Origin of the sequence: Corallococcus sp. AB032C (assembly GCF_003668935.1) — a bacterium.
Classification (GTDB): Bacteria; Myxococcota; Myxococcia; order Myxococcales; family Myxococcaceae; genus Corallococcus; species Corallococcus exiguus.
Genome location: NZ_RAWP01000008.1, coordinates 1 through 162,921 on the forward strand (window position 1 = coordinate 1; position 162,921 = coordinate 162,921).

The window sequence follows — 162,921 nt, forward strand, 5'->3', positions numbered from 1 at the left end:
CCCCCGAGCGCCATGCGCACGCGCAACTTCTCCTCCTCCGTCCGAGCGAAGAAGTCCCGAGCCAGCGCCTCCAACCGGGTTTGAAGCCCCAAGTCCACGCCATGGCCCACGACGTAGAAGAAGCCGGTGTTCCGACAGGCCGCGCCCATCTGAGCCGCGACCTCCCTCCGGGCCTGGGGGCTCGACGTGGGGTCGACGAGGGCACGGACGTCGATGAGGGGCACGGTATCCATGGCGCGAACTCTAGCCAGAAGTGCGTTGCCCCACCCTGCGCGGAAGCAAGGCTCCGGCAAATGCTCGACGCAGGCGTCCCCACCACCGGCCCAGGCGGCCCAGGGTCCCGTGAAGCGGTCCACCCGCATTGCATTCCGAGCCGCGCGATTGTCCGAGGGAACCGGATGGCGGAACCGTTGGCTGGACGCCACCCCCGCCGGACGAAACGCCTCCATCGGCCAAACAGTCAGCCAGGTCGCGCGAAACATCACCCGCCACCTCCCTCACGGCGCCCCCTCCATCGTGTCCACAGGACGCATCCTCTGGGGCGGGAGAAGTCAGCAGCGTCCCGCTGTCGGAATCCAAGGCGGCGGTCTCGCAATGGGGACGGAGTGCAACGCCGAGCGCCCCGGTGTCCTCGACGCATGGCTCAACGAGGCCAAGGCTCCGCTCGCCCTCGCAAGCCGCTGTCTCCAAAGCATCGTCCAGGGGGGCGGCCGGCACGGAGAAACCACGAAGGTCCTCAGGGGCGCATGGAGCCTCGGGGGAAGCCTGCTCCTGGGGAGCGGAGGCGGCGGCGGGAGCGAATGCGTTCAGCACGCGCTCATCGCGCGCCTTCAGCAGTGCTGGCAGCTCATGCTGAAGTGCCTGCACGTCGCGCTCGTTCAGAATCTCCATCACGCGGAAGGCCCACTCGCGCAGCGCCTCTCCGCCCATGAGCGGCAGCAGTTGGGCGGCTCCTCCCAGGAAGGCCCGCTGCAGGGACTGCACGAGGAGCACGTGCCCGGGACGCGCCGCCACCCGCGCCGCATGCCGAAGCAATTCGAATTCCGCTCGCGCGCAGACTTCCCCCGACTCCCAGCGCGCCGCGTCCTGGAGCCGGTAGCACGTGCTCCCCAGCCGGTCCAGGTCGAGGTCCGAGGCTCTCGCGCAGCAGTCGGCCAGCAACTCCACCAGCGCCTGCCGCTTGAGGCTGAAGTAGCCCTCCAGAAGCCACCGCGCATCCGGGTTGCTCGCGTCATGCAGCGCCAGGCCCAGGTTCTCCAGCGTCAGCGACTCATCCAGCGGCACCGCGCGCGTCTTGCGGCCGGAGCGCTGCACCACCAGGCCTCGCGCCGCCAGCCGCCGCAGCGCCTCGCGGATGGTGCCCCGACACACTTCATAGCGGCGCGCCAGCTTCGCTTCGGAGCCGAATCGCCCGCTCGGGTGAATCCGCCCCAGCGCGATATCGCGCTCGATTTGCGCCTCCACATAGGCCACGAGTCCTCGCCGTTCCATCCCCATTCCCCTTCCTCGTCCCAGCATCGCCATCCAACCACAGGGGTCTGACATGGACGTTCGGGCCCACCCTCCGCGTCGCTTGCCGGGCCAGCGCGCCCCCGGGCCGCATGGGCTGAAAACCTGTCCGACAGTCGGACAGGTTTTGAGGCAACCGGCCCCGGGCGGGCGCCTCTGCCCCTGGCCTGGTATCCGACCCCCACGACATCGCGGCCCGCGGCTGCGCGCCGAAACGCCGCTCGGTCTGGCTCACCACTCAGGGTTGCGGCATGGGGCGACGCTCTTCTTGCGCCCTGCTGAGTGCTCCGGTGTGGGGAAGGCGGCAGTGCCAGGCACTTACGTCTCTCCGCAGGTTGACCACTTCCCGCTACCCTCTCGGTCCATGACCTCCGCTCGCGTCCCTGGCTCCCCGTTGCGGGTGGGCCTCCTTGGCTATGGCCTGTCCGGCACGCGCTTCCATGGGCCCCTCATCGCCTCGGAGCCCGCGTTCACCCTGGCTGCCGTGGCGTCCAGCCGCGCTGACGCCGTGGCCCGCGACTGGCCAGGTGTCCGCACCGGCACTGTGGAGTCGCTGCTGGCGGATCCGGACCTGGACGTGATTGTGGTGTGCACACCCAATGACTCGCATGCGTCGCTCGCGGGACAGGCGCTTCGCTCGGGCAAGCATGTGGTGGTGGAGAAGCCCTTCGCTCTGGACGCGGACGAGGCGATGCGGCTGGACGCACTCGCGAAGGAGCGCGGGCTTTGCCTCACCGTGTTCCACAACCGGCGATGGGACGGCGACTTCCTCACCGTGCGTCAGTTGCTGGAGCAGGGACGGCTGGGGACGCTCTACAGCCTGGAGAGCCATTTCGACCGCTTCCGGCCCCAGGTGAAGGATCGCTGGAAGGAGCAGGACGTGCCCGGCGGCGGGACGCTTTGGGACCTGGGCTCGCACCTCGTCGACCAGGCAGTGCAGCTCTTCGGCTTGCCAGAGTCAGTGGCCGCGGACCTGGGCCGACAACGTCCGGGCGCGCAGGGCACGGATTGGTTCCACCTGGTACTGCGTTACGGCTCACTGCGCGTACTGCTGCACTCCGGATCCGTGGTGCACGCGCCGTGGCCCCGCTTCGTGTTGCAGGGCGACCGGGATGCGTACGTGAAGCATGCGCTGGATCCGCAGGAGGGACAGCTCGAAGCGGGCTTGCGTCCCGGCCATCTAGACTTTGGCCGCGAACCCGCGGAGCGCCACGGCCGGTTGCTGGCCTCGGGGGAAACCGTCGCCACTGTCCCTGGTGCGTATGGCCAGTTCTACCAGCAGCTCGGCGCCGCCATCCTCCACGGCGCGCCCGTTCCCGTGACGGCGCTGAGCGCGAGCGAGACAGTGCGCGTCATCCAGGCTGCGATCCAAAGCGACCTCGAAGGCCGCCGCATTCCGCTGCCTCCTCGCGACTGAAAATCAGAGCGTCTTCTCCAACACCAGGAACGTGGGCGACGCGTAGCCCGCGTGCGTTCCATGGGAATGGAAGACGTAGCCCTGGCGCGCGTACCACGCATGGTGCGACGTGAGCGCGAGCCGCACCGACAGCCGCACGCGCGTCTGGCCCGACGCGCGCGCTCGGGACTCCACTGCGTCCATGAGGCGCAGCGACATGCCCTGTCCCCGGTGTGATGGCAGCACCGCGAGCCGGTCCAGGTACAGGTGGTCCACCTTCGGGTGGAAGAACACGCAGCCGAAGAAGACGCCGTCCGCCTCCGCGACGAAGGCGCCGCCGTCCGACAGCTCGCGCCGCACCACGGCCTCCGTCTTGTCGTGCGCGCTGGAGGGCGGATCCAGGCGGCCGCGGTATTCCTCGAAGGCGTCGCGCAGCACCTGGGTGATCCGCTCGGCGTCGGTGGGCACGGCTTCGCGGATCCGGAAGGACTCGGGCATTCCCGAAGTCTAGTGGAAACGTCAGGCGCGGGCGTTTCACCACCACGGTGAAACACCGCTGAAACATGTCACCAGAGACCAGGCGTGGAGCGGAATTGCCGCCAGGTCCCCACCGTCCGCACGGCTGTGCCCCCGAGCGGGCTGACAGCCAGGCCCTCTCGACCAAATCGCTGCGGCCGTGTCGGAGTGCCTGTCTACTATCCCGCGCGCTCGCGAGTCCGGGAACCCGTCACATCTCATTCCCGAGCGTTCGCGAGGCCCCCTCCCAAGGAGTCTCTGGCCCATGGCTTCCACCCCTGAGCAGAAGCGCGCGCGGCTGGCGGAACTGCTGCGTGAGAAGCGCCGCCCCACGTCGCGGGTGCCGGCGTCGTTCGGTCAGGAGCGCATGTGGTTCCAGGAGCGGCTGGCGCCCGGACAGGCCGGACTGAACCTGCTCTTTTCGGTGCGCCTGGAGGGCCTGCTCGATGTGCCCTCGCTGGCGGGAAGCCTGAACGAAGTGGTGCGCCGCCACTCGGTGCTGCGCACCACCTTCGTGGAACAGGACGGACGGCCATGGCAGCGCATCACGCCCGAACTCGACGTGCCCCTGCCCGTGGTGCCAGTGGCGGATGCCGCGGAGGCCTGGCGAAGATTGCACGAAGAGGCTCGCGCGCCGTTCGACCTGGAGCAGGGTCCCCTACTGCGCGCCGTGCTCTTCGCTGTCTCCCCCACCGAGCACCTGTTGCTGATCGCGCTGCACCACACCGTGTCCGACGGATGGTCCATGGGCCTGCTCGTGCACGAACTGGCCCTCATCTACGAGGCCCTGGCTTCGGGCGGGACGCCGGTGCTGCCCGCGCTGGCATTGCAGTACGCGGACTTCTCCGTGTGGCAGCGGGAGGCATTGACGGGGGAGGCGCTGGAGGCGTCGATCGACGTGTGGCGCTCGCGGCTGGATGCACGGGCAGTCCTGTCGCTGCCCACGGATCGGCCTCGCTCAGGACAGGCGGACAGGCGGGGCGCGACCGTGTCCTCGATGCTTCCCGCCGCGCTGATCCAGCGGCTCTCGACCCTGGCGGCACAGGAGGGCACCACCCTCTTCACGGTGTTGCTCGCGGGCTTCAAGGCGTTGCTCCTGCGCTACTCCGGGCAGGACGACCTCACGGTCGGAACGCCTGTCGCCGGACGCTCGCGCGCGGAGTTGGAGCCGTTGGTCGGGTTGTTCGTCAACACGCTCGCGCTGCGAACATCGCTCGCGGGGGCTCCATCGTTCCGCGCGCTCATGGGCCGCGTGCAGGCGACGTCGGTGGAGGCCTTCGCGCACCAGGACGTGCCCTTCGAGAAGCTGGTGGAGGTGCTCCAGCCTCCGCGTCACCTGGACGTACCGCCGTTCTTCCAGGTGATGTTCGTCCTGCAGAACACGCCCCTTCCGACCGTGCGCCTGCCCGGGCTGTCGCTGGACGCGCAGTGGGTGGACAGCGGCTTCGCGCAGTTCGACCTCACCCTCTTCGCCTTCGAACAGGCGGACGGCCTGCGCCTCACCGCCGAGTACCGCACCGCCCTCTTTGATGAGGTCACGATGGTGCGGCTGATGGGGCACCTGCGCGTCCTGCTGGAGAATGCAGTCTCGTGGCCGGATGCGCGCCTGTCGGAGCTGTCCCTCTTGGACACGGCAGAGCGACAGCGCGTGCTTCATGCCTGGAACGGGCCCCGGGAAGCGTTTCCTCGCGGGGTGCTGCTGCATCAGTTGGTGGAAGCGCAGGTGGCTCGCACTCCGGACGCGGTGGCCGTCACGTTTGGAGAGACGGCGCTCACCTATTCGCAGCTGGATGCCCGGGCCAACCAACTCGCGTGGCACCTGCGCTCCATGGGCGTGGGGCCGGAGGTTCGCGTCGGGCTGATGCTGGAGCGGTCGCTGGAGCTGGTGGTGGCGCTGCTCGCGACGTTGAAGGCCGGAGGGGCGTACGTTCCGCTGGATCCGGCCCTGCCCGCGCAGCGGCTCGCGTGGATGTTCGAGGACGCCCGGCCCGCCGTGGTGCTCATCCAGGAGCGGCTGGTGGCGCGGCTGCCGGCTGGGGACTCCGTGCCGGTACTCCGCCTGGATTCCCAGTGGGCGGAGGTGGATCGGCAGCCGTCCGGCGCGCCGCCTCCGGTGGCCTCCGAGGACGCGCTGACGTACGTCATCTTCACCTCTGGCAGCACTGGGCGGCCGAAGGGCGCGATGAACGCGCACGCGGGCGTCGTCAACCGGCTCCTGTGGATGCAGGGGGCGCTGCCGCTGTCACCGGGCGACGCGGTGTTGCAGAAGACGCCGTTCAGCTTCGACGTGTCCGTGTGGGAGTTCTTCCTGCCGCTGATGACGGGCGCGCGGTTGGTGGTGGCTCGGCCCGGAGGACACCAGGAGCCGGACTATCTGGCGGACCTCATCGCGCGGGAGCACATCACCGTCACGCACTTCGTGCCGTCCATGCTCCAGGCGTTCCTGGAAGCACCCGGCCTGCAGCAGTGCGCGTCGCTGCGCCAAGTTGTGTGCAGCGGTGAAGCACTGCCGCTGGAGCTGGCTGAACGGTGCCTGGCGCGGCTGCCTCGCGCGCGGCTGCACAACCTCTATGGCCCCACCGAGGCCGCGGTGGATGTCACCGCGTACGAGTGTGTCCGCGGCGCGCTGGGGCGCTCCGTGCCCATCGGGTATCCGGTGGCGAATACGGCGATCCGGCTGCTGGACGCATCGCTGCGGCCGGTGCCCCAGGGCGTTCCCGGTGAGCTGTTCATCGGGGGTGTGCAGGTGGGCCGCGGGTATCTGGGCCGCCCGGACCTGACCGCGGAGCGCTTCATCCCGGACGCGTACAGCGACTCGCCCGGGGCCCGGCTGTACCGCACGGGGGACCTCGCCCGGTGGCTGCCCGATGGCGCCATCGAGTACCTGGGCCGAACCGACTTCCAGGTGAAGGTGCGCGGGCTGCGCATTGAACTGGGCGAAATCGAGGCCGCGCTGGAGCAGCACCCCGCCGTGCGACAGGCCGTCGTCGTGGCGCTCCCGGGCGTCACGGCGAGCGACACGCGGTTGGTGGCGTATCTCGTCGGAGGGACGGACGTGGCGGGGACGGAGGCCCTTCGAGCGTTCCTCTCGGAGAGGCTCCCTGAGTACATGGTGCCCGGTGCCTTCGTCTCGCTGGAGGCCCTGCCCCTGACGTCCAGCGGAAAGGTCGACCGCAGGGCGCTGCCCGTGCCGGACATCGCCTCTGGGGTGGTTCCGGAGTACGTCGCGCCGCGCAATCCCACGGAGGAGCAGCTGGCTTCGCTCTGGGCGGATCTGCTGCGCGTGGAGCGCGTGGGCGTGCACGACGACTTCTTCGCGCTGGGAGGGCATTCGCTGCTCGCCACGCAGCTCCTGTCGCGCATCCGGGCGGCGTTGCAGGTGGAGCTGCCCCTGCGTGCGGTCTTCAAGGCGCCCACGCTCGCGGCCCTGGCTTCGGCGCTGGAGGAGGCACGAGGCGGGAGCGAGGGCCCCCAGGCGCCACCCTTGCGCCCTGTGAGCAGGGAGGGCGAGCTCGCGCTGTCCTTCGCGCAGCAGCGCCTGTGGTTCCTGGAGCAGCTTCAGCCCGGTGGCGTTGCATACAACCTGCCCGGGACCGTGCTGATCGAAGGTGCGCTCCATGTTCCCGCACTGCGGCAGGCCCTGGATGCGCTGGTCGAACGCCATGAGGTGCTGCGCACCACGTTCGCCTCCGGGGCCCACGGGCCGGTCCAGTGCATCGCGCTTCCAGGAACATGCCCGTTCGAGCTCGTGGACCTGGAGGACCTGCCGCCTCCGGGCACAAGCGAAGTCCGGCTGCGGGACTTCGTCGCCGCGCAGGCGCAGCGGCCCTTCGACCTGGCGCGAGGCCCGATCTTCCGCGCGGTACTCGTGCGGATGGATGAGACGCGGCATGTGCTGCTCGTGCTCACGCACCACATCGCTTCGGACGGCTGGTCCACGGGAGTGCTCGTGCGCGAGCTGGTCTCCCTCTACCGGGCTTTCGCTTCCGGCCAGCGTCCTTTGCTTCCGCCGCTTCCCATCCAGTACGCCGACTTCGCCTCATGGCAGCGTTCCTGGCTTCAGGGGGAGGTACTCACCTCACAGCTTGCCTGGTGGCGGGAGCAGCTCGCGGATACGCCTCCGCTCTTGATGCTTCCTACGGACCGGCAGCGCCCGGCGGCGCAGACGTTCTCAGGGGACCAGCTCGCGGTGCGGCTGTCCCGGAAACTGACGGACGGCGTGCATGCCGTGGCGAGGCAGACGGGTGCCACGCCCTTCATGGTGCTGCTGGCTGCGTACCAACTGCTGCTGTCCCGGTATGCCGGACAGGGCGACGTCAGCGTGGGCGCTCCGGTCGCGGGCCGCACACGTTCCGAGACGGAGGGGCTGATTGGATTCTTCGTCAACACGCTGGTGCTGCGTGCGCGCATCGACCCACGCGCTTCGTTCCGGACGCTGCTCGCCCAGGTGCGCGCCACGACGCTCGGCGCCTTCGAACATCAGGACGTCCCATTCGAGAAGCTGGTGGAAGAACTCCAGCCCGCACGCGACCCGAGCCATACGCCGTTCTTCCAGGTCACCCTCACCCTCCAGAACGCGCCCACCGCGGAGTGGCGGCTGCCGGACCTCACGCTGCGCGAACTGCCTCCTCCCTTCACGCCGTCGAAGTACGACTTCAGCCTCATCCTGGAAGAGTCACCGGACGGCTTCATCGGCAGCCTCCACTACAACACCGACCTCTTCGACCCGGCCTTCCTCCAGGGGTTGGTGCGGGGCTACGCCTCGTTGCTGGAAGCGCTTCCCGGACAACTGGAGGTCCCGGTGGCGCAGCTGCCGCTGATGCCCACGGAAGTACGGCGTCAGGTGCTGGAGCACTGGAGCGGCGTCTCCGCTGTCCGGGACTTCTCCGCACAGTCCATCACGGCCCGCTTCGCGGAGCAGGTCGCTCGGGCGCCGGACGCGGTGGCGCTGGTATCCGAGTCCGGAAGCCTGACGTATGAACGGCTCGATGCGCGGGCGAACCAGCTTGCCCACCACCTTCGCGCCTCTGGCATCTCCGAGGGCAGCCGCGTGGCCGTGCTGTTGCCACGCTCGCCGGACCTCATCGTCTCGCTGCTGGCGGTGCTCAAGACCGGCGCGGCCTATGTCCCCATCGACCTGAATGCTCCGCCCGAGCGCTGGTCCCTCCTGCTGGAACAGTCCGGGGCGGCGATGGTCATCACGCGGGAGGCGCTCGCGGATGAACTGCCGTCTCTGATGACGCCGCTGGTGGTGCTGGATGCGGATGCGTCCCGGCTGGCTTCGCGTCCGGAGAATGCGCCGCCGGATCCGCGCGCGACAGGGGACCGGCTGGCCTATGTCCTCTTCACCTCGGGCTCCACCGGGACGCCCAAGGGTGTCTGTGTCCCGCACCGCGCCGTGTCGCGGCTGGTGGTGGATAGCGATTTCATTCGCTTCGGCCCAGACGAGGTCTTCCTCCAGCTTGCGCCAGCCGCGTTCGATGCTTCGACGCTCGAAATCTGGGGAGCACTGCTGCATGGGGCCCGGCTCGTGCTCGCGCCTCCGGGAGAGCTGTCCCTCGCGCGCATCGCGGAGATGCTGACAGGGCACGGTGTCACCACGCTGTGGCTCACGGCGGCCCTCTTTGAACAGATGGCCGTGCACCATCCGGAGGCCCTCGCTTCCGTGGCGCAGGTGCTGGCGGGAGGCGACGTGCTCCCGGCCTCACGCGTGCGGGAACACCTGGCGCGGATGCGTCCGGGCACGATGCTGATCAATGGCTACGGGCCCACCGAGAACACCACCTTCTCCGCCACGCACCGGATGCATGCGGGCGACGTCGTGGAGACCACCGTTCCCATCGGGCGTCCGCTGCTCCACTCCACCGCCTACGTGCTGGGTCCGGCGATGCAGCCGGTCCCTCCTGGCATGCCAGGAGAGCTGTACGTCGGCGGCGAGGGACTGGCGTGGGGCTACCTCCACCAGCCCGCGCTCACCGCCGAACGCTTCGTGCCCCACCCGTTCAGCACGACCCCGGGGGCACGGCTCTACCGCACCGGCGACAGGACGCGCTGGCGCGCGGACGGCACGTTGGACTTCCTGGGGCGCACCGACTTCCAGGTGAAGCTGCGCGGCTTCCGCATCGAACCGGGTGAGGTCGAAGCGGCCCTGCGCGGACTGCCCGGCGTGCATGAAGCCGTGGCCGTGGTGCGCGAGGACGTCGCCGGAGACAAGCGGCTGGTGGCCTACGTCGTCGGAGAGTCCGTGGACGGCAGGGCCCTGCGCTCGGAGCTTCAGCAGCGACTTCCCGACTACCTGATCCCCAGCGTCTTCGTGGTGCTGGACGCCCTTCCCCTCAACGCCAACGGCAAGCTGGACCGCTCCGCCCTTCCCGCTCCCGAGGCCCCCGTGGCTTCAGCGGACACGTACGTCGCGCCTAGCGACGCGGTGGAGCAACGGCTCGCCGCCCTCTTCGCGGAGGTTCTGCACGTTCCTCGCGTGGGCATCCACGATGACTTCTTCGACCTGGGGGGCCACTCCCTGCTGGCCACGCAGGTGGTGTCGCGCGTGCGCTCGACCCTGGGCGTGGAGCTGCCCCTGGGCGACCTCTTCGCGGCGCCCACGGTGGAGACGCTCGCGGTCCGTGTGGAGGCACTGCGCTCGCGGGAGGACACCCGGCCGAGGACGCCACTGCTCGTAGCCGTGCCGCGCTCCGGTCCCGTGCCGCTGTCCTACGCGCAGCAGCGGTTGTGGTTCCTGGATCAACTCCAGCCCGGCAGCGCCTTCTACAACGTGCCCGGCATCCTGGTCCTCGATGGCGCGCTGGATGCCTCGGCGCTGGAGCGGTCCCTCCAGGCCCTGGGGTGCAGACATGAAGTCCTGCGCACCACGTTCGTGTCCGGTGGGGACTCGCCGGTCCAGCGCCTCAATCCCGAAGCGACGCTGACGCTGTCCATCGTCTCGCTGGAGTCCACCCCCGAGGACCACCGTGAAGCCGAGGCGCACCGTCACGCAGCCTCGGAGGCCGCGCGGCCCTTCAACCTGGGCACCGGGCCGCTCGTGCGCGCTGTGTTGCTGCGGCTGGATTCACGGCGTCACTGGTTGCTGCTCACGCTGCACCACATCGTCTCCGACGGTTGGTCCATTGGCGTCTTCGCTCGCGAACTGGGCGCGCTGTACAAGGCCTTCGCTTCCGGTCAATCCCCGGCGCTGTCTCCCCTTCCGCTCCAGTACGCGGACTTCGCCCTCTGGCAGCGCTCGTGGCTCCAGGGAGACGTGCTCCAGGCGGAGCTGGAGTGGTGGCGAGGGCAGCTCGACGGCGCGCCCACCGCTCTGGAACTGCCCACCGACCGGCCTCGCCCCGTCGCACAGTCGTTCCGGGGAGCGTCGCTTCCCGTGGCGCTGTCCCCTGACGTTTCCAACGCGGTGAAAGCGCTGGCGGCCCGGGAAGGCTCAACGCCGTTCATGGTGCTGCTCGCGGGCTTCCAGTTGCTGTTGTCTCGCTACACGGGCCAGGACGACGTGCTCGTGGGCTCCGCCGTCGCCAACCGCAACCGCGCGGAGACGGAGGGCCTCATCGGCTTCTTCGTGAACACGCTGGTGTTGCGTGCTCGCATCAATCCGCGGACCTCGTTCCGGACGCTGCTGGCCCAGGTGAAGGCGACGACGCTCGCGGCGTACGCGCACCAGGACCTGCCCTTCGAGAAGCAGGTGGAGGGCATGCAGGGCGCTCGGGACCTGAGCCGGTCTCCGCTGTTCCAGGTGGCGTTCACGTTCCAGAACGCGCCCGTGGACGCGCTGGACCTTCCTGGCCTCCGTCTGGAGCTGCGTGGCGGGGAGATCACCACCGCGAAGTTCGACCTGGACTTCAGCCTCCAGGAACGGGACGGCGCGTTCAGCGGCGACCTGAACTTCAGCACCGACCTCTTCGCCCCCGCCACCGTCGCCCGGATGATGGCGCACTTCCAGGCGCTGCTCGGCGCGCTCACGGCCCGCCCCGATGTGCCCGTGCGGGAGCATTCGCTGCTCGACGCCGAGGAACGCCAGCGCGTGCTCGTGGACTGGAACGCCACGCAGCGTCCGCTCGCGCCCCACACCGTGCCGGAGCTGTTCGCGGCACAGGTGCTCCGTGCACCGGAGGCCGTCGCGGTCCAGCACGAAGGCCAGGTGCTCACCTACTCGGCGCTGGCGGAACGTGCGCGGCGGCTGGCCATGCGCCTGCGCGCCTTCGGACTCCCTCCAGAGGCACGGGTCGCGCTGTGCGTGGAGCGGGGGCTGGAGCTGGTGGTGGGGATGCTCGGCATCCTGGAGGCGGGCGGTTGCTACGTGCCCATGGACCCCGCCTATCCGCGCTCCCGCCTCGCGTTCATGTTCGAGGACGCGGGCATCTCCGCGGTGGTGGGCCAGCGGGACCTGCTGGGCGCCCTTCCGGAACACTCCCTGCCCATGGTGTGCCTGGAGCCGGACGCGGAGGAATCCGACGAGAAACCTGCGCCCGCTTCCTCGGACGTCACGGTGCGGCCGGGGCAACTGGCCTACGTGCTCTACACGTCGGGCTCCACGGGCACTCCCAAGGGCGTGGGCATCACGCACCAGTCCATCGTGCACCTGGTGCGGGACACGAACTCCGTCCAGCTCGGGCCGGACGACTGCATGGTGCAGGCGGGCACACCGTCGTTCGACCTGGCCACCTTCGAGGTCTGGGGCGCGCTGCTCAATGGCGCGCGGCTCGTCATCCTGCCGCGTGAAGTGACGCTGGCTCCGGCGGAACTGGCTCGCTCGCTGCGAGAGGTGGGCGCCACCACGGCCCTGTTCGCCACGGCCCTGTTCCACACGGTGGCGCGCGAAGTCCCTGCTGCCTTCGCCACGATGCGCACGGTCATGTACGCCGGTGAGGCGGCGAACGCGGATGCGGCTCGCGCGGTGCTGCGCGCGGGGCCTCCGGGCCGGCTGGTGAACCTGTACGGCCCCACGGAGACGACCGTGGGCGTCACCACGCACGACATCGTGGACCTGCCGGAGCACGCGACGTCGGTGCCCATCGGCCGGCCGATGACGCGCGTCCAGACGTACGTGCTGGATGCGCACGGGCAGCCCGTGCCCGTGGGCGTTCCGGGCGAGCTGTACCTGGGCGGCGACGGCCTGGCCCGGGGCTACCTGGGGCGCCCCGAGCTGACCGCGGAGCGCTTCGTGCCTTCACCGTGGGGCGACGTGCCCGGTGCTCGGCTGTACCGCACGGGCGACCGGGTGCGCTGGCTCGCGGACGGGACGCTGGACTTCCTGGGCCGCATGGACACGCAGGTGAAGCTGCGCGGCTTCCGCATCGAGCTGAGCGAGGTGGAGGCCATTCTCCGGCAACACCCCTCGGTGAAGGCCGCGGTGGCGGGAGTGCTCGAGGATCGCCTCGTGGCGTGGTTCGTGCCGGGCTCGCCGGTGGAGGCAACGGCCTTGCGCGCCTTCGTCTCCGAACGACTGCCCGCGCCCCTGGTGCCCTCCGCGTTCGTGTCGCTGGACGCCCTGCCGCTCACGCCCGTAGGCAAGGTGGACCGCAAGGCGCTGCCCGCTCCGGATGCGCGCTCGGTCGCTGGCGGGGCCGTGACTCTGGAGCGGATGACGCTCTTCCAGCAGCGCATCGCCACCCTGTTCCAGGAGCTGCTCCGCCTGGAGTCGGTGGGACTGCACGATGACTTCTTCGTCATCGGGGGGCATTCACTGCTGGCCACGCAGCTCGTCTCGCGGCTGCGTTCGACCTTCGGCGTGGAGCTGCCGCTGCGAGCCCTCTTCGAGGCACCCACCGTCGCCCGGCTCACGGAACGGGTGGAGGCCTGGCTCCTCTCGCGTGTCGAGGGGCCGCGCATCCCGGCACTCGTCGCCACGTCGCGGGACCGGGACCTGCCGGTGTCCTACGCACAGCAGCGGCTGTGGGTGGTGGAGCAGCTCCGTCCGGGCGGCAACCACTACACCATCGCCACCGCGCTGCGGCTGGACGGGGCGCTGGACGTGGAGGCGCTGCGCCGCGCCCTGGAGATCGTCGTCTCCCGGCATGAGGCCCTGCGCACCACGTTCGCGATGAAGGAGGGTCAGCCCGTCCAGCACGTGCACCCGGCGGGTGCATGGGAGCTGCCGGTCACCGACCTGCCCCCCATGCCCCGCGCGTCCCGCGAAGCCGAGGCCCAGCGGCGCTCCGTGGAAGAGGCCGCGCTTCCCTTCGACCTGGGACGGGGACCGGTGCTGCGCACGCGGCTGCTCCGCCTGGATGCTCGGGAGCACCTGTTGCTCCTGTGCATGCACCACATCGTCTCCGACGGCTGGTCACTGGGCGTGCTCGTCCGCGAGGTGGCCGGCGCCTACGAGTCCTTCGCTTCAGGCCGGACACCGGTGTTGCCTGCGCTGCCGGTACAGCCCGCGGACTTCGCCGTGTGGCAGCGCTCCTGGCTCCATGGCGACGTGCTGGTGCGGCAGGTGTCGTGGTGGAAGCAGCACCTCGCCGGGGCTCCCCAGGTGCTGGAGCTGCCCACGGACAAGGCGCGTCCGCCGCTCCAGTCCACGAAGGGGGCACTGCTTCCCGTGCACCTTCCTTCTGCGGGCGTGGAGCGGTTGGTGGCATTGGGCCGCTCGGAAGGCGCGACGCCGTACATGGCACTGCTCGCGGTGTGGCAGGTGCTGCTGTCGCGGTACTCGCGGCAGGAGGAACTGCTGGTGGGATCGCCCATCGCGGGCCGCGACCGCGCGGAGCTGGAGGGGCTGGTCGGCTTCTTCGTGAACACGCTGGTGCTGCGCGGGCGCGTGCGTCCGGGGGACTCGTTCCGGACGCTGCTCTCCCAGGTCCGGGCCACGGCGCTCGCCGCCTTCGAACATCAGGACCTGCCGTTCGAGAAGCTGGTGGAGGAGTTGCACGTGGCTCGCGACCTGAGCCGCAACCCGCTGGTGCAGGCGGTGTTCGCGCTCCAGAACGCGCCCACCGGCGAGTTGAAGGCGCCGGGGCTCACACTGCGGCCCGTGCCGGTGGACAACGCCACGGCCCGCTTCGATCTGGGCCTGTTGCTGCATGAGGCTCCGGACGGACTGCGCGGCGTCATCGAATACAGCACGGACCTCTTCGAGCGTTCGACCGTGGAACGGCTGGCCGGACACCTGCGCACGTTGCTGGATGCCGTCATCGCCGCTCCGGACGACCCCCTGGCCCAGGTGGAATGGATCACCCCCGAGGAGCGCCAGCAGGTGCTCACCGCGTGGAACGACACCGGCGTGGACTACCCGCGTGAGTCGAACCTCGTGGAACGCTTCGCGCTCCAGGTCGCGCAGCGTCCGGAGGCCATCGCGTTGGAATCGGGTGACGCGCGGCTGACGTATTCGCGGCTCGATGCTCGGGCGAATGCGCTGGCCTGGGTGCTGCGCTCGCAGGGCGTGGGGCCGGATGCGCTGGTGGCGGTGTGCCTGGAGCGCTCCGTGGAGCTGGTCGTCACGCTCCTGGCCATCCTCAAGGCGGGCGGGGCCTATGTCCCCCTGGATGCCGCGTATCCCGCGCGTCGCCTGGCCCTCATGCTGGAGGACGCGCCACCCCGACTGCTCGTCACCACCCGAGCGCTGCGGGCTTCGCTGCCGGTCGCGGAGGATGTGCCGTGCGTCTTCGTGGAGGAGACTCGCTTGGAGGAACAGCCCTCCGCGGCTCCGGATGTGGCGCTCTCCTCGCGGAACCTCGCGTATGTGGACTTCACCTCCGGAAGCACCGGCCGCCCCAAGGGCGTCGCCGTGGAGCACCGGGGCGTGCTGCGGCTCCTCCACGGTGCACCCTGGGCCCGGTTCACTCCGGACGAGACGTTCCTGCTGATGGCGCCGCTGTCCTTCGACGCGTCGACGTTGGAGCTGTGGGGCCCGCTGTTGTCCGGCGGCAGGCTCGTGGTCTTCCCGCCGCAGCCGCCCACGGACCTGGAGCTGCTGGGCCAGGTCATCCGCCGCCACGGCGTCACGTCGCTCTACCTGTCCGCGGGATTGTTCGCGCAGGTGGTGGATGTGAAGCAGGAGGTGCTGCGCGGATTGCGACAGCTCTTCGTCGGCGGGGACGTCCTGTCCCCCACGCACGCGCGCCGCGTGGTGGAGACGCTGGGCCTCCCGGTGGTCAACGGCTACGGCCCCACCGAGGCCACCGTCTTCACCTGCTGCCTCCGCATGGAGCGGCCCGACGACGTCCCGGCCGAGGCGATTCCCATCGGGCCTCCGCTGCCGAACACGCGGACGTTCGTGGTGGACGGCTCGCTGCGGCCGGTGCCCGTGGGCGTTCCGGGTGAACTGCTCATCGGCGGGGACGGGCTCGCGCGGGGCTACCTCTCCCGCCCGGACCTCACCGCCGAGCGCTTCATCCCCCACCCCTTCGCCACCCTGCCCGGAGAGCGCGTGTACCGCACGGGAGACCGGGTGCGCTGGCGCGCGGACGGGAGCCTGGAGTTCCTGGGCCGCATCGACACCCAGGTGAAGGTGCGCGGCTACCGCATCGAGTTGTCCGAGGTCGAAGCCGCCCTCCGCGACTGGCCCGCCCTCACCGACGCGGCCGTGCTCGTGCGCGAGGACGTGCCCGGCGACAAGCGGCTCGTGGCCTACGTGGTGGCCGGTGCGCTGGACGTCCAGGCACTGCGCGAACACCTGCGACAGCGGCTGCCCGAGTACATGCTCCCGGCCGCGTTCGTCCCGCTGCCCGTGCTGCCCCTCACCGCCTCCGGAAAGCTGGACCGAAAGGCCCTGCCCGCGCCGGACGTCGCGGCGAGTGCTCGCAAGGGGCGGTTCGTGGAGCCCGCGGATCCGCTGGAGGAACAGCTCGCCGCCATCTGGGCGCGGGAGCTGGGCGCCCGGAGCGTGGGCGTCCACGACCACTTCTTCGAGGACCTGGGCGGCACGTCGCTCACCGTGGTCCGCGTCGCCAGCCGGTTGCACGAGGCGCTCCAGCGCGACGTGCCCGTGGTCTGGCTGTTCGAACACCCCACGGTCCACGGACTGGCCCGGCGACTGGAGCGCGAGGGACTGCCCGCGCGTCCCGTGCCCACGCCCGATCCGACGTCCGTGCTCACGCCTTCCGCGTCACCCGCGGGGCCCTCCATGCCCGCTCCATCCGCACCCGTCTCCGCGCCGGAGAAGACGGCAGCGCTGCCGTCGAACGCCATCGCCATCGTCGGCATGTCCGGGCGCTTCCCAGGCGCTGAGTCGGTGGAGGAGTTCTGGCGCAACCTGCGTGAAGGCGTGGAGTCCATCTCCCGCTTCACTCCCGAGGAACTGGAGCCGATGCCCGGCCTGCCTCCGGGCGTGTCGCTGACACAGCATCCGGGGTTCGTGCCCGCGCAGGGTGTGCTCTCGGACATCGACCAGTTCGATCCCGCGTTCTTCGACATGTCCCTGCGCGAGGCGCAGTGGACCGACCCACAGCAGCGGATGTTCCTCCAGTGTGCGTGGGCGGCGCTGGAGGACGCGGGCATCGACCCCGCGCGCTTCCCGGGCGTCATCTCCCTCTTCGCGGGCGCGAACGAATCCGGCTACGCGAACGAGGTGCAGCGGCACCTGCCGTTGGACTCGGCGGCGTTCTTCGAGCTGTACGGCACCGCGACCTACCAGAGCCTGCCGACGAAGGTGTCCTACAAGCTGGGGCTCACTGGCGAGAGCATGCTCGTGTACACGGCGTGCTCCACGGGGCTCGTGGCGGTGCACGTCGCGTGTCAGAACCTGTTGTCCGGCCTGTCGGACGTGGCGCTCGCGGGCGCGACGCGGCTGTCGGTGCCGCAGCGCACCGGCTACGTGCACCAGGAGGGGATGATCTACTCCCCGGACGGCCACTGCCGCGCCTTCGATGCGAAGGGCAAGGGCACCGTCTCCGGCAGCGGCGTGGCGGCCGTGGTGCTCAAGCGGCTGGAGGACGCGGTCCGCGACGGCGACCCCATCCACGCCGTCATCCGAGCCACCGCCGTCAACAATGACGGGCGCGACAAGTCCGGCTTCACGGCGCCCAGCGTACAGGGCCAGGCGACCGTCATCACGCAGGCGCTGCGCCGTTCGGGCGTGACGGCGACGGACATCGGCTACGTGGAGGCGCACGGGACGGCGACACCGCTGGGCGACCCCATCGAGGTCGCGGCGCTCCAGCGCGCCTACGGCCTGGGGCCCGAGCACCGGGGCACCATCCCTCTGGCGTCGCTCAAGACGAACGTGGGCCATCTGGACACGGTGGCGGGGCTCGCGGGGCTCATCAAGGTCGCGCTGTCGCTGCGCGAGGAGGAGATTCCCCCCAGCCTCCACTTCGAGTCTCCGAACCCGCGGATCGACTTCGACGCGGGACCGTTTTTCGTCAACACGCGCCTGCGGCCCTGGCCTCGGAGGAAGACGCCACGGCGCGCGGCGGTGAGCTCGTTTGGCGTGGGCGGGACGAATGCGCACGCAGTGCTGGAGGAGGCGCCCGTCGTCAGGAGCGGGCCCACGACGCGCTCGCACCAGCTGTTCGTGCTGTCGGCGCGCTCGCCGGAGTCCCTGGAGGCGGGAGCGCTGGCGCTGGCGTCGCACGTGCTGGCGGACCGGTCTCCGGAGGCGCTGGAGGCTGCATCGTTGAAGCTGGCGGATCAGGTCCTGTCCGCGCGTTCGCCGGAAGCATTGGAGGCAGCGGCGAAGCAGCTGGCATTGCGGGTGTTGTTGGCGCGCTCGCCGGAGTCGCTGGAGGCGTTGTCGGCGCGGTTCGCCGTGGAGGCCGTGGGGGCTGGAGGGGCGTTCGCGGACGCCGCGTACACACAGGCGGTGGGGCGCCGGGCCTTCGAGTACCGGAGAGCGGTGGTCGCTCGGGACGCGGCGGACCTGGCGAAGCAGCTTCGCAAGACGGCCACGCCCACACGCTTGAAGGACGTGGAGGGCGCGCGCCGCAAGCGGGTGGCGTTCGTCTTCTCCGGACAGGGCTCGCAGCAGGTGGGCATGGGCCGGGAGCTGGATGCATCCGTGCCCGCGTTCCGCGCGCAGGTGGATGCGTGCCTGGCGCTGCTGGATGTGCCACTGCGTTCGCGGGTGGAAACGCTGCTGCGTCCAGGACCGGGCCAGGAGGCTGAGGCATCCGCGATGCTCTCCGACACGCGGGTCGCGCTGCCGGCCCTGTTCACGGTGCAGGTGGCGCTGGCTCGGCTGTGGCAGGCGTGGGGCATCGTTCCTCATGCCGTGCTGGGCCACAGCTTCGGTGAGTACGCCGCAGCGTGTGTCGCGGGCGTGCTCTCGCTGCCGGATGCGCTGCGGCTGGCCGTGGTCCGAGGGGAGCTGATGCATCGGTTGCCTCCGGGCGCGATGCTCGGCGTGGCACTGCCGGCGGCGGAGGTCCAGCCGCTGCTGTCCGGACGGTTGACGCTCGCGGCGATCAACGCGCCGGACCGGTGTGTCGTCTCCGGCCCTGTGGACGAGGTGGAGCGCATCCAGGCGGTGTTGCAGCAGCGCAAGGCGGGCGCGGTGCGCATGCCGTCCGGGCATGCCTTCCACTCGGCGGACGTGGAGCCGTTGATGGCGGAGCTGGCGCGCGCGGTGGGTGCGCTCCAGCGGAACGAGCCTTCCGTGCGGTACGTCTCCAGTCTCACGGGGGCGCTGGCGCGCCCGGGCGAGCTCGCCGCGCCGGAGTACTGGGCCACGCAGATGCGTCAGCCCGTGCGCTTCACGGACGCGGTGGGGGCCCTGCTGGAGGAAGGGTGCAGCGTGCTGCTGGAGGTGGGGCCCGGCCAGGACCTCACCCCGCTGATCCGCGCGTGCCTGGGTGAGGATCGGGAGCGCGTGAAGGCGCTCGCGTCGCTGCGCCGGGGCGGTGCGACGACGGAGCAGTCGGGGTTGCTCCAGTGCGTGGGCGAACTGTGGATGCAGGGCCTGGAGTTGGACTGGACCGCGTTCTACGCCCACGAGCAGCGCCGCCGCGTGCACCTGCCGACGTACAGGTTCCTGCGCAAGCGTTGCTGGGTGGGGCCTCGCGGTCAGGACGGCGCGGCCGTCGAGGCGGGAGCTACGGGACAGGACGTGACGCCTGCGCCAGGGGTGACCGCGTCCGCACCTCGCACGAATGCGGTCGGAGGACTCCCTCCGGGCTCCGCACCGCTCGTCCGTACGCATGCGACGGCGGGCCAGTCCGATACGTCCGCGATGGCCCTGCCAACGCAGGCACAGGTGACCGCCTCAACCGGCACGATCACGTCGTCCCCGGCCTCGCGCGCTCCGTCCACGAGCACTCACGCAGACACACTAGCGTCGTCCCCGGCTTCGCTCGCTCCGCCCACGAGCGCTCACACGGGCACGCTCGCGTCGTCACAGGTTTCGCGCGCTCACGTCGACATGCCAGGTCTGTCCTCCGCTGCGCCCACGAGCACGAGCTCAGCAGGGGCGCCGCCGACCGAGGAACGCCCTGCCCTCCCAGTTCCAGGGGCCCGTGAGGACGCGCCTCGCGGTGACGTGGAGGTCCGCGTCGCCACGCTGTGGCGTCAGCGCCTGGGCGTGGACTTCGTCGGACGCGACGACAACTTCCTGGAGCTGGGCGGCAACTCGCTGATGGCCGCGCAGTTGCTCAATCAGCTCCGCGACACCTTCCACGTCCAGGTGCCGCTGGCGGCCCTCTTCGAAGCGCCCACCGTCGCGGGGCTCGCATCCCGCATCGATCCGCTGCTCCAACAGGCTCCCGCCCGGGAGCCCACGCGCGAACTGCCGCTCGTGCCCCGCTCCCGGACGGAGCCACTGCCCCTGTCCTTCGTGCAGGAGCGCGTCTGGCGCCTGGAGCAGCACCTCCCCGGCCTGTCCGCGTACACCATCCCCTTCGTCCTGCGCCTGGAAAGCCCCGCCGACGCCGCCATCCTGGAGCGGGCCATCCAGGAGGTCGTCCAGCGCCACGAAGCGCTGCGCACCACCTACGACGCCGTGGATGGCCGACCCGTTCAGCGCTTCCATCCCCACGTGCGAATCCCGCTTCCCATCGTGGAAGTGGAAGGCTCGCCCGGAGAACGCGAGGAGGCCGCGCTCCGCATCGCCCGCGAGGACGCCGCGCGCCCCTTCGATCTGGTGCGAGGCCCCGTGCTGCGCACCACGCTCGTGCGCCTGCGTGCGGACCTGCACCTGCTGGTCTGCGCCATCCATCACATCGTCTGCGACACGCTCTCCACGTCCCTCTTCCTCCAGGAGGTGGGTCAGCTCTATGCCGCCTTCCTCCAGGGCCGGCCATCCCCGTTGGCGCCCCTGCCCGTGCAGTACGCGGACTTCGGCGCGTGGCAGCGGCAGTCGCTCGCCGAGGCGCACTTCCCCGAACAGGAGCAGTGGTGGCGTCAGCGCCTGGCAGGCATGCCGAAGCAGCTCGGCATCCCCACGGACCGGCCCCTGCCCGCGAGCTGCCCGCTCACCTCCGAGCGCATGGTGCTGGACTTCCCGCCAGAGCTCGCCGAGGCGCTCGTCGCCTTCGGACGCAACGAGGGCTTCACGTCGTACATGACGGTGCTCGCCGCGTGGAACGCGCTCCTGCACCGCTACACCGGGCAGGCGGACCTCATCGTCGGCACGCCCATCGGCAACCGCACGAGGCCGGAGCTGCTGCCGCTCATCGGCTACGTGGCGCACTCGGCCGCGTTCCGCACCCACGTGGGGGATGACCCGAGCTTCCGCGAACTCCTGCACCGCGTGCGACACGAGGTCACCGACGTGCAGTCGCGGCCGGACGTGCCTTTCGAAATGCTCGTCGAACAGCTCGTCCCCGGGCGCGACATCGGCCGGGAGCGCATGACGGACACGGTGTTCGTCTACCACTCGAACCTGGAGATGGGCGGCGACGCGCTGGCGGCTGTCGGAGCGAAGGGCACCTTCATCGAAGTGCCGGGCACGCCCGTGCAGTGGGGCGCCACGCTGTCGGACCTGACGCTCATCCTGACCGAGGAACCCGGCCGCATTCACGGCGCGCTGGAATACGCGACGGAGCTGTTCGACGCCTCCACCGCACGGCGGATACTGCGGCACCTCCAGGTGTTGCTCGGAGCGGCACTGGCCCGGCCCGAGCAGGCCCTCTCCCGCCTGCCGCTGGCCACCGACGCAGAGCGGAGCGCATGGCCCATTCCCCCGCCCGTCACGCAGGCCCCCGTCCTGCCCGCACGGCTGCGCGAACACGCGCTGCGGCAGCCGGACGCCGTCGCCGTGGAGCAGGCCGGGCGAACCTGGACCTGGCGGGAGCTGGCCTCCCGCGCGAGAAAGCTCGCGTCGAGGCTGCGGGAGCAAGGACTCCGGCCGGGAGAACCCGTGGCGCTCTGCCTGCGTGCGTCGCCGGAGAAGCTGGCCGCGCTGTGGGGTGTCCTGGAGGCAGGTGGTGCGCCGGTGGCGCTCGGGCCCACGGATCTGGACTCGCTGGCCGTCTATGCCGTGGAAGGCAGTGTCGTGCCCCGGCTCATCACCTGGCGCGGGCTCTTCACTTCAACACGCCTGGAATCCTCACGCGTCCTGCACGTCGAAGAGGTGCTGGGAGACGCGTCGCCGTTGACGGTGACGGAGGCGCTGCCGCTTCCCTCGCCAGAGTCCCTGGCGTGGCTCCTTCCCATGGGTGCGGGCCAGCCCGCGTGGGCGTTGAGTCACACGTCGCTCACGGGCTTCTTCGCGGGCCTGGATGCACGGCTGCGTCCGGCGCCGGGCACCACCTGGCTCGCCGCCTCCGAACCCGCTCCCGAGAAGCCCGAGCTGGAAGCCCTCTGGGCCCTATCTCGCGGTCTGCGTGTGCTGTTCCCCTCCGAGGCCACCACATCGCGCCGGGGCTCATCGGACGAGGCGGCATCGCGTCCGCTTCAGCTCAGCCTGTCGTACTTCGCCAATGACGAGGACTCGCTCACCGGGCCCAAGTACGAACTGCTGATGGAGGGCGCGAAGTTCGCGGACGCGAATGGCTTCTCCGCCATCTGGACGCCCGAGCGGCACTTCCACTCCTTCGGCGGCATCTACCCGCAGCCGGCGGTGGTCTCCGCCGCGCTCGCGTCCGTCACGAAGCACCTGCGCCTGCGCTCCGGCAGCGTGGTGTTGCCACTGCATGATCCGCTGCTCATCGCGGAGCAGTGGGCCGTGGTGGACAACCTGTCGCAGGGCCGGGTCGACGTGTCGGTGGCGACGGGCTGGCACGTGCAGGACTTCATCTTCGCGCCTGGGAACTACGCCGACCGGCGCAACATCCTGCTGCGCCACCTGGAGACGCTGCGAGGCCTGTGGCGGGGAGACCGGCTGCGGCGTCCGGGCGGCAACGGCGTCACCGTGGAGGTGGGCCTGCGCCCGAAGCCGGTGCAGCGCGAGCTGCCCGTATGGCTCACCGCCACCGCGAACCCGGAGACGTTCCGGCTCGCGGGTGAACTGGGCGCGGGCGTGCTCACGGGCCTCTTCGCCCACTCGCTGGAGGAGCTGAAGCCGAAGGTGTCCCTCTACCGCGAGGCGTGGCGCCGCAACGGGCACCCGGGCCGGGGACACATCACCTGCATGCTGCACACGTACCTGGGTGACGACGAGGCGGAAGTCCTCCGGCAGGTGCGCAAGCCGCTGCTGGCGTACTTCCGGAGCTCGGCGGACATCACCACGTCGCTGCTCGCCGCGCAGGGGTATCAGGGGGAGATCGCCAAGGTGTCCCGCGAGGACATCGACGCGCTGCTGGAGCACACCTTCGAGCACCACGCGAAGGGCACCGGCCTCATCGGCACGGTGGAGAGTGGCATCCAGCGGCTGCGCGAAGTGCGGGCCTCGGATGTGGACGAGGTGACGTGCCTCATCGACTTCGGCCTGGAGACTCCTATCGTCCTGGAAGGGCTCAAGCGCCTGGCCACGGCACGCGAGGCCGTGGCCGCCGATGCGGCGTCACACTCGCGGCGCGTGCACGGCGAGCAGGAGACGGATGCCGAGGAGTTGCTGTCCCTGGCGAAGCAGTCGGGCGCGGTGCTGGTGAATACCACGGCACGGCTGGCCCGAGCGTTGACGGACCTTCCGGGAGCGCGCGAGGCCCTGGCACCCGTGGGGGCCTGGGTCCTGGAGAACGCATCCGCGGAGCTGGCGGCCGCGGTCCAACGGACGGCGGGTGGCGACGTGCTGCTCGCGGGGGAGGCCCGGGATGGAGGCCTGCTGCCGCGTGCACCGGAGGAGAAGCTGCCTCCGGGCCTGGACGTCTGGGTGCTGGACGCGGCCGGGGCGCCCGTGCCCGCGGGCGTCGTCGGAGAGCTGGCCCTGTCGGGAGCGGGCCTGCCTGCCGCCCTTTGGAGGGCGACAGGTGAGGCGCCGGGCCGGTTGGTGCCACATCCGCGGAGTGGATCCACGTGCCTCTACCGCACCGGCCGTCCTGTGCGCCTGCGCGCGGATGGTCGTGTCGAAGCCGTGAACCTCCCCGCCTTCAAGCTGCCCGCACCGCGCCCCGCGTCTCCTGCCGCCCCGAGCGCTTTGGCCGCGACAATGCACGCGGAGACGCCCAGCGCACCCGGTGCCCTCCAGACGATCCCGCGCGCGCCGCGCGACCGGCCGTTGCCGCTGTCGTTCGCGCAGCAGCGCCTCTGGTACCTCCAGGAGCTGGAGCCGGAGAGCACCGCCTACAACAACGCGATCATCTTCCGGCTCACGGGGGCGCTGGATGTCACCGCGCTCCAGACGGCGCTCCACTCGCTCGTGGAACGCCATGAGGTCCTGCGCACCACCTACGCATTGAGCGACACCGGGGCCGTGCAGGTCGTCCACGCGACCGGCACCCTGCCCCTGGAGACGGAGGATGTTCCCGGCGACACGGCCGATGCGCGAGAGGCCGCGATGCTTCGCCGCTGCCAGGCGTACACCGCGACGCCCTTCCGTTTAACCACGGGCCCCGTGGCCCGCGCACTGCTGCTGCGGCTGGCTCCGGACACGCACGTCCTGCACCTGCTCCTGCACCACGTCGTCTCTGACGCCTGGTGCGCCCTGGTCCTCAGCCGTGAGCTGCCGGTCCTCTACGCCTGCGCCAGCGCGGGTGTTCCCTCCGTCCTGCCGCCCCTGCCGGTGCAGTACGCCGACTACGCCGTGTGGCAGCGCGCGTGGCTGACCGGGCCGGTGCTGGATGAACAAGCCCGCTGGTGGAAGGAGCTGCTCCAGGGCACGCCGCCGCTGGAGCTGCCCACCGACCGTCCCCGCCCCGCCGCGCAGTCCTACGCGGGCGCCGCGCACGCCTTCCACCTGCCTCGCGAGCTGTCCGAGCCGCTCCTCGCGCTGGGCCGCCGTGAAGGCGCCACGTCCTTCATGGTCCTGATGGCGTTGTTCCAGGTGCTGCTCTCCCGCACCTCCGGGCAGGACGATTTCGCGGTGGGCACGCCCATCGCAGGACGCTCGCGCCCCGAGGTGGAAGGCCTGCTGGGATGTTTCGTCAACACGCTCGCCTTCCGCGCGAGGCTCGACGGGGCACCGGGGTTCCGCGAGCTCATCACGCACGTGAAGAAGCAGGCACTGGGCGGCTACGCACGCCAGGACATGCCCTTCGAGCAGCTGGTGGACGTGCTCCAGGTGCCTCGCGACCTGAGCCGCACGCCGGTGTTCCAGACCGTCCTCAACGTCATCAACGTCCCGGAGGCCCAGACGACCGGAGGTGCGGGGCTCCAGATTGGCGGCGTGGACGTGCCGGTGACGACGTCCAAGTTCGAGCTGTCCCTGGAGGTCTGGGAACAGCGCGACGGCCTGCGCTGCCGCCTGGAGTACTCCACCGCCCTCTTCGACGCCGCGACCCTGGAGCGCATGGCGGAGCACCTGACCGTGCTGGCGAAGGCCGTCGTCGCCACACCGGACGCACCGGTCTCCACCTTGTCGCTGCTCACGCCGGCCGCGCGCGAACAGGTGCTGCGCGGCTGGAACGACACGCGCGTGGACTTCCCCGCTGGCGCCACGGTGCACCACCTCTTCGAGTCCCAGGTCGAACGCACGCCGGAGGCCATCGCGCTCCAGTTCGAGGACCGGCGCCTCACGTACGCGCAGCTCGAAGCCCGGGCCAACCAGCTCGCGCACCACCTGCGTGCGCACGGCGTCGGTCCGGAGACCCTGGTGGGCGTCTGCATGGAGCGCTCGCTGGAGATGGTCGTCGCGCTGCTGGGCGTCCTGAAGGCCGGTGCCGCCTACGTCCCGCTGGATCCGGCCACGCCCGCGGAACGGCTCGCCGGGATGTTGGAGGACACCGCCGCGCCCGTGCTTCTTGTGCAAGAGCGCTTCCGCGCCGCGCTGCCTCTGAATACCGCGCGCGATGCGCAGGAAGTCGCCAGCACCGTGCTGCCTTCGCACGACAAGCACGTCATCGCGCGGGATGCGCAAGGGAACGTCCGCGCCGCGCTGCCTTCTCGGACTTCGCACGTCATTGCGCTCGACACACAGTGGGAGGCCATCGCACGCGAGTCCATGGACCGCCCCGTGCCGCTGGCGGGAGATGACGCCCTCGCCTACGTCATCTTCACCTCTGGCAGTACGGGCCGTCCCAAGGGCGCGATGAACGCGCACGCGGGCGTCGTCAACCGCCTGCGCTGGATGCAGGGGCGCTACGGCCTGACGCCGTCAGACACGGTGCTACAGAAGACGCCGTTCAGCTTCGACGTGTCCGTCTGGGAGTTCTTCTGGCCCTTGATGACGGGCGCGCGGCTGGTGCTCGCGCGGCCCGGCGGACATCAGGAGCCGGACTACCTGGTCGCACTGATGGCCCGTGAGGGCGTGACCACTACGCACTTCGTGCCGTCCATGCTGCGAGCCTTCGTGGAGGAGCCCGGCCTGGAGTCCCTGACGCGCCTGCGCCAGCTGATGTGCAGCGGTGAAGCCCTGCCCGCGGACCTGGTGCTCCGTGCCCAGTCACGCCTGCCGCGCACCACGCTGCACAACCTCTACGGCCCCACCGAGGCCGCCGTGGACGTGACGTCCTGGGAGTGCCCGCGCGACGAAGCCCTGCGAGTCGTGCCCATCGGCCGCCCCGTGGCCAACACGCGCATGCACGTCCTGGATCGCCACGGCCAACCGGTGCCCGTGGGCATCCCGGGCGAGCTGTTCATCGGCGGCGTGCAAGTGGGCCGAGGCTACTGGCGCCGCCCTACCCTCACCGCCGAGCGCTTCATCCCCGACGCCTTCAGCGACACGCCCGGCGCGCGCGTGTACCGCACGGGCGACATCGCCCGATGGAGCACCGACGGCACGCTGGAGTACCTGGGCCGCGCGGACTTCCAGGTGAAGCTGCGAGGCTTCCGCATCGAACTGGGAGACATCGAAGTCGCGATCCAGTCCTGGCCCGGCGTGCGCGACACCGTGGCCGTCGTGCGCCACGAAGGCACAGGGGGACCGCGCCTCGTCGCCTACGTCAGCGTCGAGGGGCCGCTCGACGTGGCCGGACTGCGCACGTTCCTGCACTCGCGGCTACCCGAGTACATGGTGCCCTCCGCCATCGTCCGCATGGACGCCCTGCCGCTCACCTCCAGCGGCAAGGTGAATCGCAAGGCCCTGCCCGCGCCGGACGCGCCCATCGCCGGACGCGCGGAGCCCGTCGCACCGTGCGACGACACCGAGCGGGCCCTGGCGGAGATCTTCGCGCAGGTGCTCGGCATCGCGCGGGTCGGCGTGCGGGACAGCTTCTTCGAGCTGGGCGGACACTCGCTGCTCGCGACCCAGGTGGCCGCGCGCGTGAGGACTCGCCTGGGCCAAGAGGTGCCGCTGCGCACGCTGTTCGAAGCCCCCACCGTGGAGGCGCTCGCCCGGCGCATCTCTTCGTCCGGAGCCGTTGCGCCCGCGCCAGCGGAGCCGGAGAAGACCGAGCCCACCGGCCTCACGCCGTTGACCCGTGGCGTGCGACCCGCGGTGCTGCCGCTGTCGTTCGCGCAGCAGCGGCTGTGGTTCATCCATCAACTGGGCACCGCGGACACGGCCTACAACATGCCGTTCTCGCTCCGGCTGGAAGGCACGCTGGACCTCGGCGCGCTCCAGCGGAGCTTCGACCGACTGGTGCGCCGGCATGAAGTCCTGCGCACCACGTTCCGCGAGTACGAAGGAGCCCCGGAGCAGGTCATCCACGCTCCCGGTCCGCTGCCCCTGCGGCATGTGGACCTCACCGGCACCCCGGACCTGGAGCAGCGCCGCGCCGAAGCAACGAGGCTCGCCCTCGAGGAGGCACGCACCCCGTTCGACCTGGAGCAGGGTCCCCTCCTCCGGGCCCTGTTGCTGAAGCTGTCGCCCACGGAGCACGTGCTGGTGCTGAACCTGCACCACATCATCTCCGACGGCTGGTCCACCGGCGTCCTGGTGCGCGAGATGGGCACGCTCTACGCCGCGCTCTCCCGCAACCTCCCCTCCCCGCTGCCCGAGCTGCCGGTGCAGTACGCCGACCACGCGCTATGGCAGCGAGGCTGGTTGCATGGCGCGGTGCTGGACGCGCAGCTCGGCTATTGGCGGCGGCAGTTGGAAGGCGCGCCGTCGCACCTGGAGCTGCCCACGGACCATCCGCGTCCGGCCCGGCGGACCTTCCAGGGCGCGCTGATGCCCTTCACCTTCACGCGTGCTTCCAGCGAAGCCCTGGAGGCCCTGGCGAAGCGCGAGGGCGCCACGCCCTACATGGTGCTGCTGGCCGCGTTCCAGGTGCTGCTCGGCCGCTACGCCGGACAGGACGACGTGCTGGTGGGCTCGCCCATCGCGGGCCGCCGCCACGCAGAGTCCGAGGCCCTCATCGGCTACTTCGCCAACACCGTCGTCCTGCGCACCCGGCTGCGCGAGGACGACACCTTCGTCTCGCTGCTGACGCGCGTGAGGGACACCACCCTGGGCGCCTACGAGCACCAGGACCTCCCGTTCGAGAAGCTCGTCGAGGCGCTGCACCCCGTGCGCGACACGTCCCGCACGCCGTTCTTCCAGATCACCTTCACGCTGCAGAACGCGCCGCTACCACCGCTGGCCCTGCCCGGCCTGTCGTTCCAGCCAATGAACGCCGACCCGGGAGCCATCCGCTTCGACCTGGAGCTGTTGCTGCATCGCGCTCCCGAGGGCTTCACGGGAGGTCTCAACTTCAACACCGCCCTGTTCACACCCTGCACGGTGGCCGGAATGGCCAGGCACCTGAGCGTGCTGCTCGAAGCCGCGGTGGCTTCACCACGGACGCCGCTCACGCGCCTGTCGCTGCTGACGCCCGAGGAGCGGCACCAGGTACTCGTCTCCTGGAACGACACCGCGACGGAGTATCCGCGTGACGCCTCCGTGCCCGAGCTGTTCGCGGATCAGGCCGCGCGCACACCGAACGCCGTCGCCGTGAGGATGCCCGCGAGTCCGGGGGCCTTCCCGTCGGTGGACACGACGCGGATCGCGGCGCGTGAGCTCACGTACGGAGAGTTGGATCGCCGCTCGAACCAGCTCGCGCACCACCTGCGTCGGCTGGGCGTACGGCCCGGCGACCGAGTAGGGCTGTGCGTGGAGCGTTCGCCGGAGCTCGTCACCGGCATGCTCGGCATCCTCAAGGCGGGCGCGGCCTATGTGCCCGTGGAGGCGAAGGCCCCGGCGGACCGCACGGCCTGGGTGCTCCAGGAGGCGGGCATCAGCGTGCTCGTCACGCAGGAGGCGTTGGCGGATGAACTGCCGGTGGTGACCGGGCTCCTCGTGCTGCTGGACGAGGAAGCAGACCTGATCGCGAAGCAGCCTGCCGCGCCGCTGGATGTGCGGGTGTCCGCGGAGGCGCTGGCCTACGTGATGTTCACGTCGGGCAGCACCGGCCGTCCCAAGGGTGTCTGCGTGCCCCACCGTGGCATCGTGCGCCTCGTCCGGGGCAATGGCTTCATCGCCTTCGGTCCAGAGCAGGTGTTCCTCCAGGCCGCGCCGGTCGCGTTCGACGCCTCCACGCTGGAGCTCTGGGGAGCGTTGCTGCACGGCGCGAAGCTGGTGCTCGCACCGCCGCATGCGCTCTCACTGTCAGAGCTGGGCACGCTGCTCGCAGTGGAGGGCGTCACCACGCTGTGGCTCACCGCCGCCCTCTTCGAGCAGATGGTCCTTCACGAAGGAGTCTCACTCGCGGGCGTGCGGCAGGTGCTGGCGGGCGGGGACGTGCTGCCCGTGCCTCGCGTGAGGGAACACCTGTCGCGGATGGCGCCGGACGCCGTGCTGGTCAACGGGTACGGCCCCACGGAGAACACCACCTTCTCCACCACGCACACGCTGCGCGCGGGGGACACCGTGGAGCGCTCGGTGCCCATCGGGCGCCCGCTGACGAACTCCACCGCGTGGGTGTTGGACGCGCACCTCCAACCCCTGCCGCCGGGGCTCCCCGGCGAGCTTTACGTCGGCGGTGACGGCCTGGCCTGGGGCTACCTCCAGCGGCCGGACCTCACCGCCGAGCGTTTCATCCCCCATCCCCACTCCGCCACACCGGGCGCCCGCCTGTACCGCACGGGCGACCGGGCCCGCTGGCGCGACGACGGCACGCTGGAGTTCCTGGGGCGCACCGACTTCCAGCTCAAGCTGCGCGGCTTCCGCATCGAGCCCGGAGAGGTGGAGGCCGTGCTGCGCCAGGCTCCGGACGTGCACGAAGCCGTGGTGCTCGCGCGCGAGGACGTGCCGGGTGAGAAGCGGCTCGTGGCCTACGTGGTCCTCGGCGGGGACAGCGCCGACACCGACCGGGTGAAGGCGCACGCGCAGCGGCAACTCCCCGACTACATGGTGCCGTCCGCCTGGGTGGCGCTGCAGTCCCTGCCGCTGTCACCGAACGGCAAGGTGGACCGCAAGGCCCTGCCCGCCCCCGAAGCGCCCCGGCCCACCGAGTCGACGAGCGAAGCCCCACGCAACGCCGTGGAGGCACAGCTCGCGGCCATCTGGGCGGAGGTGCTGCACCTGGACGCAGTGGGCATCCACGACGACTTCTTCGACCTGGGAGGCCATTCGCTCCTGGCCACGCAGGTGGTGTCGCGCATCCGCGCGGTGCTGGGCGTGGAGCTGCCCCTGGGTGAGTTGTTCAACGCGCCCACCGTGGCCGCGCTCGCCCGGCACCTGGGGGCCACGAACCGCCGCGAGCACGTGCCGCCTCTCACCCGGGCCCCGAGGCCTCCGCTGCTGCCTCTGTCATTCGCGCAGCAGCGGCTGTGGTTCATCGACCAGCTCGAACCGGGCAGCGCCCTCTACAACATGCCCGTCGCCCTGCGGCTCCTCGGCGCGCTGAACGAGGCCGCGCTGAAGGGCAGCCTGGACGCGTTGATGGCGCGACACGAATCCCTGCGCACCACCTTCCGCACGGAAGCGGGCCAGCCCGTGCAGCACATCCACGCGCAGGCCACCGTGCCGCTGGAGCGCGTGGACCTGACCGCGTGGGAGGACACCGAAGCCCGGCTGCGCGAAGCGGAGCGCCTGGCGACGGCGGAGTCCCAGCGGCCGTTCGACCTGGAGCGCGGCCCCGTCATCCGCGCCCTGCTGATCAGGCTCGCGCCCGAGGAGCACGTGCTGGTGCTGCACCTCCACCACATCGTCTCCGACGGCTGGTCGCTGGGCGTGATGGTGCGCGAGCTCACCGCCCTCTACGCGGCCCTGCGCGAGGGCCGTCCGCCCGCGCTCCCGGAGCTGCCCGTGCAGTACGCGGACTTCGCGCTCTGGCAGCGCGGCTGGCTCCAAGGGGAGGCACTGGAGGCGCAGCTCGCATGGTGGACCCGGCAGCTCGAAGGAGCGCCCCGGGCGCTGGAGCTGCCCACCGACAAGCCCCGTCCCGCCGTCTCCACCCAGCGCGGAGACACGCTACCGGTGCACCTGCCCCTCGCCCTTTCCGAGCGCGTGGAGACCCTGGCGAAGCAGGAGGGCGCCACGCCCTTCATGGTGCTCCTCGCGGCTTTCCAGACGCTGTTGCACCGCTACGCCGGCCAGGACGACGTGCTCGTCGGCACGCCCATCGCGAACCGGCGTCACGCGGAGACCGAAGGCCTCATCGGATTCTTCGTCAACACGCTGGCGCTACGTGGAAGCTTCGGCACCCGGACGACATTCCGGGAGCTGCTGACTCAGGTGCGAGCCACGACGCTGGGCGCCTACGAGCACCAGGACGTCCCCTTCGAGCGGCTGGTGGAGTCGCTGCAAACGACCCGCGACCTGGGGCGCATGCCGCTGTTCCAGGTGATGTTCGCGCTCCAGAACGCGCCGGTGCCGGAGCTGTCGCTGCCCGGCCTCACCGTGCGTCCCGCGGCCCTCGCGGAGCGCACGACATCCCAGTTCGACCTGAGCCTGGAGCTGGACCGCCGCGAGGATGGCTTCCGAGGCAAGCTCGAGTACGCCACGGACCTCTTCGAGCGTCCCACCATGGCGCGGCTGATTACCCACCTGCGGGTGCTGCTGGAGGCGGTGCTCACGAATCCGGATGGACCGCTGTCTGGACTGTCCCTCGTGTCGGAGGAGGAACGGCGACAGCTCCTGGGCGACCTGGCCGGAAGCGTGTCTCCCTTCGACGGCGAGGGCACGCTGCACGGCCACTTCGAGGCCCAGGTGGCGCGGACCCCGGACGCGGATGCCGTGGTGTTCGGGGATACGACGCTGTCCTTCCAGCAGCTCAACGCGCGGGCCAACCAGCTCGCCTGGCACCTGCGTTCGCTGGGGGTGGGCCCGGAGGTGACGGTGGGCCTGTGCCTGGAGCGCTCGGTGGAAGCCATCGTCGCGCTGCTCGCGGTGAACAAGGCCGGGGGCGCCTTCGTTCCGCTGGACCCGGCCGCGCCCGCCGCGCGCAGGTCGTTCGTCCTCAAGGATTGTGGCGCGTCCGTGCTGGTGACGACGCGGGCGTTGCAAGAAGCGTGGCACCCGGAGGTGCCCCACCTGGTGCGGATGGACGCAGAACCTGTCCGACTGTCGGACAGGTTTTCGGACAACCGGCCGCCGACGGCGGTGCCAGGGAACCTCGCCTACGTCATCTACACCTCCGGCTCCACCGGCGCGCCCAAGGGCGTGATGGTGCGCCACCGTTCGGTGCTCCACCTGCGCCATGCGCTCTCGCGGACCGTGTACGCGGGCCAGCCGCCGGGGCTCCGCGTCGGCGTCAACGCGCCGTTGTTCTTCGACGCGTCCGTGTACCAGCTCCTCTGGATCATGGATGGCCACTGCGTGTGCCTGGTCCCGGGGGACCTCCGGCTGGAGCCGGAGCGGATGCTCACGTGGCTGGAGCAGACGCGGGTGGACACGCTGGACATCACGCCCGCGCAGCTGAAGCTCCTGCTGGACGCGGGGATGTTGGAGCGCCCCCGCCTGCCGTCACTGCTGCTGGTGGGTGGCGAGGCCCTGGACGAAGTGCTCTGGCGGCGGCTCGCCGCGACCCGGCGCACGCGGGCCTTCAACACCTACGGCCCCACCGAGTGCACCGTGGCGACCACCGCGTGGGAGCTGAAGGAAGCATCCCCCGCGCTGCCTGTCATCGGCCGGCCGTTTGACAATCTGCGCGCGTACGTGCTCGACGAACGGCAGGAAATGGTGCCCTTCGGCCTGCCCGGAGAACTGTGCTTCGCGGGTGAAGGCGTCGCGCGCGGCTACCTGGGCCGGCCGCACCTGACCGCCGAGCGCTTCATGCCGGACCCCTTCGGCACGGAGCCTGGAGCGCGCCTGTACCGCACGGGCGACAAGGCCCGGTGGCGCGAGGACGGGACGCTCGAGTTCATGGGCCGCCTCGACTTCCAGGTGAAGCTGCGCGGCCACCGCATCGAGCCAGGCGAAATCGAGTCCACGCTGCGCGCCCATCCCAGCGTCCGGGACGCGGTGGCACTGGTGCGCGAGGACGTTCCGGGCGACGCCCGCCTCGTCGCCTACGTCACGCCGGAGGTGGACACCGCCCCGCTGCAAGAGCACCTGCGAAGCCGCCTGCCCGATTACATGGTGCCGGCCGCCCTCCTCGCCCTGCCCGTCCTGCCCCTGACGCCGAACGGCAAGGTGGACCGCAAGGCCCTGCCTGCACTGGACGCGTCATCGCGCTCCGCACGCGTCTTCGAGCCGCCAGCGACGCCCACCGAGGAGCGCCTCGCCACCCTCTGGGAGGAGCTGCTCCGTGTGTCCAACGTGGGCCGTCACGACAACTTCTTCGAGCTGGGCGGGCACTCGCTCCTGGCCACGCAGGTCGTGTCGCGCGTGCGCTCCCACTTCGGTGTGGAGCTGCGCGTCCGGGCCCTCTTTGAAACGCCGACCGTGGCGGGCCTCGCCCGGCGGTTGACGGGCGCCGAGCCCACGCCCGCGCTGCCGCCGCTGACGAGGACGCAGGGGGATGAACTCGCGCCCCTGTCCTTCGCGCAGCAGCGGCTTTGGTTCATCGACCAGTTGGAACCGGGCAGCCCGCTCTACAACATGCCCTTCGCGCTGTGGCTGTCCGGAGCGCTGGACGTCCCCGCCCTCCAGCGGGCCTTCGACGCGCTGGTGCAGCGGCACGAATCCCTGCGCACGACGTTCGAGTCACACGACGGAACGCCACGTCAGCGAATCCATCCCGCGCCCACGGCAATGCTGCGCACGGAGAATCTGGAGGCGCTGCCCACGGACGCGCGTGAAGCCGAAGTCTGGCGCCGGGTGGACGCGGATGCGCAGCGTCCGTTCGATCTGGGCACGGGGCCCCTCACGCGCTTCACCCTGCTGCGGCTGGACGCGCGGGAGCACGTGCTCCTGCTGTGCATGCACCACAGCGTCTCCGACGGCTGGTCCTTCGGAGTGCTCGTGCGCGAGCTGGTGGCGCTCTACGAAGCCTTCCGCCAGGGCAAGCCGTCGCCACTGCCGGAGCTGCCCGTGCAATACGCGGACTTCTCCCAGTGGCAGGCCTCATGGCTGGAAGGCCAGGTGCTCGCGAGCCAGCTCGACTGGTGGAAGCAGCGGCTCGAAGGGGCGCCGCATGCGCTGTTGCTGCCCACGGACCGGCCGCGTCCGGCCCGCCGCTCCGCACAAGGAGCGCGGTCGCCCGTCCAGCTGACACCGGCCTTGAGTGACGCGGTGGAAGCGCTGGCGAAGCGGGAAGGCGCCACGCCCTTCATGGTGCTCCTGGCCACGTTCCAGCTGCTGCTGTCGCGGTACTCCGGCCAGGACGACGTGCTGGTGGGCACGCCCATCGCGAACCGCCGTCACGCGGAGACCGAAGGCCTCATCGGCTTCTTCGTCAACACGCTGGTCCTCCGAGCCCGCTTCACCGCGGACATGTCGTTCCGGAAGGTCCTCGCACAAGTGCGCGCGACCACACTCGGCGCGTACGAGCACCAGGACCTCCCCTTCGAGCGGCTGGTGGACGCGATCCAGCCCGAGCGCGACCTGGGCCGCACGCCGCTCTTCCAGGCCCTCTTCGCGCTGCACAACACGCCGGAGCCGGACGTCGCCCTCCCGGGCCTGACGCTGAAGGCGGTGGAAGTCCCCTCCACCGCGGCGAAGTTCGATCTGGACCTCGCCCTCCTCCGGCAGCCCGACGGCTTCCAGGGTGCGCTCACGTACAGCACGGACCTCTTCGACGCCGCCACGGTCCAGCGGATGATGGAGCGCTGGAGCACGCTGCTGGAGACGGTCCTCGCCAGGCCCGACGCGCCCCTTGTTCGACAGACGCTGCTGACGGCCGAGGAGCTTCGCCGGATGCACGTCCCAGAGGCACCTGCGTCCCGTCCCTCCGAAACCACGGAGGTCGCCCCACGCGACGACATGGAGCGGGAGCTGGTGGCGCTCTGGGAGGAGCTGCTGGGGATCCGGCCCATCGGCGTGACGCGTCCGTTCTTCGACCTGGGCGGTCACTCCCTGCTCGCCGTGAAGCTGATGGCGCGCATCCGGGAGCGATTCCACCGCGAGCTACCCCTGGCCGCCCTCTTCCAGGCGCCCACGGTGGAGACGCTGGCCCGGCTGCTGCGCCAGGCCCCCGAAGTCTTCTCCCCGCTCGTGCCCATCCAGCGCGAGGGCTCACAGCGGCCCTTCTTCTGCGTCCACCCCGTGGGCGGCAACGTGCTCGCGTACGCGGCTTTGGCGAAGCAGCTGGGACCGGAGCAGCCCTTCTACGGGCTCCAGTCCCAGGGGCTCGATGGAAGCCGTCGGCCGCTCGACACGGTGGAGGCGATGGCGGCGCTCTACGTGAACGCCGTGCGCACCGTGCAGCCCCACGGCCCCTATCGGCTCGGCGGCTGGTCCATGGGAGGCGTGGTGGCCTTCGAGATGGCCCGTCAACTCCAGGCCCGGGGCGAGACCGTGGAGTTCGTGGCCCTCATCGATTCCAGCCCGGCGACGGACGACCGCGTGCCCCTGGACGTGGACGACGCAGGCCAGGTGGCCGCGCTGTTCGAACTCGACCAGGGCCAGCTCGCGACGCCGGAAGCGGCCACGGAGACGGGGCGCACGCTCCTGCACGTCTTCACCCGCAACCTGCGCGCCCTGAAGCACCACTGCCCCGGAACGTTCACCGGCCGCGTCCTCCTGCTCCAGGCGGGCGAAGCCCCGGCGCGCGGCGACGACGGCTGGAGCGCGCACGTCCAGGGAGAGCTGACGCGCGAGGTGCTCCCCGGCACGCACTACTCGCTGCTGCGCGCGCCCCACGTCCAGCGGCTCGCGGAGCGTTTGACGGAGGCGCTCCAGGGCGCGGCGCGGGACACGTCCCGGTAGGCCGGAGACCCGCACCCGCGCCGTGCCTCCCGCGCGGCGCCGGGGTGCGCCCGCCGCGATGTCCGTGGAGGGCCCTGAGGGGAGCATGACAGGCCGCCTCCTCGGAGGGGCCAGCGCGCGTGCCAGGACTGGCACGTTCGCGGCGCGGCCACGTCATCCGGCGGGCCGCGCTCACCCGTAACGCCCCGGAATCCCGACGGCGAGGCCCTGGCGGCCCGCGTGGCCCCGACCTTGCGATGGGGAGGCTTCGCAACCTCTCACAGGAGCCCAGCCCCATGAACTTCCAGACGCCTTCCGTCATCCCCCACCTCCCCCGCCGCGCGCGGACCCTGACCTGGAGCCTCCTGGCGCTCGCCGCCGCCGGCTGTGGCGCCAGCGACAGCGCCAGCCCCGGCGCCCTGGCGGAGCGCCCCCAGTCCCTCACCGAGCGGCCCACCCGCTGCCTGGACATCCGCACCGCTCAGCCCGGAGCGCCGGACGGCGACTACAAGCTGTATGTGGCGGGTGACCTCAGCGCGTCCTGGACCGTGTACTGCCACGACATGGCCGGCACGCCCGCCGAGTACCTCACGCTCACGCGCACGGACGCCGACTCCAACTTCTCGCGGTACACCGCCGGCGGCGCCTCCCCCGGCACCGACGTGCTCACCCACTTCACCCGGCTGCGCATCGACCCCGCGACCCTGCGCGTGGACACGGCGGACCAGACCTTCGCCTCCTCCACCGGCGCGCTGACGCACTCGCCGGACACCGTCACCGCGATGCCCTACGGCGTGGCCATGGCGTGCGGCGGCGGACAGGGCCAGGGCAACGTCGACCTCCGGGGCACCCCCTTCACGGTGGAGCCGCAGGCGTTCAGCGTGGGCGGCGCGAACGGGGCCGGCGCCGCCGTCTCCAGCGAGGACGGCCAGGTCGTCACGCTGTCCGGTGACGGCATCTGCGGCTGGGTGGGCCCGCAGGGCAGCTACAACCCCTTCAACCAGCATGGCGGCCTGCTCCAGCTCCACTACCGCGGTGAGAACTTCCCCGCGACGTGCCAGGACGTCCAGGCGGCCCGCCCCGGTGCGCCGGACGGCGAGTACGCGCTGTTCGTGAACAAGGACCCGCTGAAGCGCTGGACGGCCTGGTGCCAGGACATGGCCGGCACGCCCAGGGAGTACCTCCCCCTGGTGCACACGGAGGAGGGCGCCAACTCCTCGCAGTACACGGCGGGAGGGAACTCGCCGGGCACCGACGTGCGGACCCGGTACACGCGCGTCAGGCTGAACCCCGTCACCCTCGCCGTGGACACCGGGGACCAGACCTTCGCGACGTCCAGTGGCGCCCTCAAGCACGTCAACAGGGAGCCTGTGACGGCCATGACCTACGCGGCGGCCATGGGGTGCAGCCGCACGGGCCTGGCCAACGTGGACCTGCGAGGCACGCCGTTCTCCGTGCCCACCGGCAACATCGGCCGGGCCGGCCCCTCGAGCGAGTCCTCGTGGTGGGCCTTCCACGACAACAACCAGGTGGTGGAGATGCGCGGCTACGGAGGCTGCGGCTGGGTGGGCCCGCTGGGCAGCTACAACCCCTTCAACAAGAACGGCGCCCTGCTGCCCCTGGCGTACACCGTGCCGCAGCCGTAGCCCCTGACGCTCAGGGAGACGGCTCCAGCCCCGCGCCGGGCTTCACCAGCACGGCGCGGGAGTAGGCCATGAGGAAGCCCAGGCGCATGGCGTTGCGCTCCGTGGGGATGCCGGGCGAGGACATGATGGCCGCCAGGTCACTGCCCTTCTCCAGCCCTCGCGCCAGCCGCGCGGCGATGAGCGCCTGCTGCACGCCGAGCCGCCGGTACGCGGGCAGCACCGACGTGCCGAACAGCGAGGTGAGCCCGTCGCTCACCTCGCAGCTGCCGGCCCCCACCGCCACGCCGTCGAGCCACGCCACGTACGAGTCCGAGACGGGGTTGCGCGCCGCCTTCAATCCCATCTCCAGGAAGATCGCCGGCATCGACTCGCCCTCCGGGACGAAGCCGCTGCCGGCGACCTCCACGAACCGGTGCACCGCCGCGTCGTCGGACGGATCCACCCGCTCGACGCGCAGCCCGGCGGGAGCGCCCCGGTCCAGCCGCGACAGGTCCTCCCCCACCTGCAACGGCCGGTACAGCACCGTCTCGAACTCGCGCAGCACGAAGCCCCGGTCCGCCAGCCCCTTCAGCAGGGGCTGCGGCGCGAAGGGGCTCAGCTCCGCCTTGGGCTCCACGCCACGCGACGCGAAGAAGTCCACCAGCGCGTCCAGCTCCGCGTCCGTGACGGCGCGCTCGAAGCCGTAGCCGCACGACTTGTTGATGTAGGACCCCACGCCGCCGAACGCCATCCAGCCGTCCGCGAGCGGCGCGGACGCCGTCGAAAGCGCCACCGCGGAGGTGGCCTGCTTGCGTTCGAACCGCCGGGCGATCTCCACCAGGTTCACGTCGTTCATCCTCCCCGTCTACACCGGGACGGGCCGCCGCGTCAGTGCGTCGCTGCGCTCACCCAGGCCCGTTTCCGTGAGGTGGCGGGGGCGAGGACAGCAGGCCGTCCAGCACGCCGTAGGCGTAGAGCGCCGCGAAGGCGTAGGCCCCCACGAGATAGGAGACGTTGAAGGCCCGGGCCGTGGGTGCGTCCTGGGCCGAGTAGCGGCCGTCCGGGCCGCGCAGGGACAGGGCCACGCCCAGGGAGACCGCGGACACGGCGAACGTCGTGCCCTGCCCTACCGCGAGCGCGGTGCCCTTGGAGCGCTGGCCGTGCACGAGGTGGCCCACGCCGAACGGCACCAGGTACCAGCCTCGCGAGGCCGCGCGGGATTCGACCAGCACGGGAGCGGCGGTGGAGGCCGTGTTCCCGGGCAGGAGCACGGGCGGGCGGAGCCGGGCGGCGCGCAAGGCGATGCGGTCATGGCGCTGCGCGCGCACCCGTTCGATGAAGGCGATGAAGTCCGGCGGATACACCAGGGGGTCCAGCTTCGCGTCGGGGTCGAGCGCGAGCCCCTCCACGGCCTCGTGCTCCGCGCGGGGCAGGTCCTCCTGGGCGTGGAGCGTCGCCGCGAGCAGCAGGTGGGCTTCCGCCTCCTCCCGGGGATGGGAGAGCCGAGGGGGCTGGAGCAGGGCCTCCAGCGCGGTCCGGGCGCGGGGCAGGTCGCCGGACTGATAGGCCTCGCGAGCGGGGCCCAGCGGAGAGGACGCCGCGAGCAGCAGGGCGACGATGGCGGTCTTCATGGAGCGGCCCCCAGCACGACCGTGGTGTGGGTCCCCGCCACCGCGTCGAGCGATTGCCTCAGCACGTGGCCTCCCGGGTCGCGGACGGACAGGAGGTGTGCCCCGTGCGAGAGCTTCAATGGGTCGCGCAGCGGGGCCTCGCCCACCTCCACGCCGTCGACGAAGACGCGGGACGCCGCGGGCGCGACGAGGGTGACCTCCGCGTCGCGCACCCGGAGGGAGACTTCACGCGAGACGGTTGCGCCGGCAGCCACTTCGAGCACTTCCTCGACGGGCTCGCACAGGGGGTTGGCGAAGCGGAGCCGGTGCGTGCCGGGAGACAGCCGCAGCTCGCGCAGCCGAGGGGTGTAGCCCCGGCTCTGGCCGTCCACGAACACCTCGGCCCAGGGGCGTGTCGCCACCGTGAGCGTCGCGAAGTCCCGGGCCTCCGGTACACGGACGGGCAGCTCGTCGCCGGGGGGCTCCGGAGACACGGGCCGTTGCAGAGAGTCCTGGGCGGGGCGGGCCAGCGGCGCTGGCGCTGCCCGAGGCGACCTGCCCGGAGCCTCCGGACGCGCGCCCCGGACCGGCGTCCCGGCCGCCGCCTGAGGCAAGGGACGCGAAGGTCTTTGCGCTGAATCAAGGCGGGCGACGGCCACGGACGGGGCGGAGGCCTCGCTTGTGGCGGGCAGGCCAGCGCCGGGCGGTGCCGAGGCCGAGGCGGCCATTGTCGCAGTGGCGTCGTCACCGGACGCGAGCGCGGCGGAGACGGCATTTGTCGCAGTGGAGTCGTCACCGGGAGCGAGCGCGGCAAGGTCCTCCGACGTGGCAGGCGAGCCCGCAGCAGGAGCAACTGGCACGGCGGTCTGCACCGTTGCATCCGAATCCGTCGCGGGCGCGGACGCCTGCCCCGTGGCCACCGCCGGACTCCTGGCGCCACCCGCGCGCCATGTCCATGGCCCCAACCCGCCCGACACCGCCGCGAGCACCAGGGCCGCCAGGAACGCCCGCTTGTGCTCCGCCCACGAGCGCGGGAGCGCCTCCCACGCGCTCCGGGCGAGCCCCTTCCTCATGGGCCGCGAGCGCAGGAGCGCCAGCACCTCGGGGGCTCCGGGCCGGAGCGCCAACGCGGCGTTGAGACACCGGGCAGCCCGGGCGCCCTGCCCCGCGGCGAGCAGCGCACGGCCTTCGCCCAACAGCCGCTGGAACCGGTCCTCGCGCCAGCGGGCCACGCAGGACTCCGGAGCCTGGAAGAAGGCACGCGACGCTTCGGCGGGAGCCCCGACCCACGGCCGCAGCACCGCCTCCAGCGCATGGGCCAGCGCCCCACCCTCCCCGGGCCTGTCACGCGCATCCCGGGCAAGACACCGCGCGACCAGCGCCGACAGGGGCGCGGGCGTGCCCGGCGCGGCCTCCACCAACGGCGGCGCATCGCGGGTCATCACCGAGACCGCCAGCCGGGCACTGCCCTCCCCTGCATGGGGCGTCGAACCGGTGCACAGCTCGAACAACACGACGCCCACCGCGTAGACGTCCGACGCCGGGGACCACGCCCCGGTATCCATGCGCTCCGGCGCCATGTACGGCAGCGAGCCGATGACGGCGCCAGTGCTCGTCAGCCGGGCCTGATCCGCCAGCGCGGCGATGCCGAAGTCCGCGAGCTTCAGCGGCCCTCCACGCGCCACGAGCACGTTCTCCGGCTTGACGTCCCGGTGCACCACGCCGCGCGCATGCGCCGCGACCAGCGCGCGGGCCAGCTCCCAGCCCAGCAGCGCGACGGCCTCCGGCGGCAATGGAGCCAGGCGCCGCGCCAGTTCGCGCAGGTTCTCGCCTTGCACCCATTCACAGACGAGGAACGGGCCGCGCACGGCGTCCTGGCCAAAGTCATGCACCGCCAGGACATTGGGGTGCTGGAGCGAGGCCACCACCTCCGCCTCCTGGCGGAAGCGCTCGGTGAAGCGGGCGTCCAGGCCCGGGTGCAGCACCTTCACGGCCACGCGGCGGGACAGCCTGAGGTCGAGGGCGAGGAAGACCGTCGCCATCCCGCCCCGCCCCAACTCCTGCTCCAACTGGTAGCGGCCGGCCAACAGTTCGCCCGTCATCGCGCGCGCAGTCTAGGAAGCGGGATCCGCGCGATCAAACCCCCGGGCGCCCTCACTGCTGGCACACGCGCAAGGTGGAGCCGGGGAGCTGCACGCACGTGCCTGCCTGTCCCCCGGGACACTCCGCATCCGACCGGCAGGGTTGGTGACACGTCTTCCCACGTCCCAGGTCCGCGCAGAAGCCGCAGCGGGCGCAGTCCATGGAGGTCCCGCAGGAGTCGCCCAGGTGCTCGGGGGGCAGGCCCTCGCAGGTCTCGACGCACAGGGACTCCGGAGCCGGTGAGCATTGGTAGCCCGTGGGGCAGCCCGGGTCACAATCGCGTGTACAGCGTCCCTTCACGCAGTACGCGAACGTCGAACAGGCCAGGGGGTCGGAGCAGGGCTCGGTGAGGCGGGGGCCCGATTCGCATTCCCTGTAGACGTCGGAGCAGCGCTGCCCCTCGGGACACTCCCGGTCCGCGGCGCAGGAGCGCACGCAGGCGTCTCCCAAGCAGCCGGCGTCCAACTCCTCACGCACCTGGATGTCGAGCGGACACCCCGGGGCCACGAGCAGGACCAGCAGCAGGACCGAGAGCGGGAAGCGCATGGTGATCAGCTGCGAGGATAGGGGAGCCGTCCTCACTCCTCTTCCCCCAGGTATCGGAACACGGAGCGCACACCGATGCCCAGGGCCCGGGCCGCCTCCTTCTTGCTGCCTCCGCTGCGGGCAATGGCCTCGCGCACATAGCGCAGCACGAAGGCATCGCGCGCTTCATCCAGGGACACCAGCGGCGCCGTGTCCGCGGCCAGGTCCAGGTCCTCGACGCCGATGAGCTCCCCCGACGCCAGGATGGCCGCGCGCCGCACGCGAGACACGAGCTCGCGAACGTTGCCCGGGAAGGGATGACCACGCAGGGCCTCCGCCGCCTTCTGCGTGAAGCCCCGCGCACGCGCCCCCTCCTGCTTCAGGACATGGTGCGCGATGAGCAGCACGTCCTCACCGCGCTCCCGCAGCGCGGGCACCTCCAGGCGCACCTCGTCCAGCCGGAAGAGGAGGTCCTCCCGGAAGGCCCCCCGCGCGACGAGCGCCTTCAACGGCTGATGCGTGGCGGCGACGACCCGCATGTCGACCCTGCGGGGACGCTGCTCGCCCAGCCGCGTCACCTCGTGCTCCTGGACGACGCGCAGCAGGCGCGACTGGAGCGGCAGCGGCATGTCTCCAATCTCATCCAGGAACAGCGTGCCCCCATCCGCCGCCTCCACCAGCCCCGCGCGGTCGGAGGTCGCGCCGGAGAACGCCCCGCGAACGTGGCCGAACAGCTCACGCTCGATGAGGGACTCCGGAAGCGCCGCGCAGTTGATGGCCACCAGCCGTCCGCGCCGGCCGCTCCGCCGGTGAAGCGCGCGGGCCACCTCCTCCTTCCCCGTGCCCGTCTCCCCCTGGATGAGCACGTGCAGGGACGTGGGCCCCAGGCGTTCCACCTGCCGGTAGAGGTTCCGCATGACCGGGGACTCACCGATGAGCCCTTCGAACGTGGCCGCGGCGATGCGCTGCGTGAGGCTGTCCACCTGGGCGCGCAGCTCCGTCAGCTCCCGCGACGTGGCCAGCAGCAGCGCCGCGAGCGACGACAGCGCCATGGCCTCCTCCAGGTCGCGGGTCGAGAACGGAGGGCTGCCCAGGCGCCGCCCCAGATACACCGCGCACAGGGGCGCGGAGCCCGCGCGAAGTGGCAGCACGAGGGCGGACGTCAACCGCAACGCCAGGACACTGGGAGCCCCCGCGAGCGCCGCATCCGCCGCGATGTCCGGCACCAGCACCGGAGCCCCTGAGCCCACGACTTGATCCACCAGACTGTCCACCACGACGGAAGACGGCACGGATCCGGTGGCCCCCAGCACCTGCCGCCGGTTGCCCTCCACCGAAACGAGGACCCCCACGTCCGCGGCAGTCACGTCCGCGATGCCCCGCAGCGCGGCCTCCAGCAGCTCCGACGCAGGCCGCTGCACGAGCAGCCGCGAAGCGAAGTCCGTCAGCACGCCCAACAGGCGCGAGGACGTCGCGGGAGCCTCAAGACGAACCGGACCTTCCGAAGCCGTCAGCGTGAGCGAAGCCTTGCCAACGCTGAAGGCCTCCCCCGGCTCCAGCGGCGCCAGCTCCACGCGCCTGCCACGAACCCGGACGTCACAATCCGGCCCCGCGGCGGACACCGTCCACCCACGAGCATCGCGGAACAGCAGCGCATGGCTGCCCTTCACCCCCGGTGCGGAGAGGACGACGTCGCACGCGGGCTCGGAGCCCACGGACACCACCGGCTTCTCCAGCGCGAAGGAACGGCCGTCCTGGAGAGTCAGGAAGAAGCGCATGCGGTGAACGAGTCCAGGACGGCCCCCGCCGCTCACTCCTTCGTGAGGTCGTAGACCTCCTGGATGCTGTGGAGCGTCTGGACGAAGTCCAGCTTCAGGTCCTGGAGGATGCCGTTGCGCAGGTCGAACACCCACGAGTGCACGACGGGGAAGCCCCGCGCCAGGTAGGACTTCTGCACGGCGGCCGTCTTGATGATGTTGATGCTCTGCTCCAGGACGTTGAGCTCCACCAGCCGCTCATAGCGCTTCGTCTCGTCCGCGATGCCGTCCAGCTCCTGCTTGTGGAACCGGTACACGTCGCGGATGTTGCGCAGCCAGGGGTTGAGGATGCCCAGGTCCTTGGGCTGCATCGCCGCACGCACGCCGCCGCAACCGTAGTGGCCGCAGACGATGATGTGCTTCACGTCCAGCTGCCGGACGGCGTAGTTGATGACCGACATCACGTTCAGGTCGACGTTGTTGACCAGGTTCGCGACGTTGCGGTGCACGAACACGTCACCCGGCGCCAGCCCCATGATCTGGTTGGCGGGCACGCGGCTGTCCGAACAGCCGATGTAGAGGAAGTCCGGCTGCTGCGACTTCGACAGCTTGGTGAAGTAGTCCGGATCCGTGCGGAGCTGTTCCTCCGCCCAGAGCTTGTTGTTCTCGAAGATCTTGTCGTAGGGCGTCACGTCCAGGACGGTCGCACGAGCAGGCCCCACCGTCGAGCGGTCACTTCCTCCAGTGTTCACGCGCGGCCACGAAGCATCCAGTCCCAGTACAGGCGCGGCAGTCCGTACTTCTTGAGCAGCCACAGGTCGCGGCGCTCCACGAAGGTGTTGATGAACGGCAGGCTCGGCGCGGGCCGGCCCTCGTAGTCGAACTCGGCGAGCAGCATCCGCCCATAGCCCGTCACCAGCGGGCAGGACGCATAGCCGTCGTATCGCGCGGTGGGCTCCCGCCCCTCCATCACGGCCACCAGGTTCTCCACGAGCACGGGCGCCTCCGCCCGGACAGCGGCGCCCGTGCGCGACGTGGGCAGGTCGCTCGCGTCTCCAATGGCGAAGACGTTCGGGTGGTCGGGGTGCTGGAGCGTGTGCTTGTGCGCCTTGACCCAGCCCGCGTTCGGCCCGTCCGGATGCGCCAGCGCGCTGCGCTTGATGAAGTCCGGCGCGCTCTGCGGCGGCGTGACGTGCAGCAGGTCATACCCCACCGTCACCACCTCCCGGCGTCCGTCGCGCGTCACCGCGAAGAGCGCCTCCCGCGTGTGCGCGCGCACCTCCACCAGGTCGTGGCCGAAGTGCGTCTCGATGCCGTAGCGCTCCACGACGCCCTCCAGCACCCGCGCGAAGGGCTGCACCGCGAAGAGCACCTTGCCCCCCGAGCCGAACACGACCCGCGACTTCCCCGCGAGCCCGCTCCGGCGCAGGTGGTCCGCCACCAGGTACATGATCTTCTGCGGCGCCCCCGCGCACTTCACCGGCGTGGCCGGATGGGTGAACAGCGCCGTGCCGCCCTGGAACGCCCGCACCATCTCCCACGTCTTCGGCGCGAGCCGGAAGTCGTAGTTGCTGGACACGAACGGCGTCTTCAGCGCCTCGCGCAGGCCGCGCACCTGGTCCCAGTCCAGCTGGATTCCCGGAGCGACCACCAGGAAGTCATAGGTCAGCCGCGCGCCTCCGCGCGTGAGCACCTGCTGACGGACGGGGTCCACCTCCTCCGCCCGGTCCTGGATCCACCGCGTCCCCTCCGGGATGTAGTCCGCCTCCGGCCGCACGGTGCTCGCGATGTCCGCGGCGCCCGCGCCCACCAGCGTCCACAGCGGCTGGTAGAAGTGCTGCGCCGAGGGTTCGACCACGGCGACACCGCGCACGCCCTTGCGCCGCAGCCGCGCCGCGACCGTGATGCCCGCGGTGCCGCCGCCGATGATCAGCACCCGATGGTGCTCGGAGACGGACGAAGGCTTGAGGGATGGGGACGCCTCGAGGCGCGCGGACAAGTGAGCGGTCATGAGAGCACGCCGCGAGCCTGCCCACGACAACCCCACCGCGCCAGCTGCCCTGCGAGGCGAGTGCGCGTTGGCGAGACCACATCAAATATCGAAGGACGTCCCTTTCTCGGAGCCCGCGTTCCGGCGGACACTCCGTGCGATGCGCTGAATCCCCCGCTCCGCCGGCGGCCCCCGTGCAACGGAGATTCCGACATGCTCTTCCGCCAGCTCTTCGACTCCGAGTCCTCGACCTACACGTACCTCATCGGTGACGAGGCCACGCGTCAGGCCGTGCTCATCGATCCGGTGCTGGAGCAGGTGGACCGCGACCTGCGGCTCGTCAGCGAGCTGGGGCTCGTCCTCTCCCACGTCTTCGACACCCACGTGCACGCGGACCACTTCACCGCGTCCGGCACGCTGCGGGAGCGCACGCAGTGCCAGGTGGTGGCCGGGACAGGCGGGGCCCGGTGCGCCGACATCCAGGTGCGGCACGGAGATACGGTGCACGTCGGACAGTGCACCTTCCAGGTGCTCGCCACGCCGGGCCACACGGACGACAGCGTGAGCTACCTGCTGGGCGACCGCGTGTTCACCGGGGACGCCCTGATGGTGCGGGGCAACGGCCGCACCGACTTCCAGAACGGGAGCGCGAGCCAGCTCTACGACTCCATCACCCGCGTCCTCTTCCAGCTCCCGGACGCGACGCTCGTCTACCCCGCGCACGACTACCACGGGAACACGGTGACGAGCATCGGCGAGGAGAAGCGCCACAACCCGCGGGTCGCGGGCAGGAGCCGCGAGGAGTTCATCGAGGTGATGAACAACCTCCACCTGCCCCACCCCAAGAAGATCGACCTGGCCGTCCCGGCCAACCACGCCTGCGGACGGACTCAGGGTCCGGCGCCAGAAGCCTGACCTCAGGCCGGCTTCGCCAGCGCCGCGTCAATGGCCTGGACCAGGCGCGGATCCTCCGCCGTCACATCCGGAGCGAAGCGGCCCACGACGCGGCCATCCCGGCCGATGAGGAACTTCTCGAAGTTCCACTGCACCTCCGGCTTCGGGTTGGCTTTGATGCCGTAGCCCTTGAGGTTCGCGCGCATGGGCCCGTCGCCCGTGGCATCCGGGATGGCTCCCGTCAGCGCGTGGTAGAGCGGGTGCTTGTCCTTCCCCACCACGGAGATCTTCGAGTACAGCGGGAAGGTCACGTCGTACTTCAAGGTGCAGAACTGCTGGATCTCCGCCTCGCTGCCCGGCTCCTGCCCATTGAAGTTGTTCGCGGGGAAGCCCAGCACCTCCAGGCCCTGCCCCTGCCGGCTCGCGTAGAGCTTCTGCAGGCTTTCGTACTGGGGCGTCAGGCCACACTTGGAGGCGACGTTCACCACCAGCAGGACCTTGCCCTTGTGCTGACCGAGCGTCCGGGGAGCGCCGTCGATGCCTTTGAGGGGGATGTCGTAGAGGTTCTGGCTCATTTTCACTCCTTCTGAGGGGGCGGCCACTCTAGCCCAGGCCCGCCAGGGGGTGGCCCCGGGCAGGTCCGGCAAAGTGCCAGCCCCGGTGTGGTGATTTGCGGCGGTCGCGGCGCGATGCAAGGCGCCGGCCCCTGGAGGGAACGGCTGGCCCGAGCCTTGCGTTGTGTGGACTCCCTCGCACTCCATGCACCGCCTCCTCGCCCCCCTCGTCCTCCTGCTCGTTGCCCTGGCCAGCGTGGCGGGCGGAGCCGTGTGGTTCATCCAGCGCGACCGGCAGGCGCTCGTGGAGCAGTTCGGGCGCGACCGGCAGGCCCAACTGGAAGAGGCCGCCAGTGGCGTCGCCCGGTCGCTGGAGGACCTGGGGGACAACCTGCGCTTCGCGAGCGAGCTGCTCGCCCAACCCGGGTCCGCCGGAGACCATCACAACGAGCTGCGTGCCCTGTTGGAGTCCGTGGGCCAGTACCGGGCCATCGCCGTGCTGGGTCCGGACGGCGAGGAGCGGCTCTTCCTGGTCGACCACAAGTCGCGCCACCTGCCGAGGGAGGCCGTCCACCCTCCGGCGCTCGCGGACACCGCGCGGCAGGCGCTCACGGCCCCGGTGGGGCACGTCATCCCCTCGCCCCCCATCGAAGGCGCGTCCTCCGGGTGGATGCGCGTCTTCGCCATCCGCATCGACTCGGACACGCCCGGGGGCGGAGGCGTCGTCGCCATCCTCGTGGACACCGAACCCATCTTCGCGCCGCTGCGCATGGTGACGGTGGAGGAGAACACGCGCCTGCTCCTCCTGGGCGCCCACGGCACGCCCGCGCCCATGAGCGACCCGTCGCTCGCGTCCTGGCACCGGCGGCTGGGTGAACCCGAGGGGAAGCTCGTGCCGGGCTTGCGCACCCTGGTGGCGCGGATGCGCGCGGGAGCGTCCGGGTCGCTGCGGATCAACGAGGCGGAGGCCTCGCGCCTGGGCCTGGGGTCCGCGGACGCGGTGGCCACGTTCCGTCCCCTGCGCATGCGAGGCGAGGCCTCCTGGTCCGTGGCCACGCTCTCCTCCACCAGCGCCCTGCGCGCCCACGAGCGCACCCTGGTGCTGCGCCTGTCGTTGGCCGCGCTCCTCGTGGCGGTGTTCCTGGTCGCGTTCGGGATCTACGTGGTGCTCGCCAACCGCCGGGAGGTGGCGCTCCAGGAGAGCCTTCGCCACGCCGCGAAGTTCGCGCACCTGCATGAGAAGACGCAGAAGATCCTCGACCACATCCCCACGGGCATCCTGGCCCTGGACCGCGAAGGCCGCATCAGCGCCGTGAACCAGGCCTTGCGCGCGCGCCTGCCAACCACCGCCGTGGGGAGCACCCTCCCGGAGGCCTTCCCCACCGCGCCCACGGCCGCGGTGCAGCGGCTGACGGCGCTGGTGCTGGCCGCTCGGGACAAGGGCGCCGTGCGCAGCCTGCACGGCGAACCGCTCAGCCTCTTCAACGAGAAGGACCAGTTCAACGTCCACGCCGTCCCGCTGGAGCACGGCGACGGAGAGGCGAGCACGCTGCTGGTGCTGGAGGACCTGAGCAACGTGCGCATGCTGGAGGACCAGCTCCTGCGCGCGGAGAAGCTGGCCACGGTGGGCGTGCTCGCCGCGGGCGTGGCCCATGAAATCGGCACGCCGCTGGGCATCATCCGGGGCCACGCCGAATACATGCTCCAGAAGGTGGGCGGCGTGGAGCACCCGCAGGGCCGGGGCCTCAACGCCATCGTCACGCAGATCGACCGGGTGAGCCGCATCATCCGCCAGCTCCTGGACCTGTCGCGCCTGCAACCCGCGCGGGCCGGCGTCGTCCCCCTGGCGCCGCTCGTGCGGGGCCTCCAGGAGCTGCTCGACGTGGAGGCCGAAAGGCGGCACGTCCACTTCGAGCTGGACGTGCCCGAGCGGCTGCCCAGCCTCGCGGCGGACGCGGATCAACTCCAGCAGGTGCTCCTCAACCTCGCCCTCAACGCCTGTGACGCGTGCAGCCCCGGAGGCCACGTGAGGCTGAGCGCCACGACGTGCATGGCGGGAGACACCCCGGCGGTGGAGATCCGCGTCCAGGACGATGGCCGGGGCATCGCGCCGGAGCACCTGCACCAGGTGTTCGACCCCTTCTTCACCACCAAGAAGCGAGGCCAGGGCACGGGCCTGGGCCTCAGCGTGGTGGCGCAGATCGTCCGCAACCACGGTGGCCAGGTGGGGGTCGAAAGCGAGCCCGGCCGAGGCACCGTCTTCACGCTGCGGTGGCCGGTGGCCGCCGCGCCTGGCTGGGAGGAACGGCATGCCGTCTAGTGCGCGCATCCTCGTGGTGGATGACCACGAGGAGATGGGACAGATGTTGAAGGAGCCCCTCACGGACGCGGGCTACCGCGTGGACCTGTCCACGGGCGGGGCGGACGCCATCGCCCAGCTGAGGGCCCGCGTCTACGACGTCGTCCTGTGCGACCTGCGCATGGAAGAGGTGGACGGGCTGGACGTGCTCGCGGCGGCGCGCCGGCACGACCCGGAGCTCCCGGTGCTCCTCATGACGGCCTTCGGCGCGGTGGAGAGCGCCGTGGAGGCGATGAAGCGCGGCGCCTACCACTACCTCACCAAGCCCTTCCGCCTGGACGAGGTGCTGCTCCACGTCGGGCGCGCGCTGGAGTCCCGGCGCCTGAGGACCGAGCACCGCGACCTCAAGCGCCAGGTGGCCCTGCGCGGCGGCCTGGGCTCGCTCCTGGGACACAGCGTGCCCATGCGGACGCTCTACGAGCTCATCGACCGCGTGGCGGCCTCGGAGGCGCCGGTGCTCATCCGTGGCGAGAGCGGCAGCGGCAAGGAGCTGGTCGCCAGGGCGCTCCACTCCGAAGGCCACCGGAGCCAGGCCCCCTTCGTGGCGGTCAACTGCACCGCCCTGCCCCACGCCCTGCTGGAGAGCGAGCTGTTCGGCCACATCAAGGGCGCCTTCAGCGGCGCCACCACCACGCGCCGGGGCCTCTTCGTGGAGGCGGACGGAGGCACGCTCTTCCTCGACGAGATCGGGGACATGCCCCCGGAGCTCCAGGCGAAGCTGCTGCGCGTCCTTCAGGACGGCGAGGTGCGCGCCGTGGGCGCGGATGGCTCGCGCCGGGTGGACGTGCGCATCCTGGCCGCCACGCATCAGGACCTGGACGCGCGGGTGAAGGAAGGCCGCTTCCGGGCGGACCTCTACTACCGGCTCAACGTCGTCTCGCTCCGGGTGCCGCCGCTGCGCGAGCGCACGGAGGACATCCCGAACCTCGCGGAGCACTTCGTGGCGCAGGCCCGCGCCCGCAATCCGCGCTCCTCCGTCACCGCCCTGGCCCCGGAGGTCGTGGCCACGCTCTCGCGCATGCCCTGGCCCGGAAACGTGCGGGAGATGGAGAACCTGGTGGAGCGCCTGGTCGTCCTGGGAGCGCAGCCCACCGTGGACCTGGCCCAGCTGCGCCTGCACACCTCGGAGGCCGCTCCGGAGGTCCACCCGCTGGCCGCGGCCCACGGACAGGTGGTGCCGCTGAGACAGCTGGAGGGTGAATACATCGCGTGGGTGGTTGCCCGCTGTGGAGGCAACAAGACGCGCGCGGCGGAGCTGTTGGGGATTGATGTCTCCACCATCCACCGCAGGGAGAAGACCGACAGCGGCGTTTCGCAACGCTAGAACGACGCGCTTTGCGAGTCATCGCGCCACCGAGCGCGAGACTCCAGGCGGAAGGACCGCGGCACAGCCCTTGCTCATGTATCAGGGCATGAACCGAACCCACCTGGTCCTCCTACTGTCAGTGATTGGCCTCACCGGTTGCGCGAGGCGCGCGGCCAACACGAGCACCGCCGACGCGGCGACCCACGCGCCGGCCCCCACCGCCAGCGACCGTGGCAACGCGGCGCGGCCCACGCCCGACGACGCGGAGCAGGCGCTCGCGGCGCTCAACGCCGCGCCCATCTACTTCCCGCTCGACTCCTCCATGCTCCCGTCGGAGGCCACCGACGAGCTGTCGCGCATCGCCCAGGCCCTGCGTCAGCGAAGCCTCGCGAAGGTGACGGTGGCGGGTCACACCTGCGAGCTGGGCACGACGGAATACAACATCGCGCTGGGTCAGCGCCGGGCCGCCAGCGTGCGCGCCTACCTGGTGAACCTGGGCGTCGAGCCCGGGCGCATCTCCGTCATCTCCTACGGAGAAGAGCGGCCCGCGGACGCGAACGCCCCGGAGAAGAATCGCCGCGCGGAGTTCTCCTTCCGCCTGGCCGAACAGGCCCGCGCCGGCGAGCTGTAAGCCTTTTTCGAACCCTCACCGCGACCCCACTCACATGAGCTCCAGCGAAAACGCCCCCCTCCCGCCGTCTGTCATTCGTTCCCTGCGCTGGCCCCTGGGTATCGCCGCCGTCGTGGCGCTCCTGGGCGGTTCGAGCTACTTCTTCCTGCGCACGCCGGAGCCGACGCCCGCCCCCACGCCGACAATCGCCGAGCCCACGCCCCCGGCGCCACCTCCGCCCCCGGCGGTGCAGCTCTCCGGCACCGACTCGCGCGTGAGGGAACTGTTGAAGGGACTCTCCAGCGACACGGACTACGCGCGCTGGCTGTCCTCCGAGGACCTGTCCCGCCGCTTCGCCGCGTCCGTGAACCTGGTCGCCGAAGGCCAGAGCCCGCGCATGCCGCTGTCCTTCATGGCGCCCGCCGGGACCTTCCGCGTGACAAAGCGTCATGGCCACACGGTGACGGCGCCGGAAAGCCATACCCGTTACGACGGCGTGGCCCGCGTCATCACCTCGCTGGACGCGAAGAAGGCGGGACAGGTGTATCAGGAGCTCAAGCCGCTGCTGGACGCCGCCCACGCGGAGCTGGCCCCGCCGGGCCGGAGCCTGGATGCGACCCTGTCGCAGGCCATCGGCCGTCTCACCCGCGTCTCCGTGCCCAAGACGCCTCCAGAGCTCATGACGAAGGGCGCGCTCTACGTCTACGCGGATCCGGACCTGGAAGCGCTGGGCGCGGCGGAGAAGCACCTGCTGCGCATGGGCCCGGAGAACATGCGCAAGGTGCAGGCGAAGCTCACCGAACTGGCCGCCGCCCTGGGCCTGCCGTCGGCGCAGCAGGCCCGCGTGCCGTGAGCCATGATCCCCCGAGGGGCCCCCGCGACTACTGGGACTTCAGCGCGGCGTCCATGTGCCCCGCGCGCATGGCCTGCTTCGCGCTGGCGTCGGGTTCGGAGCGCAGCGTGATCTGGACCTTCTTGATGGTGCCCGTGAAGGGCACCCCGTGCGCGTAGGGTCCCACCGCGGCCCCCGTGTCATCGCCCACGTCGAACGTCTCTCCGCTCACGGAGAAGAGGAAGGGAACCGTCTTCTCGATTCGCCCCTGGCCCGCGATGCGGCCATTGACCCACAACCGCGCGGTCCCGCCCCGGCCCAGCCCACCGCCGTCGTAGTCGAAAGTCAGCTTCAACGTGACGTCTCCGGGTGGCAGCGCGTCCGCGCACTCGACGGCGTACGACTCATGCCCCATCCAGTTGTAGAAATAGACGGGCTTCCCGTCGTGGACGGAGAGTGACCAGCCCGCCATGTTTCCTCCCTGGCTGACGATGACTCCCTCCGCCACGCCCTCGGGAATCCGCAACTCGGCGGTGAGGTCGAACGACGTGTTCTTCACGTTCACCGTGGCCAGCTCCGGCATTCGGACGTTGTCCCGGTAATAGGTCACCGTCGTCCGGCCTTCGAGCAGGCTGGGCCGGTTGCCAGGCAGCGCTCGCTGCATGGTCTCGTCGTTGAGTGGATAGACGTCGTACTTGCGCGCCTCCTGGTCGAAGAGGGCCTGCAGGTGCGCGAGCTTTTCGGGGTACCTCGCCGACAGGTCCTCGCCCTGGCTGAAGTCGTGGGCAATGTCATACAGCTCCCACCGCTCCTGGGGCCCGAAGGGCAGGGATTGGATGCGCACCCAGGGCAGCCGTCCGTGGAAGCACGACGCCATCCACCCGTCGTGGTAGAGGGCCCGGTTGCCCAGGATCTCGAAGTACTGCGTCACATGGGTGCTCGGGGCGTCCTTCTGGCTGAAGGTGTAGAGCATGCTGACGCCCTCGAGGGGCTTCTGCCGCACGCCGTTGACCTCCTCGGGCGCCGGGATGCCCGCCGCCTCCAGCACGGTGGGCCCGATGTCGATGAGGTGATGGAACTGCGAGCGCAGGCCGCCCGCGTCCTGGATGTGCCGGGGCCAGGACACCACCAGCCCGTTGCGGGTGCCTCCCAGGTGGCTCGCGACCTGCTTCATCCACTGGAAGGGCGAGTCCAGCCCCCAGGCCCAGCCCACGTTGTAGTGGTTCTCACACCGGGGAGAGCCGAAGTCCTCCATGTGCTCGAGCAGCCATTCCGGATCCTCGGGGATGCCGTTCTGGTACGACGGGGAGCTCCAGGCGCCGTGCGGGGTGCCCTCCGCGCTCGCGCCGTTGTCCCCCACGATGTAGACGAAGAGCGTGTTGTCCCAGGCGCCCAGGTCCTGGATGGCATCGACGACCCGGCCAATCTGCGCGTCCGCGTGGGCCAGGAACGCGGCGTAGACCTCCATCAACCGCGAAGCCACCGGCTTGTACCGGTCCGGGTACTCCGCCCAGGAGGGAATCTGCTCCGGGCGCGGCGTCAGCTTCGTGTCGGGAGGGATGACGCCCAGCGCCAGCTGCCGCCGCCAGGTCTCCTCGCGGAGCGCGTCCCAGCCCTGGTCGAACTGGCCCTTGAACCGGTCAATCCACTCCCTCGCCACGTGGTGGGGATTGTGGCCCGCGCCGGGCGCGAAATAGACGTAGAACGGCTTGTCCGGCGCCGCTGTCTTCTGGTTGCGGATCCACCCGATGCACTGGTCGGCCAGGTCCTCCGTCAGGTGATAGCCCTCGCGGCCCCGGTAGGGCGCGACCGGCGTGGTCTGATCATAGAGGGCCGGCTCCCACTGCGACGTCTCTCCGCCAAGGAAGCCATAGAACCTCTCGAACCCGAGCCCCGTGGGCCAGCGGTCGAACGGGCCCGCGGCGCTGACCTCCCACATCGGCGTGCAGTGCCCCTTGCCGAACCAGGCGGTGTTGTAGCCGCCCTGTCGCAGCACCTCCGCGGTGGTGGCCACGCTCTTGGGGATGGCGCTGTCATAGCCAGGCAGGCCCGTGGCGATCTCCGTGAGCGCCCCCATGTGAGCGCTGTGGTGGTTGCGGCCCGTCAGCAGCGCGGCGCGGCTGGGCGAGCACATCGCCGTGGTGTGGAACTGGTTGTACCGCAATCCCTGTCTGGCCAGCGCCTCCAGGGTGGGCATGGGAATGGGGCCACCGAAGGTACTGGAAGCGCCGAAGCCCACATCATCCAGCAGCACGATGACGACGTTCGGAGCACCCCGGGGCGGCAACAGGATGGATGGCTTTCCGGGCTGCATGTCCGCCGCCGGGGCCACCTTCGCGCCGCCGGGGCGTGTGTCGTCCTTCTTCTCGTGTCGGGCCATCGCGAGGCGCTCCTGTGAGGGGTGGGGGGTGGGGGCATTCAGGCCGCTCGCGTCACGGCGGGTCGACCGCGACGTAGGTCACGTCGGTTCCGGAATAGCGGGGCTGGTACCAGGTGCTGCCGCGGTTCTGGTACGTGACGTTGTGGGAGACGATCGTGTCGCACGAGGGGGCCAGCAGCGAAACGCCTCGTGCCGTGCGCATGGGAAATGACTCCTGGCTCAGTCCGGCTGGCGCGGCCGGGCCTTCGCGCCCTCGAAGTCGATGCGGTGGGAGTCCTTCGCCGGGACGAACGCGAACGCCGCGTCATCAAGCCGGGGCCAGCTGCTCCTACGCATTCCCATGGACTCCCACCTCCTGCTGTCAGCGGGCGACGGCCCCCATCACTGTGAAACTGAGGACGCGGAGCGCCGGTGCAAGACCGGGCGCCGGAGGGCAAGCAAGGCGAAGGGGGCGGTCCCCCGGCTTCCATGCGTGACGCGCCACCTGGGGTGGATGCCCACGCGAAGCAGCCTTCCTGCGCGCCCCTTCCGGCCCTGCCGCCTCGACCAGGACTTGTAGGGGACGAGGGCGAGCGCCCGGACGAGGACGAAGAGGCCCACCACCGCCGCCGCCTCCATCACCTGGACGCCCGGATAGGAATGGACGACGAGGCTCATCGCGAGCCCCGGGTTGCCCAGCGCGGCGGCCAGCGCCACCGCCCTGCGGTCCTCGGGCTTGGGCCTGCCTGCCCAGTGTCCCAGGAAGGCCGCGGCGGACACCGTTCCCGCCAGCGCCAGGGCCGAGGACATCCCCAGGTCCTTCAACCGGGGAGCAGCCAGGAAGAGGACGAGCCCCGCGGTCACCAGCAGGAGCACGCTGAACAGCCGGTGCACCCAGACGGCCAGCACCTCCGCCGCGTGGGGAAGCAGGGCGCGCACAGCCATGCCAGCCACCAGCGGCGGGACGAGCTTCACGAGCACGAGCCCGAGCACCCCGGAGGGACTCGCCTGAAGGTGAAACCCTCTCAGTCCATCGAGCGCGGCGACCCAGAGGGGGACGCTGACGAGCGAGCAGAGCGCCAGCAGCAGCACCAGGTTGAGCGAGGTGGTGACGCTCGCCCGCAGCGCTTGCGCCTGCTTCACCTGGAGGGGAGCACCGGGGCAGATGGACAGGAGGACGAGCGAGCCCGCCGCCACGGGCGGGAGACGGAACAGCGCGACCAGGGCGTAGGCGACGAGTGGAACGGCGACCAGCGCCACCGCCAGCGCCCGCCCATACAGCGCCGGACGCTGGAAGATCCGCGAGAGGCCGCCGGCCCCTTGTGCCAGCCCGGCGTGAAACATGAACAAGACGACGACGTGGGACAGCGCGAAGCCCCCCAGGGCTTTCAACATGGCCGTTCCCCTCCACGTCAACGGTGCACCCGCGGCCTGGGGATGAACAGTCCAGGGTCCGACGCGTGGCCGCCGGCACGAAGGTGTCCACCAACGACGTGGTCAACGCGACGCTGCGGTGTTGCGGCGCGCGGACCTATGGAATTCGAGCGTCACCGAGCTGGCCGTGCGCAACCGCGCCGTGGTGGCCGCCTACGGCCGGACGCAGCTGCGGGACGACCTGCGCTGGGCGGACTCCTGGCGGCGCAATACGAGCCAGGGCAGCGTGTATCACCCCTGGCTGCTGGGAAGAGACCGCGTCTATTCCTCCAACTGGACCAGCGCCAGATCCAGGCCTGCACGTGGACGGGCTGCGCACCGACGCTCATCTTCGGTCCCGCGGAGTGGATGTGGCGTTCGCTCACACCTACGGCCGCCTTCAGCCCCTGCGCTGATGCTGCCTGGCCAGGACTGAAACCCATGAACGGCTGCACGCCCGCGTCAGCGCGGCGGGTGACATGCCTTCGCACGGTCTGGTTGCTTCGCCGACTGGCAGGAGCCGCACCCACGGCACAGCTTTGGGATTGCCATGGACGTCCCCGCCTCGCTGCTCGACTTCTCGCTGGTCCAGGAAACCTCGCTCGACCGGCGGCACCGCTTCGCCCGTCTCGACCGGATTTCGCAGCCCGTGCGCATCCTCGGCCTGATGCTGGTGACCTGGCTGCCGCTCCTCGCCCTGTCGCTCCTGGAGGGCGGGCCGATGGCACGCGCCTTCCTGCGCAACATGGCGACCCATGTCGAGTTCCTGGTGTCCCTACCGCTGCTCATCGCGGCCGATGGATACATCGACATGCGTCTCGCGACGGCCGTGCGCCATTTCGTCATCTCGGAGCTGATTGATGCGCAGCACCTGCCCCGCTACGAGTCCATTGCTCGCGACGTGATGCGGGGGCGGCGAAGCGGCGTCATCGAGGCCGGGTTGCTGGTCGCCTCCTTCGCCCCGTCCTTCATACACGTGCCCTACCTGCCGAACCGTCCGGACTGGCTCCATGCGGAGCCCGGGGGCCCGCTCACCCTGGCCGGGTGGTGGTACCTCGCGGTGAGCATGCCGATCATCCGGTTCGTGCTCCTGCGCTGGCTGTGGCGGGGGGTCCTGTGGGCGACGTTCCTGTTCAAGGTCTCCAGGCTGCCGCTCGCTCTCGTGCCCACCCATCCGGACGCGGCGGGCGGCCTGGGCTTCCTGGGCACATGCCAGGCCAGCTTCTCGGTCATCGTCCTCGCGTTGGCCTCCACGCTCACCGCGCAGCGTCTGGCGCACACCTCCACCGCGAACTTCACCGGCTACGCCATTCACCTGTCCGCCTTCGCGATCATCTGCCTTGCCGTCGTCTTCTCGCCTCTGATGTTCTTCTTCCGTCAGCTCCTGCTAGCGAAGCGAAGGGGGGACCATGCCTACTCGGGCGTGGCGGCCTGGCACTCGCGGCGTTTCGAGCAGCGGTGGTTCCACCGCGAGCTACCCGAGGGGCTGGACCCGCTGGGCGCGCCCGAGTTCTCCTCACAAACAGACCTGAATACGTCCTTCACCACGGCGCGCGGCATGCGCTGGTTCCCGGTGGACATCCGCGCCGCGCTGGCCGTCGTCGCCGCGGCCATGGCGCCCATGGTGCCCCTGCTCCTCGCCGACCGGCGCTTCATCGAGGTGTTGCTGGAGCTCGGCAAGAGCGTGCTCTGACGCCGCGGCACCGTCCTCAGAGCAGGATGTCGGTCCCCACGGAGATCGTCGGACCCGTCTGTCCGGCGGTGTAGAAGCCGAAGCTGGACCCGGTGGGGCTGCGCTGGACGTAGATGAAGTGCAGGTTCAACCGCCAGCTGCGCGCGGCCATGGGGAACACGCTGACGCCACCCGACAGCTCCCAGGGTTTACGGTCGAAATCGTCGAACACCAGGGAGCCCGTGGAGTACACGCCCACGTATTTCGGGACGACCATGTACATGGCCTGGACGAAGAAGCCCTGGTCGAAGATGGAGTCCTGCGGCACCGGCCCGGTGGTCAGGAAGTCCGACAGGCGGCGGAAGAAGTACTCCCCCTGGAACGTGAAGCCGCGGTACTTCGCCCCGACGTCGAACGCCAGCACCTGGTAGTTGAGCTTCTGGACCGTCACGCCATCCGCGAGCGCGCCCTCCTCGAAGGCCAACAGCCCATCGGAGAGGCGGATCTGCGTCTCGTTGGGAGGCGAGCCCAGCTGGTTCGCCCGGTCTTCCCGCGCATGCGCGGCGGAGATTCCGAAGCGCGTCGCCACCCGCGGGTGCTCCTCGAAGTCCGCCAGGCCACCCCGCAGGCCATACTCGCCGGTGGTGGGCATCCACGAAATGGAAGCGCTGTAGGCCAGGTCGCGCGAGTCATTGCTGGCGGTGATGCCCAGCTGGCTCAGGTTCGTGTTCACGGAGACCGTGTAGAAGAACCGCGAGAGGGGCTCGCCCTTCAGCCACACCGCGGAGGAGAACCCGCCGCGAAAGAACTCCTCACCCATCTGCCGGTCGCTGGAAGCCCAGAACGGATGGGAGCCCTGCATCGACCGCGAGGTGAGCGTGGGGCCGATTCCGGCGCCCAGCGTGAGGGCCTTGTTGAACTTGAACTGCAGGTTGCCGAAGGCCAGCGTCTGCTGCGTGGTGGGCAGCGACCAGACGGTCACCGTGTAGCTCAGGCGCGGATGCAGCGCGAAGCCCGAGAACCAGATCATCGTGCGGTGCCAGTTGATGTCGTTGCGGGTCTTGACCTCGTGCTCGCGTCCCAGATGGTCGATGAAGGTCTGTTCCCCCGGCAGTTGATTCACATAGCGCACCAGCCCGTAGAGGCTGATGTTCAGGCTGCCCCAGTCGGTCTTCAGCAGTTGAAAGCCCCGGGCCGGCGTGAACTCGCCAGCGACGGTGTTCTCCGCGGGATCCAGGTCCTGGTCATCCACGGGGGTCGTGTCCGCCGGTGGAGTGACCGCGGCATCATCCTGGGCCCGGGCGCGCAAGGGAATGAGCGCCAGCGCACCCGCGAGCAGCACCAGCAGGGTCGCGAGACAGCGTCGACGGAAGTGCGGGGACATGGCGCGCTCAGGGAGAGGCAGCGGGGGTTCGTTGAGAGCGCTCCCACGCGCGGACCTTCAGCCGGGCCGCGTCGAAGAGCCGCGCGAAGTTGCCCTGGAGCAGCTTCGCGCGGGCCTCCGGGGTCAGCAGCTCCAGCATGGGCGCGTACTGCGCGTAGACGCGCAGGTACTTGGACTGGTTCTCGGGCGAGACCTCGTCGGTGCCGAAGAGGAAGCGCTCCGGATACCGGTTGATCATCTCCGCCACCCTCCGGGTGCTCTCCGGAGTGGCCACCGCGTACTTGGCGACCTCGGACCAGGAGATGTCCATGGACACGTGTCGAAGCTCCGGGTCCGCCAGGAGCGCCTCAATCAGCTCGAGGTGATGCTCCACCGGACGCACCACCCGGCCGACACCGACGTGCGCCCAGATGATGGTCGTCTTCGGATGCCGCTTGAACAGGGCCTTGATCTGCTCCAGATGGACCGGCGTCGACCCCTCTTCCGCGAAGGGAGCGTCCAGGTCGTTGTGCAGGAGCACCACCAGGCCCACCTCGCCGGCGAAGTCCAGGACTCGGTCGAGGGCAGGGTCGGTCAGGCTGGCCACCTCGCCCGCGACCTTCGAGGAGACGAACTCCTTGTGGATGGTGAACTCGCCAACGCCGCTGAACACGCCGGGATAGACCGTGAGCACCCGCCGGATGTGATCCGCCGCGTACATGTCCGTCGGATTGAAGCCGGTGATCATCGGCTCGAAGCGCGCGCGCTGTTCCTTTGGCAAAGACAGGTATGCGTTCGCGATGAACGCATCCGTGAAGGAGTAGTAGTAGAGCGGCGCGTCGGTCTGCAGGTAGTAGGTGGGCGCGGCGTTCCCTGACACGCGGTAGGACCACTGCTGCTGCAAGGGGATGCCGAACAGCGTGGCCCGTCCGACCTTGTCCCCCATCACGCGCAGCAGGTGGCGGATGTCGCAGCCTTCCTGGACGTAGTTGGTCAGGTGCACGTGGGAGTCATTGAAGAGGAAGGACCGCTTGGGGGTCTGAGCCACGGCGTCCGCGGCCAGGAGCAGGCCCAGCGCGAACCACGGACACCACGGCGTCTTCGATCTGGGCGGTCGAGCCATCGCCGGCCTCCGGGCAGGGAGACGCACGCTATGCATGCCCATCCCTCCAGGGAGAGCTGCCCCCGGGTGCATGAGCGATGTCTGGCGGGCGGAGGGGCGCACGTGAAGTCCCCTCCCCCAAGGCTGTCCTACCGTCGATGGAGAACTAGGTTGCGCCGTGAAGGGCATTCACAACGGGAGGAGCCCCCATGCTCGCAGGCAACCAGGGTCGCTGGAGCGTTCTACTGGTGGCAATCGCCGCCATCACGATCACGACGAGCGCTTCGGCACAAGCGACCGCGACCGGGCTCCCCACCGACGCGGAGTTCCAGTCCGCCATGAAGCGGGCCTATTCAGCGAACAAGGGAGTCACCGAAGGCAAGAACGCCGACTACATCCCGGCGCTCGCCAAGGTCGACCCGAAGCTGTTCGGCATCGCCATCCTCACGGTGGACGGAAAGGTCTACTCCATTGGAGACACGGACCACACGTTCTCCATCCAATCCATCTCCAAGCCCTTCATGGCGGCGAAGCTGATGTCGGAGATGGGAATCCAGAAGGTGGAGGACAAGCTGGGCGTGAACGCCACCGGCCTCCCCTTCAACTCCATCGAGGCGATTGAACGGAACAAGCAGCAGGAGGAGCCGCCCACCGGCAATCCCCTGGTGAACGCGGGAGCCATCGCCACGGTGGGGAACCTGAAGGCCGCCAACGCGGACGCGCGCTGGAACAGCGTCAGCCGCACCCTCAGCGCGTTCGCCGGGCGCAACCTCTCCGTGGACCAGGAGATCTACAAGTCCGAGGCGGAGACCAACACCCGCAACCGCTCCATCGCGGACCTGCTCAAGGCGTATGAAGTGATTCCCGGCAGTCCGGCGGAGGCGCTCGACGTCTACACGCGGCAGTGCTCGGTGGCGGTGAACGTGAAGGACCTGGCCGCGATGGGCGCCACGCTCGCCACGGGCGGCACCAATCCGCTCACCGGCAAGGCGGTGGTGAGTCCGGACGTCGCCGCGCACACGCTCGCGGTGATGATGACCGCCGGCCTCTACGAGGACTCCGGCACCTGGGCCTACGACGTGGGCGTGCCCGCCAAGAGCGGCGTGGGCGGCGGCATCGTCGCGGTGGTGCCCGGCAAGTACGCGGTGGCCGCGTTCGCTCCTCCCCTGGACGAAGCGGGCAACAGCGTGCGCTCGCAGCGGGCCATCGAGTCCATCGTGAAGGACCTGGGCGGCAACGTCTTCCACGTCGCGAAGCGGCCCGCGGCCCGGCCCTCCCCGCGGTAGGCGTCACTTCTCCTTCTTGAACGTGTGGTCGAACGAGTACTGCATCGAGAACTGCAGCCGGAAGTCATCGTAGATGTAGCCGCCCCGGAAGTTGCGGCGTTGTCCCCAGGAGAACTCCGGACCGAAGAAGAGGTCCTCCGTGGGATGGACCAGCACGTTCGCCAGGGCGTAATTGCCAGCGCTGAACGCAGCGTCGCCCTGGCCATTCGAGTTCACGACGTTGACGAACGAATGGCCAATCGTGCTGGTGAACAGCTCGCTCCAGGTCAAATCCAGGAAGGCGACCGTGCTCAACATCTTCAGGCCCACGCCCTCGACCGGCTTCGCGGATCCGGCCGGGTTCAGCTTGACAGCGACATCCACCCCGGCGTCGTTCATGTAGTTCTCAATGGCTTTGCCATAGACGACCTGGAGCCGGAGCACGGCCTTCTTCCAGGGGAACTTCAGGTTCGCGCTCAAGGCGACGCCCGCCCCCACGGTGTCCCCGGACAGGTCGATGGCGTCGTTGTTCAGGTCATCCCACCGGAGGTAACGCACGATGCCCGCCAGTTGCACGTGACCGAAGCGGCCGCTGTACCGGTAGTGAGCCACGACGTCGGGCGCGGGGAAGCGCGAGGTGACGCCCTCCAACTCGATGCGCTGGGAGTAGTTGTCGACGTCCGCCGAGCCGCCCGGGCTTTCGAGGGACAGGTGCAACTCGTGCGCGGGCCCGTGGAGCGGACGCCAGCGGATCTGGGCGTTGCGGAAGAACACCATGCCGTTGGGTCCCCAGTACTCGATGGAGTTGGGGAAGACGTCCGGGTCCATGAACCCGCTCCACGTCTGACCCGCGCCGAACTGGCCGAGCTCGCCGAAAGCGTGTCTCAACCGGAACGTCGTCTGGCCCGCCTCTTTGCCAACCCCGAACAACTCCGCCTCCAGGTGGACCTTCAGGTCACCCAGTTTGGTGGGCAGGAAGCTCTTGATACCGAGCCGGCTCTGCCGGACGCCGAAGAACACGCGTCCCTCGCCGCCGAACTCACCGTCGAACGAGGGCAGCTTCGTGGGCCGCAAGACGTCAAACCAATCCTGGTCGATGGTCCCGAAGTTGTAGCCCGAGTCGGTCATCGCGAAGCCGAAGACCTCCAGCTGCGGCCCGGTGGGCTTCTCCTCTTCTTGAGCCAAGGCTGGGAGCGCGCAGAAGCAAGACGCCCACAGCCCTCCCACCACCCACCGTGCCAGTCGCATGAGAGCCCCCTTCCCCGGAGGCTCGAACCTGGAAGCAGGCGCCTGCCGCTTCAACCGTGCGCGCGGACAGCAGGAATGGGGCCGCGTTCACAGCCGGGCCGTACGTGGGGACCGTTGCGGAAGGCGGAGGGGTTTCCTCCGGGATGATCAGCAGCCCAAACTTCTCGCTGGCCACCAGGACGCAGGTGGCCAGCGGTTGGTGTGGCTTTACAGCAGGCACTTCAGGGTCGAGGGATCGCACTCGTAGCCCTGGTTGCAGTACTTCAACTCGCAACACGGCTGCTTCCAGGCACCGCAGCCCGGCTTGTTCTGGGCGGAAACATCATCCGAGACCGCATCCGTCGTGGGCGCCTGGACATCGGCAGTGATGCCTTCCGTCTGCTCGGCGTCCGCCGTCTCCGTTCCACCACAGGCCAGCGCCAGGGACAGTCCCATCACAACGAAAGCACTCTTCACGATACGCGTCAGCATCGGGAGTTCCTCTCGGTGAATACCGCGCCTGTCTGAATATCGGAAACCGGCAACTCCTTGCAATCCAGCAAGCCAAAAACCAGTCGCACGAAACATCACGTTGCATTGGGATTGAAGCCCAGGGGTAGAGCTTCACGGCGCCCTCATTATCAAACCTGGGTTCAAAGCCCATTCACGCTGTGACTCCTGGCCACCCGCGGGAGATGGGCGTACCCATCCCGGCATGAGACCGTGCAACCCGCTGCGCCTGTCATGCGTCCTCGTTGCCGTGGCCCTCCCCCTCTTCGGGGCTCCGGTGGCGGCGGCACCGGCCCAGGGAGGCCCGGAGGAGATCGCCATTTCGCGCGGCGGCTCGCGGCCCGTGGGGCTGGCGGAGACCGAGCACTTCACCGGCACCGTGCATCGGGAAGCGCTCTTCGGGGCGAGGGCGCCCGGGCGTGCGACCGGAGGCTCCGTCACCTTCGAGCCCGGCGCCCGCTCCGCGTGGCATGTCCATCCTCTGGGACAGACCCTCATCGTCACGGCCGGCACCGGGTGGATCCAGCGCTGGGACGGCCCCCTCCAAGGGTTCCGGGAGGGCGACGTCGTGCGGATCCCCGCGGGCGTCAAGCACTGGCACGGCGCCACGGCGACCACCCGGATGACCCACATCGCCATCCAGGAGGAGAGCGACGGCAAGGCCGTCACCTGGATGGAGAAGGTCAGCAACGAGCAATACGCCAAGGGCGCATCCGCGCCCCAGGGAGCCACGACCATGAAGAAGGAACCGTCCGCACTGAAGAAGCAGCTGGGCGACTTCGCGCCCAAGATGGTGCAGCTCACGGATGACGTGCTGTTTGGCGACGTCTGGGAGCGCACGGAGCTCGCGCCCCGCGACCGCAGCCTCGTCACCGTCGCCGCGCTCACCATGGGCGGCAACACCGAACAGCTGCCCTTCCACCTGAAGAAGGCCCGGGAGAACGGCGTCTCGGAGCCGGAGCTCGTCGAGGCGCTCACGCACCTGGCCTTCTACTGCGGCTGGCCCAAGGCCCTGTCCGCGATGAACGTCGCGAAGGAGACGTTCAAGACACCCGCCCCCGCGAAGGACCCGTCCCAGAAGTAGAGGATCGGCCCATGCCCCACGTCACCGTGAAGCTCTACCCCGGCAAGTCCGAGCAGCAGAAGACCCAGCTCGCCGAGCGGATCGTGAAGGACGTCATGGAGGCCCTCGGCAGCACCGAGGGCGCCATCTCCGTCGCCATCGAGGAGGTCTCCCCGACGGACTGGGCGGAGACGGTCTACCGGCCGGAGATCGCCGGCCAGTGGGACCGCCTCTACAAGAAGCCCGGCTACAACCCGCTCAAGTAGGCAGCGGGTCGTGGCCGTTCAGCGCTCCGCGAAGGCCTTCTCGGTGACGTAGTGGCCAGCCTCTCCGGGGGTGCCCTCCCGGAAGCCGCGCTCCTCCAGCATGGTCGTGAGGTCCGAGAGCATGCCGGGGCTGCCACAGAGCATCACCCGGTCGGTCTCCGGGTTCAGCACCGGCAGGCCCACGTCCTTGAACAGCTTCTCGCTCTGGATGAGGTCGGTGATGCGGCCCGTGTTGCGGAAGTCCTCGCGCGTGACGCTCGGGTAGTACGTGAGCTTCTGCTTCACCAGCTCCCCGAAGAACTCGTTGTGCGGCAGTTCGTGGAGGAAGAGGTCGTGGTAGGCCAGCTCCTCGGCCCGCCGGCAGGTGTGCGTGAGGATGACGCGGTCGAACTGCTCGTACATCTCCGGGTCCTTCACCAGGCTGAGGAAGGGCGCCAGGCCCGTGCCCGTGCTCAGCATGTAGAGGTTCTTGCCGGGGAGCAGGTGCTTGAGGACGAGCGTGCCGGTCGCCTTCTTGCTGACCAGGATGTTGTCGCCCTCCTTCAGGTGCTGCAGCCGGGAGGTCAGGGGCCCGCCGGGCACCTTGATGCTCAGGAACTCAAGGTGATCGTCGTAGTGGGCGCTCACCATGCTGTAGGCGCGCAGCAGGGGGCGGGCCTCGACTTCCAGGCCGATCATCGTGAACTGGCCGCTGGCGAAGCGGAAACCCGGGTCCCGCGTGGTGACGAAGCTGAAGAGGGTGTCAGTCCAGTGGTGCACGCGCAGCACGGACTCCTTCATGAGACTGCTCACGGTTGTTGCTCCAGAAGAGGGCCGGCGGCGTTCTAGACCACCCGAACGCGCCAGTTAACGGGCGATGTTGTGCGACAGATTCCCCCCTCCGTACCAGAGGAAGCAGCCCGGCGGGCAGCCTTGCGCTTATCGGCGGGTTCAGGTCTCCAGGGGGTCCGCCGGCCAGGGTCGCCCTCCTCCGGGAGCCGTGGAGCCGTCCGGGAGGCCGGAGTTGGCCTCGAAACTCGGGGACGGGCACGGGCTCGTCACTCCGGGTCCAAACTTCCGGGCGACACCGGTTGCGCCCACTTGGGCGTATAGCTCCCGTCTTTCCACGCACGCAGGAGCATTGCCGCGCTGACGCCAATCTGGCTTGGAGGCGGCCTCGCGAGCTCGCCAAGCACTCGCGCCCCTTCCGCAGAGGCGAAACCCAGCGCAGCCGACGCGGCCCAGAACCGCGTTCCTGGCTCCGGGTCGTCCAGCAGCTTCAAGATAAAACCCTGCGCCTCCTCACCGCGCCGCTGCAGCTCCGCCTCAATCGCAGTGACCCGGTCATACTCTTTGTTCGCAGCCCGCGTCTTCAGCCCATCCAGAAGGCGTCCATGCTTCGCGGACGCCTCTCGATAGCTCTCCGCCAAAGCGTCCATGGAGAGCTTCTTCCAAAAATCTGCTTTCATGGAATGACTCCAAACTCCTTCAGCATCTGGAGACCAAACTCCCGCTGTTGCGCGCAGGACTGCCCTCGAAGCCATTCACGAACGGTCCCTGTTCCAGAAAAGCGCTGTCTGGAGGAGTAATACGCGCTGATTCGCTCGTGAATCCTCGGCTCGACAGCAATGACATTCTCCGTGTTGTGGATGGCCTCCGGACCGAAGCGCTGCACATTGCCGGGCGTCTGCTCGACGATGTGGTGCCATTGTTTCCCGCTGCCCGCCGGGCCCATCGCTTTCTTGAAACCGCTGAAGGACTTCCACGCTTTCAAGCGGGGCGTTCCAGGGCCGCCTGCCGATCCGCGCGATGACATGGCCACGGCGCCGGGCGCGAGGCCGAACGTGAAACCGTCCGCGGCGATGGCAACCGTCTCGACCTGGCCCACGGCCGCATAGGCGACGCCGGCTTCCGCCTCGGCCCGGACCGCAGCCCCGGCCGCCCCTGGTAGCCCCGGGAGCTTCGCCCCCAGGGTCGCGCCCGTGCTTCCAATGGCCGCCGTCGCCAGCATCACGAAGGCCCGCGCCGCCTGACGGCCCATCACCTTGCCGAACCGCTCCCCCTCCCCGCGCAGCTCATCGAACGTCAGCGCCGCATCCGACTCGGCCACCAGGTGCCGGAAGCCCTGGATGAGTGCCCAGAACGTATCGATGCCCACGTAGCCGATGAGTCCTGCCGAGAGCACCGCCGCCACGCCCTTCGTCGCGGGCTCAGGCACGGTCCAGAGCAGCGCATACGTGACCGCTGTCCACAGAGCGGCCTGCATCAACGACTCGGGATTCGCCATGTCCTTCACGGCGTCCCACAGCTCGTCCAGCACCGCCCCCTTCGCCAGCGCGAGCGCCAGGGCGAAGCGTGCATCCCCCGCGACGACAGGGCTCTCCTTCAAGAGCCCCAGGCAGTCTCCCGTCCGTCCGGTCCGGCCACACCAACGCAAGTACGCGCGAGTCAGCTCCACATCGGGCGGCGACAACTCAGCGGCCAGTGATTCCCCAGGCCCGAGCGGCGTGATGCGGCGGCGCTGCACGTCCACCAGGTACGAACCGCTCCGGGGCTCCACCTCGAAGAGGCGCCGTGCCGCATCCTGGGCACGCGGCGACAAACGGATGTCTCGCCCCAGCCGAACCACCGCCTCCCTCAGAGCCTCCCCACCGAGCGCGGCCGGTTGGCCCACGCCCTCCGCACGAGGCACATGGACAACCGGTGAACCGCGCCCCGTGTCGAGCCGGACGACCTTCGTCGCACCGCCGCACCCGACCAGGGCCCAGAACAGGGCCAGCAACAGCCACGGCAGCCGCATGCGAACCTCCGGAGCACGAAAACGAAAAAGGCCGGCTGCCACAGGGGCAACCGGCCTTCCTCTTCTTGGAGCCGACATCCGGATTTGAACCGGAGACCTACTGATTACGAATCAGTTGCTCTACCAACTGAGCTATGTCGGCGCACCGAAAGCGGCGCGTAAGTACCATCCGCATCCGGACCCGGCAAGGAGTTTCTCCGGGGATTTTCGAGCCTCCGCACCCACACCCGCTTCTATCCCCCAGAAGCCCTGACATTGATGACACGGCGCATCCGTTGAGGTGACACACCGCGTCGGCTAAGCCCGCGACTTCTCTCCGTAATTTGGAGAAATGGCCTGCCGCCAGACTGGTTGAATCCCCGTGGCGGCTGTGCTCATAAGGGCGCCGCTTTCCCCAGTGGCCCCCATCCGGGTGGGCCCTCAAGGAGCACGTTCCATCATGGCCAGCGAAGAGACTTTCATGCGCGCCCCGGCCCCTACGCCCAAGCGCACCATCTACACGGAGGCGATGGAGATCTTCAATTACGCGGCGGATCTCATCGGCCTGGACAAGCGGGTGCGTCTGGAGCTCGAAGAGCCCGACTACGAGCACATCTTCTACGTCACCGCGAAGCTCAAGGACCGGCTCGTGCCGCTGTCCGCGGAAGCGGCGAAGTCCTTCGCCGACCTGTCCGTCACCCAGGTGCGCAACCCCGAAGGCCTGGAGCGCCTGGCCAACGGCAACCTCATCCTGAACGGCCGCGCCCTGCTGGGCTCCGACGTCGCCATCCGCCACGGCCACCTGCGCCTGCCGGACGGTCTGGTGTACCAGCTGGTCCCCGGTGAGTCGCAGCGCTTCAAGGCCTACCGCGTCCAGCACAACCAGGCCCGTGGCCCCTACAAGGGCGGCCTGCGCTACCACCGCGAGGTGTCCCTGGATCTCTTCAAGGCGCTCGCCGCGGAGATGACCTGGAAGACGGCCATCGCGGAGGTCCCGTTCGGCGGCGGCAAGGGCGGCATCCAGCTGGATCCGCGCGAGTACGGCCGCGAGGAGATCGAGGCCATCACCCTGCGCTTCATGTACCGGCTCAAGAGCCTCATCGGGCCGAACATCGACATCCCGGCGCCGGACGTGGGCACCAACCCGGAGATCATGGCGCTCCTCTACCGCCAGTTCTCCGACGGTGAGCGCGAGCGCCACAACCTGCGCGGCATCGTCACCGGCAAGGACGTGCGCATCGGCGGTTCGGAAGGCCGCGGCAAGGCCACCGGCCAGGGCGTCGCGTTCTGCATCGAGGACTACTACGCCGACCGCGGCGAGAGCGTGAAGGGCAAGACCTTCGTCATCCAGGGCTTCGGCAACGTGGGCAGCCACGCCGCCATCATCCTGGGGAACATGGGCGCGCGCCTGCTCGCGGTGAACGACGCCGACGGCTCCGTCTTCAACGGCGACGGCATCGACGTGAACGCGCTGGCCGCCTACGTGGCGGACCCCAAGAACCTCAAGCGCTCCGTCGTGGGCTTCCCCGGCGCCCAGCGCATCGAGAAGAAGGACCTCTGGGACGTGCAGGCGGACATCCTCGTCCCCGCCGCCCTCGGTGGTGAGATCACCGCGGACGTCGCGGAGCGCCTCAAGGTCAAGCTCATCGCGGAGGGCGCCAACGGCCCCACCACCCCGGAGGCCGACCGCGTCCTGCAGAAGCGCGGCATCGAGCTCATCCCGGACATCATCGCCAACGCCGGCGGCGTGACGGTGTCCTACTACGAGTGGATCCAGAACAAGCGCATGGAGCGCTGGAGCGAGGCGGAAGTCGATCAGCGCCTCGAGCGCGCCATGAAGCGCAACTACCGCATCATCCGGGACATCTCGCGCAACCAGCCGCGCAAGACGGAGATGCACGACAGCCGCCCGTACTGCATCGGGAAGGCCGTGGACAGCCGCTGCGCCGCGATGATCCTCGCGCTCAAGCGCATCGAGGCCCACTACCTGCTGGAAGGCTTCTCGCAGTAACCGGCCTCAAGCCAGCTCCCTCAAGTCGCCCCCCCGGGGCACGGTGTCTTCCCGCTTCAGTCGGGAAGGGCCGTGCCCCGTGGTGTTTCAGTGCATCACCCGCTCGCGGTCCACCAGGAGCAGCGGCGCGTCGTCCAGGGTCTCGTAGGCCACGATGCGCAGGCCCACCCCGCGGCTGTTGCCGGGACGCCCGTCCTTGCGGCCAAAGGCCAGCGCCACCTGGTAGCGGACCTCGCACAGGCACGTCATCTCCGTGCCGTCCTCGCCCGCGAACGTCACCTTCAGCTTCTCGCCCAGCCCCAGCGAGTCACGCACCTCGATGAACATGCCCCGCGCGCTGATGTTGCGGCCGATGCCCCGCATCATCCCGTCCTGGGTGGACAGGTACACGGTGAAAATCTTGTCGAAGCGAAGATTGGAGCGGCGTTCCTGGGGCTGCGTGTTCATTCGGGGAGGGCTCCGAAACAGGTGGGGACAGGGGCAAACTACACGGTAGCCAGATGTAGGCAAATAATCACCTACATCCACCCTGGAGCACCCTGACTCACCATGACGCACCACGTCCCGTTTCACGGGAAAGCGCTGCCCCCGGCGTGGCGGGAGTGGCACCATCCCCGGGCTGTCCTTCCCCCCTTTTTCCGGAGTTTCCCGCCGTGAATCGCATCCTGGCCGCCGCCTTCGCCCTCCTTGTGCCCACGCTCGCCCTGGCCGACGTCGACTCGCGCTTCGCGAAGCTGCGTGACGAGTCCGAGCCCCTGGGCGGGCTGGGGGCCTTCCTGGAGAAGTACGTGGGCGAGTGTGACGGGGCGCTCGTGGATCCGCAGTGCAAGCAGCAGGCGGAGGCCTTCCGCAAGAAGTACACGGGCAAGCGCCTGTACATGATCGTCACCGAGGACGACGCGGGCATGCTGTCCCCCGGTGACTTCAACCCCGGCACCAACGAGTTCACCATCAACATCACGCCCTTCTTCTCGGGCGGGAAGTACGGCCTGTGCCACGGCGCTCCGAAGAAGACGGACGCGCAGGGCAACCCGGTGATGAACTACCTCACCGTGAGCGGCACGGCGCCGGACATGTGGAACGGCGGCACCTTCAACCGCATGTTCACGGCGCGGGGCGTGCGCGCGCAGGTCGTCTTCACCCCGCAGTCGGTGTGGACGCTGCCCAAGAAGGGCGGCGGGAAGAACCAAGGCGTCAACGCCCGCATCGAGGCCGTCCTCGTCACCGAGGGCCGCACCGGCAACCAGCTGGGGCTGTGGCTCAACGGCAAGGACGCGGGCGGGAAGTAGCGCGGCCGCCGAGGCGTCTTGTCAGCGGGCGATGGCGATGTACTGGAGCGCGTCGCCCCGCTGGACGCGCAGGAGGATGCTGGCCCCGGCGCTGCCCCGCTCCAGGGCGGCCTTCACCGCGGCGGCATCCTTCACGCGGCGGCGGTTCACCTCCATGACGACGTCGCCAGCGCGCAGTCCGGCCTGCTCCGCCGGGCTGCGCGGCACCACGCCGGACACGAGCGCGCCCAGGAAGGCCTCGTAGCCCAGGGGCGCGGCCACCTCCGGCGTCAAATCCCGCAGCACCAGCCCCAGGTCGTTCGCGCTGCTGCCGCCCCGGTTGGAGAGCCCTTCCGTGGCCTCCTGCGCGGGCCGGGCGACGAGCCGCACCGCCACCTCCTGGGTGCCGCCGTCGCGAAGCAGCGTCAGCTTCGCCTCCGTGCCCGGGGCCAGCAGCGCCACCTTGCGCAGGAGCTGGAGGTAGCTGCCAATGGGCCGGCCGTTCACCGCCACCAGCCGGTCCCCCGGGCGGATGTGCGCCTGGGCGGCGGGGCTGCCTCGGTAGACGTCCTTCACCACCGGCGCCGTGGCGGTGGGGTCCGCGCCGTCCTCGTTGATGACGACGCCCAGCCAGCCGCGCTCCAGCTTCCCGTTCTCCCGCAGGTTGGGCAGCAGGTCCTTCACCAGGTTGATGGGCACCGCGAAGCCAATGCCCTGCCCTTCGCTGATGATGGCGGTGTTCACGCCAATCACCTCGCCCTTCATGTTGAAGAGCGGGCCGCCGGAGTTGCCGGGATTGATCAGCGCGTCCGTCTGGATGAAGTCGTCGAACTGGCCCACGCCCAGCACGCGCTCCTTCGCCGAAATCATGCCGTGCGCCACCGAGTGGTCCAGGCCGAACGGGTTGCCAATGGCCACCACCCAGTCCCCCACCTCCAGCGCGTCGGAGTCGCCCAGGAACACGGCGGGCAGCGTGCCCAGCCCGGCGCCGTTGAGCCTCAGGAGCGCAACATCCGTGGACGCGTCTCGTCCCACCACGTCCGCGGGGAACTCGCGGCCGTCCGCCAGCCGCACGGACACCTGCTGCACCGGCACCTCGCGGGGGCCGTCCTTGCCCGGCGTGACACCGGAGCCGGTGGGGTTCAACGCCGGGCCCTGCGCGTTGGCCACCACGTGGTTGTTGGTGACGACGAGCCCGTCGCGCGTCAGCACGAAGCCAGAGCCGGTGGAGCGCTTCACCGCGCCCACCACCGCGCCGGGCCCCACCGTGGTGATGTTCACCACGCCCGCCTCCACCGCGCGGATCAGCGGCGCCAGCGACGTGGGGGGCGTGAAGTGGGGCAGGCCCGCGTAGCCCGCGGGGCGCTCGCGCCACAGCGAGGACACGCCCGCGGTGGCCGGGGTGTCCACCGTCGCGGGCGGAGGGGAAGAGAAGTAGGCCAGATGCTCGCGCACCCGGGCCTGGAGCCAGGGCTTGAGCGGATCCTCGGCGGCGCCAGCCACCGGGGCGAGCGCCACCGCGCAAAGGACGCTGAACAGTCGGACGGACACGGGGTGGCAGCTTACACGGCGGGCCATGGCGTCAGGGCCCAACAGACCGGTGGCCTCCACCCTTCCCGGCCCGCGACGCCCGTGGGGTCGCGGGCCCGAGGGGCGTCAGGCCTGGGCGGGGGCCACGTACCGGGCCACCTTCACCCGGGCGGGGCGGATGATGCGGTCCTTCAGGCGGTAGCCCGCGCGGAACTCGGCGACCACCTTCTGGTCGTCCGCCGGGACGGGCGTCACTTCCATGTCCGCCGCCTCGGCGACGTTCGGATCATAGGGGCGCCCCACCACCTGGATGCGCTCGATGCCGGTGGCCTGGGCCTTGGACAGCAGGCTGTCTCGAATCATGCGCACGCCCTGCACCACGGGGGACGTGTCCTGCTGGCTGGAGCTCAGCACCAGGTCCAGCTCGTCGATGGCCTCCAGGAGCGTGCGAGCCACGTTGCCGCGCTCCACGTCCAGCATGCGCTCGCGCTCGCGGGTGATGCGCTGCTTGAACTCCTCGCGGTCCTTGGTGAGGTCCTGGAGCCCCCGGGCCAGCTCGTTCACCCGGCGGCGCGCCGCCTCCAGCTCCGCCTGGAGCCGCGCCACCTCGCCATCCTGGGCGGCCTCGGCCTGCGTGTCGGAGTCAGCCGCCTCCACCTGGGTGTCGGAGGGGGCCTGCGTCTCCGGGGTCTCGTCGCTGCGGGGATTGCCGTCCATTGTCGAACCTGCGCCAGGGGTTGGAAGAAACGAACCTCGATGAGCGGCGCGAACCTAACCGCGAGGACGGTCCTGTCAACGCGCCTAGTGGTTGGACGGGGCCGCTGGCGGTGCTTCCGCCATGAAGCCGTGATCCACCTGCCCGGTCACCTCGTCGACGATCTCCACCTGCGCGGCGCGAAGGGAGTAGTAGAGGAGCCACCGCTCGGCGGCCGTCAGAGTCCCCGCGGGCAGCGCCTCCTCGATCTCCTGCACCGTGAGCCGGCCGTCCTTCAGGCCCTTGGCGAACAACGCTTTCCGCGCGACGTAGCTCTTTCCAATCCGGTTCTCCACGGCGACGCCTCCTTGTCGTTGGAAAGTAATTTCGCCCACCGGTCACCGCAGGCTGGCGGTGGATCCGGTGGGCGAAGGGCTGCCCGGAGGGCAGGCAGGCACACGCTACGAGTCGAGCTTGCCCTCGGCGTGCTGCGTGGGCGGCACCGGCGGCTCGGACTCCGTGCCCCCCACGGGGTGCGCGGAGATGACCGAGCGCGCTTCCGGGTGGAGCAGGCCGCGCTGCGCCTGCACCTTGGGCCCCAGGATGAGGATCATCGCCTCCTCCTCGATGACCTCCGTCGCCAGGAGCCTCGCCGCCAGCGCCTCCACCTTCTCGCGGTTCGTGTTGAGCACGTCCCGGGCGCGGTCGAGCGCTTCGGAGACCATCTTGCGGACCTCCTCGTCGATCATCCGCGCCGTCTGCTCGGAGTAGCTGCGCGACTCCGGCAGGCCCGCGGACCGAAGGAAGCCCGGCCCCTGCTCACCGCTCAGCGCCACCGGCCCCAGCGTGCTCATGCCGTAGTCGCGGACCATCAACTTGGCGATCTCCGTCGCCTGCTTGATGTCGTTGGACGCGCCGGTGGACACCTCGCCGATGAAGATCTCCTCCGCCGCGCGGCCGCCCATCATTCCCGCCATCTTGTCGCGCAGTTCGTCCAGCGACATGAGGTAGCGGTCCTCCAGCGGCAGCGACATGGTGTAGCCCAGCGCCGCCAGGCCGCGCGGGATGATGGACACCTTCGTCACCCGCTCCGCGTAGGGCAGCATCCAGCCCACCACCGCGTGGCCCGCCTCGTGGTGCGCGACGATCTCCTTCTCGCGCTCGTTCATGCGGCGGTTCTTCTTCTCCAGACCCGCCACCACGCGCTCGATGGCCTCCTCGAAGTCCGCCCGCATCACCGCGTCGCGGTTCTTGCGCGCGGCGAGCAGCGCCGCCTCGTTCACCACGTTGGCCAGGTCCGCGCCGGCGAAGCCCGGCGTGCGCGAGGCAATCACCTTGAGGTCCACGTCCGTGGCCAGCTTCACGCCCTTGGCGTGGATCTCCAGCACCCGCTCGCGGCCGCGCTTGTCCGGGCGGTCCACCAGCACCTGCCGGTCGAAGCGGCCCGGGCGCATCAGCGCGCTGTCCAAGATCTCCGGACGGTTCGTCGCCGCCAGGATGATGAGGCCCGCGCGGCTGTCGAAGCCGTCCATCTCCGCGAGCAGCTGGTTGAGCGTCTGCTCGCGCTCGTCATGGCCGCCGGCCACGCCCGAGTTGCGGCTCTTGCCGATGGCGTCTAGCTCGTCGATGAAGATGATGCACGGCGCCTTCGCCGTCGCCTGGGCGAAGAGGTCTCGGACGCGGGCCGCGCCCACGCCGACGAACATCTCCACGAACTCCGAACCGGAGAGGTTGAAGAAGGGCACGCCCGCTTCACCGGCCACGGCCCGCGCGAGCAGCGTCTTGCCCGTGCCCGGAGGGCCCACGAGCAGCACGCCCTTGGGGATGCGGCCACCCAGGCGGCGGAACTTCTCCGGCGTCTTGAGGAACTCGACGATTTCGCTGAGCTCCTCCACGGCCTCGTCCACGCCGGCCACGTCCTTGAAGCCCACGCCGGTGTCGTTTTCCGCCTGCACCTTCGCGCGCGTCTTGCCAAAGGACATGACGCTCTGCGGGCCCTGGCCCATGCCGCCGGACATCCGGCGCATCATGAAGCTCCAGAAGAGGATGAGCAGGCCCATCGGGATGAGCCAGATCCACAGCACCTCGCTGAAGCTGGACTGCGGCACGGCCTCGAACTGGATGCCCTTCTGCTCCAGCAGGGGCACCAGGCCCTCGTCACCGGGGACGCGGTAGGCCATCCACGGCAGGGCGCTGGGCTCGCTGCGCAACGTGCCGCGCTCACCCGGAGGAGGCTGGGCGTTGTCCTTGAGGAAGCCCTTCACCCACTCGTTTGAAATCTGCACGCGGCTGAACTGATTGTTCTCCACCGCGTCGCGCAGTTGGCTGTACGACACCCGGCGCACGCCCGCGTCCTGAAACACGTTCCGGAACAGCAGGAACCCCAGCACGAGCAGGAGGATGTAGCCCAGTGGTGAGCCGAACTTGAACCCACCTTTCGTGGGTGTTGGCTTGTCGCTCTTCTTTCCGCGCGGGCCCATCCCCGGCGGCAGGTCCTGTGGCTTCATCGTCGGCACGCTCGCCCTCCCCCTCCCCCGTACACACAGACACCATGTCGTGTGACGGTTCCCTTAGCCGGCCAAAGATGGTCACCCCCGCCAAGCCGTCAACCGCAGGGCGTGACAGGACGATGACGAACGCGGGCCCGACTGTCCGATCAGCGGCAGTCGACGCGGACCAGGGGCTCGCCCGCGAACTCACTGCCCAACAGGTAGCCGCGGCCGTCCTGGAGGAACGTCACGGCCTCCGACTGGGCCTGGCTGGCGCCGGGCACTTCCACCACCTGCGCCTGGACGAAGTCCTCCAGCCGCTTCGCGTCCGGGCGGCGCAGCTCCCACACGCGGGTGTACGTGCGCACCAGCAGGCGCTCGCCGGAGGGGTGCAGGGCGGCGGCGGTGGACAGGCGGTCCACGTCATCTGGAACGCGCAGGGTGCCCAGCTTGCGCGCCTTGCCGGTGGCGCCGGGCTTCAATCCCTCCACCGCGTACAGGTCGCCCAGGGACGCGCGCGTCTTGGTGAGTATCCCCACCTGCCCGGAGCGGCTGTCGACAATCAGGGACTCGGCGTCATGGGCGCCGTCCTCGTAGGTGAAGGGCAGCGCCTCCACCGGGAGCGTGGCGTTGGTGACGGACGTGGGCTCGGGCAACCGGAACAGGCGCACCTCCTTGCGCCGCTCGAAGTTGTCTCCGGTGTCCGCCAGGAAGATGCAGGAGTCGTTGCCCCCGGGCGCGCACGGGCCCACGGCGATGTCCTCGATGTCGCGCGGGTCCGCGCCGGTGAGGCTCAGCGTGGCCTTCACCGCGCCCGTCTCGTCCAGGGCGAACAGCTCGAAGGCGTTGTTGGAGTCGTTGTGCCCCCAGAAGATGCCCGGGTGGCGCTGGCTGGCGGCCAGGCCGGACAGCTCCGGGACCTGGCGGGGCACGGCGCCCGTCTGGCGGCCATCCGTGTAGAGCAGACAGCCCTCGAGCCCCGTGGCGGGCACCTGCGGCATGCCGGCGTCCGGAGCGTTGGAGGCCGTGGGGGCGGGACGGGAGCTGGAACAGGCCGCGGACAGCAGGAGGCCCGCGGCGGCGACCAGACGCGTGGTGGCGCGCACGGTCAGTGGTCCAGGTCCAGCAGCCGGGCCAGGGTCTTCGCGTCCGCGTCGGGGAAGCGGTACTGGCCCATCTCCTCCAGCGCCACCCAGCGGTGGTCATGCACGCGCAGGTGGTGGATCTCCGCGTCCGGGTGGCTCAGGCGGCAACGGAACACGCGGAAGTCGATGTCGTAGGTCGGGTACTCGTGGCGGGTGTGCATGACCTGCTCGAGCACCTGGATCTGGACCCCCATCTCCTCGAGCAGCTCGCGGGCGAGCGCCACCGTGTCCTGCTCCCCCTCCTCCACCCGGCCGCCCGGGAACTCCCACAGCAGGGGCAGCGACGCGGTGGGAGGACGCTGGGTGATGAGGTAGCGACCCATCTCGTTCTGGAGCATCGCGCCGACGACTCGCACGTGACGACGGGTCATTCACTTCTCCTCGATTGGGGTCCCAAAGATGGGGAAGACAGGGTGCGGCGGCGTAACACAGCCCCTGTCCGGCGCCAATGCGCAAGGCCCCTCCTGGGCAGCAGCGTGCGCACGGCCGGGACGCGCGGCCACCCCACCCGGCCCCGTCCTCCGGGGCGAGCCAGGGTCGCGGAGACAGGGCTCCGGAAGGCCAGGCGAGAGGCAAGGCGCCGCCTGGAGCCTGGGGGAAACGGGCTGTTGGGGACTTCACGTCCCGGGGAGGCGCCCCCTGGCCGGGCCACCGTCCACGAGGGGTGCGTGTGGGATTCAAGTGACGTGCGGGCCAGATGGCGCCATGCTCGGGGGATGACACAGAGTCGGAGAGAGCGGGCCGAAGCGCTTGGCGCCGCGCTGAAGGCAGCGCGGCAGCAGGCGGGGCTCTCCATGGAGGAAGTCGCGGAGCATCTGGAACTGGGCGTGGAAGTGCTGGCCCGCGTCGAGCGAGGGGTGATGGTCCCCACCATCCCCACGCTGAGCCGGCTGTGCGCCCTGATGAAGCTGGACCCGGACAGTCTGCCGGACCTCCCGGAGCTGAGTGATTGACGCGTCTGGCGGGCCCCTCTCCGGCCCGCCGGCGCGTCGCCCGTCCCGTCAGCCCAGCCGCCCCACGAGGTGCGGCTTCCCCTCCTCCGACAGCACCCGGAACGCCACGCCCGCGGACTCGCGAGCCGTCTGGAACGTCACCCGGGATGGCAGGAAGAGGGGCTTCTTGAAGTCGCAATCCAACTGGAGCGCGTCCGCGTGGGCCGCTTCGCCCAGCTCCGCCACGCAGCGCGCGAGCGTCCACATGCCGTGCGCGATGGCGCGAGAGAAGCCGAAGGGCTTCGCGGTGACGGCGGTGAGGTGGATGGGATTGAAGTCGCCGGAGGCCCGCGCGTAGCGGCGTCCGGTGTCCGCGGGGATGCTCCAGGACGCGGGGCGGCTGGACGCGAAGCGCGTGTCTTCCGGCGGCGGGGCCTTGCGCGCGCTGTCCTTGTCTTTCCGGTCGGCGTGGCGGCGCAGCATGGTGCTGACGGCCTGCCAGAGCAGCTCGCCGCTCTCCTGCGCTTCGACGCGCGTCTCGATGTCGAACTCCTGGCCCGCGGGTACCTCACGCTGACCGTCGAAGCGGCAGGCCACGGTGAGCGCGGCGGTGTCCGGCAGGCGGCGGTGCTGCTGGATGCGGTTGCGCACGTGCACGATGCCCATCGCGGAGTACGGGAAGTCGGGCAGGCTCAGCAGCTGGAGGTGCAGCGGCGTGGCCATGACCTGCGGATACGTGAGCGGCAGGAAGCCGTCGGCGTCGAAGCCGCACGCGGTCCGGTAGCGCTCCAGCAGCACGGGCGATGCTCGGCAGCCATGCGCCCGCAGCGTCAGGGCCGGCAGCGTGGTGCTGCCCCGGGACTTCCCGAAGGGATTGGCCGCGCGCAGGAGCGTGGCGGGCATCGCCGGGAGCGAGTGCAGGTCGAGGATGGGAGCGGACATGCGGAGGATTCTCCGACACCCGCTCCCGCCGCGCGCGGGATTTGTGAGCCCGGCTGGCGTCAGCCCTTGAGCCCGTGCCGGCGCAGGAGCCGGTACAGGTAGACGCGGTCCATGTCCGCGGCGGCGGCGGCCTGGGACACCTTGCCTCCATGCAGCTTGAGGAGCGCTTCGACGTAGTCGTGCTCGAAGGTCTCCAGCGCCCGGCGCCGGGACTCCGCGTACGTCACCGAGGCGTCCACCGCGCGAGGCACGGCGGGGGCCATGGGATTCGCGGCATCCGGCGCGGAGGGCGACAGCGCGCTCTGGAAGACGAGGCAGCGCTCCAGGTGGTTGCGCAGCTCGCGCACGTTTCCCGGCCAGGCGGCGCGCTGGAGCCGCGTGAGGAAGTCCGGCGTGGTGAGCTGCGCGAGCTGCTCGGGCGTGGCGCCCAGCCCCGCGAGGATGCGCTCGACGATGAGCGGGATGTCCTCCGTGCGCTCGCGCAGCGACGGGAGCGGGATGCCCACCACCGCGAGGCGGAAGAACAGGTCCGCGCGGAAGCGGCCCGCCTGGACCTCCGCGCGCAGGTCGCGGTGCGTGGCCGCGATGACCCGCACGTTGACCGCCTGGTACGTGTTGGAGCCCAGGCGGCGGATCTCCCGGTTCTCCAGCACGCGCAGCAGCTTGGGCTGGAGCTCGGCGGGAAGCTCGCCAATCTCGTCCAGGAAGATGGTGCCTCCGTCGGCCTCCTCGAAGGCGCCCACGCGGCGGTGGATGGCACCGGTGAAGGCCCCCTTCTCGTGGCCGAACAGCTCGCTCTCCAGGAGGTTGGCCGGGAGCGCACCGCAGTCCACGACGAGGAACGGCGCGTTCGCGCGAGCCCCGGCGCGGTGGATGGCGAGCGCCGCGCGGCTCTTGCCCGTGCCCGTCTCCCCTTCCAGCAACACCGTGGCGTTGCACGCCGCCGCGCACGCCATGCGCTCGAAGCTGGCCCTCGCCGCGGCGGACGTGGCCACCAGCTCTCCGAAGGTCGCCTGCTCCAGAGGGGGCATGGGAAGGGTCTCCTGCGCCGGTGCCGGGAGCGCCTCCGAGGGCATGGGAGCCACCTGCATCCGGAGCGCCCGCTGGGCCTCGTCGCGGTTCAACGGCTCGGGCGCCACCGTCTCGTCCCGCGCTTCGTGACGCGCGGGCAGGTAGCCTCCCGAGGATCCGCTCCGCACCCGGGCTCGGGACTGGCGCCACCGGACCCCGTCCACATAGGTCCCTGGACGTTCATCCGGGGCCCGCGCGCGCGCCCCCTTCTGCTCCGACTTCATCTCGCAGCGGAAACGCGGCACGGCGGACTCCTCGCTCGACAGGTTCATTGAGGAAACGGTCCCCCCGGACCGGTGACGGATGGTGGACCGCGCTCAGTAGGCGCGGAGGATCTTCAGGCGCCAGCCCTGCGGCCACAGCTCGTCGTAGGAGCCGCGGTAGCCGCTGTAGTCGGAGGCATACAACTGGAGCTCGCCCGCGGTGCCAGGCCGCCACACCGCCGTGTAGAGCGTCTGCCCGTTCACCACGTGCGGCTCCAGCAGCTTCAGTCGCCAGCCTTGCGGCCACAGCGAGTCATACGTCGCGCGGTAGGACGCGTACGTGACGCCGTACACCTGCACCTCGCCCTCGGTGCTGGGGCGCCACACGGCCGTGTAGTACGTCTGGCCGTTCACCACGTACGGCTGCAACAGCTTCAGACGCCAGCCCTGCGGCCACAGCGAGTCGTACGTCGAGCGGTACGACGCGTACGTGGCGCCGTAGACCTGGATCTCCCCTTCCGTGCTCGGGCGCCAGACGGCCGTGTAATACGTCTGCCCGCTCACGACGTACGGCTGGAGGATCTTCAGGCGCCAGCCCTGCGGCCACAGCTCGTCGTACTTCGCCCGGAAGGCGGTGTACGTGGCGCCGTAGAGCTGGAATTCCCCTTCCGTGCTCGGGCGCCAGACGGCGTTGTAGAGCACCTGCGTCCCCACCACGTACGGCTGCAGCGTGTGCAGGCGCCAGCCCTGCGACCAGAGCTGATCATACTTCTCGCGGTAGTCCGCGTAGGTGCGGGCGTAGGCCTGGATCTCCGACTGCGTGCTCGGCTCCCACACCGCAGTGAAGGTGCCCGGGAGGTTGGGCACGCCCACGTCCGTGTACTGGGTGATGCGGCACGCGGCGGTGTTGGGCAGCGGCACCTCGTTGCGGCGCAGCGCGCAGGCGCGGATGGCTGCGGCTGCGGCGGCGTTGTCCGCGCTGTAGTAGGTGGATCCCGGCGTCATCCAGATGGGCGACGAGGGCGAGTGCGGGTTCTTCGCCACCTCCGACGTCGCGGTGGCGCGGATGCCCAGGTCCAGCGCCACGCCGTCGTCGTAGCCCAGCTGGTTGTTCGTGCCCATGCGGTGGCAGCCCAGGCACACGTTGCCGGCGACCTCCACCTTGTAGGCCTTCCACGTCGCGAAGTCGGCGCCGATGAAGCGGTAGGGCTGGTCGCGGTTGAAGCCGTAGTCGCCCGCGCCCGGCAGCTTGTTCACGCCCGTCACCTGCGTGAGGTACGGCGAGCGGACCAGCGCCCCGTTGTCATGGCAGCGCACGCAGCGGATGGACGCCGTGTCCGCGGGCGTCTTCCAGCTCCACGCGCCGGTGCCCTTGGAGGGCGCCTTCACGTCCGCGCCGTAGAGCGTGCCCAGCGCCTGGTAGAAGCAGGTGGCGCCGTTCTTCTTGTTCGTCTGGATGACGGCGATGTCGCCGTAGTAGTTCGCCGCGTTCCCCTGCTTGCGGCAGTGCGCGACGATGGACACGTCCGCCGTGTCCTTCAGCACCTGGAAGCGGCTGCCGGGATCGCACTGCTGGTTGAGCCGGTTGGGCCGGTCACACTTGCCGTTGACGTGGTTCGTCGTGGGCACGATCGTGCCCAGCTCGCAGTTGAAGTCCGGCACCGTGGCGCCGATGGCCGCGTCGCACCTGGCCGCGTACTGCTCCAGCGTGTCCGACAGCGCCGACGCCTGCTGCGCGAGGACGGGCTCGTCGGAGGACGACACGAGCCGGTGCTCGGCGTTCACTCCAGTGCCTTCACCACACGCACCCAGTCCGGCCATTGCGGCCATGCCCAGCAGTGCCCACGCCGCACGCAACGAAGTCTTCATGACGAATGCCTCTCGTTCCCCTGGAGACACGGCGACGACGCGCGCGTGGAGGCATGCCATCCCGTCAGCCGACGGACGGACTTGTTTGCCCGGGACCCCTCCCAGGCATGTTCCAGCACCCCTCATGGGCCATTACGCCGGGGCTTCTGGATATTCCCGGACAATTCCCCGGGGCATTTCCGGCGCGGTCAGCGCACGGTGAGGTCGACCACGAAGCCAGCGGCGGCGTCTCCCTCGCGGGAGGCGTCGATGACGTCGGGGCGCTCGTCGCCCACCCACAAGCCCAGCACGTCGTACACCAGCCACTGCGCCAGGGACCGGGAGGCCCCCTGCGCGGCCTCGCGCGGCACGCCGGACAAGGCGCCCTGCGCTTCCATCGAGGCCCGGGCCAGCCGGGCCGGCATCACCCACAGCTCCGGGCGCACGAAGGCGGGCACCAGGAAGAGGCAGAACGCGGCCTCCGTGCGCGTGAGCAGCGCGTCCAGACGCTCCCGGCCCAGGCGGAACGTGGGCAGCCACTGCCCCTCTCCACGCTGCTCCAGCTTCGCCACCGGCACGCGGACGACCCGGCGCGTGCGCACGAAGCCCTCGCGCTCCACGGACACAATGAAGGCAATTTCGGACGCGGCTTCCGGCGGCGGCTCGGGGTGGAGGTGCACCGTCATGGACAGCGACAACGGCGACGCCACCAGCGAACCCAGCGCCGCTTGCACATGCGCCAGCTCCGAGCGCAGCCCTTCGAGCAGGCCCGCGATCAGCTCCGGCGTCTCCTCGCGGAAGCGCTGGAGATGGCACTGGGCGGCTTCGGACTCCACGCGTCCCACCGCGCCCACGAGCAGGTCCTCCAGGTCGCGGTCGCGCAGCCAGGTGCGTCCGCCCACGGGCACCGCGCGCGTCACGTGCAGGTGGCGCAGGGAAGCCGTCAGCGTCGCAGGCTCGGAGGGAGGTGCGTGCTTGTCCTGCCCTGCTCCGGCCTGGAGGTAGGACTGGAGCGAGCGGGCGCGGAAGCGGGCCCGGGGAGACGGATGCTCCAACATCTTGCGCACCAGCCTCCGATCCGTGGCGTTGCGGACGAGCGACAGCGTGGCCAGCTCCGCCTCCGACGAGGCTTCATCGGGTGCGCACCACAGGAGGAACTCGATGGCCGCCTTGCGCAGCACGGGCTTCCTGCCCATGCGCCAGGTCACCTCCTTGCGCCAGGCGACCAGCCCATCCAGACCGGGCCGCGCGGGCGTGCGGAAGCGCGGCCACATCTCCGCGCACTCCTCCGCCAGCCACACCAGGTGCGTGAAGCCAGGCAGCAACTCCAGCTTGGCGCGAGCGCGGGTGCGCCGCTCGAACGCCTCCGGCACGCCGCGCCGCACGGAGGCGCGGAACAAACGCTCCTCCAGCCACAGGAGCGTGAGCGCCAGCGCGGGCTCGGCCTTGCGCATCGTGCCCTGACAGTGGTCGAGCACGAAGCGAGCGTGGCCCAGGTCGGCGGCGGTCTCGAAGTCGCTCTGCACGAGCGCGCCCAATGCGCCGCGCAGGCCGTCCACCGGAGGCGCGTCGAAGAGCGTGAGCAGGTCGCAGAGGTTCTCCACCACCGCGGGCGGCCCGCCCACCTCCACGGTGCGCGCCAGCAGGAGCCCCGCGCGCGAGCACCAGTCCGGCTCCTTGCGCCCGTTGGGGTAGCACGCGAGGAAGCCGCGCATGCCGCTGCGGCCGTCCTGGGACGTGGCCAGCGCGAAGAGGCGCTCACCCAGCACTTCCCTCGCCTCACGCCAGGGAATGCGCGCGGCGCGCGTGCGGATGAAGTCGGTGAGCTTGTCGCGGCCACCGTCGCGGGTGTCGGGGAGCAGGGAGCGCAGCTGCTCCAGCAGGTCCACGGACTTCGCGCCCGTGCCCATGACGTACTTGAGGTCCACCTCCACCGAGTCCTGGAAGCGCAGCGCGCGGCCGTCGTAGGTGCAGGACACGTCGCGCACCAGCTTCGACAGCGCTTCCGGGTGGCGCTTGAGGTAGCGCGTGAGCACCGTGGAGACCGTGACGGTGCTCTCCTTCTGGATGCGCTCGGCGCTCTCCGTGTCGCCCGCCTCGCGAAGCGCCGTCACCGCGGCGTCCCGCCTCGCGAGCACCTGCTTCAACAGCCCCAGGCGCGGCTCTTCGTAGGGCCAGAGCAGCTCACTGAGGGTGGACAGGAGGAAGAGGAGCTCGGCCGGGGTGCGCTCACCCGGGGACAGCCGCTCCCATGCGGCGGCCTGGGCGCGCGTGCGCTCCTCCAGTGAAGCACCGCGCACCCAGCGGGCGAAGTCCTCGCGCCACTCCGCGCTCGACGCCACGGCCTCTTGCGGCGCCGTCGCGGCGACTCGCGCATGGAGGGCCTGGAGCGGCTCCGGCCAGAGGGAGGCTTCCACCAACGGCATGAGGCTCACCCGGACCTCTGGGTGCTGAGGGCCGAGGGCTCGGGACTGGGGGCCACGGTGATGATCACGGACTTCGACGTGGGCGTGCGGCTCTTGTCCGCGAAGCTGGCCACCGGCACCAGCACGTTCGCTTCCGGGAAGTAGGTGGCCGCGCACTGGCGCGGGATGTTGTACGGCACCACCAGGAACTCGCGCGCCACCCGTGTCTCGCCCTGGAAGTGGCTCGTGAGGTCCACCTTCTGCCCCGCCGTCAGCCCGCGCGCCTTCACGTCCTCCGGGTGCAGGAACACCACGCGCCGCCCCTGGTGGATGCCCCGGTAGCGGTCATCCAATCCGTACACGGTGGTGTTGTACTGATCATGCGAGCGCAGCGTCATCATCATGAGCTGCCCGGGCTCCAGCCGGTGGCGCGGCATCGGATGCACCGTGAAGTGCGCCTTGCCGTCCTTCGTCGTGAAGCGTCCCTCGCGAGGCCCGTTGGGAAGGGCGAACCCGCCGGGCTGGTGCACGCGGCGGTTGAAGTCGTCGAACCCCGGGATGCAGCGCTGGATCAGCTCGCGCACCCGGTCGTAGTCCTCCACCAGGGACGTCCACGACACCTTCGAGCGCGTCCCCAGCACTGCTTGCGCCAGCCGGGCCACGATGACGGGCTCGCTGAGCAGGTGCTCGGACGCGGGGGCCACGGCGCCGCGTGACGCGTGCACCATGCCCATCGAGTCCTCCACCGTCACGAACTGCCGCCCCGAGGCCTGCACGTCGTGCTCGGTCCGCCCCAGGCACGGGAGGATGAGCGCGCGCTGACCGTGCACCAGGTGCGCGCGGTTGAGCTTCGTGGACACGTGCACCGTGAGCCGCGCACGCCGGAGCGCCCGCGCGGTGAACTCCGTGTCCGGAGTCGCGGACAGGAAGTTGCCGCCCATGGCGAAGAACACCTTCACGCGCCCGTCGTGCAGCGCCTGGATCGTCCCCACCGTGTCCAGGCCGGTGTGGCGCGGCGGCGCGAAGCCGAACTCCTTCGACAGCGCGTCCATGAACTCCGGCCTGGCGTGCTCCCAGATGCCCATGGTGCGGTCGCCCTGCACGTTGCTGTGACCGCGCACCGGGCACACGCCCGCGCCCTGCTTGCCGATGCTGCCGCGAAGGAGCGTGAGGTTCACGATCTCCTGGACGTTGCCCACCGCGTTCTTGTGCTGCGTGAGCCCCATGGCCCAGCAGAAGATGGTGCGCTCCGAGCGCGCCAGGATGTCCGCCGCCTCTTCAATCTGCTCGCGCGGCACCCCGCTCTGCTCCACCACGTCGTCCCAGGACACCGTGGACAGGTGCGCCACGTACGCGTCGAAGCCCGTCGTCTTGCCCTCGACGAAGGCCCGGTCCACGACCGTGCCCGGCGCCCTCGCCTCCCGGTCCAGCAGCGCCTTGCCCAGCCCCTGCAAGAGCGCCACGTCGCCGTTGATGCGCACCTGGAGGAACAGCTTGTTCAGCGCCGTGCCCGGGCCGAACAGGTGCAGCACCTCCTGCGGGTGCTTGAAGCGGTTGAGCCCCGTCTCCGGCAGAGGGTTGACGCTGACGATTTCACAACCCCGGCGCGCCGCGGCCTGCAACGCCGTCAGCATGCGCGGGTGGTTGGTGCCCGGGTTCTGCCCGATGACGAAGATGGCCTGCGCGTGGTCGAAGTCCTCCAGCGTCACCGACCCCTTGCCAATGCCAATCGTCTCCGACAGGCCCGTGCCACTGGACTCGTGGCACATGTTCGAGCAGTCCGGCAGGTTGTTGGTGCCGAACTGCCGCACGAACAACTGGTACAGGAACGCGGCCTCGTTGCTCGTGCGACCGGACGTGTAGAAGGCCGCCTCGTCCGGCGAGCCCAGCGCGTTCAGTTCCTCCGCCACCAGCGCGAAGGCTTCATTCCAGGAGAGGGGCTCGTAGTGCGCCGCGCCCTCGCGCAACACCATGGGGTGCGTGAGCCGGCCCGCCTTGCCCAGCCACAGGTCGGACTGCTCCGCGAGCCGCGCCACGCTCCACTCGCGGAAGAACTCCGGCGTCACGCGCTCCTGCGTGCCCTCTTCCGCCAGCGCCTTCGCGCCGTTCTCGCAGTACTCCTGCACGGACCGATGGGAGGGATCCGGCCACGCGCACCCCGGACAGTCGAAGCCGTCCTTCTGGTTCACCTTCCAGATGAGCTTGCCGCCGCGCCACGGACCCGCCTCGCCCAGCACGTGCTTGAACGCGCTCAGCACCGCCGTCACCCCGCCCGCCACCGTCTTCACCGGCCCCACGTCCGGAGCCCGGTTCTCCAACGGAGGCTGGGCCGACGGCACCGCCAACGCGTTCCCCTTCCCGTCCTGTCCCTGATCCATGTCCCACCTCTGCGCGGCGCGACTCTACCGCGCCCGCGCCTTCCCGGCAGGCCCGGGGTCTGACACACCTCTCCCGGTATCAGTCACAAACTTGTTTTCCAAGCTTCACGGGGCTCATGCAGGATGGAGCGCACGCGGAGTGCCCCTTCAGGAGCACCCGCGTCCCCCCGCAGTCCTGGAGTGCCTTCACATGAACGCCATCCGTCCCTTCGCCGCCGCCGCGCTGCTCCTGTCCGCTCCTACCCTGGCCGGGCACAGCATCTGGTCCACCCACGGCCTGTACATCGGCGACAACGGGGCCACCTACCCGGCCACGAGCACCAACCTGACCATCAGCTGGAACGAGAGCACGTTCGCCGCCTATGCGAGCTTCCACGGCACGGCCAACGGCAACACCTACGACTTCGACCTGGTGGGCTCGTCCGTCACGTCCGTGACCGCGTCCAACATCACCGGCCTGTGGAACATCCAGCGCAACGGCGTGCTCATCTGCACCGGTTGCACTGGCAGCGCCTACGGCCTGAACGCGGCGGTGGGCACGGGCATCAAGTTCTACGACAGCACCTACCGGTACCACTTCAGCGCCACCGTCGACGCGCGCCAGGACTACTGAGCCCCAGCGGAACCAGGGAAAGCCACGATTACAAGGCTCACGGGTAGCATGCAGGATGGTTCACGCGGAGTGCCCCCCGGCGCTCCGCGTCAACCCCCGCAGCAGGAGGCATCCCCCATGAAGGCCTTTCGTTCCGCCGTCATTGCCGCGCTGTTCCTGTCCCTCCCCGCCCTGGCCGCGCCGACGGTCCACAGCATCTGGTCCAGCCGCGGCTTCTTCGTTGTCGACAACACCGGCAGCTACCCGGTGACGAGTGGCAACGCCGTCGTCGCCTGGGACCAGTCCACCAACACCGCGTTCGTGAACTTCCACGGGATCGCGGGCGGCAACACGTACGACTTCGAGCTGGTGGGCTCGCCGGCCATCGCGACCAGCGTGGACGACATCAGCGGCATCTGGAACATCCGCCGCAACGGCGCGTTCATCTGCACCGGCTGCTCGGGCACCGCCTACTGGCTGAGCCAGCCCGTGGGCAACTACTTCAAGTTCTGGGACTCCACCAACGTGTTCCACTTCAGCGCCTACATCGACTCGCGCAAGGACTACTGACGCACGGCGTCCAGCGTGTCCGGGAGCAACGCTGGCCCTGCACGCAAGCCCCCCGCGGCCCCGGGGGTTCGGTTAGGGTGCCCGCCCTGAGCGCCCCTTCCTGGCGCCCCCTTTCCAGGAGTCTTCCGCATGTCCCGCATCATCCGCGCCTCTCGCGGCACCACCCTCTCCTGCAAGGGCTGGGTGCAGGAGGCCGCGCTCCGGATGCTGATGAACAACCTTGACCCGGACGTGGCCGAGCAGCCCGGGGACCTGGTCGTCTACGGCGGCACCGGCAAGGCCGCGCGGGACTGGCCCTCCTTCGACCGCATCGTCGCGAGCCTCCAGAGCCTCACCGACGACGAGACGCTGCTCGTGCAGTCCGGCAAGCCCGTGGGCATCCTGCGCACGCACCCGGACGCGCCGCGCGTGCTCATCGCCAACTCCAACCTCGTGGGCCACTGGGCCAACTGGGAGCACTTCCACGAACTGGAGAAGAAGGGCCTGATGATGTACGGCCAGATGACGGCCGGCTCGTGGATCTACATCGGCACGCAGGGCATCCTGCAGGGCACCTACGAGACCTTCGCCGCCGCGGGCCGCTTCCACTTCGGCAGCGAGGACCTGGCCGGCCGCCTCATCCTCTCCGGCGGCCTGGGCGGCATGGGTGGCGCGCAGCCCCTGGCCGCGACCATGAACAACGCCGTGTTCCTGGGCGTCGAAATCGATCCGCACCGCGCCCAGCGCCGCGTGGAGACGCGCTACCTGGACGTCGTGGCCAAGGACCTGGATGAGGCGCTGGCCCTGGCGAAGGACGCGCAACAGAAGCGCGTGGGCCGCTCCATCGGCATCATCGGCAACGCGGCGTCGGTGTTCCGGGAGCTGTACAAGCGCGGCATCAAGCCGGACCTCGTCACGGACCAGACGAGCGCGCATGATCCGCTCAACGGCTACATCCCCACGGACCTGTCGCTGGAGGCCGCCGCGGAGCTGCGCAAGCGCGACCCGGAGGGCTACGTGAAGCGCGCCCGCGAGTCGATGATCATGCACGTGCAGGCCATGAACGACTTCCAGGCCGCCGGCAGCCACGTCTTCGACTACGGCAACAACCTGCGCGGCCAGGCGAAGGTGGGCGGCATGCAGAACGCCTTCGAGTTCCCCGGCTTCGTGCCCGCGTACATCCGCCCGCTGTTCTGCGAGGGCCTGGGGCCCTTCCGCTGGGTGGCGCTGTCCGGAGACCCGGAGGACATCCGCCGCACGGACCGCGCGGTGCGCGAGCTCTTCCCCCAGAAGGCGTCGCTCAACCGGTGGCTGGACATGGCCCAGGAGCGCGTGGCGTTCCAGGGTCTGCCCGCGCGCATCTGCTGGCTGGGCTACGGCGAGCGCGCCAAGGCGGGCCTCGCCTTCAACGAGCTGGTCCGCAAGGGCGAGGTGAAGGCGCCCATCGTGATTGGCCGCGACCATCTGGACTGCGGCAGCGTCGCGTCCCCCAACCGCGAGACGGAGGCCATGAAGGACGGCTCGGACGCGGTGGCGGACTGGCCCATCCTCAACGCGCTGGTGAACGCGGTGAACGGCGCTTCGTGGGTGTCGTTCCACCACGGCGGTGGCGTGGGCATGGGCTACTCGCTGCACGCGGGCCAGGTCATCGTCGCGGACGGAACGCCGGAGGCCGCGCGCCGCATCGAGCGCGTCCTCACGTCCGACCCCGGCATGGGCGTGCTGCGCCACGCGGACGCGGGCTACCCGGAGGCCATCGACGTGGCGAAGGAGCGGGGCGTGCGCATTCCCGGCCTCACCGCCTAGAGTGCGTCGGATGCCACGACGCGTCCGACCCTTCGTGATGACCGCGGTGATGGGTGTGCTCGCGGGATGCACGCCCACCACCGCCGGGCCCATGGTGATGCGCCTGGGCCCGGGCATGCCCAAGGACAACTTCTTCCAGCTGGGCCTGCGCGCCGGCCCCCGCCTCAACGCCCCGCAGCTGTCGGAGCGCGGGGAGAACGGCACCTTCCAGGGCGACGCGAAGCCCTTCAACAATGAGCAATGGGGCATCGACATCGACGGCTCGGTGACGGTGCCCGTGAGCGACCGGCTGTCGTGGCACGTGGGCCTGCAAGGCGAGTTCGTCGGCCTGCCTGCGCCCGGCTACGGCGTCTACTCCGGCGTGTCGTATTACATCGGCTCGGAGAAGGTGGGCATGGCGCCGGCCCTCTCCCTGCGAGGCGCGTCCGACTTCGGGCTGGGTGACACGGACAGCACCAGCAGCCTGTTCGGCGTGGAGGCCACCTGTGCGTTCACCGTGCAGCCGGAGCCCGGCATGTCCCTGGGCCTGGTGCCGTTCTTCAGCGTGCAACAGTCGCTGGTGAATCCCGGCTCGCAGGTGACGACGCACTTCTACGGTGCGGTGGTGGCGGCGCAGCTCAAGTTCGGCGAGTCGCGCACGAAGCTGGAGCTGTCCGGCGGCTTCGGCCGGGCGCACTCGGGTGACACCAGTTGGAACGCGCCCGTGGCGGGCGTACGCGGAGGACGCTGAGCATGGAAGCCCTGGACCTGTGGGTGCGCAACACCTCCGAGGTGCTCACCGTGGAGGGCACCCACCGCGAGCCCGCGGAAGCAGCCCTCACCCCGCGCCCGGGAGCGGGCATTGGCGTGAAGGACGGACGCGTGGCCTACGTGGGCCCGGAGTCCGGCCTGCCCAGGGGCGCGCTCACGGACGCGACGGAGATCATCGACGCCGAGGGCGGCTTCGTGGGTCCGGGCTTCGTGGATCCGCACACGCACCTGGTGTTCGCGGGCGAGCGCTCCGCCGAGTTCGACCTGCGCAACCAGGGCGCCACGTACCTGGAAATCGCCAAGGCAGGCGGCGGCATCGCCAACACGGTGAGCGCCACGCGCGCCGCGAGCGAGGAGGAGCTGGCCACGCTCGCCCTGCCCCGCCTGGAGCGGCTGCTCGCGCAGGGCGTGACGACCGCCGAGGTGAAGAGCGGCTACGGACTGAACCTGGCGGATGAGCTGAAGATGCTGCGTGCGGTGCGCCGCCTGGGCACGCTGTCCCCGCTGGAGCTGGTGCCCACGCTGCTGTGCGCGCACTCGGTGCCGCCTGAGTACAAGGACCGCCGCGCGGAGTACCTGGACCTCTGCATCAACGAGATATTGCCCGCCGTGGCGCGCGAGGGACTGGCGCGCTTCTGCGACGTCTTCACCGAGGACAGCGCCTTCACCGTGGAGGAGTCCCGCCGGCTGCTCAACGCGGGCAAGGCGCTGGGCCTCACGCCGCGCCTGCACGCGGATCAGCTCACCGCGTGTGGCGCTTCGGCGCTCGCCGCGGAGGTGGGCGCCACCAGCGCGGACCACCTGGAGCAGGTGACGGACGAAGGCATCCGCGCGCTCGCCGCCGCGAACGTCACCGCCGTACTCGTGCCTACCTCCACCCTCTTCCTGCGCATGCGCCCCTACGCGCCCGGCCGGAAGCTGCGCGACGCTGGCGTCAACATTGCTTTGGGTTCCAACGTGAATCCCGGCTCGTCCATGACGGAGAACCTGGCCTTGGTGCTGGGGCTCGCCTGCCTGGAGAACGGCCTGTCAGCCGCGGAGGCCTACTGGGCCGCCACCCGAGGGGCCGCGCAATGCTTGGGGTTGCAACGGCAGGGGCGGCTGGCCGTGGGTGATGCGGGCGACCTGGTGGTGTTCGCCTGTCGCAGTTACCGGCATCTGCCTTATCATCTGGGTATCAGTCACGCGCGCGTGGTGGTGAAGGGCGGACGTGTGGTGTTTCGCGCGCGTATGAATCACTGTCCCTGAGTGGATGCCGCTGAACAACTGGCATCGGCCGAGGGGGCAGGTGGAACTTCCCTCGTGGGCCGGCCGTTGTAGAGATCAGCTGCCACCATGTGCCGATTATTTGGATTCAGGAGTGCTGTTCCCGCCGCTGTCCATACCGCCCTGGTGACGGAGAGGAATTCCCTCCTCATCCAGTCGCGTGAGCACAAGGACGGTTGGGGTATCGCCACGTACGGGCAGGAGTCCTCGCCGCTCGTCGCACATGGCGTGGGCCCCGCGCACTGCGACCCCGACTTCGAGCGTGTGTCGAGCCAGGTCTCGGCGCGCACCGTGGTGGCGCACATCCGGCTGGCGAGCGTGGGGGCGGTGGAGCTGCGCAACTCGCACCCGTTCCACTTCGGCCGCTGGTCCTTCGTGCACAACGGCACGCTGCGCGAGTTCGCGAAGCACAAGGCCACCGTGGAAGGGCTCATCCACCCGGAGCTGCGCGTCAACATCAAGGGCACCACGGACAGCGAGCGCTGCTTCTACCTGTTCCTGTCGCGGCTGTCGGCGCGCGGGCCGCTCGACGGCACGGTGAGCGTGGAGGCGATGGCGCAGGCGCTCGCGGAGACGATGACGCTGGTGTCCACGCTGACGGACGTGCCGGGAAGCCGCGAGCCGAAGGAACGCTCCGCGATGAACTTCCTCGTCACGGACGGCGAGGCGATGGTGGCCACGCGCCGCAACCGCACCCTCTTCATTTCCTCCGGTATCAGCGGCTGCCCGGAAGCCCTGCGCACGCCGAACACGGGGGTGCCGCTCCAGCAGTTCCTCGTCTCCAGCGAGTCGCTGTGCGGCGGGCCGCACTGGGTGCCGGTGGATGAAGAGGACGTGGTGGGCGTGGACTCGCGGCTCACGTTCCACCGCTGGAAGGTGCAGACGCTGGCGGACGGGGTGCTGAACCCGCGGCCGCCAGAGCAGCACGCCCTGGTCTGATTCAGCCCAGCCACGCCTCGAGCAACGCGGCAGGACGCGCGCCGAAGGCCTCCACGTCGAGGCTCCGCGCGTCTTCTCCCTCATGGCGGAGCGTGACGCGCAGGAAGTCGCGCGGCGCGGCCTGGGGGATGCGGTCCAACCACTCCACCAGCATCGCGTGGTCACCGCCCACCAGGTCCAGGAACCCGGTGGCGTACAGCTCGTCGTAGTCCGTCAGGCGGTACAGGTCCGCGTGGTACAGCGGGATGCGGCCCGCGTACGGGTAGACGATGGCGAAGGTGGGGCTGGCCACTTCCGACTGCGCCACACCCGCCCCTTCCGCCACGCCGCGCACCAGGTGCGTCTTGCCCGCGCCCAGGTCGCCAATCAGCCCCACGAAGTCCCCGGGGTGGAGAAGCAGTCCCAGCTTCACGCCCAGCCGGTGCGTCTCCTCCGGTGACGGAGACACCAGCCGCCGCGAGCGCGTGGGCTGCAACTCTCCGCTCATCGCGTCCTCCGCGCCGCGACAAGGCCGCGGCCCACGCTCACATCCGCCCGGCGAGGAGACATGAGGCGCGGCAACCACGTGCGCATCGCACCCTCCGCGCCGAGCATCGCGTCCGCCGCGCCGCGTTCAGGCCGAGGCCCACGTGCACGTCTGCCAGGCGCCGAGGCATGAAGTGTTGCGCCCGCGCCTCGCATCGAGCCCTCCGCGCGGAGGCAGGACCGAGCGCCGCAAGGCGCGAAGGCGCGAAGTACCGCGTCCGCGCCGCTCATCGCTCCCACCGCGTCCAGACGTGGCCCAGGCCCACCAGCAGGTCCGTGGCGATGAGGCCCAGCAACCCGCGCTGCTGGGCCATCAGGTCGCCCGCGAGCCCGTGCGCGTACACCGCCGTCCACGCGGCCTTGGGCAGCGGAATCCCCTGCGCGAGCAACGCGCCGCACACGCCCGACAGCACGTCGCCCGTGCCGCCAGTGGCCATGCCCGCATTGCCCGTGGGGTTGATGAACACGCGCCCGCCCGCCTCCGCGATGAGCGTGCGCGAGCCCTTGAGCACCACCGTGCAGTTGAGCGACGTGGCCAGGTTGAGCGCCACGCCCACGCGGTGCGCCTGCACGTCCTTCGTCGTCCGGCCCCACAGCCGCGCCATCTCCCCGGGATGCGGCGTGAGCACCACGGGCCCCTTCGCCTCCCGCAGCACCTTGAGGTCCTCGGCGACGGCATTGAGCGCGTCCGCGTCCAGCACCGCGGGCACCTCCACGGACGCCAGCAGGTCACCAATCAGCGCGCCCGTCTCCGGCCCTCGAGGGATGCCCGGCCCCATCACCAGCGCGTCCTTGCCCTCCAGCGCGGACTTGAGGGCCTCCAGGTCGCCCTTCCCCAGCGGGCCCTCCCCGGGCAGCGGGATGCCCATGATCTCCGGCGAGTGCGCCATCACCCACGGCAGCGCCTCCGGACGCGTAGCCACCGTGACGAGCCCCGCCCCGCTGCGCAGCGCAGCCAGGGCCACCATCGCCGCGGCGCCTGTCTTGCCCGGGCTGCCCGCCACCACCAGCACGTGGCCGTAGGTGCCCTTGTGCGAATCCGCGCGCCGCTTGGGCAGCGCCTCGCGCGCGTCCTTCTCCTCCACGCGGAACAGCTCCGCGCCGGACACCGCGCGAGTGGACTCACCACCCAGGCCGATGTCCACGCGCCGCACGTCGCCGCACAGCGACGCGCCGGGCTCCAGCTCATGCGCGGGCTTCACGAAGCCGAAGGCCACCGTGACGTCCGCCTCCACGCACGGAGAGAAGGGCTCCGCCGTGTCGCTCTGCAGGCCAGAGGGCACGTCCGCGGCCACCACCTTCGCCCCCGCGCGCCGCCACCGCGCGACCGTGCCGATGGCGTCCGCGAAGACGCCCTCCGGCGCGCGCTTCAGGCCGGTGCCAAAGAGGGCGTCCACCACCACGTCGCCCGGGCCCGCCTCCGGCAGCGCCTCGAAGGCGCGCGGCGACTCACCGAAGCCCTCCAACGCCTGGAGGTTGCGCTTCGCCTCCGAAGTGAGCTTGCCGGTGTCCCCCACCAGCGACACCACCACCCGGGCGCCTCCCTCCAGCAGGAAGCGCGCGGCGACCAGGCCATCCCCGCCGTTGTTGCCGGGGCCGCAGAGCACCGTGAAGCGCCCGCCCGCGCCCGCGATGCTCCGGGCGGCCTCCGCGAGCGCCCGGCCCGCGTTCTCCATCAACAGCCCGGACGGCATCCCGTGCTGATCCTGGGCGGCCTTCTCGGCCTCTCGCATCTGGTTCGCGGTGAGCACGCGCTGCATGGCTTCCAACCTCCCTACTTCGTCTGGAGCACCACCGTGGCCGCGGCCACGCCGGCATCATGGGTGAGCGCGAGCATCGCGTCCCACCCCCGCGCTTCCATCACTTCACGGGCCACGCCGGAGAGCACGAAGCGCGGCGGACCGCCCTCGCGCACCACCTCCATGTCCCGCCACTTCACGCCCGGAGGCACGCCCATCGCCTTCACCAGCGCCTCCTTCGCCGCGAACCTCGCCGCGTACGCGCTGGCCGCGTCGTGCCGGGGCGCGCAGTACGCGCGCTCACCGTCGGTGTACACGCGCGCGAGGAACGCCTCCGCGCGCGGACCGTCGAGGATGCGCTGGATGCGCTCGATGGAGCAGAGGTCCATCCCCAGTCCGACGATGGGCATGCGGGCCTACCCCGGGTCGCGCATCAGTTCGAGCATCTCACGCACCGCGCGCTCGAAGCCCACCAGCACCGCGCGCGCCACGATGGCGTGCCCGATGTTCAGCTCGTCGATCTCCTGGATGCGAGCGATGGCCTGCACGTTGTCGTAGTTGAGCCCGTGCCCGGCGGCCACGCCCATGCCCAGCTTGGCGCTCGCCTTGGCCGCGTCCACGATGCGCGCCAGCTCCCGCGCGCGCTCCTTCTCGTTGCGCGCCTCGCAGTAGCGGCCCGTGTGCAGCTCAATCCGGTCCGCGTTCACCTTGTGCGACGCGCGCACCTGGTCCAGGTCCGGGTCGATGAACAGCGAGACGGCGATCTCCCCGTCCTTGAGGTTCTTGATGATCTTCGCGATGGACTCGCGCTGGCCCGCGACCTCCAGGCCGCCCTCGGTGGTGAGCTCCTCGCGCCGCTCGGGGACGAGCGTCACCACGTCCGGCTTGTACTCGTAGGCGATCTTCACCATCTCCGCGGTGGCGGCCATCTCCAGGTTCAGGAGCGTCTGCACCGTCTCACGGAGGATGCGCAGATCCCGGTCCTGGATGTGGCGCCGGTCCTCGCGCAGGTGGATGGTGATCTGCCGGGCGCCGGCCAGCTCCGCCATCGCCGCGGCCGTCACCGGATCCGGATACACGGTGCGCCGCGCCTGCCGCAGCGTCGCCACGTGATCCACGTTGACACCCAGTCGCTGTCCCATCGTCCCGCTCCTTGCGCTGGCGCGGTGCGGGATTGTCCAGGGACCCGGGCCCGCGCCGGCCCCTCTATTCGTGGCCGGCGTCCGGAAGTCAACCGCTGTCGCTAGCCGTTGAGCGCCTTGGAGAGCGCCTCGACGATTTCGCGGGCGTACGCCTCGTTGCGCGCCGCGTCCTCGCCCTCAATCAGCACGCGGGCCTTGGGCTCCGTGCCGGAGAAGCGCACCAGCACGCGGCCGTTGTTGCCCAGCTTCTGCTCCACGTTCTTGATGGCCTTCATCACCGTGGGCAGCTCACCCAGCTCGCGCTTCTGCTTCACCACGACGTTGAGCAGCGTCTGCGGCACCGGCTGGAAGATGGACGCCAGCTCCGACAGCGGCTTCTGCTGGCGGCACATCACGGCCAGCAGCTGCAGCGCCGCGAGCGTGCCATCGCCCGTGGTGGTGTGGTTCAGGAAGATGAGGTGGCCGCTCTGCTCGCCACCCAGGCTGTAGCCATTGCGGCGCATCTCGTCCACGACGTGCCGGTCGCCCACGCGCGTGCGGACCACCTTCACGCCCCACTGGGACACCGCGCGCTCCAGGCCGATGTTGCTCATCACCGTGGAGACGAGCGTCTTCTTCTTCAGCTCCTTGCGCGCGACGAGCTCACCCGTGCAGATGGCCATGATGGCATCGCCGTCCACGACGTTGCCCTTCTCGTCCACGACGATGAGGCGGTCCGCGTCGCCGTCCAGCGCGACTCCCAGGTGGGCGCCGTGCTTCACCACCGCCTTGGCCAGGCCCTCCGGGTGGAGCGCGCCGCACTTGTGGTTGATGTTCTTGCCGTCCGGGGACACGCCCAGCGCGATGACCTTCGCGCCCAGCTCCTCCAGCACCGCGGGCGCCGTGCGGTACGCCGCGCCGTTGGCGCAGTCCACCACGATGGTCATCCCCTCCAGCGTCAGCTCGCGGGGGAAGGTGGCCTTCAGGTAGACGATGTAGCGGCCGCGCGCGTCGTCCAGGCGGATGGCCCGGCCAATCTTCGTCGCCGTGGGGCGGATGTTGTCGATTTCGCCGCTGGAGACCAGCTCTTCAATCTTGGCTTCCGTCTCATCCGGTAGCTTGAAGCCGTCGCGCCAGAAGAACTTGATGCCGTTGTCCTGGTACGGGTTGTGGGACGCAGAGATGACGGCGCCCGCGTCCGCGCGCATGGACGTGGTGAGGTTGGAGATGCCGGGCGTGGGCAGCGGGCCCACCTGCTCCACGTCGACGCCCATGGAGATGAGGCCGGCGGACAGGGCCTGCTCCAGCATGTAGCCGGACAGCCGCGTGTCCTTGCCCACGATGACGCGGTGGCGGTGCGGACCGTTGCGGATGAGGTACGCCAGGGCGCGGCCGAGCTTCATCGCGACCTCGGCCGTCATCGGATAGACGTTGGCCACGCCACGAACGCCGTCCGTGCCGAACAGCCGCTCCGTCTTCTGAGCTTCCTTGGGGGGCATGTCCATCCTGTACGCCATGTGTGCCGCTCCACCTTTCCCATTGCCGGAAGGGCTCCGGCCACTCGCGTCCGGGGCTTATACCCCGTCCGGCACGTGGGCCCGAAGCTAGGGATGCGGTGTCACCCAGGCAAGCGCCCGGGCGTGCGGACCTGGCCTGTCTACGACGTTGGGGCTTGCCCCCGTCAGCCGCCGTACAGGTCGCCGCCGCCCCGGGCCCTCCGGATGGCGTCCGCCACCGCCAGCGCGTCCCGCGCCTCGCCCACGTCGTGCACCCGCACCACGTCCGCGCCCCCCAGGATGGCCATGGCCGCCACGGAGCCCAGGGTGGCCGCCAGGCGCTCCTGGGGGTCCTTGCCGCCCGTCAGCTTTCCGAGGAAGGACTTGCGGCTGGTGCCCACCAGCAGGGGCTGCCCCAGCCCCCGCAGCTCCTCCAGGCGGCGCAGGAGGAAGAGGTTGTGCTCCAGCGTCTTGCCGAACCCGATGCCCGGGTCCAGGAGGATGCGCTCGCGCGGGATGCCCGCCTCGGTGGCCTGGAACATCCCCTCCTCCAGGTAGTCCATCACCTCTCCCACGACGTCCTGGTAGCGAGGCGCCTCCTGCATCGTCTTCGGCAGGCCCTGGATGTGCATGAGGCAACACGCCGCGCCCGCGGCGGCCACCACGCCGGCCAGCGCCGGCTCCGAGTGGAAGCCGGTGACGTCGTTGATGAGGTGGGCGCCGGCCTTGAGCGCCTCCTTCGCCACCGCCGCCTTCGTGGTGTCCACGGAGATGGGCACGGTGGAGCGGCGCTTGATGCCCTCCACCACCTGGAGGATGCGCGCCAGCTCCTCATCCGCGGACACCGGGAGCGAGCCCGGCCGGGTGGACTCGCCGCCCACGTCGAGGATGTCCGCGCCCGCGTCCACCAGCTTCATCGCGTGCTCCACGGCGCTGGCCGCGTCCGGGAAGCTGCCGCCGTCGGAGAAGCTGTCCGGCGTCACGTTCACCACGCCCATGAGGTACGTGCGCGTGCCCCACTCGAACCGGCGCCCGCTCAGGGTCAGCGCCGGCATGGGCGCGGGGGACAGCACCTCCTCCAGGGCCCGCGCCAGGCCATCCGTGCGAGGCGACTTGCGGGCGAGCGAAATCAGCCGGTCGAACTGCTGGCGGCTGCCGGACAGGAGCACCTCGCCCGGGTGGTCCACGTGTCCGCCCGGCGTCCAGGTGGGCAGCTTCTCCCGCTCCTTGGAGCCGTACGGCGGCACCAGCTCCTCCTCGTAGGAGGGACGGCCCCCGGTGACGAGCACGTGCGCGTAGCCCAGCTCGCGCGCCAGGTGCTCGCGGTTGCGAGGAGACAGGTTCAGGCGGCGGAGGACCAGCGACAGGTCGTCGGGCCGGTCGCGGGAGATGAGGCGTGCGCGCAGCACGGTCAGGACCCCTTCAAAGCGTGTGGACGGCGGTGAATCAGTGTCGCCGCTTCGCCGGGTCCAGGGAAGGGAGGACGACTGGAACGCGCAGGGGCCCTCCTCCACGGCGAAAAGCAGAAGGCCCTCCCCGGTACGCGGGAAGGGCCTTCGTCACTTCAGGTGGGAACCTGGAAGGGCGTTACGCCTTCTTCGGCTCCATGTTGGGCAGGCCCTCGAGCGCGTCGAGGATCTTCCGCTTGTCCTTCTTCTCCGTCGGCTTCGGCGAGGAACTCACGCGCGGCGCCGGGCGCTCACGGGTGAGCTGGCCACCCTGGAGGATGATGTTCACGTCCTCGGCGTCGAGCGTCTCGTACTCCACCAGGGCGTCGGACACGCGCTGGAGCACGTCCAGCTTGTCCGTGAGCAGCTGCTTGCCGGTGGTGTAGCAGCCCACGACGATGCTGCGGACCTCCATGTCGATCTGCCGGGCGGTGTCCTCGGAGTAGTCCTTGGACGAGTTGAAGTCGCGGCCCAGGAAGACCTCACCGTCGCTCTTGCCGAACGCCAGCGGGCCCATCTTCTCGCTCATGCCCCAGCGGCACACCATGGCGCGCGCCGTCTCCGTCGCCCGCTCGATGTCGTTCGCCGCGCCGCTGCTCATCTCGTTGAACATGAGCTCTTCGGCGATGCGGCCACCCATGGCCATGGTGATCTGGTCGAGGATCTGCTTGCGGTAGCCGTTCACCTTGTCCTCGGTGGGCAGGCTCCAGGTGACGCCCAGGGCCTGACCGCGCGGGATGATGGTGACCTTGTGCAAGGGGTCGCAGCCGGGCAGCAGCTTGGCGAGGAGCGCGTGACCGGCCTCGTGGACGGCCGTGTTCCGCTTCTCCTTGTCGGTCATGATCATGGACCGGCGCTCCGGGCCCATGAAGACCTTGTCCTTCGCCTGCTCGAAGTCCGCCAGGTCCACGCGCTCCTTGTTCTGGCGCGCGGCCATCAGGGCCGACTCGTTGACCAGGTTCTCCAGGTCCGCGCCCGTCATGCCGGGCGTTCCGCGGGCGATGACCTCCAGCTCCACCTCCGGGGCCAGCGGCACGCGGCGGGTGTGCACCTTCAGCACGCCCAGGCGGCCCTTGAGGTCCGGACGGGGAACGATGATGCGGCGGTCGAAGCGGCCCGGGCGCTGGAGCGCCGGGTCCAACACGTCCGGACGGTTGGTGGCGGCGATGAGGATGACGCCGTCATTGGACTCGAAGCCGTCCATCTCCACCAGCAGCTGGTTGAGCGTCTGCTCACGCTCGTCGTGACCGCCGCCCAGGCCCGCGCCACGGTGGCGGCCCACGGCGTCGATCTCGTCGATGAAGATGATGCAGGGGGCGTTCTTCTTGCCCTGCTCGAAGAGGTCGCGCACGCGGCTGGCGCCGACGCCCACGAACATCTCCACGAAGTCCGAGCCGGAGATGGAGAAGAACGGGACGCCCGCTTCACCGGCCACCGCGCGGGCGAGCAGCGTCTTGCCCGTGCCCGGGGGGCCCATCATCAGGACGCCCTTGGGGATGCGGCCGCCCAGCTTGGTGAACTTCTTGGGGTCCTTGAGGAAGGCGACGATCTCCTCCAGCTCCTCCTTGCACTCGTCCACGCCGGCCACGTCCGCGAACGTGACCTTGTTGTGGCTCTCGCTGAGGAGCTTCGCCTTCGACTTCCCGAACGTCATCGCCTTGCCGCTGCCGCCCTGGAGCTGGCGCATGAAGAAGATGAAGAACAGGAACAGGAAGACGACCGGCATCCACTGCCCGAGGATGGTCAGCCAGAGGCTGTTCTGCTCCTCGCGCTCGTACTTCACGTCCACGCCGGAGGCGCGGAGCTGGTTGAGCACGGCCACGTCCGGCGGGGGCCCCGTCGTCCGGAACTTGTCGTTCGAGTCGCTGAACGTACCGGAGTAGGTATTGCCCTTGACGGAGACGGCACGGACCTTCTTCTCCTCCACCTTGGTCAGAAGCTGGGTGAAGGTCGGTTCCTGCACCTGCTCGTTGCCTTGCGAGAAGAAATTGTAGAAGGCGACGAAGAGGACGATCAGGATGACCCAGAGCCCGATGGTCTTGTAGGTCGAACGCACGTTTCAGCTGCCCTTTCGGTACTCGGCGGGATGAGGGCCGTGCCAGGAGGAACCCTGGCGAAGTTCGTCATGTGCCCGGCGCCCGCCCGTGTGCAGGCCAGCGACGGACCGTATCAGCAACAGCAAAAAGCCCTCAACTATTTAGGGGACCGCGACCATCCCCCTGTTTCGAAGCTTCGACTCTATAACGGAGGGGTCTTCCGTTCGCTCGTGAGCGGAGGAAAGGCCCACAGCGAGTGTCGGGAAGCCACCTCGCGCGAAGCCGCACCCGGTTCGACGAAGCGCGGCAGGACGCCGGGAAGCCACAGCGGTTCCCCGCGCGCGTCCACCACCACCGGCTGCGCGTCGCGCGCCTCCGAAGGAACGCGGGCATCCACCATCACGTCCTGCACCTTGCGGTGGCCCGCGCGCGTCCGGACGCGGTCGCCCTGCTTTCTCGAACGCACCGTGAGTGGCCACGCCGTCCCCTCCTCCAACATCAAGGCCAACACGCCTGGGGGCGGAAATCCTTCCGCGGCCACCTGGAAGCGCCACGCGCCGAAGTCCCCCTGGGCTCCCGGCCCCGCGAGCACCAGCGGCGCGGGCGGTGATTCCCCTCCAGGTCCCACACACCGCACCCGCCCGCCGGTGGCCTTCAGGAGGAAGCCGTCGCTCAGAGGAATGACACCCCCGCGCGCCACCACCTCCCGCGCGCGCTCCAGCGTGGCGTGGTCCACCCGGGCGCCCGCCGTGCCCAGCAGCCGTGCGAGCACGCGGCGCCACAGCGGAGGCTCCAGCGCGCGAAGCCCCACGGCGTCCAGGCCGCCCCCGGACAGCGCCAGCCGCTCCCACGCCGCGTCCGCCAGCCCATCGAGCAGGGCTTCGTCCTCGGAGGCGAGCCGCGCGAAGGTGGCCAGGTGCTCCACGGTGCTGAAACCCGCCGCGCGGCTCAGCGCGGGCAGCACGTCCTGGCGCACACGCGTGCGGAAGAAGGACGGGTCCGCGTTCATCGGATCCACCACGAACCCCACCTCCTCGGTGGTCAGGAAGGCGAGCACGTCCTCGCGCGAGCACGCGAGCAACGGGCGGAGGAGCGTGGCAGCACGGGCGTGGATGGAGCGTGCGCCCCGGAGCGCCGTTCCCCGGGACAGGCGCATCAGCAGCGTCTCCGCCTGGTCATTGAGCGTGTGGCCGGTGGCCACGAAGTCCAGGCCGCGCTCCTGTCGCAGGACCTCCAGGGTCGCGTACCTCCCCGCGCGCGCCCGCGACTCCAGCCCCGCCCCGGGCGACAGCGCGAGCCGCCGGACGTGGCAGGTCAGCCCCAGGCGTTCCGAAAGACCTACGACGGAGGTCACCTCCTCCGCGGCCTCCGCCCGGAGACCGTGGTCCACTGTCGCCACCTCCACGTGCAGCGCCAGCGCCTCGCGCACGCGCGCCGTTCCGACGAGGAGCGCGGTGGAGTCCGCGCCTCCGGAGACGGCCAGCAGCACCGAGCGCGAACGGGCGCCGTGCTCGGCATACGAGCGGGCGAGCCTGCCGGGCAGCGAGGAGCTTTCAGGAGACGCGCGAGGCATGGCGCCAGCGTTCGGAATGGAGTGTCAGATGACCGGGTTACAGATTCGCGGTGACGGAAGGCGTGGGGATGCATTCCATGATTCCCACAACGGAAGGACGCGGGGCGGAAATAGAACGGCGCTTCGCGGTTGTTGGTCGGACGTTCTGGACTTCATGACGTTGGACCTAGGGGTCCCCCCCCTCCCCCTCTGGGTCCACGGGGCCGCTCGGAGATTCGCTCCCTGCGGTCCCTCTTTCCGAAGCGCCCCGGTCTCCCCTGTGGAGGCCGGGGCGTTTCACTTTTTTGACCGGGGCACTCTTTGTCGGAAGTGGAGCGTTCAGCCCTCGGGCGCACGCTTGAGTGCTCCGAAACCGTTGACCCTTCAGGGCGTCTGTCGGATAACCGCTCCGGTGTGTTCAGGTCGTCACCTCGAATCCGCCCCGGAGACCCAGGCATGGCAGGCACCGACAAGCGCAAGCAGTCGCTGTACTTCCCCGAGGAGATGCTGAAGGAGATCCAGGAGGAAGCGAACCGGCAGGACCGTTCTCTCTCTTGGGTGGTGCAGCAGGCCTGGAAGATCGCCCGCGACCGCATCAAGTCGTTCCCTGCCGTGAATGACGTCACGGGCGACGAGCGCACGGACCCGCGCGAAGAAAGGCCGTAAGGCAGGGCAATGGCCACCACGGATCACCGCAAGCAATCCCTCTACTTCCCCGAGGACATGCTGGAAGAGATCCAGCGTGAGGCAACGCGGCAGGATCGTTCCCTGTCGTGGATCGTCCAGCAGGCATGGAAGGTCGCCCGCGCTGACATCCGCCGCATGCCCTCGGTCAACGACGTGTTGGGCCCCCTGCCTCCACGGCCGGTGGCCGCCGCGGCGCAGACAGCCACCTCCGCTCCCGCGGTGGTGACGTCCAGCGCCCCGGCATCCTCGGACGAGCCCTCCAAGCCGTAGGGCTCCATCCACCCCGGCCCCCGTAAGTCCGACACCGCGCGAGACGTCAGCGCGGGGCGGGCCGGGAGGGCCGGGCACAGTTAGCGAAGACGATGCGCGGGGCTTCCTTCAGCGCCTGGACCGGGCTGGGGTACGTGCTCTTCATGTACGCCGCCGCGATGTTGGCGTCCGTGCCGCCCAGCTTGCGCGCGGTCACCGGGTTGCGGTCTGGGTCCTGACCCGCGTTGCCCAGGATGCCGCCGTAGCCGTCCCCTCCCGACAGCAGGAACGTGGACATCGCCACCCGGTAGCGGATGGACGCGTCGTCGCGCGCGGGGATGGACACGGCGCGGCCGCGCACGCGCAGCTCCGCCACGCGCTGCCCCGCGGGACGCGCGCAGTCCACGCGCATGCTGGTGCCGTCGGACACGTGGAGGAACGCGCCGGACGGCGACAGGATGGCCTGCCCTTCCAGGGCCAGCGTCTCCACGGAGTGCTCGAAGAGGTCCACGAGCTGCTTCTCCGTGAGGTCCACCGTCACGACGAGGTTCTCGAAGAGGATGACCTCGTGCAGGACGCCGTCGGTGAGCGGCCCGGTGCGCAGGGACGTGCGGGTGACGCACAGGCCCTCGTCGCGCAGCGAGCCGCCGTTGATGATGCCCAGCTCCGTGGCCTTCGAGGCGCCGTCCTCCGCGTGGAGGAACGCGTCCGCGGCCAGCTGCCCCAGCGCGTTGTTGTCGTGGCGGGTGAAGGCGGAGCCCAGTTGCACTTCCTCGCCCAGGTAGCCCACGACGGCGTCGGGGTCATCCACCAGCGGGGTGCAGGAGTCGTTGTACGCGAGGCACCCGGGCAACAGCGCGAGTGCCGCGAGCGCGGCGGTGAGGTGGCGGCGGTCCATCAGTAGAAGGCCCTCAAGGTGAGGTAGCCGGACACGCCCTCGCGCGGCAGCAGGCCGGTGACGCGGTCCGGACGGGGCACGTCGTCGCGCAGGTCGTGGTCGAAGAGGTTCTGTGCGTAGAGCGTCACCTCGAAGTGCTCCCAGATGGGCTCGGTGCGCAGCTGCGCGGTGATGAGGCTGTACGCGGGAATCTCATAGCGGCGGATGAGCTCCAGCGTGGAGCGGTTGTTGTTGCGGCGCTCGGCGCCGGAGCGCACCACCACGTCCAGGTTCACCCAGTCCCCCAGAGGCATGGACACGCCCGCGTTGAAGCGCGCCTGGGGCACGTCCGTGAGCAGCCGGGCCTGCTCCGGCACCTCCAGGTCCTGCGCGCGGGACAGGCTGGCGTTGACCCACGCGGCGGCGCGCTTGGACGCCTCCAGGCGGGCCTCCGCCTCCACGCCGTACACGCGCACGCCCAGCTCGCGGTTGCGCAGGGGGACGATGTTGCCGCTGGTGTCCACCGGGGTGATGGGCGAGGCGAAGTTCTGCAGGAAGGCGTTGGCGCGCACTCGCACCCGGGTGTCGCCCGCGGCCTGGACCAGGTCGATGCCCAGCTCGAAGGTGTCCACGGTGGTGGGCTTCAGGAGCGGGTTTCCCTCGAAGCGGCCCTGGTTGTAGTCGGTGTCGGGGATGCGCTCGACCAGCTCCTGGGGCGTGGGGGCGCGGAAGGCGCGGCCATACAGCGCCTTGAGCACCAGCGCGTCCGACGCGGCGATGACCAGGCCCACGCGCGGGTTGACCCGCACCACCATCTTGCTGGCGTCGAGCGTGCCTGACGCCTCCGCGTCGGGAAGCTGGATGGCGTCCAGGCGCAGGCCGAAGGTGAGCGTGAGCGCGGAGAGCACGGTCCACTGGTCCTGCGCGGAGAGGCCCAGGTTGAGGCGGCTGGAGGCCGCGCCCTTCGTGAGGTCCACCAGTCCTTCAGGGGCGGCGGGGCTGGGGCGCAGGCGGCCATCGAGCGTGTAGTTCGTGGTGTAGTCGTACTGGGACAGCGACTGCTGTTCGGCGACGAAGCCCAGGGTGAGGTGGTTCTCCTTCGTCAGCGCGAGGTCCGCGTCCACGGAGGCCGTCACGGTGCGCACGGTGACCTGCGTCTGCTCCTGGAGTCCCTCGGGGAAGAGGCGGTCCGCGCCGTCGCCGGTGCGGAACTCCAGGGGCGTGAGCTGGAACATGCGGTCGGTGGACTGCTGATCGAAGCCCAGCCGGGCGCGCACCTGGCCGCCGTCGGAGAGGGGCCGCTCCCAGGTGAGGTCCGCGAGGAGCACGTCCCAGGACAGTTGGGAGTCGTTGCCCACGGTGTCGAACAGGCCGACGAGCGCATCGCGCTTCTCGGAGAGGTAGCGCGCGGTGATGCCCACGCGGCCGGCGCTGTCCAGGCCGTAGGACACGCCTCCGCCCGCGTTGAGGAGGAAGCGGCCGTCACGGGTGCGGCCCGCGGGCTGGTCCACGTCGCGAAGACCCTGAGCCACGGACTCGTCATCGAGCGCGTCGTGGTCGATGACGAGTGAGTCGCCTTCCTGCGTCCAGAGGTCTAGGTCCGCGAACAGGCGCAGGTCGCCGGTGGTGTGCGCGGCGGACAGGTGGCCGTCGGTGGCGAGCGCCAGGCGGCCGTCATCGCGAGGGACACCGCCGGTGGTGATGGCGCCGCGGACTCCGTCGGCGTGATTGGTGACGAGGTTGACGACGCCCTGGAACGCGCCCGCGCCGTAGACGGCGGAGCCGGGGCCGCGGATGACTTCGATGCGCTCCAGGTTCTCCACCGGCAGGTTCATGAGAGCCTTGCCGTCGAAGAAGTTGTTGAGGCGGTGTCCGTCGAGGAGGAAGAGCACCTCCGCGTCGTTGCGCAGGCCCCGGATGGCGGTGCGGTGGAAGCCCTGCACGTCGCGGCTGACGGACACGCCGGGCACCACGTCCAGCACGTCCGCCACCGTGCGGGCGCCCAGCGCGATCATCTGCGAGCGGTTGAAGGACGCTCCGATGGCCGGCACGGTGCGGACGGACGCCTCCTGGAGGGTCGTCACCGCGAGCACGTCCTCCGCGCTGTAGAGCGCCAGGTCGTCGTCCATGGCGGTGGGGGATGAGGAGGAAGCGCGGGAGTCGGGGCGAGGCTCCGGAGGAAGGTCCGCGTTGAGCGCGGCCATCGCGTCGTCGGAGCTGGAAGCGCGCGTGTTGCCTCCGTCAGCACGGCCGGGAGCCCGCGAGTCCGTACCGCTCGCGCGAGCCGGGGCGCGCGGGTCGGGCGCGTCCGTTCGGGTCGAAGCGCGCGAACCATCCGTTCGGGCCGTGGGCGAAGCTGGTGTATCCGTGCGGATGGGGGCTCGCGAATCCGTGCCGTCCGTGCGGCTCGAAGCGCGTGCATCGGGCGCGTCCGTCCGGGACGAAGCCCGCGAGTCCGTACCGCCCGTGCGGCTCGAAGCACGTGGATCCGTACCGCTGGGGGTGCTCGATGCGCGTGGGTCGGAAGCTCCCGGACGGGAGTCCACGCTGTCCGTTCGATTCGAAGTCCGCGAATCGGTGGTCCCCGCGCGTGCGCCCGTTCCATCCAGACGCCCTGCGGGAGGAGGAAGAGTCGGAGCGCTCCCCGAGTCATCGTCCTCCCCTGCCCCCGACGGCGGCGCGAAGGCATCGATGTCGGGCGTGGACTTCGGGGCGTCACGGGTCCCCTTGCGGACCGGTGGCGCGCGGACCGGCGGAGGCTCCGCGGTCTGCGTCCCCACCATCACCCTCGCGGGCCGGAGCGCGGACATGAAGAGCGGCGCGCGCTCCCCATTCACCATCGCCGCTTCGACGAAGTACTCCACTCCGGGTGGCACCATGTGCTCTGCGGGAATCACCGCGCGGTACAGGTCTCCGTACTGCCGCTCCATGGAGACCTGGACGTACGGCTCGCCCGGGCCGCGGTAGCGGACGAAGAGCTCCAGCACCTTGGCGCCATCCACCAGCGTTGCATCCAGCTGGAGGGGCTGACGGGCCTCGGCGCGCGGCTGCGATGCGTGCAGCAGCGCGGCCTCTTGAGCGTGGACGGGGACCGCGGCGAACACCACGGCACAGAGGATGAGCGTGCGAGGAAGAACGGTCTGCAAGATTGTCGGCGATGGTCCGTTGCAGGGCCATGCGAGTCAAGCAAGCCACCCGCCCGCGTCCCGCCGATTTTTTGCCGCCCCCGCGAGCGCATGCGACGGTGCCTGTCGCTCCATGCGCGCGTCGCTTGCCCTTCACCTCGCCCTCTTCCGCCGCCAACGCGCCCAGATCGCCCGGGTGGTCGAAGGCCGCACCGAAGCCTTCCGCGCCTACGAGGCCCGCTACCGCCGGCGCACGAGCACCTACCAGAGCGTGGTCTCCCTGAGCCACGTGCACCAGCGCATCGCGGCGTCGGACCTGATCTACGTCGGCGACTACCACACGCTGCCGCTCGCCCAGCAGACCTACCTGGACCTCGCCGAGCGCGCCCTCGCCTCCGGACGCCGCGTCGTGCTGGCGCTCGAGTGCGTGGAGGGCCGTCATCAGGCCGCCCTCGACGCGTACCTCGCGGGACGCCTGCCCGAGCGCACCCTGATGTGCCGGCTGGGCCATGGCCCCACCCCGGGCTTCGGTCCCGGCGCCGGCATCCGCGCCGTGCTGGCCTTCGCGAAGCGCCTCAAGCTCCAGGTGGCCGCCATCGACCGGCGCGCCCAGGGAGAGCGTTCGCTCGCGCTGCGCGACGCCTTCGCCGCGGAGCGCATCGCCCGTGTGGCCCGAGCGGAGGACGTCCCGCTGGTGATGGTGCTGGTGGGCCAGTTCCACGCCGCGCCCTGCCACCTGCCCGCGCAGGTGGAGCGCGCGTTGGGAGACGCCCATCCGCGCCGCGGGCTCGTCGTGTACCAGAACGCCGAGGGCCTCTGGTGGCGCCTCGCGCGCGAAGGCCGGCTGGGCAGCGCGGAGGCCGTGGAGCTGGCGGACGGCGCGCTGTGCCTGATGAACGCCTCGCCCGTCCTCTGCCAGCAGAGCTTCCTGGACTACCTGGAGGCCGAAAGCGACGACGCGCCCCTGTTGGACCGCAGCGCCGCGGAGCGCTTCCGGGACATGGCGGAGCTCATCGGTGGGCTCGCGGGCGTGTCCGTGGGGCGCGAGCTGGACTCGGTGGAGGTGACGACGGCGGCGGATGGCGACGTGCTCGCCCGCATCCGCCGGCGCGGCCGCTTCACGCAGGCGGAGCTGTCCCAGCTGCGCAAGCACATCCTGTCGCGCGAGAGCGGCTACATCCCGCGCGCACGCACGGCCTATCTCGCGTCACTGTCCCTGAACCACGCCGCGGAGGAGGCCGCCCACTTCGTGCGCCACTGCGCCGTGGGCGACGCCATGGACGCCCCGCGCGGCGCGTCCGAGGCCTTCTACGCACGCTGTCTGGAAGAGGCCCTGGGCTTCTTCGGCTCCAAGCTGATCAACCCGCGCCGCACCTGCCCCAACGTCACGGAGTGGGCGAAGCGCTTCGGCGAGGCCCGGGGCCTGGAGCGGCAGATCGCCGCCTTCGTCCTCGCCCACAAGGCCACGGAGTCCGAGGCCCCCGACGAGGCCGTGAAGCTCCTCCCCCTGCGCCGCGACCGCCTGTTCCACGGCGTCAGCCACGCGCTCGGCTACCTCCTGGGGGACAGCCTCTACCGGGCCTTCGACGCCGGTCAGGTGGACATCGCCGACATCCGCGCCCTCTTCCGGGATCCGCTCGTGGATCCGCGCGGCGCGTACCTGGCATGGGCCGCGCGCCTGCGGGGCATCTAGTCCTCCGGTGGCATCGCGGCTGCTGAATCCCGCATCCGATTGACGCTACATTCCGGCGGCATGACCCCATCTCCTCGTCCGCTCACGGGCGTTGTGTCCGCTGTCCTCCTGTCCCTCGCCGTGGGCCTCGTGCTGCCCGGGTGCTTCCCCACTCAGGGTGCCTGCGTCCATGGCTCGTCCATCTATTTCTGCAATGAGGACACCGAAGACGAGTGCCGCGACTTCTGGTGCGACGGCTGGGACTACTGCGGCTACTTCGACGGCGACTCGTGCGAGGACGTGGGCTTCTCTGACGGCGAGGTGTCGCTGAACAGCTTCTCCGAGCCGAGGACGCCCGACTGGAGCTGGGGAACGCCTTCCGGCGGCGGTGGCGGCAGCGGCAACGGCGCGTGCGCCTACTACGATTCGAACCTGAACCGCGTGCTCTGTGATCAGCGCACCTCGGCCTCCAGCTGTTCGGGCAAGTGGATGGGCAACGGCACCAACTGCTCCACCCTCAAGTGCACGAGCAACACCGACCCCAACAGCTGCACTGTGTCGGGTGGAAGCTCGGGCGGCACCTGCACGTCCACCTACCAGGGGCCCACCGGCGACGCGCAGGTCTACACGCAGTGCGCTTCCGTGTGGAACTACCGCTGCCAGCAGAAGAACGACAGCGCCGCGGACCAGAACTGCCTCGTCTACGACTCGCTCGAGGCGACGGTGGAGTGCCCGTACTGCCCTTGAGCCACCGGGCCGGTGGGCCGCGAAGCAGCGGTCCACCGGCAAGCGGGAGCGCTGAAGCTCAGGCGCGGTTGGCGATGGTCTTCGGCGGCAGCTTCAGCACCTGGCCCACCTTGATGTGGTCCGGGTCCTTGAGCTGATCCTTGTTGGCCTCGAAGATCTTCGTGTACAGCTTCATGTCCCCGTAGATGTCCTTGGCGAGCTTGCTGAGCGTGTCGCCGGACTTCACGGTGTGGACGCCGTAGGGCTCGGCGTGGTTCACGGTGAGCATCACCATGATCTCGTCGTTCCACTTCGGGTGCTTCGCCTTGATCTGATCCCACATGCGATCGCGGTCGAAGGCGTGGTCGACGGTGCCCTTGATGACGAGCTTGCCGTTCTCCTCGCGCGCTTCGACCTTCGCGCCCACGTTCTTCGCCACGTCCAGCACGTCCTGGTAGTCGTTCTGCAAAGCCATCCGTGTCCTCCTGTCGTGAGGGCGCGAACTCAAGCACCCGCCCCCTGGCAATGACGGACCGCCGGGAACGACGTGAACGAAGCTCAACACTGCGGAGCCAGGAGCTGTTCAGAGCACCACGTCCGCGCCGGGCTCCGGTGCGACGTTCAGCTCCTCGGGCGGTGCGAAGGTGCCGTCTGGCCGCAGCTCACGCAGGACCTCCTCGCGGCTCAGGCGCACCTCGCGGATGGTGCCATCTGGCGACAGCGCGTAGACGCGGTCCTGGTCTTCCACGCCCACGAAGAGGCCGCCCAGCGCGGGATGGAGCATCACCAGCGCGAGCTCCGTCTCCAGCGGCCCCGGGAAGAGCACGTGCGCGTGCGCGGAGAACTGGGGCCGCTCGCCGTCCGCGTCCGGCGCGACCGACACGGGGATGAGCCCCTGGTGCAGGGGCAGCTCCTGGAGCTTCTGACGGCCGTCCTTGCTGAAGCGGAAGCGGAAGTCGCCGCCAAGCAGGTACAGGTTCGAGTCGTCGAAGCCCTGGAGCACGTAGACGGTGATGCCGTTGTCCTCCTCCAGCACGACAGGCTTGAGCTGCTTGCGCCCGTGCACCTGGTAGACGCGCTCGCAGGCTGCGCTCGCTGCGCGGGCCAGGGCGTCCATGCCTTCGGGCAGGGACTCGACGGGGAAGTCCTCCATCTCGCCGGAGAACTCGATGGGCGCGCGGTACGCGTACGCGGGAACGAACGCGTCCTGAGGATTGAAGCGGCCGAAGACGGAGTACCAGGCATTGCCGCGCGGCACGGTGAAGACCCCGTTCACCCGCGAGCGATCCACGTCCGGACGCGCCTGCAGCAGGTCCGTGGCGCTGGTGGTGCCCTTCTCCGATTCGACAATGTACTGCGCGCGCTTCTGCACGCGCTGGAGCTCCTTATCCGCCACCAGGTCCACCGGTGACTCCGCCGCATCCGGCGTGCCCACCGGGGCCTGCGCCGCTTCCGCCTGGGTCGCGCTGGAGTGCGCGCGGCAGCCAGCGGTCAGGGCGACGAGAGCGACGAGGAGACTGCGAAGCATGGGGACTCCCGCGGACGTAAGGGCCCGGTCAGTCTGTGCCGGCCGGGGCCCTCGCGTCACGTCCCCCAATCACAGCGGGACCTCAGGCGCCCTGCTGCGTGGGCGCCAGCGCCGCCTTGATCTTCTCCTTCAGCGCCTTGCGGCGCTCCTTGAACTGCGAGCGCGTGGTCTCGTCGACCTGGCCGTTGCTGGAGGCGCGCGCGGCCTTCATCTCCTCGTGGAGCTGCTTGGCCTCCGCCTTGAAGCCGTCCGCCTGGGCCTGCGTCAGGCGCCCTTCGGCGACCTGCTTGTCCAGCCGGTGATCCATGCGGCCGAACTTGTGGCCCCCGCCGCCGTGCTTGCCCCGGCGGCCCTCGCACTGCCCGGCCTTGGCGTTGGAGTCGGACGGCGCGGCCGTCTGGGCGAGCACGGGCACGGCGAGGAGCAGCGTGGCGACGGCGGTACCGCGAAGCATGGACTTGAGCGACATGGTGTGTGGACTCCGGGTTCAGGTCAAAACGCTCCGGGAGCAGCCGTGCAGCCTGCTTCCCGTCGCGCTCTGACACTCAAAACCCCGGAGCCCGCCGAAGGTTAAATCGCCTCCGGAAAACCGCTGGCTACTGGCAGTCCGCCAGGCCGTAGGTGAAGTCCTGGCGAGGCGTGTGGCCCGGGTCCTGGTTGATGGCCGCGATGCTCAGGTCCGTGTACGACACCGTCTGCGTGCTGCCGATGACCATCTGCGTGCGCTGCACGCGCGTGGTGGACAGCACCACCTTGCCAATCGAGCCACCGGGCTCGACGCGGTAGCAATTCATGATGCGCGGATCCACCGTGGAGCGCAGGCACTGCGTGTACTGCCCCAGCACCGTGCGCTTCTCATACGTGCAGCGGCAGTCCCAGGGGTCATAGGCCTCCACCACCGTGGCCGCCTCGTAGCCCGTGGAGGTCTGGACCACCTCCAGGTAGCTGCCATCCTGCGGCTGCGTGCAGCGCATCAGCGTGTCACCCACGGCACCCTGCTTCACCTCCGCCAGCGCGGGATCCACCTTCACCTGCGCGCCCGCCTCGATGGCCTGCAGCGAGTCCCTCGCGTCCGCACCCTCACAGCCCAGGCCCAGCAGCGACACACCCAACAGCACGACCGCGGAAAGACGCAGCGACACCTTCATGGACGACTCCTACGAATGGGGGGATGTCCGGGAGGACCCGGACATCTCACCTGTAGGCTTTCGCGGCGGCCAGGTGCAACGCCCTTCTGTGTCACGAACGCGATACAGGCTTCAGGGCACGCGTGGCCATGAAGGTGGGCATGAACGTGGAGAGCAGGTCCTTCCCCCCTTCGTAGTTGTCCTCGAACAGGTTCGTGAGCACGAAGCCCGCCTCCATCTGTCCGCCCAGCTGCTCCTCCAGCGAGTGGCCCACGACCATGGGCTCATCCTTGTCGGTGTAGCGGCGGCGCTCCTCGTGCGTGAGGCTGGTGAAGTCCGAGTACGGCATCGTGTACTTGAGCCGCATCACGCCCTTCTCCTCCTCCGCCGGGTCGAAGAGGTAGCGCACCGGGTTGCAGATGCCCGACAGGAGCACACCGCCCGGACGCAGCACACGGAAGGCCTCGCGCCACACCGAGAGAATCTCCTCCGCGAAGCAGTTGGAGCACGGGTGGAAGATGAGGTCGAAGCTCCCGTCGGCGAACGCGGACAGGTCGCGCATGTCGCCCTCCACGTACTGGAGCGTGAGACCCTCGCGCTCGGCAACCTTGCGGTCCTGCGCCAGCTGCGCGGGCGAGTTGTCGAACACGGTGACGTTCGCGCCCGCCGCCGCGAGCACCGGACACTGCTGGCCGCCCGCGCTCGCCAGGCCCAGCACGTCCTTGCCCTTCAGGTCCCCGAACCACGCGCGAGGCACGGGCTTCGTCGGGGTGAGCACCACGCTCCAGTCGCCCCGTCGCGCGGCGGCGATGACCTCCGGGGACACCGGCAACGTCCACCGGTTGCCGCGTCCCACCTCGCCGTTCCACGCCTCGCGGTTGTACGTCCGCACGTCCAGGTCAGTCTTCATGCAGCACCCGTCCTTCCATGCCCCCGGCCACGGTGACGACCTCGCCCGTCACGTGTCCGGAGATGCGATCCGACGCAAGCGTCACCACGACGCGCGCCACGTCCTCCGGCTGCCCCACCTTGCGCAACGGCATCGTCCGCGTGACGCGGCCGACGAACTTCGGGTCACCCAGCTTGTCGCGGTTGCGATCCACTTCCGTCCAGCCCGGGCACACCACGTTGACGCGGCCCATGGGCGCGATGCGGTGCAGTTCGTTCTTCAGGCTCTTCACGAAGCCCGCCGCCAGCGCGCCCTTCGCCGCCGCGTAGTCCGTGTGGCCCGCCTCACCGAAGAGGCCCGCCGTGGAGCTGATGATGACGATGGTGCCCGTGCCCGTGGTCTCCACGTGGCGCAGGAACGCGCGGCAGCTCAAGAACACGCTGTCCAGGTTCTGCGCCAGCGTGCGCCGCCAGCGCTCCAGCGACATCCGCCACAGCGGCTCATCGGGCGCGGGATACACACCGGTGTTGCACACCAGCACGTCCAGCCGGCCCAGGTCCTTCACCGCCTGGGGCACCAGCGCGTCCACGTCCGCCTCCACCGTGAGGTCCGCGCGCACGGCCGCGCCGCCCACCTCGCGCGCGAGCGCCGCCGCCTTCTCCTGGCTGCGATGGTAGTGCACCGCGACCTTCGAGCCCTCGCCCGCGAACGCCCGCACCAGCGCGGAGCCGATGCCGCCCGCGCCGCCCGTCACCAGCACGCCCTTGCCCTGCAGTCCCGTGTCCATCGCTGCGCGACTCCTCGTGGGCTCCCGTCAGAGCGGGAGGAATGCGCGGCATGATGCCCGAGCCATCCGGCGCGGACAGCCGAGACGTATGGGCGGTGTCGGCGGGTACGCTGCGTGCCGGGCAGCGGGACGAAATGCGCGGAGGGAACCTGACAGCGACGCGCTACGGCGTGGACAGCCGCGAGCGGATGCCCGCGACGAGCAGGTCCAGCCCGAAGGCGAACCGGCGCTCGAAGTCGCGGTCCAGGATGGCGTCCACCGCACCAGCCGCGTGCGGATAGCGCGCAGAGGCGAGCTGACGCAGCGCCCCTTCCCGCTCCTTCGCTTCGGCGTCCTGCGCGGTGAAGCCCTGCTCCTCGATGGTGAAGCCGAGCACGTAGTCGAGCACGGTGAAGGCCGCCCAGCCCGCCGCTCGCGAGTCGAACCCCGCCCGTGTCAGCGCGCCGATGACCGTGTCGGAGACGCGCAGCGTGTGCTCGGACACCACGATGGTGCCGGCGTAGACGCGGGCGCCGTCCCGGTGGGCCAGGAACGCGCGCCGCAGCTCCTCCGCCACCGTGCGCACCACCGGCTCCCACGGCGACTCCGGCGTCAGCGTGCGCGCCACGTCCCGCACCAGCGTGTCCGCCATCGCGTCCAGCAGGGCCTGCTTGCCCGCGAAGTGCCAGTACAGCGACGGGGCCTGGATGGAGAGCGCCTTCGCCAGGACGCGCATCGTGAGGCCCTCCAGGCCGTGCTCGTCCAGCAGCGTCCACGCCGCCGCCACCACCTGCTCCCGCTGGATTCGCATGCCCGCGTTGACCCTCGCTGGCTTGACAATCTAACGCCGTTAGCTGATCCCTAACAACGTTAGCTTGACGCCTTCGGGCGGGAGGTCGGTCATGGCGGAGGTCCTCGATGTGGCGGTGGTGGGAGGAGGTCCCACCGGGCTGTGGCTCGCGTGCGAGCTGGCCCTGGCGGGCGTCCGGGTGGAGCTGTTCGAGCGGCGTGTGGAGGCCGTGCGCGAGTCCCGGGCGTTGACGCTGCATCCGCGCTCGCTGGAGGTGCTGGCGCTGCGAGGGCTGGAGGGCCGGTTCCTGGAGCGGGGACGGCCGCTGCCCACCGGCCACTTCGCGATGCTCGACACGCGCCTGGACTTCAGCGTCCTGGACACGCGCTTCCCCTACACGCTGTTCCTTCCGCAGGCGGTGACGGAGGCCCTGCTGGAAGAACGGGCGCGCGAGCTGGGCGTGTTCGTGCGGCGCGGCCACACGGTGGAGGCCCTGCGCCAGGACGACGAGGGCGTGGACCTGGAGGGCTCCACGGACGCGGGCACGTTCCGCATCCGCGCCCGCTTCGTGGTGGGCGCGGACGGAGCCCGGAGCGCGGTGCGGAGGCTTTCGGGCATCCCGTTCCCAGGGACGGACGTGACGCGCACGTCGGTGTTGGGCGACGTGACGTTGGGCGCGCCGCCGGCCCAGCCCGCCCTCGGCATCTCGAACGAGCGGGGCGGCGTGATGGTGGTGCCCATGTCGCCGGGCATCCACCGCATCGTGGTCAACGACCCGCTCAGGGAGAAGGCGCCGGTGCGCGAGCCTGTCACGCTGGAGGAGCTGCGGGAGAGCACGCTGCGCATCGCGGGCTCTGACTTCGGCATGCGCGAGCCCCGGTGGCTGTCCCGCTTCGGCAACGAGACGCGTCTCGCGGAGCGCTACCGCGAGGGGCGCGTGCTGCTCGCGGGCGACGCCGCGCACATTCACTTCCCGGCGGGAGGCCAGGGGCTCAACGTCGGTCTTCAGGACGCGATGAACCTGGGATGGAAGCTCGCGGCGGTGGTGAAGGATGGTGCGCCGGAGGCATTGCTCGACAGCTACTCGCGCGAGCGCCGTCCCGTGGGTGAAGCGCTGATCCACAACACGCTGGCGCAGACCGCGCTCATTGGCGCCACGCGGGAGACGCTGGCCCTGCGTGAGTTGCTGAGCGGCCTGCTCCGCGAGCCCCGGCTGAACCGCCAGCTCGCGGACAACATCGGCGCGCTCGACGTGGGCTACGCGCCGCTGGACGTGCCCGCGCCAGAGACACCCTCACCGCTGCTGTCCGAGTGGTGCGGCCGACGCCTGAGCGACGTGGAGCTCGGCACGGACGCGCGGCTCTACGCGGCGCTGCATCCGGGCCGATGGTTGCTGCTGGGTCTGGGCGAGGACGACGCACGCCCCCTGCCCCGCTGGGAACCCGGCTGGCCCTCCCAGGTGACGACACTGCGCGGTCGCCTGGGACGCGCGGACTTCGAAGGCGTGGGCGGCCTGCTGGTGCGCCCGGACGGCCATGTCGGCTGGGCCTGGGCCGCGTAAGCAGCCGGGAGGCCGCACCGCGTTCGAGCATCGCGGAGACGAAACACGAAGGCCCGGGGCGGGTCCGCTCCCGGGCCTCACGTGATGGCTCCGCGTGTGAAACCTCAGCCCAGGCGCAGCAGCTGCCGGGCCTGCTCGGGGGAGGCAATCTCACGGCCGGCGGCACGGGCCCGCTTCGCGGCCTCCGCCACCAGCTCGAAGTTGCCCTTCGCGAGCACGCCCTTGGACAGGTAGATGTTGTCCTCCAGGCCCACGCGCGCGTTGCCGCCGCGCTTCGCGGCCTCTTCCACGAACGGGAGCTGCTGGCGCCCCACGCCCGCCACCGTCCAGGAGCTCCCCTCCGGCAGCGAGGCGATCATGAAGTCCAGCACCTCCGGCCGCGCCTGCAGCGTGCCCGGCACGCCCAGCACGAAGTCGAAGTGCGCCGGCAACTCCACCAGCCCCTCCTTCGCCAGGTAGCGCGCCTCGTCGATCATCCCGACGTCGAAGCACTCCAGCTCCGGCTTGAGGCCAATGCTCTTGATGCGCTTCGCGATGTCGCGCACCAGCGGCCGGGGATTCCAGAACACCTCTTCCCCGAAGTTCACCGTGCCCGTGGTGAGCGTGGCCATGTCCGGCTTGTCCGCGCCCGTGAGCGTGAGCCCGCCGCACCGCTCGTCCACGCCCATGCCCACCGCGCCGCCCGTGGACACCTGGACGAGCACGTCCGTGCGCTTGCGGATGGCACGGATGGCCGCGCGGAACAGCTCCGCGTCCTGCGACGGCTTGCCCTCCGCCGTGCGCACGTGGATGTGCACCATCGCCGCGCCGGCCTCGCGGCACTTCGCCGCGTCCTCCGCGATCTCCTCCGCGGTGATGGGCAGGTACGGCGTCTGCTCGCGCGTCGTCTCCGCGCCCACCAGGGCGGCGGTGAGGACCATGGGCTTGCTCATCGCTTCACCCGCTGCTTGTCCTTCGGAACGACACAGGTGCCCGAAGCGCGGCACACCACCACCGCCTCCGGCAGCACGTCCGCCGCCGAGTCATTCACGTCCGTCCGGGGCTTGATGACCTTGCGAGCCTCGAAGCGCATCTTCCGCGACGTGTTGCCCTCGCTGATGATCTCGCCCTCCGCCTCGATGAAGTCGCCCGCGTACACCGGGGCCAGGAACTCCACGGAGTCGTAGGCGCGGAACAGCCCCTCGTCCCCATCCGAGCGGATGCACAGCTCCGTGGCCACGTCCCCGAACAGACCGAGCATCCGCGCTCCGTCCACCAGGTTGCCGCCGTAGTGCGCGTCGTGGCTGCCCATGCGCAGCCGCAGTACCGCCTTGGTGCCAGTGCTCACGTGGGTTCCCCCTGGTAGTGGGAGTCCGCGGACTCCGTGCCCTCTTTCTTCATCACCGCGTGCACGATGTAGTTCGCCACGTCGGACGGCTTGGTGCCCGCCCCGAAGCCCGCGTCGAAGCCCAGCTCCAGCGCCAGCTTGTGGTCCACGCGCGGCCCGCCCAGCAGCAGGAGCGTCTTGCCGTGGATGCCCGCCGCCTTCGCCGCGTCGATGAACTGGCGCGAGTTGTCCTTGTGCACGTCGCGCTGCGTGACGACCTGGGACACCAGGATGGCGTCCGCGTGCTTCGCGGTGGCCTTCTTGATCAGGTCCTCGTTGGGCACCTGGCTGCCCAGGTTGAACGCCTCGAAGCCGGGGTAGCGCTCCAGGCCGTAGTCGCCCGCGTAGCCCTTCATGTTCAGGATGGCGTCGATACCCACCGTGTGCGTGTCCGTGCCCGTGCACGCACCGAAGACGACGATGCGCCGGCGCACCTTCTCCTTGATGAGCGCGTTGAGGTCGTTGAACCCCATCTTGCGCACCACCACCTCCGGCACGTCGATCTCCGCGTAGTCCAGCGTCACGTTGGAGCGGGCGTAGACGACGAAGAACGTGTACTGGTCCGCCGCGCGCTCGGCGGCGGCCACCTTCACGTCCGTGAAGCCCATCTTCTTCGTGAACTGGGCGGCGGCCTCCTTGGCCTTCTCCGACAGCGGCACCGGCAGCGTGAACGACAGCTGCACCATGCCGTCGTCGCGACGGTCGCCGTAGGGGCGGATGATCTGCTTGCTCGGCTTCACCATCGAACTAGCCCTTCTTGCCCTTGGGCGGCGTGAACGACACGCTGGTGCCCACCTTCTCGGCCACCGCGGAGAAACGGTCCTTCTTGCCCTGCTCCATGTAGAAGACCACCGACCAGGTCGTCTTCCCGTTGCAGCCCACGTACGTCACGGTGTCCACGTTGCCGCTGCCGTCCGGCGCCGCGTCCGTGTCCATCTTCGTGGCCGCCGGCTGGCCGCCGACCTTCAGCATCGTCCAGCTGTCGCCGCCCATGTTCGCGAGGATCTTCGTGCGGCACAGCTCCGCCTTCATGCCCGCGGTCTGCACCGTGCCCACGTCCACCATGAAGTACGCGTCGCCAGAGGGCGCCAGGAACTTCTCCGAGCCGTCCACACTGGAGCGCGTCCACGCCGCCGGGGCCTTCAGCGCGATGTTCTTCACCGTGACGCTGCTCAACGCATCCGCGCTGCCGCCCGCGGCCACCATCACGGCAACAAAGGTACTCAGGATCATGACGCCTCCAGCATTTCCAGGAACGGATTGAAGTAATCCGGCGCCTTCTCCAGCACGCCGTCCAGGCCCTTGCCACCGGTCTCCTCGCGCTTCACGTCGCCGAAGCGCCCCTTGCCGATGGCCGCCACCATGCCCTCGGTGTGGCACTCGCGCAGCAGCTCCTCCGCCTTGGCGAAGACCTCCCGCGCGCGGTTGGCGATCTTCCCGTCCTCGCGAACGGTGAACTCCTCGTCGATGCCCCGCGCCGCGCGGTGGATGTACGACGCGGACTTGAGCGCCACGTACCGGTCCGCGAGCAGCGGCGTGTGCATGGCCTCCGTCATCATGCCCAACAGCTGGATGCCCTGCCGCGTCCAGATGGCCACCAGGTCCGCCATCACGTCGTACGCGTGGCTGAAGAAGATGTCCGTCTCCTTGTGCTTCGTGGGCGGCATGTACTTGAGCGGCGCGTCCGGGAAGCAGCGGCGCACCAGCATCGCCTGCGACAGCTCCAGCAGCAGCGTGTCGTCGCGGTACGGGTCGATTTCGTACGAGTGCCCGATGCCCAGCTGCCAGTCCTTGAGGCCCGCGCGCTTGGCGAAGCACTCGTTGATGAACTGGCTGGCGATGACGGTGTGGGCCGCGTCGTAGGCGTCCGCGGTGGTGATGTAGTTGTCCTCGCCGGTGTTGATGATGATGCCGGCCAGGGCGCAGATGCGGCGGCTGAAGTACTGGTCGATGAACGTCCGCCGCATGTTGATGTCGCGGAAGAGGATGCCGTACATCGCGTCGTTGAGGAGCATGTCCAGCCGCTCGTACGCCGCGCAGAAGGCGATCTCCGACATGCACAGGCCGGACGAGTAGTTGGTCAGCTGGATGTAGCGCTTGAGCTTGCGGCTCTCGTCATCCAGGGCCTCGCGCATCACGCGGAAGTTCTCCTGGGTGGCGTAGGTGCCGCCGTAGCCCTCCGTCGTCGCGCCGTGCGGCACGTAGTCCAGCAGCGACTGCGCCGTGGAGCGGATGACCGCGATGACGTCCGCGCCCGCCTGCGCCGCCGCGCGCGCCTGGTCCACGTCGTCGTAGATGTTGCCGGTGGCGACGATGACGTACTTGTGCGGCGCGGGCGACATGGGGAACTGCTCGCGCAGGGCGTTGCGCTGGGCGATGCGGGACTTCAGCTCCGCCATCGCCGCGCGAGCCTCCTCGCGCACGGCGTCCCGCAGGTTGGCCTCCATCTCTGGAGACAGCGCGCCCAGCTTGTCCGTGGGCAGCGCGGTGATGCGCTCCACGGCGTCCAGTGGACTGCTAGCGCCCAGCTGAAGCGCGCGGCCGTACCAGTACGCGGCGCCCCGGTTGAGCACTCCGGCGGACTGCAGCTTGTCCACCATGAGGTTGGCCAGGGGTACGCCACGCGTACCCGCGCCGGAAATGCCAAAGAAGCGCAAGACGGTGCGCTCATTGGAAACAGTGGTGTTGCGTTGGATGAGGTCGAAGATCGGATTGACGATCTCGTCCGCCAGCTTGCGCGCTTCGGCAATCCGCGCGTCGTCGATGAACGGGCCTGACATGCGCGCACCCTACCCGAGCCCCGCGCCCTTCTGCGCAAGAACACAGGCGCCCGCACCGCCAGCAAACGATGCCGCACCGCGCCTCTTGAATGGCGAGACGCATCACGCAGGAACCTTCTCACCGAAAGCTCGCTGCACGCCTGGACACCGACAGGGCGGTGACCAACGCCACCGCCATTTCGGTTGAATCACCGAAAAGCCGGTGATTGGACTGGAGCATCCAGGCTCAACCCATTGAATTCACAAGAACCCAGGGGTCGGCACGAGGCGTGCTTTAGAGGTGGCCCGGTTCCCCCGTAACCCAAGGAGTTCCCCTTGAACCGACGCTCGTTGATGCTCGCCGTCCTGCTGTCTGGAGCCCCCGTCCTCGCCGCCGGCAATCCTCCGCCCATCACCACCGACTCGGGCGCGCCGCTGGGCACGAACCAGAGCTCCAAGACGGCCGGCCCGCGGGGCGGCATCCTCCTGGAGGACTTCGCCCTCATCGAGAAGCTCGCGCGCTTCGACCGTGAGCGAATCCCGGAGCGCGTGGTGCACGCGCGCGGAGTGGGCGCCTACGGCTCCTTCGAGAGCTACGGCGACTTCTCCAACCTCACGCGCGCGTCCGTCTTCTCCCAGAAGGGCAAGAAGACGCCGATGTTCGTGCGCTTCTCCACGGTCATTCACCCCAGCGGTTCACCGGAGACGCTGCGGGATCCGCGCGGCTTCGCGCTGAAGTTCTTCACGGACGAGGGCAACTGGGACCTGGTCGGCAACAACCTGCCCATCTTCTTCATCCGTGACGCCATCAAGTTCCCGGACATGGTGCACTCGCTGAAGCCGTCCCCCATCACCAACCGGCAGGACCCGAACCGCTTCTTCGACTTCTTCAGTCACCAGCCAGAATCCACGCACATGCTCACCCAGCTCTATACGGAGCTGGGCATCCCGGCGAGCTACCGGCAGATGGACGGCAACGGCGTGCACGCGTTCAAGTTCGTCAACGCCAAGGGCCAGGTGAAGTACGTCAAGTTCAACTGGAAGTCGCAGCAGGGCGTGAAGGGCCTCACCGTGGAGGAGGCCACGAAGCTGGGCGGCGAGGACTTCCAGCACGCCACGCACGACCTCTACACGAACATCCAGGCCGGCAAGTTCCCCTCGTGGGAGCTGAGCGTGCAGGTGCTGGATCCCAAGGACCTGGATGGCTTCACGTTCGATCCGCTGGACGCCACCAAGGAGTGGCCCAAGGACAAGCTGCCGCCGGTGAAGCTGGGTAGGTTCACCCTCAACAAGATGCCGGACAACTTCTTCGAGGAGACGGAGCAGTCCGCCTTCTCCCCGGGCGTGATGCCGCCGGGCATCGAGCCGTCCGAGGACCGGCTGCTGCAGGGCCGCCTCTTCTCCTACGCGGACACGCAGCGCTACCGCCTGGGCGCCAACTACCTGTCGCTGCCGGTGAACCGCGCGCGCGCCGCGGTGGAGAACAACAGCCAGGCCGGCGCGATGAACAGCGGCAACACGAAGTCGGACGTGAACTACGAGCCCAGCGTCACGCGTGAGACGCAGGACACGCCCTCCGCCCTCTTCTCCAACGCGCCGCTCTCCGGCACCACGCAGCAGCGCCCCATCGCGAAGACGGACAACTTCGCGCAGGCGGGTGCCTTCTGGACGGCGCTCGACGCGGGCGGCAAGGAGCGGCTCATCCAGAACCTGGCCGGCGACCTGGGCCAGGTGCGCGACGCGAAGGTCAAGGCGCGCATGGTGGGCCACTTCTACGCGGCCAACGCGGACTACGGCACGCGCCTGGCCAAGGCCGTGAACGTGAAGCTGGACGACGCGAAGGCCACCATCGCCCCGCTCGCCACCACCGGCCAGCCGTGACCTGACGCACCGGGGCCGCCGGTGACGCCACGGCGGCCCCATCTCCCCTTCACGCTTCCTTCGCCGGAGACGCCCTCATGGTTCGCAAGCTGCTGCTCGGTTCGTTGGGTCTGGTGATGCTGGTGTGCACGGTGCTGACCGCCGCGTGGATGTCCCTGCGCGCTCCGGCGACGCCCGCCGGACGGCTGCTCGCCACCAGCGATGCGGAGCGCTACCTGCTCGCCGCCGCGCGCGAGGGCGAGACGGACATCGTCCAAGGGCTCGTCAAGGCCGGCACGCCCGTGGAGGCCCGCGACACGCGAGGCTTCTCCCCCCTCATCCTCGCCGCCTACCACGGCCACACCCGGACGGTGCAGGCGCTGCTCGACGCCGGGGCGGACGCGTGCGCGGGTGACAGCCGGGGCAACACGGCCCTCATGGGCGCAGCCTTCAAGGGCTACGCGGACGTGGTGAAGCTGCTCTCCGCCCAGACCTGCGCGGTGGACCAGACCAACCGGCTGGGCCAGACGGCCCTGATGTTCGCCGTCCTCTTCGGCCGCACGGAGGTAGCCGACCAGCTGCGCCACCAGGGAGCCTCCCCCGCGGTGCGCGACGCCAGCGGCCGCTCGGCCAACGACTGGGCCCGGACCCAGGTCCCCGACGCCCCCGTGGCGCCCGCCGGACCTACCGCCCAGGCGAGGTGAAGCAAGACACCCGCTGGCAGCCCCCACACCAGCCGTTCTCAGGAGACCGATTTCCCATCCGCTGAGGTTTCGTGATTCTCTGGAGGAATGGGATTAGTCGGTTTAATACACGAATTCCAATTCATACAAAATTGCCACATTTTTCCAGGTAGACTTGACTCCGACTGGGGGGTTGGCCGCATAACATCCCGCATCCTTCCAGGAGTGCCGGGATGAAAAGCCATCGGGCAATGCCAGTGCGTGGGTGGGTGGGGCTGGCCCTCGCGGTGATGTTGAGCGGTTGCGATTTTGGCGGGGGTCCAGACAAACCAGAGGCGCCGCTCACCCCCCCTGAAGCACCGAAGCAGGTGGTCGCGCAGGCCGGGGACGCGACCGCGTTGGTGACATGGACGGTGCCGCCCGGCGATGGCGGCAGCCCGCTGCTCTACTACGTGGTGCGCTGCGTCCCTGAGTGCGGCGGCGCGCTGGTGAAGGTGCCCGACACGCAGGCCACGGTGCTGGGGCTGAACAACGGCTTCACCTACGTCTTCAAGGTCGCCGCGGTGAACGCGATGGGCGAGGGCCAGGCCTCCGTGGAGACGGACCTGGTGACGCCGAAGGCGGGCATGAGCATCCCGAACCCCACGGTGCCGGGACAGCCGCGCTCGGTGGTGCCCACCGCGGGCAACGGCCAAGCGTACGTGAGCTGGCTCGCGCCCGCGAGCTACGGCGGCCGGCCGCTGTCGTACTTCAAGGTCATGGTGGAGCCGGGCAGCCGGGTGCAGCGAGTGGACGCGCCGTCGTCAGGCACGCTCATCGAGAACCTCGACAACGGAACGGCGTACACCTTCACCGTCTGCGCCGCCAACGAGATGGGGGAAGGCCCCTGCACGCGCCAGACGGCCCAGGTGACGCCGCGTCCGGGTGGCGCGCCCACCCACTGGGTGATGGGCTACTGGGTGGGCTACCAGCGCGACCTGTACCCGGTGGAGGCCGTGGACATGTCACTGCTCACGCACATCGTGGTGGGCCGCATCCGTCCGCGCATCGACGGCACGCTCTATACCGACTTCGACGTGGACCCCGTGCAGGGCCCGGCGATGGCCCGAGCGCTGGCGGTGCGGGCGCACGAGGCGGGCAAGAAGGCGCTGCTGATGCTGGGCGGCATGGGCGAGTACGACGGCTTCCGGGCCGCGACGGAGACGCTGGAGAAGCGCCGCAACTTCGTGCGCAACATCATCAACACCATGCACGAGCTGCAGTTCGACGGCGTGGACGTCGACTGGGAGCCCATCCTCCTGCCGCAGGACAGCGCGCCGCTGCTGGCGCTGCTGGACGACCTGCGCGCCGCGGACGAGAACATCATCATCACGGTGCCCATCGGCTGGGTGAACTCCAACTTCGCGCTGGGCAAGGTGGACGCGGAGTTCCACCGGCAGCTGGCCGCCCGCGTGGACCAGATGAACGTCATGGCCTACAAGATGAGCGGCCACTGGGGGCAGTGGCAGAGCTGGCACTCCAGCGCGCTCTTCGGTGAGAACCCCGGACACCCCAGCTCCGTCGCCAGCTCCGTGCAGGCGTTCCTGGACGCGGGCGTGCCTCCGCAGCGCATGGGCGTGGGCGTGGGCTTCTTCGGCACCTGCTGGAAGGGCATCACGGAGCCGGGCACCCCGCTGGACGGGCGCGACGACATCGCGGAGGAGCAGAGCGACAACGCGATGAGCTACGCCAACATCCAGGCGCTCTATTACAAGCCGGAGGCGTACCGCTGGGACGACGTCGCCAAGTCGCCCTACCTCTCCTTCCCCACCGCGTACGGCCCGCAGGCCTGCAACTACATCTCCTACGAGGACGTCGCGTCCGTGTCGGAGAAGGGCCGCTGGGCGCGGGAGAAGGGTCTGGGCGGCAGCATCATCTGGACCATCAACCAGGGCCACATGCCCAAGACCCTGGTGGGCGGCTCCAAGGATCCGCTGATGCAGGCCGTGCACACGGCCTTCCTCAAGCCCTAGACGTAGCGGGACTCGAAGAGCTGGCGCAGCGACGGTTCGGTGCGCAGCAGGTCCAGCGTGAGGGTGGCGTGGCCGGGCACGTAGCCATTGCCCACGAGCATGGTGACGTCCTTGCCCACGCCCTCCGCGCCCAGGGCCGCCGTGGTGAAGCTGGTGGCCATGGAGAAGAAGATGACCGTGCCGCCGTCCTTCACGGACAGCAGTGACGCCATCTCCGTGTTGCCCACGCTGGCGCAGTTGACGACCAGGTCGCAGAGCTGACCGTTGGTCGCCTTCGACACGGCCTCCATCACGTCCACGCCCTGGGTGGCGTCCACCTTCATGGCCTCGTCGCACAGGCCAATGGCGGACAGCGCGTCCAGTGCCTTCTGGGAGATGTCCAGCGCCAGCAGCTTGCCGCGGCTCTCCAGGCTGCGGCGGGCCTGCGCCAGGCACAGCGCACCGCTCTTGCCCGCGCCCAGCACCGCCACCGTCATGCCCGGGCGCACGTAGCGCGCCACCAGCGCGGGCGCGCCGCAGACATCCAGCGCCGCCAGGGACAGCGTGTCCGGCATGTCCGTGGGGAGCTTCGCGTAGATGCCGCTCGCGAAGAGCAGCGCATGGCCGCGGATGTCCACGCGGTCGATGTCCGCGTGCACTGCCTTCACCTCTTCGATGACGAGCGGCGTGAGCGTCAGGCTCACCAGCGTGGCGATGCGGTCGCCCGGCTTGAGCACGCCGTTGGCGGGGTGCTTCGGGCCCAGCTCCTTCACACGGCCAATGAGCATGCCGCCGGAGCCGGTGACGGGGTTCTGCATCTTGCCGCGCTCGAGGACGATGTCCTGGATGCGGGATGCGATGCGCGCGGGGTCGCCGCCCACGTCGTCCTTGATCTGCTTGAAGGACGCGGCGTCGATGTTGAGGCTCTCCACGTCGATGAGCAGCTCCGCCTCGCGGCACGGCAGCGAGGGGTCCAGCTTGCGAGCGCGCTGCGGCAGCACGCCCTTCTCCGCCACGACGCGCGACAGTCCGTAGGTATCCATGGCGTCCCCCTTATCAGTCCCGCGCCAGGAGCGGCACCAGCACGGACAGCGACCGCTCGAAGCGATACGAAACGCCCGAGTGTCCGTCCTCGAACTCCTCGTGCGCCACGTCCACGCCGCCGGCCTTCAGGTCGTCCGCCACCATGCGCGTGCCCCAGCGCAGGTTGAACTCATCGCGGGTACCGGCGTCCAGGTAGACCGTCTTCAGCTTGCGGAAGGAGTCCATGAACTTGGGCACGAAGCGCACGGGGTCGTGCACGAGCCACCGGTTCCACACGTCCAGGCGCAGCTTCGCGTTGTGCTGCTCGAAGGGCAGCTCCAGGTTGAGCGGCTCGCCCTTCTTCGGCGAGTACGCCGCCGCCATGGCCAGGATGTTGATGACCGGGAAGTCGTCGCCGCGCACCTTGGTGGCGACGGCGCGCTGGCGCAGCTCCGTCACCCACGCCTCCACGCCGCCGGCCTTCATCAGCGAGGTGGCGGCCTTGGGCAGGTCCGGCATGTACGAGTACTCGAAGTAGGAGTCCGGGGCGTGCGCGCCCAGCAGGGAGAAGACCTCCGGGTGGTAGCGGCCCATCACCAGCGCGCCGTAGCCGCCGGAGCTGTGGCCCGCCACCGCGCGGGACGCGGCCTTGGGCAGCGTGCGGAAGGTCTTGTCCACGAAGCCGACGATGTCCTTGACCAGGTAGTCGCGGTAGCGGCCGATGGCGTCGCTGTTCACCCACTGGCTGCCGCCCAGCTTCGTCCATGCGTCCGGGAAGACGCCGATGACGGGCGGGATGGCGCCCTGTTCGATGAGCGCGTCCAGGCGGTCCGGCACGGTGGGCGAGAACCCGGACACGTTGGTCCACGAGCCGCCGCCGTTGCCGAAGGCGTGCAGGAAGTAGACGACCGCGTAGCGCTGCGTGCCTTCCGCGTAGCCCGGCGGCAGGTACACGGTGAGCCGGCGGCGGGCCGGATCTCCCAGCGGGTTGTTCTCCAGCGCGGGGGAATGCACTTCACGCGTCTCGAGCACGCCCTTCATCGGTGCCTCTCCTGGTCGCGGTGCGCCGCGCGTTCTACGCGCTGGTGCCCGGGTGCTTGCCGAACAGCTTCATCACCTGCTGCAGGTCCGCCCACGCATTGCGCTTCTCCGCGCTGTTGCGCAGGAGGTACGCGGGGTGGAAGGTGGGCATGAGCTGGATGCCCTCATATTCGCGCCACTGGCCCCGCATGCGAGTGATGGGGGTGGTGTCCCTGAGCAGCGTCTGCGCCGCGAACTTGCCCAGCGCGACGATGACCTTGGGCTGGATGGCGAGCAACTGCGAGCGCAGGAAGGGCTCGCACGCGGCGATCTCATCCGGCTCCGGGTTGCGGTTGCCGGGCGGGCGGCACTTCACGACGTTGGCGATGTAGACGTCGTTCCGGGTGAAGCCCATGGCGCCAATCATCTTGGTGAGCAGGTCCCCGGCGGCGCCCACGAAGGGCACGCCCTGGAGGTCCTCGTTCTCACCGGGGCCCTCGCCCACGAACACCAGGTCCGCGCGAGGGTTGCCGGAGCCAAACACGATGTTCTTGCGGCCCGAGCACAGCTTGCAGCGGCGGCAGTCGCCCAGCTCGCGGCGGACCTGATCCAGCGTGGGGCGTTCGCCCTCCACGACGCCGGGCAGCGCGCCGTTGTAGCGGGGCGCCGACTTGGGCACGTCCAGGAGCATGGCCGGAGCCGGTGCCGGTGCGGAGGGAGGCGGCGTGGCGGCGGCCAACGGACGGGCAGCGCCCAGGGGCTGCTTCATCGCGGCGTGCAGGGTGTCGCGCGACGGGGACTCCGGCGGGGGCCGGGGAGGCGTGGGTGCGGCGGCCGGCTCGGGGGCCTTGGTCCGGGCGATCATCGTGCGCACGGACGAGGCGGCGGCGCGCTGCTGCTGGAGTTCGGCGGCGACCTTCGCGTCGACGAGGATCGACCGGCCCGCGGTCTCCTCCTGCCAGAGCAGGTGGCGGCGCACGTCCTGGAGCACGTCGGCCAGCTCCTGCATGGAATCAGGCGTGTCGTCGTTCACGGTGGTGGATCGGTATCGGAGGGACCGTCCCGGCGCAAGGAAGCAGCCGGAGAAGTTGCCTGTACGCTTAGCCCAGGGTCGGGGCTTGCGCCACCTTCCGGGCGGAGACCCCGGGCTCTGGTCGAATCAGGACACACCCCCGGCGTAACGCCCTTGGCCACAGGGCGGACCTGGGGAAGATGGCGGGCGCTGGTTCCACGCCCTTCTCCCAGGAGTTCCTCGCACATGATCAAGGTGGCCATCGTCGTTGGAAGCACGCGGCCCGGACGCAAGGCGGACAAGGTCGCGGCCTGGGTCCACGACATCGCGAAGAAGCGCAGCGACGCCACGTACGAGATCGTCGACATCCAGGATTTCAACCTGCCCCTGCTGGACGAGCCCACTCCGCCGTCCATGGGCAAGTACACGCAAGCCCACACGCAGAAGTGGAGCGCGGCGGTGCAGGGTTACGACGCGTACGTGTTCGTCACGCCCGAGTACAACCACGGCACGTCCGGCGCGCTGAAGAACGCGCTCGATTACGTCTACAAGGAGTGGAACAACAAGGCCGCCGGCTTCGTCGGCTACGGCAGCGCGGGCGGCGTGCGCGCGGTGGAGCAACTGCGCCTGGTCGCCGCGGAGCTGCAAATGGCCACGGTGCGAGCGCAGGTGCAGCTGTTCCTCTCCACCGACTTCGAGCACTACACCGTCTTCAAGCCGGATCCGGCCAAGGAGAAGCAGGTGAACACGCTGCTGGATCAGGTCGTGGCCTGGGGCACGGCGCTGCGCACGGTGCGCGTGAAGCCGTAGCGGCTGCTCAGGTGTCCTGGCGGGCCCGCTCCGTGGCGGCCCGCCGCAGCGCCTCGGCCGTCTCCGGGTCCGCGGGGAAGAACGACTCGATGGCCAGCTCCGCGAGCGTGATGTCCACGGGCGTGCCGAACACGGTGATGGTGCCGAAGAACGACAGCGTCCCCAGCGACGTACGGATGCGCAGCGGCACCACCACGCCGCCGAAGTCGCGAGTCCTCGCGTCCGGGGTGGGATCCGGTACCGAGTAGCCGCGCAGCTCCTCCAGCAGCGCCGCGAGCGTTGCGTCCGCGGAGACGTCCACCTGCCGGGCCAGGCGGTGGAGGACGTGGTCGCGCCACTGGCGCAGGTTGTCGATGCGGGAGGCCAGCCCCTGGGGGTGCAGGCTCAGGCGCAGGACGTTGATGGGGGGCTCCAGGAGCTCCGGCGGCAGGCCCTCCATCAGGAGGCCCACGGCGCGGTTCGCGGTGACGAGCGTCCAGTGCCGATCCACCGCCAGCGCGGGGTATGGCTCATGGCCCGCGAGCACCAGCTCCACGGCCTCGCGCGTGGCGCTGAGGGCGGGGTCGTCCAGGGGGCGTTCGGCGAAGACGGGCGCGAAGCCCGCGGCGACGAGCAGGCTGTTGCGGTCGCGAAGGGGCACGTCCAGTTCCTCCGCCAGGTGCAGAAGCATGTCGCGGCTGGGCTGGGAGCGGCCGGTCTCCAGGAAGCTCACGTGACGGGTGGAGACCTCCGCGCGCAACGCGAGGTCCATCTGGCTCAGCCCGCGCCGCTGACGCCAGCCGCGCAGCAGTTCTCCCACGGGGCGGCTCTGCTGAAGGCTCGTCATGGAGGGGAAGATAGGGGGCGCACGTCATTGCTTCCATTCCCTCGGAGGTAATCGACGCCGCGTGTCTGGCCTCGCATCTTGTGCACCGTTTCATCCATTCCACTGAAGGGAACGTGTGCCATGAGCAAGACGAACGTGTCGGGAAGCCTGTTGCGCCGCGTGCTGCTGCTGGACGGTGTCGCCAGCGGGGCGACGGGCCTGTTGGGAGCGCTGGCCGCGGAGCCGCTCGGGGCGCTGACGGGCCTGGATCCGGCCATCCTGCGCCCGGCGGGGCTGGGGCTGGTCCCCTTCGCGCTGCTGCTGGTGTACCTGGCGTCGCGCGCCACCCTGCCCGCCTGGCCGGTGTGGTGCGTGGTCGCGATGAACGTGACGTGGGTGGTGGACAGCGTGCTGCTGCTGACGCACGGGCCGACGACGCCCACGGGCCTGGGGGTGGCGTTCGTCATGGCGCAAGCGCTGGCGGTCGCGGTGTTCGCGGCGCTGGAGTACGCGGGCCTGCGGCGCGGTGCGACGGTGGCTACAGCCTGAGTGTCTGGTCCGTGCGGCCCGGGCCTCACGCCGTGCCGCGCGGACAGGCTGGCGTTGTTATCGTGCGGGACATGGCTTCCCTCGCGCGCCCGTGGCTCTTCATCGCAGCGCTGTCCTCCGGAGTCCTCGGCTGCGCCACGCTCGGCGGTGCGCAGGGGAAGGACCTGGTGACGCTGCGCTACGCCTGGCCGGAGCAGTCCACCATCAGGGTGATGCACACGGTGGACGTGCGGACGGACTGGAGCGGCCGACAGACGGCGCAGCGCCGGTACGCGATGCGGATGGGGCCCGTGGATGGGGAGGGCCGTCGGCGGTTGGTGTTCCAGGACGTGGAGATCATCGAAGCCCCCTTCCCTGCCTTCGTGGAGCCCCTGGCCGCGTCCATCATCGACGCGCAGGGAGACTTCCAGGGGATTGATCCGCTGGAGGACGGCCCCGGTCAGGACCTGCTGGACGCGCTGCCGGTCAGCCCCATGAAGAAGGCCCAGATGGCGAAGGCCCTCAGCAACGGGCTGGAGCGCGAGGCCCGCAACCGGTGGAACGAGTGGGTCGGAATCTGGCACGGGTCGAGACTCAAGCCAGGGAGGACGGAGGTCGTGGCGACGACGATGTCCGTGGGCACCAGCCGCAAGAAGACCGAAGAGGTCCCCGCGGAGGAGCATGTCCGGCTGGACGTGGGAGTGCCCTGCTCTGAGTCAGTGCCGGAGCCCAAGTGCGTGAAGCTGAAGCTCGTGCGGGAACCTGTCGGACAGACGGACGAGACAAAGGGAAGGTACGCGCACGTGGAACTGGAGCTGGTGACGGATCCGGCGACGCTGCTGCCGTATTCATCACGTGTCATCCGCATGGACCGTGTCGACTGGAATGGCGGGCGCGGTGAGCCGGACTTCCATGAGGCCGTGCACGTGGAGCAGCACACGTTCATTCATGGGGTGGAAGGGCCTCCGGGGCAGGTGGCGGCTGTTCAGCTTTAGGCCTGTTTGGCGGATACGCGCAGGCCGGGCTATCACTGCTTGCCGTGCCAGTCCTTCCAGCCATCCAACGTGCCGTGAGCGCAGCGTCTGCCCTTGCCCTTCTTGCGTGCGGTTCGGCCACCATCGGCACCACGGGCAAGCCCGCCATGGCGAAGTGGGTGGGGTCCGTCAGCACGCCTGACGGCGGACAACTCCAGACGACTATCTATTATGGACCCTGGCAGTGCAGCGCAGCGTTCCTATCCCGCTGCGAGTCAAAGTGCGCGGCGCAGGGCCATGCACTCAAGGGCTGCATGTGGTTGGCCGATATCAAGGGCGACTGGAAGGGACGTTACCTGTTCATGCCCGCGGAGGCAGGCGGGCGTCTGGCCATCACCCACTGCTGCTGCGACTACCCGGCGGTATCGGACGGGAAGTGGCGGCGGGACACCTGGCAGTCCGCGAGAGAGTCCTTCCGCCGCAAGTGGAGCTCGGAGTTCGGAGACTGGCCGAAGACGAGCGGAGGTGAGAACTGGGCGGGTCACCACATCTTCGATCTCGCGCACGGTGGCGCCCCAATAGCCGCTGACAACGTCATCCCTGTCCCTGGGGACGTCCACAAGGTGTTCACCAACGAGTATCCCGCCTGCTACGCGCCTGGAGGCAAGTGGCTCACGCCGGGCCCCGAACGGCCTTACACGGACTGAGGAGCAAACATGTCGATGAAGCGCCTGCTCGACGAAGTCTCGCGCCTCCATTACCCTCGTCCGCCCGCCACGCCCGCGCAGGTTGCTGCCTTTGAAGCGCGCATGGGGTGGAAGCTGGACGAGGACCTGCGAGCCTTCTATCTGCACTGCAATGGAGCGACGCTCTTCGCCCCGCTCCCAGATGTGAACTACCACCTGCTGCCACTAGAGCGCATTGAGCGAGCGCGCGCTGCCATTTTTGGACGAGACGAGGACAGCGCTGGTCCGGCCACGCACTACTGTGTGGTGGACATGCAGGACGGCGACTACGTCCTCGTGGATGTCGCGCAGCAGGCAGACGGAAGCTATCCGCTGCTCGATGCATTCCACGAAACGTACCCAGAGGTGGAACGCATCGCATCGTCCTTCGCGGAGTTCCTGGAGAAGGCGCTGCGCAGCGGCAACCGCTCGTTCTGGCTGAGCACTGAGCCTCTGGAAGGATAGGAGTGAGCAATCAGCCCATGCCCACTTCGGCGAAGTAGTCGAGGAACGCGCGAATGCGTGCAGGAAGCTGTTTCGCGGGATCGAGGAACACCGCGTGGAAGACCACGGTGTCTCCGGGGTTGCGGTCCTCCAGCACGGCACTGAGCCGCCCGGCCTTGATGTCCTCACGCACCTGGAAGGCGGCGATCCGCGCGAGCCCCGCCCCCGCGAGCGCCAGGTGCCGCAGCGCTTCGCCGTCGCTCGCGAACAGGGTCCCGGAGACGGGGACGTTCACCACGGAGCCACGCTCCATGACGGGCCACTGCTCCAGCGCGGGCGTGTGACTGGCGCCCATGCGCGTATGCCGCTCCAGGTCCGAGGCCGACTTCGGCGTGCCCATGCGCTTCAGATAGGCCGGCGCGCCGACGATGACCTTGCGCGTCTCGCCCAGCCTTCGCGCGATGAGGTTGGACGACTTGAGTGGTCCCGCGCGGATGGCCACATCCGCGCGATCCTCCAGCAGGTCCACCACGTGGTCCGTGAGCCCGATGTCCAGGCGGATGCCCGGGTAGCGGGCCTGGAACGCTGGCACCTGCGGTAGGAGGACGTGCGTGCCGTAGGGCACGTTGGTGTTCACGCGCACCCGGCCCGAGGGCGCGTCATGCGACGTGACACCGCGCTCGGCGGCCTCCAGTTCCGCGAGCACCTGCACGCTTCGCTCGTAGAAAACACAGCCCTCGGAGGTGAGCTGGAAGCCCCGGGTGTTGCGGTGGATGAGCCGCGCACCCAGGCGGGCTTCCAGCCGTGCGACGAGCTTGCTGACCGCCGACGGCGTCATCCGCAACGTCCGCGCCGCCGCGGAGAACCCCTCCTGCTCCACGACCCGGACGAAGACCTCCATCTCCCCAGAGCGATTGATTTCCAGACGCGCCATTGAATTGAACTCACAAGCCTTGTGCCTGGGACGGCTCTACCTCGGGACAGGGCACGCGAATACTAGACCCGTGCGGCCCGAAAACGGATCCACGTGGGGCCGCATGGAGATCCTCATGTCTTCCCCCAAGAACGTGGCCCTGGTCGTCGGGGCCAACGGAATCGCTGGCCTCAACCTCATCGAACATCTGGAGTCGCTCGGCGGCTGGGAGGTCATCGGCCTGTCGCGGCGCGGAGGCGAAGAACGTGCGGGTGTGCGCTTCATCTCCGTGGACCTGCTCGACGCAGCCGACAGCCGCGAGAAGCTGAGCGGACTGACGCAGGTGACGCACATCTTCTACGCCGCCTACCAGGACCGGCCCACGCCCGCGGAGCTGGTGGCGCCGAACGTCGCCATGCTCGTCAACGTGGTGAACGCGGTGGAGCCTGTCGCCAGGAACCTCCAGCACATCAACCTGATGCAGGGCTACAAGGTCTACGGCGCGCACCTGGGACCGTTCAAGACGCCTGCCCGGGAGACGGACGCGCACCACATGCCTCCCGAATTCAACGTGGAGCAGCAGGACTTCCTGGAGCAGCGGCAGCAGGGCAAGGCGTGGACGTGGTCCGCGCTCCGACCGTCCGTCGTGGTGGGCTACGCGATGGGTACGCCGATGAACGCGGGGCTGGCCCTCTCGGCGTACGCGTCCATGTCGAAGGAACTGGGCATCCCGCTACGCTTCCCTGGACCACCGTCCGCGTACGACATCCTCATGGATGTCACGGATGCGCGGCTGCTGGCGCACGCCATGCTGTGGGCGGCGACAAGCCCGAAGGCCGCCAACCAGGCTTTCAACATTAACAACGGCGATCAGTTCCGCTGGAGCGAACTGTGGCCGAAGATCGCCCGCATGTTCGACCTGGAGGTGGCCCCTCCCCTTCCCATGTCACTGGTCGACGTGATGGCGGACAAGGCGCCGCTCTGGGACCGGATGGTGGCGAAGCACGGGCTCGCGCGCCACTCGTACAAGGACATCAACCCCTGGCGTCATGCCCACGGGGTGTTCTCGACGAACTTCGACTTCCTCGCGGATACGTCCAAGGCACGCCGCCACGGGTTCCAGGAGCACATCGAGACGGAGGTGATGTTCCGCGAGGTCTTCGCGGACTACCGCCGCCGCAAGATCATTCCCTGAGCGCTTCGATGACGAGCGAGCGGAAATAGCGCGCACCCGGATCCGCATCCGTCCGGGTGTGCCAGATGAGGCACTTGGTCATGCGCGGTAAGGGAAAGGGCATCTCCACCATGCGCAGGGGCAACATGTCGCAGAAGGCCTTGGCGACACGGCGGGGCACTCCCGCAATCAGGTCGGAGCGGGCCGCCACCAGAGGGTCCCCCAGCACGTCACGTAGCCGGGCCAATGCGTTGCTCACCGCGGATTGCGTGACGTGAAGCTCTCGCGCCGCGCCGGTCGCGCGGCCTGACTCCAGCACCGCATGCAACACGAGGAACAGGTTGAGGTCGATGGCGGAGAGATTCACGCCCGTGATTCTAACCATCATGGAACATCACTGGTGGAGAGAGCCCCTGGGGCCGTAGTCATGAGCGCGGAAAGTGAGGTCCCATGTCTCTACCCACCGAAGCCGCCGCCATCCGTGAGCGCATGCAGCGCCTCTACGAGTGCTGGAGCCAGGGCGACGCCCAGGCCTACGCCGCTTGCTTCACGGAGGACGTGGACTACGTCGCCTTCGACGGCAGCCACTTGAAGGGACGACAGGCCAACGCCGAGGCCCACCAAGCCCTCTTCGATGGGGTCCTCCGGGGCTCGATGCTCGACGGAGAAGTGAAGTCCGTGCGCTTCCTCGCCCCGGACGTGGCGCTCATCCACGCCGAAGGCGTCATCAAGCTGCGCTGGCAGCGCAAGGCACCCAAGGCACGCCGCTCCATCCAGACCATGGTCGCCGTGAAGCTTGAAGGCGTCTGGTACTTCACCGCCTTCCAGAACACCCGCATCCAGCCACCCAATGCTTTCGCGCGCTGGGTGATGCGGCTGATGACACCGAAGCGCTCAGCCGCGCGGTGACACGAGCAGCAGTGACAGGATCTCCGCCGCCACCGCGCGCTTGCTGCCCTCCAGCACCCGGTCCGGGCCACTGCGCGAAATCACCGTCACCCGGTTCGTCTCAGTCCCAAACCCCGCGCCCTCCGCGGTGACGTCGTTGGCGACGATGGCGTCCAGCCCCTTGCGCTCCAGCTTCTCGCGCGCGTGCTCCACCACCCGCTCCGTCTCCGCCGCGAAGCCCACCAGCACCGGCCGCTTCGCCTTCCCCGCCACCTTGCGTGACGCCTCCAGCAGCACGTCCGGTGTGCGCACCAGCTTCAGGTTCTCCGGGCCTTCGCCCTTCTTCACCTTCTGCGGCGCGCGCGTCTCCGGCCTCCAATCGCTCACCGCCGCCGTGGCGATGAACGCGTCCGCGGACTCCACGCGCGACAGCACCTCGCGCGCCATGTCCTCCGCGCTCACCACGTCCACCACCTCCAGGCCCGTGCGATCCACCGCGCCCACCGGGCCCAGCACCACCGTCACCTTCGCGCCCAACGCCCGTGCCTCGTGCGCCAGCGCCAGACCCATCTTCCCCGTGGACGGATTGGAGATGAATCGCACCGGATCCAGGTACTCGCGCGTGGGGCCCGCCGTCACCAGCACCGTCTTGCCCGTGAGCGGACCGCCTCCCAGCCGCGCCGCCACCGCGGACACGATGGCGCCCACGTCCGCCAACCTCCCCGCGCCCACGTCTCCACACGCCAGCATCCCCGCGCCCGGCCCCACCGTGCTGAAGCGCGCTTCCTTCAGCAGTGACTCCACGTTCTCCTGCGTCCGGGTGTTCTCCCACATGGCCACGTTCATCGCGGGCGCCAGCACCACCGGCCCCTTGAACGCCAGCAGCGACGTCGTCACCGCATCCCCTCCGAAGCCCGCGCGGATCTTCGCGATCAGGTCCGCCGTCGCGGGCGCCACCACGTAGAGCTCTCCCCAGCGGGCCAGGTCCAGGTGGCCGAAGTTCCCCTCCTGCGCCGGGTCGAAGTAGTCCGTGAGCGGCGGATGCCCCACGAGCGCCTGGAAGGTCAGCGGGGTGACGAACTGGCGTGCGGCCTCTGTCATGGCCACCCGCACGTCCGCTCCCGCGCGGCCCAATTCACGCACCAGCTCGCAGGCCTTGTACGCCGCGATACCGCCACCCACGCCGACGATGATCCGGCGACCCTTCAATGCGGATGCGTCCATGCGGCTTCATTACGCGCCAGCCAGCCCGGTCGCAACACGACTACCGCAGGGACACCTCGCCCTGGGTGGGAACGTCCACCGAGCGCACCACCGGGCCCGACCCGGGCATCTCCGCGTGGAAGTAGCCCCACACCAGCGTGTACCTGCCCGGCCGCAGCCCCTGCACCACCACCCGCTCCGACATGGGCTGGTACACCAGCTGCGCGAAGCTCGAGCGCAACAGCTCCGTGGGCGGATTGCCCACCGAGCCCACCTCCCCCGGTACCACCCACAGCGCCTTGCCCCGCTCCGGCTGGATCAACACCGTCACGGAGCCCGTCCCCGGCACCGGGCCCAGGTCCAATGTCATGTCCGCGCCCGCCACCTGCACCACCACCGCCGGCTGGCCCGCGCCACGCCCGCCCACCACGAAGCGGTAGTTGCCCGGCGACAGGTCCGCGCTGTAGCTGCCATCCGCGCCGGTGATGAGCGACACCGACTCGCTGCGGTCCGCGTTGAGCCCCTCCACCTGCGCGCCCGCCGCGGGCTTCCCGTCCGACAGGTACACCCGGCCTGTCAGGTGCGTCGCGGGCTTGAGGGTCAACTCCACCGGCGCAGTGCTGCCTCGCGGCACCTCCTGCGTGCCGCTCACCTTGCCCTTGCGCGCGGACAGCGTGAAGCGCGGCACGAAGGGCGGGCTCGCCAACGTGAAATTACCATCCGGCCCGGACAGCACCGACCCGTCGCACACGTCGCACGTCACCACCGCGTCCGGCACCGCACCACCTGACGCATCCCGCACCCGCCCGGACACCGACGGCGCCTTCACCAGCACGATGTCGCCCATGTCCTGCGGCGTCGCGGGGCGGTCCACCACCTGCGGCTCGTACCCCGCCGCATCCACCGCCACGATGAGCCGGTCCCCCGCCGTGGACAGCGGCAATTCGAAGCGCCCATCCGGGCTGTTCACGTCGTGTTCGTCCATCCGGAAGCGGCGCACCGGCTGGCCCGAGTCATCCACCACGCGGCCCCGGAACGTCGTGCGCCGGCGCATCTTCACCTGCACCGGCGGCCCGCCCGGCTTGCCCTGCGGCCGCTCCATCGGCTCGTAGCTCGCGTGGCGCGCCTCCACCACGTAGGTGCGGTCCGGCCGCAGCGCGCGGAACTCGAAGTGGCCGCTTGAATCCGACTGCGTCGGCTCCGCCACGCGCGGCGCCACGCTCATCGCCGCGCCCACCACCGGCTGACCGTCCTCGTCCACCACGTCGCCCGTCAGCTGCGCGCCCGCCTCCAGCTCCACCGTCACCTGCTGCTTCCCACCGTCCTGCACCGTCACCGACTTGGGGCTCGACGGCAGGTACTCCGGATGCGACGCCACCAGTTGGTACGTGCCCGGCGGAAGGCCCCTCATGGGCACCACACCGTCCGGACCGGAGGGGCGGTCGCTGCGGAAGATGTTCTCCGGATCCGCCCACATCGTCACGTCCGCGCCCTCGACCCGCCGGCCGCCGCTGGTCACCGTCACGTCCGCGCCCGCCTTCGCCTCCAACGACAGCGTCACGTCCGTCGCGGGCGCCGACGCCTGCACGCTGCCGCCACCCCATTCCGAGTGGTGCGCGTGCAGTGTGTAGAGCCCCGGCATGGGCACCTGCGCCGTGAAGTGGCCGTCCTCGCCCGCGTTCACCACGCCGCCCGTGGGCTGCACCAGCACGGACACGCCCGCCGCGGGCCGGCCGTACTCGTCGATGACCTGTCCGCTGATGACCGTGGCCTTCGCCAGCTCCAGCTCCAGCGGCGTCTCGCCCGGCGCCACGCGCGCGGGCAGCTGCGCCGCGGTGAAGCCCTCCGCCTGCCCCTCCAGCACGTACTCGCCCGGCGCCAGCGGCCCCAGCTCCGCCAGGGCCCCGGTGGGCACCGCGTCGCGGCGGATGAGGTCACCCGCCACCGTGCGCAGCAGCAGCTGCGGGTTGGGCACCGGCTGGCCCTCCTCGTCGACAATCGTGACGAGCAACCGGCCCGCGGCCTCCAGCACCAGCGTCACCTGCGTCACCCGCTGCGACAGCGTGAGCGTCTGGGGCGCGGAGCCGAAGCCCGGCGCCTCCGCCGTCACCACCACCTCGTCCGGGTACAGGCCGTTGAAGCGCACCGGCCCGCCCTGCGCCTCCGCGTGCTCCTCGCGCGTCAGGTGGTCGCCGCGCAGCCGCACCGTCGCCGCCGCGGGCGCCCCGTCGCGCAGCACGCGCACCTCCAGCGTGCGCGAAGGCGTCAGCTTCAGGCGCAGCGGCTGCGAGTCCGCCTCCACGTGCTGCGCCACCGCGGGCTGGAAGCCCTCCGCGTCCGCGAGCACGTAGAAGGGGCCCTCGCCCAGGCCCGACAACGTGAAGGCCCCGCCCGCGCCCGCCACGGCCTCGAAGGGCAGCGGCACCTTGCGCGACACCGCGCGCACGCGCGCCCCGGGCCTCGCATGGCCGGAGTCATCCACCACCGTGCCGGTGATGCTCCGCAAGGGCGGCAGGTACAGCTCCACCGCCTCCCCCGGCGCGGCCCGGTCCTTGAGCGCCACGCCCAGCCCCGCCGAGCGCGCCCACACCGTGAAGGACACGCCCGCCAGGTGCTCGAAGCGGAACTTCCCCTCCGCGTCCGTGCGCACCGTGGCGCGCGCCGTGAGGAAGCCCTGCTGCTGTTCGAAGAAGGCCCGCGTGTGCAGCGCCGTCTCGTGCGCGGTGCAGGCCAGCAGCGCCAGTCCGCACTCGTCGCACCGCACGTCCGCCAGCGTCCGCTCCGCCGACGCCGCGAGCGACACCTCCGCGTCCGCCACCGGCCGGCCGTTGCCGTCCAGCACGCGCCCGGTGAGCGTCAGCCCCTCCTGCGCACCGGACGACACCGCCACCGCGTTGAAGGCGGGCATCCCCTGGCGGATGGAACTGGCGGAGACGGGCGAGACGGGGCGCGCGGCCGGAGTGCCCCACCGGGGCCCCAGCACGATGGCGGCGAGCGCCAGCACGGCGGCCACCGCGATGAAGACCCATTTGCGCATGTGTACGCGGCCGGGACCTTACTCCCAGGCCCGCCCCCCAACGACGGTTTCCCCCGGGAAATTCCAGAGCGTCTTCTTGAAGACGCCCCAGGAGCCGTGGGAGTTCCCGCTCAGTCCTCCGCGAACGGCTGGATGGCCTGCGCCACCGCCAGCTCCTGCCGGGCCTCGCTCAACTCCGAGTTGGTGGCGCGCAGCCGGTCGCTCAGCACCTGCACGAAGCTCCAGAGCATCTTCACCGCGAGGATGGCCTCGCGCTTCATCAGCCCCATCAAGTCAGAGCGGGCGATGACCATGGTCCGCGTGGGCTCCGTGGCGCGCACGGTGGCGGAGCGGGGCGCGTTGTCGATGAGGCCCATCTCGCCGAAGTGCCCGCCCGAGCGCAGCTCCGCGATCTCCACGCCGTTCTTCTCGATGGCCACCCGGCCCCGGATGACGACGAAGAGCTCCTCGCCCGGCTGCCCCTCCACGACAATCTCCCGACCCGCCGGGTAGGTGCGCGTGGTGGCGATGGACAACACCGCCGTCTGCTCCTTGTACGTAAGGTGGCGGAAGAGCGGGATCTTCCGCAGCGCCTCCATGCGCGACTGCGCCTCGCTCGTCTCCTCGCTGGCGAGCGCCGCGCTGTCGCCGGCCACCTTCACCACCACCGCGGTGATGTTGTCCTTGCCGCCGCGCTCGTTGGCGATCTCCACGAACTTGCGCGGCAGGTCCCCGGGCTGCAGCCCCGCGACCAGCGGCAGTATCTCCTCGTCCTCGACGTAGCCGTGCAGGCCGTCCGAACAGAGGAGGAACACGTCGCCGGGCATCAGGTCCACGATGAGCGTGTCGACCTGGACGGACTCCTGGATGCCCACCGCGCGGGTAATCACGTTGCGGTACTGCGAGGTGGCGGCCTGCTCCTTGGTGATGGTGCCGGCCTTGAGCTGCGCGGCGACGAGCGTGTGGTCCTCGGTGAGCCGGTGACACTGCCCGTGCCGCACCAGGTACACGCGGCTGTCGCCCACGTGGCCGATGACGCCCTTGTTCCCGCCCACCGCCAGGCACACGAACGTGGTGCCCATGCCTCGCTTGGAGGCGTCCGTCATCGCCGTGCGGTAGATGTCCGCGCACGCGCGCTGCACCGCCACCTCCACCAGCGCGGCCGCGGCGGAGCGACTGTCCGCCGTGGGGTTCTGCGCCAGGTCCTTGAGCAGGTGCCGGTTGGCCGCGATGTGCTGCTTGACGACCTCCGTGGCCCGCGCGCTGGCGACTTCACCCGCGGCGTGTCCGCCCATGCCATCGGCGACCATGAACAGGCCGAGCGACGCGTCCACCATCATCGCGTCTTCGTTGTGTTGCCGTTTCCGGCCGACATCGGTCAGCCCGAAGGCTTCTGTGGTCAAGGCCACCGCGAACGCTCCCATCCGTGCCTAGAGGGTGACTCCGCACGTTACGCAGGCCGCCGAAGACGTGGCAAGACTTCAGGATTGTAGCCGCACCGACAGCAGGCGCGCGAAGACTCCGGCCGTGTAGAAGCTGACCTCCACCTGGCCGAAGCGCAGCCGCATCCCGTCCTCCAACGCCCGGGGTTTGCGAGCCAACAGCCGGCCCCCGACCACGTACGAGCCGTTCTTCGAGCCCGCATCCGTCAGCCGAAAACCGGTATCCCCCGCGTCCCGGGAAAACCACGCGTGAAACCGGGACACACTGCCGTCATCCAGGACGACGTCGTTGTTGCTGGTGCGCCCCACGGTGATGCCCCGGCCGAAGGCGTTGCCCTGGGACTTGAGCAGCGGGAAGACGATGGGTTCGTCCTGACCGAGCGTCGGCGGACCGGCGTTGGTCACCGTCCGCACGGGGTACTCCTCCAGGTCGGAGGGGGGCACCGCGCCCAGGGGAGGCGTGAAGAGGAGGAGACCCGCCGGGAGTCCCCGTTCGAACTCCTCGCGGTTGCGCAGGTAGCGCGCGACGTGGGCACTGAGCAGCTCGGCCATGGACGTGGAAGCGGCGCCCTACCCGCACCGGCAGGCGGGGCCGCTCTCGCTCATGGAGTGTACCGCGCCCCTACCGCCAATCCGCGAAAAATCCGATGTTAACGCCACCCACGAAGTCACGCGCGAAGCTGCGGTTCTTCAGGCCGAAGGGCTCCGCGTAGCTCAGGGCCAGGCCCACGCCCACGTCGCGCGGCAGCTGGTAGCCAATCTGGAGGCGGCCCTGGACGGTGCCCGCGACGCGGCGGTCCGGGGGCTGGGTGGTGAAGTGGGCGCCGTAGAAGGTGGGGCCGCCCGTCACCTGGAAGCCCCAGTGGGCCTTGCCCGGCAGGTGGTTGCGGTAGCCGAAGCCCAGCTGCGCCGTGTGCTCGTAGTAGGAGGACACCGGCAGGTAGAGGTTCCGGTCCGCCAGCGCGCTGTCGGGCAACGACGCCGCCCACCCCACCCCACCCTCCAGGACGGCGATCCACGCGTCCTTGCGGTCCTGGAAGATGGTGAACTCCCACTGGATGCGCAGGTTGGGGATGATTGCGCCGTTGTTGATTTGAGTGCCCAGGAACACGCCCCGGGGCAGCCAGGCGGGCGTGGGCGACACGTGGCCCCGCAGGTCCAGGGCTTCGCGAGACTGCGCGGCGGCGGTGGTGGAGACCAGGGCAAGCGAAACAACCAGCAATGCGCGAGCGAGGTGGAGCATGACCTCTATCCACCGTGGCAGCGCGCACTTGTCAACGAAGTGTTCCCTTGGCTATGACACGCCACGCCCTTCCTGCCGTCGCGGGAGGTCACCAGGAGCGGAACACCGAATGCCAGTCGTCACGGTCCGGGCCAGCAGCAAGCAGGGTCCGGCACAGCTCGACACGCTGGTCCGCAAGGTCACGCAGAAGACGTCGGGGCTCCTGGAGGAGAACGACCGGGTGCTGGTCGTCTACGGCGAGGGGCGCGCCAACCTCTACTACGAGGGTGAGCCCCGCCCGCGCACCGTGCCCCGGCCGGCCTGACGTTCCGGCTTCCCCTCAGTCGTCAGGACCCAACCTGCGCGCGCGCTGAAAGAGCGCCGGCGGGTTCCGTTCCACGGCGGCGATGAGGCGGTGTCCCAGCAGCTCGTAGGTCTCCGTCTCGATGGGTCCTCGGCCCGGGGCCTCCAGCCCGTCGAAGTTGCCCACGCGGTAGCGCGCGGCGAAGACGAAGTGGAAGTCCGGCGGCGCGAAGAGGTGCTCCGGGTCCCCCGCCGGGTGGACGTCCATGGCCCAGCGCGGTTCGAACGACGGCGGGTGGATGCCGCGCTCCACGCGCTCCATGTGTTCGCGCGTGTAGAGCCCGGTCATCTCCTCCAGCGTCGCGCCGGTCTCGAAGCGGACGTGCGGGTGGAGGCGGTAGCAGGGGTGCTGCGGATCCAACGCGTAGAGCCAGCCGCCGGGCGGGGTGAGCTCGCGGAACACGCCGAGCATCCGCTCCGCAAGCTCGCGGTAGAGCTCCAGGCGGACGTCGTGCTCCAGGCGGAAGAAGTCCTCGCCCACGACGAAGCGCACACTGCCCTCTTCCGAGGAGGGCCACGAATGGTCCAGCGCGTGGCGCTCCGCATCGCCCGACAAGGGCATCCAGGCTTCGGCTTCCAGGTTGAGTTCGAGCACGACCCCTGCCCCCCCTTCGCGAAAGCCAGGGTATGCGCGCAACGCAGGAATCGCGCAAGCACCTGCCGGGAGGGGTCAATGCATGGCATCCGACGTCCGCCGCGACGAGGACCGGATGTGGAAAGCCGCTGGGGCCCGCCACACCCGGTGTCGCGAGGTGGACGACGGGACCGAGCCGGGTGAATCAGGGCAGCGCCACCTCATTGTCGTGCTTCCCCTGGTACCTGCGTTTGAGGCCGTCCTCTCCGCGGCCATGGGGTTCCTCTCCATTGATCAAACAATTCACGCCGTCAGCCTTCAAAACGGCGCGGGCGACGTGAATGACAGACGCTCTCCCGTGCGTGGATGCACGAAGGCCAGCGCGTCGGCATGGAGCATCAGCCGCGCGTCCGCTCGTCCAAAGCGCGCGTCCCCGGCAATGGGCACTCCCAGCCCCAGGCGATGCGCTGCATGGATACGCAATGTGAGGGGCGGATGGGTCGTGGGAACGAACTCCACCCGGGTCCGGGCCGCCTCGCACTGGAGGACCTTCCACGCGCTCCGGGTCCGCTTGCCGTGGCGCACGTCCACGCAGTCCTCCAATGACGCGTGGGCCACCGGGCGCAGCGGCAGGTCGATGAGGCCTGAGTCTCCTTCCACGCGGCCGTCCACCCAGGCGACATGGTGGTGCTCCGCCTCGCGCTGGGAGAACTGGCGCTGGAGCGAGACCCGCGTCACCGCATCCCGGGCGATGACGAGGAGGCCGGAGGACTCGGCGTCCAGTTCGTGGAGGAAGCTGGCGGGGGCCAGTTCCGGAAACCGGGGCTGGAGCCGGACGAGCACCGAGTCGCGCGTGGGCGCATGGCGTCCGGGGAGCGTGGGCAGCCCCTCGGGCTTGTCGACCACGAGGAGCCATGGGTCCTCATGGAGGACGCGCGGTTCGGGTACCGCTGTCGCGGTGGGAGGCGGCAGCTCCACGTCCAGGCCTTGCAACATGTACGGCAGCACCGTGCCGCATTTGTTGTTACACGCCGGGTAGTACGCACCGGACTCCCTGCGGCCACCGAGCGGCGGTGCTCCCCACCAGAACTCCGCGAGTTCCAGGGGCGTCAATCCGTTGCGAAAGGCATACGCCAGCAACTTGGGCGCCGCGCAGTCACCGGCGCCACCAGGAGGAGGCTTGGGCGCGAACAGCGAGGCCAGTGTCTGGGTTTCACCGCGCGCATTGGGAATGACATATCCCTGGGTCACCTGACGCCACAGGGCCCGCGAACGTTCGGCGCGCACGTGCTCCACTTCCGCCAGGCGCGCTTCCACCTCCCGGAGGGCATGACCGGGGCCGTGCCTCCGCAGTGACTCGGCGTCGCGGCACAGCTCCGCATGCCGTTGTTCCAGCACGGCCAGCTCCGCCTCGCCCGCGGGCCAGAACGCGTCGCGGGCCACCGGGTCGAACAGCGGCGGCACGAAGCCCTCCACGTGCCACGTGCCGTTCAGCATCCCGGAGAACGCCCGGAGGAACCCGAGCCGCCCCCCAGGCGCCGCGACGCCCAGCACACCGAACATCTTCCCACGCCCCGGCCGCCACAACGCCTCCGAGTACGTGGCGTCGCGGCGCAACTCCTGCTGGAGCGCCTCCGCCGCCTGGCGCCCCCAGGCACTGGGAGGGCCTCCGCGGAAGGGGCTCGCCAGCCGCTCCGGTGGGAGCTCCCCGGTCGTATCCATCCAAAGCATCAGGGTCGATTCCATGACTTCACCCGCTGGCGCATCCGGGAGCTTCCGCGCACCCGCCCCTCTACTTCCTTTGAATCCTCTTAGAGAGGACGGCCTCCTGCATCTCCACGCCAACAAATCCAGTGCCTTGGACGGCCTGTTTACTTTCGATCAGCACCTCCCCTAGTGAAATCATGTCACCGAAAGTCCGACTGTGTTTCACCCAATCCCGCGCCCGCGAGTGGCACGGGGTTTCTGAGAGTTTCACCAAAAGACTCTCATCTACGACATCGGGCAATGCCGAGGGGGCGTTGTGTTTCCACACCAGAAGAGAAGCATTGCGTCAAGACACGGGAGGACCGCGTTCTTCGCCGCGCTTTGCGGCGTGATGGCCTGCGGGCCACGAGCGCCCGGTGATGCACCGGAGGGTGCCACGGGCTCCACCACGCAGGGCATCCAGATCGTCAACCTGCCGTACCGGGACAAGATCGTCCCCGAGCCCGTCCCTCCTCCCTCCCCCGCCTGCGCCCGGACCCTCAGCGCGGAGGTGGTGGCCTTCGATCAGGTCTACACCTACAACCGCCTGGGTTCCTACAACCCGACGGGGATGATCTACGCGCTCCGCGACGACGTGGAGGCCATCAACGGCAAGCCCGGCCTGACTCCCGGCAACGTCCGCCTGAAGGCGGACAAGCGCCCTCGCCCGCTCACGCTGCGCGCCAACGTGGGGGACTGCCTCTCGGTCAAGTTCCACAACATGCTGGCGCCCACGCGCTCCGCCATCCCCAGCCCGTCCCAGTCGCAGCCGGGCGTGAGCCGGGCGTCGGGCTCCAGCAATGGCTGGACGTTCCTGCGCAAGGTGATGCCCGCCTGGGTCCTGACGCCCACGTATGACCGGATCAAGTCGCTGCTCCAGAACGAGCCCTCCGGCGGCTTCTGGGTCTTCCCGGGCGACGAGGGCAAGTTCGACGACACGCACCGCGAGGACTCCCCGGCCACGCGCACCGCGTCCATCCACATGCAGGGCCTGCAGTACCTCTCCATGAACTCGGACGGGGCCTGGGTGGGCAAGAACGCCAGCAGCCTGGTGAGCCCCGGCGCCAGCACCACGTACACCTGGTACGCGGACCACGAGGGCGTCTTCTTCTTCTACAGCATGGGCGCGTCGTTCGGCGGACAGGGCGACGGCGGCTCCACGGTGCACGGCCTCTTCGGCGCCCTCAACGTCGAGCCGCCGGGCGCGCGGTGGTACCGCTCCAAGGTCACCGGCAAGGCGCTGGAGGCCGTCACCACGTCCCGCAACCCGGACGGCACGCCCGTCATCGACTACGAGGCGACGGACGGCTCGGGCCGGCCGGTGCTGGCCATCCTGGACGGCGCCAACCGCATCCGCCACGGCGACCTGGAGGCGCTCATCACCGGCTACTCCAGCACGGTGATGGGGACGTCCACGTCGCGCGACACCGGCAGCTTCCGCGAGTTCACCGCCATCTACCACGACGAGGTGAAGGCGGTTCAGGCCTTCGACGAGCTGGAGTGGAACCCCACGTTCCACAGCGTGCGCGACGGCTTCGGCATCAACTACGGCGTGGCGGGCCTGGGCGCGGAACTGCTCGCCAACCGCGCGAAGATTGGCCCCACCAAGGACTGCGTCACCTGCGAGTACGAGGAGTTCTTCCTGGAGTCGTGGGCCAACGGCGACCCCGCCATGAACGTGGAGAAGGACGCCTCCGGCCGCGCCACCCAGGCGCTCTACCCGGATGACCCCACCAACGTGCACCACAGCTACCTGGGCGACCCGGTGCGCATCCGCAACATCCACGCGGGCCCCGCGGAGACGCACGTCTTCCACCTCCACGCCCACCAGTGGAAGTACTCGCCGGGCGTGGACGCGTCCAACTACCTGGACTCGCAGACCATCGGGCCGGGCTCCGCCTTCACCTACGACATCAACTTCGGCGGCTCCGGCAACCGCAACTTCACCGCGGGCGACTCCATCCACCACTGCCACCTGTACCCGCACTTCGCGCAGGGCATGTGGGCGCTGTGGCGCGTGCACGACGTCTTCGAGTCCGGCACGAGCGACCGCCTCCTCCCGGACGCGGAGATCAAGAACGGCACGCCCAACCCCGCCGTCGTCCCGCTGCCCAACCGGGCGATGCCGCCCATGCCCACCTACGCCAGCACCACCGTCACGGACGGCAACGGCCGCCCGGTGACGCGGCCGGCGTTCCCCGGCTTCCCCTTCTACATCGCGGGCATGTCCGGCCGCCGCGCGCCGCAGGCGCCGCTGGACCTGGAGTTCGACGGTGGCCTGCCCCGCCACATCGTCACGCGGGCCGTGGGCCCCGTGACGTACGGCGCCTCCGGCCGCTTCGACGTGGACCCCTCCGCTCTCAACATCAAGCTGCTGCCCCAGAACGGCACGCCCATGGAGCAGAACGCCATGGCGTTCCACTCGGGGAGTTTCCCCAACGCCTCCAGCGTCACCACGCTCTACGGCGACCTGGCTGCTGGCTACCCTTCCTACACGCCGCTGGGAGGCAGCGGGACGTTCACCGTCAACGGGCGCAAGCCGGTGGCGGGCGCGCCCTTCGCGGACCCCTGCCCGGAGAACACGGGCGTGCGCAACTACCGCGCGGCCTACCTGCAAATCGACATGCAGCGCATCAACCGCGCCGGGTGGCATGACCCGCAGGCCCGGCTGATGGTGCTCAACGAGGACGTGCCCGCGACCCAGGACGGACTGCGCCCGCCGGAGCCCTTCTTCTTCCGGGCCCAGTCCGGCGAGTGCATCAACTTCTACGCGACGAACCTCATCCCCGCGCACCTGGAGCCGGACGCGTTCCAGATCTACACGCCCACGGACGTCATCGGGCAGCACATCCACCTGGTGAAGTTCGACGTGACGTCCGCGGACGGCGCTGGCAACGGCTGGAACTACGAGGACGGCACGCTGTCCTCCGACACCGTGGCGGAGCGGATCCACCTGGCCAACGCGGCCGGCGGCGCCTTCGCGGCGGACGGCAACGTCTCGGAGACGGGCACCCGACTGACGCTCACCGCCCCGGCGTCGCACCCGCGCATCAGCCGCGCGCCGGGCACGGCGCAGACCACGGTGCAGCGCTGGTGGGCGGATGACCCGTCCGCGCAGCGCACGCTGGAGACGGTCTTCACGCACGACCACTTCGGCCCGTCGTCGCACCAGCAGCACGGCTTCTTCGGCGCGCTCATCGTGGAGCCCAAGGGCTCCAAGTGGCGCGACCCGCGCACGGGCGTCTACTACGGCTCGCGCGTGGCGGACGGTGGCCCCACCAGCTGGCGCGCGGACGTCATCACCGCGGACCCCAGCCAGAGCTTCCGCGAGTTCACCCTGGGCTTCATGGACTACAACCCGCTCTACGACGAGTGCGGCCAGCCCGTGAACCCTCCCAACTACAAGGAGGACGCGCTGCCCTGGGCGGTCGGCTTCGAGTCCACTCCCATGCCGGAGGCCATCAGCGCCGCGGACCCCGGCGGCATGATGATCAACTACCGCAACGAGCCCATCCCGCTGCGCATCTCCTCGCGCTCCACGCGCTGCGGCACGCGCAAGCTGCTCGCCACCAAGTCGGGAGAGATGTCCAACGTCTTCCGCTCGGACATCCACGGCGACCCGTACACCCCGCTGATGGCGGGCTACGAGGGCGACCGCATCAAGATCCGCCTGGTCCAGGGCTCGCAGGAGGAGCAGCACAGCTTCAACCTGCACGGCCACAAGTGGCTGCGCGAGGGCGGCGACCCGAACAGCGGCTTCCAGAACGCGCAGGCCATTGGCATCTCCGAACACTTCGAGTTCGAGCTGACCGGAGGCCTGCCCGCCATCGGCGGCACCTACGAGACGGCGGACTACATGTACATGAGCGCCTCCAACGGCGACCTCTGGAACGGCATGTGGGGCCTGATGCGCACGTACCGCAACAAGCAGAAGGGGCTGCGGTCGCTGGGCGACGTGGCGATGCTCGCGGTGGACCTGAACCCGCGGTTGGATCTGGCGATGTCCGCGGGCGGCAAGGAGCTGCTCCAGGCCTACCCGCCCGTGTCGCTGCTGGAGATGCCGGAGCGCGCGGGCCTGCCCCGGCTGAGCGAGAACGACGAGACCATCCAGGCCTCGTACGAAATCAACGACAAGGGCGAGGAGCTGAAGCAGCGCACCGTGGCGTTCGCGCTGGAGGAGCGCGAGGCGATGCTGAAGATCGACCGCGAGCTGGTGCTCCAGTACGAGAACACCGGGAAGCTGGGCGTCAAGCCGGTGAAGGTGGACTCGTGCCCCCGCAACGCGCCGGTGCGGCTGTACACGGTGTCCGCCATCGACGCGCGCAACTGGCTGCCCGGCGGGCGGCTCGTCTACAACAGCAAGCACGGCTTCTATGATCCGGACGCCGTCATCTTCGCCCGCGACGAGTACCTGTCCGACCTGAAGCTGGGCAAGCGCGCGCCGGAGCCGCTCATCCTCCGCGCACGGGCCGGCGAGTGCGTGCAGGTGGTGCTGACGAACCGGCTGCCCGCGACGGTGCCCACGAAGAAGGACGTGTGGGCGCACCACTCGGCCATCACGTCCAGCTTCAACGTCAACCAGACGCGGATGTCCAACCACGTCTCGCTGCACCCGCAGCTGGTCAACGTGGACGTGAACACGGACGACGGCGCGAACGTGGGCCTCAACGCCCAGCAGACGGTGCCGCCGGGCGCGACGCGCACGTACCGCTGGTTCGCGGGCGAGTTCAAGAGCTCGCCCTGGACGGCGCCGTTCCCGGTGGGCCAGGTGACGCCCATGGAGTTCGGCATCGTCAACCTGCGCAACATGGCGGACGTGGTGAACCACGGCATGCACGGCGGCATCGGCGCGCTGGTCATCGAGCCGAAGGACGCGGACTGGAGCACCGACTCCGGCACGGACGCGCAGGCGCGCGTGCGCTACACGCGCCCGGACGGCGGCAAGCAGACGTTCCGCGAGTTCGTCCTGCTCTACCAGGACGACCTGGGCCTGCACACCGACAACCCCCGCTTCCAGGACTCCAGCCTCAGCGGCCTGAACAGCGGCACCGCGCTGCGCAACACCAACGGCATCGACGACTCGCAGGACACCGGCCAGAAGGGCTTCAACTACCGCACCGAGCCGCTGTGGGCCCGCCTGGGCGTGCCGCCGCAGACGCCGCCGGAGGACACGAACAACTACGACCTCACCGCCATCCTCAGCACCGCCACCCACGGTGACCCGGCCACGCCGGTGTTCACCGCCAAGGTCGGCGAGCCGGTGCGCTGGCGCGTGGGACAGCCGTCCGGCCACTCTCGGCAGCACGCCTTCGCCATCCACGGCGCGGAGTGGCGCCGCAACCCGTGGGCCGCGGGCGCGCAGTCGCGGGTGATGGGCCCCAACGCCACGTCGCCGGTCATCTCCACGCAAGGGGGCTCGTCGGTGATGCACCACTGGAACATCGTCCCGGAGTACGGCGCGGGCGGCGCCTACGGCGTCACGGGCGACTACCTGTACCGCGACATGCCCAGCTTCCTCTGGAGCAGCGGCGGTCTGTGGGGCGTGTACCGGGTGGAGTAGCCCCGGCACGTTCTCCGGGTGGCGCGGGGGTGGAAGGCCTTCCTTCCCCTCGCGCCGCCCTTCCCTCCTTCCTGGCCTCACCGCTTCGAACCACCCATGCGCAAGCCCTTCGTCTTCGCCACCGCCGGTCTGCTGTCCACGGGACTCCTCGCCGTGGGTGGGCATTTCTTCTTCACGCGAGCCCCCGCCGAGCCCGTGGCCTCACGGCCCGTGCCCATCACCGCGCCCGCCGCGAAGGTGACGCGCGACGGGGTGTCGCTCGCGTTCGACCTGACGTTGCTGCCCCGGCCGCTGGAGGCCGAACTGGGCTCGCCGCTTCAGGCGCTCGCACGCGTCGCCGTCACGGATGCCCGCACGGGAGAGCCGCTGGCGGGGCGACGTCCCCTGGCGTGGATGCGCCTGCGCCCCCAGGGTGAGCCTGCTCCGGACGACGCCGCGTGCAAGGAGCGGGTGCGGTCGTATCTGGGCGGGCTGCTCTCCGCGCAGGCGGACGTGGACTTCAACGCGTACTGGTTCCTCACGCTCAATCACGACCAGACGGTGTCCGTCATCAACCCGCAGATTTCCTTCGACCGCACGAAGCTCCAGCACCTGGTGTCCGTGGGCGGCGGCGCGGCGGACTGGGCGCTCTTGCCGGACCGCTCCGCGCTGTACGTGACGGTGCCGTCGCAGGACACCGTGTCCGTGGTGGACACCCAGCGCTTCGTGGTGACGCGCCCGCTGCGCGTGGGAAGTCAGCCGGGGCGCATCGCGCTGTCCCCGGACGGCCTCACCGCGTGGGTGAGCAACGACGGCGACAGCACGGTCAGCGTCATCGACACGCCCGCGCACGCCGTCCGCGACCCGGTGGACGTGGGGCCGGGCCCGCACGCCTTCGGCTTCTCCGACAGCGGGCGCACCGCCTGGGTCTCCGCTCGCGACGCCAAGGCGCTGACGGCGCTGGACGTGGCCTCCGGAGAGGTGCTGGGCCGGGTGGAGGTGGGCGCGGGCGTCACCGCGCTGGCCTGGAGCGACGTGGCCCGGGCCCTCTTCGCTTCAAGGCCCGAGGCGCGGGAGGTGGTGGTGGTGGACGCCGCGCGCCGCGAGGTGTCGCGCCGCATCCCGGTGAAGGGCGGCCTGGACGCGCTGCGCTTCGACAACACCGGCCGCTGGGCCTTCCTGGTGCACCGGGACGCCAGCACCGTGGACATCCTGGACGCGGCCTCCGGCCAGGTCGCCCACACGCTCACCGGCTTCTCCGCGCCGGACTCCGTCGTGTTCACGGACGCCTTCGCCTACGTGCGCAACACCACCGACAGTCGCGTGACGCTGGTGGAGTTGAAGACGCTGGAGGGCACCGGCACGCCCGCCCAGGTGCACATCACCGCGGGTCAGCGCCCCGCGGCCGAGGCACGGGAGCTGGGCCGGTCGGATCCCATCGCGCCGCTGCCGGAGGGCAATGGCGTCATCATCGCGGGCAACGCGGACCGCGCGCTGTTCCTCTACCAGGAGGGCATGATGGCCCCGCGCGGCACGCACCTGAACTACGGCCGCGAGCCCCGCGCGGTGCGGGTGTTGGATCGCTCGCTGCGCGAGGTGGAGCCCGGCGTCTTCACCGCCCGGGGCAGCGTGCGCGAGAACGGCACCTATGACGTCCAGGTGCTGCTGGACAACCCGCGGGTCGTGGCGTGCCTGGAGTGGAAGGTGGGCCAGGTCCCGCTGGACGCGTCGTTCGCGAAGGCGCGGCCCTTGAAGCTCACGCCAGAGTTCGACGCGAAGCGGACGTACGCGCCAGAGGAGACAGTGCCGCTGCGCTTCCGCCTGGAGCCCACCGCGGGCGCGGGCGCGCCTCCGGTGTCGCCAGAGGAGATCCGCGTGCTGCTGTTCCGCACGCCCGGCACCTGGCAGGTGCGCACCGAACCCCGGCGCATCGCGGACGGGGTCTTCGAGGTCGACTTCCGGCCGCCGTCACCGGGCCAATACAAGTTCGTGGTGGGCGTGGAGGGCCGGGGGCTGGACCTCGGCCGCCTGCCCACGTCCACCCTCGGCGTGTCGTCACCGCTCGCGGCCGCCGTCACCTCCGAGTCCGCCCCATGATGATCCCGACCCTGAAGCAGGCTGTGTTCGCCCTGGCGCTGACGTGCGCGCCGCTCGCGTCCGCGCAAGAGGATGTGCGCGTGCCCCTGCCCACGCGGCCCGCTGCCCCCGAGTCCCTGGACGTGACGGTGCCGGATGTGACGCTCGTGGATCAGCACGGCCGGCAGGTGAAGCTGTGGTCGGACCTGGTGCGCGGGCAGACCGTGGCCATCAACTTCATCTTCACGCGCTGCAAGACCATCTGCACGCCGGTGACGGCCACGCTCGACCGGGCGCGCCAGCAGTTGGGGCGCGGCGCCAACGTGCGCTTCATCTCCATCACGCTGGACGTGAACAACGACACACCGGAGCGGTTGGCGAAGTTCGCGGAGCCCTTCCATCCGGGGCCGAACTGGTCCTTCCTCACCGGCGAGCCCGCGAAGGTGAAGGAGGCGCTGGTGGCGCTGGGCGGGTACGTGCCGGACAAGGAGTCGCACCGGCCGCTCGTGCTCATTGGCAACGCGCTCACCAGCAAGTGGACGCGCGTGGACGGGCTGGGCAGCCCTTCGCGCATCGTAGAGGCGGTGAAGGAGGCGCAGGCGTCCTCCGCCGCACCGCCGGAGCTGGCGGTCGTGGACGGTACGGCCGCCCAGGACGCCGCGGCGGCGAAGTACTTCACCAACACGGAGCTGGTGGACCAGCACGGCAAGACGCACCGCTTCTACGAGGACCTGGTGCGCGGCCGGACGGTGCTCATCAACTTCGCGTTCACGTCGTGCAAGGGCGCGTGCTCCCCCATCACGCAGCACCTGGCGGAGGTGCAGCGGAAGCTCTCCGCGCGCATGGGCAAGGACGTGCACATGCTCACGCTCTCCGTGGACCCCACCAACGACAATCCCAAGAGCCTGGCGAAGTTCGCGAAGAAGTTCGGCGCGCGGCCGGGGTGGTACTTCCTCACGGGCTCCCGGGAGAACATCACGCTCGTGCTGAAGAAGCTCGGCGGCTACGCGGAGAAGCCGGACGAGCACAACACCACGCTGCTCATCGGCGACGCCTCCACGGGCATGTGGGTCAAGTCCCCGGCCATGGCGATGGCGGACAACATCGTCGCCGCGGTGGAACACCTGAACGATCCCAGGTGAGGGAGCACGGCATGCGGTGGAGGCGCGGTGTCGGAGCGGGGGCCTGGTGGGGCGTGGTGCTGACACTCGCGGCCGGACTGTTGCTGTCCGGTTGCAGGCGCGAGGCACCTCCACGCGCCGCGACTCCCGAAGAGGTGAAGCGTGGGCGCGGCTTCTTCCAGCGGGGCCAGTCCCGCCAGGGCTCGCCGATCACCGGCTTCCTGGGGCCGGAGCGGGTGGAGCTGGAGGGCGCCGTCGCCGCGTGCGCCCGCTGCCACGGGCCCTCCGGGCGGGGCAGCCGCGAAGGCGGCGTGGAGGTGCCGGACATCACGCCCGGCTCGCTCCAGCATGCGCGCGCGGTGGGACTGGAGGACATCGAGGATCGCTCACGCCCCGCGTACACGCGCGCCACACTGCTGCGCGCCATCACGGAGGGCGTGTCCGCCAGCGGCCGTCCCCTGGGCGTGGCCATGCCGCGCTACGCGCTCGCGACGGCGGACGCGGACGCGCTGCTCGGCTACCTCCAGACGCTGGACGCGGCGCCGGATCCCGGCCTCTCCGCGACGACGCTCACGGTGGGCGCGGCGCTGCCGTTGACGGGGCCGCTGGCGCCCCTGGGCCAGGAGATCCAGGCGGTGGTGCGCGCGGTGTTCGCGGACGTGAACGCGCGCGGCGGAATCTTCCGGCGCAGGCTGGAGCTGGTGGTGGAGGACGACGCGGCGCTGTACGCGACGGCCGCTTCCTCCGCGGGCGCGGACGCCACGGCGCGGCTGCTCGAGCGGGACGTCTTCGCGCTGGTGGCCAGCCTCCGTCCCGCGCGGCTCGCGTCCGACGCGCGGCTGGAGCACGAAGGCGTACCGCTGGTGCTGCCCCTGCCCCTGGAGCCAGGGCCGCCGCCGGACGAGGGACCGGTGTTCTTCCTCTACCCGGAGCCCTCCGCGCTGGCCCGGCTCGCGGTGCAGCACCTGGCCAGCGCGGGTGGGGCCCGGCTGCGCCGGCAGCCGCTCGCGGTGGTGCATCCGGAGGACGCGGCGGGCCACGCCTGGCGGGAGGCCGTGCGGAAGGAAGCCGGGCGGCGGGAGCTGGCCACGCCGCTGGACTGGGGCCTCGCACTGGATGAAGCGGAAGCGGGGCCGGCCCCCTTCGCGGTGCTGTACACCGGCACGTCCGACGGACTGGCCTCGCTCATGAGGACGCGGGCCGCCCGCGCGATGAAGGTGCCGGTGTTCGCCCCGGCGGCGCTCGCGGATCCGCGGCGGCCGGAGCTCACGGAGGGACAGGTCACGTTCCTGTCGCCCGTGGGGTTGGGCGAGCACGCGCCCGACCTGGAGGCGCTGACCGCGTTCATGGACCGGCACGGCTTGAAGCCCGGCCATACCGCCTTCCAGCTGGGGGCCTACGCCGCCGCGCGGGTGTTGGTGGAGGCCGTCACCCGCGCGGGCGCGGACCTCACGCGCGCGAGCCTGCAACAACAGCTGGAGTCCCTGCGCGACTTCGACACCGGCGTCTCTCCGCCTGTCAGCTTCGGCGTGAACCGGCGGGTCGGCGTCCAGGGCGCGCAGCTCGCGACGCTGGAGGCAGCGACGGGACGCCTGCGGGCCGCGTCGGACTGGATCCCCCTGTCACCCTGAGGCCCGGTCGTCCCTGGGAGGCGCCACCGGCAACTCCAGCACCAGCTCGGCGCCGGGCGCGGTCTCGGGCGCGACGTAGGCCCGTCCCCCGTGCCGCCGCGCGACCTCGCGCACGATGGCCAGGCCCAGCCCCGCTCCGGGACGGGCCTCCGCGCCCGCCACGCGGTGGAAGGGTTCGAACACCGCTTCGTGCTCCGCCAGGGGAATGCCCGGGCCGGTGTCGCGGACGCTCACGCGGAAGCGCCCCGCCTCCGCCGAAAGCCGGACGTGGATCTCCCCGCCCTTCGGGGCGAACTTGAGGGCGTTGCCCAAGAGGTTGTCCACGGCCTGCCGCAGGCTGCCCGCGTCGAACGGGGCCTCCATCCCAGCGGGCGCGTCCAGGTGGATGAGCAGGCCCCTCTGCTCGGCCTCAGCGCGGGCCCCCTCCACGGCCTGCGTCAGGAGCAGGTCCAGGTCGCCCTTCTTCCAATCCCACGCACCGCGCCCCGCGGTGGCCATGTCCAGAAGCGAGTCCGCCAGCACCGCCAGCCGGTCCACCTCCGTGCGCGCATCCTGGAGCGCGACGCGCAGCTCCTCCGGGCTCCGCTCGCGACGCAGCGCCAGGTCCAGGCTGGTGCGCATCAGCGCCAACGGCGTGCGCAGCTCGTGCGCCGCGTTCGCGATGAGCCGCTCCTGCGCCTCGCGCGCGCCGCGCACGCGGGCCGTGGCCTCACGGAGCGCCTCGCCCACCTGGCCTATCTCGTCGGTGCCCGGGCCCTCCGCAGGGAACAGCGTGAAGTCTCCTTCGCGCAGCCGCTCCAGGCTCCGGGCGATGGCCGCCAGCCGCCGCGACAACCGGCGTGCCAGCAGGGTCTGAACGACGAGCAGCAGCCCGCCCATCACCGCCGTCAGGGAGAACGCCATCCGGAAGAACGAGTCCACGGAGCGGTCCACCTGTCCCAGCGAGGCCAGCAGCCGCAGCCCGTACCACTCCCCTTGCGGCGACCGCACGTTGACCATGACCTCGCGCCACCGGCTGCCGTCCGGGGCCACCTCGGTGGTCAGCAGGGGAGGCCCCTCCCGGGTGCCCGGCACGCGGCGCGGTGGCTCGGGCGCGCCCTCGGAGACCGGCGGATAGCGCATCACCAGCCGTCCATCCGACTGATAGAGGTAGCCCTGCGGGGCGAAGGGGCGCACCTGCTCCACCAGCGGAGAGACGGCCATGTGCAGGTGGACCTTCTGCCCGGGACCGTCGAAGAGGCTCACGCTCTCCACGGCGGCCTGCGCCAGGAGCGCGCGATCCAGCGAGCGTTCCAGGTCCGCGCGGAACAGCTGCCCCGCCACCGCCAGCGCGCCCAACGTGGCCAGGGCGGGCAGCAGGGCACCATGCAACCACAAGCGCCGCGCCAGCCTCATGCCGGGAGGCCGCCGGACGGCTCGACGACGAGCTTGTAGCCCACGCCCCGCACGGAGCGGATGGACACGTGCGCGGCCGCCAACCGCTCCAGCTTCGTGCGCAGGTAGCCCACGTACACGTCGAGCACGTTGGCGCTGCCGTCGAAGTCCGGCCCCCACGTCTGCTCCATCAGCCGCGCCCGCACCTGGGGCTCACCGGGGTGGCGCGCCAGGGCGCTGAAGAGGGCGAACTCGCGCGCGGTGAGCGACTCCTCCCGCGAACCGATGCGCAGGATGCGCCGGCCGGGCTCCAGCACCAGCTCCCCCAGGCGCACCACGCCGTCCTTCGCTTCGCCGCGGCGCCCCAGCACCTCCAGCCGCGCGAGCAGCTCCTCGAAGTCGAAGGGCTTGACCAGGTAGTCGTCCGCGCCAGAGCGAAGGCCCTTCACCTTGTCGGCGGTGGTGCCCCGCGCCGTCAGCATCAGCACCGGCGTGCGCACGCCAGCCTCGCGCCAGCCCTTGAGCAGCGTCATGCCATCCGTGTCCGGCAGCGACCAGTCGAGGACGATGACGTCGTAGACCTCCGGGCTGCCCAACGCGAGCGCCTCGCTGCCCCGCGAGCAGACATCCAGGGCGTGCCCCTCTTCCCCCAGTCCCTTGCGAAGCAGGAGCACCATCTTCGCCTCGTCCTCGACGAGCAGGAGTTTCATGCGCTGTACCGCCTCCTCGAACCGTGCCATTCGAACCCGCGGTATTACGGATTGTTTCATGTCCGCCCACGTGGGGACCAGCCTCCCTGGAAGGCAAGTGGCGCGCGCGAGGCCCCTCCCTCTGGCCGACACACGGATGTCACATGGAGCGATGAAGCAGCCCCGGCTCCGAGGCATGCTCACGCGCCAGAGCCTGGGAGGCCCTCATGACGGTCGACGTGGAGCGAGCGCTGGCGGAGGTGTTGCCGGCGGAGGCGGTCATCACGGATCCAGACGTGCTCGCGGCGCACCGGCACGACCAGGCGGAGTGGGCGCCCTCGGGCATGCCGAGGGTGCTGGTGCGGCCCGCGTCCACGTCCGAGGTGCAGGCCGTGCTCCGCGTGGCCACGGCGCTGCGCGTGCCGGTGGTGCCTCGGGGCGCGGGCTCGGGCCTGTCGGGCGGCGCGAACGCGAGCGACGGCTGCATCGTCCTGTCGCTCATGCGGATGAACCGCATCCTGGAGGTGGACCGTCGCGGCATGCTGGCCGTCGTCCAGCCCGGCGCGCTCAACGGCGCGGTGAAGGCCGCCGCCGCGGAGCAGGGCCTCTGGTACGCGCCGGATCCCGCGAGCTGGGAGTTCTCCTCCATCGGCGGCAACCTGGCCACCAACGCGGGAGGCCTGTGCTGCGTGAAGTACGGCGTGACGGGCGACGCGGTGCTGGGGCTGGAGGCGGTGCTCGCGGACGGCACCGTGGTGCGCACCGGCGGAAGGACGGTGAAGAACGTGGCGGGCTACGACCTGACGCGGCTCTTCATCGGCTCGGAGGGCACGCTGGGCGTCCTCACCGAGGCGACGCTGCGGCTGCGGCCCCGACCGTCGAAGGCGACGACGCTGGTGGCCGCGTTCCCGACGCTCGTGAGCGCGGGCACGGCCGTCTGCGACATCATGGAGCGTTCACGCCCGTCCGTGCTGGAGCTGATGGACCGCACCACCGTGCGCGCCGTCGAGTCCTGGAAGCCCATGGGCCTGGACGTCGCAGCCGAGGCCCTGCTCATTGCGCGCTCCGACGCGGGCGGCGTGCAGGGAGAAGAGGAGCTGGCGCTGATGGTCGCGGCCTGTGAGCGGGCCGGCGCGACCTCCGTGATGAGCACCGCCGACGAGGCCGAGGGCGAGCTGCTCATGGGTGCCCGGCGCTTTGCCTTCCCTGCCCTGGAGCAACGCGGTGCCACGCTGCTGGATGACGTGGGCGTGCCCGTCGTGCGCATCCCGGAGCTGCTCGCGGCGGTGGAGCGCATCGCGGAGAAGCACGGGGTGCTCATCGGGACGTTCGGGCACGCGGGCGACGGGAACATGCACCCCACCGTCGTCTTCGACCGGAAGGATCCAGCGGCGCAGGCACGGGCGAAGGAAGCGTTCGACGACATCCTGCACGCGGCGCTGGCCCTGGGAGGCACCATCACGGGCGAGCACGGCGTGGGTTCCCTCAAGCGCGGTTTCCTGGGCGCGCAGCTGGGCCCGGAGACGCTGCGCCTGCACCAGGCAATCAAGAGCGCGCTCGACCCGTTGGGACTGCTCAACCCCGGCAAAGTGTTGTGATTCCAGCGGGTTGGCTGCGGTGCGGAAAAAATAAATCCAGTGTCGATCCCACCGGAGCAGGTTCGTCGCGTGGATGAAGACGACGTTCACCTCATCCACTTTCTTCCGCCAGGAGACGCACCATGGGCACCAAGATCTTCGTCAACCTCCCCGTCGAGTCGCTGGACCGCGCGGTCGGCTTCTTCACGAAGCTGGGCTACACGTTCAACCCCCAGTTCACCGACGCCAACGCCACCTGCATGATCATCAGCGAGGACATCTACGCGATGCTGCTGGTGAAGCCGTTCTTCAAGGGCTTCATCAAGAAGGAGATCGCGGACACGAAGACGTCCACCGCGGCCATCATCGCCCTGACGGCGGAGAGCCGCGCCGCCGTCGACACGCTGGTGGACAAGGCGCTGGCGGCGGGCGCGAAGGAGACCAAGGAGAAGATGGACCAGGGCTTCATGTACCAGCGCAGCTTCGAGGACCTGGACGGCCACCAGTGGGAGTCCTTCTGGATGGACCCCGCCGCCTTGAAGTAGTCGTTCAGAGCGTGCGCTTCATGCCCTCGTGGCTCGCCACGAATCCCAGCCGCGCGTAGAAGCGCTGGGCTTCGTGGCGGCGCTTGTCGGTGGTGAGCTGAATCAAGGTGCAGCCCCGGGCCCGAGCGCGCTCCATCGCCTCATTCATCAGCGCTTCCCCAATGCGCTGCCCACGCAGGTCCGAGCGCACGCGCACCTCTTCCACCAGTGCCCGCCGGATCCCGCCGCGGCCCAGGCCCGGGATGTACGTGAGCTGGAGCGTGGCGATGACCTGCCCGTCCTGCTCGCCCACGACGATCTCGTTGTTCGCGTCGGCGGTGATTTCCTTGAACGCGGCATCGACTGCGGGAGTGACCTCCTCGGCGTAACCGGTGCGCGAGCGCGCGATGTCGTCATTCGCGAGCAACTGGATGATGGTGGGCAGGTCCGAGGCGCGGGCGTTGCGGAAGGTGGTGGTGGGCATGTCCGGACATCCTAGAGGGGAGCGAACCCGATTGGGCTGTCCAAGCCACTGGTTCGGAGAACTCTCCCCCGCGCATGTGGCCGGCGACTCCGCCAGAGGGTCCTCTCTACACAAGCGGCAACCCGTGGCGCTCTGGGCCGGGAGCGCTCGTGCCGCTGAAAGAGAGCCCTCGAAGTGAACCGCTTTCTCCTGCTGGTGCTGTGCACCCTCCCGCTGATTGGCTGCGGGGATCCGGTGTCCATTTCGGCCCCCGTTGGCATCAACCTCAAGGCCAAGTCCTCGGACACCGCCAACGGCACCGTTACCTCGCAGAAGAGTATCGAGAGCGAGTCCGGCAACCCCTTCAAGGTCTTTGTGGATGATGCTCGCCGGGAACTGGATGGCCAGTCGCCCTCGCGCGTTGAGTTGAAGAGCCTCACCCTGACGCTGGGTGCCGGAAGCGTAGGCGTGGCCTCGCTCTCCGAGGTGTTCAACGGCCGGGTGGAGGTGCTCTTCCTCATGAATGAGTCCAACAACACCTATGCCGCTGGCCACATTGCGGAGCCGAGCGGAAGCGGCCCTGTGGCGATGGAGGTGGATTTCGACTCCGAAGCGCTTCCGGATGCCGACTACCCCCGCTTCCTCGATGGCAAGTTCAACGTGGTGCTGCGCGGCTCCGCGGCCCCCACGTTCATGAGCAAGGGAGCCAACGTCGATTTCCAGACGACCTTCTCCTTCACCGCCTTCGAGTAGCTCGGCCGTTTCACCGCGCGTGCGTGAAGGAACCGACGACAGGTCAGCAGAAGATTCGCGCCGCTACTTGTTATCTTGCGCGCCCATGAATGAGCCCACGGCCGTGACGGATCTTCGCATCGGCTCGGTGTTGCAGGAGCGCTACCGCATCATCGAGCGGCTCGCCGCCGGTGGCATGGGCATGGTGTACCGGGGCGAACGGCTGGAGGTGGGCAAGTCCGTCGCCATCAAGTTCCTGCACGCGTGGGCGGCGCGCGATGACGACTTCCGCAAGCGCTTCCAGGTGGAGGCGCGCGCGATGAGCCGCCTCACCCATCCGTGCTGCGTGTCGGTCATCGACTTCGGCGTGGATCAGGAGTCGCCGTACATGGTGATGGACTTCGTCACCGGCGAGACGCTTCGGGCGCTGCTGCGCGACGGCCCACTGCAGCCGGCCCGGGCCCTGAGCGCCGTGCGGCAGGTGCTCGCGGGTCTGGCCCATGCGCACGACCAGGGCATCATCCACCGCGACATCAAGCCCGAGAACATCATCGTCACCCACGCCGTCGGACTCGGGGAGCAGGTGCGCATCCTCGACTTCGGGCTCGCCAAGTTGCGCGACGAGGTGACGGGCATCACGTCGGGGATGATGCTCGGGACTCCGTCCTACATGGCCCCAGAGCAGATCCACGGCGAGCCGGTGGGTCCGCCCACGGACCTGTACGCCACCGGCGTGCTGCTCTACGAGCTTCTCACCGGGAAGAAACCCTTCAACGCCACCAGCAACGCGGAGCTGCTGCGCATGCAGCGCGAGGTGACTCCGCCCCGGTTGCGCGACGCCGCACCTGACGCGGGCTTCTCCGCGGAGCTCGAAGCGACGCTGGCGAAAGCGATGGAGAAGGCCCCGGGGGCTCGCTTCCAGTCCGCCACGGAGTTCCTGGCCGCGCTCGAAGGGGCCGGGGCCGGTCCGGCGGTGCGTTCCGTGGCTCCCATGGCAGGCGATGCCTCGGGGGAGCCGCGCTCCTCCGCGCCCACGCCGTCACGTCCCAGGGAGGAAGTGCTCGCGACCCGGAACGGCCGGGCGCAGCCCCGCGCGACGCCGGTGGACCTTCAGGCCGAAGCCCGCGCTCCGGAGCCCCTGCCGGTGGCTCCTGCGGAGTCCGAGGCCACGATCCGGTCTGGCCCCACGACGCCCCCGCCCGCCCGGAGCCGCTCGCGCCGGGTGGTGGGAGGCGCGGTCGTGCTCTCCCTGGCCGCGGTGGGCCTTGGCGGATGGGCGTTGGCCTCGAGGTCCGCGGGCCCGGCGCCTGTGTCCCCTGAAAGCCCGTCGCCCAAGCCCCCCGCGAGTGAGAAAGCACCGGCGGAGGCTCCGACGGGCGCCACGGCCTGGCAGCCCGTCGTGGAGCAGCTCCCGGGCATCGACGAGGTCCACCGGCTGATCAAGGCGCAGCGACGGGACGCGGCCCTGGCGGCGTTGAAGAAGCTGGCGGCGAAGTACCCGACAAGCGCCTATGTCCGCTACCTGGAGGGGAACGTCGACTTCGACAACCTCCGCTGGGTGGATGGCGTGGCGGCCTACCGGGCGGCGCTGCGCAATGACGCCGCGTACCGCAACGCGCCGGTCGTCATCCAGAACGCGATCGGATGCCTCGTCAGTGACCGGTTCCACGGCACCTGCCAGGACTTCCTCCGCAAGGACCTGGGCGAGGCCGCGGTGCCCTCACTGGAGGAGGCGGCCCGAGAGCACCCCATGGCCAGCGTCCGGACCCGAGCCGCGGCCCTGCTCCGCCAGCGTGACCGCGAGGCCACGGAGGGTTCACGCTGAGCCCCCGGACGGAGCGGCTTCGAGCCCTCGGAACCACTGCGGCGCATGCCGCCAGCGGGAGTGATTACGAACCTTGAGTCCCGGACACCGGGTAGTTGACCCACATCCGGCACTTCCAGCGGCCCTGCTCGAGGACAAAAGCTCGGATGTTCTCGTAGGCGCCTGGCCGGCCCATCAAGGATTCCCGGTCGGTCTCGACGGTATGCACCACGATGGACACGACCGCGCTGTCCGCCGTGAGATCGAGGAGCTTCAGCTCAGTCGATCCCCAACGATGGACGGAGATGCCCTTCCCGCCCGAGGGTGGTGGTTCCCGGAAGCGCTGAAGGTACTCGCTGAGTGTCACGATGGTGCCGTTGGCTCTCCGAAACACCAGGGACGGGTGCAGGAGGTCTTCCAGCGCTTGCAGGGCACGGGGATCGCCCGCAGCCTGGTTCTCCCAACGGGGAATGTCGAAGTTCGCTTGAACGAGGACAGCAAGCTTCTGCTCGTTCGGCTCAGCCCCGTGTGCGGGCCCCCGAGCGAGCCGCTTCATGAAAGCCTCATCGCTCCGCTCGGGTGTCCACATGTCGTACTTCACGCCAGAAGCTCCAACGCGAACAGAGTGGGCGTGCCCGGCCGGGATCTCGATACAATCACCGGCAACGGCCTCCAGTGTTTGGCCATTGGCCACGCACGTGAAGGCAATAGTTCCCTCCGTGACGCGCACCCATTCATCCATCTGGTGATAATGCTGCGGGAATTGACTATCTCCGGGATGTACAACCCCTTCACACCACCATGAGCCAAGGATTGGGCCCGGCAGAGAGCTAAACGACGAACCGTGATTCTCGAATGGTCTCAGGCTGCGCGTCGAGAGGGAGCGACGCGCAGCAGCGGACTTGAAGTCTGCTGCGCGTTGCGAGCTTCCAGGTAGGCATCCACCTCGGCCATGAGCGCCGACATCTTCTTGCACCGGTGGTTGCGGGTGA

General features: G+C 70.0%; 118 protein-coding genes, 1 tRNA gene and 1 pseudogene. 45 read left to right on the top strand and 75 right to left on the bottom strand.

The features are described 5' to 3' along the window. On the bottom strand, positions 1–233 hold a 233-nt coding region (locus tag D7X99_RS04890), incomplete at its 3' end, for a 2-oxoglutarate and iron-dependent oxygenase domain-containing protein (RefSeq protein ID WP_199756319.1). Between the two features lie 10 nt (positions 234–243). Further along, entirely contained in the window at positions 244–1,497 is a 1,254-nt protein-coding gene (locus D7X99_RS04895; protein WP_121776704.1) for a FadR/GntR family transcriptional regulator, read from the bottom strand. Positions 1,498–1,909: 412 nt separating this feature from the next. Between D7X99_RS04895 and D7X99_RS04900 the strand changes: the two genes are divergently transcribed. Further along, the gene (locus tag D7X99_RS04900; RefSeq protein ID WP_233613090.1) at positions 1,910–2,926 is read left to right on the top strand and encodes an oxidoreductase; all 1,017 of its coding nucleotides are present in this window, start codon (positions 1,910–1,912) and stop codon (positions 2,924–2,926) included. Positions 2,927–2,929: 3 nt separating this feature from the next. Here the strand turns inward: D7X99_RS04900 and D7X99_RS04905 are convergent, their stop codons facing one another. Next, on the bottom strand, positions 2,930–3,403 hold the full coding sequence (locus D7X99_RS04905; protein WP_121776706.1) for a GNAT family N-acetyltransferase: 474 nt from the start codon (positions 3,401–3,403) through the stop codon (positions 2,930–2,932). 283 nt (positions 3,404–3,686) lie between these two features. Between D7X99_RS04905 and D7X99_RS04910 the strand changes: the two genes are divergently transcribed. After that, entirely contained in the window at positions 3,687–35,945 is a 32,259-nt protein-coding gene (locus D7X99_RS04910; protein ID WP_121776707.1) for a non-ribosomal peptide synthase/polyketide synthase, read from the top strand. Positions 35,946–36,220: 275 nt separating this feature from the next. Continuing rightward, positions 36,221–37,570: a GON domain-containing protein gene (locus D7X99_RS04915; RefSeq protein ID WP_121776708.1), complete on the top strand. Its 1,350-nt coding sequence runs from the start codon at positions 36,221–36,223 to the stop codon at positions 37,568–37,570. A gap of 10 nt (positions 37,571–37,580) precedes the next feature. Here D7X99_RS04915 and D7X99_RS04920 read toward each other — a convergent pair whose 3' ends face one another. From D7X99_RS04920 to D7X99_RS04950, 7 genes are read right to left on the bottom strand one after another with little or no spacing between them, the layout of a single operon-like run. Further along, positions 37,581–38,405 carry a GNAT family N-acetyltransferase gene (locus tag D7X99_RS04920; protein WP_121776709.1) on the bottom strand — a complete coding sequence of 275 codons (825 nt, stop codon included), beginning with the start codon at positions 38,403–38,405 and terminating at the stop codon, positions 37,581–37,583. A gap of 49 nt (positions 38,406–38,454) precedes the next feature. Continuing rightward, complete coding sequence (locus D7X99_RS04925; protein ID WP_121776710.1) at positions 38,455–39,180, bottom strand: hypothetical protein; 726 nt, start codon at positions 39,178–39,180, stop codon at positions 38,455–38,457. Further along, positions 39,177–41,261, bottom strand: coding sequence for a serine/threonine-protein kinase (locus D7X99_RS04930; protein WP_121776711.1), 2,085 nt, complete (start codon positions 41,259–41,261; stop codon positions 39,177–39,179). The genes D7X99_RS04925 and D7X99_RS04930 overlap by 4 nt, the downstream gene beginning before the upstream one ends. A 52-nt stretch (positions 41,262–41,313) precedes the next feature. Further along, a complete protein-coding gene (locus tag D7X99_RS04935; RefSeq protein WP_120576390.1) occupies positions 41,314–41,847 on the bottom strand; it encodes a latent transforming growth factor beta-binding protein in 534 nt (177 codons plus the stop codon). A 32-nt stretch (positions 41,848–41,879) separates the two neighbouring features. Continuing rightward, positions 41,880–43,604 carry a sigma 54-interacting transcriptional regulator gene (locus D7X99_RS04940; protein ID WP_121776712.1) on the bottom strand — a complete coding sequence of 575 codons (1,725 nt, stop codon included), beginning with the start codon at positions 43,602–43,604 and terminating at the stop codon, positions 41,880–41,882. Between the two features lie 32 nt (positions 43,605–43,636). Continuing rightward, a complete protein-coding gene (locus D7X99_RS04945; RefSeq protein ID WP_233613091.1) occupies positions 43,637–44,335 on the bottom strand; it encodes a carbonic anhydrase in 699 nt (232 codons plus the stop codon). Next, positions 44,332–45,594, bottom strand: a complete 1,263-nt coding sequence (locus tag D7X99_RS04950; RefSeq protein ID WP_121776714.1) for an FAD/NAD(P)-binding oxidoreductase — start codon at positions 45,592–45,594, stop codon at positions 44,332–44,334. The genes D7X99_RS04945 and D7X99_RS04950 overlap by 4 nt, the downstream gene beginning before the upstream one ends. A gap of 192 nt (positions 45,595–45,786) precedes the next feature. Between D7X99_RS04950 and D7X99_RS04955 the strand changes: the two genes are divergently transcribed. After that, positions 45,787–46,488 carry an MBL fold metallo-hydrolase gene (locus D7X99_RS04955; RefSeq protein WP_121776715.1) on the top strand — a complete coding sequence of 234 codons (702 nt, stop codon included), beginning with the start codon at positions 45,787–45,789 and terminating at the stop codon, positions 46,486–46,488. Positions 46,489–46,490: 2 nt separating this feature from the next. Here D7X99_RS04955 and D7X99_RS04960 read toward each other — a convergent pair whose 3' ends face one another. Beyond that, complete coding sequence (locus D7X99_RS04960) at positions 46,491–47,042, bottom strand: glutathione peroxidase (protein ID WP_120581150.1); 552 nt, start codon at positions 47,040–47,042, stop codon at positions 46,491–46,493. A 184-nt stretch (positions 47,043–47,226) separates the two neighbouring features. Between D7X99_RS04960 and D7X99_RS04965 the strand changes: the two genes are divergently transcribed. The 4 genes from D7X99_RS04965 to D7X99_RS04980 all read left to right on the top strand — a co-directional run bounded on the left by D7X99_RS04965 (position 47,227) and on the right by D7X99_RS04980 (position 52,149). Continuing rightward, positions 47,227–49,341, top strand: coding sequence for an ATP-binding protein (locus D7X99_RS04965; protein WP_121776792.1), 2,115 nt, complete (start codon positions 47,227–47,229; stop codon positions 49,339–49,341). Then, positions 49,331–50,704 carry a sigma-54 dependent transcriptional regulator gene (locus D7X99_RS04970; RefSeq protein WP_121776716.1) on the top strand — a complete coding sequence of 458 codons (1,374 nt, stop codon included), beginning with the start codon at positions 49,331–49,333 and terminating at the stop codon, positions 50,702–50,704. Before D7X99_RS04965 ends, D7X99_RS04970 begins: the two co-directional genes overlap by 11 nt. 88 nt (positions 50,705–50,792) lie before the next feature. Continuing rightward, positions 50,793–51,317, top strand: coding sequence for an OmpA family protein (locus tag D7X99_RS04975; RefSeq protein ID WP_121776793.1), 525 nt, complete (start codon positions 50,793–50,795; stop codon positions 51,315–51,317). A 34-nt stretch (positions 51,318–51,351) separates the two neighbouring features. Beyond that, positions 51,352–52,149 carry a DUF3014 domain-containing protein gene (locus D7X99_RS04980; RefSeq protein ID WP_121776717.1) on the top strand — a complete coding sequence of 266 codons (798 nt, stop codon included), beginning with the start codon at positions 51,352–51,354 and terminating at the stop codon, positions 52,147–52,149. Positions 52,150–52,177: 28 nt separating this feature from the next. Here D7X99_RS04980 and D7X99_RS04985 read toward each other — a convergent pair whose 3' ends face one another. The 4 genes from D7X99_RS04985 to D7X99_RS04990 are packed head-to-tail and all read right to left on the bottom strand — an operon-like array spanning position 52,178 to position 55,882. Beyond that, on the bottom strand, positions 52,178–54,508 hold the full coding sequence (locus D7X99_RS04985) for an arylsulfatase (RefSeq protein WP_199756320.1): 2,331 nt from the start codon (positions 54,506–54,508) through the stop codon (positions 52,178–52,180). 52 nt (positions 54,509–54,560) lie between these two features. After that, complete coding sequence (locus tag D7X99_RS42670; RefSeq protein WP_158626927.1) at positions 54,561–54,710, bottom strand: hypothetical protein; 150 nt, start codon at positions 54,708–54,710, stop codon at positions 54,561–54,563. Between the two features lie 17 nt (positions 54,711–54,727). Beyond that, on the bottom strand, positions 54,728–54,850 hold the full coding sequence (locus D7X99_RS44210) for a hypothetical protein (protein WP_255429218.1): 123 nt from the start codon (positions 54,848–54,850) through the stop codon (positions 54,728–54,730). Between the two features lie 39 nt (positions 54,851–54,889). Beyond that, positions 54,890–55,882: a hypothetical protein gene (locus tag D7X99_RS04990; protein ID WP_121776718.1), complete on the bottom strand. Its 993-nt coding sequence runs from the start codon at positions 55,880–55,882 to the stop codon at positions 54,890–54,892. Between the two features lie 568 nt (positions 55,883–56,450). Here D7X99_RS04990 and D7X99_RS04995 point away from each other — a divergent pair. Next, the gene (locus D7X99_RS04995) at positions 56,451–57,593 is read left to right on the top strand and encodes a hypothetical protein (RefSeq protein ID WP_121776719.1); all 1,143 of its coding nucleotides are present in this window, start codon (positions 56,451–56,453) and stop codon (positions 57,591–57,593) included. Between the two features lie 16 nt (positions 57,594–57,609). Here D7X99_RS04995 and D7X99_RS05000 read toward each other — a convergent pair whose 3' ends face one another. Next, positions 57,610–58,956, bottom strand: coding sequence for a hypothetical protein (locus tag D7X99_RS05000; protein ID WP_121776720.1), 1,347 nt, complete (start codon positions 58,954–58,956; stop codon positions 57,610–57,612). Positions 58,957–58,963: 7 nt separating this feature from the next. Then, a complete protein-coding gene (locus D7X99_RS05005; RefSeq protein ID WP_121776721.1) occupies positions 58,964–60,058 on the bottom strand; it encodes an amidohydrolase family protein in 1,095 nt (364 codons plus the stop codon). Positions 60,059–60,246: 188 nt separating this feature from the next. Here D7X99_RS05005 and glsA point away from each other — a divergent pair, with 188 nt between their 5' ends. Next, positions 60,247–61,323 carry a glutaminase A gene (glsA, locus tag D7X99_RS05010; RefSeq protein ID WP_121776722.1) on the top strand — a complete coding sequence of 359 codons (1,077 nt, stop codon included), beginning with the start codon at positions 60,247–60,249 and terminating at the stop codon, positions 61,321–61,323. Between the two features lie 3 nt (positions 61,324–61,326). Here glsA and D7X99_RS05015 read toward each other — a convergent pair whose 3' ends face one another. Both D7X99_RS05015 and D7X99_RS05020 read right to left on the bottom strand, forming a co-directional pair. Further along, positions 61,327–62,550, bottom strand: coding sequence for a DcaP family trimeric outer membrane transporter (locus D7X99_RS05015; protein ID WP_121776723.1), 1,224 nt, complete (start codon positions 62,548–62,550; stop codon positions 61,327–61,329). Between the two features lie 207 nt (positions 62,551–62,757). Next, positions 62,758–63,021, bottom strand: a complete 264-nt coding sequence (locus tag D7X99_RS05020) for a hypothetical protein (RefSeq protein ID WP_121776724.1) — start codon at positions 63,019–63,021, stop codon at positions 62,758–62,760. Between the two features lie 268 nt (positions 63,022–63,289). Here D7X99_RS05020 and D7X99_RS05025 point away from each other — a divergent pair, with 268 nt between their 5' ends. Beyond that, the gene (locus D7X99_RS05025; RefSeq protein ID WP_233613092.1) at positions 63,290–64,123 is read left to right on the top strand and encodes a carboxymuconolactone decarboxylase family protein; all 834 of its coding nucleotides are present in this window, start codon (positions 63,290–63,292) and stop codon (positions 64,121–64,123) included. Positions 64,124–64,134: 11 nt separating this feature from the next. Next, positions 64,135–64,368 (top strand): tautomerase family protein, encoded by a 234-nt coding sequence (locus D7X99_RS05030; RefSeq protein ID WP_121776725.1) that lies wholly within the window; start codon positions 64,135–64,137, stop codon positions 64,366–64,368. An 18-nt stretch (positions 64,369–64,386) separates the two neighbouring features. Here the strand turns inward: D7X99_RS05030 and D7X99_RS05035 are convergent, their stop codons facing one another. The 4 genes from D7X99_RS05035 to D7X99_RS05050 form a co-directional block, all read right to left on the bottom strand. After that, complete coding sequence (locus tag D7X99_RS05035; protein WP_121776726.1) at positions 64,387–65,148, bottom strand: ferredoxin--NADP reductase; 762 nt, start codon at positions 65,146–65,148, stop codon at positions 64,387–64,389. 257 nt (positions 65,149–65,405) lie between these two features. Then, positions 65,406–65,816 (bottom strand): DUF2019 domain-containing protein, encoded by a 411-nt coding sequence (locus D7X99_RS05040; protein WP_158626928.1) that lies wholly within the window; start codon positions 65,814–65,816, stop codon positions 65,406–65,408. Next, positions 65,813–67,147 carry a hypothetical protein gene (locus D7X99_RS05045; protein WP_121776728.1) on the bottom strand — a complete coding sequence of 445 codons (1,335 nt, stop codon included), beginning with the start codon at positions 67,145–67,147 and terminating at the stop codon, positions 65,813–65,815. Before D7X99_RS05045 ends, D7X99_RS05040 begins: the two co-directional genes overlap by 4 nt. A 66-nt stretch (positions 67,148–67,213) precedes the next feature. Continuing rightward, a tRNA-Thr gene (locus D7X99_RS05050) sits at positions 67,214–67,289 on the bottom strand. A gap of 297 nt (positions 67,290–67,586) precedes the next feature. Here D7X99_RS05050 and D7X99_RS05055 point away from each other — a divergent pair. Beyond that, complete coding sequence (locus D7X99_RS05055; RefSeq protein ID WP_121776729.1) at positions 67,587–69,137, top strand: Glu/Leu/Phe/Val dehydrogenase; 1,551 nt, start codon at positions 67,587–67,589, stop codon at positions 69,135–69,137. An 87-nt stretch (positions 69,138–69,224) separates the two neighbouring features. Here the strand turns inward: D7X99_RS05055 and D7X99_RS05060 are convergent, their stop codons facing one another. Further along, positions 69,225–69,584 carry a PilZ domain-containing protein gene (locus tag D7X99_RS05060; RefSeq protein WP_120555309.1) on the bottom strand — a complete coding sequence of 120 codons (360 nt, stop codon included), beginning with the start codon at positions 69,582–69,584 and terminating at the stop codon, positions 69,225–69,227. A 206-nt stretch (positions 69,585–69,790) separates the two neighbouring features. Between D7X99_RS05060 and D7X99_RS05065 the strand changes: the two genes are divergently transcribed. Next, a complete protein-coding gene (locus D7X99_RS05065; RefSeq protein WP_121776730.1) occupies positions 69,791–70,426 on the top strand; it encodes a DUF6066 family protein in 636 nt (211 codons plus the stop codon). Positions 70,427–70,447: 21 nt separating this feature from the next. On the opposite strand, the gene D7X99_RS05070 is transcribed toward D7X99_RS05065, so the two are convergent. The 6 genes from D7X99_RS05070 to D7X99_RS05095 all read right to left on the bottom strand — a co-directional run bounded on the left by D7X99_RS05070 (position 70,448) and on the right by D7X99_RS05095 (position 76,634). Next, positions 70,448–71,983 carry a trypsin-like peptidase domain-containing protein gene (locus D7X99_RS05070; RefSeq protein WP_169824577.1) on the bottom strand — a complete coding sequence of 512 codons (1,536 nt, stop codon included), beginning with the start codon at positions 71,981–71,983 and terminating at the stop codon, positions 70,448–70,450. A gap of 78 nt (positions 71,984–72,061) precedes the next feature. Further along, entirely contained in the window at positions 72,062–72,652 is a 591-nt protein-coding gene (locus tag D7X99_RS05075) for a nucleotide exchange factor GrpE (RefSeq protein WP_121776732.1), read from the bottom strand. An 84-nt stretch (positions 72,653–72,736) separates the two neighbouring features. Continuing rightward, positions 72,737–72,985 (bottom strand): RNA polymerase sigma factor region1.1 domain-containing protein, encoded by a 249-nt coding sequence (locus D7X99_RS05080; protein ID WP_121776733.1) that lies wholly within the window; start codon positions 72,983–72,985, stop codon positions 72,737–72,739. Positions 72,986–73,090: 105 nt separating this feature from the next. Beyond that, complete coding sequence (ftsH, locus tag D7X99_RS05085) at positions 73,091–75,109, bottom strand: ATP-dependent zinc metalloprotease FtsH (protein WP_121776734.1); 2,019 nt, start codon at positions 75,107–75,109, stop codon at positions 73,091–73,093. 176 nt (positions 75,110–75,285) lie between these two features. After that, complete coding sequence (locus D7X99_RS05090; RefSeq protein ID WP_233613099.1) at positions 75,286–76,119, bottom strand: hypothetical protein; 834 nt, start codon at positions 76,117–76,119, stop codon at positions 75,286–75,288. Between the two features lie 107 nt (positions 76,120–76,226). Further along, positions 76,227–76,634, bottom strand: coding sequence for a (deoxy)nucleoside triphosphate pyrophosphohydrolase (locus tag D7X99_RS05095; RefSeq protein WP_120562711.1), 408 nt, complete (start codon positions 76,632–76,634; stop codon positions 76,227–76,229). Between the two features lie 345 nt (positions 76,635–76,979). Between D7X99_RS05095 and D7X99_RS05100 the strand changes: the two genes are divergently transcribed. Further along, positions 76,980–77,216 (top strand): helix-turn-helix domain-containing protein, encoded by a 237-nt coding sequence (locus tag D7X99_RS05100; protein ID WP_043321491.1) that lies wholly within the window; start codon positions 76,980–76,982, stop codon positions 77,214–77,216. 48 nt (positions 77,217–77,264) lie between these two features. Here D7X99_RS05100 and D7X99_RS05105 read toward each other — a convergent pair whose 3' ends face one another. The 5 genes from D7X99_RS05105 to D7X99_RS05125 all read right to left on the bottom strand — a co-directional run bounded on the left by D7X99_RS05105 (position 77,265) and on the right by D7X99_RS05125 (position 86,042). Further along, positions 77,265–78,137: a MaoC family dehydratase gene (locus D7X99_RS05105; RefSeq protein ID WP_121776736.1), complete on the bottom strand. Its 873-nt coding sequence runs from the start codon at positions 78,135–78,137 to the stop codon at positions 77,265–77,267. Positions 78,138–78,196: 59 nt separating this feature from the next. Further along, entirely contained in the window at positions 78,197–79,480 is a 1,284-nt protein-coding gene (locus D7X99_RS05110) for a sigma-54-dependent Fis family transcriptional regulator (protein WP_121776737.1), read from the bottom strand. A 45-nt stretch (positions 79,481–79,525) separates the two neighbouring features. Continuing rightward, positions 79,526–81,280, bottom strand: a complete 1,755-nt coding sequence (locus tag D7X99_RS05115) for a hypothetical protein (RefSeq protein WP_147476029.1) — start codon at positions 81,278–81,280, stop codon at positions 79,526–79,528. Between the two features lie 188 nt (positions 81,281–81,468). Then, on the bottom strand, positions 81,469–83,685 hold the full coding sequence (locus tag D7X99_RS05120; RefSeq protein WP_121776739.1) for a hypothetical protein: 2,217 nt from the start codon (positions 83,683–83,685) through the stop codon (positions 81,469–81,471). A gap of 5 nt (positions 83,686–83,690) precedes the next feature. Then, a complete protein-coding gene (locus tag D7X99_RS05125; RefSeq protein ID WP_121776740.1) occupies positions 83,691–86,042 on the bottom strand; it encodes an FdhF/YdeP family oxidoreductase in 2,352 nt (783 codons plus the stop codon). 190 nt (positions 86,043–86,232) lie between these two features. Between D7X99_RS05125 and D7X99_RS05130 the strand changes: the two genes are divergently transcribed. From D7X99_RS05130 to D7X99_RS05155, 6 genes are all read left to right on the top strand, one after another. Next, positions 86,233–86,655 (top strand): hypothetical protein, encoded by a 423-nt coding sequence (locus D7X99_RS05130; RefSeq protein ID WP_121776741.1) that lies wholly within the window; start codon positions 86,233–86,235, stop codon positions 86,653–86,655. A 117-nt stretch (positions 86,656–86,772) separates the two neighbouring features. Then, complete coding sequence (locus D7X99_RS05135; RefSeq protein WP_121776742.1) at positions 86,773–87,204, top strand: hypothetical protein; 432 nt, start codon at positions 86,773–86,775, stop codon at positions 87,202–87,204. 129 nt (positions 87,205–87,333) lie between these two features. Next, positions 87,334–88,989: a urocanate hydratase gene (hutU, locus tag D7X99_RS05140; protein ID WP_120595766.1), complete on the top strand. Its 1,656-nt coding sequence runs from the start codon at positions 87,334–87,336 to the stop codon at positions 88,987–88,989. A 10-nt stretch (positions 88,990–88,999) separates the two neighbouring features. Further along, entirely contained in the window at positions 89,000–89,719 is a 720-nt protein-coding gene (locus tag D7X99_RS05145; protein ID WP_121776743.1) for a hypothetical protein, read from the top strand. A 2-nt stretch (positions 89,720–89,721) separates the two neighbouring features. After that, positions 89,722–90,987 carry an imidazolonepropionase gene (gene hutI / locus D7X99_RS05150; protein WP_121776744.1) on the top strand — a complete coding sequence of 422 codons (1,266 nt, stop codon included), beginning with the start codon at positions 89,722–89,724 and terminating at the stop codon, positions 90,985–90,987. Between the two features lie 87 nt (positions 90,988–91,074). Further along, positions 91,075–91,944: a class II glutamine amidotransferase gene (locus D7X99_RS05155; RefSeq protein WP_121760463.1), complete on the top strand. Its 870-nt coding sequence runs from the start codon at positions 91,075–91,077 to the stop codon at positions 91,942–91,944. Between the two features lies 1 nt (position 91,945). On the opposite strand, the gene tsaE is transcribed toward D7X99_RS05155, so the two are convergent. The 8 genes from tsaE to tilS all read right to left on the bottom strand — a co-directional run bounded on the left by tsaE (position 91,946) and on the right by tilS (position 101,882). Then, on the bottom strand, positions 91,946–92,431 hold the full coding sequence (gene tsaE / locus D7X99_RS05160) for a tRNA (adenosine(37)-N6)-threonylcarbamoyltransferase complex ATPase subunit type 1 TsaE (protein ID WP_121776745.1): 486 nt from the start codon (positions 92,429–92,431) through the stop codon (positions 91,946–91,948). Between the two features lie 265 nt (positions 92,432–92,696). Then, positions 92,697–94,229, bottom strand: coding sequence for an NAD(P)H-hydrate dehydratase (locus D7X99_RS05165; RefSeq protein ID WP_121776746.1), 1,533 nt, complete (start codon positions 94,227–94,229; stop codon positions 92,697–92,699). 14 nt (positions 94,230–94,243) lie between these two features. Further along, a complete protein-coding gene (locus D7X99_RS05170; RefSeq protein WP_121776747.1) occupies positions 94,244–94,618 on the bottom strand; it encodes a holo-ACP synthase in 375 nt (124 codons plus the stop codon). Between the two features lie 6 nt (positions 94,619–94,624). Beyond that, positions 94,625–95,350 carry a pyridoxine 5'-phosphate synthase gene (locus tag D7X99_RS05175; protein WP_120550607.1) on the bottom strand — a complete coding sequence of 242 codons (726 nt, stop codon included), beginning with the start codon at positions 95,348–95,350 and terminating at the stop codon, positions 94,625–94,627. A gap of 101 nt (positions 95,351–95,451) precedes the next feature. Beyond that, positions 95,452–96,846 carry a phosphoglucosamine mutase gene (gene glmM, locus D7X99_RS05180; RefSeq protein WP_120595760.1) on the bottom strand — a complete coding sequence of 465 codons (1,395 nt, stop codon included), beginning with the start codon at positions 96,844–96,846 and terminating at the stop codon, positions 95,452–95,454. A gap of 164 nt (positions 96,847–97,010) precedes the next feature. Next, positions 97,011–98,234 carry a dihydropteroate synthase gene (folP, locus tag D7X99_RS05185; protein WP_121776748.1) on the bottom strand — a complete coding sequence of 408 codons (1,224 nt, stop codon included), beginning with the start codon at positions 98,232–98,234 and terminating at the stop codon, positions 97,011–97,013. A gap of 178 nt (positions 98,235–98,412) precedes the next feature. Then, on the bottom strand, positions 98,413–100,329 hold the full coding sequence (gene ftsH / locus D7X99_RS05190; RefSeq protein WP_120574347.1) for an ATP-dependent zinc metalloprotease FtsH: 1,917 nt from the start codon (positions 100,327–100,329) through the stop codon (positions 98,413–98,415). Between the two features lie 182 nt (positions 100,330–100,511). Beyond that, positions 100,512–101,882, bottom strand: a complete 1,371-nt coding sequence (gene tilS, locus D7X99_RS05195; protein ID WP_121776749.1) for a tRNA lysidine(34) synthetase TilS — start codon at positions 101,880–101,882, stop codon at positions 100,512–100,514. A 435-nt stretch (positions 101,883–102,317) separates the two neighbouring features. Here tilS and D7X99_RS05200 point away from each other — a divergent pair, with 435 nt between their 5' ends. Next, the gene (locus D7X99_RS05200; RefSeq protein ID WP_014396356.1) at positions 102,318–102,527 is read left to right on the top strand and encodes a TIGR04563 family protein; all 210 of its coding nucleotides are present in this window, start codon (positions 102,318–102,320) and stop codon (positions 102,525–102,527) included. Positions 102,528–102,536: 9 nt separating this feature from the next. After that, positions 102,537–102,818, top strand: coding sequence for a TIGR04563 family protein (locus D7X99_RS05205; protein WP_014396355.1), 282 nt, complete (start codon positions 102,537–102,539; stop codon positions 102,816–102,818). A 46-nt stretch (positions 102,819–102,864) separates the two neighbouring features. Here the strand turns inward: D7X99_RS05205 and D7X99_RS05210 are convergent, their stop codons facing one another. Then, the gene (locus tag D7X99_RS05210; protein ID WP_121776750.1) at positions 102,865–103,695 is read right to left on the bottom strand and encodes a 5'-nucleotidase C-terminal domain-containing protein; all 831 of its coding nucleotides are present in this window, start codon (positions 103,693–103,695) and stop codon (positions 102,865–102,867) included. Beyond that, complete coding sequence (locus D7X99_RS05215; RefSeq protein WP_121776751.1) at positions 103,695–106,820, bottom strand: TonB-dependent siderophore receptor; 3,126 nt, start codon at positions 106,818–106,820, stop codon at positions 103,695–103,697. The genes D7X99_RS05210 and D7X99_RS05215 overlap by 1 nt, the downstream gene beginning before the upstream one ends. Before the next feature lie 112 nt (positions 106,821–106,932). On the opposite strand from D7X99_RS05215, the gene D7X99_RS05220 reads away from it, so the two are divergent. Together D7X99_RS05220 and D7X99_RS05225 are read left to right on the top strand one after the other, a co-directional pair. Further along, a complete protein-coding gene (locus tag D7X99_RS05220; protein ID WP_121776752.1) occupies positions 106,933–108,492 on the top strand; it encodes a ChaN family lipoprotein in 1,560 nt (519 codons plus the stop codon). Between the two features lie 60 nt (positions 108,493–108,552). Beyond that, positions 108,553–109,218 carry a hypothetical protein gene (locus D7X99_RS05225; protein ID WP_147476030.1) on the top strand — a complete coding sequence of 222 codons (666 nt, stop codon included), beginning with the start codon at positions 108,553–108,555 and terminating at the stop codon, positions 109,216–109,218. A 58-nt stretch (positions 109,219–109,276) separates the two neighbouring features. Here the strand turns inward: D7X99_RS05225 and D7X99_RS05230 are convergent, their stop codons facing one another. The 7 genes from D7X99_RS05230 to D7X99_RS05260 form a co-directional block, all read right to left on the bottom strand. Beyond that, complete coding sequence (locus tag D7X99_RS05230) at positions 109,277–109,672, bottom strand: LysM peptidoglycan-binding domain-containing protein (protein WP_121776754.1); 396 nt, start codon at positions 109,670–109,672, stop codon at positions 109,277–109,279. Positions 109,673–109,780: 108 nt separating this feature from the next. Further along, positions 109,781–110,725 (bottom strand): hypothetical protein, encoded by a 945-nt coding sequence (locus tag D7X99_RS05235; protein WP_121776755.1) that lies wholly within the window; start codon positions 110,723–110,725, stop codon positions 109,781–109,783. Between the two features lie 82 nt (positions 110,726–110,807). Beyond that, entirely contained in the window at positions 110,808–111,194 is a 387-nt protein-coding gene (locus D7X99_RS05240) for a hypothetical protein (RefSeq protein WP_121776756.1), read from the bottom strand. A 127-nt stretch (positions 111,195–111,321) separates the two neighbouring features. Further along, the gene (locus D7X99_RS05245) at positions 111,322–111,873 is read right to left on the bottom strand and encodes a hypothetical protein (protein ID WP_121776757.1); all 552 of its coding nucleotides are present in this window, start codon (positions 111,871–111,873) and stop codon (positions 111,322–111,324) included. A gap of 91 nt (positions 111,874–111,964) precedes the next feature. Next, positions 111,965–112,762, bottom strand: a complete 798-nt coding sequence (locus D7X99_RS05250; protein WP_121776758.1) for a class I SAM-dependent methyltransferase — start codon at positions 112,760–112,762, stop codon at positions 111,965–111,967. Then, positions 112,752–113,528, bottom strand: a complete 777-nt coding sequence (locus D7X99_RS05255) for an SDR family NAD(P)-dependent oxidoreductase (protein ID WP_121776759.1) — start codon at positions 113,526–113,528, stop codon at positions 112,752–112,754. Before D7X99_RS05255 ends, D7X99_RS05250 begins: the two co-directional genes overlap by 11 nt. 163 nt (positions 113,529–113,691) lie before the next feature. Continuing rightward, on the bottom strand, positions 113,692–114,318 hold the full coding sequence (locus D7X99_RS05260; protein WP_121776760.1) for a TetR/AcrR family transcriptional regulator C-terminal domain-containing protein: 627 nt from the start codon (positions 114,316–114,318) through the stop codon (positions 113,692–113,694). 91 nt (positions 114,319–114,409) lie between these two features. On the opposite strand from D7X99_RS05260, the gene D7X99_RS05265 reads away from it, so the two are divergent. Continuing rightward, entirely contained in the window at positions 114,410–115,858 is a 1,449-nt protein-coding gene (locus D7X99_RS05265) for an FAD-dependent monooxygenase (protein WP_121776761.1), read from the top strand. Positions 115,859–115,962: 104 nt separating this feature from the next. Here D7X99_RS05265 and D7X99_RS05270 read toward each other — a convergent pair whose 3' ends face one another. Genes D7X99_RS05270 through D7X99_RS05290 form a run of 5 tightly spaced genes read right to left on the bottom strand, consistent with a single transcriptional unit; the run spans position 115,963 to position 120,004 of the window. Then, positions 115,963–116,790: a 3-keto-5-aminohexanoate cleavage protein gene (locus tag D7X99_RS05270; protein ID WP_120598006.1), complete on the bottom strand. Its 828-nt coding sequence runs from the start codon at positions 116,788–116,790 to the stop codon at positions 115,963–115,965. Then, complete coding sequence (locus D7X99_RS05275; protein ID WP_199733715.1) at positions 116,787–117,185, bottom strand: hotdog fold domain-containing protein; 399 nt, start codon at positions 117,183–117,185, stop codon at positions 116,787–116,789. Before D7X99_RS05275 ends, D7X99_RS05270 begins: the two co-directional genes overlap by 4 nt. Beyond that, positions 117,182–117,967, bottom strand: coding sequence for an OAM dimerization domain-containing protein (locus D7X99_RS05280; protein ID WP_120574362.1), 786 nt, complete (start codon positions 117,965–117,967; stop codon positions 117,182–117,184). Before D7X99_RS05280 ends, D7X99_RS05275 begins: the two co-directional genes overlap by 4 nt. 4 nt (positions 117,968–117,971) lie before the next feature. Continuing rightward, a complete protein-coding gene (locus D7X99_RS05285) occupies positions 117,972–118,457 on the bottom strand; it encodes a hypothetical protein (protein WP_121776762.1) in 486 nt (161 codons plus the stop codon). Then, the gene (locus D7X99_RS05290) at positions 118,454–120,004 is read right to left on the bottom strand and encodes a lysine 5,6-aminomutase subunit alpha (protein ID WP_120574364.1); all 1,551 of its coding nucleotides are present in this window, start codon (positions 120,002–120,004) and stop codon (positions 118,454–118,456) included. Before D7X99_RS05290 ends, D7X99_RS05285 begins: the two co-directional genes overlap by 4 nt. 315 nt (positions 120,005–120,319) lie before the next feature. Between D7X99_RS05290 and D7X99_RS05295 the strand changes: the two genes are divergently transcribed. The 3 genes from D7X99_RS05295 (at position 120,320) to D7X99_RS05305 (ending at position 124,538) form a co-directional block, all read left to right on the top strand. Beyond that, positions 120,320–121,864: a catalase gene (locus tag D7X99_RS05295; protein WP_121776763.1), complete on the top strand. Its 1,545-nt coding sequence runs from the start codon at positions 120,320–120,322 to the stop codon at positions 121,862–121,864. A gap of 77 nt (positions 121,865–121,941) precedes the next feature. After that, the gene (locus D7X99_RS05300) at positions 121,942–122,547 is read left to right on the top strand and encodes an ankyrin repeat domain-containing protein (protein WP_121776764.1); all 606 of its coding nucleotides are present in this window, start codon (positions 121,942–121,944) and stop codon (positions 122,545–122,547) included. A 212-nt stretch (positions 122,548–122,759) separates the two neighbouring features. Further along, a complete protein-coding gene (locus D7X99_RS05305) occupies positions 122,760–124,538 on the top strand; it encodes a glycosyl hydrolase family 18 protein (protein ID WP_121776765.1) in 1,779 nt (592 codons plus the stop codon). On the opposite strand, the gene D7X99_RS05310 is transcribed toward D7X99_RS05305, so the two are convergent. The 3 genes from D7X99_RS05310 to D7X99_RS43085 are packed head-to-tail and all read right to left on the bottom strand — an operon-like array spanning position 124,535 to position 127,593. Beyond that, positions 124,535–125,560 (bottom strand): L-erythro-3,5-diaminohexanoate dehydrogenase, encoded by a 1,026-nt coding sequence (locus D7X99_RS05310; RefSeq protein ID WP_121776766.1) that lies wholly within the window; start codon positions 125,558–125,560, stop codon positions 124,535–124,537. The two genes, D7X99_RS05305 and D7X99_RS05310, sit on opposite strands and share 4 nt — an antisense overlap. Before the next feature lie 13 nt (positions 125,561–125,573). Further along, positions 125,574–126,581 carry an esterase family protein gene (locus tag D7X99_RS05315; RefSeq protein ID WP_121776767.1) on the bottom strand — a complete coding sequence of 336 codons (1,008 nt, stop codon included), beginning with the start codon at positions 126,579–126,581 and terminating at the stop codon, positions 125,574–125,576. A 34-nt stretch (positions 126,582–126,615) separates the two neighbouring features. Continuing rightward, positions 126,616–127,593: a uracil-DNA glycosylase family protein gene (locus tag D7X99_RS43085; protein WP_199756322.1), complete on the bottom strand. Its 978-nt coding sequence runs from the start codon at positions 127,591–127,593 to the stop codon at positions 126,616–126,618. Positions 127,594–127,818: 225 nt separating this feature from the next. Between D7X99_RS43085 and D7X99_RS05325 the strand changes: the two genes are divergently transcribed. Next, positions 127,819–128,382 (top strand): NADPH-dependent FMN reductase, encoded by a 564-nt coding sequence (locus D7X99_RS05325; protein ID WP_121776768.1) that lies wholly within the window; start codon positions 127,819–127,821, stop codon positions 128,380–128,382. Positions 128,383–128,389: 7 nt separating this feature from the next. Here D7X99_RS05325 and D7X99_RS05330 read toward each other — a convergent pair whose 3' ends face one another. Continuing rightward, complete coding sequence (locus tag D7X99_RS05330) at positions 128,390–129,208, bottom strand: helix-turn-helix domain-containing protein (RefSeq protein ID WP_121776769.1); 819 nt, start codon at positions 129,206–129,208, stop codon at positions 128,390–128,392. Positions 129,209–129,328: 120 nt separating this feature from the next. Here D7X99_RS05330 and D7X99_RS05335 point away from each other — a divergent pair, with 120 nt between their 5' ends. From D7X99_RS05335 to D7X99_RS05350, 4 genes are all read left to right on the top strand, one after another. Further along, positions 129,329–129,736, top strand: a complete 408-nt coding sequence (locus D7X99_RS05335; protein ID WP_120578901.1) for a hypothetical protein — start codon at positions 129,329–129,331, stop codon at positions 129,734–129,736. A gap of 71 nt (positions 129,737–129,807) precedes the next feature. Continuing rightward, positions 129,808–130,710 carry a hypothetical protein gene (locus tag D7X99_RS05340; protein ID WP_121776770.1) on the top strand — a complete coding sequence of 301 codons (903 nt, stop codon included), beginning with the start codon at positions 129,808–129,810 and terminating at the stop codon, positions 130,708–130,710. A gap of 293 nt (positions 130,711–131,003) precedes the next feature. After that, entirely contained in the window at positions 131,004–131,396 is a 393-nt protein-coding gene (locus D7X99_RS43450) for a hypothetical protein (RefSeq protein WP_233613093.1), read from the top strand. A 9-nt stretch (positions 131,397–131,405) separates the two neighbouring features. Beyond that, positions 131,406–131,879, top strand: coding sequence for an SMI1/KNR4 family protein (locus D7X99_RS05350; RefSeq protein ID WP_121776772.1), 474 nt, complete (start codon positions 131,406–131,408; stop codon positions 131,877–131,879). A gap of 10 nt (positions 131,880–131,889) precedes the next feature. On the opposite strand, the gene D7X99_RS05355 is transcribed toward D7X99_RS05350, so the two are convergent. After that, a complete protein-coding gene (locus D7X99_RS05355; protein ID WP_121776773.1) occupies positions 131,890–132,792 on the bottom strand; it encodes a LysR family transcriptional regulator in 903 nt (300 codons plus the stop codon). A gap of 115 nt (positions 132,793–132,907) precedes the next feature. Here D7X99_RS05355 and D7X99_RS05360 point away from each other — a divergent pair, with 115 nt between their 5' ends. Beyond that, positions 132,908–133,966, top strand: coding sequence for an SDR family oxidoreductase (locus D7X99_RS05360; RefSeq protein WP_199756323.1), 1,059 nt, complete (start codon positions 132,908–132,910; stop codon positions 133,964–133,966). Here D7X99_RS05360 and D7X99_RS05365 read toward each other — a convergent pair. Next, positions 133,956–134,333 carry a LysR family transcriptional regulator gene (locus D7X99_RS05365; RefSeq protein WP_121776775.1) on the bottom strand — a complete coding sequence of 126 codons (378 nt, stop codon included), beginning with the start codon at positions 134,331–134,333 and terminating at the stop codon, positions 133,956–133,958. The two genes, D7X99_RS05360 and D7X99_RS05365, sit on opposite strands and share 11 nt — an antisense overlap. A 62-nt stretch (positions 134,334–134,395) precedes the next feature. Here D7X99_RS05365 and D7X99_RS05370 point away from each other — a divergent pair, with 62 nt between their 5' ends. After that, positions 134,396–134,854 carry an SgcJ/EcaC family oxidoreductase gene (locus D7X99_RS05370; RefSeq protein WP_121776776.1) on the top strand — a complete coding sequence of 153 codons (459 nt, stop codon included), beginning with the start codon at positions 134,396–134,398 and terminating at the stop codon, positions 134,852–134,854. On the opposite strand, the gene coaBC is transcribed toward D7X99_RS05370, so the two are convergent. From coaBC to D7X99_RS05395, 5 genes are all read right to left on the bottom strand, one after another. After that, entirely contained in the window at positions 134,840–136,057 is a 1,218-nt protein-coding gene (gene coaBC, locus D7X99_RS05375) for a bifunctional phosphopantothenoylcysteine decarboxylase/phosphopantothenate--cysteine ligase CoaBC (RefSeq protein WP_121776777.1), read from the bottom strand. The two genes, D7X99_RS05370 and coaBC, sit on opposite strands and share 15 nt — an antisense overlap. A gap of 40 nt (positions 136,058–136,097) precedes the next feature. Beyond that, positions 136,098–139,073, bottom strand: coding sequence for a carboxypeptidase regulatory-like domain-containing protein (locus tag D7X99_RS05380; RefSeq protein ID WP_121776778.1), 2,976 nt, complete (start codon positions 139,071–139,073; stop codon positions 136,098–136,100). Positions 139,074–139,183: 110 nt separating this feature from the next. Further along, entirely contained in the window at positions 139,184–140,476 is a 1,293-nt protein-coding gene (locus D7X99_RS05385) for a Stp1/IreP family PP2C-type Ser/Thr phosphatase (protein WP_120562662.1), read from the bottom strand. A 57-nt stretch (positions 140,477–140,533) separates the two neighbouring features. Beyond that, complete coding sequence (locus D7X99_RS05390) at positions 140,534–141,046, bottom strand: FHA domain-containing protein (RefSeq protein WP_121776779.1); 513 nt, start codon at positions 141,044–141,046, stop codon at positions 140,534–140,536. Positions 141,047–141,116: 70 nt separating this feature from the next. Then, positions 141,117–141,737 carry a hypothetical protein gene (locus tag D7X99_RS05395; RefSeq protein WP_121776780.1) on the bottom strand — a complete coding sequence of 207 codons (621 nt, stop codon included), beginning with the start codon at positions 141,735–141,737 and terminating at the stop codon, positions 141,117–141,119. Between the two features lie 109 nt (positions 141,738–141,846). On the opposite strand from D7X99_RS05395, the gene D7X99_RS05400 reads away from it, so the two are divergent. Beyond that, positions 141,847–142,041, top strand: a complete 195-nt coding sequence (locus tag D7X99_RS05400) for a hypothetical protein (RefSeq protein WP_120578891.1) — start codon at positions 141,847–141,849, stop codon at positions 142,039–142,041. 15 nt (positions 142,042–142,056) lie between these two features. On the opposite strand, the gene D7X99_RS05405 is transcribed toward D7X99_RS05400, so the two are convergent. Together D7X99_RS05405 and D7X99_RS05410 are read right to left on the bottom strand one after the other, a co-directional pair. Further along, entirely contained in the window at positions 142,057–142,674 is a 618-nt protein-coding gene (locus D7X99_RS05405) for a DUF2716 domain-containing protein (protein WP_121776781.1), read from the bottom strand. Between the two features lie 297 nt (positions 142,675–142,971). Continuing rightward, positions 142,972–144,375: an RluA family pseudouridine synthase gene (locus tag D7X99_RS05410; RefSeq protein ID WP_233613094.1), complete on the bottom strand. Its 1,404-nt coding sequence runs from the start codon at positions 144,373–144,375 to the stop codon at positions 142,972–142,974. A 376-nt stretch (positions 144,376–144,751) separates the two neighbouring features. Here D7X99_RS05410 and D7X99_RS05415 point away from each other — a divergent pair, with 376 nt between their 5' ends. The 4 genes from D7X99_RS05415 to D7X99_RS05430 all read left to right on the top strand — a co-directional run bounded on the left by D7X99_RS05415 (position 144,752) and on the right by D7X99_RS05430 (position 154,766). Continuing rightward, on the top strand, positions 144,752–149,959 hold the full coding sequence (locus D7X99_RS05415) for a copper oxidase (RefSeq protein WP_233613095.1): 5,208 nt from the start codon (positions 144,752–144,754) through the stop codon (positions 149,957–149,959). Positions 149,960–150,055: 96 nt separating this feature from the next. After that, a complete protein-coding gene (locus D7X99_RS05420) occupies positions 150,056–152,035 on the top strand; it encodes a YncE family protein (protein ID WP_147476031.1) in 1,980 nt (659 codons plus the stop codon). Next, the gene (locus D7X99_RS05425) at positions 152,032–153,156 is read left to right on the top strand and encodes an SCO family protein (RefSeq protein WP_233613096.1); all 1,125 of its coding nucleotides are present in this window, start codon (positions 152,032–152,034) and stop codon (positions 153,154–153,156) included. The genes D7X99_RS05420 and D7X99_RS05425 overlap by 4 nt, the downstream gene beginning before the upstream one ends. Before the next feature lie 11 nt (positions 153,157–153,167). Beyond that, positions 153,168–154,766: an ABC transporter substrate-binding protein gene (locus tag D7X99_RS05430; RefSeq protein ID WP_121776785.1), complete on the top strand. Its 1,599-nt coding sequence runs from the start codon at positions 153,168–153,170 to the stop codon at positions 154,764–154,766. Here D7X99_RS05430 and D7X99_RS05435 read toward each other — a convergent pair. Both D7X99_RS05435 and D7X99_RS05440 read right to left on the bottom strand, forming a co-directional pair. Further along, a complete protein-coding gene (locus D7X99_RS05435; protein WP_306465353.1) occupies positions 154,758–156,143 on the bottom strand; it encodes a sensor histidine kinase KdpD in 1,386 nt (461 codons plus the stop codon). The genes D7X99_RS05430 and D7X99_RS05435 overlap by 9 nt on opposite strands. Positions 156,144–156,157: 14 nt before the next feature. Continuing rightward, positions 156,158–156,850: a response regulator transcription factor gene (locus tag D7X99_RS05440; RefSeq protein WP_121776798.1), complete on the bottom strand. Its 693-nt coding sequence runs from the start codon at positions 156,848–156,850 to the stop codon at positions 156,158–156,160. A gap of 206 nt (positions 156,851–157,056) precedes the next feature. On the opposite strand from D7X99_RS05440, the gene D7X99_RS05445 reads away from it, so the two are divergent. Further along, positions 157,057–158,427 (top strand): FAD-binding oxidoreductase, encoded by a 1,371-nt coding sequence (locus D7X99_RS05445; protein ID WP_121776787.1) that lies wholly within the window; start codon positions 157,057–157,059, stop codon positions 158,425–158,427. A gap of 122 nt (positions 158,428–158,549) precedes the next feature. Next, entirely contained in the window at positions 158,550–158,951 is a 402-nt protein-coding gene (locus tag D7X99_RS05450; RefSeq protein WP_121776788.1) for a VOC family protein, read from the top strand. Positions 158,952–158,955: 4 nt separating this feature from the next. Here the strand turns inward: D7X99_RS05450 and D7X99_RS05455 are convergent, their stop codons facing one another. Further along, a complete protein-coding gene (locus D7X99_RS05455) occupies positions 158,956–159,414 on the bottom strand; it encodes a GNAT family N-acetyltransferase (protein ID WP_120578885.1) in 459 nt (152 codons plus the stop codon). Positions 159,415–159,588: 174 nt separating this feature from the next. Here D7X99_RS05455 and D7X99_RS05460 point away from each other — a divergent pair, with 174 nt between their 5' ends. Next, entirely contained in the window at positions 159,589–160,146 is a 558-nt protein-coding gene (locus tag D7X99_RS05460) for a hypothetical protein (protein WP_121776789.1), read from the top strand. 85 nt (positions 160,147–160,231) lie between these two features. Next, the gene (locus D7X99_RS43090; RefSeq protein WP_121776790.1) at positions 160,232–161,950 is read left to right on the top strand and encodes a serine/threonine-protein kinase; all 1,719 of its coding nucleotides are present in this window, start codon (positions 160,232–160,234) and stop codon (positions 161,948–161,950) included. Between the two features lie 64 nt (positions 161,951–162,014). On the opposite strand, the gene D7X99_RS43455 is transcribed toward D7X99_RS43090, so the two are convergent. Continuing rightward, positions 162,015–162,530: a nuclear transport factor 2 family protein gene (locus D7X99_RS43455; RefSeq protein WP_233613097.1), complete on the bottom strand. Its 516-nt coding sequence runs from the start codon at positions 162,528–162,530 to the stop codon at positions 162,015–162,017. Positions 162,531–162,557: 27 nt separating this feature from the next. Continuing rightward, positions 162,558–162,905 (bottom strand): annotated as a pseudogene (locus D7X99_RS44620) (cupin domain-containing protein); the annotation flags it as partial. Positions 162,906–162,921 lie beyond the last annotated feature (16 nt).

Coding starts and splice junctions, on each gene's coding strand:
- D7X99_RS05040 (WP_158626928.1), bottom strand. CDS start 65,816: ATGAAAGCAGATTTTTGGAAGAAGCTCTCCATGGACGCTTTGGCGGAG.
- D7X99_RS05425 (WP_233613096.1), top strand. CDS start 152,032: ATGATGATCCCGACCCTGAAGCAGGCTGTGTTCGCCCTGGCGCTGACG.
- D7X99_RS05225 (WP_147476030.1), top strand. CDS start 108,553: ATGACCCCATCTCCTCGTCCGCTCACGGGCGTTGTGTCCGCTGTCCTC.
- D7X99_RS04925 (WP_121776710.1), bottom strand. CDS start 39,180: ATGAAGACCGCCATCGTCGCCCTGCTGCTCGCGGCGTCCTCTCCGCTG.
- D7X99_RS04990 (WP_121776718.1), bottom strand. CDS start 55,882: ATGTTGAAAGCCCTGGGGGGCTTCGCGCTGTCCCACGTCGTCGTCTTG.
- D7X99_RS05120 (WP_121776739.1), bottom strand. CDS start 83,685: ATGCCGTTGGTGGAAGCCTCCCTCTGGCCGGAGCCGCTCCAGGCCCTC.
- D7X99_RS04895 (WP_121776704.1), bottom strand. CDS start 1,497: ATGGGGATGGAACGGCGAGGACTCGTGGCCTATGTGGAGGCGCAAATC.
- D7X99_RS05280 (WP_120574362.1), bottom strand. CDS start 117,967: ATGGTGAAGCCGAGCAAGCAGATCATCCGCCCCTACGGCGACCGTCGC.
- D7X99_RS04940 (WP_121776712.1), bottom strand. CDS start 43,604: ATGCGCTTCTTCCTGACTCTCCAGGACGGCCGTTCCTTCGCGCTGGAG.
- D7X99_RS05075 (WP_121776732.1), bottom strand. CDS start 72,652: ATGGACGGCAATCCCCGCAGCGACGAGACCCCGGAGACGCAGGCCCCC.
- D7X99_RS05390 (WP_121776779.1), bottom strand. CDS start 141,046: ATGGCCGAGCTGCTCAGTGCCCACGTCGCGCGCTACCTGCGCAACCGC.
- D7X99_RS05400 (WP_120578891.1), top strand. CDS start 141,847: ATGCCAGTCGTCACGGTCCGGGCCAGCAGCAAGCAGGGTCCGGCACAG.
- D7X99_RS42670 (WP_158626927.1), bottom strand. CDS start 54,710: ATGCGCACGGCACGAGGCGTTTCGCTGCTGGCCCCCTCGTGCGACACG.
- D7X99_RS05430 (WP_121776785.1), top strand. CDS start 153,168: ATGCGGTGGAGGCGCGGTGTCGGAGCGGGGGCCTGGTGGGGCGTGGTG.
- D7X99_RS05235 (WP_121776755.1), bottom strand. CDS start 110,725: ATGCTTCGCAGTCTCCTCGTCGCTCTCGTCGCCCTGACCGCTGGCTGC.
- D7X99_RS05395 (WP_121776780.1), bottom strand. CDS start 141,737: ATGCTCCACCTCGCTCGCGCATTGCTGGTTGTTTCGCTTGCCCTGGTC.
- D7X99_RS05070 (WP_169824577.1), bottom strand. CDS start 71,983: ATGGCCCGCCGTGTAAGCTGCCACCCCGTGTCCGTCCGACTGTTCAGC.
- glmM (WP_120595760.1), bottom strand. CDS start 96,846: ATGGCGTACAGGATGGACATGCCCCCCAAGGAAGCTCAGAAGACGGAG.
- D7X99_RS05110 (WP_121776737.1), bottom strand. CDS start 79,480: ATGAACCTGTCGAGCGAGGAGTCCGCCGTGCCGCGTTTCCGCTGCGAG.
- D7X99_RS05170 (WP_121776747.1), bottom strand. CDS start 94,618: ATGCCCATCGTCGGACTGGGGATGGACCTCTGCTCCATCGAGCGCATC.
- D7X99_RS05030 (WP_121776725.1), top strand. CDS start 64,135: ATGCCCCACGTCACCGTGAAGCTCTACCCCGGCAAGTCCGAGCAGCAG.
- D7X99_RS05450 (WP_121776788.1), top strand. CDS start 158,550: ATGGGCACCAAGATCTTCGTCAACCTCCCCGTCGAGTCGCTGGACCGC.
- D7X99_RS05130 (WP_121776741.1), top strand. CDS start 86,233: ATGAACGCCATCCGTCCCTTCGCCGCCGCCGCGCTGCTCCTGTCCGCT.
- D7X99_RS05095 (WP_120562711.1), bottom strand. CDS start 76,634: ATGACCCGTCGTCACGTGCGAGTCGTCGGCGCGATGCTCCAGAACGAG.
- D7X99_RS43090 (WP_121776790.1), top strand. CDS start 160,232: ATGAATGAGCCCACGGCCGTGACGGATCTTCGCATCGGCTCGGTGTTG.
- D7X99_RS05310 (WP_121776766.1), bottom strand. CDS start 125,560: ATGGATACCTACGGACTGTCGCGCGTCGTGGCGGAGAAGGGCGTGCTG.
- D7X99_RS05445 (WP_121776787.1), top strand. CDS start 157,057: ATGACGGTCGACGTGGAGCGAGCGCTGGCGGAGGTGTTGCCGGCGGAG.
- D7X99_RS05165 (WP_121776746.1), bottom strand. CDS start 94,229: ATGCAGCGCGTGCTCACCGCGAACCAGATGCGAGAGGCCGAGAAGGCC.
- D7X99_RS44210 (WP_255429218.1), bottom strand. CDS start 54,850: ATGGGAATGCGTAGGAGCAGCTGGCCCCGGCTTGATGACGCGGCGTTC.
- D7X99_RS05015 (WP_121776723.1), bottom strand. CDS start 62,550: ATGCGACTGGCACGGTGGGTGGTGGGAGGGCTGTGGGCGTCTTGCTTC.
- tilS (WP_121776749.1), bottom strand. CDS start 101,882: ATGCCTCGCGCGTCTCCTGAAAGCTCCTCGCTGCCCGGCAGGCTCGCC.
- D7X99_RS05305 (WP_121776765.1), top strand. CDS start 122,760: ATGAAAAGCCATCGGGCAATGCCAGTGCGTGGGTGGGTGGGGCTGGCC.
- D7X99_RS05290 (WP_120574364.1), bottom strand. CDS start 120,004: ATGTCAGGCCCGTTCATCGACGACGCGCGGATTGCCGAAGCGCGCAAG.
- D7X99_RS05360 (WP_199756323.1), top strand. CDS start 132,908: ATGTCTTCCCCCAAGAACGTGGCCCTGGTCGTCGGGGCCAACGGAATC.
- D7X99_RS05260 (WP_121776760.1), bottom strand. CDS start 114,318: ATGCGAATCCAGCGGGAGCAGGTGGTGGCGGCGGCGTGGACGCTGCTG.
- D7X99_RS05245 (WP_121776757.1), bottom strand. CDS start 111,873: ATGAAGGTGTCGCTGCGTCTTTCCGCGGTCGTGCTGTTGGGTGTGTCG.
- D7X99_RS05020 (WP_121776724.1), bottom strand. CDS start 63,021: ATGCTGACGCGTATCGTGAAGAGTGCTTTCGTTGTGATGGGACTGTCC.
- D7X99_RS05350 (WP_121776772.1), top strand. CDS start 131,406: ATGTCGATGAAGCGCCTGCTCGACGAAGTCTCGCGCCTCCATTACCCT.
- D7X99_RS05330 (WP_121776769.1), bottom strand. CDS start 129,208: ATGACGAGCCTTCAGCAGAGCCGCCCCGTGGGAGAACTGCTGCGCGGC.
- D7X99_RS05060 (WP_120555309.1), bottom strand. CDS start 69,584: ATGAACACGCAGCCCCAGGAACGCCGCTCCAATCTTCGCTTCGACAAG.
- D7X99_RS05325 (WP_121776768.1), top strand. CDS start 127,819: ATGATCAAGGTGGCCATCGTCGTTGGAAGCACGCGGCCCGGACGCAAG.
- D7X99_RS04950 (WP_121776714.1), bottom strand. CDS start 45,594: ATGACCGCTCACTTGTCCGCGCGCCTCGAGGCGTCCCCATCCCTCAAG.
- D7X99_RS04920 (WP_121776709.1), bottom strand. CDS start 38,405: ATGAACGACGTGAACCTGGTGGAGATCGCCCGGCGGTTCGAACGCAAG.
- D7X99_RS05440 (WP_121776798.1), bottom strand. CDS start 156,850: ATGAAACTCCTGCTCGTCGAGGACGAGGCGAAGATGGTGCTCCTGCTT.
- D7X99_RS05250 (WP_121776758.1), bottom strand. CDS start 112,762: ATGAAGACTGACCTGGACGTGCGGACGTACAACCGCGAGGCGTGGAAC.
- ftsH (WP_121776734.1), bottom strand. CDS start 75,109: ATGGGCCCGCGCGGAAAGAAGAGCGACAAGCCAACACCCACGAAAGGT.
- D7X99_RS04980 (WP_121776717.1), top strand. CDS start 51,352: ATGAGCTCCAGCGAAAACGCCCCCCTCCCGCCGTCTGTCATTCGTTCC.
- D7X99_RS04975 (WP_121776793.1), top strand. CDS start 50,793: ATGAACCGAACCCACCTGGTCCTCCTACTGTCAGTGATTGGCCTCACC.
- D7X99_RS04985 (WP_199756320.1), bottom strand. CDS start 54,508: ATGGCCCGACACGAGAAGAAGGACGACACACGCCCCGGCGGCGCGAAG.
- D7X99_RS05385 (WP_120562662.1), bottom strand. CDS start 140,476: ATGGGAGCGTTCGCGGTGGCCTTGACCACAGAAGCCTTCGGGCTGACC.
- D7X99_RS05175 (WP_120550607.1), bottom strand. CDS start 95,350: ATGGGACAGCGACTGGGTGTCAACGTGGATCACGTGGCGACGCTGCGG.
- D7X99_RS04970 (WP_121776716.1), top strand. CDS start 49,331: ATGCCGTCTAGTGCGCGCATCCTCGTGGTGGATGACCACGAGGAGATG.
- D7X99_RS05410 (WP_233613094.1), bottom strand. CDS start 144,375: ATGGATACGACCGGGGAGCTCCCACCGGAGCGGCTGGCGAGCCCCTTC.
- glsA (WP_121776722.1), top strand. CDS start 60,247: ATGCTCGCAGGCAACCAGGGTCGCTGGAGCGTTCTACTGGTGGCAATC.
- D7X99_RS05420 (WP_147476031.1), top strand. CDS start 150,056: ATGCGCAAGCCCTTCGTCTTCGCCACCGCCGGTCTGCTGTCCACGGGA.
- D7X99_RS05055 (WP_121776729.1), top strand. CDS start 67,587: ATGGCCAGCGAAGAGACTTTCATGCGCGCCCCGGCCCCTACGCCCAAG.
- D7X99_RS05240 (WP_121776756.1), bottom strand. CDS start 111,194: ATGTCGCTCAAGTCCATGCTTCGCGGTACCGCCGTCGCCACGCTGCTC.
- D7X99_RS05145 (WP_121776743.1), top strand. CDS start 89,000: ATGCCACGACGCGTCCGACCCTTCGTGATGACCGCGGTGATGGGTGTG.
- D7X99_RS05200 (WP_014396356.1), top strand. CDS start 102,318: ATGGCAGGCACCGACAAGCGCAAGCAGTCGCTGTACTTCCCCGAGGAG.
- D7X99_RS05125 (WP_121776740.1), bottom strand. CDS start 86,042: ATGGATCAGGGACAGGACGGGAAGGGGAACGCGTTGGCGGTGCCGTCG.
- D7X99_RS05100 (WP_043321491.1), top strand. CDS start 76,980: ATGACACAGAGTCGGAGAGAGCGGGCCGAAGCGCTTGGCGCCGCGCTG.
- D7X99_RS05155 (WP_121760463.1), top strand. CDS start 91,075: ATGTGCCGATTATTTGGATTCAGGAGTGCTGTTCCCGCCGCTGTCCAT.
- D7X99_RS04955 (WP_121776715.1), top strand. CDS start 45,787: ATGCTCTTCCGCCAGCTCTTCGACTCCGAGTCCTCGACCTACACGTAC.
- D7X99_RS05270 (WP_120598006.1), bottom strand. CDS start 116,790: ATGAGCAAGCCCATGGTCCTCACCGCCGCCCTGGTGGGCGCGGAGACG.
- D7X99_RS05220 (WP_121776752.1), top strand. CDS start 106,933: ATGCGCGCGTCGCTTGCCCTTCACCTCGCCCTCTTCCGCCGCCAACGC.
- D7X99_RS04965 (WP_121776792.1), top strand. CDS start 47,227: ATGCACCGCCTCCTCGCCCCCCTCGTCCTCCTGCTCGTTGCCCTGGCC.
- D7X99_RS05265 (WP_121776761.1), top strand. CDS start 114,410: ATGGCGGAGGTCCTCGATGTGGCGGTGGTGGGAGGAGGTCCCACCGGG.
- D7X99_RS04995 (WP_121776719.1), top strand. CDS start 56,451: ATGGACGTCCCCGCCTCGCTGCTCGACTTCTCGCTGGTCCAGGAAACC.
- D7X99_RS05315 (WP_121776767.1), bottom strand. CDS start 126,581: ATGAAGGGCGTGCTCGAGACGCGTGAAGTGCATTCCCCCGCGCTGGAG.
- D7X99_RS05000 (WP_121776720.1), bottom strand. CDS start 58,956: ATGTCCCCGCACTTCCGTCGACGCTGTCTCGCGACCCTGCTGGTGCTG.
- D7X99_RS04960 (WP_120581150.1), bottom strand. CDS start 47,042: ATGAGCCAGAACCTCTACGACATCCCCCTCAAAGGCATCGACGGCGCT.
- D7X99_RS05285 (WP_121776762.1), bottom strand. CDS start 118,457: ATGATCCTGAGTACCTTTGTTGCCGTGATGGTGGCCGCGGGCGGCAGC.
- D7X99_RS05105 (WP_121776736.1), bottom strand. CDS start 78,137: ATGTCCGCTCCCATCCTCGACCTGCACTCGCTCCCGGCGATGCCCGCC.
- D7X99_RS05205 (WP_014396355.1), top strand. CDS start 102,537: ATGGCCACCACGGATCACCGCAAGCAATCCCTCTACTTCCCCGAGGAC.
- coaBC (WP_121776777.1), bottom strand. CDS start 136,057: ATGGACGCATCCGCATTGAAGGGTCGCCGGATCATCGTCGGCGTGGGT.
- D7X99_RS04915 (WP_121776708.1), top strand. CDS start 36,221: ATGAACTTCCAGACGCCTTCCGTCATCCCCCACCTCCCCCGCCGCGCG.
- D7X99_RS04930 (WP_121776711.1), bottom strand. CDS start 41,261: ATGACGGGCGAACTGTTGGCCGGCCGCTACCAGTTGGAGCAGGAGTTG.
- D7X99_RS43450 (WP_233613093.1), top strand. CDS start 131,004: ATGTGGTTGGCCGATATCAAGGGCGACTGGAAGGGACGTTACCTGTTC.
- D7X99_RS05380 (WP_121776778.1), bottom strand. CDS start 139,073: ATGCGCAAATGGGTCTTCATCGCGGTGGCCGCCGTGCTGGCGCTCGCC.
- D7X99_RS05415 (WP_233613095.1), top strand. CDS start 144,752: ATGGCCTGCGGGCCACGAGCGCCCGGTGATGCACCGGAGGGTGCCACG.
- hutU (WP_120595766.1), top strand. CDS start 87,334: ATGTCCCGCATCATCCGCGCCTCTCGCGGCACCACCCTCTCCTGCAAG.
- D7X99_RS05135 (WP_121776742.1), top strand. CDS start 86,773: ATGAAGGCCTTTCGTTCCGCCGTCATTGCCGCGCTGTTCCTGTCCCTC.
- D7X99_RS05090 (WP_233613099.1), bottom strand. CDS start 76,119: ATGCCGCAGGTGCCCGCCACGGGGCTCGAGGGCTGTCTGCTCTACACG.
- D7X99_RS05210 (WP_121776750.1), bottom strand. CDS start 103,695: ATGGACCGCCGCCACCTCACCGCCGCGCTCGCGGCACTCGCGCTGTTG.
- D7X99_RS05365 (WP_121776775.1), bottom strand. CDS start 134,333: ATGATGGTTAGAATCACGGGCGTGAATCTCTCCGCCATCGACCTCAAC.
- D7X99_RS05005 (WP_121776721.1), bottom strand. CDS start 60,058: ATGGCTCGACCGCCCAGATCGAAGACGCCGTGGTGTCCGTGGTTCGCG.
- tsaE (WP_121776745.1), bottom strand. CDS start 92,431: ATGAGCGGAGAGTTGCAGCCCACGCGCTCGCGGCGGCTGGTGTCTCCG.
- D7X99_RS05045 (WP_121776728.1), bottom strand. CDS start 67,147: ATGCGGCTGCCGTGGCTGTTGCTGGCCCTGTTCTGGGCCCTGGTCGGG.
- hutI (WP_121776744.1), top strand. CDS start 89,722: ATGGAAGCCCTGGACCTGTGGGTGCGCAACACCTCCGAGGTGCTCACC.
- D7X99_RS05255 (WP_121776759.1), bottom strand. CDS start 113,528: ATGGACACGGGACTGCAGGGCAAGGGCGTGCTGGTGACGGGCGGCGCG.
- D7X99_RS05455 (WP_120578885.1), bottom strand. CDS start 159,414: ATGCCCACCACCACCTTCCGCAACGCCCGCGCCTCGGACCTGCCCACC.
- D7X99_RS04905 (WP_121776706.1), bottom strand. CDS start 3,403: ATGCCCGAGTCCTTCCGGATCCGCGAAGCCGTGCCCACCGACGCCGAG.
- D7X99_RS05355 (WP_121776773.1), bottom strand. CDS start 132,792: ATGGCGCGTCTGGAAATCAATCGCTCTGGGGAGATGGAGGTCTTCGTC.
- D7X99_RS05035 (WP_121776726.1), bottom strand. CDS start 65,148: ATGAAGGAGTCCGTGCTGCGCGTGCACCACTGGACTGACACCCTCTTC.
- D7X99_RS04935 (WP_120576390.1), bottom strand. CDS start 41,847: ATGCGCTTCCCGCTCTCGGTCCTGCTGCTGGTCCTGCTCGTGGCCCCG.
- D7X99_RS05115 (WP_147476029.1), bottom strand. CDS start 81,280: ATGAAGACTTCGTTGCGTGCGGCGTGGGCACTGCTGGGCATGGCCGCA.
- D7X99_RS04910 (WP_121776707.1), top strand. CDS start 3,687: ATGGCTTCCACCCCTGAGCAGAAGCGCGCGCGGCTGGCGGAACTGCTG.
- D7X99_RS05230 (WP_121776754.1), bottom strand. CDS start 109,672: ATGGCTTTGCAGAACGACTACCAGGACGTGCTGGACGTGGCGAAGAAC.
- D7X99_RS05370 (WP_121776776.1), top strand. CDS start 134,396: ATGTCTCTACCCACCGAAGCCGCCGCCATCCGTGAGCGCATGCAGCGC.
- D7X99_RS05300 (WP_121776764.1), top strand. CDS start 121,942: ATGGTTCGCAAGCTGCTGCTCGGTTCGTTGGGTCTGGTGATGCTGGTG.
- D7X99_RS05340 (WP_121776770.1), top strand. CDS start 129,808: ATGGCTTCCCTCGCGCGCCCGTGGCTCTTCATCGCAGCGCTGTCCTCC.
- D7X99_RS05335 (WP_120578901.1), top strand. CDS start 129,329: ATGAGCAAGACGAACGTGTCGGGAAGCCTGTTGCGCCGCGTGCTGCTG.